Genomic DNA, 230,686 nt, shown 5'->3' with positions numbered 1-230,686 from the left:
GAACGCCCTCAAGAAGCTGCGTCACGTCACCAGTGCCGAGAACCCCGAGGAGGAGGTCTCGTGAGCATCGCGACCGACAACCCCGCCCCGACCCCGCTGTCGTTGACCGAGGTCGGGCCCGCCGAGCGCGGCACCCGCCCCGACGAGGTCGTCATCGCGGTGTCCCCGGCGTTCGCCGGGTTCTTCACCCGCACCATCGTGAACGTCCCGCACGCCGAGGTGCTGCGCCAGCTCATGGCGGGCATCGAGGAGCAGGGCGTCACCTCCCGGCTGATCCGGGTGTGGGACACCGCCGACCTGGCGGCCATCGCCCACACCGGCGCGAAGCTGTCCGGCTCCGGGATCTGCGTGGGCCTGCTGTCGCGGGGCACCACGATGATCCACCAGAAGGACCTCGCCCGGCTGTCGAACCTGGAGCTGTTCCCGCAGTCGCCGCTGCTCGACGCCGAGGTGTTCCGCGGCATCGGCTCCAACGCCGCCCAGTACGCCAAGGGGGAGTCGCCGCAGCCGGTGCCGACCCGCAACGACCAGATGGCCCGCCCCCGCTGGCAGGCCAAGGCGGCGCTGCTGCACCTCAAGGAGTTCGAGCAGATCCGCCACGGGGTGCGTCCGGTCGAGGTCACCCTCGGTGCATCGGTCGACGCGGGCTGAAGGAGACACGGTGCACGGGACGGACGGCTCGCGGCTGGTCGTGGGCGTGGACATCGGCAACTCGACGACCGAGGCCTGCGTGGCCTCGATCGACGCGCACGGCCGGGTCGACCACCTCGGGACCGCCCTGACCCGCACCACCGGGGTCAAGGGGACCCCGGACAACACCGCCGGTGCGGTGACCGCGGTCCGCCGGGCGCTGGAGGGGGCCCGGCGGACCGCGGCCGACCTCGACGAGGTGCTGCTCAACGAGGCGACCCCGGTGATCAGCGGTCTCGCGATGGAGACCATCACCGAGACGATCATCACCGAGTCCACGATGATCGGGCACAACCCGTCGACGCCCGGGGGTAGCGGCCTCGGGGTCGGGACCACGGTGTCGATCGACGACCTCACCGGCGACGGCCCCCTCCCGGACGGGCCGGTGATCGTCGTCGTCGGGCGGGGGTGGGACTTCGACCGGGTCGCGCAGGTTCTCACCGCGGCGCACGAGCGCGGGTGCGAGCTGGTCGCGGCGGTCCTGGCCCAGGACGACGCGGTGCTCGTCGCGAACCGGGTCCCGGTCGCGATCCCAATCGTCGACGAGGTCGGCGCGGTCGAGCGGGTGCCGCTGGGCATGGTCGCGGCGGTGGAGGTCGCCCTGCCGGGCCGCACCATCCGGACCCTGTCGGACTCCTACGGCCTGGCCACGGTCTTCGGGCTCGACCCCGACCAGACCCGTCAGGTCTCCCCGGTCGCGCGGGCGCTGACCGGCAACCGGTCGGCGGTCGTCGTCCGGACCCCGGCCGGTGACGTCACCGACCGGCGCGTCCCGGTCGGCGAGCTGGTCCTGACCGGGGCCGGGAAGACCCTGCGGATCGACGTCGACGCCGGTGCCGAGGCGATCATGGACACGCTGGCCAGGGTGCAGCCCCTCGACGACGCGACCGGGCAGCCCGGCACGCACGTCGGCGGGATGCTCGCGCAGGTCCGGGACACGATGACCGACGTGACCGGGCAGCCGGCCGCGGAGATCCGGATCCGCGACGTGCTGGCGATCGACACGTTCGTCCCGCGGGAGGTGCGGGGCGGTCTGGCCGGCGAGGTGTCGCTGGAGAACGCGGTCGCGCTCGCCGCGATGGTGCGCACCAGCCGCAGCCGGATGCAGGTCGTCGCCGACCGGGTCGCCGAGAGCCTCGGCTGCACGGCCCGGATCGGCGGCATCGAGGGCGAGATGGCGGTCCGCGGGGCGCTCACCACCCCGGGCACCGACACCCCGATCGCCATCCTCGACATGGGCGGCGGTTCCACCGACGCGGCGCTGCTCCTGCGGGACGGCACGTGCACCGCGGTGCACGTGGCCGGCGCGGGCGAGCTGGTCACCAAGCTGATCGACTCGGAGCTGGCGCTCGAGGACCGGGAGACCGCCGAGCAGGTCAAGTGGTACCCGCTGGCGAAGGTCGAGAGCTTCTTCCACCTCCGCCACGAGGACGGCTCGGTCGAGTTCTTCACCGAGCCGCTGCCCTCGCACGTGTTCGCCCGGGTGGTCGTCATGACCCCGGACGGGCCGGTCCCGATCAGGACCCGGCACTCCATCGACCACGTCGTGCGGGTGCGCCGCGAGGCCAAGCGCCGGGTCTTCGTGGTGAACGCCCTGCGGGCGCTGCGCCAGGTCGCGCCGGGCGGTTCGCTGCGCATGCTCGACTTCGTCGTGCTGCTCGGCGGGTCCGCGCTGGACTTCGAGATCCCGCAGATGGTCGCCGACGCCCTCGCCGGACAGGGCGTGGTGTGCGGGACCGGCAACGTGCACGGCACCGAGGGGCCGCGCAACGCCGTCGCGTCCGGGCTGGTCGACGCGCACGCGAGCGCACTGGTCGGCAGCGGGGAGCCCGCGGCATGAGCCGGCCGGGCCCGGCCTCGGCCCCGGAGCCGCCGTCGGTCGTCGTCGGTCACCACCCGGACACCCCGGCCCCGGTGCTGCGCGAGGTCCTCGCCGGCGCCGAGGAGGAGGGCGTCCCGGTCACGACCTGGCCGGACCCCGCCGCGGCCGGCGGTCCCGACGGGCTCGTCGCACTGGCCCACCGGGCGGCGCAGCGGTCCCGGCTCGACGTCGGCGTGGGGATCGACGCCGACGGCTCGGTGGTCGTGCACCACACGAAGCTGCCCACCGACCGGCCCGCCTTCACCGAACCCGCACCCGGCCCGGCCGGGTCGGGCGGTCCGGGCGGGTCGGGCTCGGGGGACCGGCCGCACGGGCGCCACGCGGGCGCGGCGGCGGCCCGGATCGTGACCGGGCTGCCGCTGCCCGGACCGGCCGGTGTCCGGCCGTGACGCACCTGCCGCCGTCGGCGACGCTGACGGGACGGGTGACCGCCCGGGGCCTCCTCTGGCTGACGGTGCTCGCCGCGCTGGTCACGTCGTCGACGGCGGCGCAGGCGGTCGCGGTCGTCGCCGCGGCGGGGGCGGTGCTGTGGGTCGGGCCGCTCGCCGGGACCCTCGCGAACGGCTCGCCCGGGACGATCCGGGATGCGAGGCTGCCACGGTGACCGGCCCGACCCACAGCACCGACCACACCGACCTCGCGGGCCCGGCCACCGCCCCGCAGGTGAGCGAGGTGCTGGCCGGGTTGGCGGCGGTCGGACCGTTCTTCGAGCTCCTCGACGTCACCGAGGAGCGGGCGGCAGGGCGGTCGGTCCGCCCGTTCGCCGCCGTCCTGGCCCCGGACGCGCTGCTCGACCGGGTCGAACGAACCCGGATCGCACTCGGGGCCGAGCCGCCGCTGGGCCGGCGGATCGCCGCGTCGATCGCGGTGCAGGGGCTCGCGGCGAAGCTGCTGTCCGGGCCGGTCGCGGCGCTGGCCCTGTACGGCGTGCTGGTCGACCTGCGGCCGCAGACGCTGTGGTGGTCCGCCACGCCGCTGGGCGACGTCGTCGCGCTGGACCCGCCGCGGATGGTCCGCCGCCGGGTCCCCGGGGTCGACGCGCTGGCCCCGCTCGTCGACGAGGTGCTCACCCCGCTGGTGGAGATCGCCGGCGAGCGCTTCGGGGTGTCCGCGACGGTGCTGTGGGGCAACGTCGCGTCGTCGGTCGCGGGAGCCAAGCGGGTGCTCGACATCCAGCGCCCCGACGCTGCGGACGCCGTCGCGGCCGTCGCCACGGACCTGCTGGAGCACCCGCGGCTGACCGGTACCGGGGAGCGGCGGGCTCCGGTGGCCCCGGACCACGCCTGGACGTTCCGGCGCCGGTCCTGCTGTCTGTACTACCGGGTGCCCGGCGGCAGCACCTGCGCCGACTGCGTCCTCGCGGACCTGCGCGGCGAGCCGGCGTCCGGCGAGACGGCCGACTGAGCCGACGGCCGTCGCCGCTGCGGGCCGCGCGGCCGGGCGCGGAGCGGCCCGGCCGGCGGTGGGACCGGCGGCCGGGTCAGCAGCGGGAGGGTCAGCGGCGGCGGACGGTGCGCTGGATGCTGCGCATCTTCGCGCCCTGGGGCATCGGCCCCTTGGGCATCGCCGCGGCGCGGCTGCCGAGGGCGTTGAGCTTGCCCTCCAGGGAGTCCATCTCGGCGGCGGAGATGTTGCGGGGCAGCTTCATGAGGTGGCGCTGCAGCCCCTTGAGCGGGACCTGACCCTCCTCGTTGCCCACGATCACGTCGTAGATCGGGGTGGTGCCGGCGACCCGCGCGGTGCGCTTCTTCTCCTGCGCGAGCAGGGTCTTCACCCGGTGCGGGGCCCCTTCGGCGACGAAGATGATCCCGGGCCGCCCGATGACCCGGTGCACCGCGTCGAGGTGGGTGGTGCCCGCGACGCCCTGGGTGATCCGCCACTGCCCGCGCATGTTGTCCAGCGCCCAGCCCGCGGCACCCGGTTGCCCGTCGGCCTTCACGTAGATCGAGCGCTGGACGCGGCGGCCGAAGATGCTGAACGCCGCCAGCGCGCCGATCAGGATGCCGAAGGGCACGAAGAACCAGACCAGGCCCAGCAGCCAGCCGATGAGCGTGACGACCACGATCGACCCGACGAACACGCCGATCATGATCGGGAGGAGCTTGGAGTCCTCCTTGCGCTGCATCTGGAACGCCTGCCAGATCTGCTGGCGGCGTTGCTTCGACGCGGCCTTCTTCTGGGCCTTGAGCGCCTTCTTCTCGTCGGGCGAGGGCTTACGGGGCTTGCCGGGCATGTGACCAGCCTACGTCCGACCGGTGATCGACGGTGCGAGCAGGTGTCAGCTGCGTGCCAGCAGGGAGCTGGCCTCCTGCGCGGCCGGGCCGGAGTCGGCCAGGTGCGCCAGAGCGGGGGAGAGCTCCTCGCCGCGGTGGGCCACGGTCTGCGCGTAGAGCCTGCCGGCCCGGTAGGACGAGCGGACCAGCGGACCGGCCATGACACCGGCAAAGCCGATCTCCTCGGCGGCCTTCGAGTGCTCCACGAACTCCTCGGGCTTGACCCAGCGCTCCACCGGGTGGTGGCGCTTGGTCGGGCGCAGGTACTGGGTGATCGTGATGATCTCGCAGCCCGCGTCGTGCAGGTCCTGCAGCGCCGAGGTGACCTCCTCGGGGGTCTCGCCCATGCCCAGGATCAGGTTCGACTTGGTGACCAGACCGAACGCGCGCGCCTTGCCGATGACCTCCAGCGACCGGTCGTACCGGAACGCCGGACGGATCCGCTTGAAGATCCGCGGGACGGTCTCGAGGTTGTGCGCGAACACCTCGGGGCGGGACTCGAAGACCGGGACGAGCTGGTCGTCGATCGAGTTGAAGTCGGGGGCCAGCAGCTCGACGCCGGTACCCGGGTTCAGCTCGTGGATCTTGCGGACGGTCTCGGCGTAGAGGCAGGAGCCGCCGTCGTCCAGGTCGTCGCGGGCGACACCGGTGACGGTGGAGTAGCGCAGCCCCATCTGCTGCACCGACTCCGCCACCCGGCGTGGCTCGTCGGTGTCCAGGTCGGCCGGCTTGCCGGTGTCGATCTGGCAGAAGTCGCAGCGACGGGTGCACTGCTCCCCGCCGATGAGGAACGTCGCCTCCCGGTCCTCCCAGCATTCGTAGATGTTGGGGCAACCGGCCTCCTCGCACACCGTGTGCAGGCCGCCCGAGCGGACGAGACCCTTCAGCTCGGTGTACTGCGGACCGGTCTTGGCGCGGGTGCGGATCCAGGACGGCTTGCGCTCGATCGGGGTCTCGCTGTTGCGGACCTCGAGGCGGAGGAGCTTGCGGCCTTCGGGTGCGATGGTCACGCGCCCAGCCTACGCCCGGGGTCGGGTGTGACGCCGGTCGCGGCGGCCGTGACCTGCCACAACCGGGCGGCGAGCACCGGGTCCTGCGCGGCAGCGGACCGGCGGGCCGGACCGGCCGGTCAGTGCGCCTCCAGGGGACCGGACGGGCCCAGGTAGTCCCCACCGTGCACCGGCCCGGTCGCGGCGGCCCACTGCGCGGCGATGCCGTCCTCCACCGGCTGCACGACCAGCCGTTCGGCGGCGAGCAGCACCTGGGCCCGCAGGCCGCCGCCGCCCGCACGCCGGTAGGAGTTCGCCAGCAGCTGCGACGCCGTCATCCCCGGGTGGGCCGCCACCGACAGCACCGGCTGCCCGGACAGCCGCAGCCGCCGGTCCAGCTCGGCCGCGAACAGCAGGTTCGCCAGCTTCGAGGCGCCGTAGGCGAACACCGGGGAGTACCGGCGCCGCCGCCAGTGCAGGTCGTCGAGGTCGAGACGGGCGCTGCGGTGCCCGATGCTGGAGGTCGACACCACCCGCGACGGGCGCTCCGGGTCCCCGGCGCCGCACAGCGCGGGCATCAGCAGCCAGGTCAGCGCGGCCGGGCCCAGATGGTTGGTGCCGATCTGGAGCTCGAACCCGTCCGCGGTCTCACTGCGCGGCCCCACCGCGACGCCCGCATTGTTCACGAGCACGTCCAACCGGTCCCCGGTGCGCTCGCGGATCCGGGCCGCCGCGGCCCGCACCGAGGCGAGGTCGGCCAGGTCGAGCAGCACCAGCTCGCCGCCCACCTCGCGGGCCGCGGCCCGGCCCCGCGCGTCGTCGCGGGCGGTCATCAGCACCCGCGCCCCGGCGCGGACGAAGCGCGCCGCCAGCGCGCGGCCGAGGCCGGAGGTCGTGCCGGTGACGACGACGGTACGGCCGCTCAGGTCGGGGAAGGACTGCACGGCGGCACCGTAGCGGCAGACCCCGACAGCGATATGACGGCGGCCGGGCGGGCGCCGGGCGGGGCCGCTAGCGTCGGCGTCCGTGGACTTCCGGATCTTCACCGAGCCCCAGCAGGGCGCCCGCTACACCGACCTCCTGCGGGTCGCGCGCACCACGCAGGACGCCGGGTACGACGCGTTCTTCCGCTCCGACCACTTCCTTGCGATGGGTGACGGCAGCGGCCTGCCCGGCCCGACCGACGCCTGGGTGACCCTCGCCGCGCTCGGCCGCGAGACCGAGCGCATCCGGCTCGGCACCCTGGTGACAAGCGCGACGTTCCGGCTGCCCGGCCCACTCGCCGTCGCCGTCGCCCAGGCCGACGAGATGTCCGGCGGTCGCGTCGAGGTCGGGCTCGGCTCGGGCTGGTTCGAGGCCGAGCACCGGGCACTGGGCATCCCGTTCCCGCCGCTGGCCGAGCGCTTCGAGATCCTCACCGAGCAGCTGGAGATCCTCACCGGGCTGTGGGCGACCCCGCTCGGCGAGCGCTTCACCCACCAGGGGCAGCACTACACGATCACCGACTCCCCGGCGCTGCCGCGCCCGGTGCAGGACGCGCCGCCGGTGATCGTCGGCGGGATGGGGAAGAAGAAGACCCCGGCGCTGGCCGCCCGGTTCGCCACCGAGTTCAACGTGCCGTTCCAGCAGCCCGAGGCCGTCGCCGACCAGTTCGGGCGGGTCCGCGAGGCCTGCACCGCGGCCGGGCGCGACCCGGGCACGCTGACCTGGTCGACCGCGCAGATGCTGTGCCTGGGCAAGGACGACGCCGAGGTCGAGCGCCGTGCCGCCTCGGTCGGCCGCGACTCCGCCGAGGTCCGGGAGAACTGCCTGGCCGGCACCCCCGGCCAGGTCGTGGACCAGCTCGGCCGGTGGTCGGAGGTCACCGGGACGACCCGGTTCTACCTGCAGATCCTCGACCTGTCCGACCTCGCCCACATCGAGGACTTCGCCGCGACGGTGATGCCGCAGCTGACCTGAGGCACCGGGGCCGGGGTCAGCCCAGGCCGGACATCAGGTCGACCTGGCGGACGACCGGGTGCTCGGTCACCGGCAGCCGCCCGTCGAGCGCGTCCAGCACGGCGGCGGCCGCCGGGCCGGCGACCTCGTCGACGGTCACCGCACGGTCCAGCTCCGCGCTCAGCGTGGTCACACCGGCGTCGGCGATCCCGCACGGCACGATCCTGCCGAAGTCGCCCAGGTCGGCGTCGCAGTTGATCGCGAAGCCGTGCTGGGTGACCCCGCCGGCGATCCGGACGCCGATCGCGGCGACCTTGCGCTCGGGGGTGAAGCCCTGCGCGGGCAGCCACACACCGGACCGTCCCTCGACGCGGCCCGCGTCGGTGACGCCGAGGTCGTGGCAGACCCGGATGAGGGCCTCCTCCAGGCGGCGGACGTAGTCCACGACGTCCATCGGCTCGCCGAGGGCGACGATCGGGTAGCCGACGAGCTGCCCCGGCCCGTGCCAGGTGATGCGTCCGCCCCGGTCGACGTCGACGACCGGGGTGCCGTCGGTGGGCCGGTCCTCCGGCCGGGTGCGCCGGCCCGCGGTGTAGACGGGCGGGTGCTCCAGCAGCATCAGCACGTCCGGCCCGCCGTTCTTGCGGGCCTGCGCGTGCGCCTTCTGGGTGTCCCACGCCGCCTGGTACTCAACCCGTCCGAGCCGGTCGACCCGGACGTCGTCGGTGCGGGCGCGGCAGGACAGGTGCGGAGCGGCCATGGCGGCGAGCCTACGCCGCACCCAGCCGGGCGAGGACGGCCTGCGCGGCCCGGCGACCGCTCACCAGCGCCCCCTGGGTGGACGGTGTGTCGCGGTGGTCGCCCGCGACGAACAGGTTCTCCCCGAGGTCGACGTCGCGGCGGACCGGGCGCCCCGCCTCGAACAGCGGCAGCGCCTCGTCGACCTGGGCGGTGTGCAGGTGCAGCCAGTCGTCGGTGCCGACCCCCCAGATCCGGGCCAGCTCGCGACGCACCGCGGGCTCGTCGAGCCCGGTGGATCCCGGGGTCCCGACGATCGACGACGCCACCAGCGGGCGCCCGTCGGCGGAGTAGCCCGGCGCGGCCGCGGTCAGCACCATCGTGTTGACGACCGGCCCGCCGGTGCCGTCCAGGTGCAGCAGCGCAGCGGCCGTCGGGGCCTGCGGCGGGACGTGGAAGAACGTGGTCAGCGCGTTCATCCGCGGCTCGGCGACCCCGGGCAGCAGCGCGGCGGCAGTCCGCGGGTCCGCCGCGACGACGACCGCGCGCGCCGACAGGGTGCCGCCGCCGGTGTCCAGCTCGGGCGCGGGTCCGCCGCGGACGGCGTGCACCCGGGTCCCGAGCGTCACCGTGCCCTCGGGCAGGGCCGTGGCGAGGCGCCGGGGGAGTGCCTCCATGCCGTCGTCGGGGACGACGATCGTGCCCAGGGCGAAGCTGCGCCACACCAGCCGCACGAACGCGGTCGAGGTCTCCAGCGCCGTCTCGGCGAGCACCCCGGACAGGAAGGGGCGCAGGAACCGGTCGGTGATCGCGCCGCCGAGGCCCGCGGCGTCGAGGTCCTGGGCGGCGGAGGAGCCGACGAGCGTCGCGGTCCGCGACGGCGGCGAGGCCAGCACCTTCGCCGTCCACGCGACGAGCTTGGCCTTGTCGATCGGGCCGAACAGGTCGTCCAGCGCGGTGGCCGGGGCGGACGCGGGCCGGCGCAGCGGGTTGACGAAGCGGTGCAGCTCGCCGTCGCCGGCCCGGATGGCGGTCCCGGGCTCGAACGCCCGCGCGCCCAGGGTGTCGAGCCCGTGCGGGGCGAGTGCGGCGTGCAGCGCGGGGTAGGAGCTGTTCAGCACCTGGAACCCGCGGTCGCAGCGGAACCCGTCGACGACGTCGGTCGCCATCCGGCCGCCGACCCGGTCGGCGGCCTCCAGCACGCGCACGGTCAGCCCGCGCCGGTGCAGGACGGTGGCCGCGCGCAGGCCGGCGAGGCCCGCCCCGACCACCAGGACGTCGACCCCGGACGGGGTCATGACCCGACCGCGGCCGAGAGCGCGTCGCCGATGGTGTGGTGGCGGAACTGGAACCCGGCGTCGAGCAGTGCCGCCGGCACCGCCCGCTGACCGCCGAGCAGCATCTCGCGGCCCATCTCGCCGAGCACGGTGGAGATGACCGGGCCGGGGACCGGGAACGGCGCGGGACGCCCGACGGCGGCGGCCATCTCCTTGGTGAACTCGGCGTTGGTGACCGGTACCGGGCCGGTCACGTTCGCCGGGCCGGACAGCGACTCGGTCTCGACGGCGAACCGGATCGCGGCGACCTGGTCGTCGAGCGAGACCCAGGGCATGTACTGGGTGCCCTTGCCGATCCGCCCGCCGAGGAAGCCCTTGAACAGCGGGCGCAGCATCGCGAGCAGCCCACCGGACGGGGACAGGACCAGACCGGTGCGGACGAGCACCACCCGGGCGCCGGCGTCCCCGGCGGGGGCGGTGGCGGCCTCCCAGTCGCGGCAGACGTCGGCGAGGAACCCCGAGCCCGACGGCGCGGACTCGTCGACGACGACCTGGCCGGTGTCGCCGTAGTAGCCGACGGCCGAGCCGCTGACCAGCACCGGGACCCGGTGCCGGGCCACGGCCTCGGCGAGGACCTCGGTGGGGACGTTGCGCGAGTCGCGGATCAGCTGCTTGCGGGCGCCGGTCCACGGCCGGTCGGCAATGCCGGCGCCGTTGAGGTTCACGACCGCGTCGACACCGTCGAGGGTGCCGTCCTGCAGGGTGCCGGCCGGTGGGTCCCAGCCGCGCTCGTCGGGGGCGGCGGGGGTGCGCCGCACCAGGCGCAGCACCTCGTGCCCCGCGCCCCTCAGGTGGGCGACCAGGGCTGTTCCGATGAGTCCGGACGAACCGGCCACGACGACTCGCACGGCGGAGATCCTTCCCGGTCCCGGGCGGACGCGCGAGCCGGACATACCGCGACCGTCGTCACCGGTCACCCGGACCGGTGACGACGGCGGCCCGCCCCGGGGAACCGGGACGGGCCGCCGTGTGTCGTGCGGGGTGCCTACAGGCCGAGCTCGGCCTCGAAGGCGCCCTCCTCCAGACGGGCCTTCACCGCGGACAGGAAGCGGCCGGCGTCGGCGCCGTCGACCAGGCGGTGGTCGTAGGTCATCGGCAGGAAGCACACCGAGCGGACGGCGATGACGTCGTCGCCCTCGGGGCCGGTGACGACCTTCGGCTCCTTCGAGATCGCGCCGGTGCCCAGGATGGCGACCTGGGGCTGGTTGATGATCGGCGTGTCGAACAGCGCGCCGGCGGACCCGATGTTCGTGATCGTGAAGGTGCCGCCGGACAGCTCGTCCGGGCCGATCTTCGAGGCCCGGGTGCGGGCCGCGACGTCGGCGATCTTCTTGGCGATCCCGGCCAGCGACAGGTCGTCGGCGTCCTTGATCACCGGGACGAGCAGGCCGCGCGGGGTGTCCACGGCGATGCCCATGTGGACCGAGCCGTGGTAGGTGACCTGCTTGTTGTCCTCGGAGATGGAGGCGTTCAGCGACGGGTACGCCTTGAGTGCCTCGATGGTCGCCTTGGCGATGAAGGCCAGGAAGGTGAGGTTGGCGCCCTCGCGGCGCTTGAAGTCTTCCTTGACCCGGTTCCGCAGCTTGACGATGCGGGTGAGGTCGACCTCCTGGACGGTGGTCAGCTGCGCCGAGGTGGCGAGCGACTCGTTCATCCGCTGCGCGATGACCTGGCGCAGGCGCGGGAGCTTGACCGTGGTGCCCGGCTCCGGCGCGTCGTCCGCGCGGGTCGGGACGGCCTGCGGCGTCTTCGGCGCGCCACCGGAGGCGGGCTGCCCAGCCGGGGCGGACGCGGCGGCCGGCGTCTCCTTCGCGGGGGCCTTCGCCTGCTCGGCGGCGGCGAGGACGTCCTGCTTGCGGATTCGGCCGCCGACGCCGGAGCCGGTGACCGAGTCGAGGTCGACGCCGTGCTCCTGGGCCAGCTTGCGCACCAGCGGGGTCACGTAGGGCTTCTCGCCCGAAGAGCCGTTCGAGGAGGGTTCGATGCTCCCGGTGGGGGAGTCCTCGGAGCCGGCCGGGGCCTTCTCCTGCTTCTCCTCGGCCTTGGGGTGCTCGGCCTTCGGCTCGGCCTTCGGCTCGGCCTTCGGCTCGGCCTTCGGCTCGGCCTTCGGCTCGGCCTTCGGCTCGGCCTTCGGCTCGGCCTTCGGCTCGGCCTTCGGCTCGGCCTTCGGAGCCTCCTTCTTCGGCTCCTCCTTCTTCTCGGGCGCCTTCTCCTGCTTCGGCGCCTCGTCCTGCGCCGGGGCGGCGGAGCCGTCGCCGACCAGCGCGAGCTGCGCGCCGACCTCGACGGTCTCGTCCTCGGCGACGGTGTGCTCGAGCACGGTGCCCGCGACCGGCGAGGGGATCTCGGTGTCGACCTTGTCGGTGGAGACCTCGAGCAGCGGCTCGTCGACCTCGACGGCGTCGCCGACCTGCTTGAGCCAGCGGGTCACGGTGCCCTCGGTGACCGACTCACCGAGCTCGGGCATCGTCACCGGGGTGCCGGAGCCCCCACCGGACGACGAGCCACCGGAGGACGGCTTCGGGGCCTCCTCCTCGGCCTGCTCGGGCTCGGTCTCCGCGGGCTCCTCGGCCTTCTCGGAGGAGGCCTGCTCGGAGGACGAGTCGGAACCGGCGCCGTCGGCCTCGTCGGCGTCGCCGATCACGGCGAGCTCACCGCCGACCTCGACGGTGTCGTCCTCGCCCGCGATGATGCGCTTCAGCACGCCCGCGGCGGGCGACGGGATCTCCGTGTCGACCTTGTCGGTCGAGACCTCGAGCAACGGCTCGTCGACCTCGACGGTGTCGCCCTCGGCCTTGAGCCAGCGGGTGACGGTGCCCTCGGTGACACTCTCGCCCAGGGCGGGCATCTCAACGGTGACGGCCATGTCGGGTGGAGCTCCTCTTGTTCCGCGTGGGTGTTCGGGTCGTGGGGGCCGGGATCAGCCGTGGGTGTGCAGCGGTCTCCCGGCCAGTGCGAGGTGGGCCTCTCCGAGGGCCTCGCTCTGCGTGGGATGGGCGTGGATCAGGGCGGCGACGTCGGTGGGCAGAGCCTCCCAGTTGTAGACCAGTTGCGCTTCCCCGACGAGCTCCCCGATCCGGGAGCCCACCATGTGTACGCCGAGGATGCGTCCGCCCTGTCCGGCGGGTCCCTGGGCGACGAGCTTGACCGCCCCGGAGGTCTTCAGGATCTGCGACTTCCCGTTGCCCGCCAGGTCGTAGGTCAGGGTGTGCACCTCGCCGTGGCGGTCCCGCGCGGCCTGCTCGGCCAGCCCGACCGAGGCGACCTCGGGGTCGCAGTAGGTGACGCGCGGGATGCCGTCGTCGGTGACCGGGCGGGGCGCCAGCCCCGCGACGTCCTCGGCGACGAAGATCCCGTGGGCGAAGCCGCGGTGGGCGAGCTGCAGGCCGGGGGTGACGTCCCCGACGGCGTACACGCCGTCGAGGTTGGTGCGCAGCCGCTCGTCGACGGTCACGAATCCGCCGTCCATCGCGACGCCGGCCTCGGCGAAGCCGTGACCGGTGGTGTTGGGGCCGCGGCCGACCGCGACCAGCAGCAGGTCGGCCTCGATCTCCTCACCGGACTCCAGCGACACGGTGACGGTGTCGCCGCTGCGGGTCGCCGTCGCGAGCCGCACCCCGGTGCGGGTGGTGATCCGGCGACGCCGGAACGCCCGCGCGAGCTGGGTCGAGCAGAACTCGTCCTCGTTGGGCACGAGCCGCGGCAGCGCCTCGACGACCGTGACCTCGGCCCCGAACGAGCGCCAGACGCTGGCGAACTCGACGCCGATCACGCCGCCGCCGAGCACCACGACCCGGCGCGGGGCCTCGTCGAGGGAGATCGCGGCGTCGGAGGTGACGATGCGGTCGTCGAGCTCCAGGCCGGGCAGCGACCGGGCGTAGGAGCCGGTGGCGAGCACGACGTGGCGGCCGGTGATCCGCTCGTCGCCCCCCCGGACGGTGCCGGGGCCCTCCAGGGTGCCCGCGCCGGGCACCACGGTGATCCCGCGGGAGGCGACCAGGCCCTGCAGTCCCGTGTACAGCCGGGAGACCACGCCGTCCTTGTAGGCGTTCACCCCGGCCATGTCGACGCCGTCGAAGGTGGACCGGACGCCGACCTGCGCGCCGTCCCGGGCGTGGTCGGCCACCTCGGCCGCGTGCAGCAGTGCCTTGGTCGGGATGCAGCCGCGGTGCAGACAGGTGCCGCCGAGCTTGTCCTTCTCGACCAGGACCACCGACAGGCCCAGCTCCGCGGCCCGCAGCGCGCAGGCGTAGCCACCGGAGCCGCCACCCAGGATCACCAGGTCGGCGGAACGAGCGCCCGGGTCGGACACCGATCAGCTCCCTCCGGGGGTCACCGCCGGTGGACCGGCTCCGCCGGACGGGACCCCGCTACGCGGCGACCATCTTGTCATCCGGTCGCGGCTGCGCCACTGGGGTGTCGGGAGCAAAACGGTGATCCCGTTCGTTGGGCACCTGGAGCTACCGTGTCCGGTTCGTAGGGGTGGGACCGGATCGAGGAGAGGATGACGCGCATGGGTCTGCTCGACCTGTTCCGGTCACGGGGACCGTCGGGTGCCAGGTCCGGCCGGGGATCCGGCTCCGGGGGGAGGCGTGGCGCGTACGCGGAGGGGGAGGCGCACCTGCGTGCGTGGTCGGCCGCCCGGATCGGGGTCGAGGCCTTCGTCGAGCCCCGCACCACGGTGACGGAGACGACCGTGGTCTTCGTCGCGCACGACGGCGAGTGGACCCGCAGGCGGGTCGCGAGCCCGAACGCGGCGAAGAAGCTGGCCCGGTCGCTGCAGATGCCGATCTACGACGTGCAGCTCGTCGGCTACCCGAACCGGATGCGCGAGCACGACGCCCGCGACCGCGTCCTGCGCAAGCGCGAGCGCCAGGAGCGGATGCTGCGCGAGCTGCGGGCGAAGGACCGCGACGCCTGACAGTGCGGATGTAGGTGGGCCCCGGGTCAGGGGCGCAGTGAGCGGGCGCGTCGCTCGCCGAGCGCGCGCATCGCGGGCTCCAGGCGCAGCGCGGGCCCGGGGGCCAGCGCGGTGAGCCGCAGCAGCGCACCCCGCCAGGCGGGCAGCGTCCGGTAGACCCGGCCGGTCCCGAACATCCCGACCAGCGCCGTCGCGACCAGCGCCGTCGCGACCTGCTCGGGGGTGACCAGCACCCCGGACCGCACGAGCGCCTGGCCCTGGCCGCCGGGCGTCATCGACCGCAGCAGCTCGGTGTTCACCCCGTCCGGGCACACCGCGTGCACCCCGATGCCCTCCCGGCGCACCTCCGAGGCCAGCGCGGACACCAGCGACAGCGCGCCTGCCTTCGACGCCGCGTACACCGACAGTCCCGGTACCGGCCCGAGGCCGGACAGCGACACGGTCACGCCGATCTCGCCGCCCCGGGTGGTCCCCGCGTCGGCCTGCTCGCGGAACGCGGTCACCGCGGCCCGGGCACCCCAGATCGGGCCCAGCAGGTTGACCTCGACCAGCGCGCGGGCCCGGTCCTCGGCGATGTCGGTGACGGTGCCGTCGAACCCGACGCCGGCGTTGCTCACCCAGGCGCCCAGCGGCGCGAGCTCGCGGGCCCGGGCCACCGCCGCCGCGGACGCCGCGGGGTCGGTGACGTCGCAGGCGGTGCCGGCGGCCGCCCCGATCCGGGCCGCGGTGGCCCGTGCCGCTGCCTCGTCGAGGTCGGTGACCAGCACCCGGTAGCCGCGCCCGACGAGCTCCCGGGCGATCTGCTCGCCGATGCCGCGGGCCGCGCCGGTGACCACCGCGGAGCGGGGCGAGTGCGCGGGGACCTCGTGTCGACGACGCTGCCGGCTCATGCGCGGCAGTATGCCCTACCCGCGGGTAACCCCCGGCCCGGTGTCGCGGCCGGTGCCCGTCAGGGCCAGACTCCGGACCCGTGACCGCCGCGATGCACCTGCCCCGCTTCCTCGTCCGCCAGCGGATCACCCTCGGCGTGAACCGCTACGACGTGCACGCCGCGAACCCCGACGGCAGCGCGGGGGCGCTCATGGCGTTCGCCCAGCAGAAGCGGTTCGCCTTCAAGGAGCAGGTCACCTTCTGGTCCGACGACAGCCGCTCCCGCGCGGTGTTCTCCTTCCGCGCCCGCCAACGCCTCGACGTCCGCGCCGAGCACGACGTGTTCGACGAGCACGGCCAGGTGATCGGCACCTTCGGCAAGCGGTTCGGGGCGAGCCTGCTGCGCTCGACCTGGACGCTGACCGCGCCCGGGATCGCCGCGACCGGACGCGAACGCAGCCTGGGCGTCGCGCTGCTGCGCCGGGTCGCGGAGAACCTGCCGCTGCCGTACCACTTCGACGTCACCGACGACGCCGACGGCACCCTGCTGATGAGCAGCGACCGGCGGTGGTCGCTGCGCGACTCCTACGACGTCGCCGTCCCGGACCCGCGCGTCGATTTCCGCCTGGCCGCCGCGTTCGCCGTCGCGCTGGACGCGTTGCAGGAACGCTGAGGCCGGTCAGCCGTTCGCGGCCACGTCCTCCAGGAACGCCAGCAGGGTGCGCACCGGGACACCGGTGCCGCCCTTGGTGGTGTAGGCGCGCGGCCCGCCGGTGTTGAACGACGGCCCGGCGATGTCGATGTGCGCCCACGGCAGCCCGGCGGGCACGAACTCCTTGAGGAACACCCCGGCCAGCAGCATCCCGGCGAACCGCTGTCCGCTGACGTTGCTGATGTCGGCCACCCGCGAGTCCAGGTCGCTGCGCAGGTACTCCGGCAGCGGCATCGCCCAGGCGTCCTCGCCGGTGGCGGCACCGTGCGCGGCGACCCGGTCGCGCAGCTCGTCCGACCCCATCACCCCGGCGGTGCGCATGCCGAGCGCGACGAGCTGCGCGCCGGTCAGCGTCGAGGTCTCCACCAGGTAGTCGGGGCCGTCCTGGGCGGCGCGGACGATCGCGTCGGCGAGGATCAGCCGTCCCTCGGCGTCGGTGTTGAGCACCTCGACGGTGGTGCCGCCGAACATGGTCAGCACGTCGCCGGGCTTGTACGCCGTCGACGACGGCATGTTCTCCGCCATCGGCACGGTCGCGGTCACGGTGACCGGCAGCTCCAGCTTCGCGGCCAGCACGACGGTCGCGACGACCGCGGCCGCCCCGCCCATGTCCGAGGTCATGTCGGCCATGCCGGCGTTGGGCTTGAGCGAGATGCCGCCGGTGTCGAAGGTGATGCCCTTGCCGACGAGCGCGACCCGCTTCGGCGGGGCGGCGCCGCCGTTCCAGGTCAGGCGGACCAGCCGCGGCGGGTTCGCCGACCCCTTCCCGACGCCGGTGATGCCGCCGTAGCCGTTCTCCCGCAGCTGCGCGTCGTCGAGGACCTCGGTGACCAGGCCGGCACGCTCGCCGAGGGCGACCGCGTGCGCCGCGAAGGTCTCCGGGACCAGCACGTTCGGCGCGGTGTTGACCAGGTCCCGCGCGGTGACGACGGCCTCGGCGACCAGCGTCGCCCGCTGCACGGACCGGTCGTCGGTGCCGGTGAACGACCAGCTGCCGACCGGGGCGGCCGCGGCGTCGGTCGAGGTCCGGTGCCGGTCGAAGCGGTAGCCGCCCAGGACGGCGCCGACGACCGCGGCCTCGGCGTCGACCGCGGACAGCGTGCTCAGCGCCGAGCCGGTCCCGGCCAGCGCGCGGGCGGCGGCACCGGCGCCGCGCCGGACCGCCTCGGACGCTTTCGGTCCCTCGGCCGGGCGGCCCAGACCGACCGCGACCAGCCGTGGCGCGGACAGCGCTCCGCGGGTCGGCAGCGAGACGACCTGCTCGGCCTTGCCGGTCGCGCCGACGGTGGTGAGCAGCTCCAGCAGCTCCCCGGAGTACGCGGCGTCGACGCCGTCGGCGCCCGCGGCCAGGGCCGGGCCGGTGCCGTCGGCGGCGTCGGCCGCGGGGGCGTACAGACCGACCACGACGGCGTCGACGACCGCCTCCGTCTCGGCACCGCTGTGCGCGGCGGTCTGGGGGAGGGTCGGGACGTCGATCGGCACGGGTGGCACTCCTCGGGTCGGACGGGAACGGTGGGTATCGGACGAGTGGTTCCGCCTCGCCCGATCTCACCCTGCGTGGCCGGTGCGCGTGTCCTGTGCGCCGGGCGGGTGGGGAGCCGGGTGGCGGGCGGGACGACGAGACCGGACCGAGATGGTAATGACACCCCCGCGGCGCCGCGCGGCACAGGGGTGGATGGGAAGGTGAACGGGTGCCTCGCCCCCCCGTACCGGATGCCGACCGTGACCGCGGTCGTCGTCGCCCTCGCGGCGACGTTCGGTACCGGGCTGTACGCCGCACTCGGGCCCGCTGCGGCGTCGGCGGGCACCTGGTTCCCGCTCGGGGTGCTGCTCGCCGCGCTGCTCGCGCTCGGCGTCGTCGCCTCGACCGCGCACCTGTCGCTCGCCCGCCCGGCCGGTCCGGAGCTGGCCCGCGGTGACCTGCCCGCCCCGGCGCTGCGGCTCGGGGCGGTCGCGCGGGTGACCTCGCGGGTCGCCGCCGGGTCGGCGGCGGCACTGGTGTTCGGTGCCTACGTGCTGCCCACCCAGCCGGTGACGATCGCGGTGGTGGCGGTGCTCGCCGTCGTCGCGGTGAACGCCTTCGGGGTGCGGATCTCGCACGGCGCCGCGCGCGGTCTGGTGGTGGGCACGCTGCTCGCCCTGACCGTCGCGATCGCGGTGGGCCTGAGCTCGGAGGGGCCGCAGGCGGTGCTGTCCTCGGCGATGCCCGCCGCGGCGACCGGGGCCGGCATCGCCGGCGACGGCGCCGGGACGCCCGACGACCCGGCCGTCGCCACGCTGCAGGCCGCGATCGAACCGGGCCCGCTCGGGGTGCTCGCGGCCGCCGGGTTCGTCTTCCTCGCCTTCACCGGTCTGTCGCGCGTCGCCGAGCTCGGTGGCAGCCTGCGGGACCCGGTGCGGGCGATCCGCCGGGCCCCCGCGCTCGCGGTCATGATCACGACGCTGCTGCTGCTCCTGCTGTCGGCGGCGCTGCTGCGCGGGCTCGGGGCGTCCGGGCTGGCGTCGGCGTCGGCTCCGCTGGCCGCACTGATGGACACCAGCAGCAGCGCCCAGGTCGGGGTGCTGGTGCGGATCGGGGCCGCCGCCGCCACGATCGCCGCGCTGCTCGGTGCGCTCTCGCGGGCCGCGGCCGGGGCCGCCCGGCTGTCCCGCGAGGGGGAGCTGCCCGCGTTCCTGGGGCGGGGCGGGTCGCGTGGCACGCCGTGGGTGGCCGACCTGACGCTGGGGGCGCTGACCCTGGCGATGACCCTGCTGCTGTCCGCGACGACGGCGATCGTGGTCACCGTGGTCGCGGCCCTGGTCCACCACGCGGTGGTGCACGCCGCGGTGCTCCGGCTGCCGGGGCGCCCGGTGCGGGCGGCGGTCGTCGCCGTCGCCGGTGGGGTGGGGTGCCTGGTCGTCGCCGCGGCGATGCCGCTGTGGCCGCTGCTCGCGACGGTCGGGGCGCTCGCCGCGGGCTGGCTGCTCTGCGCGGTCACCGCGCGCTCCCGTGCCCGTGCCGCGGACGAGGAACCCGTGCGCCGCACCGATCCCGAGGAGCAGGCGGCCTGAGGCCGATAGGGTCGGGCGCGTGACCGACGAGCTCCTGCCCAGCCCACTGCACGACCGGCACGTCGCCCTCGACGCCACCCTCGGCGAGTTCGGGGGATGGTCGATGCCGATCTCCTACCCGGGCGGCACCGTCGCCGAGCACACCTCGGTCCGGGAGACGGCGGGACTGTTCGACGTCAGCCACCTCGGGACCGTCCCGGTCACCGGGCCGGGGGCGGCCGCGCACCTGAACGCCTGCCTCACCAACGACCTCGGCCGCATCGGCCCGGGCCGGGCCCAGTACACCCTGGCCTGCGACGCCCGCGGCGGCGTCGAGGACGACATGATCGTGTACCTGGCGGCCGACGACGACCTGCTGCTCGTCCCGAACGCCGCGAACTCCACCCGGATCGTCTCCGCGCTCGCCGCCGACGCCCCGCCCGGGGTCGTGATCACCGACCGGCACCGCGAGCTCGCGGTGCTCGCGGTGCAGGGCCCCCGGTCCCGCGAGGCGCTGGTCGCGGCGCTCGGTGCCGCGGGCGACGCCGTCGCCGGGCTGGACTACATGGCCTTCACCGACATCGAGGGCGGCCTGGGCGACGGCGGCGTGCGGATCTGCCGCACCGGCTACACCGGCGAGCTCGGCTACGAGGTCGTCCTCGCCGCCGGGGCCGCCCCCGCGATGTGGGACGCCCTGCTCGACGCCGTCCGCGCGGTCGGCGGCGGGCCCTGCGGGCTCGCCGCGCGGGACACCCTGCGCACCGAGATGGGCTACCCGCTGCACGGCCACGAGCTGTCCACCGAGATCAGCCCGGTCCAGGCCGGGAGCGGCTGGGCGGTCGGCTGGGACAAGCCCGCGTTCTGGGGCCGCGACGCGCTGCTGGCCGAGCGCGCGGCGGGCCCGGCGCGGCGGCTACGTGCGCTGCGGGCGACCGGGCGCGGTGTCCCGCGGGCGGGCATGACCGTCCTGGACGGGGAGGGCGGCAACCCGGTCGGCGTCGTCACCTCCGGGACGTTCTCGCCGACGTTGCGCACCGGCATCGCGCTGGCCCTGGTCGACACCACACCGCAGGTGGCCGTCGGGGACACGCTGGTGATCGACGTCCGGGGCCGTGCGCTGCCGGTGGAGGTCGTGAAGCCGCCCCTGGTGCCCTCGCACGTGCGGTGACCCCGTTCCGATGGTCGGGAATCCGACTGTCTGCCGGATGGACGCCGGGGATACCGTTCGTGTCATGAGCGCGCCGAAGTTCTCCGTGACCCGCAACCCCGCCCCGGCGTCCCCCCAGCGGCGCGCCGACGTACTGGCCGCCCCTGGTTTCGGCCGGTACATGACCGACCACATGGTGACGATCCGGTGGACCGCCGGGACCGGCTGGCACGACCCGGCGGTCGTGCCCTACGGCCCGCTGACACTGGACCCGTCGTCGATGGTCCTGCACTACGGGCAGGAGATCTTCGAGGGGCTCAAGGCCTACCGCCAGCCCGACGGCTCGATCGCCTCGTTCCGCCCCGACGCCAACGCCGCCCGGTTCGCCGGCTCCGCGCGCCGGCTCGCGATGGCAGAGCTCCCCGAGGAGCTGTTCCTCGCCTCGCTGTCCGAGCTGCTCGCCGTGGACTCCGAGTGGGTGCCCGAGGCGGGCGGCGAGGACTCGCTCTACCTGCGGCCCTTCATGATCGCGACCGAGGTCGGGCTGGGGGTGCGGCCGTCGTCGGAGTACCTCTACGCGGTCATCGCCTCGCCCGCCGGGCCGTACTTCGCCGGTGGGGTCCAGCCGATGGACGTGTGGCTGGAGACCGAGTACACCCGCGCCGCGCTCGGCGGCACCGGCACCGCCAAGTGCGGCGGGAACTACGCGGCGTCGCTGCTGCCGCAGTCGGTCGGCGCCCAGCACGGCTGCGCCCAGGTCGCCTACCTCGACGCCGAGGAGCGCCAGTGGATCGACGAGATGGGCTCGAACAACCTGTTCTTCGTCTTCCGCGGCGACGACGGCTCGGTCGAGATCGCGACGCCGGACCTGCGCGGCTCGGTGCTCGCCGGCATCACCCGGGACTCGCTGATCACCGTGGCAGAGGACCTCGGGATGTCCGTGGTCGAGCGCCGCATCTCCGGCCAGGAGTGGCTCGGTGGCGCCGCGAGCGGCGTGCTGACCGAGGCGTTCGGCTGTGGCACCGCCGCGGTGATCACCCCGATCGGGACGGTCAAGCACAGCGGCGGCGAGGTGACCATCGGCAACGGTGAGCCCGGCCCGGTCACCCTGCAGCTGCGTGACGCGCTGACCGCGATCCAGCGCGGTGCGGCCCCGGACCCGCACGGCTGGATGCACACGCTGGTGCCGGCCTCCGCGTCGGTCTGAGACGCGCAGTCGGGCGGCGCGGTCTAGTGGTGGGGCCGTGCCCGGGGCACGGTTCCGCCGCCGACCTCCTTGACGATCCGGATCACCGGCGCCGTCTCGACGTGGGCGACGGACGGCAGCGTCGCGACCTGCTCGGTCAGATATCGGTAGACCCCCTGCTGGTCGGCGCAGAGCACCGTGGCGCACAGGTTCGTCGGGCCCGTGGTGGCGGCGGCGAAGGCGACCTCGGCGTGCCCGGCGAGGGCCTCGCCGACGGGAGCGAGGTCTGCCGGCGGTACCGAGAACCAGCACAGGGTGCGCACACCGCGGCCGAACAGGCGCGGGTCGACATCGAGATCGAGATGAACCGCTCCGCGGCGACGTAGCTCGTGCAGCCTGCGACGCACGGTCGAGGCGGACCAGCCGGTGCGTGCGGCCAGCTGCTCGTAGGTGCTGCGTCCGTCGTCGGCCAGTGCGGCGACGAGCTCGCGGTCGCCGTCGTCGAGGCGGACGGGCCCGCCCGGTCCGTCCGGCGGTGCGGGTCGCAGGCGGGCGGCGGCAGCCGCGTCGAGCGGCCCGAGCTTGGCCACCGGACTCTCCGCGCCGCCGTAGAAGGTGTGCAGCACCGAGTGCGCGCTCACGGCCTCCACCCGTGATGTGCGGGGGAGCCGGTCGAGCAGCAACGTCTCGCTGTCCGTGTCGTGTTCGGCGCGCACTGCGCACACGATCTCGGTACCGCCCGAGGTGAGCATTACCCACGAGGTGTCCGGTCGCCGCGCGAGTGCCTCCGCGACGGCGACGGCGGCGGACGGCGCACAGCGCACGCGCAGGAACCACTCCACGGCGCCGGTCGCGACGGCGGCCGGGCGGCCCACGACCCGGATCGTTCCGGTCGAGCGCAGCCGGGTGTAGCGCCGGGCGACCGTCCGCTCGGAGACCTCCGCCACCTCCGCGATGAGGCTGAACGGGGCCCGGCCGTCGAGCGCCAGCGCGTGCGCCAGCCGACGGTCGATCTCGTCGAAGTCGTCGTCCATCATCTCGGAGCCTACGGCGCCGGAATCCGCCGGATCAGTGCGGTTGAGCGGCGGTGATCACCGAACACGGTGAACAGTCGGCTCGACGCGGACACACCGACCCGAGGAGCTTCCGATGACAGACCCCGTGGACACCGAGGTAGTCGTGGTGGGGGCCGGGCCCACCGGTCTCGTACTGGCCGAGGAGCTGTGTCTCGCGCAGGTGCCGTTCGTCCTGGTCGACCGGTTGGCCGAGCGCAGCACGCTGTCCAAGGCCGGGGGGATCCAGCCCCGCACCCAGGAGGCGCTCGACCAGCGAGGCCTGCTGGAGCCCCTGCTCGCCCAGGACTTCGCCCGGCCGGTCCCGGCCCACTTCGCCGGCATCCGGCTCGACGACCCCGATGAGCGGCTGGCGTGGCGGACCGCGCCGCAGGTGGAGATCGAGAAGCTGCTGGAGGGGCACCTCGCCACGCACGGCGTACGCGCCCGGCGCGAGTGCGAGCTGACGGCGCTCACCCAGGACGACGACGCGGTCACCGCCCTCTGCGCCGACGGCACCACACTGCGCGCACGCTGGCTCGTCGCCGCCGACGGCGGCCGCAGCACCGTGCGCTCCCTTCTCGACGAGCCGTTCCCCGGCACTCCGGGGACGGTGACCGTCGTCGCTGCCGACGTCCGGCTCAGCGGTGAGTACCAGCTCGTCACCCACACCCGTGGCGACGACGGGACCTGGACCGAGATCTTCCCCCTCGGCACCGACCGGCAGGGGCGCCCACTGCACCGCCTGGCCCTGGGCGGGCCACGCTCGCGGCCCCGCGACGTCCCCGTCACCGAGGAGGAGATCCGCGACGGCCTGCGGGCGGTGTACGGGACGGCCGTGGAGCTGCTGGAGACCAGCTACGCCTACCGGATCACCGACGCCGCCCGCCAGGCCGCCCGCTACCGTCACGGACGGGTGTTCCTGGCCGGCGACGCCGCCCACGTCCACCTGCCCCTCGGCGCCCAGGGCATGAACACCGGCATCCAGGACGCGATGAACCTCGGGTGGAAGCTCGGCGCCGCCGTGCACGGCTGGGCCGGGCCCGGACTGCTCGACACCTACCACGACGAGCGCCACCCGGTCGGCGCCGCGGTCCTGCGCAACGTCGCGGCCCAGAGCCTGCTGATGGACTGGGCCGGCACCGGAGCCCCCGGCGTCACGGCGGCCCGGGACCTCGTCGTCGAGCTGGCCGCGCTGCCGGAGGTGCGTCGGAGGCTGACCGAGACGCTCTCCGGCCGGACCGTCCGCTATCCGATGCCCGGCGCGGGAGAGCACCCGCTGGTCGGTCGTCCCGCCCCCGACGTCGACCTCGGTCCGGCCCGGCTCCACGAGCTCCTGCGCGCCGGTCGTGGTGTGCTCGTCGATCCCCGGGGCCACTACGGCGAGCAGGAGCGCCGCTGGAGCGGCCGGATCCAGCGCGCCGGCCGGGGCGCCGACACCGACGCCCTGCTGGTCCGGCCCGACGGCTACGTCTGCTGGGCCGGCGCCCCCTCGACCCTCGACGTCGCCCTCGGCCGCTGGTTCGGGGAACCGCGGTGACCCGCCCGACGGCCCGTCAGCCCGGGAGCGCGGCCGCCAGCACGACGAGGACGGCGGTGCCGCCCACCTCGCAGGCCGCGCCCAGCACGTCGCCGCTCATCCCGCCGAACCGGCGCCGGGTGTGGTGGGCCAGCCCCACCACCAGCAGTGCCGCGAGCAGGACCGCCCCCACCACGGCCGCCGTCGTCACGACGGTGCCCGCCGGACCCGTCGCGGCCAGCGCCACGGTGGCGGCCGAGGCCAGCCCGGCCCACCACAGCGGCGCGACCCACACCGGCTGTGACCCGGCGACCGTCGCACCGAGACCACCCGGGCGCGCGGCGGGCGTGCCGCGGCGCGCCACCCAGCAGAACCCGGCGCGCCCGGTCGCCGCGGCCAGCGCACAGACCACCAGCACGACGACCGGTGGCGCGGCCACCAGCTGGGCGAGTGCCGCGGCGCGGGCGCCCAGCACCACCAGCAGCGTGACGACGGCGAACGGTCCCGCCCCGCCGTCGGCCATGATCCGCAGCGCCCGCTCCGGCGGGCCGTAGCTGCCCAGACCGTCAGCGGTGTCGGCGATGCCGTCGATGTGCATCCCGCGCGTCGCCAGGGCACCCGCCCCGACCGTGAGCAGGCCCGCGACCAGCGGGGACACCCCGGCCGCGACCAGACCGGTGAGCAGCGCCCCGCCCGCGACGCCGAGCCCGGCACCGACCAGCGGCGCCCAGCGCAGCGCGGCCGCGGCGACGCCGTCGGGCAGCGCGCCGTCGTCGGCGGTGCGCACCCGGGCCGGCACGACGGTCAGCCAGCTGACCGCCAGCGCGAGCCCGGCGAGGGGACCCGGCCGGGGTCCGCTCACCGCCCGGCGCCGGCCGCCGCGGTCACGTCGCCCGGCACGACGCCGGTGTCGCGCGCCGTCCCGGTCTCGGCGAGCAGCCGCGCCGCGGTCACCAGCAGCGGCAGCGCCGTCACCGCGGCGGTGCCGTCCTCGGTGCGCACCGCCAGGTCCAGCAGCGGCACCAGCGACAGGTGCTCCAGGACGAGTGTCGCGGCCGGCTCGGTCGACGGCTGCGCCGCGACCCACCAGTCCTTCGCCCCGGGGGCCAGCTCGTCGGCCAGCAGCGCCGCCGCGCCGACCGCCAGACCGTCGAGCACCGCGGGCACCTTCCGCTCCGCGGCCCGGGCGAGGAAACCGGCGAGCACGATCAGGTCCGTGCCGCCGACGGTGCGCAGCAGCGCCAGCGGATCGCGCAGGTGCGGACGCGCCCGGCGCAGCGCGTCGCGGATCGCGACGGCCTTGCGCATCCAGGCGCGGTCGTCGATCCCCGACGCCCGCCCCACGACGGCGACCGGCTCGGCCCCGGTCACGGCCGCGACCAGCGTCGCGGCCGGGGTCGTGACGCCGACGGCGAGCGTCGCCGGGATCAGCAGGTCCGCCCCGGCGTCGATCTCGGCGTCGGCCAGCCGGCGCCCGGTCAGCCACGCGGTGGTGGCGCGCTCACCGTCGAGGGCGTCCTCGCGGTCGATCCGGCCGGTGCCGTGGGCGACGAGCCAGCCCGGTTCGGCACCCTCGGCCCCGGACACCAGCCCGACGTCGACGACCCGCACGGTCGCCCCGGCGGCCCGCGCGGCGACGGTCACCGGCAGCCGTCCGGCCGCGGCGGCGGTCGCCCGCACCGCGGACACCTCGGGCGGGTAGGCCGAGACACCGTTCGCGGCGATGCCGTGGTCGGCGGCGAGCAGCACCACCCGGGCGTGCACCGGGGCCTGCGGCGGGCAGACGCCCTGGCAGGAGGCCAGCCACACACCCAGCTCACCCAGCCTGCCGAGCCCACCGGTGGGCATCGCGAGCCCGTCCACCAGCGCGACGGCCTCGCGGCGGCTGCGGGAGTCCGGCCGCCCGACGGTGACCGGGACGATCTCGACGTCGGACTCCGACACCGAGTCGGGCGTCGGCGCGGCCCCGGCGACGGCGCCCGCGGCGGCTCCGGTCGCGGGGACGACCGCACCCGGCACCCCGGCCGGGGTGCCGGCGACGTCGCCGGCGGGATCCGCGACCTCCGCCCCGGCGGCCCCGGCAACGGGGACCTCGGGCTCCGGGGTCTCTGCTGCCGGGGTCTCTGCCGCCGGCGTGCCTGCCGCCGGAATGTCGCCGGTCGGGACACCGGACACCGGACCCGCGGAGGCCGGGGCCGCCGCGTCCGAGGACCCGGCCGGAACCTCGGTGACCGGGGCCGGAGCGACGGCCGGAGTCCCGGCGGTGCGACCCGGGGGCAGCGCGAGCGCCCGCCCGGCCACCACCAGCACGACGTCGTCGCACACCCGCGCGACGGCGGCGTTCAGCTCGCCGAGGCGGTCGCGGAACAGCCGCCCGGCGCGGGTGTCCGGCACCACGCCCAGCCCGGTCTCGGCGGAGACCAGCACCAGCGGCCCGGGCGCGGCGGCGACCGCGGCGACCAACCCGTCGACGGCGGCGTCGACGCCGGCGGGCACGACCGGGGCGGCCCAGGCGCCGGCGTCGTCGAGGACCCCGGTCAGCCAGGTCGCCAGGTCGTCGACCAGCACCGGGCCGGGCCGGGCGAGGGCGGTGGCCAGCTCGGTGCCGACGACCTCCTCGGTGGTCCAGTGCGCGGGGCGCCGGGCGGCGTGCGCGGCGATGCGCGCGTCCCAGTCGGTGTCGCCGGGGATCGGCCGACCGGTCGCCAGGTAGCGGACCGCCGCGTCGCCGGGCAGCCCCTCGAGCAGTTCCTCGGCGTGCCGCGACTTGCCGGAGCGCGTGCCCCCGAGGACGAGTGTCCGCAGTTCGACGGGAGGAGTCACGCCGCACATCGTGTCCTACCGGTCCCCGGTAGCGTCGCGAAGGTGCTCGATCATCTGGTCCTGGCCACCCCCGACGTCGACGACACTGCCGCTGACCTGGCCGGACGTCATCTCCACACGATCGAGGGCGGACCGCACGTCGGTGTCGGCACCCGCAATCGGCTGGCCGGGATCGGGCCGGGCCGCTACCTGGAGGTCGTCGGCCCCGACCCCGCCCAGGACGAGCCGGGCGCACCGCGCCCGTTCCGGATCGACACCCTGACCGCGCCCGCCCTGGTGACCTGGGCGGTGCGCGTCGAGGACCTCGACGCCGCGCTCGCCGCGGCCCGCGCCGCCGGGCACGACCCGGGACCGGCCCGGGACATGTCCCGCAGACGCCCGGACGGCACGCTCCTGGCGTGGCGGCTCGCGTTCCCGCCCGACGACGCGGGCGGGGTGCTGCCGTTCCTCATCGACTGGGGCACCACCCGGCACCCGGCCGCCGACCTCCCGGTCCCGGCGAGCCTGCGGACGCTGCGCCTGACCCACCCGGAGCCGGAGCGGGTGACCGCGCTGCTCGACGCGCTCGGCGCGGGCGGGGAGGCCGAGGTCGTCGCGGGGGAGACGCCGTCGCTGCAGGCCGTCCTGGACCTGCCCGGCGGGCCGCTCGTGCTCTGAGAGCAGGGGCCCGCCGGGACCGTGTCAGACCGTGTCGCCGCGCTTGACGCGCGGCTTGGGCACCCGCATCCGTCGCGGCTGGGTGGCGCGGGAGAACGCGTACCACCCGGTGCCGAGGCCCTTGATCTCCTCGTCGGGGAACTTCGCGCGGGCCTTCTTCAGGACCTGCATGCCCAGCAGCGTGCCCTCGACGACCATCACGATCAGCATCAGGAACGTGAACAGCGTGACGTACTGCTGGATCATCGGGTTCTGGATCAGCGCCGCGACCAGCACGAGCGCGGCCAGCGGCAGGAACAGCCCGATGACGTGCGGGCGCGAGTCGACGATGTCACGCACGTACGCCCGCACCTTGCCGCGGTCACGGGGGAGCAGCACGCGGTCGTCACCGGCGTCCATCCGCTTGCGGCGCTCCAGCGCCTTCGCCCGGCGCTCGTCCTTCGACGGCCGGGTGGCGCGGGCCAGCTTCGCGGCCTCCCGCTGGGTGCGCGGCGGGGGCGGCGCGGGGCCGCGCCGCCTGCCTTCGGCGTCACGGCGCTTCGGTGTCGCCCGGCCCTTGCCGGGGGTGGTGCGGGGACGCGAGCGGGTCGCGCCCTCGTCCTCCGTCTCCGCAGCGTCCGTGTCCGCCGGGGACTCGACGGCCGACTGACCGGCCTGGTCGGAACTCTCGGAGCGGCGCAGGAACCTCACAGGAGCTCACAATACGGGCCGCCGCTAGCCTGCCCCGCATGCGCATCGTGGTGGCTCCCGACTCGTTCGGCGGAACGCTGAGCGCACGGGAGGCGGCCGAGGCGATCGCCGCGGGCTGGCGTCGCGGGGTGCCCGGCGCCGACGTCGCGATCGTCCCCCTCGCCGACGGCGGCACCGGCTTCGCGGAGGTGTTGCACACCGCGCTCGGTGGGACCCTGCACGAGCAGGAGGTCACCGGTCCGCTCGGCGACCCGGTGACCGGGTCCTGGCTGCGCGTCGGGGACACGGCCTACCTGGAGTGCGCCTCGGCGTGCGGCCTGCACCACGTCCCGCGCGAGGACCGGATCCCCGGGGTCGCCCGCACCGCGACGACCTCCGGGGTGGGGGAGCTGCTCGCCGCCGCCCGGGACGCCGGGGTCACCACCGCCGTCGTGGGGCTGGGCGGGTCCGCCACCACCGACGGCGGCGCCGGCCTGCTGGCCGCCCTCGGCGCCGTCCCCGTCGACGAGGACGGTCTCCCGCTCCCACCCGGCGGCGCGTCCCTGGACTGCTGTGCCCGCCTCGACGGGACACCCGACCTGGGTGGGGTGACCCTGGTCGCGGCGAGCGACGTCGACAACCCGCTGCTCGGACCGCACGGCGCCGCCGCGGTGTTCGGCCCGCAGAAGGGCGCCGACGACGCCGCGGTCACCGAGCTGGACCGCGCGCTGACCGTGTTCGCCGGGGTGCTCGCCGGCCTGGCCGGGCGCGAGGTGCGCGACCTGCCCTCGGCGGGGGCGGCGGGTGGTCTCGGTGCCGCGCTGCTCGCCCTCGGCGCGCGGGTCGAGTCCGGTGCCGGGCTGGTCCGCGACCTGGTCGGGCTCGACGCCGAGCTGGACGCCGCCGACGTCGCGGTGACCGGGGAGGGCAGCTTCGACTGGCAGTCGCTGCGCGGCAAGCTCGTCACCGCGGTCGCCCGGGGCGCGGCCGAGCGCGGCACGCCGTGCGTGGTGCTGGCCGGTCAGGTGAGCGTCGGGCGCCGGGAGGCCGCCGCGGCGGGGGTCGACGCCGCGTTCGGGGTGGCCGAGGAGTTCGGGCTGGAGGCCTCGCTGGCCGACCCGGCCGGGACCCTCGCCGACCTGGCCGAACGTGTCGCCCCGCGCTGGAGCCGGTGATCCCCGTCACCCTCCCGGCGACGAATCGCACGGTCTCCGCGCGGATGCGGACCTGCGGGACGTCGTACTATGGATTCCGACGCCCGGTGGGAACAGGGCGGACCACGCACGTTGTTGGGAGAGTCATGACCGTTGACAACACCGTGAACGCGGGCGCGACCACGGAGCAGACGCACGGCGTGGAGCTGACCGACTCCGCTGCCGTCAAGGCGCGCACCCTGCTCGAGCAGGAGGGCCGTGACGACATGCACCTGCGCATCGCCGTGCAGCCCGGTGGCTGCGCCGGCCTGCGCTACCAGCTCTTCTTCGACGACCGGTCGCTCGACGGTGACCTCTTCCGTGACTTCCACGGTCTCAAGGTCGGCGTCGACCGGATGAGCGCCCCGTACCTGCAGGGCGCCACGATCGACTTCGTCGACACCATCGAGAAGCAGGGCTTCACGATCGACAACCCGAACGCGGGCGGCTCCTGCGCCTGTGGCGACAGCTTCAACTGACGTCGCACGACAGCACCTCCGAAGGGCCCCGCCGGTGATCTCCGGCGGGGCCCTTCGGCTCGGGTGACGTAGGCTCCCCCGTGTGCCTATTGCCGTGACGGGGTCGATCGCCTCCGACAATCTCATGCACTTCCCCGGGAAGTTCTCCGAGCAGATCCTGGCCGAGCAGCTCGACCGGATCTCGGTCAGCTTCCTGGTCGACGACCTGACGATCCGCCGGGGCGGCGTGGCCGGCAACATCGCCTTCGCGCTCGGTGTGCTCGGCCAGAACCCGGTGCTGATCGGCGCCGTCGGCGCCGACTTCGCCGAGTACCGGAAGGTTCTCGACGACCTCGGTGTCGACACCTCCGGGGTGCACACCCACGACGACGTCCACACCGCCCGCTTCGTCTGCACCACCGACGACGACATGCGGCAGATCGCGTCCTTCTACACCGGCGCGATGGCCAAGTCGAAGGAGATCGAGCTCGCCCCGATCGCCGAGCGCGTCGGCGGGTTCGACCTGGTGCTCATCGGCGCCAGCGACCCCGACGCGATGCTGCGCCACACCGACGAGTGCCGCGAGAAGGGCTACCCCTTCCTCGCCGATCCGTCCCAGCAGCTGGCCCGCATGGAGGGTCCCGAGGTGAAGCGCCTCATCGAGGGCGCCACCTACCTGGTCACCAACGACTACGAGTTCGAGCTGCTGCTCAAGAAGACCGGCTGGACCGCCGAGGAGATCGGCGCCAAGGTCGGTACCCGGATCACCACCTTCGGCGAGCGGGGTGCGCTGATCGTCGAGGCCGACGGCACCGAGACCCGGATCGACGTCGTCCCGCCGACCGAGCTGGTCGACCCGACCGGTGTCGGTGACGCCTGGCGCGCCGGGTTCCTCACCGCGCTCGGCGCCGGGCTGTCGCTGGAGCGCTCGGCCCAGCTGGGCGCGCTCATCGCGACCTACGTCCTGGAGTCCGACGGCCCGCAGGAGTGGACCTGGGACCGCGACGCCGCCCTCATCCGGCTGCGCGACGCGTTCGGTGACGCCGCCGCCGACGAGATCCGGGCCGTCCTGCCCGGCTGACCCCGCCGTAGTAGCCGAACGGGCCGGCACCCCCAGGGGTGCCGGCCCGTCGTCGTGCGGGGACCGCTCAGATCTTGACCGGGTAGGTCGGGGTCGGGACCTCGGGAACGATCCGCTTCTCGACGAAGATCCCGTGCCACAGCAGGAAGACCAGCACCGCCCAGATCCGGCGGGAGTGGTCGACCGGGCCCTCGCGGTGCGCGTCGAGCATGCGGTGCACGGCCTGCAGGTCGATCAGGTGCCCGGCCCCGGAGTTCTGCAGGATGTCGCGCGCCCAGGCGTACATCTCGTCGCGCAGCCAGTGCCGGATCGGCACCGGGAAGCCCAGCTTCGGCCGGTTCAGCACGTGCGGCGGGATGATGCCCTCGCAGGCCCGGCGCAGCGCGTACTTCGTGGTGCCGTTCGAGCCGTGGGTGATCTTCTGCGACTGCGGCAGCGACGAGGCGATGTCGAAGACCTCGGGGTCGAGGAACGGCACCCGCAGCTCCAGCGAGTGCGCCATCGTCATCTTGTCGGCCTTGACCAGGATGTCGCCACGCAGCCAGGTGAACAGGTCCACGTGCTGCATCCGGGCGACCGGGTCCCAGTCGTGGCTGGCGAAGTAGTGCGGCGCCGTCACGTCCTGGTGCGACACCCGCGGGTCGTAGCCGCGCAGGACCTCGTGGAGCTGGTCGTCACGGAAGATGCGGGCGTTGCCGTAGTAGCGCTGCTCCATCGAGAGCGACCCGCGGCGCAGCAGGTCCTTGCCCCGCATGCCCTCGGGCATCTTGCGCGAGGCCCGGCGCATGAGCGGCTTGAGCGTGCCGGGGACCTTCTCGAACGGTGACAGCGACAGCGGCTCGCGGTAGATCGAGTAGCCGCCGAACAGCTCGTCGGCGCCCTCGCCGGACAGGACGACCTTGACGTGCTGGCGGGCCTCGCGGGCGATGAACCACAGCGGGACCAGCGCCGGGTCGGCGCCCGGGTCGTCGAGGTACCAGATGATGAGCGGCAGGGCCTCCATCATCTCGTCCGGCTTGACGGTGCGCACCACGTGCCGCACGCCGATCGCCGCGGCGGACTCGGCGGCCACGTCGACCTCGGAGTAGCCCTCGCGCTCGAACCCGGTGGTGAAGGTGATCAGGTTCGGGTTGTGCTCCTTGGCCAGCGCCGCGATCGCGGTGGAGTCGATCCCGCCGGACAGGAACGCGCCGACGGTGACGTCGGCCCGCATGTGCTTGGCGACCGAGTCGCGCAGCACGTCGGCGATCTCGCCGTGCACGATCGCCTCCGCCTCGGCGCTGGCCGGGGCGTGGCTGGGCAGCGAGATGAACTTCGGCGCGAAGTAGCGCTGGTGCAGCGGCTCCTCGCCGGGGCGCACGGTGACGTGCGTGCCGGACTCGACGCGCGAGATCATCCGGTGCAGCGACATCGGCTCGGGCACGTACTGCAGGGTCAGGTAGTGCTGCAGCGCGGCCGGCTCCAGGTCGAGCCCGATCTCGAGCTCACCGGCCAGGGACAGCAGCGACTTCTTCTCGCTGGCGAACGCGGTGCCGACCGGGGTGGTGGCCAGGAAGAGCGGCTTGATGCCGAACGGGTCGCGGGCCAGGAACAGCTCGCGCTCCACGACGTCCCAGATGGCGAAGGCGAACATGCCGCGCAGGCGCTGCACGGCGTCGGGGCCCCAGTAGTGGAACGCCGCGACGATGACCTCGCCGTCGCCGTCGGTGGCGAAGGCCGCGTCGTAGGTCTCGATCAGCTCCTCACGGAGCTCGAGGTAGTTGTAGATCTCGCCGTTGAAGACGATCGTGTAGCGGGTGTCCTCTCCCGGCACCGGCCCCCAGTGCAGGGGTTGGTGGGAATGGTCGACGTCGATGATCGACAGCCGGTTGAACCCCAGGACGAGGTCGTGGTCGTTCCACGTCTCGCTCTCGTCGGGTCCCCGGTGCCGCGCACAGCGCAGCCCGTCGGCGATCGGGTCGACCCGGGTCGCGGCGTCCGCCCCGGCGGTCAGCAATCCCAGCAGTCCGCACACACCGGTCAGTATGCCGAGTCAGCCGGACGGGTCTCGCGCGCCCCGGTGCGAAACGGTCTTCCCGCTGAGAGACTGCCGGTTTCCCCTGCGGCGGTGACGACGTTCACGCGCCGGCCGGGAACCCCCGGGGGGCGCGGCCCGACCGGGGTTCGTCTAGGCTCTACGCGAGGTCGAAGACGGTGCTCCATACGGGTGGCACAAGATCCCCTTCGGCCGCGGTGTCGTGACGGCGGAGCAAGGAAGAACGTGCTGGCAGTGCGGCGTACGCAGGAGACGACAGGAAGGCGGCGTGCAGTGGCCCGAACCGAAGGCCGCTCCCGGATCGCCCGGGCGGCGAAGGTGGCCGTGGTCGGCCTGCTGGCGGCGCCGGCTCTGGCCGGTTGCTCGGTCCAGGAGGTCATCCGGTTCGGGTGGCCCGAGGGGGTGACCCCCGAAGCCGAGTCGATGCGCCACCTGTGGACCTGGTCCGCGATCGCGGCGCTGATCGTCGGTGTCATCACCTGGGGCGCGATGTTCTGGGCGATGATCCTGCACCGCAAGCGCAAGGACGACGACGGCTCGCTGCCGCGCCAGACGCAGTACAACCTGCCGGTCGAGCTCGTCTTCACCGCCATCCCGACAGTCATCGTCGCCGTCCTCTTCGGCTTCACGGTGAACGTGCAGAACTTCGTCGACAAGGAGAACCCGACCGCGGGTGGCCCGGCCGACCTGCGGGTCGACATCGTCGGGTTCCAGTGGAACTGGGAGTTCTCCTACCCCGACGAGGCCGGCCCGGGTGGACGCCCGGTGAGCACGCTGGGCACGAGCGACACGATCCCGATCATGGTCCTCCCGACCGACCGGTCGATCCAGTTCACGCAGCGCTCGCCCGACGTCATCCACTCGTTCTACGTGCCGGAGTTCCTCTTCAAGCGCGACGTCTTCCCGTTCCCGGAGCGGAACGAGCAGGACAACACCTACATCATCGACCGGATCGACCGTGAGGGTGCGTTCGTCGGTCGCTGCGCCGAGCTGTGCGGCACGTACCACTCGCAGATGAACTTCGAGGTGCGTGCCCTGGAGCCCGCGCTGTTCGACCGGTACATCCAGCTCCGCAAGGAGATCAACCCGCAGACCGGGCAGGCCTACTCGACCGGCGAGGCGCTGCAGGCGCTGAACTGCGGCGAGTGGTGCGCGCCGGAGGCGATCAGCACGCAGCCGTTCTCGACCGACCGCGGCCAGCTCGCCGCGCAGGTCACGGGCTGAGGGAGGACGCGCACCCATGAAGATCGAGTCCCGGCTCTTCGAGATCGTCACCGGCTTCTTCATCCTGGTCGCGCTGGCGTACATGTTCATCGCCGGTGAGGTCGTCGGCGTGACCGCGCTGTGGCTGACCGCGGGTCTGTCGCTGATCGTCGGCACGTACTTCCGGTTCGTCTCGCGCCGTCTGGAGGAGCGTCCCGAGGACAACCCCGAGGCTGAGGTGTCCGACGGCGCCGGTGAGGTGGGCTTCTTCTCGCCCGGCAGCTACTGGCCCCTGGGTCTGGCCGCCGCGGCGGCGTTCGCTGCGCTGGGTGTGGCGTTCTGGTACGCCTGGATGATCGTCGTCGGCATGACGCTGGTGCTGATCGCCGTCGGTGGGCTGGTGTTCGAGTACCACCGGGGTCCCGCCGCCCACTGATCCACCGCACCGTACGAACGGCCCCGCCCGGGAATCCCGGGCGGGGCCGTTCGTCGTTGGCCGGGGCCTCAGCTCGTCGGCTGTGCCGTGGTGGCCCTGGTGTAGTGCCGCTCGATGTCCTCGACGAGCGTGGGGCCCTCCGGCTGCCAGCCGAGCAGCGCCCGGGTCCGGTCGCTGAGGGCGACGACGTCGAGCGCGGCGAAGGCGCCCAGGTGGCCGAAGTGCTCCGGCTGCACCTCCCGCACCGGCACGTCGAGCCCGCGGCCGATCGCGCCGGCGATCTCGCGCATCGGTACGCCCTGCTCGCCCGCGGCGTGCAGCACCGTCCCGGCCGGGGCGGACTCGCAGGCCAGTCGGAACAGCCGTGCCGCGTCGGTGACGTGCACGGCGGGCCAGTGGTTGCTCCCGTCGCCGACCTGGCCGCTGATCCCGGTCCGGCGTGCGGTCTCGACGAGCACGGACACGAAGCCGGTGTCGCCCGCGCCGTGCACGGTGGGGGCGAGCCGCACGCTCGCCGAGCGCACGTCCGCCGAGGCGAGGGCCAGGACGTCCCGCTCGGTGGCCATGCGGTGCGCCGCCGGGCTGTCGGCGGCGGGCGGGTCGTCCTCGGTGACGGGCGTGCCGGAATGGTGTCCGGCCAGTCCGGAGGCGATGACGAGCGGACGGCCGGTGCCCTTCAGCGGTGCGGCGAGTGCGGCGACGGCCGCCCGGTCCGCGGCGACCGCGGCGGGGAAGTCGCCACCGAAGGCCAGGTCGTGCTTGAAGGCGAGGTGGACGACGCCGTCGACCTGCGCGGCCGTGGCGGACAGCAGGTCGAGGTCGTCCAGGTCGCCCCGGACGACCTCGGCTCCCGCGGAGTCGAGAGCGGCAGCGCCGGCGTCGGACCGGGACAGTCCGACGACGCGGTGGCCCGCCCCGAGGAGCTCGGGGACGAGGGCGGAGCCGATCCAGCCGGTCGCCCCGGTGACGAGGATGCGCATGTGGTGCCTCCGTGAGTGATGACGACCAGGTGATGTCACCTGATGACATCACCGTACACCGGGATGACACGAGGTGTCATCACGTAGGCTGCGCGCATGGGCAGATGGGAGCCGGACGCCGCCGGACGGCTGCGTGGAGCGGCCCTGGACCTGTTCGAGGAGCACGGCTTCGACGGCACGACGGTGGAGGACATCGCGTCCCGGGCCGGGGTCACCAAGCGGACGTTCTTCCGGCACTACGCCGACAAGCGGGAGGTGCTGTTCGGCGGGGACTCGGGGGAGTCGTTCGTGGCCCTGTTCGCCGCGGGGCTGGCCGCCGTGGGCCCGGACGTGCCACCCGAGCGTGCGCTGAGCGCCGCGCTGGAGCACGCGGCCGGCGCGTTCGACCCGGGGTGGGAGTTCGCGCGGCGCCGGCAGGGGGTGCTGATGGCGAACGTCTCGCTGCGCGAGCGGGAGCTGGTGAAGATGGAGGCGGTCACGCGGGTGCTCGCCGAGGGACTGCGTGACCGTGGCGTGGGCGAGCCGGGTGCGACCGTGGCGGCCGAGGCGGGCGTCGCGGTGTTCCGCACCGCGTTCACCCGCTGGGTCTCCGCCCCGGTGCCGGGTGACCTGGTGGCGGAGATCCGGGTGGTCTCCGCGGCGCTGCGCCGGGTGCTCGCCGGCGGGTGACCGGCGGCCCGGACGGGCCGGACCGCCGGCGAACGGTCAGCCGCGGGCGGCGCGGCCCAGCGCGTCGCGGGCGATGATCACCTGCTGGATCTGGCTGGTGCCCTCGTAGATCCGGAAGAGCCGGGCGTCGCGGTAGAACCGCTCGACCGCGACCCCGCGCATGTAACCCGCCCCGCCGTGCACCTGGACGGCGCGGTCGGCGACCCGGCCCACCATCTCCGAGCAGAAGTACTTCGCGGCGGCGGGCCCGGAGACCATGTCGGTGCCGTCGTCGAAGCTGCGAGCGGCGTCGAGGACCAGACCACGGCCGGCACGCGCGTCGGTGACCGAGTCCGCGACCAGGCCCTGGACCAGCTGGAACCGCGCGATCGGCTTGCCGCCCTGCTCCCGGGTCCTGGCGAACTCGACGGTCTCGTGGACCAGGCGGTCGGCCATCCCGACGCAGACGGCGGCGATGTGCAGCCGGCCGTGGGCCAGGCACTTGGCGGCGACGAGGAAGCCCTTGTCGATGCCGTCCTCGCCACCGACGACGTTCTCGAACGGGACGCGGACGTCGTCGAGGTACACGTCGGCGGTCCACGCGCCGAACTGGCCCATCTTGTGGTCCTTCGGCCCGACCGAGAGGCCGGGGGTGCCCTTCGGGACGAGGAAGGTCGAGATGCCGCGGTTGCCGGGGGCGTCCGGGTCGGTCCGCGCGAACACCATGATCACGTCGGCGACGGGGGAGTTGGTGATGTAGCGCTTGGAGCCGTTGAGGACCCAGCCGTCGCCGTCGCGGACGGCCCTGGTGGTGAGCGACGACGGGTCGGAGCCCGCGTCGGCCTCGGTCAGCCCGAACGAGGCAGTGACCTCACCGGACGCCAGCCGGGGCAGCCACTGCTTCTTCTGCTCCTCGGTGCCGCCCTCCAGCAGCACGTGCCCGGCGATGCCGTTGTTGGTGCCGAACAGCGAACGCAGCGCAGGCGTCGTCCAACCGAGCTCGAACGCGAGCCGGACCTCCTGCGACGCGGTCAGACCGAGGCCGCCGTACTGCTCGGGGATGGTGAAGCCGTAGAGGCCCATCTCCTTGCACTGGGCGACGATGCGCTCGGGGACGGCGTCCTCGGCGTCGATCCGCTCCTCCTGCGGCACCACCTCGGTGCGGATGAAGTCACGGACGGAGTCCAGGACGTCGGTGAGGTCGGCGGGGTCCACGGGCACACCTTCTCGCGTCGTCGCGTCTGTTACCGGGTGGTAGCTCACCATGTCGCCCCCGCCCCACGCGACCCCGGCGCGGCGTTCGTCACCGCCTATCCTGCGCAGGGGACGACCGGCAGGCGAGGAGGTGGGCCGTGATGGCGGAGGAGCAGGCCGTCCGGCCGCGGCCGGACCCCGACGAGCCGGGCGGCAGCCACCTGGACCCGCACCTGGTCCGTGCGTTGGAGGGCTGGGGCAACGGCGCGCTGCGCGAGTACCTGCTGCGCGACGGCGGCCTGCACCTGCCGCACGCGCCGGGCTGGCCGTCGACGTGGCCGGGACGCACCCGGCTCGGCGCGCAGATGGCCTACCTGCTGGCCGGGCTGCCGCTGGCGGTCGTCAGCGGGGTGGTGGTGCTGGTCGGGCTGGTGCTGGGGGCGAGCACGTTCGTCATCTGGATCGGGCTGCCCATCACCGTCGGTCTACTGGCCGCGGCGCGTGGGTTCGCCGAGCTGGAGCGCCGGGCCACCGAGGGCGCGACCGGCGGTCCGCTCCCGCCGCACCACTACCGGCCCAACCGCGGGCGCTCACTGATGGGACGGCTGTTCCGGGCGCTGGCCGACCCCCAGAGCTGGCGCGACGTGGCGCACGCGGTCGCCGCCCTGCCGGTCCGGATCCTGACCGCGGTGGTCGCGCTGGTGTGGGCGGTCACCGGGCTCGGCGGGCTGTTCTACGTGTTCTGGCAGTGGTCGTTGCCGCGCGGGCCGGAGAACTGGACGCTGTTCGGGTCCGTCACCGGCATCGACTCCACCCTCGGCGACGTCGCGCTCAACACCGGGCTCGGCGTACTGCTGCTCGTGACCCTGCCGACGGTCGTGCGGTGGCTGACCGACATGCGCGCACTGCTCGCCCGCGGCCTGCTCACCAACCAGACGGCCGCGCTGCGGGCCCGCGCGCTGGCTCTGGCCGCCGGGCGGCGGGCGGCCGTCGCTGCCGAGGCACAGACCCTGCGCCGGCTCGAACGCGACATCCACGACGGGCCGCAGCAGCGGCTGGTGCGGCTCGGCATGGACCTGGAGTCCGCCGTCCGGCGCCTCGACGACGATCCCGAGCGCGCCCGCCCGCTGCTGCACGAGGCACTGGAACAGAGCCGTGAGGCGCTCTCGGAGCTGCGCGCGCTGTCCCGGGGCATCGCGCCGCCGATCCTCGCCGACCGCGGGCTCGGCCCGGCGCTGCGGGCCGCCGCGGGACGCTGCCCGGTCCCGGTCGACCTCGACGTCGGCCTCGACGACGGTGCCCGGCTGCCCGCCCTGGTCGAGAACACCGCGTACTTCGTGGTGACCGAGGCGCTCACCAACATCGCCAAGCACGCCGGCGCGACCGCGGTGACGGTCACGGTGACCGTCGACGAGACGCTGCTGCGGGTCAGCGTGCGCGACGACGGCCGCGGCGGCGCCCACCCGGGCAAGGGCCACGGCCTGGCCGGGCTCGCCGACCGGCTGGAGATCGTCGAGGGACGCCTGGAGGTCGACAGCCCGCCCGGTGGCCCGACCGTCCTGACCGCGGAGGTCCCGGTCGCCGGTCTCGGCGACGCGTGACCCAGGATGGGTCCATGACGATGCGGGTGGTGCTCGCCGAGGACTCGGTGCTGCTGCGCGAGGGCCTGGTACGGCTGCTGGAGGAGGCGGACGCGACGGTGCTCGCCGCCGTCGGGGACGGCACCGCGCTGGTCGCGGCGGTGGGGGAGCACCAGCCCGAGGTGGCCGTCGTGGACGTCCGGATGCCGCCGTCGTTCACCGACGAGGGGTTGCGGGCCGCGCTGGAGATCCGCCGGAGGTTCCCGTCGGTGGGGATCCTCGTGCTGTCCCAGTACGTCGAGGAGTCCTACGCCACCGACCTGCTGGAGGCCGGTGGCGGGGTCGGCTACCTGCTCAAGGACCGCGTCTCCAAGCTCGCCGACCTGTCCGACGCGCTCGGCAGGGTCGCCGCGGGCGGCACCGTGCTGGACCCGGAGGTCGTCTCCGCGCTGCTCACCAAGCGCCGCCGGCGTGACCCGCTGGCCGAGCTGTCCCCGCGCGAGCGCGAGGTGCTGGAGCTCATGGCCCAGGGCCGCACCAACATCGCGATCGGACGGCTCATGGTGATCACCCAGGGCGCGGTGGAGAAGCACATCTCCTCGATCTTCACCAAGCTCGGGCTGCCGCCCTCCTCGGACGACCACCGCCGCGTGATGGCGGTGCTCGCCTGGATGGAGGGCTAGACCGACCGGAGGTCGAGCTCCAGCTCGGCCGGACCGTCGTCGCCGACGGTCACCGGGATGCCCCAGTCCTGCTGGTAGCGGTGGCAGGCGGCGAACCCGTCCGACGGGTCGTCGCAGGCCGCCGCGGTCACCGCGACCTGCAGCACCCCGGTTCCGACGGCCGGGTCCAGACGCAGCTCGCGGGTCAGCCCGGTCGCGGTGCCGCCGCCGCCCCGCAGCAGCGACGGCGGGTCGGCGACCACGGTCAGCGACGTCGGGTCGCCGTACCGGTCGTCGAGGTGCTGGCCGGTGGGCGGGGTGAACCCGATCCGCAGCGTCACGTCCGGGGCGAGCGTCGTCGGGGTCCGCCGGACGACGTGGGCGTCGCCGGCCACGAGCGACCCGGCCGGGACCGGCAGCCGCACCAGCCGGTGCGCCGCGGACTCGACGACGACCAGCGTCTCGCCGTCGACGAGCAGGTCCGACGGTTCGGCGAGCCCCTCGGCCAGCGTCGAGACCCGGTTCGTGGCCGGGTCGAACCGGCGCACGGCACCGTTGTAGGTGTCGGCGACGGCGACCGAGCCGTCGGGCAGCACGGTCACCCCGAGCGGGTGCTGCAGCAGTGCCTGCGCGGCCGGGCCGTCGCGGTGCCCGAACTCGAACAGCCCCTGCCCGACGGCCGTCGCGACCGCGGCCCCGGGGCCGTCCCCGATCCGGCGCAGCGCGGAGATCTCGGAGTCGGCGACCCACAGCGTCCCGTCGGGACCCACCGCGAGCCCGGAGGGCTGGGCGAAGAACGCCTCGTCGAACGCCCCGTCGCGCAGCCCCTCGGTGGTGGTCCCGGCCAGCACCCGGGCCTCGCCGGTGGCGGGGTCGAGGGTCCACAGCTGGTGCGGGCCCGCCATGGCGACGACGACCGTGCCGCCCCACCACGCAAGGTCCCACGGCGAGGACAGCAGCGTCGACGTGGCGCCCACCGCGACCCGCTCGCGCAGCTGCTCGCCGGTCCCGGCCAGGGTGGACACGGTGCCGTCGGCCAGGTCGACCCGCCGGACCGCGTGGTTGACGGTGTCGGCGACCAGGACGGCGTCGCCGGAGGGGAGGATCAGCAGCCCCTGCGGCTCGGAGAACCGCGCCGCCGACGCCGCGCCGTCGGCGAACCCGCGCTCTCCGGCCCCGATCCGCCGCACCTCGGTCTCCAGGTCGCCCGCCAGCTCGACGAGCTGGTGGTGGGCGGTGTCGGACACGAGGAACGTGCCGCCGGGCAGCGCGACGGCCGAGCCGGGGAAGCGCAGCGCGGTGTCCGGCGCGGGCGGCGGGACGTACGGGTCGTCCCCGCGGCGCAGCCGGTCGCCGTGCGTGGCGACCAGCTCCCGGACAAGCGCGGCCAGGCCGGGGCCGTGGCCCTCGCCCGCCATCCGGGCGACGACGAACCCGTCCGGGTCGACGACGGCCAAGGTCGGCCAGGCGCGGGCGGCGTAGGCGTCCCAGGTGGTGAGCTCGGGATCGTCGAGGACGGGGTGGGTGACGTCGTAGCGCTCGACCGCGGCCTCGACGGCGGCCGGGTCCGCCTCGTGCACGAACTTCGGCGAGTGCACCCCGATGATCGTCAGGACGTCGCCGAACTCGGCCTCCAGGGGCCGCAGCTCGTCGAGCGCGTGCAAGCAGTTGACGCAGCAGAAGGTCCAGAAGTCGAGCACCACGATCCGCCCGCGCAGCCCGGCGAGGGTCACCTCCGCGCCCCCGGTGTTCAGCCAGCGCCGCCCGCGCAGCTCGGGCGCCCGCACCTTCATCCGTTCACCGACCGTCACACCGGCCCCAACGACCGACCGGCGCGCGGGTGTTCCCCGACGGCGCCACACTGGTCGTCATGCCCGAGCTGCCCGAGGTGGAGAACGCACGCACCGTCCTCGCCGAGGCCGTCGGCCGGACGATCACCGACGTCGACGACCGCGACGAGTGGGTCTGCCGCCCCCACCGGCCCGGCGACATCGCCTCGGCACTCGAGGGCGGACGGTTGACCCGGGCGAACCGGATCGGCAAGACCCTCTGGTGCGACACCGCGACCGCGGACGGCGACGCGGGCCCCGCGCTGGGCGTGCACCTCGGGATGGGTGGGCGGATCGTCGTCACGAACTCGGGGCGCGAGCGCATCGGCGGCGGCCCGGCCCGCCCCGACCGGCAGCCGCGCAAGGCCGAGTGGGACCGGTTCACCCTGACCTTCGACGACGGCGGGCAGCTCCGGCTGTTCGACAAGCGCCGTCTCGGCCGGGTCCGGCTCGACCCCGACCTGTCCGGCCTCGGACCCGACGCCGAGGGCATCGACCCCGCCGAGTTCCGCGAACGCCTGCTGCGCGGCACGTCGGCGGTGAAGGCCCGGCTGCTCGACCAGTCCGTGCTGGCCGGCGTCGGGAACCTGCTGGCCGACGAGACACTGTGGCAGGCGAGGATCTCGCCGACGGTCCCGGTCCGTGACCTGACCCGCGCCGACCTGGACCGGCTGCACCGCGACCTCGGCCGCGCGCTGGAGCGGGCCATCGCCCACGGCGGCGTCCACACCGGTGAGGTCGTCGAGCACCGGCGTCCGGGCGGGCACTGCCCGCGCTGCGGGACGGAGATGGTGCACGGGACCGTCGGCGGGCGGTCGACCTGGTGGTGCCCGCGGGAGCAGGTCTGAACCCGGGCTGAGCGACCGCACGTGTCCGCCCCCGTCCGCGCGGCCGGACGTGACGTCGGCGAGCTCGCCCACCGGGTAGGCGAATCCCGCGGTTCCACCCTCCCGGGAGCCGTGCACAATCACCCCATGCCGGACGCGTCCGACACTGCTCTGCTGTACGTCGACCGCGGCCTCGTGCGCGCCGACGACACCCCACCCGACCCCGGGGTCCAGCGCCGGGCCCACCTCCTGGCCCGGACCGCCCGCGGGGTCCGGTGGGCGGTCCCCGCGCTGCTGCTCGTCGTGCTGGTGCTCGCGTTCACCCCGGTGGCGGGCGCGGCGTTCTGGGCGCCGGCGGTCGTCGTGCTGGTCGCGGTGGTGGCCGCGGTGCTGCTGCTGACCCGCGCCGCCGCCGTCGCCCAGGCCACGGCGGGACTCCCGGTGCCGATCGAGATCACCGGGAAGGTCGCGACCGCGACGCGTGCCGTGCTCGCGATGACCGGTGCGCTGCGCACGCACCGGAAGGCCGCGGGCGCCGCCGAGGGGGTCGCGCTGCTGCGGCAGTGGACGACGGCGACGGAGGCACTGCGCGCGGCGTGGCTGCGCGAGGACATCGGTGCCTGGCACGACCACGCCCGCACCCTCGCCGCGGCGGGGGAGCGGGCCACGCGGGTCACCGGCGCCCTGACCGGCGCCGGGACACCGGACGGTGACCCCGGGGCCTGACCGGCGTCGGGCCGGGTCAGGCCGCGGCGACGTCCCGTCGCCGGGTCCGCCGGTCGAGCACCAGCGACAGCACCGTCACCCCGGTGAACGCGAGCGCCGCCCCGAGCGTCCATCCGGCGAGTACGTCGGACAGCCAGTGCACGCCCAGGTAGATGCGGGTGAACCCGACGGCTCCGGCCCACAGCACCGCGAACGCGGTGAGCAGCACCCGGCCGCGCGGGCGCAGCACCGGCCACAGCACGAGCACCAGCGCCGTCCAGGCGGCGGCGACCATCGTCGCGTGTCCGGAGGGCAGGGACTCGTTCGCGATGAAGGTGACCTGCAGGTCCGCGGGTGGGCGGGCCCGGTCGAGCAGCTGCTTGATCACCGTGAACACCACGCTCGCGACGAGCGGCACCGCGGCCAGGCACAGCCCCTCGGCGGCCCGGCCGCGCAGCGCGAGCACGGCCGCGCCGACCAGGGCGACCGCGGTGCTGCCGACGGTGTTCCCGAGCTCGGTGACCACCAGCGCCACCACCGTGACCCCCGGGATCCGGTCCGCGGCGAGTCCGATCGCGGTCTCGGTGTCACCGCTCTGCAGCACCCCCGTCGCTGCCAGGGCGATCAGCACCCCGGCGAGCACGAGCAGGGCCGCAGCGACCGGACCGGTGACGCGGGCCCGCAGCGGGGCCGACCGTGGATCGTTCACCGGGCGATTCTCGCCCGGCGGGACGGGGCCCCGCCGGGCGAGGGGTCTCAGCGACCGCGCCAGGCGCGGTAGCGACCGATCAGCGCGGCGGTGGACGCGTCGAGACCGGACTCGGCGGCGTCCGGCGGGTTCGAGCCGTAGAGCGCGGGCCCGAACTGCTTGGCCATGACCTTGCCGAGCTCGACCCCCCACTGGTCGAAGGAGTCGATGCCCCAGATCGTGCCCTCGACGAAGGTGACGTGCTCGTAGAAGGCGATGATCTGCCCCAGCACCGACGGGGTCAGCTTCTCGGCCAGGACCGTCGACGACGGCCGGTTGCCCGGCATCACCTTGTGCGGCACGACGTCGGCCGGGGTGCCCTCGGCCTCGATCTCCGCGGCGGTCTTGCCGAACGCCAGCGCCGCGGACTGGGCGAACAGGTTCGCCATGAACAGGTCGTGGGAGTCGGCCGCGTCCTCGCCGGGCAGGTCGTGGTGCGGACGGGCGAAGCCGATGAAGTCGCACGGCACGAGCCGGGTGCCCTGGTGCAGCAGCTGGTAGAACGCGTGCTGGCCGTTGGTGCCCGGCTCGCCCCAGAAGATCTCGCCGGTGGTGGTGGTGACCGGGGTGCCGTCACCGCGCACCGACTTGCCGTTGGACTCCATGGTGAGCTGCTGCAGGTAGGCGGGCAGCCGGTGCAGGTACTGCGAGTACGGCAGCACCGCGCGGGTGTCGGCGCCGAAGAAGTTCGAGTACCAGACGCCGAGCAGCCCGGAGATCACCGGCAGGTTCTGCTCGAGCGGGGTGTGGCGGAAGTGCTCGTCCATGGCGTGCATGCCGGCGAGGAACTCCGCGAAGTGCTCGCGGCCGATCGCGCACATCAGCGACAGGCCGATCGCCGAGTCCACCGAGTAGCGCCCGCCCACCCAGTCCCAGAACCCGAACATGTTGTCGGTGGAGATGCCGAACTCCGCCACCTTCTCGGCGTTCGTGGAGACCGCGGCGAAGTGCTTCGCGACCGCTCCGGTGTCGTCCGTCCCGAGCCCGGACAGCAGCCAGGACCGCGCGTTGCGGGCGTTGGTGAGCGTCTCCTGGGTGGTGAACGTCTTCGACGAGACGACGAACAGGGTCGTCGCCGGGTCGAGGTCGCGGGTCTTCTCGTACAGGTCGGTCGGGTCGATGTTGGACACGAACCGGCACTCGAGGTCGCGCTGGGCGTAGTCCCGCAGCGCCTCGTAGGCCATGACCGGGCCCAGGTCGGAGCCACCGATGCCGATGTTGACCACGGTGCGGATCCGCTGCCCGGTGAACCCGGTCCACGCCCCGGAGCGGACGGCGTCGGTGAACTCGCCCATCCGGTCCAGCACGGCATGCACGTCGGCGACGACGTCCTGGCCGTCGACGGTGAGCGACGCGTCCCGCGGCAGCCGCAGGGCCGTGTGCAGGACCGCCCGGTCCTCGGAGGTGTTCACGTGCTCACCGGTGAACATCGCCTCGATGCGCGCGGGCAGCCCGGCCGCGCGCGCCAGGTCCGTCAGCAGACCGACGGTGTCTCGGGTGATGCGGTGCTTGGAGTAGTCGAGCACCAGGTCGGCGCCGGTGGCGGTGAGGGCGGTAGCGCGGTCGGGGTCGTCGTCGAACAGCGACCGCAGGTGTCGGGGTTCGACCTCCGCCGCGTGCTCGGTCAGCGCCGTCCATTCCGTGGTCGCCGTGATGTCGTGGCTGTTCGTGTCGGACACGCGGCCATCATGGCGCAGCACCCCGGCGCGAGCGCGCCGGCACGAGCCGGGGCGCGTCGCTGGGCCGCTCGGGCGAACCGCCCGTCGTACGCGACGATCCGCGGGACGAGCGGCACGTCCGGAACGCCGGGCTGCACGACGTGACGACCGTCGGTGACCCCCTGCGGAGTGGTCGTCGAACTACTGCGACATGCGGGTGATGGCCGCACGGAAGGTGCGACCCTCCGTGCTCGTGACCTGCGGTGATGCGCCCGTGAGGCGACCGCTCGTCCGGTCGTGCCGCGTGACGCACCGGCCGCAGCGCTCCCCGGTTGGGTGACCGGCCGTCCGGTGCGCCTCGTCGCGCCGTGCGGCCATTTCGTCGCGCAGAGTTGCTGAACTCGGCAGAGTAGCACGTTCGTGCGCTTAGGGTCTTGTGCATTCCGTGGTGACGAGCTCACCCGCGGTGACCAGCTCGCTCCTGGAGGAACCGTGTACCGCTCCCTGACCGGAACCCCGCGCGACGTCGCGCTGCTCGTCGCCCGTCTGCTGCTGGCCTACATCATGGTCATGCACTCGTGGAAGAAGATCGACGCCGGTCTGTTCGACACCGCCGCCGTGTTCGCGAAGTTCGGCATCCCGCTGGCCATCGGCGCGGCGGCGTTCACGATCGTGGTCGAGCTCGTGTTCTCGCTCTCGGTCGCCCTCGGTGTCCGCATGGTCGTCCCCGGTGCACTGATGACCTTCGTGATGGCCGGCGCGATCTGGTTCGTCCACGGCAAGAACGGCCTGTTCATGGCCGACAACGGCTGGGCGCTGGTCGGCACGATCATCTGCGCCACGCTGATCCTCATGTCCAGCGGCCCGGGCCGGTTCAGCGTCGACGAGCTCCTGGCCCGCCAGGCGGCCCGCCGCATGGAGCAGACCCAGGCGATCCCGCGCCAGACCGTCTCGGTCTGACCCGTACCTCCCGGCCCGCCCGCGCGCCCCGGAGCCGGGCGGGCCGGTGATCCTCCTACCGGCCCGCCCGGCGAGCGCGACCACGGCCCGCACCCCGACGCCACGGGGTGCGGGTCGTTCGCACGTCCGGCGCTAACCTCCGCGGGTGAGCCAGGAGCCGACGACCGAGAAGCGGGCCCTGCCCCGGCTGACCGCGATCCGGTACGTGACCCCGCTGCGCGAGGGCGGGTCGCTGCCCGGACTGATGGAGGCCGACGACCTCGGCACCTATGCGGTGAAGTTCACCGGCGCCGGGCAGGGCCGTCCGGTGCTGGTCAACGAGATCGTCTCCGGGGAGCTGGCCCGCGCGCTGGGCCTGCCCGTCCCGCGGATCGCGACGATCGTCGTCGACGGGACGCTCGGGCGCACCGAGCCCGACGAGGAGGTCCAGGAGCTGCTCCGGAACTCCGACGGGCTCAACCTCGCCGTCGACTTCCTGCCGGGGGCGCTCGACCTGGACCCGGTCGCGTTCGACGTCGGGCCCGGGTTCGCCGGGCGGGTGCTCTGGTTCGACGCGCTCGTCGGGAACGTCGACCGCTCCTGGCGCAACTCGAACATGCTGCTCTGGCACCGCAGGCCCTACCTGATCGATCACGGCGCGACGCTCACCTTCGCCCACGACTGGTCGGCCGCGTCGCGGTTCGCCCACCGTCCGTTCGACGCCGGCGACCACGTGCTGCTCGGTGCGCACCCCGACCTCGACGCCGCCGACGCCGCGCTCGCCCCGCAGGTCACCCCGGCCCTGCTCGACGAGGTGCTGGCGCTCGTCCCCGACGAGTGGATCGCCGACGTCGACGGCGTCGGCGGTCCCGACGCCGTCCGTGCCGCCTACGCCGAGGCCCTGCTGGCCCGGGTCGCGGCACGCGGGGACTGGTTGCCGGGCGTCGCCGCGACGGTGGCCGCGGGCAGACCCCGGCCGGTCGACCGGGCGCCCCGCCGTCCACCGTGGCTGCGGATCGGTGGCGTCGGCGGCGGGGAGGACCGGTGAGCGACCTCGTCCCCTACGAGTACGCGCTGCTGCGGGTCGTGCCGCGGGTGGAACGCGGGGAGTCGATGAACGCCGGGGTGCTGCTGCACTGCCGGGCCCGCGACGTCCTCGCGGTGCGCGTCCACCTCGACCGTGCCCGGCTGGCCGCGCTCGACCCGACCGCCGACGCCGACGCCGTCGACGAGCTGCTGGCGACCGTGGCCGCGGTCGCCGCGGTACCCGAGCCGCCGCGGTCGGACCGGCACGCCACCGGCGCGCTGGCCGCTCGCGGCCCCGGCGCGGGGGAGGACATCGGACGCCGCTTCCGGCGCCTCACCACCGCCCGCAGCACCATCGTGTGCCCCGGCCCGGTGCACACCGGGCTCACCGCGGACCCGGCCGCGGAGGCCGAACGCCTGCTGGCCCGGCTCGTCCTGCCACCGTCCTAGGCGCGGACGCCTGGGCCGGTGCCGGGGAACCCAGGGCCGTGCCGCCGGTGCCGCCGGTGCCACTGGTCGCGCGGTCCTGCCCGGAGGACGTGCCGGCGTTCTCCGTCCGGGGGCTGGTCGGCGCGGGGGCGATCATGTTGCATCGGGGGATGACCGACGCACACGACGGGGTGGACCCGGTCGCCCTGACCCGCTGGCTGGCGGCCGAGGTGCCGCAGGTCGAGCTCGGCGACGGCCCGGTGGCCGTGGAGCGGATCTCCGGCGGACACTCCAACCTCACCTTCCGGATCACCGACGCCCGCGGCACGCCGTACGCACTGCGCCGCCCACCGACCGGGGGTGTGCTCGCCACCGCACACGACATGGGCCGGGAGTGGCGCTTCCTGACCGCACTGGCCGGCACCGCGGTCCCGGTGCCGGAGCCGGTCGCCCTCTGCACGGACACCGCGGTGCTCGGCGCCGGCTTCTACCTGATGGGCTGGGTCGACGGTGTCGTCCCGGGGGACCGCGCCGCGGGCGAGGCCGTCCCCGAACCGGAACGGCGGGCCTGCGGTCTCGACACCGCCGAGGTGCTCGCCGCACTGCACTCCGTCGACCCCACCGAGGTGGGGCTCGCCGACCTGACGCGGCCCGGCCGCTACCTGGAGCGGCAGCTGCGCCGCTGGCACCGGCAGGCGCACGCCGGCGCGTTCACCGACCTCGCCGCGCTCGACGCCGCGCACGCCGCACTGGTCGAGGCGATGCCGCCGGAGCCGTCCGACGGTCCGCGGATCGCGCACGGCGACTACCGGCCGGGCAACCTGTCGTTCCGCGGCGGCCGGATCACCGGTGTCTTCGACTGGGAGCTGGCGGCCCTGGGGGAACCGCTGGCCGCCCTCGGGTGGCTGCTGGCGTCCTGGGAGCGTCCCGGCGACACCCTGCCCGCGATCACCAGCGGCCCGACCGCGGCGCCCGGCTGGCCCGACCGTGACCTCGTCGCCGCCCGCTACGCCGCCCGCTCCGGGCGGGCGCTGGACCAGCTGCCGTACTGGGTGGCGTTCGCGCACTGGCGCTGCGCCTGCATCGGGGCCGGGGTCTGGACGCGGTACGCCCAGGGCAACATGGGCTCGGGCGCCGAGTCGGGGGAGGCCCTGGAACGCCGTGGCGAGCGGGTGGTCGCCGACGCGGAGGCCGCACTCGCCGCGTTGCGGCGGGGGCGGACGGGGCGTCGTCGCGGGGCGTAGTCTGCTGCCCACCACAGGTGATCACCCGGCGCGGGTGGTCACCGCCGCGCGGCGCCGCACCGACGCCGCGCACGGCCCGTCCGCGACCGGGGGAGTACGACGATGTCCGAGGCCGACGACCGCACCCGAGAGATGAGCCGGGAGACCGCCCGGCCGCGTCCCCGCAGCGGGGTGAACCCCGGCCGGCTGTGGGCCGGCGGTGTGGCGACGGCGGTGACCGCCGCGCTGATCGCCCTGGTGGGGCTGCTGATCCTCCAGGTCCTGCTGCAGATCCCGTACCTGGCCCCGGCCGTCTCCGAGCCGCTCGACGGGTGGGCCGCGGCGCAGAGCCTCGCGATCTGGGCGGCGGTCGCCGGTCTCGCGGCGACCGGTCTCGCGCACCTGCTGCTGGTCGCGGTGCCGAGCCCGATGTCCTACTTCGGCTGGATCGCCGGGCTGCTCACCGCGCTGGCCGCGGTGTCCCCGCTGATCCTCACCGAGCAGCCCTGGACGGTCCGCATCGCCACCGCGGTGATCCACCTCGTCATCGGGATGTCGATCATCAGCCTGGTGACGACGACGGTCACCAGCGCCACCAACCGGGCCTGAGCTCAGACGTCGACGGGGACCCGGGCGTCGCCCAGGCGGACCGGCAGCGTCCGGTAGCCGCGCAGCACCCGGGTCCCGCGCAGCTCGGCGGGGCCGTCGGCACGCAGGTCGGGGTAGCGGTCGAACAGCGCCCGGAGCCCGACCTCGCCCTCCATCTTCGCCAGTGCCGCACCCAGGCAGTAGTGGATGCCCTGGCTGAACGCGACGTGCCGGTCGGCCCCCTCGCGCCCGACGTCGAAGCGGGCCGGGTCGGGGAACACCTCCGGGTCCCGGTTCGCACCGCCGAGGTGGGTGACCACCAGCGCGCCCCGCTCGACCGGGAACCCGCACACCTCGGTGTCGCGGGCGGCGACGCGCGCGGTCCGCTGGACGGGGGAGTCGTAGCGCAGGATCTCGTCGGCGGCGTTCGGCCACAGCGCCGGGTCGGCCTGCAGCCGGGCGAGTTCGTCGGGGTGGGTCAGCAGCAGGCGGGTGCCGTTGCCGATCAGGTTGACCGTCGTCTCGAACCCCGCGGCGAGCAGCAGCATCGCCAGCGACAGCAGCTCGTCGTGGGTGAGCCGGCCCTCCTCCTCGTCGTAGGTGGCGACCAGGGAGGACAGGATGGAGTCGTTGGGCTCGCGGCGCAGCCGCTCGAAGTGCCCGGCCATCCACTCGGTGAGCGCGTCGATGTCGCGCTCGGACCGGCGGAACTTCGCGTAGTCCAGTCCCATGTCCAGGGAGTAGGCCCCGCCGGCGCCCCACTCGAGGAACTGCTCCCGCATCTCCACCGGGGCGCCGAGCATCTCGGTGATGACCGTGGCCGGCAGCAGCGAGGCGTAGCCGGAGATGACGTCGGTGCGCCGGTCGGCGCCGGCCCGGGCCTCGAGGTCCGCGAGCAGCTGCGCCGCGATCTCCTCGGTGCGTCCGCGCAGCGACGAGATCGCCTTGGCACTGAACGAGCGGGTGACCAGCTTCCGGATCCGGTTGTGGTCCGGCGGGTCGATCGCCAGCAGCGACGGCGGTTCGGCCGGCCCGAGCGGCCAGGTCCCGCCCGCCGCGAGCAGCGCGCGCAGCAGGCCCGGGGCGTTCTCCGGCATGCGCATGCCCACGCAGAAGTCGGGGCTGCGCAGCACCTCGGTGGTGATCTCGTGGTCGACCGTGGTCCAGGTCAGGGCCGAGCGCACCATCCGGCCCTGACCACGGATCTGCTCGTAGGCCGGGTACGGGTCCCGGACCACCTCCGGGCTGATGATCATGTGGGCGCCCAGGTCGCCCTTGCCCGCCTGGCGGGTCACCTCCTGGCGCATCGCCCCGTGCCGCAGCACCCACCGGATCCACCGTCGTACGCCTCGCGATGCCGCCATGCCGGCCTCCCCGCCTCGTCGTCGAGCTCGAATCCGAAGCTACCAGGGGTAAGTTACCGCGGGTAGGCGCGTTTCGCCGCCCCGGCGGGGGGTGGCCCCGGGGTCACCGGGTACCAATGACGGGTGACCGCCGTCGGGGAGCCGCGCCTGCTCGCGGTCAGTGACCTGCATGTGCGGTACGCGGAGAACGGCGACATCGCCGCGGGGCTGCGCCCGTCGCACCCCGGCGACTGGCTGATCGTCGCAGGTGACGTCGACGAACGGATCGAGAGCGTCGTCGCGACGCTCGCCGCGCTGCGCGACCGCTTCGCCCGGGTGCTGTGGACACCGGGCAACCACGAGCTCTGGACCCGCGCCAAGAACGTCCGGGCCGACTCGGTCGAGCGGCTCTCCGGTGTCGCCCGCTACGACGAGCTGGTCCGCCGCTGCCGGGAGATCGGGGTGCTGACCCCGGAGGACGCGTGGCCGGTGTGGGACGGGCCGGGCGGGCCGGTCGTCGTCGCGTCGCTGTTCGTGCCCTACGACTACTCGTTCCTGCCCGCCGGCACCTCGACCCCGGAGGAGGGGCTGGCCGCGGCCCACGCCGCCGGTGTCGTCTGCACCGACGAGTACCTGCTCCACCCGGACCCGTACGCGACGCGGGCGGAGTGGTCCGCGGCCCGGGTGGCCGCCACCGCCGCCCGCCTCGACGCGCTCGACCCGGACCTGCCGACCGTCCTGGTGAACCACTGGCCGCTGGTCCGCGAGCCCTGCGACGTCCTGTGGTACCCGGAGTTCGCGCTCTGGTGCGGGACGACGGCGACGGCGGACTGGCACCGCCGCTACCGGGCCCGGGCGGTCGTGCACGGTCACCTGCACATCCCGCGCACGGTCACCGTCGACGGCGTGCCGTTCGTCGAGGTGTCGCTGGGCTACCCGCGGGAGTGGCGACGCCATTCCGAACGGGTCGGCGGGCACTTCCCGGACCAGTTGCCGCGCACGGTGTTGCCTGCATCATAGTTAGGCAAGGCTTACCTTGCTATAGCCTCGGGGTCCGTCGACACCCGAGGAGAACGATGACTGCGCTGCGCGTCGCCGTGATCGGTGCCGGTCCGGCCGCCGTCTACACCGCCGACACCCTGCTGAAGTCCGACGCCGACGTCACCGTGGACCTGTTCGAGAAGCTGCCCGCACCGTTCGGGCTGGTCCGCTACGGCGTCGCCCCGGACCACCCGCGGATCAAGCAGATCGTGCACGCCCTGCACCGCGTGCTGGACCGCCCCGGTGTGCGGTTGTTCGGCAACGTCCACGTCGGGACCGACATCACCCTGTCTGACCTGCGCGAGCACTACGACGCGGTCGTCGCGGCCACCGGCTGCGAGCGGGACCGGGACCTCGACGTCCCCGGGATCGACCTGCCGGGCAGCCACGGCGCCGCCAGCTTCGTGCAATGGTACGACGGCCACCCCGACGTGCCCCGGGACTGGACGCTCGACGCGTCGTCGGTCGCGGTGATCGGTGCCGGGAACGTGGCCCTGGACGTCGCCCGGATCCTGGCGAGCACCGCCGAGGACCTGGCGAGCACCGAGATCCCGGACTCGGTCCACGCCGGCCTCTCCCGCAACCCGGCCACCGACGTGCACGTGTTCGCCCGTCGCGGGATCGCCCACGCCCGGTTCAGCCCGATGGAGCTGCGCGAGCTCGACCACGTCCCGGGCGTCGAGGTGATCGTCGACCCGGCCGACGTCGAGTTCGACGACGTCGCCGCCGCCGAGGTCCGCTCGGCCAAGCACGTCGAGATGGTGGTGCGGACCCTGCAGGGGTGGGCGCTGCGCGACCGGCGCGGCGATCCGCGCCGGGTGCACCTGCACTTCCTCTCGCGCCCCGAGCGGATCCTCGGCACCGACCGCGTCGAGGGCATCCGGATCGAGCGCACCGAGTACACCGGCCACGGCGACGTCCGCGACACCGGCCGGTTCACCGACTTCCCGGTCGGTGCGGTCTACCGGGCGATCGGCTACACCGGCTCGCACCTGGCCGATCTGCCGTTCGACCACGAGCACGGCGTGCTGCCGCACCGCAAGGGGCGGGTGCACGACATCGACGGCCAGGAGCTGCCCGGCGTCTACGCCGTCGGCTGGATCAAGCGCGGACCGGTCGGGCTGATCGGGCACACCAAGGGCTGCGCGTCGGAGACCGTCGCGAGCCTGCTGGCCGACGCCCCGCAGCTGCCCCGGGCGCCCCGCCGCGATCCGGCGGAGGTCGAGGCGCTGCTGGAGCGCCGGGGCGTGGCGTACACGACCTGGAGCGGCTGGCTCGCGCTCGACAAGCACGAGCGCAGCCTCGGCGAGGCGCGCGGCCGCGAGCGGACGAAGGTCGTGCCGCGCGAGGACATGGTGGAGATCAGCAGAACGGGATGACCTTCCGGCCCACGACGCCGGATGCCGGGGTGGGTGGTCGCGGAACTCCGCGGCCGCCCACCCGATCACTCCCGCGGGTCCCGCGGCGCGGGCAGTGCCCGCGGGGGCCGGCGGCCGACCGGTTCGCGCCGTCCGTGCTCCCGGGACGGGACGAGCAGCCACCACAGCACCCACACTCCCGGGCCGCTGGCCAGCAGGATCGCGGTGGCCAGCCACCCGTCGCGCCACAGGGCGCCGGCGACGATCCAGCCCGCGATCCACACCGCCATCGCGACGAGCCGGATCCGGATGCGACGACCGTGCTCGACCGCCAGCGGCTCGGTCAGGTCGGTGACGACCTGGACCCGTTCGCGACGGCGGCGCATGCCGCCGACGCTACGCGGGGTCAGCCGCGCGTGCGCTCCCCGAAGCGGCGGCGGAACTTCTCGACCTGGCCCGCGGCGTCGAGCACCCGCGCGTTGCCCGTCCAGAACGGGTGCGACGCCGAGGTCGTGTCCACCTTGATCAGGGGATAGGTGTTCCCGTCCGACCACTCGACGGTCTCGCGCGAGGTCTCGGTCGACCGGGTCAGGAACTCGTCGCCGGTGGACGTGTCGCGGTAGACGACCGGGCCGTACGGGGGGTGGATGCCGGGCTTCACGGTGTTCCTCCTGCGTCGCGGGTGTTGCCGTCATAGTAATCGACAATGATTACTGTTTGCAGGAAGGGGTGCCGGTGGACGGGTTCACGGTGGTCCGGTGCGGGGCCTGTGCCCACGCGCCGTCGGGATTCGACGAGGACGCGCACGGCACCGTCGCAGCCCTGCCCGGCATCGACGAGGTGCTGGTGGAGGGTCTGCGCGCGGTGGTGCAGGACAGCGCCCACGGGGTGCTCGTGACCACCGGGTGCCGGCTCGGGCCGGGCGTCTGTGCGGTCCGCCGGCCCGGGCTGATGCTGCTGGTGCAGGCCTGCGACGCGACCCGCACCCGTCCCGAGTCGCCGGTGGTCGCGGTCGGCCCGGTCCGCAGCACCGACGACGTCCGCGCGGTGACCCGCTGGCTCCAGGACGGCGCGCCCGACCCGCAGGCACTGCCCGCACGGCTGCGTTGCGCGATCACCCCGGAGACGGCCCGGGTCTGATGCCTGCCTCTCCGAGAGGCCGGGCCCGCCGCTCCGTCTTGCAAGGAACCTTGCCGATCGGCAACCTGGCGGTGTGGACGACACCGGACGTGACGTGCTCGCCGGGGTGGGCCCGCGGCTGCGGGACCTGCGCCGTCGCCGCGGCGCCACCCTCGACCAGCTCGCCGCGGAGACCTCCCTGACCGCGAGCACGCTGTCCCGGCTGGAGACCGGGAAGCTGCGGCCGACGCTGGAGCAGCTGCTGCCCCTGGCCCGGGCCCACGGGGTCCCGCTCGACGACCTGGTGCAGGCACCACCGACCGGCGACCCCCGCATCCACCTGCGCCCGGTGCGCCACCGCGGGCTGGTGTTCGTCCCGCTGACCAGGCGCGGTGGTGGGGTCCAGGCCTTCAAAGTGATCTACCCTCCGGCGGCCGCGTCGGCGACGACCGCCCTGCAGACCCACGAGGGCTACGAGTGGTTCTACGTCCTCGACGGCCGGGTGCGGCTGGTCCTCGACGACACCGAGCACCTCCTCGATCCCGGCGAGGTCGTCGAGTTCGACACCGGCACACCGCACTGGATCGGCAGTGCCGACGACCGGCCCGCCGAGACGCTCGCGCTGTTCAGCCTGCAGAGCGAGCACGCACACCTCAGCCACGGCGCAGCGGGTCCGGGCCGCCACTGAGCCCGGTCCGCCCGCTTTCTCCCTCGCGCGGCCGGGTCGTGGTCGGGCAGGGTCGGGGTGTGAGCACCCTGCGCCGGGACCCGATGCCGTTGCGCGGCCGGACCGCGCTCGTGACCGGCGGTGGCCGTCGCGGAGGGATCGGGCACGCGACCGCCTGCCGGCTCGCCGCGTACGGCGCGGCCGTGGTCGTGCACCACTTCGCCCCGCACGACGCGGCGCAGCCGTGGGGCGCCGACGACGTCGACGACGCGCTGGCCGAGGTGCGGACGCACGCGACGGCGCCCGTCGCCGGGGTGCACGCCGACCTCGCCGACCCGTCCGCGCCGCAGTGGCTGCTCGACACCGCCCGTGAGCTCGCCGGGCCGGTGGACCTGCTCGTCGCCAACCAGGCGCTGTCGGGGTCCGACGGCCCGCTGGGGGAGCTGTCCGTGGAGCTGGACCGGCACTGGGCGGTCGACGCGCGTGCCTCGATCCTGCTGGTCCAGGCGTGGGCGAATGCGCACGACGACACCCGTCCCGGGGGTGCGGCCGTCCTGCTCACCTCGGGGCAGGCACGCGGGCCGATGCCCGGTGAGGTGGCCTACGCCGCGGCGAAGGCGGCCGTCGCGGGGATCACCCCGACCCTGGCCGACCAGCTCGCGGACCGGCGGCTGCGGCTCAACACGGTGAACCCGGGGCCGGTCGACACCGGCTACCTCGGCGCGGACGCGTTCCGCGAGATGGCCCCGATGTTCCCGTTCGGCCGGTTCGGTGAGCCGGACGACCCGGCCCGGCTGATCGCCTGGTTGTGCACCGACGAGGCGGCCTGGATCACCGGACAGGTGATCGACTCCGAAGGTGGGTTCGCGCGGCACCGGAACGGGTGGCGCCCCGGGTGAGGTGGAGCGGACGACGGGATTCGAACCCGCGACCCTCACCTTGGCAAGGTGATGCGCTACCAGCTGCGCTACGTCCGCATGCGCACCGTCCCCGGTGCGTGCCCGACCACGATAGCCCACCGGATCCCGGTCTCCGCGCCGCACCCCGGCGATGATCATTACTGCGCCCGGGGTGCGGGTACACCGCCGTCATGAGCGGACGGTTGGACGGGACGACGGTGATCGTGACGGGAGCGTCGAGCGGCATCGGTGAGGCGACCGCACGGGCGCTGTCGGCCGAGGGTGCGACGGTGGCGCTGCTGGCCCGGCGCCGGGACCGGCTCGAGGAGCTGGCGGACTCGCTGCCGGGGTCGTCGGTGCACCCGGTGGACGTCACCGATAACGACGTGTTGCACGCCGCCGTGGCGGCCGTGGTCGAGCAGCACGGCGGGCTGGACGTGCTGGTCAACAACGCCGGCGTCGGGGCCTGGGGCCCGGCGGCCGAGGCCGACGTCGCGGACTGGCGCAGGATGATCGACGTCAACCTCATGGGCGTGCTGTCGGCGACGCACGCGGCCCTGCCGCACCTGGCGACGGCAGCCGGTGGCCCGCGCGGCGTCGCCGACGTGGTGACGATCAGCTCGGCGGCCGGACGGCGGGTCCCCTCCCCGCACAGCAACGTCTACGCGGCCACCAAGCACGGGGTCGGCGCGTTCTGCGAGGCGCTGCGCCAGGAGTACGCCGAACGCCACGTGCGGGTGGGCCTCGTGGAGCCCGGCCTCGTCACCTCGGAGATGACGACCTCGGGTGCGCAGTACGCGCCGGACGTGACCTCGACGGGCGAGCGCGGGGTGCTGCAGCCGGCCGACATCGCCGACGCCGTCGTCTACATCGTGACCCGCCCGCGGCACGTGGCGGTCAACGAGGTGCTGGTGCGGCCGGTGGAACAGGTGCGGTGAACCCTCAGTCGACTGTCCAGTTCCCGTCGGCGGTGATGACGAGTAGTAGGCGTCCACCGTCGGCGGGAGGTATGACTGTCCCCTCGTATGCGCCGATCTCGTTCACGACGAGGTCGGAGTCGGAGCCGCTGATGGCGTAGACGACGAAGTTGCTGCTGCCATCGTGAGTGAGGCTAGCAACGTCGCGTGGGGAGTCGACCATGACGACGTCGTCCGCGGATCCCGTCAGTGGGAACGAGCCGACCTCGCGTGCGGTGTTGATGCCTCCGATCGTCAGCGTCCATGCGGCGTCCGCGGTGATCTGGAGCCGGGTGAGGGGAGCGGTCGAGGACGATCCCCGAATGCCGTACAACGAGGCTTATTCAGGCTCCGTCAGGTAAGTGTGTAGAAGATGAGTCCGATGACTGCCGAGATTGTCGTTTTAAATGTGGCGTAGGGCCGCCGGTAGTCTGTGTGGAGAACTTTCCACGTTTTGATATGGGCGATGACTCGTTCGATGGTGGCGCGTGTGTGGTTGAGGCTCTTGTTGAATGTTTTTTGCCAGTCGAGAAGTTCCCGGCCGGGTGGTTTTTTGAACGGGGTGAGCATGCCGCGCCCGATGTATCCTTTATCGCCGATCGGGGGGTATGTGGCGAGGTGGTCGAGGGCGCCGGATTGGTCGAGGCAATATAGGTCGTGTCGGGAGCCTGGGGTCGGGTCGGAGATCCACGACAGCTGCCCTTCCAGGGTGGCTGCGACCTGGACGACGACGCCGGTGGTGCGATGCTTGCCCGACCACAGACCCGGCACCGCGGCCCATGACCAGCAGGGCAGCAAGGTTCCATCGATGATGTACTGCCGATCGGCACAAAGCTCCTCCGCCGTCGGAACGACACTCCGCAGCGCCTGTGCCAGCAACGGTGTCACCCCCGTGATCGCTCGACTAACCGTCGACTGCGACACCCCATAGGTTTCCGCCAACTCCCACTGCACACGATTCCCGCGCAGATACGCCAACGTGATCACCACCGACCAGAACAACCCCAGAACCGGCGGCCAAGACAAACGTGCCTCCGTCGCGTCCCGCTGATCCTGCTCATACACTATAGCGACAAGATCCTGAATTTCATCACGCCGGAAACCAGTGGTATAGTACATACTGCGGCAGCCCGTTCATCTCGGATTGATTCGGCAAACCAATATTCGCGATGGACGGGCTGTCGCCCAACCCGACACGCCGGGCTAGATCGTTATTTCACGGGGCCTGAATAAGCCTCAACGTTGTTCCGGAGTAGCTTCCGATCTCGTTGACGAGGGTGTCCTCATCCGACTTGACGATCACGTTGCTGGAGCAGTCCTTGCAGGAGAACGCGACGATCGCCGTGTCACGAGGAGTGTCGAGGCGCACCACCTCGTCTCCCGTCCCTGTGAGGCTCTGCGGCGCAGGCTCCGGAGGCGGTGCGGGTGTCGTCGGAGGGCTGTAGCTGTAGGTCGGTGGGGCGACCGCCGGGGCTGCCGCAGGTGCCGCGGCTGTGCCACTCTGGGCGCTGTCGCGCGGGCCAGCCGAGGCAACTGCCGCGCCGATGATCGCCATTGTCGCCACCACCCCGACGGCCAGAGCTAGCGTCCACCTCGGAGGGCGGACGGGGGGCGGGGTGGGCGTGGGAGCCGGTTCGGCGGTGCGCTGGGCCGGGATGACCCACCACGGAGCCTGCCCGCCTGACGGATCAAGCTGTGGGGGAGGGGAGAAGCCGGCCGACTGGCGCCGATGTGCACCGTGGCGCTGCTGCGGACTGGTCATCGTGTACCCCCGAACGTCGGAACTCTTCCGTCGTCGCGGGAGTGCGGATGCCCGTTAGCCCCGATTCGGCATCTTCGTCAAAGTTGATGAGCTCGGAAAGCAAGATCCCCGGGGCCGGAGATCCGGCCCCGGGGATCCGGGAATGGTGCGCGATACTGGGATTGAACCAGTGACCCCTACCGTGTCAAGGTAGTGCTCTCCCGCTGAGCTAATCGCGCGAGGCGGCGGCGGGAATCGAACCCGCGTACAGGGCTTTGCAGGCCCTTGCCTAAGCCACTCGGCCACGCCGCCGGAAACCGGCCTGCTGTCGCGGCCCGGCAGAGCGGACGACGGGATTCGAACCCGCGACCCTCACCTTGGCAAGGTGATGCGCTACCAGCTGCGCTACGTCCGCATGTCGCACTGTTCCCGAAGCGTTTCCGCGAGTTCCCGGTGCGTTGGGAGAACAGTAGCGCACGGTCCGTGGCCGCTGTCGAGGGGGTACCCGATGATCGTCTGCCCAGGTCGGCGGTGCCACGACGGCCGGAGGCGTCCGGGGGAGCGCGCTGCCGGCCCCTCGCGGGCGGGTCGGAGACGGCGGGTCGGAGATCCGGTCACGCCCGGGAAAAGTAAGATCCCCGAGGCCGAAATGCGGCCCCGGGGATCCGGGAAATGGTGCGCGATACTGGGATTGAACCAGTGACCCCTACCGTGTCAAGGTAGTGCTCTCCCGCTGAGCTAATCGCGCGTGGGAAGAGAAGTCTCCGAGCGGACGACGGGATTCGAACCCGCGACCCTCACCTTGGCAAGGTGATGCGCTACCAGCTGCGCTACGTCCGCACCGTGCACCGCGTCCCGGGCCGTGAGGCCCGTCCGCGGCGCGGTGAGAGAACACTAGCACCCGCCCCGAGGGGGGTCCGACCGCCCCCTCTCTCCACCACCGGATATCCTCTCACGTGCGGAGACGTGCTCCGCCCGGTGGTGGGGTGCCTCGGTTCAGTCCCGGGCGGTGGTGTCCAGCAGGTCCGCGAGGGCGGCGTCGAAGTCGAGCCACGAGTACTCGGCGGCGGCGGGCACGGCGTCGTAGGTCGCCTGCAGGAACTCCGACAGCGTCGCCGCAGAGGTGGTGAACAGGGCGTGGCCCGAGGGGGAGGTGAGCTCGAGCTCGATCCGGGTCGGGTCGTCGCTCATCGGCTGCACTCGGACGTCGCCGGTGCCGGCGGAGTCGACCAGGCCGTCGCCGAGCAGATCGCGGGCGAAGACCCAGTCGACCGTGGTGTCGTGGCCGGTCTTGAACGAGGCCTGGACGGCGTAGGGGTCGCGGCTCGTGTAGGACAGTTCGACCTTCACGGGCACGACGGGCGCGTCCGGAGCGATGAGCTCGAACATGGCCGTCGCCCGGATCGTCTTGGACTCGTCGCGCATCGGTGATCCTCTTTCGTGGGGGCGTTGCGTGGGGCGTCAGTGTGGGAACGAGAGAGAAGGCCTCGGGGTGACGGGTTCGATGCGCATGAACGTGGGTCACCGTGGGATGACCCCCGATCGAGTCACAACGGTGTAACTCACCGCGTGCGACGACAGGGCTGAACGGGGCTCGGCGCCGTCCTGGCGTGTGAGCCGCGCAGCGCAGAACGACTACTCTCGTCGGAGTCCGAACCGGAACGGGTGCGGACACCGAACACAGCAATCGTGAGGACAACGCTGGTGGCAGGCATCGCCGATCCGCCGGACCGCCCCGAGCACGGGCGGGCCGCCGGGCCTGCCGCGCGCCGTGATCCGTCACGTCGCGACGACGCCGGGGACGCGCATCTCGTGCAACGGATCGTGTCCGGGGACTCGACCGCACTGGGCGAGCTGTACGACCGGTTCGGGCGCCAGGCCTACTCCCTCGCACGCCGCATCTGCGCCGACGAGGGTCTCGCCGAGGACGTCGTCCAGGAGGTCTTCCTGGCCTTCTGGTGCGACCCGTCGCGCTTCGACCCGGCCAAGGGCCGGTTCGGCACCTGGCTGTTGACCCTGGTGCACCACAAGTCCGTCGACGCCGTCCGACGGGAGAGCGCCATCCGGCGTCGCACCGTCCCGGCGTCGGAGGACGGCTCGGAGTGGAACGCCCCGCCCGGGCCGGGCGCCGACGAGGGAGCCATCGGCGCGCTGGTCGCGGGCCACGTGCGTGACGCGCTCGATCAGCTGCCCGCCGACCAGCGGAAGGTCCTGGCACTGGCGTACTACGGCGGCTACACGCAACGCGAGGTGGCCGCGATGACAGGGGTGCCGCTGGGCACCGTGAAGTCCCGCATGTTCACCGGGGTGGCCAAGCTCCGGAATCTGCTGGGCCCCGTGGTCGGGGACGCCGGGGCGGACCTGGCGGGAGGGCTGTCGTGAACGACAACGAGGGGAGGCCCTGTCCGATGAACGAGCAGACGGTCGGCTGGGCGCTCCACGCCCTCGAGCCCGACGAGGAGATCGAGGTGCTGCAGCACCTCGAGGGCTGCGACGAGTGCCGTCGGCTCGCCGCCGACGTGGCCGAGACGACCACCGTCCTCGGCGGCGCGGTGCAGCAGGTGGAACCGCCCGCGTCGCTGCGCGACGCGATCCTGGAGCAGGCCCGGAACACCCCGCAGGTCGGACGGGCGGGTGACCGGGCGGTCCCGCGCCACGCGCTGCGCGACGACGTCGCGTCCTCCGGCGCCTCGCCCGAGGGCGGGGCGCGCCCGTCGGGGTCCGAGCGGCCCACCGTCGCCGCGACACGCCCGCCGGCGGGGCCCGGACGCGGCCGCGCCCGGAACGGGTGGCTGCGCCGCCCCGGTCGGGTACTGGTCGCCGCGGCCGTCGCACTCGCGGTGATCGTCAGCGGGGGAGTCGTCGTCGGGCAGATGCGGTCGATGCAGGCCGAGCGTGACGCGAGCCTCGCGCAGGCCCAGGAGATGCGCGACGTACTCTCCGCCATCGCGCAGCCCGGGACCCCGCACGCCTTCCTGTCCCCCGAGCCGGGGGGACCGATGGTCGCGGCCGTCGTGATGAAGGACGGACAGCGGGAGGTCATGCCGATGGGGCTCGACCCGAACGAGCCCGCCGACCAGACCTATGTCCTGTGGGGGCTGAACGGGGACGGAACTCCGCGGGCGATCGGCACGTTCGACGTGCGAGCGGGGCAGTCGGGACCGGTATCCGTAGAATCGCCCGACAGCGGGAGCTACGGGACATACGCCGTCTCGCTCGAGCGCGGAAGGGAGGCCCCTCCCGCGCCGACCAAGGTAGTCGCGGCCGGGCAGGTGGAGACCTGAGTACGACGGAGAAGGACGGCATCGGTGTGACGGCGGCCGGGAGCACGACCTCCGGGCGCCGGTACACCGGCGTCCGCAGGAAGTACCGGCGGGCGAAGGTCCGCTACCGTGCGTTCCGGGCGGGGGTGGCCCGCAGCCCGGTGCTGGACCTGACCTACCGCATCACCATGGGGGTCCTCGGCACCGCGATCGTCATCATCGGGATCATCGCGCTGCCCGCGCCGGGTCCCGGCTGGGCGATCATCTTCCTCGGCCTGGGCGTGCTCGCCGCCGAGTTCAGCTGGGCCCAGCGGCTCCTGCACTGGGTCCGCGTCCGCTACGACGGCTGGGTCGCCTGGATGGGCCGCCAGAACCGTGTCGTGCAGCTGCTGGTGATGACCTTGATCCTCGGCACGGTCGCGGTCTGCGCGTGGCTGTTCGGGATCTTCGCGACGGTCGGAGGCTGGGTGGGGATCCACTGGGAGTGGCTGCACTCGCCGCTGCTGCCGTTGCTCCAGCCGCCGCCCCCGCCGGTGCCCGTACCCGGATCGGAGCTGGTCACGGGCCCGCGCTGATCCACGGGCGACCCCCGTGAACGGCGGGGGGACGGGCTGTGTAGAGTTGGTTTCACCACTGAGGGCGATTAGCTCAGGGGGAGAGCGCTTCGTTCACACCGAAGAGGTCACTGGTTCGATCCCAGTATCGCCCACAGTCAAACCCCTGGTCAGTTCCTTGTAGTGAGAGAACCGACCAGGGGTTTCGTGTGTTCGATGGGTCCTGCTTGCCCAACTGCCTGACTATTGCTGTTCCCCGGGGAACAGGTCGTTGATGGCGGTGGCGCCTTCGTCGATCACGGGGCGGATCTGCTTGCGGTAGACGAGTTCGGTGACCGAGCTGCTGCCCGCGTGGCCGACCAGCCGGGCGATCTGGTCGACGGTCATGCCGCTGTCGGGCAGCAGGGACACGAAGCTGTGCCGCAGCTCGCGTGGCGTCCATTGGGGTGCAGCTGGCGAGGTGTCGGCCGAGACATCGACGAGGCGTACCTGTGGCCGGAGATCCTGGGCCGGCAGATGACCCCGGTCAATGAGCGTCGCCGAGCTCCTGGAGCTGCGTCCGACCCAGGTGACGGTCCCGCACGACACCTGACGGCAGCCCCGCGGCTCTGCCCGTGCCGCGCTGGAGGTCTTGACCGAAGTTGGGTCGTTCCTGTTCGAGCAGCACGAGATCACCGAGGCGCCGTGGGCCAAGTCCGTTCGAGGGAGCTGACGGGCAAGCCGTCGAGCCTCGGCGAGGGCGAGATTGCGGCATCGCAGCTAGCGTCTTCCTGCCGGTGGAGGTAGCGCTCTAGCAGCTCAGACCTCTGGCGATCCGGTGTCCGTCCTTGGCTTCCCACCGCTACGACGGAGGAGTAGGGAACGTCGAACCAGGTAGACGATGCTTCCCATGGCGGTGAGAGTGCCGACGATGGATACCGCCCACCACTCGCTCATCGTGCCGATGGTGTTGACGACCGTGCCGAAGCTGAGCACCAAGAAGCTCATCGGGAGCCAACGCGGCACGTCGCGATCGGGGCGGCGCCCTACATGCATCACGAACATGGCGGCCGTGCAGACCACGGCACCCCCCGTGCCCAGCAGGCCAAGCCACAGCCCCAACGTGTCGTAGCTCAGAGCGTCCTCCCGCGATCGACCTGCCGCTGGTGTCACGGTAGCGCTGCGGTGTCGCAACTATCCATTGCTTCGTCAAGGCGGCGCCGACGGCGCCGCGCGGCACTGTGTCTGATGCAGCCGCAAGCGCTCGCGCGGGGCTGCAACCCTCAGGACCCCTCGAGGTGCTATGACTTGCGCGTGACTGGATCGGCGCTTGCCCTCCAAGAAGCACTCGACGTGCACCGCCGAAGCGTCGACACAGACTTTTTTGATCTCTCCTTGCGCGAGCTTGCCCGCATGGCAGAAGAGGGCGAGATCAGAATTGCGCCAGAGTTCCAGCGCCAGTTTCGGTGGAACGACGACTTGCAGAGCGCCCTTATTGAGTCATTTCTGCTAGGGCTTCCCGTTCCTCCAATCTTTGTCGCCACGAATCTCGATGGAACCTGGGAAGTCGTCGATGGGCTCCAACGGATTTGCACGGTGTTGCGCTACCTAGGAATCGACGCCCAAGAGTCCGAGGACCTGAAGTTTGCGGACCGCCCCTTAAGGCTCCAGGCGCTATCCACCCTTGAAGTATTCAATGCAACCGGGTTCATCGATCTACCTCGCCCAGTGCGACTGATGTTTGAGCGGCGCTACCTGCGAGTCCAGGTCCTCTCGGACAAATCCGACTTGGACGTGCGCTTCGAGCTATTTCGACGCCTGAACGTCGGGGCAGTCGCGCTGACTCCGCAGGAGATTCGAGGCTGCGTTTATCGCGGACCGTTCAACACAATGGTCGCCGACCTTAGTCGCGACAAGAACTTCAGAGATACTGTAAAGCTGCAGCAGCAGAACCAAAGCAATGCCACATTTGAGGAGATTGTCCTCAAGTTCTTTGCCTACCTGAATAGTGCCGACGCGTACGACGGAAAAGTTACCCAGTTCTTGAACTCGTACATGGGCGAGAGAGCGGCTGACACCGACCTGGCCGACGATCGAGAACTCTTTACGAAGGTGGTTGCACACCTAGCTAAGGTTACCGACGGCAAGCCATTTCTTCGCTCGCGGACTAACATTACCCCGGTAAATCAGCTGGAGGCCGTGCTCGTTGGAATAGGCCGGGTTCTCCGGTCAGGTGCGGAGCCGGTCACGCCACGTCCCGGTTGGCAGGACGACCCAGCGCTCGTCCAAGCGAGCACGAAAGGAACCAACACGCGTACGACATTCCACGCCCGGCTCGATCGCGCCGAGCAAATCTTCCAACCATGACGTGGCAGACCGAGGATCTATTCGACGCCGCAACTGACCTTGTCGACCGCGAGGCGCGGCGTCTTCACGCGCTAGGAGCGATTGCCAAAAATCATCCAGACAAGTTTGACAAAGAAGGCGTGTTCGCCATGAGTCGAGCATTGACCTACGTTGTTTGTGGTGGAATCCTAGAGAAGTTGATGCGCGATCTACCGGCCGCAATATCGGATGATGTCTTGAGTCTGCGACTGCAGCGATCGGATGTTCCATCATCACTTCTCGCTGTGCTTGCTGCAAGCTCCTTTCAGAAATGCAATCAGCGGACGACTCGCACGCTGATTGCACGAGTTGGTCTTCTGGCGGAAGCTTTCCAGCATGCAAGTGACGCAAGACCAATGACCGCATTCGGTGACGATCTTGCGCTTGCCGATGGCACAACAATAGCTGTTGCCCAGTTCGAAGCCCTTTGGGTTCTCCTTGACTTACCCGGCCACTGGCACAATATCCCTGCAGATGCACTGCTGATGCGCGAACTGACGCAGAAGCGTAATGACGTAGCTCACTGGGATATCGACCCCGTCGATGTCGGGAAGTCGCGTAATACGGCAGATCTAGTCAAGATCACGACCCAGCTTCGATCCCTGCTTGATCACGTGGGACTGACGGTGTGCGAGTGGCTCGACGGGCTGACCAACTCCCGACCCATCCAAGCGGCGCAGGCCCCTGGAGGCTTATTCAGGGACGCTCAACAGACTGCTGCGTTGAGACGCTGGCCTGGGGAAGCGCCTTGCTTCATGATCATCCTGAATAAGCCTCCTGGTTCGTGAACGGACGACGAGCCCTCGCCGGGTGGCAGATCTCGGGGAGGGGGGTGCGCCATCTACCCGACCTCCCGGAGGACTACCATACGGCACGCCGGGCGCAGGTCTGGCAAGGTCGGCGGCGGCGGGCGAGCCGCCGCGCCCGACGTGCCGCGCGGTCTGGCGTTGCCAGGTCGAGGAGATGGCGCTTCGGTCCAGGCGCGTGGAGGCGGAGCATTTCCGGAGCGGGACCGCCGGGCGCATCCGAAACTGGCTGACACGGGCCGTCAGGAAGCGGCAGCTCAGACGACATAAGACGATACGAGGCGACCAGGCATAAGCGACAGCTTCTGCCTTAACGCCGAGGTACTCGGCGCGGGTGAGGGGTGAGCTGCGAGAACCCCATCCGGTCGGATGGTCACGGCTTGGCGATAGACGCGTTCCCAGCGCGGCAGATCCTCAGGGTCGACGGCGTCGGCGGGCACTTCCAACGTCGTGAATGTGGTGGGGTCGAAGAGATCGAGGCTGCTGCGGCCGTCGCGGAGCCGGATGTGGGCGGCGCGGGTGCCGGGCTCACCGGACGGGCTCGCCGGGTCCTCGACGCCGCCGGTCCCGTAGTGGAACCCGAGCACCAGGGTGGTGGCGTCGATTTGTTCCGGGGGTGGCGGAGCGCCAGGTGTCTTGCGGGAGCGGAGGGGTGCCTGGCTGACTGTTCGTCGTGCGACGGGGAGTCGTTCGGTCTCGTAGGAGGCGAGCCATGTGTCGTCCCCTCGGCAGGCGAAGGCGAGTCGCCATGCGAGCCGTGCGCGTCCTGGACGCCGGTGTTGCCGCCGAATCCACCGTAGGGCGGCATGACGTGGGCGGCGTCGCCGACGAGGAAAGCTCGACCGGCGCGTAGCCGCGTTGCGACGTAAGCGCCAGTCCGCCAGGTGGCGATGTCGTCGATGACCGGTTGCAGGTCGGGAATGCCGGTTGCCGCACGGATCGTGTCGCGGACGTGCTGGTCGAGGTCGTCCGGGTCGGAGCCGGATACATGGGTGCCGAGTTGCCAGCTCCGGCCAGAGGCGTTGCCGCGGGCGAAGAGAAACGCGCCGGCCGATCGGGCGAACAGAGCCTCTGTGTGTCGGCCTCGGAGGGCTGGTTCGAGGTGTGCGTGAAAGAGTGCGCTCACGGCAGTGCCCGGGAGCGACTCGCCGCTCCAGCCGATGTTCAGGGCGGTCCGGGTCGGGCTGTGTGCACCGTCGGCGGCGATGAGGTAGCGGGCTCGTACGGCGTGGCCCTCGATCACGGCGTTGACGCCGTCGGCGTCCTGGCTCTGGATGTGCGCGGTGTGAGCGAAGCGGACGTCGGCGCCGAGTTCGTGGGCTCGGTCGCGGACGAGAGGTTCGATCCGCTGCTGGTCGCATGACCATGCCGGAGACGGGCTCAGATCGGCGGTGTCGTCCTCAGCCGGTACGGGGATCCAGGTCTCGTGCTCCGCGGCGAGGGTGTCGGCGACGGTGAAGCCACCATTGGGCTCGCCGGCGGCCAGAACCTGGCCCTCGATACCGAGTGCACGGAAGATCTCCATCGTTCGCGCATTGACCAGCCGCGCCTTCGTGTGACGGGAGGTACCGGGGCGTCGCTCGACGAGGAGCACGTGTAAGCCGTGGAGGCCGAGTAGCGCTGCTGAGGCGAGCCCGGTCAGGCCGCCGCCGACTACCAGTACGTCGGTGGTCGGCGGTAGGGCACGGGGCTGGGGTGCGGATGTCATCGAGTTCGCCATGGGTTGCGCCGTCGTTCCCGTGGCTCTGTCGTCAGATCCTCCGCCATCGAGGTGGTCAGCTCCGCGAGACGGCCAGCGAAGTCGGTGATCTCGTCCTCGGTCCAACCCTCAAGGTGACGCCCGAAGATCGATGCAAGCTCCGAGCGAAACCGGTCGACCGTCGACTCGCCCTCCGACGTCAGAGCGATGCGGTACGAGCGGCCGTCCGTCTCGTCGCCGACTCGCTCGATCAGGCCCGCTGTCGCCAGCTCGCTCGCGGCCCGGCTGACCGACTGTGCCGGTACGTCCAACTCCTCGGTGACCTCGGACGGGCGGACTGGTCGTTGCGCGGCCAGGTTGAGTAACCCCAGGTGAACCGGACCCCAGGCGGATCGGGCCGCGGCCCTGCGCTGGACCTGTGCGGCGCGATCCAGGGATCGGATGATGCTCCAGATCGATTTACTTACTTCCATGAAGGAACTATACCATCGAGGTCGTGCGACGAGTCAAGTCGCACGAGGAGCGGGCGGGTCGGCGGTGGCCGCGGGGAAATCGGGCTATGGGCTGGGGCAGCTCTGTGCTCGCTAGTGGTCATCGTCCAGCGTCGCTGGAGAATTCGATCTTGGGTCTGCGGATTCAGCGGTATCGCTGTTGCCCGCCCGTGCCGGAAACTCCGAGTGCGATTGGCCGACTTTCGATCGAGCTCTGGCCATAATCGCGGACATGAGCTGACCGCTATTCTCACTACGGTGATGCCATGATCGATTCGTACGTCCATGTCGACGGTGCCCGCGAGAACAACCTGAAGAACGTCTCTGTGGACATCCCGAAGCACAAGATCGTCGTGTTCACCGGTGTCTCGGGATCGGGGAAGACGTCGCTGGAGGCTTATTCAGGCTCCGTCAGGTAAGTGTGTAGAAGATGAGTCCGATGACTGCCGAGATTGTCGTTTTAAATGTGGCGTAGGGCCGCCGGTAGTCTGTGTGGAGAACTTTCCACGTTTTGATATGGGCGATGACTCGTTCGATGGTGGCGCGTGTGTGGTTGAGGCTCTTGTTGAATGTTTTTTGCCAGTTGAGAAGTTCCCGGCCGGGTGGTTTTTTGAACGGGGTGAGCATGCCGCGCCCGATGTATCCTTTATCGCCGATCGGGGGGTATGTGGCGAGGTGGTCGAGGGCGCCGGATTGGTCGAGGCAATATAGGTCGTGTCGGGAGCCTGGGGTCGGGTCGGAGATCCACGACAGCTGCCCTTCCAGGGTGGCTGCGACCTGGACGACGACGCCGGTGGTGCGATGCTTGCCCGACCACAGACCCGGCACCGCGGCCCATGACCAGCAGGGCAGCAAGGTTCCATCGATGATGTACTGCCGATCGGCACGAAGCTCCTCTGCCGTCGGAACGACACTCCGCAGCGCCTGTGCCAGCAACGGTGTCACCCCCGTGATCGCTCGACTAACCGTCGACTGCGACACCCCATAGGTTTCCGCCAACTCCCACTGCACACGATTCCCGCGCAGATACGCCAACGTGATCACCACCGACCAGAACAACCCCAGAACCGGCGGCCAAGACAAACGTGCCTCCGTCGCGTCCCGCTGATCCTGCTCATACACTATAGCGACAAGATCCTGAATTTCATCACGCCGGAAACCAGTGGTATAGTACATACTGCGGCAGCCCGTTCATCTCGGATTGATTCGGCAAACCAATATTCGCGATGGACGGGCTGTCGCCCAACCCGACACGCCGGGCTAGATCGTTATTTCACGGGGCCTGAATAAGCCTCCTGGTGTTCGACACGATCGCCGCGGAGTCGCAGCGACAGCTCAATGAGACCTTCACGGCATTTCAGCGCAACCGGCTGCCACGGTACGGCCAGCCGGACATGGACTCCATCGAGAACCTATCGGTAGCGATCATCGTCGATCAGAAGCGCATCGGCGGGAACTCCCGATCCACGGTCGGCACGATCACCGACCTCTACGCGCTGTTGCGGCTCTTGTTCTCCCGCGTCGGCCGCCCCTACGTCGGGTACTCGAACGCGTTCTCCTTCAACGATCCGCAGGGCATGTGCCCGGACTGCGACGGCCTGGGCCGGCGCAGCGAGGTCGACATCGACAAGCTGATCGACCGCGGGAAGTCGCTCAACGACGGCCCGATCCGCCATCCCGCCTTCAACCCGGGCGGCTGGTTCTGGAAGCTGTACGCGAACTCCGGGCTGTTCGACAACGACAAGAAGCTGTCGGACTACAGCGAACAGGAGTGGATGTAGCTCCTCTACGGCTCCGACGCGTCGATCAAGCTGGGTTGGAAGGGCGGGGAGATCAACTCGAAGTACGAGGGCATCATCCCCAAGATGGAGCGGCTCTACCTGCGCAAGGAGCCGGACGAGATGAGCGCCAAGAACCGCAGGGCGCTCAAACAGGTCGTGAATGTGACGACCTGCTCGTCCTGTCGAGGGCTGCGGCTCAACCCGCAGGCGCTGGCGTGCAAGGTCAACGGGCGCAATATCGCCGAGTACGCGGCGATGGAGATCAACGATCTCGTCGACGAGGTCAAGCAGATGGGTGGTGCCACGGCTGCGACCGTCGCGCAGAGCCTCGTGGACGGGCTCGGGCACCTGCAGATGCTCGGGCTCGGCTACTTGGGCCTCAACCGGGAAACCTCGACGTTGTCGGGCGGTGAGTCACAGCGGATCAAGATGGTGCGCCATCTCGGGAGCGCGCTTGTCGAGGTCCTCTACATCTTCGACGAGCCCACGATCGGCCTGCATCCCCACGACGTCGTCCGCCTCACCGACCTGATGCGTCGGCTCCGCGACAAGGGCAACACCGTGCTGGTCGTCGAGCACGACCGCGATGTCATCGAGATCGCCGACCACGTCGTGGATGTCGGCCCGCGGGCGGGAAAGGCCGGGGGCGAGATCGTCTTCACCGGATCTGTGAAGGAACTCCACGGCGCCGACACCCTCACCGGGCAGTTCCTGCGCCGCCCTATGCCCCTGAAGGTCGAGGTACGCACGCCGACCGGGCAGCTCCGCATCACCGACGCCGCCGTGCACAACCTCGCGAACGTGACTGTCGACGTGCCCGCGGGAGTGCTCACTGTCGTCACCGGAGTGGCGGGTTCCGGTAAGAGCAGCCTCATCCGCAACTGCTTCCGGGCACAGCACCCGTCGACGGTCATGATCGATCAGTCGGCGGTCAGCACCAACCGTCGCTCCAACCCGGCCACCTATTCGGGCGCCATGAGGCTTATTCAGGCCCCGTGAAATAACGATCTAGCCCGGCGTGTCGGGTTGGGCGACAGCCCGTCCATCGCGAATATTGGTTTGCCGAATCAATCCGAGATGAACGGGCTGCCGCAGTATGTACTATACCACTGGTTTCCGGCGTGATGAAATTCAGGATCTTGTCGCTATAGTGTATGAGCAGGATCAGCGGGACGCGACGGAGGCACGTTTGTCTTGGCCGCCGGTTCTGGGGTTGTTCTGGTCGGTGGTGATCACGTTGGCGTATCTGCGCGGGAATCGTGTGCAGTGGGAGTTGGCGGAAACCTATGGGGTGTCGCAGTCGACGGTTAGTCGAGCGATCACGGGGGTGACACCGTTGCTGGCACAGGCGCTGCGGAGTGTCGTTCCGACGGCAGAGGAGCTTCGTGCCGATCGGCAGTACATCATCGATGGAACCTTGCTGCCCTGCTGGTCATGGGCCGCGGTGCCGGGTCTGTGGTCGGGCAAGCATCGCACCACCGGCGTCGTCGTCCAGGTCGCAGCCACCCTGGAAGGGCAGCTGTCGTGGATCTCCGACCCGACCCCAGGCTCCCGACACGACCTATATTGCCTCGACCAATCCGGCGCCCTCGACCACCTCGCCACATACCCCCGATCGGCGATAAAGGATACATCGGGCGCGGCATGCTCACCCCGTTCAAAAAACCACCCGGCCGGGAACTTCTCGACTGGCAAAAAACATTCAACAAGAGCCTCAACCACACACGCGCCACCATCGAACGAGTCATCGCCCATATCAAAACGTGGAAAGTTCTCCACACAGACTACCGGCGGCCCTACGCCACATTTAAAACGACAATCTCGGCAGTCATCGGACTCATCTTCTACACACTTACCTGACGGAGCCTGAATAAGCCTCCTGTCCGAGATCGAGGCCGACCACAGTTTTCGACGATTTCGCGATCCCTCCGGCGCGGTGCTGGAGGCCGGTGACATGCCGCCGGGGCGGGTGATGCATCGTCGACGGCTCAGCGCACTGCTCGTCTCTGCTGTCGGTGAGGAGAACATCCGCACCGGCAAGGAGGTGGTCGACTACACCGAGGACGACGTCGCCATCACCGTGCACTACGGCGATGGCGACGAGGAACGTGCAGACCTGCTCGTCGGCGCCGACGGCCTGAACTCCCGGGTCCGCGGTAGGCTCGTTCCGGGCTCGGAAAGTCACTACGACGGCGATGGTCACCACGTCTGGCGGGCGGTACTGCCGTTCGACGGCGATCTGGGTGACGGTTGCCCCACCATCGGGCACCACCGCACCCGCGGCACGGTCACACGGCTCGCCGACGGTACCTGTTTCTGGGTGCTGGCCCAGTTCGGCGTTACCGGCGGCCTCACCGGAAGCCCCAGGCAGGAGGCCCTTGCCAGGGTGGACAACCTGCACGAAGGACCTTCCCGGTCCGTGCTGCGTGAGGTCGTCCTGGCCACCCCGGAGGAGTCGGTGATGGACAACCAGGTCGCCGTGGTGCCGGAGATCCCGCACTGGAGGAGTAACCGTGTCGTGCTCGCCGGGGACGCCGCACATGTCATGTCCCCACACATCGGATCCGGTGCCTCACTGGGCATCGAGGACGCGCGTGTGCTGGGCGACCTGCTCGGTCGAGCCGACATCGCACCGGCACTGGACAGCTATCAAACCGATCGCGTCGCCCGATATCGGCAGGTGCGCGAGTACGCCAGGGCGATGGCGACCGCACCGACCCCGATGTCGTATGTGGAGCGCTTCTCTCACTATCTGAACTGGTTGAACGACACCGCAGCAACTTGAACGGGCGCTGCCCGCCGGGTGCTGCGGTGACCGCGCAGCCGCGCGGGTGAGGTCCCGCCCGCACCGGGCTACTTCGTCGTCGCCCGTGACGACCTCACCTCGCTCACGGTCCGCGCAGGCTCTGCTGGGGCCGCGGCCGGCGCCCGGCCCGGAGGCGGCGTTGCTGACCTCCCCCGGGACCGGGTCGCCCCGCAGCTACGCCCCATGGCCGGGCACACGGCGTCAGGCAGGCGGACGAGAGCGCCCAGGTTCGAGCACGACCTTGCCGTGCGAGGCGCATGGCGCATCCCACGGGGCATCAGCGTTGTGGAAGCTGTGTTCTCTCCGACGTGGCGTGACAGCAGTCGGTCCTGAACGGCGCGACGGCGCAGTGTCGGATGCGGAGCCAGTGTCCGGTGAGGCGTCGGAGTGGTCAGTCTCGATGGGGACGGGGACGTGCCGAGGACGGGTGTCGTCTGGGCGAAAGCGATCCGCCACCCGTCGCCATGCTTGACCATCAGGTACGTCAGTGCGCCCGAACTCGCTGGTAGTGCATCCGCCGAGTCGGACCGCCGGTCGTGCAAGGTCTTGATGCAGCTGACCAGGGCGACGTCCGCGTCGGGAAATCGGACATCGACGACCTCGACGGTGGTCTGGACCTCGGAGAGAGGCGAGTTCAGTGCACCCGCCATGGCGTCGGCCAACGCCGCCCGGCCGAGGACCCGCCTGCCGGGGAAGTTGACGACCACGGCGGCCGGAGTATGGAGGGCGAGCAAGGTGTCGATGTCGTTCTGCGCGCGGCTTGCCTCTGCCACGACGTCACGGATGCGATGTTCGTCGTCGTGGGTGGGCGCAGCAACCGTCTCGCTCATTCCGCGAACGTATGAGCTGAAGCAGAGTTCAGGTCAATACGGCCTCTGGCACTCGGTTGCCCGAGAGTCAATGCCACAGAGCGCCAGTCTTGCGTGGTGGCGGTGCACGCAATCCATGACGTATCTCTCGACAGTTGATCGTCTATCGGAGGTGGAGATGACGTTCCGGCTGGCTGCCTATGGGGTGTGCCTGAGCGATGAAGGCGTACTGCTGGTGCGCGACGCACCCACGAGTACGTGGTCTCTCCCGGGTGGTGGGGTCGAACACGGTGAGGACCCGTTCGACACGGTGATCCGGGAGATCGCCGAGGAGACGGGCTATGAAGCGGTGGTCGAGAGGCTTCTCGGTGTGGACTCCCGTGTGATCCCGAGGGAGTCGGCATGGAGCGGCGCCGAGCATCAGAACGTCGGGGTCTTCTATCGGGTTCGTGTGGTCGGTGGTGAGAGGCGGCCCGAGGTGAACGGCGCCACTACTGAGCCTGCTTGGGTACCGATTGTCGATACAGGTGGGCTCCGTCGCTCGTCACTCGTCGATGTAGGCCTGAAGCTCGCTGCGACACAACCGGCTACGGGCCACGTGGAGACCGTCCCGGTCGGTGGCCTCATTCAGTACTGAGCAGCGCTGACACATGCCACGAGGCGGCCCGTGGCGGCGGCCCCGGTGCAGGGGGGCTCAGCCGACCGGCCTCCCGCGCCCGCCCCGCAGCACCCGCGCCACCGTGCCGGGGCGGGCGAGCACGCTGGGGTGCTCGTGCATCATCGTGACCGCGGACAGGCGCCGGTTCAGCTCGGGATCGGTGAACGACGCGGCCTGCAGTCGCCGTCCGAACCAGGACGCGATCGGGTACCCGCGAGGGTAGGGACCGTCGACGTGTGGCAGCCGCAGGTCTGCCAGGGTCGAGATGCTCCAGGCGGCGTCGACGACGACCTGCACGTCGTCGAGGTAGCCATTGGCGGGCTCCGCCAATGACGGAGCGGAGCGCAGGTACGACGACAGGCAGGAGGCGTGCAGCGCGGCGGAGGTCATCCCCTGCCCGTAGACGGGGTTGAACGAGGCGATCGCGTCACCGACCGGGATGATGCCGGCGGGCAGTCGTCGCAGGGACGCGGTGTCGCGGCGACGGCTGTCGGCCTGGTGGTAGGTGACGCCGTCGCCGATCATCCGGGCGCCGGTGGCGATGTCGCCGAAGGCAGCCGGGAAATCCCGGCTGCAGCGCTCGCGGAAGTCTGCGGGGTCGCGAGTGGGCCGGTCGTCGCCGTAGCCGGCGACCAGGACGATCCACCGGTCGTTCTCGACCGCCTGGATCCCGGCCTGACGGGCGACCCGGCCGTCGTCGGCGTCGGAGGTCGCGATCACGACGCCGGCATCGCTGATCGCAGGGTCACGCTCGAACAGGGCGCTGGCGTAGTTCAGCCTGATCGGCATCCGTTGCCAGGTGGGACGCGGATGACCCCCCTGGTCCAGCCACTCGGCGAGCCTGCTCGACCGGCCGGTGGCGTCGACGACCAGATCCGCGGGCTCGGTCACGACCTCGTCCCCGACCCGCACCCGGGCCCCGGACACCCGCGCGCCGTCGAACACCAGCCCCTCCGCACGACCTGCGACCACACGGATCCCGGGGACGGCGGTGGTGGCCCGCCGGACCATGTTCTCGAGGAAGGGACGGGTCGTCACCAGGGTCGGCTCGTCCTGCGGCGTGGCGGGGAGCGGGCGGAGGCGGCCGTTGACCCAGAGCTCCACCGTGGCGGGGTCGGGCGGCACTGCGCCCTCGCGGATCGCGGTCGCGGTGATGCCGGGGAACCAGCGTTCGAGCTGGACCTGCCCGGCGGGCAGCAGCGCGTGCACCTGCCCGCCCTGCGGGACGCCGGGCCGGGGCTCCGGGCCGGTCGGGTCACCGTCGGGGTCGACGAGCAGGACCTCCTCGGCGTGGTCGGCGAGCACGCGCGCGGCGAGCATCCCGGCGATGCTCGCCCCGAGCACCACGGCGCGGCCCATGACGGTCCGTGGTCCCCGTGGTGGGTCTGGGGTGGCGATCTCGGCGAACACGCGGGCCGGGGGGCGGGGCACGGACGGCCTCCAGGGGATCGGTGGGTCCGGTCTGAGGACCGAGCCTACGTCGCCCCGTCCGTTCCCCGGTGTGACGACGGGGCGGGGTCGGTTCCCCCGGTGTCACAGATCGATGTGCAGGAGCGGGCAGCCCGAACGGTACGGACGGGAACGACACCGGAGAGGGCGTTCGAGAAGGTCCGTCGTGGACGTCGTCCATCGCCCGTCCCCGTGCGTCCGAGGACGAGGACTGCTCGACGTCGAAGGTCAGAGCCCGGCCGCGTCCGCGCCGTGCTTGGCCTGCGCAGCGGTGAAGCCCTCGAACTTCAGCTGGTCGATCAGACCCTGCCGGGAGAACGAGCTGAACTCCATGTAGCTCTTCGCGGACCGTGCCGCCTGCTCGTCCCAGTCGACGGTCACGTGGTCGACGGCATACGTCGCGTCGGCGGTGGAGAAGTGCTCGAACTCGAGCTGCTTGATGAGACCCGTCCGCGAGAACGAGCTGAAGTCGAGGTAGCCCTCGGCCGACTCGACGGCGTTCTGTCGGCTCACCGACAGCGCGGGCACGGCCGGGGCGGCGTAGGTCTCGGGAGCGGACGCCGCGCTGCTCGGTGCCGGGGCGATCACCGCCGGTGGCGCGGCGGCCACGGTGGACGGCACGACGGCGGGTGCGGAGGACGGGGCCGCAGCGACGGGGGACGCCGCGTCTCCGTCGCCCGAGCCTCCGGCAGCTGCGGCGGCGACGATCACCACGGCGAGCCCGCCGACGACGAACGGCCACTTCCGTCGTCGAGCCGGAGCCGGAGCCGGGTGAAGGGGCGGTTGCGCCCAGGTTGCGGTCGGGAGGTTCCGCTGCTGCGGGATCCGGCCCGGCGGCGGGTACTGGCCGGGCGGCACGCCGTGGCCGGCCGGGGTGGTGCTCCAGGAGGGGCCCTGTGGGGTCTGCGGGGTCGTCATGGCCCCTATGTCGCGCGAGACGACCGAGTGTTGCCGGGTGCGGCGGCGGATCCCCAGAATTGGGGAAGGGGTGTCGTGAAGCCGGTGGCTTCCCTGGTGCCCCTGTCAGGAGAGCCCGGTCCCGCGCAGTGAGTGCTGGAGCGGCCCGGCGACCCAGTCGTCGACCTCGCGCGGTGACCGCAGCCGTACCACTGTCAGTGCCGGGTGCTCCCGGGCGACCGCGGGTACCAGTTCCCGGTACTTGTGCCGGGTCGCGACGGCCCAGCGCACGATGTTCTCCCGGTCGACGAGCAGCCGGCGCAGCGGAGGCTCGACGGTGCCGTTCCACAGCACCTCACGGCGGCGGCTGCGCCGCCACGTCCGCCGCAGCACACGGGGGAACGTGACGGTCCAGAACGGCAGGTCGAGCCAGACGAGCAGGTCCGCGCGGGCCGCCAGGCGCGGGCGTGCCGTTCGGTACTGCCACTCCGTGACCCACGTGTCGGCGGCGGTGAACCGGTCGACGTCGTCGAGAAAGGACGGGCGCGGCATCCAGCCGGGGCCGTGGAACAGCGCGTCGATGTCGGTGTGCGGACCGCCCGTCACCGTGGCGAGGCGGGCGGCGAGCGTCGTCTTCCCGGATCCGGAGACCCCTGCGACGAGAATGCGGCGCGGCCGGGTGGGCAACGGGTCGTCCCAGCGCAGCACCCCTACACCGTACGGCCGGAATGCGACGGGAAATCCGTGCGACGAGGGCGCGCATCGCGGCTAGCGTGCGACGGACCGTGCACCGACCCGAGGAGGTGAGTCCCGTGACCGCGGTACCGACACGGGCGCTCCCACCCGGACGGCAGGCCGTCCCGGAGCGCCGCGAGCACTCCCGGAAGGCACGACCATGCATGTCATCAGCACCGAGCACCTCGACGACCACCTGACCGAGCACCGGTTCACCCTCGACGGCGTCCCCGGCGTTCTCTGGTCACCCCGCACGACCGGCGGCCCGACCCCGCTGGTCCTGCTGGGCCACCCCGGCGACCTGGCACGCATGCACCCGAGGCTGCTCGGGCGGGCCCGCTCCTGCGTCGCCGACGGGTACACCGCCGCGACCCTGGAGCTGCCCGGTGCCGGCGGACGACCCCGCCTGCCCGACGTCGACGCCGCCCGTGCCGAGCTGCGCCGGGCGGTCCGGGCGGGCGAACCCGTTCCCGACGCCGTCGTCGAACGGCTGGTCACACCACTGGTCGAGGCGTCGGCCCCGGAGTGGCGGACGCTGCTCGACGCGCTGCCCGGGCACGACCCGGTCGCCTGGTCGGGCGGGATCGCCGCGATCGGTGTCCGGATGGCGCTGGAGCCGCGGATCGCGGCGGCGCTGCTGTTCGCCGGTAGCCGGCTGCCGCGCGCGACCCTGGACGAGGCCCGGCGGGTCACCGTCCCGCTGCTGATGCTGCTGCAGTGGGACGACGAGGGCAACGACCGCCGGCAGGCTCTCGACCTGTTCGACGCGCTCGGCAGCGACGCGCTCGGCATGACGGAGAAGACGTTGCACGCCAACACCGGCGGGCACACCGGCGTTCCTGCGTTCGAGGGCGGCGACGCGGCCCGGTTCCTCGCCCGGCACCTGCGGTGCCGGGGCCTGTCCGGATGATCCGGTGCCCGCGGCCGGCCGAATCGGACGAGGCCGTCGTCAGAGGGCCCCGACGCCGGGGTGGTGGGAGAGGATCCGGTCCAGCCGCGACCCGACCTCGTCGCAGTTGAGCCGCACGACGTCCAGGAAGGCCGCGAGGACGGGCGAGGTGTCCGACGCCCGGAACGACAGCTGCAGGTCGGGAAGGCGGACGGCCGGCGTGACGTCGCAGAACCGGACGTCGTCGCGGGCCAGCAGTCGCATCCGCGACGGCCCCAGCCCCACACCGACGCCGCACGCGGCGAGGCCGACGATCGTGTGGATGTCACGGGCGGTCGCGGCGCCGTCCAGTGCCGTCGGCGCGTCCGCGAAGACGGTCTGCAGCCAGGCCCCGACCCCCGGCTCGTCGGCTCTGCCGGACACGACGAGCCGCTCGCCGGCGAGCTGTTCGATGGTGACCGACCTCGTCCCCGCGAAGGGGTGGGTCACGGCGACGGCGGCGACGAGGTCGTCGGTGCCGATGGGCACCGTGACGAGCTCCTCGGCCCCCGGGCCCCGGGGTGCCCCGCGGCCGACGGCGACGTCGAGCTCGCCCGCGAGCAGACCCGCGACGCCCGCCGGGGTTCCCGTCTCGAGTGCCTCGAGCCGGACGTCCGGCCGGGCGCGCTGGAACCGGCCGAGCACCCCGGGCAGCGGTGCGAGCAGCGCCGAGCCGATGAAACCCAGCCGGAGCCGCCCGGTCTCCCCGCGTGCCGCTCGTCCGGCGTCGACGACGGCTCCGCCCATCTCGTCGAGCGCGCTCCGGGCGCGCGCGAGGAACGCCGTGCCGGCCGCGGTCGGGAACACCCCCTTCGGCGTGCGGTCGAACAGCCGCTCGCCGACCTCGCGTTCGAGAGCGGCGATCTGGGAGGACAGCGGCGGCTGTGCGATCCCCAGCGCCGCGGCCGCCCGGCCGAAGTGCCGGTGCTCGGCGAGCGCCTGCGCGTACCGCAGATGACGTGCTTCCACCCGCGCCACGATAGCTCGGAGGTATCGCGCTGCCGTACGTGAGATATGAAGGTGGATGACGCCGGCCGGTGCCGGTGTGGTGGGGGCGTGTCCGCAGAACCGAAGACCTCCCTGAACCATCCCGCCACCGGCACCTCCGTCGTGCTCCTGCACGGTGCCTGGCACTCCTCGCTGCACTGGGGCCCGGTGCGGACGGTGCTGGCCCGGCACGGGCTGACGAGCCACGCCCTCGACATGCCGGGGCACGGCCTCGCCGCCCCGTACCCGTCGGGCTACCTCCTCCCGGGGCAGCCGGGGCTCACGACGGAGTTTTCCGGGCTGGCCGACCTCACCCCCGACGTCGTCGTGAAGGACCTGCTGGGGCAGCTCGCGGACATCCGGCGGCGCACCGCCCGGCTGGTCCTGGTCGCCCACAGCGCCGGTGGCGGGCCCGCGTCCGCCGTCCTCGAACAGGAGCCGGGCCTCGCCGACCACGTCGTGTACCTCTCGGCGTTCGTCCCCGCGGGCCGTACCCGGTTCACCGACTACATCGGCGCGCCGGAGAACGCCCACGCCACGCACGCACCCCGGATCGGCGACCCGGACCGGATCGGCGCGATGCGGATCAACCCCCTGTCCCACGACCCCGCCGAGGTCGAGGCGATCCGCACTTCGTTCCTGCACGACTGGCCGGCCGGGCTGCCCGCCTGGCGGTCGCTGCTGCAGCCCGACGAGACGACGGCGATCCTCTCCGACCCGTTCGCCGTCACCGCCGGCCGGTGGGGCACCGTGCCCCGCAGCTACGTCCGGCTCACCGACGACCGCGCCCTCCCCGTGGCGACCCAGGACCTGATGATCGCCGAGGCCGACCGGGCCGCTCCCGGCCGCGGGTTCGAGGTGCACTCGTTGCCCGGCGGCCACTCGCCCTTCCTGACCCGTCCCGACGAGCTCGGCGGGCTGCTCGCCGACCTCGCCACCCGGCGATGAGGCGCCTCGCGCTGCCCGTCCTGCTCTCGGGCACGTTCGTGCAGCTGATGAGCGTCACGGTGATGCAGATCGTCGTGCCCGACGTCCGCGCTGACCTGGCTGCGGGCGCGGGCGCCGGTCAGCTGGTCGTCGCCGGCTACACCCTGACCTTCGCCTGCACCCTGATCACCGCCGCGCGCCTGGGCGACCGCTGGGGGCACCGTCGCCTGTTCGTCGTCGGGACCGCGATCTTCACCGCGGCCGCCGCCACCGGCGCGCTCGCCCCCGACGCCGACGTGCTCGTCGTCGCACGGCTGGTACAGGGCATCGGCAGCGGGTTGGTCGCGCCGCAGGTCCTGTCGATCATCCAGCGGTCGGTGGACCCCGGGCGGCGGGCCCGGGCGCTGTCCTGGTTCGGCGCGACGATGGCCGTCGCCTCGTTGGCCGGCCCGGTGCTCGGTGGGGTGCTGCTCGAGCTCGACCCGTTCGGCGCCGGATGGCGTGCGGCCCTGGCCGTGACCGTCCCGGTGGGGGTGGCCGCGCTGGTCCTGTGGCCCGTGCTCCCGCGGACCGGGGGAGGGGTCGCCGACCGGGTCCCGCTCGACGTGGCCGGGGCCCTGCTCAGCGTGACGGGTCTGTCCGCCGTCGTGCTCCCCCTGGCACTCGGCGGGGAACAGGGGTGGCCGATGTGGACCTGGGCGTCGTTCGCGGCGGCGGTGGTGCTGCTGTCGGCCCTGGTCGTCCAGCAGCGTCGCGCCGCGTATCCGCTGGTCCAGCCGGCAGCGCTGGGCACCGCCACCGCCCGCCTCGGCATCGGGGTCGTGCTGGTGTTCAACGCGGGGGTGCCGTCCTTCGTCCTGCTGCTGTCGCTGCACCTGCAGGGGCCCGTCGGGTTCGGTCCGCTGCGCACGGCCGGGACGATCGCGACCTACGCCGTCGGGGCGCTCGCCGGGAGCGCGCTCGCCGAGCCGCTCGCGCGACGGTGGGACGTGTCGATGCTCGCCGGCGCATCGCTCGTGCTCGCCGCGGTGTGCGGTGCGACCGTCGTCGTGGTCGACCACCCCGGCCCCGCGCTCTGGGCCGTGCTGGCCCTGGGCGGGATCGCGTTCGGGGCGTTCACCGCCTCGGCCTTCACCCTCGTCCTGGCCGAGGTGCCGGCCGGAGCGGTGGGCACGGTGTCCGGGCTGCTGCCCACGGCGCAACAGCTGGGCGGGACGATCGGGGTGGCGCTCTGCGGCGCCGCCTACACCGCCGGGGCCGTGCCGTCGTTCGGGCGTGCCGGCGCCTACCAGGTCACGGTGTTCCTGCTCGCCGCGGCCGTCGCCGTGGCCCTCGCCCGCGCGACCCGTTCGCGCACCGCCCCCGAGTTGGAGGCCCGTCATGGATGAGGACGCGGCGGGCACGAGAACCTGGTCCGCAGTTCGGTGTCACCCGGCGACGGTGACCTCCCCCGAGGGCTGGACGAGCAGGTTCTCCGTCGTCGGGGTGCGGCCGCGGAGACGGTCGTGCAGCCATTCGACCTGCAGGGTCCGCCAGCCGGGCCCGAACGCGACCGACGAGGCCTCGGTCATCGAGTGCCGGGCGCCCGCATAGAGGGTGACCGAGGTCGGGGAGGGGGAGCGTCGCGCCATCTCGTGGACCCACGAGGAGGGGGACAGGTCGTCCGCCGCACCGCCGACGATCTGCCACGGCACCGGCATCGCCTCGGCGTGGGGTCGCAGGTCGTACCGGGCGGCCATCGCGTCGAAGGCGTCCTCGTCGTCGTAGAGCCCGGCCATCCACATGTGGCGCGCCTTGAACGTCGGCGGGGCCTCCTCGAAGATCGTGTGGGCGCCCGGTTCGAAGCAGGGCAGCGCCACCGAGCAGCCGAGCAGATCGGGTTGCCCGGACGCGAGCTGGGACATCCAGAACGACCCGAAGCTGGTGCCCGACGCCACGACGCGGGTGGCGTCGAGGTCGCGACGGCCGCGGATCCAGCCCATCACGGCGTCGCCGGCCTCGGCCCAGGCGGTGGGGGTGACGTGGACACCACGGATCGCCGCCTCGCCCTGGCCGGGACCGTCCAGAGCGAGCACGGCGACGCCGCGGGCGAGCCACGGGCTGCCGGTGCGCGCGACCAGCATCTCGCGGGGTGCGTCCATGCCCCCGATGGCCAGCACCGTGGGCAGCGGACCCTCGGCGCCGCGGGGGAGATGGAGCCATCCGGGCAGCGCGGCGTCACCGAACGGGACGTCGACCCGTTCGACACGGTGTGCGGCGCGGCGGGCCCACGCCAGGTAGGCGGCGTTCTTGCGCTCGTCGAGCTCACGGGCCAGCCCGTCGTCCTCCCAGACCGGCCAGCAGGCGAGCGACCACATCTGGGCCGCGGCGAAGTGGTGCACCGCGGCGCTGTCCGGGTGGCCGCGCCGCTCGGCGTCCTCGGCCCGGCGCGCGCGTCGCTCGGCGAACGACCGCACCACCGGGACGAAGTCCGCGAGCTTGTTGATCCCCGCCCGGAGCGCGGCCGTCTCGGCCGGCGCGAGCTCGTCGCCGACGGCACCCAGGTGGTAGCCCAGCCGGGGCTGGTCGAACTCGACGTCGCGGACCCGCAGGGCCTCGTCGACCAGCCACCGCTGTTCCCGGAACCGCCGTGGTCCCCGTCCTCGGGTCATCGTCGTCCTCTCGTCGTGCGCGGGCCGCCACCCGGCGGGGCGCCGGCCGCCCGGTCCACGGCGGCGCGCAGCGGTCCACGGTGTGCCGGGCCGTGCCCGGGCAGCAGCAGGTCGGCGTCCACGCCGGCCAGAGCGCCCAGCGCCGCCCGCATCTCGTCGTCGGTCCCGTGGTTGAACCACGCCGGGAGCAGCTGTGGCCCGGTCGCCGGGGAGAGTGCGTGCCCGGTGACGAGGCTGTCGCCGGTGATCACGGCACCCGAGGCCGGGAGGTGGAAGGCGGTGTGGCCGGACGTGTGACCTCCGGTCGGCACCGGTACGGGAGACCCGGGGAGGTCGAGGGCGCCGCCGGTCGGGAACGGCTGCGCATGGGCGGCGGCGACGTCCCGGCCCGCCCCGGCCCGGGCGACGCGCACCGCCCACGGCAGGACGGCCGGCCGCCAGAGCCCGGCGACCACCCGCGCGGGAGTCAGCTGTTCTCGGCGCTCGCGACGGGCGTGCGCCACCTCGACCGGGTGCAGGAGGACCGGGGTGCCGTACCGGGCGTGGAAGGGGTTGACCGCGCCGAGGTGGTCGACGTGGGCGTGGGTCACCAGGATGGCGACCACGTCCTGCGGACGGAGGCCGAGGGTCGCGATGGAGAACTCGACGGCCGCCACGTCCCCGGGGTAGCCGCCGTCGACCAGGGTGAGGGCGTCGCCCTCGCGGAGCAGGACCCAGTTGACGTCGGTCCCCGTCACGAGGACGGTGCCCCGGTCCACCTGCTCCACCAGCGGCGGCCCGGCCGGTCGCGGTCTCACCGCTCGTCGGGGCCGCGGGGGGCGGGCCGCGGTGCGGCCAGGGCCGCGACGCCGACGGTGATCCCGACCGCGTTCAGCCCCGCCCCGAACCAGTTGCTCCCACTGCGCGGTGACCGCAGGGCGGCGGCGAGGTGGTTGAGCCCGAACAGGGTCGACAGCACCGCGAAGCCGCGGACCTGCGCGCGGTCGGCCTCGGGTCCCAGCCCGGCCAGTCCGGCCGCGGTCACGAGGGTCCCGACGTTCCAGACGGCGATCTCGCGCTGCCATCCGGCGTTGCGGCCCCACGCGGCGCCCCGGGCGAACCGGCGGCCGAAGACCCCCTGCAGGACCGCGGCGAGTGAGAAGCCCGCGATCCACACGTTCCGCGCGGTGCGGACCGACGGCCTGCGCATCGTCGTACCCCCCGCTTGTTGAACCCACGTACAACAAGGGCCGACGCTAGTAAGCTGCCACTCCCATGTCAAACAGCCCGTCCGCGCCGGCGTTCCGGCGGCTGGACACCGAGACCCGTCGCCGGCAGCTGCTCGCGGCCGGGGCGTCGCTGTTCGCGACGCAGCCCTACGACGAGGTCTGGGTCGACGACGTCGCCCGGGCGGCGGGGATCAGCCGCGGGCTGCTCTACCACTACTTCGGGAGCAAGCGCGGTTTCCTGTCCGCCGTCGTCGAGCAGGAGGCCGCGACGCTCCTCGCCGTCACCGAACCCGACGACCGCCTGCCACCGGCGGAGCGGCTGCGGGCCGTGCTCGACGCCTACCTGGACTACGTCGAGGCCCACCCGCACGGCTACCGCGCCCTGTTCCGGGGCGCGCTCGGAGCCGACACGGCCATCCGGTCCATCGTGGACGGGAACCTGGCCCGCCAGCAGGAGCGGGTGCTGCGGGCCGTGGTCGGCTCCGGCCCCGCGCCGGAACCGGTGCGGCTGGCCGTGCGCGGCTGGCTGTCGTTCCTCGTGGCCGTCTGTCTCGACTGGCTGGAGAACCCGGTCCTCGACCGGGCCGCGGTGCGTGAGCTCTGCGCGGACACGCTGACCGGGGCGCTCCGCGCGAGCGGCCACGGGACGCCGACCGGCTGACGACGGGTCAGCCGACCCGGGGGAGTCCCAGGATCCGGCGGCGCAGTGCGTCCCGGCCGCCCTCGGCCGGTGCCGTCCCGTCGACGAAGTCCTGCAGCAGCGCCACGAACCGGGCCGGCTGTTCGGCGTGCGGGAAGTGCCCCGCGCCGTCGAACACCTCCAGGCGGCTGTCGGGCAGCCGGTCGTGCGCGGCGAGGGTGTGGGCCGGCGGGATGACCCGGTCGCGGTTCCCGCCGACGAGCAGCACGGGCACTTCCTCGAGCAGGTGCAGGCGCTGCGCCCCGTCGAGCCGCTGGCCGGACGGCTCCAGCGCGCGCCGCGCGGTCTGGACGAACGCGCCGCGGGTGCCGCGGTCGGCGAAGGTCTCCAGCGCGGTGTGCACACCGTCGATGTCCGAGCGCGGCACCCGGCCGACGCGGTGGGCGAGCCGGTGGGCGGCGCGACGCATCCACGGCGCGGTCAGCGACGCCGCGGACCGCAGCACCAGCTCGGTGCCCGGCAGGCTCGCCGCCCGCAGCGCGAGGGTCAGGTCGTGGCCGAGACCACCGGAGGACACGAGCACGACCCGCTCGGTGAACTCGGGGAACTGGTGCGCGAACTGCATCGCGACGCCGCCGCCGAACGAGTGCCCGACGCTCGTCGCCCGCTCGACGTCGAGTGCGGCCAGCAGGTCCCGCAGCCCGGTCGCGTAGCCGCGGAGGGAGTAGTCACCGCTGCGCGGTGCCTCGCTGGCGCCGTGCCCGAGCAGATCCGGCGCGATCACGTGCAGGCCGCCGCCCAGGGCGTCGAACACCGGGGCCCAGGTGCGCGAGCTGGCGGCGAGACCGTGGACGAGCAGGACCGTCGGGCCCTCTCCGCGACCGGTCTCGCGGTAGCTCACGCGCTGTCCGTGCAGCAGGATCTCGCGCTCCTGAGGGGACTGGTCGTCCACTGGGCACCTCCGTACGTCGACGACTCCATGATCCTCTCCGGGCGGGTCCGCGGCGGTGGGGCCCGCCGGTGTTCCGGAGGCGTCGGCGAGGGGGGCTGTCAGGGGGTGGCGGCGCCGTCGAGGGTGACACCGGCCCGTTCCTGCGACAGGTCCCACATCCGGCGGGCGGCGTCGGCGTCGCGCAGCGGCCGGTACAGCTCCTGCTCGGCGGGCGGCCCACCCACCCGCCCCGGCCCCTTCGGCCCGTACAGCACGGCGTGCCCGGCGTCCGGTGCGGTCGCGGCGAGCAGCGCGGTCAGCCCGGCCGAGTTGGCGGTCCCGATCAGCAGGCCGGCCCGGGACATCGCGCCGAGCACCCGTCGTCCGAAGGTCTGCCGCTCCCGGCCCAGGTCGGGGCGGGCGGCCAGCAGGTTGGTCGGCGCGACGCCCGGGTGGGACAGGTTCGCGGTGATGCCCCAGCCCGCCGCGCGGCTGCGCCGGTCCAGCTCCAGGCCGAACAACCCGAACGCGATCTTCGAATGCCGGTAGGCGGCCATGCCGTCGTAGGAGCGCTCGGAGTCCGGGTCGTCCCACAGGACCGGGCCGCGGGCCGCGGCGACGCTGATCTGGCAGACCACCCGGGCCCGGCCCTCGCGCAGCAGCGGCAGCAGGTGCGCGACGAGCGCGACGTGGCCCAGATGGTTGGTGCCGAACTGCAGCTCGAACCCGTCGGCGGTGGTGCGGCGCTCCGGCGGGGTCATGACGCCGGCGTTGTTGATCAGCAGGTGGACGGGCCGTCCCTCCGCCCGCAGGGTCTCCCCGAGCGCGGCGACCGATGCCAGCGAGGACAGGTCGAGCTCGCGGAGCGAGACGGTCGCGCCGGAGTGCCGGTCCCGGATGCGGTCGGCGGCGGCGGCGCCCTTGGCAGCGTTGCGGACGGGGAGCACGACCTCGGCACCGGCGGCGGCGAGCCGGTCGGCGATGCCGATGCCGATGCCGTCGCTGCCGCCGGTGACGACGGCGCGGCGCCCGGTCAGGTCGGGAAGGGTCAGGTCTGGGGTGCGTGTCATGGGATCAGCCTGTCCGGGGCGCGGCCCGGTAGCCACTGATCGTCGATCCGTGGCTGCGGTGGCGGCCCGCGCGGTAGGAATGGCTGCAGGACACGAGGAGGGGTGCGCATGGTCGACCGGGCCGGGCTGGCGGAGTTCCTGCGGCACCGCCGCTCCGCGCTGCAGCCGGAGGACGTCGGGCTGCCGCGCGGGCGCCGTCGTCGGACCGGAGGGCTGCGCCGGGAGGAGGTCGCGGCGCTGTGCCACATGTCGGCCGACTACGTCGCCCGTCTGGAGCAGGAACGCGGGCCGCACCCGTCGGAGCAGATGCTGGTGGCGATCGCGCAGGGCCTGCACCTGTCCCTCGACGAGCGCGACCACCTCTTCCGGCTCGCCGGGCGGCGCCCGCCCGCGCGGGGCGCCGACAGCGCACACGTCGCCCCGGGTCTGCTGCGGATCCTCGACCGGCTCGCCGACACCCCCGCCGAGATCGTCACCGAGCTGGGCGAGACCCTGCGGCAGACGCCGACGGGCGTCGCGCTGACCGGGGACTCGACCGTCCACACCGGAGCGGCCCGCAGCCTCGGCTACCGATGGTTCACCGACCCCGCCGCCCGGGGGCGCTACGTCGCCGAGGACCACGGGCTCCTGTCGCGCCTGTACGCGTCGGGGCTGCGCGGGATCGTCGGGCTGCGCGGGCCGGGGTCGCGGGCCGCCGCGCTGGCCGAGGACCTGCTGGGGCGCAGCGCCGAGTTCCGCGCACTGTGGGACCGCCACGAGGTGGGTCTGCGACCGCCGGACCCGAAACGGCTCGTCCATCCCGAGCTCGGGGTGCTGGAGCTGAACTGCCAGACCCTGGTCGACCCCGACCAGGCGCACCTGCTGTTCGTCTACACGGCCGTCCCCGGCAGCGAGAGCCACGAGAAGCTGCGGCTGCTGTCGGTCGTCGGCGATCCCCAGGACGCCGCGCCGCGGCCCTGACGGTTCGCACCCGCGAACGCCGGCGGGCTTCCTCCGGGTCCCCGGGCGGTTCCGCCGTACCCGTTCGTCACCTGCGGCGACACCCGTGGCGACAGGAGTCACACGGTAGGGGTGTGATCACGTCCCCCGAACGACGTGATACCGGCAACGGCGGTTGCAGAGGGTTCCCATCTCGGTAGCGTGCGGTCCGTGTCCACTCCGATCAGTCCGCGCAGCCGTCGTCGCGTCCTGCACACCGTCGCGAGGACGGCGACGTCGCTGTTCGTCGTCGGTGCGGTCGCCGCGGCCGGGTGCGTGGGCGTGGCGGGCGGCACGTCCGCGGCGGTCACCCCCGCCGCCTACGCCTCGATCCCCACGGCGGGTCTGTCCGTCGCGGCGACGGTGACGATCGACGGCACGCCGTATCCGAACCCGCTGCGCATGGTCGACGGGACCGGCGTCACCGACGTCGCCCAGTGGGAGGGCACCCGCCGCGCGGAGCTGCTGGCGGCGTTCCGCGAGAACGTCTACGGCCAGCCGCTGCCCAAGCCGACCAAGCAGACCTTCGACGTCCGGACCAGCGACGACGGCGATGTCGTCCTCAAGAAGGTCACGATCGGCATCACCGGCCCGGAGGGCACCGGGTCCTTCACACTGCGGCTGTTCGTGCCGAAGGGGCAGACCCCGCGCGGCACCTTCCTGATGATCGACCACCGGGGCTCGGTCTCCGACGACCCGGGTCAGTCCTCGGACTACGCACCGGTCTCGACGATCACGAAGGCGGGGTACGCCTTCGCCCAGATCGACGCCGACCAGATCGCGCCGGACGACAGCGGCAGCTACCGCAGCAAGATGATCAACCTGTTCTACCCGTCCGGGAGCGACCTGCCCGACGACGCCGGGCGGGCCATCGCCGCCTGGGCCTGGGGTGCGAGCCGGGCGATGGACTACCTGCAGACCGACAAGGACATCGATCCGTCGAAGATCGCGGTCATCGGGCACTCCCGCTCCGGGAAGGCCGCGCTCTGGGCCGGTGCCCAGGACCCGCGATTCGCCGCGGTCATCTCCAACAACTCCGGCTCGACCGGTGCGAAGCTCGCCCGGCGCGGCGACGGGGGAGTGGGCGCCGAGACGGTGTCACGGGTCAACAGCTCCTTCCCGCACTGGTTCCCGCAGACCTACAAGAACTACGGCGACAAGGTCGACGAGCTGCCCGTCGACCAGCACGAGCTGATGGGGCTCGTCGCACCGCGCAAGCTGGTGATCGCGAGCGCCAGCGACGACTCCAACGCCGACCCGGAGGGCGAGTTCCTCGCCTACAAGGCGGCGACCGAGATCTACGCCCTGTACGGCCTCGGCGACAACGGTCTGGGTACGACGGGCTGGGAGCCCGCCACCGACAAGGCCTTCTCCGGCCCGGCGATGAGCTACCACCTGCGCTCCGGCGGGCACGGGCTCAAGGCGGCCGATTGGAACATCTACCTGAAGGGCGATCTGTTCACGCAGGCGTCGCTGCGCTGACCGCGCACGATTGGTACGACCGTACTCGAATGACCGTTTCGGGTGATCTTTCCTGAAACGTATACGTCGAGCGTTTGACGTCCAGCGGAAGGGCGTCGTCGTCCGCGGAGCCGGGGTCGGGCCGGCTCTGATCCCGCGGTCCTGCAGGTGGAGCACGCGCCGGCGGTGTCCGCGGTCGGTTCCGTGAGCGATCGCGTGGGTGATTCCGTGGGTGGTTCCGGCAATTCCCGTCGGCCGTCGTATGCGCGCCGCCGCGGTGTCGACGGGAAGCGGTACAGGGAGGCTTATTCAGGCCCCGTGAAATAACGATCTAGCCCGGCGTGTCGGGTTGGGCGACAGCCCGTCCATCGCGAATATTGGTTTGCCGAATCAATCCGAGATGAACGGGCTGCCGCAGTATGTACTATACCACTGGTTTCCGGCGTGATGAAATTCAGGATCTTGTCGCTATAGTGTATGAGCAGGATCAGCGGGACGCGACGGAGGCACGTTTGTCTTGGCCGCCGGTTCTGGGGTTGTTCTGGTCGGTGGTGATCACGTTGGCGTATCTGCGCGGGAATCGTGTGCAGTGGGAGTTGGCGGAAACCTATGGGGTGTCGCAGTCGACGGTTAGTCGAGCGATCACGGGGGTGACACCGTTGCTGGCACAGGCGCTGCGGAGTGTCGTTCCGACGGCAGAGGAGCTTCGTGCCGATCGGCAGTACATCATCGATGGAACCTTGCTGCCCTGCTGGTCATGGGCCGCGGTGCCGGGTCTGTGGTCGGGCAAGCATCGCACCACCGGCGTCGTCGTTCAGGTCGCAGCCACCCTGGAAGGGCAGCTGTCGTGGATCTCCGACCCGACCCCAGGCTCCCGACACGACCTATATTGCCTCGACCAATCCGGCGCCCTCGACCACCTCGCCACATCCCCCCCGATCGGCGATAAAGGATACATCGGGCGCGGCATGCTCACCCCGTTCAAAAAACCACCCGGCCGGGAACTTCTCGACTGGCAAAAAACATTCAACAAGAGCCTCAACCACACACGCGCCACCATCGAACGAGTCATCGCCCATATCAAAACGTGGAAAGTTCTCCACACAGACTACCGGCGGCCCTACGCCACATTTAAAACGACAATCTCGGCAGTCATCGGACTCATCTTCTACACACTTACCTGACGGAGCCTGAATAAGCCTCAATGCAGGGAATGCGTCCGACCTGCGCCGATGCCTTTTCGAGACTGACCGCTCCGGGCGTGCTGTCGCGATCCGGTCACCGACCGTCGTGCGCAATTCCGTGTTGCTCGGTGCAATGACGGCGGACGCAATAGATTCGTAACCAGAGAACCGGGATGCTGTGGTTACCGTGCGACCCACCACCGAACCGCACCGGCCGCCTGCGCACCACGCAGGGCGCGGCCGTCCCGGACAGACAGGACTCTGATGCGATCACCTCGAGTCGCGGCGCTGCTCGCGCTCTCCCTGACCTCCGCGCTGGTGCTCGGCGCCTGTGGCGGCGGGGGAGGCGGCACCACGGGCGACGCCCAGGGCGCCCCCACGATCTCGGTCTTCGGCACCGAGCCGGAGAACGCGCTGCTGCCGGGCAACACTCGCGAGACCGGCGGTAGCAAGATCCTGGACGCCCTGTGGTCCGGGCTGGTCGACTACAACCAGCAGGGCGAGCCGGAGAACAAGGTCGCCGAGTCGATCGAGTCGACCGACTCGCGGAACTGGACCATCCGGATCAAGGACGGTTGGACCTTCCACGACGGCACGCCCGTCACCGCGAAGAGCTTCGTCGACGCGTGGAACTACGTGGCGCTGAAGACCAACGCCCAGTCCAGCTCGGAGTTCTTCTCCAACATCGCCGGGTTCGACCAGGTCAACCCGGACGAGGGCGAACCCACCGCACAGACGATGTCCGGGCTGCGCGTCGTCGACGAGCGCACCTTCACCGTGGCGCTGTCCGCGCCGTCGCCGATCTTCGTCAACACCCTCGGCGACGTGGCGTTCTACCCGATGCCGGAGTCCTTCTTCGCCGACCCGGCCGCGTTCGAGGCCAACCCGGTCGGCAACGGCCCGTTCCGCTTCGAGTCCCGGGTGCCGGACCAGAACGTGACCGTGACCCGCTACGACGAGTGGGGCGGCGAGCAGCCGGTCGCCGTCGGTGGCGTCGAGTTCCGCTTCTACGCCGACAGCGAGGCCGCCTACCAGGACGTTGTCAGCGGGAACCTGGACTTCCTGGAGGCCATCCCCGGCTCGTTCCTGATCGACAACCTGTACCAGCAGGATCTGGCCGACCGGAACGGCAACCAGCCCTACGCCGGCATCAACACGATGACCTTCCCGATCTACGACCAGCGCTACGCGAACCCGCAGCTGCGGCAGGCGATCTCGATGGCCGTCGACCGCGAGGCGATCATCGCCAACGTCTACAACGGACTCGTGAAGCCGGCCACCGGTTTCATCCCCGAGGGTGTGCCCGGCAAGGTCGACGACCAGTGCGGCGAGCTGTGCACCTTCTCCCCGCAGCGGGCCAAGCAGCAGTTCGACGCGTCCGGCTTCACCGGCCCGATCGAGCTGATCTCCAACGTGGACTCCGCGATCAACCGCGAGTGGATGCAGGCCGCCTGCGTCAGCATCAGCAACACCCTGGGCGTGCCCTGCAACTTCGTCCCGGTCCCGACCTTCTCGGAGTTCCTGGAGCAGCGCCGGGCGGAGAACCTGACCGGCATCTTCCGCTCCGGCTGGGTCGCCTCGACCCCGACCATGGAGTACGTGCTGCGGCCGCAGTACACGACGGGTGCGGCGAACAACAACAGCGGCTACACCAACCCGCGCTTCGACGCGCTGGTCCAGCAGGGCTCGACCGCGGCCACCGCCGAGGAGGCCTACGCGCTGTGGGCCGAGGCCGAGCGCATCCTGATCCAGGACATGCCGGCCGTCGCGATCAACGACCAGTCCGCGCAGTTCGGCTGGTCCCCACGGCTGCAGAACGTCGAGATGACCTACGGCCGTGAGCTCGACCTGGAGACCGTGACCGTCCAGGGCTGATCCCGCCCCACCCCACCACCCGCACCGGCGGCCGGGCGATCCCCGGCCGCCGGCGCACGTACCCGGAGGTGACCCGTGGGGCGCTATGTCCTGCGACGACTCCTGCAACTGGTGCCGGTGTTCCTCGGCACCACGTTCCTCATCTACTTCATGGTCTGGGCGCTGCCCGGCGACCCGCTCGCCGGCAAGTGCGGTGACCAGGCCTGCCCGCCCGCGTTCATCGAGCGCATGCGGGAGGAGTACGGGCTCGACCGGTCGATCGTCGTCCAGTACTTCACCTATCTCGGCAACCTGCTGCGGGGCGACTTCGGCGAGAACTTCCGCGGCCAGGAGGTCGCGACGCTGATCGCGAACGCCTACCCGGTCACGATCAAGCTCGCGATCGTCGCGCTGGTCATCCAGGCGGTCATCGGCCTGACCGCGGGCGTGCTCACCGGGCTGCGGCCCGGCGGTTTCCTCGACAACGTCGTGCTCACCGCGACGCTGTTCCTGGTCGCGGTGCCGGTGTTCGTGACCGGCTACGTGCTGCAGTCCGTCCTCGGGCTGCGGCTGGGCCTGGTCCCGCCGACCGTCCCGGCCGACCCGGGGTTCCTGGACCTGGTCGTGCCCGGCTACGTGCTCGGCAGCCTGTCGCTGGCCTACGTCGCGCGGCTGACCCGGACGTCGATCGCGGAGAACCTGCGCGCCGACTACGTCCGCACCGCGACCGCTAAGGGCCTGAGCCGGCGCCGTGTCGTCGGGGTCCACCTGACCCGCAACTCGGCGATCCCGGTGATCACGTTCCTCGGCGCCGACTTCGGCACGCTCATGGGCGGGGCGATCGTCACCGAGGGCATCTTCAACATCCGCGGCATCGGTGGGCTGATCTTCGGCTCCATCCAGCGGCTCGACGGGGTGGTCGTGACCGGCGTCGTCGTCCTGCTGGTGATCGTCTACCTGCTCGCGAACCTCGTCGTGGACGTCACCTACGCGCTGCTCGACCCGAGGATCCGCCTTGACTGACCCCACCACCGCCACCGCGGACAAGCCCGTCGCCACCGACGGCCGCGCCGAGGTGTCGGCCCGCACCCGCAGCCTCAGCGGCGACGCCTGGCACGACCTGCGCCGACGGCCGCTGTTCCTCGTCGCGGCGGGCCTCATCGCGTTCCTGCTGGTCATGGCCGCGTTCCCGCAGCTGTTCACCTCGGTCGACCCGACCGCGGGCGACCTGTCCCGGGCCCGGCAGGACCCGTCGGCCCAGGCCTGGTTCGGCTACGACCACCTCGGCCGCGACGTCTACGCACGCACCGTCCACGGCACCCGCGTCTCGATCGTCGTCGGGGTGCTGGCGACGACGGCGGTCGTGCTGGTCGGCTCCATCATGGGCCTGATCGCCGGGTTCGCCGGCGGCTGGGTCGACTCGCTGCTCGCCCGCGTCGCCGACGTCTTCTTCGGGGTGCCGTTCGTCCTCGGCGCGATCGTCGTGCTCTCCACCTTCCGCGCGTCGGTCGGGCAGAGCGTGATGGGCATCAGCGGCCTGGTGATCGGCACGATCGGGCTGCTGTCCTGGCCGATCGTCATGCGGATCATGCGGTCCGCCGCGATCGCCGCCCGGAGCCAGGACTACGTCAAGGCCGCCCGCGCGCTCGGCGCGAGCCCGTGGCGGATCATCTGGCGGCACATGCTGCCCAACACCATCGCCCCGGTGATGGTGTACGCGACGATCGCGCTCGGCGCGTTCATCGGGGCGGAGGCCACGCTGTCGTTCCTCGGTGTCGGTCTGCGCGACCCCGTCGTCTCCTGGGGCGTGATGATCAGCGAGGCGCAGAGCTACCTGCGGACCTCGCCGCACCTGCTCCTGTTCCCCGGCGCGTTCCTCGTCGTCACCGTGCTGGCCTTCGTGCTGCTCGGCGACGCCGTGCGCGACGCGTTCGACCCGAAGGGCCGGTCATGACCCCGCTGCTCGAGGTGGAGGACCTGCACGTCGAGTTCAGTACCCGCGACGGCGTCGCCCGGGTGCTGAACGGCGTCGGCTACCAGGTGCGTGCGGGGGAGACCCTCGCCGTCCTGGGGGAGTCCGGCTCCGGTAAGTCGGTCACCGCGAACACGGTGATGGGCATCCTGCCGACCCCGCCCGCGACCGTCACCGCGGGCTCGGTCCGCTACCGCGGCGAGGAGCTGCTCACCGCGACCGAGGAGCGGCGCCGGGAGCTGCGTGGCGAGAACATCGCGATGATCTTCCAGGACGCGTTGTCCGCGCTGAACCCGGTGTTCACCGTCGGGTTCCAGATCGGCGAGCAGCTGCGGACGCGGCGCGGGATGAGCAGGCGCGACGCCCGCACCCGCGCCGTCGAGCTGCTCGACCTGGTCGGCATCCCGGGGGCGAAGCAGCGGATCACGAACTTCCCGCACGAGTTCTCCGGGGGGATGCGCCAGCGCGTCATGATCGCCATGTCGCTGGCGCTCGACCCCGACGTGCTCATCGCCGACGAGCCGACGACCGCGCTCGACGTCACCGTGCAGGCCCAGATCATGGACCTGCTCGCCGAGATCCAGCGCGAACGGGAGATGGCGCTGGTCCTCATCACCCACGACCTGGGTGTCGTCGCGGAGGTCGCCGACCGGATCGCGGTGATGTACGCGGGCCGGATCGTCGAACAGGGCGACGTGCACCAGCTCTTCGCGAATCCGGCCCACCCGTACACCGAGGCGCTGCTCGCGTCGATCCCGCGGCTGGACAGCAAGGGCACCGAGCTGCGGGCGATCACCGGGCTCCCGCCGACGCTCACCGCCATCCCCGACGGCTGCCCGTTCCACCCGCGCTGCCCGCGTGCGGTGGAGAGCTGCCTCGGTACCGACCCGCCGCTGATCCCGCTGCCCGGAGCGCGGGCGTCGGCGTGCCTGTTCGCGGAGGACCTCGTATGAGCGAGCCCGTTCTGGAGGTCACCGACCTCGTCAAGCACTTCCCGGTGAAGGTCGGTGCGGTCGTCAAACGCACCGTCGGCCACGTGCGTGCCGTCGACGGCGTCTCGTTCTCGCTGAACAAGGGCGAGACGCTGGGCATCGTCGGCGAGTCCGGCTGCGGGAAGTCGACCCTGGCCCAGGTGCTGATGCGGCTGGAGCCGCCGACGTCGGGCTCGGTGCGCTTCCACGGCGAGGACATCTTCGCCCGCCGTGGGGCGGAGCTGCGGGCGCTGCGCCGGCAGATGCAGATCGTGCTGCAGGACCCGTACACGTCGCTGAACCCGAGGATGACGGTCGCCGACATCGTCGGGGAGCCGTTCGAGATCCACCCGGAGGTCGCGCCGAAGGGAGAGCGACGGGCGAAGGTGCAGGAGCTGCTCGACGTCGTCGGGCTCAACCCGGACTTCGTCAACCGCTACCCGCACCAGTTCTCCGGCGGGCAGCGTCAGCGCATCGGGATCGCCCGTGCGCTCGCGCTGCGCCCGGAGATCATCGTGTGCGACGAGCCGGTCTCCGCGCTCGACGTGTCCATCCAGGCGCAGGTGATGAACCTGCTCGGGAACCTGCAGCGCGAGTTCGGGCTGTCCTACATCTTCATCGCCCACGACCTGTCCGTCGTGCGGCACCTGTCCGACCGGGTCGGCGTGATGTACCTGGGCAAGATGGTGGAGCTCGGGACCGAGGACGAGATCTACACCCGGGCGTCGCACCCGTACACCCAGGCGCTGCTCTCGGCGGTGCCGGTGCCTGACCCGTCGGTGCGCGCGGGGCGCACGCGGATCCGGTTGACCGGTGACGTCCCGAGCCCGGTGGATCCGCCGAGCGGCTGCCGGTTCCGGACGCGCTGCTGGAAGGCCACCGACATCTGCGCGACCGAGGAGCCGCCGCTGGTGACGCGGCCGGGCGGGCACCACCCGAGCGCCTGCCACCACGCCAGTGAGGAGTACCTGCTGCCGACCTGAGGGTGCCCGTGCCCGGGCCCACCGCGGTCAGTCCGGTCCGCGGTAGGTGTGTCCGGTGGGTGTGGTCGTGAGGACGGTCCCGTCGGGTGTTCGGGCGATGTGCCATCCGGGTTGTTCGCGGATGTGGTTGTGGAACTCGCAGACCCCGCGGCCGTTCTCCAGTTCGGTGTGTCCGCCGTCGGTGTGGCGGTGGATGTGGTCGATGTGGCGGAGGGGTGCGTCGCAGTAGGGCTCGGTGCACCGGTTCCCGGCGCGGGCTTTCACGAGGGTGGCGAGCAGTCCGGTGAAGGTGCGTTGGCGTGAGTCGCCGCCGATGACAAGACCCTGGTCGGTGAGCAGCCGGCGCAGGGACGCGGTGCCGTCGCTGGTGGCGAGCAGGTCGGCCGGGACGGGTCCGAGTCCGGGGATCTCCGCGGGGAGTGGGGAGGTGGGGTCGAGCAGGGCCTGGACGGGGACGGTGACCTGGACTTGCAGGTTGACCGCGGTGGCGGTGGTCTGTCCGGTGAGGCGTTCGACCAATGTGTCGGCGAGTACCTGTCCGCGGCTGCGGGTCAACGGTGCCGGGTCGACCTGGACCTGCACGAAGGCTTTCTGTAGTGCGGCGAGGCAGGCGGCGCCCTGTGCGACGGGGATGTAGGCGGTGAGGTAGCTCATCGCGTCCGGTGCCGGGCGTAGGGTGACCCGGCGTTCGGCCGCGGCGGCGTGGACGCGGGCTCGGAAGCGTTCGGGCGCGATTTCGGCGACCAGGCGGCGGGTCATGGCGCGGAGCCGGCCGATGCCGAGCCGGGTGAGGTCGTGTGTGGCGAGGCGGGTGTCGAGGTGCCTGCGCTGGTGTGGGTCGAGGTCGCGGCGTTCGACGGCGATGGCGGTGACCTTGGCGGCGCTGAGCTCGCCGGCGGTGTGGAGGCCGCGGATGTGGTCGAGTCCGGTGTGCAGGTCGCGGGCGTTGGCGATGCGGGTGCGGGCTTCGGCGGTCGAGACCCGGCAGGCGAGCTGGACCTGGGCGACGACACTGCGGTGGAGCCGCTCGACGTCGGCCCGGGAGCGGTTGGTCTGGTCGTCGGTGAGGTGGTTCTCGACGTGGGCCCGGGCGAACGCCCGGATCCGACTCGCCTGCAGTGCGGCGAGGGAGGCCTGGACGGACTCGATCTGCTGGACCTCGTCGATCAGGTCGGCCTCGGAGAGCAGGGTGGTGTCGTCGCCGATCGCCTGGTCGATCAGGAGCTGGATCAGGGCGAGGTCACCGGAGCGGAACCTGCCGGAGCCCACGCCGGTGGCGTGGGCGGGTGGCTCCTGGGTCGAGGTCACCTCATCGATGCTACTCGAACAGGTGTTCGATCGCTAGTTTCCGTTCGCGATCGCGAACTCCCTACCTGCGGGAGTGGTACCGCAGCGAGCTGTCGCCTCGGTGGCGCCCGGCCGATCCCGTCAGGTGGCAGGAGCTGGGGAGGCCCCGTGCCGGACGAGCGCGTCGCTCAGATCCGTGCGCCGTACCGGCGGGCATCGTCGCGGGAGAGCGTCCGCCCCGCCCCGCACACGGGGCAGCGCATCTCGTAGCGGCTGCGCAGCGGCAGGACCGGGACGAAGAACAGCGTGAACCGGGTCCGCCGGTGCACCGCGGGCTGCGGCCCCGGGTGACCGCAGGTGCCGCAGCCCAGCGCGACCAGGCCCAGTGGGCGCTCCTTGCCCGACAGCCCGAAGATGACCAGCACGTCCCCAGGTTAGGGGCGTGCGAGCTCCCGCAGCGCGGCGAGCGCCCCGGCCTCGACGAGGTCGGCGTTGATCGCGGCCCCCGCGAACGCTCCCGCGGCCGCCGCGGCCCCCACCTGCGCGCTCAGATCGGTGACATTGCCCGCGAGCCACACGCCCTCGACCGTGCTGCGGCCCGTCGGGTCCGCGACGAGGTGCTGCCCCACCCCTCTCGGGTGCTCGACCGGGACCAGGCCCAGCTCGGCGAGGAAGCCGGCGCGGGCCTCCAGCCGGGTCGCCACCGCGACGACCTCGCGCGCCAGCACACCGGACGGCGTGACCAGCCCGGTGATCGCGCCGTCCTCCCGCACCACCTCGCTCACCGGCCCGTCGACGACGGCGATGCCGAGCGCGGCGAAACGTTCCGACTGTTCCGCGGTCGGCTCCACCGTGTGCGACACGTAGACCACGTCCGCGCTGAGCTGCCGGAACAGCAGCGCGTGGTGCGCGGAGCCGGTGGCGGTCCCGAGGACGGCGATCGGGCGGTCACGCACCTCGTAGCCGTGGCAGTACGGGCAGTGGACGACGTCGGCGCCCCACCCCTGCGCGAGTCCCGGAATCTCCGGCAGCACGTCGACCAGCCCGGTGGTGACGAGCAGCCGCCGGGCGTCGAGGGTGGTGTCGTCGGCGAGGGTCACCGTGAAACCGTCGTCGGTGCGCCGGGCGCCGACGACCTCGCCGTCGACGACCGTCCCGCCGTAGCGGCGGACCTCCTCCCGGCCGGTCGCGAGCAGCTCGGCCGGGGCGACGCCGTCGCGGGCGAACAGGCCGTGCGCGGCGGTGGCCGGTGCGTTGCGGGGCAGGCCGGAGTCGACCACGACCACCGACCGCAGGGAGCGGGCGAGCATCATGGCCCCGTTGAGTCCGGCCGGGCCGCCGCCGATCACGACGACGTCGTGGCGCTGTGCTGTGTCCATGTGCCCAGCCTGACGAGTGGCCGGACAGGACGGCAAACATCGTTGCCGAGATAGCAAAGTGCAGAATGGGTGCATGCCCCTGCATGTCCACCACGCCGGTGACCCGGCGGGCCCGCCGGTGCTCGCGGTGCACGGTGTCACCGGCCACGGCCTGCGGTTCGCGCCGCTGTTCGCCGCCCTGCCCACCCTGCGCTGGATCTCCGTCGACCTGCGCGGGCACGGCCGTTCGCCGTGGGTCCCGCCGTGGAACCTCGAGCAGCACGTCGAGGACGTCCTCGAGGTCCTCGACGCCGAGCACGTCGAGCGGGTCGCCGTGGTCGGGCACTCCTTCGGCGGAGCGGTCGCGGCCCGGCTGGCGCGGACCGCACCCGAGCGCGTCACCCGCCTCGCGCTGCTCGACCCGGCGCACGGGCTGGACCCGCAGGACATGCTGGAGTCCGCGGAGGCCGGCCGCGCCGACGAGGGGTTCGCGACCCGTGACGACGCCCGCGCCGCCAAGGCCGCGTCCTGGAGCGGTGTGCCCGCACCGCTCGTCGACGCCGAGGTCGCCGAGCACCTGGAACAGCGCGACGGTGCCTGGCGCTGGCGCTACAGCCGGGCGGCCTTCGTCACCGCCTGGTCGGAGATGGCCCGCCCCGCCGCCGTCCCGCGGGCCGGCCTCCCGACACTGGTCGTGCCAGCCCTGCGGGCCGACTTCGTCACCGACGACTGGCTGGCCGCCTGCCGCAGTGCGCTCGGCGACGACCTCACCGTCGCCCCCGTCGACACCGGACACATGGTCTACCTCGAACGCCCCGACGAGGTCGCGGCGCTGCTGGCGGAGCACCTGCGGTGAGCGACCGCGAGGACGGGCGGCTGCGTGAGCTCGTCCGGATGCGCCGGGTGCGCGACCGCATCGACCGGGAGTACGCCAGCCCGCTGGACGTCACCGAGCTCGCCCGGGCCGAGCACGTCTCGGCGGGGCACCTGTCGCGGGCGTTCCGGGCGGCCTACGGTGAGTCGCCCTACAGCTACCTGATGACCCGGCGCATCGAGCGCGCGATGGCCCTGCTGCGCCGCGGTGACCTCACCGTCACCGAGGTGTGCTTCGCGGTCGGCGGCTCCTCGCTCGGCACGTTCAGCACCCGGTTCACCGAGCTCGTCGGAATGTCGCCGAGCGTGTACCGCGACGCCGTGCGCGACGGGACCGCGGGGCTCCCGGCCTGCGTGGCGAAGCAGGTCACCCGACCGGTCAGGAATCGAGAAGCCACGGTGGCGCCGACCTCCCTAGCGTGAACGCCATGACCGCACCCGCCATCACGATCCACGCCGGCTTCCTCCCGCACACCGACCCGGAGGCGTCGCTGGCCTTCTACCGCGACGCGCTCGGCTTCGAGGTCCGCCTCGACGTCGGCCAGGGCACGATGCGCTGGCTCACCGTCGGCCCGCCCGGGCAGCCCGACGTCTCGCTCGTCCTCGCCCCGCCCGCCGCCGATCCCGGCATCACCGACGAGGAACGCCGCACCGTCACCGAGATGATGGCCAAGGGCACCTACACCGCCGTGCTGCTCGCCAGTAACGACCTGGACGCGGCGTTCGACAGGCTCCAGGCGAGCGGGGCCGAGGTCGTCCAGGAGCCGGTCGACCAGCCGTACGGGGTGCGCGACTGTGCCTTCCGCGACCCCGCGGGCACGATGGTCCGCATCCAGCAGCGGCCCTGAACGGGCCGGACGGGGGATCCACCATGCACGCAGCCGACAGTCACGACCTCATCCGCGTGCACGGTGCGCGCGAGAACAACCTGCGCGACATCTCCGTCGAGCTGCCCAAGCGCCGGCTCACGGTGTTCACCGGGGTGTCCGGCTCGGGCAAGAGCTCCCTGGTGTTCTCGACCATCGCCGCCGAGTCCCAGCGGATGATCAACGAGACCTACAGCGCGTTCGTCCAGGGCTTCATGCCGAACCTGGGCCGCCCCGACGTCGACGTCCTCGACGGCCTCACCACCGCGATCATCGTCGACCAGGAGCGGATGGGCGGCGACGTGCGCTCCACCGTCGGCACCGCCACCGACGTCGGGGCGCTGCTGCGGATCCTGTTCAGCCGCCTCGGCAAGCCCTACGCCGGCCCGGCCAAGGCGTTCTCCTTCAACGTCGCGACGATCAGCGGCTCGGGTGCGGTGACCGTCCGGAAGAACGGCCAGCAGGTCAAACAGCGCCGCGAGTTCGAGATCGTCGGCGGCGCCTGCCCGCGCTGCGAGGGCCGCGGCTCGGTGTCCGACTTCGACCTCACCGCCCTGTTCGACGAGTCGAAGTCGATCGTCGAGGGCGCCCTGACGATCCCGAACTACTCCGTCGACGGCTGGTACGGCCGGATCTTCGCCAACTCCGGCTTCTTCCCCGGCGACAAGCCGATCAGCAGCTTCACCAAGCCCCAGCGCGACGCCCTGCTCTACAAGGAGGCCACCCGGATCAAGGTCGACGGCGTCAACGTCACCTTCGAGGGGCTGATCCCGCGGATCCAGAAGTCGTTCCTGGCCAAGGAACGCGAGGCGATGCAGCCGCACATCAGGGCGTTCGTCGACCGGGCCATCGTGTTCCGCACCTGCCCGGACTGCGACGGCACCCGGCTCTCCGAGCTCGCCCGGTCGTCGAAGATCCGGGGATCTCCATCGCGGATGCCTGCGCCATGCAGATCTCCGACCTCGCCGACTGGGCCGGTGGCCTCGACGAGCCCTCCCTGGCCCCGCTGCTGTCCTCGCTGCGCGCGACCCTGGACTCGTTCGTCGAGATCGGGCTCGGCTACCTGTCGCTGGACCGGCCGTCCGGGTCGCTGTCCGGCGGCGAGGCCCAGCGCACCAAGATGATCAAGCATCTCGGGTCGTCGCTGACCGACGTCACCTACGTCTTCGACGAGCCCACCATCGGGCTGCACCCGCACGACATCGCCCGGATGAACGACCTGCTGCTGCGGCTGCGCGACAAGGGCAACACCGTGCTCGTCGTCGAGCACAAGCCGGAGACGATCGCGATCGCCGACCACGTCGTCGACCTCGGGCCGCGGGCCGGCGCCGACGGCGGCCACGTCGTCTACACCGGCGACCTCGACGGGCTCCGCCGCTCCGGCACGCTCACCGGGCGCCACCTGGAGTACCGGGCGACGCTCAAGCCGACCGTCCGGACCCCGTCGGGGTACCTGGAGATCCGCCGGGCGAACCGGCACAACCTGCGGGACGTCGACGTCGACGTGCCGCTGGGCGTGCTCACCGTCGTCACCGGGGTGGCCGGGTCGGGCAAGAGCTCGCTGATCCACGGGTCGGTCGCCGGGCGCGACGGGGTGGTCGTCGTCGACCAGGGCGCGATCAAGGGATCGCGGCGCAGCAACCCGGCCACCTACACCGGGCTGCTGGAGCCGATCCGCAAGGCGTTCGCGAAGGCCAACGGCGTCAAGCCCGCGCTGTTCAGCGCCAACTCCGAGGGCGCCTGCCCGAACTGCAACGGCGCCGGCGTCGTCTACACCGACCTCGCGATGATGGCCGGGGTCGCCACCACCTGCGACGTCTGCGACGGCCGCCGCTTCGACGCCTCGGTGCTCGGCTACACCTTCGGCGGTCGCGACATCAGCGAGGTCCTCGCCATGCCGGTCGCCGAGGCGGAGAAGTTCTTCGGGGCCGGCGAGGCCCGCACGCCGGCCGCGCACAGGATCCTGGAGCGCCTCGCCGACGTCGGGCTCGGCTACCTCACCCTGGGCCAGCCGCTGACGACGCTGTCCGGCGGGGAGCGCCAGCGGCTCAAGCTGGCGGTGCACCTGGGGGAGTCCGGGGGGACCTTCGTGCTCGACGAGCCGACGACCGGGCTGCACCTGGCCGACGTCGAGCAGCTGCTCGCGCTGCTCGACCGGATCGTCGACGGCGGCCGCTCGGTGATCGTCATCGAGCACCACCAGGCCGTGATGGCACACGCCGACCGGATCATCGACCTGGGCCCCGGCGCCGGGCACGACGGCGGCACCGTGGTGTTCGAGGGGACCCCGGCCGAGCTGGTCGTGGACCGGTCGACGCTGACCGGGGAGCACCTGGCGGCCTACGTCGGCGCCTGAGGACGCCCCGCGGCACGAGGTCCGCGGCGGCCGGCCGGACCGGATCGCGGGCGGGGCCGTCGCTCTCCGGTCACCCTCCGGTGCGGCTCCCGTCCCGCAACGAGTCCCGGATCTCGCGCAGCACCGCGGTCTGCTCCTGCACCGCGGAGATGAGCGCCGCGAGCTGGTCGTCGCCGTGGCGCATCTCCTGGTAGAGCGCGCTCACCGCGTAGGCGGTGGCGGCGGTGTGGCCGTCGGTCGCCTGGGGGTAGTCCTGCGCCTTGTCGGCCGCCTCGAGGCGGTCGAGCGCGTGCTCGATGACGTGCTGCCCGCTCTCGCGGTGGCTGTGCGGTTCCGGCATGTCCGAATCGTACTCATTCCGGGTGACCCGTTCCGGGTGACGTGACTCCGGGTGACGCGGCGCGGGCGACTTCGGTCGCGGTGCGCAGGACCTTCGGCGGGTGCGCCACCGGCGGCCCCCCGGCACGCTGACCGTCGATCCCGGGGGGTCGGGAGACAGGAGTGGACCGGTGGCCGTCCCGTTCGAGCGGAAACCTGCTGGACGGCGCCGGTCCGCCGCCTATGGTCGACGGGTGCCGGTCCGTCCCGCCGTGATCTCCGCCGTGCTGATGGTCGCGGTGCTCGCCGGGGGTCTGACCGTCGTCGGGACGTACGCCGTCGCCGGGGCCCTGCAGTGGTCGCTGCTCGTCGTCGGCGTGCTGATGATCGGCTCGATCGCGGTGCGCTATCGCATGCCGCGGGTGTTCGCGGTGGTGGCCGTGCTCGGGCCGCTGGTGTCGCCGGTCGCCACCTACCTGCCGCTGGTCGGGGTGTTCGTGATCGCGACCCGGCGCCGCGCGGTGGAGACGCTTCCGGTGCTGGCCCTGGCGGTCGGGACGGCCGCGATCACGCTGTACCGCGACGCTCCCGACGGTGCCACGGCGCTCGTGCTGCTCGGCGGGGCCGTCGCGTTCCAGGGGATCTCGGCGACCGCGGGCCTGCTGACCGGGATCCGCCGCGCGATGGTCCACGACCTGCGCGAGCGGCTCGCCCGCGCCGAGGCCGATCGGGCGGTGCGTGAGGAGCAGGCCCGCGCCGACGAGCGTCGCCGGATCGCCGGGGAGATGCACGACCGGCTCGGGCACCGGCTGTCGCTGCTGTCGGTGCACGCAGGGGCGCTGGCGCTGCGTGGGGACCTGCCCGCCAGCACCGTGCGCGAGACCGCGCAGGTGCTGCGCGACACCACGCACCGCGCGATGGAGGACCTCCGCACGATCGTGCAGGTGCTGCACGAGCCCACCGGCGACGTGCCCGACGAGATCGAGGACCTCGGAGCGGTCGAGGAGCTCGTCGCCGAGGCCCGCGCGGTCGGTGCGGACGTCCGTCTCCGGTCGACGGCGCTGCTGACGGTGTGCCCGCCAGGGCGCCCGCTGGCCGGGGTCGTGCACCGGGTGGTCCGCGAGGGCCTGACCAATGCCGCCCGGCACGCGCCAGGGTCCCCTGTGGAGGTCGCCCTCGACGGGCGGCCCGGCCGGGACCTCACCGTCACCGTCACCTCGGGGACGTCTGCGGCGGGGACGACACCCGAGGGTGCCGGGACCGGCCTGGTCGGGCTGCGCGAGCGGGTCGAGACCCTCGCCGGCGGGACGCTGACCCACGGCCCGACGCCGTCGGGCCACCAGCTGCGCGCGGTGCTGCCGTGGCGGGAGGAGACGGAATGACCGCGACCGCGATCCGGGTGCTGCTCGTCGACGACGACCCGCTCGTCCGCTCCGGCCTGCGGGTGATGCTCGACGGGCACGCGCTGCCCGGCGACGGCACCGGACCGGTGCGGCGCATCCAGGTGGTCGGCGACGCCGGTGACGGCGACGAGGTGCCTGCCGCCGTCGCCGCGGGGCGGCCGCACGTGGTGCTGATGGACCTGCGGATGCGTCGCGTCGACGGCGTCGCGGCGACCCGGGAGGTGACGTCGCGGCCCGACGCCCCGACCGTCGTCGTGCTGACCACGTTCGACGCCGACGAGCACGTCGTACGGGCGTTGCGCGCCGGGGCGAGCGGGTTCCTGCTCAAGGACGCCGCGCCCGAGGGGATCGTCGACGCCGTCCGCGCCGCCGCCGACGGCGACGCCGTGCTGTCCCCGGCGATCACCCGGCGGCTGATCGGCATCGTCCGCGGCGGCGGCGCCGGGTCGGTCGACCGCCGGCGCGCCGCCCGGGCCCGGCTCGACCGGCTCGCCGACCGGGAGCGCGACGTCGCCGAGGCCGTCGCCAGGGGTGGCTCCAACGCCGACATCGCCGCCGAGCTGCACATGTCGGTGGCGACGGTGAAGTCCTACGTCTCCCGGTTGCTCCGCGAACGCGGCCTGGACAACCGGGTGCAGATCGCGCTGCTCGTCCGCGACGCGACGGACTGACCCCGCCCGGCCCACTAGCGTGGCCGGGGTGACGACGAGCGAGACGGTCGCCGGGGCGATGGCGGACGCGGCCGCGGCCTGGCTGGACACCCTGGACGACGACCGGCTCGGCCCCGCCCGGGGCGCCGGCCCGACCGGTGACGCGGGGGCCGACGCCGAGCGCCGTCGCTGGTGCTACACCCCCACCGACCACGGTGGACTGCCCCTCGCGGCCCAGACCGCGGTCCAGCAGCAGCGCGCGATGCGGTTGGTCGCGTCGGGGCTGTCCGAGGCCGGCTACGCCACCGTGGCGACGATCATGGGGCTGGAGAACGTCCTGGACCGGGCGCAGGACTGGCCGACCCGCCCGTACCGGGAGCGGTTCCGGGACCCGGCGCTCTACTACCTGCGGGTGTTCGGCGACCCGGGCGGACGCACCTGGGGCTGGCGCTTCGGCGGCCACCACGTGTCGGTGAACGCACTCGTCGTGGACGGGCGGGTGGCCGCGGCCACGCCGTGCTTCCTCGGCGCGAACCCGGCGACGACGCCGCTGCTCGGCGGAGGGGTGGCGCGCCCGCTCGGACCGACCGAGGACCTGGCGCGGGAGATCGTCCGCGGCCTGCCACCCGAGCTCCTGGAGACCGTGGTCTTGCCCGGCGGGGCCCCACCGGACCTGGTGACGGCGAACCGGCCGCTGGTCGCGCCGGGCGACCGGCCGCTGCCGACCTCGGCGATCCGACGGGAGAGCCCACCCGGCCCGGTGGACCCGGTCGAGGGGACCGAGGCCGTCGCGCTGACCGGTGTGCCGCGCGGGCTCCCGGCGAACGCGCTCGACGACCGCGGCCGTGCCCTGCTGCGCCGACTGCTCTCGGCCTACCTCGACCGGGCGCCGGCTGGGGTCTCACCCGCCGCCCGCTACGACGACGACACCGCCCTCGACGAGGTCCACGTGGCCTGGGCGGGCTCGCTGGAGGCGGGGGAGCCGCACTACCACCGGCTGCAGGGGCCGCGGCTGCTGCTGGAGTGGGACAACACCCAGGGCGGCGCGGACCACGCCCACTCGGTGTGGCGGGACCCGGAGAACGACTTCGGCGTGGACCTGCTCGACGACCACCACCGGGCCTTCGCCCACCGGTGAGTCCCCTCACGACGGCCTGCGCCGCGGGGGCCCGGCGGTGAGGATCGGGGCATGTACCCGCCCCCGCCCGACCTCGCCGCGCACGCCAACGTCACCGCCGCCACCTACGACCAGGCGGCCGCCGACCCCGAGGCGTTCTGGTGTGCGCAGGCCCGCCGGCTGGAGTGGGACCGCGTGCCCGAGCAGGGCTACGACGGCAGCAGGTGGCCCGAGGTCACCTGGTTCGCCGACGGCACCCTGAACGTCGCGCGCAACTGCGTCGACCGGCACGTCGAGGCCGGTGCGGGGGACAAGGTCGCGCTGTACTGGGAGGGCGAGCCGGGGGACCGGCGCACCGTCACCTACGCCGACCTGCAGCGCGAGGTCGCCCGCTGTGCGCACGCGCTCACCGCGCTCGGGGTCGGGCGCGGCGACGTGGTCGTCGTGTACCTGCCGGTGCTGGTCGAGACCGTCGTCGTGATGCTCGCCTGCGCCCGGATCGGGGCGGTCCACTCGTTGGTCTTCGGCGGGTTCTCCCCGTCCGCGCTGCGGTTCCGGATCACTGACGGTGCCGCGAAGCTGCTGGTCACCACCGACGGCCAGTACCGCCGCGGGAAGGCCGTCCCGGTCAAGGCCAACGCCGACGAGGCCGCGTCCGGGGTGGACTCGCTGGAGCACGTGCTGGTCATCCGGCGGACCGGCTCGGAGGTCGACTGGACCCCCGGCCGCGACGTGTGGTGGCACGACGTCGTCGACACCGCACCCGAGGTCCACGAGGCGCAGGCGCACCCGGCCGAGAGCCCGCTCATGCTCGTCTACACCTCGGGCACCACTGGCACCCCCAAGGGCCTGCTGCACACCATGGGCGGCTACCTCACCCAGGCGTCCTGGACGGCGTGGGCCTGCTTCGACCACAAGCCCGACGACGTCTACTGGTGCACCGCCGACCTCGCCTGGGTCACCGCGCACACCTACGAGGTCTACGGACCGCTGTCCAACGGTGTCACGCAGGTGATCTACGAGGGCACCCCGGACACCCCCGAGCCGGGCCGGCACTTCGAGATCATCGCCCGGTACGGCGTCACCGTGTACTACACCGCGCCGACCCTGGTCCGGACGTACATGAAGTGGGGTCCGGAGGTGCCCGCGCGCCACGACCTGTCCTCGCTGCGGTTGCTCGGCAGCGTCGGCGAGGCGATCAACCCCGAGGCCTGGCGGTGGTTCCACGAGGTGATCGGCGGCGGCCGCTGCCCGATCGTCGACACCTGGTGGCAGTCCGAGACCGGCGCGGCGATCTGCGCGCCGCTGCCCGGGGTGACGCCGCTGGTGCCGGGCTCGGCGACCCGGCCGCTGCCGGGCCTGTCGGTGCGGGTGGTCGACCGTGACGGGCGCACCTGCGCCCCCGGCGAGGGCGGCATCCTGGTGATCGACCGTCCGTGGCCGTCGATGGCGCGCACGGTCTGGGGCGACCCCGAGCGGTTCCGCGCGTCCTACTTCGCCGACTACGCCGAGCAGGGCTGGTACAAGGCGGGCGACGGCGCGGTGATCGACGAGCACGGCTACGTGACGCTGCAGGGCCGCATCGACGACGTCATGAACGTCTCGGGCCACCGGCTCGGCTCGATCGAGCTGGAGTCCGCGCTGGTGAGCCACCCACGGGTCGCCGAGGCGGGCGTGGTCGGGGCGCCGGACCCGACGACCGGGCAGGCCGTGGTCGCGTTCGTGACCGTCACCGACGGCCCGACCGACGGGCTGACCGAACAGCTGCGGGCGCACGTGGCCCGGGAACTGGGGCCGGTCGCCCGGCCCCGCGAGGTCGTCCTCGTCGCGGAGCTGCCGAAGACCCGGTCGGGCAAGATCATGCGACGGCTGCTGCTCGACGTGACCGCCGGGCGCGAGCCCGGCGACACGACGTCGCTGGTGGACCCGGCCGCCTTCGTGGAGCTGGCGGCCGGGTACCGCCGGACCTGAGTCGGGCCGTGGTCGACGTAGCCGTCCTCCCGGTGGAGTCTGCCCGGAGTCGCTAGCGTCTCGCGGCATGATCGGTGCTGCGGACACCCGCGAGACGGCGACCGCGATGGCCGAGGCCGCGCGTGCCTGGCTCGACACCCTCGACCCGGGCCGGCGGGAGACGGCCGTCGGGCACGCCCCGACCGGTGACGACGACGCCGACGCCGAGCGCCGCCGCTGGTTCTACACCCCCACTGACCACGGTGGACTGACCTTCCACGACCAGCTCCCGCCGCAGCAGCGGGCCGCGATGAAGCTCGTCGGCTCGGGGCTGTCGCGGGCGGCGTACGTGACCGTCGCGACGGTGATGGGGCTGGAGAACGTCCTCGACCGCACCCGCGGCCGCGACCCGCAGATGTACTACCTGCGGGTGTTCGGCGAGCCGGGGGACATCGGGACCTGGGGCTGGCGCTTCGGCGGGCACCACGTGTCGATCAACATGCTGGTCGTCGACGGGGTGGTGGTCGCCTCCACCCCGTGCTTCCTGGGTGCCGACCCGGCGACCTCCGAGCTCCTCGGCGACGCCGTGCTCCGCCCGCTGGGCCGGGTCGAGGACCTGGCCCGCGACCTGGTCCGCGCGCTGCCGGCCGAGCTGCGCGAGCGGGCGGTGCTGCTCGACAAGGCGCCGCCCGACCTCGTCGCGGCCAACCGCACCGACCCGCAGGAGGGTGACAACTGGATCCCGCTGGCGGGGATCTGGCGCACCCGGGCGTTCGCCGACCCCGAGCAGCAGCGTGCGCTCGACGACATGAGCGAGGCCATCGAGGAGCGGGCCGCGTTCACCGACGCGCAGAAGGAGGCCGTCGCGCTGTCGCGCACCCCGGCCGGCGTGCCGGCGTCCGACCTGGACGCCGAGGGCCGCGAGATGCTGCGCGCACTGCTGGGCACCTACCTGGAGCGGGTCGCCGAGCCGCTGCAGCCGATCTCCCGCTACGACGACGCCGCCGCGCTCGACGCCGTGCACCTCGCCTGGGCGGGACCGCTGGAGGACGGCGCCCCGAACTACTACCGCGTCCAGGGACCACGGCTGCTCATCGAGTGGGACAACACCCAGCGCGACGCCAACCACGCCCACTCCGTGTGGCGCGACCCGTCGGCGGACTTCGGGCTCGACGTGCTCGGCGCGCACCGGGCGGCGCACCACCTCGGCCGAGGCGGTCAGTCCCGGTAGGCGGGTGCCCGGCTCGGGCCCTCCCGGTGGTCACGCTCCAGCAGCGGCCGCCACCGCGGCGCGACCAGGGTGGACAACACCACCACGCTGGTGGAGCGGGCCACCAGCGGGGAGCGGCCGAGCGCGAGCAGGGTGTCCTGCAGGTCCTCGTGCGACGACGCCGCGAGCCGGCACATCACGTCCGACGAGCCGGTGGTCGCGTACGCCTCGGTGACCGCGGGCAGCGCCGCGAGCTCGGCGGCGACGTCGCCCAGCTCGCCCTGCGCGATCTCCAGCGTCACGAACGCCTGCACGCCGTACCCGGCAGCCGGGAGGTCGACGTCCGGGCCGTACCCGGTGACGACCCCGGCACGTTCCAGCCGGTCCAGCCGTGCCTGCACCGTCCCGCGGGCGACCCGCAGCGTGCGCGAGAGCTCCAGCACCCCGGCCCGCGGCCGGTCGCGCAGCGCGGCGAGCAGGTCGACGTCGAGGGCGTCCAGGGACAGCACCTGGCGAGCCTATCGTTGGCAAGATGTTGGCAAGCGTTGACAAGCTTGCGCAACGAACGGCACGCTCCCTCCGTGGCACCCACCCTGACCGATGTCGCCCGGGCGGCGGGCGTCGCCCTGTCCACGGCTTCGCGGGCCTTCTCCGACCCGGACCGGCTCGGCGCCGACACCCGCCGGAAGATCCTCGCCGCGGCCCAGGAGCTGGGCTACGCACCGCGGGCCGTCGAGACGTCGCCGGCACCCGCCACCTCGACCGTCGCCGCGATCGTCCCGGACATCGCCAACCCGGTCTTCTCCCGTTTCGTGAAGGCGGCGCAGGCCCGGGGCAGGCAGAGCCGGACGACGGTGGTCGTCGCCGACACCGACTACGACCCGGAGCGCGAGCGCGAGACCATCGCCGACCTGCGCGGCCGGGTCGACGGCGTCGTCGTCCACTCGTCGCGTCTCGACGGGGCCGAGGTGCTCGACCTGGTCGGGGCGACGCCGTCGGTGCTGGTCAACCGGGAGGTCGCGGGCGGGCACTGCGTCACCGCCGACTCCGAGCAGGGGCTGCGCCAGACCGTCGACCACCTCGACGCGCTCGGGCACCGCCGGATCGCCTACGTCCAGGGCCGCCGGGACTCCTGGTCCAATCAGCACCGCACCGGGCTGCTCCGCGCGCTGGTGGCCGAGTACGGCCTGGAGCTGGACCTGCTCGGCTGGCACACCGAGACCGTCGACGGCGGTACCGCGGCCGCCGCCCGGGTCCTCGCCAGCGGCGCGACCGCGGTCGTGGCCCACAACGACCTCGTCGCCCTCGGCCTGCTCGCCGGCGCCCGCGCGCTCGGCGTGCGGGTGCCCGACGACCTGTCGGTCGTCGGCTTCGACGACATCCCCTTCGCCGCGTTGTCCGATCCGGGCCTGTCCAGCGTCGCCACCCCGATGGACCGCGCCGGGACGCTCGCCCTGGAGATCCTCGGCCGGGCTGCCGTCGGCGAGCGGACCGCGCCGCGTGCCATCCGTCTGCCCACCCATCTCGTCGTCCGCGGCACCACCGCCCCGGTGCGCGTCGCCCTGGAGGTCACCCCGTGAAGATCGTCGTCGCCGACCAGAACCTGCTCGGGGTCCGTGCCGAGCTGGAGGCCGGGCTCCCCGTGGGCAGCGAGATCGTCTGGCCCCCGGCGCGCGACACCGCCGCCGTCGCCGAGGCGGTGGCCGGCGCCGAGGTCCTGATCGGCGGGCGGTGCCCGAAGGAGGTCGGCGTGGCCGGGCCGGACCTGCGGCTGGTGCACGCGGCCGGTGCCGGGACCGACGGGATCGTGGTCGACGCGCTGCCCGTCGGGTGCGTCGTCGCGAACACCTTCCACCACGAGGACTCGATCGCCGAGTACGTCCTCGCGTCCACGATCCTGCTGCGCCGCGGGTTCCTCGCCCAGGACCGCGCACTGCGGGCGGGGGAGTGGCCCACCCCGGCCTACGACCCGTCCGCGCCATGGGTGGACTCGCTGTCCGGTGCCGTCGTGGGCCTCGTCGGTTTCGGGCACATCGGGGCCCGCGTCTGGGACCGGTTGCGTGCACTCGGCGCCCGCGGTGTCGCGGTGACCCGGCGCGGCGCGGTCGATGCGACCGCCACCGGCCTGGACTGGGCGGGCAGCACCGCCGACCGGCTGGGTGAGCTGCTCGCCGTCGCCGACGTCGTCGTGGTCAGTGCGCCGCTGACCCCGGAGACCGAGGGGCTGCTGGGCGCATCCGAGCTCGCCGCGATGCGCCCCGGAGCCGTACTGGTCAACGTCGGCCGTGGCCCGCTCGTCGACGAGCACGCGCTCTACGCGGCCCTGCGCGACGGCGCCATCGGCGGTGCCGCGATCGACGTCTGGTACGGCTACCCGCCCGCCGGGAGCACCCACGCCGCGCCGTCGTCGCTGCCCTTCGCCGAGCTGGGCAACGTGCTGATGACCCCGCACTCGTCGGGACTGACCCGCCAGACCTTCCTCGGCCGGGCCGCCGACATCGGCGCGAACGTGCATCGGCTCGTCGCCGGCGAGGAGCTGCGCGACGTGGTGGCGGTGGCCCGGTGAGCGACCGCATCGTCGCGGCCGAGGTCCTCCTGACCTCACCCGGGCGCAACTACGTCACGCTGAAGCTCACCACCGCCGACGGCGTCGTCGGCTGGGGCGACGCGACCCTCAACGGCCGCGAGCTCGCCGTCGCCGCCTACCTGCGCGAACACCTGTGCCCGCAGCTCGTCGCCCGGGACCCCGGGCGCATCGAGGACACCTGGCAGTACCTCTACCGGGGCGCCTACTGGCGGCGCGGCCCGGTCACCATGACCGCGATCGGCGCCGTCGACCTCGCACTGTGGGACATCCTCGGCAAGACCGCGGGGCTGCCGGTGTACCGGTTGCTCGGCGGCGCGGTGCGGGACCGGGTGCGCGCCTACACCCACGCCACCGGCTGGGAGACCGCGCAGCTGTGCGACGCCGTCGACGCGGCCGTCGAGCGCGGGTTCACCGCGGTCCGCGTCCAGACCGGGGTGCCCGGCCTCGACACCGTCTACGGCGTCGGTCGTGGCCCGGGCTACGAGCCCGCCGGCCGGGGCACCGTGCCCGCCGAGGAGACCTGGGACACCGCGGCCTACCTGCGCCACGCACCGGCCGCGCTCGCCGAGGTCCGGGCGCACACCGGGCCGGAGCTGGCGCTCCTGCACGACGCCCACCACCGGCTCACCCCGATCGAGGCGGCCCGGCTCGGCCGCGCGCTGGAGCCGGTCGACCTGTACTGGCTCGAGGACGTCACTCCGTGCGAGAACCAGGAGGTCCTGCGCCGGGTCCGCGCCCACACCACGACCCCGCTCGCGATCGGCGAGGTGTTCTCCACGATCTGGGAGTTCCAGCAGCTGATCACCGAGCAGCTCATCGACCACGCCCGGGCCGCCGTCACCCACGCCGGCGGGATCAGCTCCCTGCGCCGGCTCGCGGCACTGGCCGACCCGTGGCAGGTCCGGATCAGCCCGCACGGCCCGTCGGACGTGTCGCCGGTCGCGATGGCCGCGGCCCTGCACGTCGCGCTCGCGACGCCCAACCACGGGATCCAGGAGTACATGGGTCACCCCGGACCGGCACACGAGGTGTTCCGGCACGCCTGGAGCTGCGTCGACGGCCACCTGCACCCCGGCGACGCCCCCGGGCTCGGTGTCGACGTGGACGAGGCGCTCGCCGCCCGGTTCCCCTACGAGCCCGCCCTGCTGCCGGTCGCGCGCCGTCGCGACGGCTCGATGACGGACTGGTGAGGGCCGTGCCGGCCCGGCAGCACCCCGGAATCGTCCACCTCGGACTGTCCAACTTCCACCGCGCCCACCAGGCCGTGCACACCGCCGCCGCGCTCGACGCGGCCGACGGGCCCTGGGGGGTCCTGGGCGTGGCGCCGCGCAGCACCGCCGTCGCCGACGCCATGGTCGCCCAGGACCTGCGCTACGCCGTCGTCGAGATCTCCCCGGCGGGGGAGCGCGCCGTCGTCCCGGCCGTGCACACCGGGGTGCGGGTCGCCGCCCGGGAGCCGGACGCGGTGCTGGCCGCGCTGTCCGCCCCCGGCACCCGGATCGTCTCGCTCACGGTGACCGAGCACGGCTACACGCTCGACCCGGTCACCGGCGGGCTCGACCTCGACCACCCCGGTGTCCGCGCCGACCTGCGCGGTGACGCCGCTCCGGGCACCGCGATCGGCCTGGTCGCCCGTGGGCTGCTGCACCGGGCCCGCGCCGGCGCGGCTCCCGTCACCGTGCTGAGCTGCGACAACCTGCTCGGCAACGGCGACACCACCGCCCGGCTGGTGCACGGGTTCGCCCACGCCATGGCCCAGGCCGAGCGCGAGGAGCTCACCGCCTATCTGGCCGGGGTGACCTTCCCGAACAGCATGGTGGACCGGATCGTCCCCGCGACCACGGACGCCACCCGGGCCGCCGCCGCCCGCCTCACCGGTGTCGACGACGCCGTCCCGGTCCCCGCCGAGCCGTTCAGCATGTGGGCGCTGGAGGACCGGTTCGCCGCGGGCCGCCCGGCCTGGGAGTCGGCCGGTCGCGGTGTCCCGGGCGCGGTGTTCACCGACGACGTCGCCGGCTACGAGCTGCTCAAGCTGCGGCTGCTCAACGGCACCCACTCGCTGCTGGCCTACCTCGGCGCACTGGCGGGGCAGGACCTCATCCCCGGTGCCATGGCGCACCCGGCCGTCCGCGCCGCTGCCGAGCGGGTCCTGCACGACGAGTACCGGCCCACCGTCCCGGTGCCCGCGGGCGTCGACATCGACGCCTACGCCGCCCGGCTGGTGGAGCGCTGGTCGAACACCGCGCTCGGCCACCGCACCCGCCAGGTCGGCTCGGACGGCTCGCTGAAACTCGCCCAGCGGGTCCCGGGCCCGGCGGCCGAGCACGTGGCCGCCGGACGCATGCCCCATCACCTGGCGCTCACCGTCGCCGCGTGGCTGGCCTGCGTCGCGCCGCCGCCGGGGTACGACCCCGGCCCGCATGCCGCCGCGATGCACGAGCCGGCCCGCGAGCGGCTCGCCGCCACGGCGACCGGCCCGGCCGCGGACCACGTCCGTGCGGCCTGCGCACTGCTCGGCGGCGAGCCCGGACCCGGGTTCGCCGACCGCGTCACCGACCTGTTCATCGTCCTGACCCGGCACGGCGTCGACGCCGCCGTCGCCGAGGCCGCTGGTGGGAGGACCGCCGCATGACCGCTCCCGTGATCCCGGATCGCACCCGCGCGGCCGTGCTGCATGCCGCCTTCGACCTCCGGGTGGAGGACATCCCGGTCGTCCGGCCCGCACCCGGGGAGGTGCTCGTCGCCGTGGAGGCGGTCGGGGTCTGCGGTTCCGACGTCCACTACTTCACCGACGGGCGCAACGGCCGCAACGTGCTGCGCGCCCCGATGGTGCTCGGGCACGAGGCGGCCGGTGTGGTCGTCGAGCTGGGCGACGACGTCGACGGTCCCGCCGTCGGGACCCGGGTCGCGGTGGAGCCCGCCGTCGGGTGCGGGACGTGCCCGACCTGCCGCTCGGGTGCCTACCACCTGTGCCCCGCAGGCACCTGCCTCGGCTCGCCGCCCACGCACGGGGCGATGTCGGGCTACCGGGTGGTCCCTGCCCGCGCGGTGCACCCGCTGCCCGACACCCTCGACACCGAGACCGCTGCCCTGGTCGAGCCGCTCGCCGTGGCCGTGCACGCGGTGCGCCGCGCCGGGGTCGTGACCGGGCACCGGGTACTGGTCACCGGGGCGGGGCCGATCGGTGTGCTGGTCGCGCAGGTCGCGCGGGCCGCCGGGGCGCACGACGTCGTCGTCACCGATGTGCACGACGCCCGGCTCGACCGTGCAGCCGCGCTCGGCGCGACCGCCGTCGTCAACACCGCCCGCGACGACCTGCCGGCCGCCGCCTTCGACCGTCTGCTGGAGTGCTCCGCGGTGCCCGCCGCGCTGTGGCAGGGCATGCACGCGCTCGCCCCGGCGGGCCGGGCGACCGTCGTCGGGCAGGCGCCGCCGTCCGTCGACGGCCTGCCGCTGGCACTCATGCAGCGCTGGGAGATCGACCTGAACGCCTCCTTCCGCTCGGCGCACGCGTTCCCGACCGCCGTCGGGCTCGCCGCATCCGGCCGGGTGGACCTCGCCGGTGTGCTCACCGGCCGGTTCGCCCTCGACGAGGCACCCGCCGCGCTCCGTGCCCCGGGTGCCGATCCGCGCCACCTGAAGGTCGTCGTCCGTCCGCGCGGATGAGCGACCCACCCCACCCGTCGACCACCGCCCCGTAGCGGGGCCCGATCCATCCGAGGACGTATGGACACGAGCGGAACCACACCGGACAACACGGTCAGGGCCGCCGACCGCCCTGCCGACCCGCGGGCGACCCGCAGGGCCGCGTGGGCAGGCCTGGTAGGCACCACCCTGGAGCAGTACGACTTCGTCATCTACGGCACCGCGTCCGCGCTGCTCGACGCCGCGCTGCACGCCGCGGCACTGCTGCCGGACGCACCCCGCGGGCTGCCGTTCGACTGGTCCGGAGTGACCCTGCACGCCACCGGTGCCCCGCTGCTGCGGGTGCGGGTCGCCCACGCCGGGGACGGCGCCGTCCGGGTCGAGGCCGCCGACGCGGCAGGGGACCCCGTGCTGTCGGTCGACTCACTGGCCCTGCGCGAGCCCACCGCCCCGGCCGACCCGGCGCGGACACGCACCGCCGAGTCCCTGTTCCGGCCCGGGTGGACACCGCTGGAGGTCCCGCCGGGGATGCCCGAGCCGGTGCGCTGGGCCCTGCACGGCCCGGACGTCCACGGGGTGGCCGACGCGCTCACCGCCGCGCTCGGCGCCCCCGTCGCCGACGGGGGGACGCCGGAGCTCGTGGTCGCCGGTGTGGCCGGTGGCACGACCCCGGACGCGGTCCGCGCGAGCACCCACGCCGTGCTCGCGGTGCTGCAGGGCGCCGTCGCCGACCCGGACGGACCGCGCACGGTCTTCCTCACCCGCGGTGCCGCGGGCGCGGGCGATCCGGTCACCGACCTCGCCGCCGCCGCCGCGACCGGTCTCGTCCGGTCCGCACAGGCGGAGAACCCCGGCCGGTTCCTCGTCGTCGATCTGCCCGCCGACACCGTCGACCTGCCCGCCGAGGCCGCTGCGCCGCGGGTGCTCGCCGCGGCGCTCGCACGGGCCGACGAACAGCAGGTCGCCGTCCGCGGGACCGGGATCCTCGCCGCGCGGCTGGACCGGGCCCGGCCCGAGACCTCGGGACTGCTGCCCCCGGTGGGCGTCCCGTGGCGGCTCGACACCGCCGGCGGCGGCAGCCTGGCCGCGCTCACCCTCGCCCCCGCGCCCGACGCCGACGGCCCGCTCGGCGCCCGGGAGGTCCGGGTCGCGGTCCGCGCGGCCGGCCTGAACTTCCGGGACGTCCTCAACGCACTGGGCATGTACCCGGGCGAGGCGGGCATGTTCGGCGCCGAGGCCGCCGGCGTGGTCGTCGCGACCGGGCCGGAGGTCACGTCGCTGGCGGTCGGCGACGCGGTGGCCGGCATGCTGTTCGGCGGGTTCGGCCCGCTCGGCACGGCCGACGAACGGCACCTCGCCCGGATCCCGGACGGTTGGTCGTTCGAGCGCGCCGCCTCGGTCCCGCTGGTGTTCCTCACCGCCTACCACGGCCTGGTCGACCTGGCGGGTGTGCAGCCGGGCGAGCGGGTCCTGGTGCACGCCGGTGCCGGTGGCGTCGGCATGGCGGCGATCCAGCTGGCCCACCACCTGGGCGCCGAGGTGTACGCCACCGCGAGCCCGGCCAAGCAGGACGTGCTGCGCTCGCTCGGCGTCGCCGACGACCACATCGCCTCCTCCCGCGACCTCGGCTTCGCGAGCGCGTTCGGCGGCGTCGACGTGGTCCTCAACGCGCTCGCCGGCGAGTTCGTCGACGCCTCGCTCGGGCTGCTCGGGCCCGGCGGCCGGTTCCTGGAGATGGGCAAGACCGACCTGCGCGACCCGGCCTCGCTGCCGGCCGACATCGTCTACCGGCCCTTCGACCTCGGTCAGGTCGACCCGGAGCGGATCCGGGAGATGCTCGACGCCCTGCTGGTGCTGTTCGCCGACGGTGCGATCGAGCCGCTCCCGACCCGCACCTGGGACGTGCGCCGGGCTCCCGAGGCGTTCCGGTTCATGAGCCGGGCCCAGCACGTCGGCAAGATCGTCCTCACCGTCCCGGCGGGGCCCGACCCGGACGGCACCGTGCTGATCACCGGCGGCACCGGCGGGCTGGCCGCCGAGCTGGCCCGGCACCTCGTCGACGGCGGCGCGCGGCACCTGACCCTGGTCAGCCGCCGCGGCCCGGACGCGCCCGGCGCGGCCGAGCTCGTCGCCGACCTGCGGGCGGGCGGGGCGCAGGTCGCGGTGCACGCCTGCGACGTCGCCGACCGCGACGCTCTCGCCGCGGTGCTCGCCGGTCTGGAGCGGCCGCTGACCGCGGTGGTGCACGCGGCCGGGATCCTCGACGACGGCGTCGTCGGCTCGCTCACCCCGGAGCGGCTCGACCGCGTGCTCGCCCCCAAGGTCGACGCCGCCTGGCACCTGCACGAGCTGACCGCCGGGCTCGACCTCACCGCGTTCGTCCTCTACTCCTCGGTCTCGGGGGTCATGGGTAGCGCCGGGCAGGGCAACTACGCCGCGGCCAACGGCTACCTCGACGCACTGGCCCAGCACCGCCGCGGGCTCGGGCTCCCCGCCGTCTCCCTGGCCTGGGGTGCCTGGGCGCCGACCACCGGCATGACCGCGGCGCTCGACGCCGCGGCCCTGGAACGGATGGAACGGTCCGGGATGCCGCCGCTGTCGCTCGAGCAGGGCCTCGCCCTCTACGACGCGGCCACCCTGGTCGACGACCCGGTCGTCGTCCCCGCCCGGGTCACCGCGGGCAGCGGTGCCGGACCGGCACCGGACGCCGCGACCGTGCCGCCGCTGCTGCGCGGCCTGGTCCGCACCCGGCGCACCGCCGCGGGCGGCGGGGACGGCCGCGCCAGGGACCGGCTCACCGGCCTCGCCGCCGACGACCGGCCGGACGCGGTCCGCGCCCTGGTCCGCGCCGAGACCGCGGCCGTGCTCGGACACGCCTCGCCCGAGGGCCTCGACGGCACCGCCGAGTTCCGCCAGCTCGGACTCGACTCGCTGACCGCGGTCGAGCTGCGGAACCGGCTCACCGCCGGCACCGGGCTGAGCCTGCCCGCCACGCTCGTCTTCGATTACCCGACACCCGACGCGCTCGCCGCGCACCTGCTCGGCGAGCTCTTCGGCGACCCGGATGCCCCCGCGGACACCTCGGCCGCCGCACCGGCCCGCGCCACCGACGACGACCCCGTCGTCGTGGTCGGGATGAGCTGCCGGTTCCCCGGCGGTGTCCGGTCCCCGGAGGACCTGTGGCAGCTCCTCGTGGAGGAGCGCGACGCCACCGGTCCGCTGCCCACCGACCGCGGCTGGGACCTCGCCGCGCTGGCCGGCCAGGGGCCGGGCTCCAGCGCGACGGCCCGCGGCGGCTTCCTCGACTCGATCGCCGAGTTCGACCCGGAGTTCTTCGGGATCTCCCCGCGCGAGGCGCTGTCGATGGACCCGCAGCAGCGGCTGGTGCTCGAGGCGTCCTGGGAGGCGTGCGAGCGCGCCGGGATCGATCCGACCGCCCTGCGCGGCACCCCGACCGGGGTGTTCGTCGGCACCGGCGGCGCCGAGTACGCGCACCTGCTGTTCGGCTCGCCGGAGAGCATGGAGGGCTACTCCGGGACCGGCACCTCGGCCAGCGTCACCTCCGGCCGGGTGGCCTACGCCCTGGGCCTGGAGGGCCCCGCGATGACCGTCGACACCGCGTGCTCCTCGGCGCTGGTGGCGCTGCACCTCGGCGCGCAGTCGCTGCGCGCCGGCGAGTGCTCGCTGGCCCTCGCCGGTGGCGTGCAGCTCATGTCTACCCCCGGCGCCTTCATGGAGTTCACCCAGCAGGGCGGCCTCGCCCCGGACGGCCGGTGCAAGCCCTTCTCCGACGACGCCGACGGCACCGCCTGGTCCGAGGGCGTCGGCGTGATCGTGCTGGAGCGGCTGTCCGACGCCCGCCGCCGCGGCCACGAGGTCCTCGCGGTGCTGCGCGGCTCCGCGGTGAACTCCGACGGCGCCTCCAACGGGCTGACCGCCCCGAACGGGCCCGCCCAGCAGCGGGTCATCCGGGCGGCCCTGGCCGCGGCCGGGCTGACCGCAGCCGAGGTGGACGCGGTCGAGGCGCACGGCACCGGCACGGTGCTCGGCGACCCGATCGAGGCCCACGCGCTGCTGGCGACCTACGGGCGGGGGGAGCGCGAGCACCCGCTGCTGCTCGGGTCGGTCAAGTCCAACCTCGGCCACACCCAGGCCGCCGCCGGCGCGGTCGGCGTGGTCGCCACGGTGCAGGCGCTGCGGCACGGCGAGCTGCCCCGCACCCTGCACGTCACCGAGCCCTCCGGCCACGTGGACTGGTCGTCCGGGGCGGTGCGGCTGCGCACCGAGCGGACCCCGTGGCCGGACACCGGGCGGCCCCGCCGGGCCGCGGTGTCCTCGTTCGGGATCAGCGGCACCAACACCCACGTCGTGCTGGAGGCCGCACCCGAGCCGCCGCCCGTCGCGGAGCCCGCGGCCGGGCAGGTGACCCCCCAGGGCCCCGGCAAAGTCGTGATGGGTGGGTCCTGAGCTGCGGTGATGTGGGGGGTGGGGGTGGGTGCGGACACAGGCTTGGCGTGATCATGAGGGTGTCGAATCCTTGCTCACGTCAGGAAGCCTGTGTCCGCAGTGTCAGTGTCTCCGATCGTTGCTGCTCTGGAAGGCCTGGAGGTCGGTCCTGACGCGGGGAGAGCCGCGCCGGTCGGTGAGGCGGCGGGGTTGTCGCTGGTGGAGGCCCTGTCGCGAGTGCCGGACCCGCGGAAACCACGCGGTGTCCGCCACGGTGTCCTCGCGGTGTTGCTACTGGGGGCGTGCGCGGTGTTGGCGGGGGCCCGGTCGTTCACCGCGATCGCCGAGTACGCCCATGACGTCGGCCGCGCCGTGCTGGACGTGCTCGGGGTGGGCGCGGTCGCTCCGCACGAGTCGACCATCCGCCGGGTCCTGCAACGGGTCGACGCCTCGGCGCTGGAGGCGGCGTTGCAGTCCTGGGTGTTGCCCCAGCTCAGCGCCCAGCCGGCGGCGGAGGGCACACCCCGGCGAGAACAGCGTCGCGTGCTGGCCTTGGACGGCAAGACCCTGCGCGGCGCCCGCGTCCGTGCCGCCGACGGCAGGGTCTGGCTCCCGCATCTGGTGTCGGTGCTCGACCAGACCAGCGGTGGCGTGCTCGGCCAGGTTCAGGTCGCAGAGAAGGGCAGCGAGATCACCGCGTTCACCGCGCTGCTCGACCCCCTCGACCTCGACGATGTACTGGTCACCGCGGACGCTCTGCACACCCAGCGAGCCCACGCCGACTACCTACACCGCCGCGGCGGGCACTACCTGATGACGATCAAAGCGAACCAGCCCACGCTGCTGGCACGGGTACGGGCGCTGCCCTGGACCCAGATCGGCGTCGCTGATCGTCAACGCGGGCGTGGGCACGGCCGCGTCGAGACCCGCACGATCAGCGTGGTCAGCCTGCACCCCTGTCCCGACCTGGGCGCAGAGTTCTTCCCCCACGCATCCCAGGCGATCAAGCTGGTGCGCCGGCGTCGCCCACTGCGGCCTGGCGGGAAGTGGAGAACCGAGACCGCCTACGCGATCACCAGCCTGACCAGCACCGACGCCGATCCAGGACTGCTCGCCCGCTGGATCCGTGGGCACTGGTCGATCGAGAATCGCCTGCACTGGGTCCGTGATGTCTGCTTCGACGAAGACCGCGCCACCGCCCACACCGGTCACGCCCCGCAGGTCATGTCGGCGTTGCGGAACCTCGCGATCACCGCGCTACGCCTGCACGGCGTCAGCAACATCGCCGCAGCACTCCGCCACCACGCCCGCGACCCCCATCGACCACTGACCACCTACAAGATCATCTAGCGACTTTGCCGGGGCCCTGGCTCCGCGGTCGCCCTGGGCGAGAGTCCTGTGCCTTTTATGGTGCCTTTTCATGCGAGCTTCCCGCGCTTATTATTACGGACGGGCGTCTCCTTCCGTACAGGGGAGGCAGTGGCGCCTGTTTCGGCGTCCACTCTGCTGGAGCTGCGACTTCAGAGGGTGTCGCAGGATGGGTTTAGCATTTGCCTGCTCGGGGTTTGGGTGCGTGCAGGAGTAGGGTGTCCGCCCGATGCGCGGACCGGCGTGCGCGGGGTCTGTTGCGCCGTCGTTGGGGTCGTGCGCCCTCGGCGCTGTCGGCCCGGGAGGGGCCCCGTAATTCCCGAGAGGGACTTTGTTTCTCCCGAGAGAGCCCAAGATCGTTTCCGGGGGCGTCTTCTGGACTTACCCCTGGGTGTTCTCGGGTTGGTCATTGCTGTGACCTGCTGTTGTGTGGGTGGTGGAGTGAGTCCCGGTGGGTCGGGCTGGCGCCCGACACGTCAACCACCCTGCTTCGCTGACGGCCGGTCGAGGTGTCGGGCGCCAGCCCGACCCACCGGGAGGGTGGTCGCGGAGCGGCCATGATCATCAGTACGTAGTTCCATGCTTTGAGAGAAGGAAGGTCAAGGTCAACTGACTGCGGCAAGGGTGGGTGGTTTGAGCTGGTTTGGGCGTATCTGTCCGTAGTGTTGCACGTAGAGTGTTTATGTGATCACGTTGTGTATGCGTCGGGTATGCAACAAGGGCGGGGTTGTGCGTCTGCGTCGGAGACGGGACTGATTAGGTTCGCCGCGTGAGGAGTCGTACTTGGCGAATGATGTCCCGTTCCGGGGTAGTTCTGATTGTAGTGCTGGCGTGTTTGCTTTCCGTGGTGGGAGTCTCCGCTGCGGCGAGTGAGGCGCCAGAGGTGGGGGTAATGGCGGCGCGTCCGAAGCCGCCGGTGTCGTATCAGGCGTACGTGCGGAAGGTTTTTAAGAATTCTGTCGGCGGGCCGGTGTTCTACCGGAGGGGCTACTGGTATGCGGAGACCCCGAACGAGGGGTTCGGCTACGACAAGGTTTTCTGGAAGCATAATATCAAAAATGATCAGGTGGTGGCCGCCGTGGTGGGCGGCCCGATGCAGGTTATCAACAAGGGAAATAATAGGTGGAACCACCGGGGCGGATTCGACCGCCGAGTATGTAAGATTAGTGGCTGCACAGTAGTCGAGAGAGTGCGGGTCCTGGTCGCGATTGATTACAATCCTTTCTGGCTTGCTCCGAAGTCGGGAATGTTCGGAGTGGTGACTGCGTTTTGTGAGCTTGGGAAGGATCGGCCTCGCTGTCCTGAGTGGATCAATCAGGTTTTTGGCGGTCCGGCTCGGTCGACTCCAGGAGTGAATCCCGGTCAGGAGAAAGAGCAGATTGTGTATAAGGGTTCGGATGGGGAGCGGGTCATGTATGAGGGTCCGCTAGTGGCGAATCCCGGCCAGGAGGAGGAGCAGGTCGTCTACAATGGCCCGTATTCTGGCCCGTATTCTGGCCCGGGAGGGGTGGGGTGACTGATCCTGGTGATGTGGAGTTCGCGGATGTTGAGGCGGAGGGATGGGCCGCTGCCGTAGGGCATAGCTTTGTTGAGGCAGCGCGTCTCTGGGTTGCTGAGGGGGTTGATGGTCGCAGCGAGCTGACTATTGAGGAGTGCTGGATATCCTGCGATTTGTCGTTACTGTTCACTTATCATCTCGATAGGGATTCGCTGGGTGGTCGGTTCGCGAACCTGCACATTTGTCCATTGACCGGATATCCCTTGCATTTGGTTCAGCGAGGAGTGTCGTACTCCGCTGGCACGTATGCGATGAACCTGTTTGATGGCGTACCGGTTGGTGTCGGCGTGCCCAGGATCGAGTGGACAAGTCTTGATGGTCGGCGGTGGTGGGGGGACGTACCGGAGCGGGGCTGGGTGGATGCGGTGTTCGGCCCTCGGGCGGTGTCGATTCGGTAGTGGTCGTGGGCAAGTCGATCCGGACCGGAGCCCCTGGGCGGGTGGGTCCCGCAGAGCGGGTCGCTGCGCTGAGCCGAACAACCCCAGGCTGCCGCGCCGCTTCCGGTCCCCACCCGCCAGAGCGGGCTCCGTTCCGGATCGACTTGCCCACGAACCACCCGGCGCAGTGACCACTCACGACAAGCCGGCCTCACGCAGATGACGGACGCTCCGCCGTCCATTCTAAAGGAGAGTCCGGATCCCATTCCCCTTCCACGGGAGGAGGAAAGGAATCAACGAATAACTCGACAACCCCGCTTCGGCGGCGAAACCCAAGTGAGCGCGTATAATTGCGCCCGCCGCCATGGTCGACTGAAATCTCTTCCAAGATGTTCACGGCGACCATCCCGAGGGCACTCTCCTCAGAGTCTTTTACGGTCCCTACTGGGAAGCCCTTCATTCTTTCGTCGACATACTCATTGATCTCTACCGGGGGTGCAACTAGCACTACCCCCAGCGGGTGGGACTTGTCTGCTGAGGGCAAGAGCCTGTATGAATCTCTTTTCCCGTGCCTAATGAACCTAAAACCCGCCTCTCTCAGGAAAGAGAAGATCCACTCTCTGCGATCGCATGCGTCCACTATCAACACCCCCTGTTGTCGGGAAATGCGGATCGAATTACATTCGATCCGTTCTCGGTGAACATCTTGAACTGCTGCTGACGGACAGTCTGATTCGTCCGGTTATTCCTCAAGAACAGAACGCGCACTCGGCATGTTTGATCCCCGTTCGCAGGCTTAAGAGAATCGGGGTCCTTCAGCATGGAGTCGATGGCGAGATCGGCAACATCCCTCCAGTTAGTTCCCGTGCCAGCGGCCATGCGTTCAAAGTCGAGTCGGTGTCGCGAAAGGATGTGCCGATACCCTCTATCTAGGTTGCCGCACAGCAGCTGATACCTAGCGCGAGGAACCTGCGTTGTGAACTCCCGGACGAGCTTCGTTTCAGGGTGGTTCTGCCGCAAGCACCCCAAGGGGGAGCTGGAGGCGGAGGTTGCGCTTTATTGCCCACGCTCTTGAAACCAGGTGCCACCCCAGCGAGCGAACTGACACTCACTGAACGCTCCGCAACCTCAGCCGCAGCAACCCCTGTAACCGCACCCATCGAAACAACCACAACTAACGCTGCCCCGGCAACACGACACGCGAACTTCTTCGTTCTCACGAACGCATCCGAACACGCCCCCCCCCCCCATTAGTCAAGAACCACTACCCGAAGTAATCACATGAACACGCTCAGCTACTACGGACAGATATACCCAAACCAGCCCAAACCGCCCACCCTGCCGCAGTCAGTTGACCTTGGCCTTGACCTTTCTTCTCTCAAAGCATGGAACTACGTACTGATGACCATGGCCGCTCCGCGACCACCCTCCCGGTCAGGGCCCCGGCAAAGTCGTGATGGGTGGGTCCTGAGCTGCGGTGATGTGGGGGGTGGGGGTGGGTGCGGACACAGGCTTGGCGTGATCATGAGGGTGTCGAATCCTTGCTCACGTCAGGAAGCCTGTGTCCGCAGTGTCAGTGTCTCCGATCGTTGCTGCTCTGGAAGGCCTGGAGGTCGGTCCTGACGCGGGGAGAGCCGCGCCGGTCGGTGAGGCGGCGGGGTTGTCGCTGGTGGAGGCCCTGTCGCGAGTGCCGGACCCGCGGAAACCACGCGGTGTCCGCCACGGTGTCCTCGCGGTGTTGCTACTGGGGGCGTGCGCGGTGTTGGCGGGGGCCCGGTCGTTCACACGCGATCGCCGAGTACGCCCATGACGTCGGCCGCGCCGTGCTGGACGTGCTCGGGGTGGGCGCGGTCGCTCCGCACGAGTCGACCATCCGCCGGGTCCTGCAACGGGTCGACGCCTCGGCGCTGGAGGCGGCGTTGCAGTCCTGGGTGTTGCCCCAGCTCAGCGCCCAGCCGGCGGCGGAGGGCACACCCCGGCGAGAACAGCGTCGCGTGCTGGCCTTGGACGGCAAGACCCTGCGCGGCGCCCGCGTCCGTGCCGCCGACGGCAGGGTCTGGCTCCCGCATCTGGTGTCGGTGCTCGACCAGACCAGCGGTGGCGTGCTCGGCCAGGTTCAGGTCGCAGAGAAGGGCAGCGAGATCACCGCGTTCACCGCGCTGCTCGACCCCCTCGACCTCGACGATGTACTGGTCACCGCGGACGCTCTGCACACCCAGCGAGCCCCACGCCGACTACCTACACCGCCGCGGCGGGCACTACCTGATGACGATCAAAGCGAACCAGCCCACGCTGCTGGCACGGGTACGGGCGCTGCCCTGGACCCAGATCGGCGTCGCTGATCGTCAACGCGGGCGTGGGCACGGCCGCGTCGAGACCCGCACGATCAGCATGGTCAGCCTGCACCCCTGTCCCGACCTGGGCGCAGAGTTCTTCCCCCACGCATCCCAGGCGATCAAGCTGGTGCGCCGGCGTCGCCCACTGCGGCCTGGCGGGAAGTGGAGAACCGAGACCGCCTACGCGATCACCAGCCTGACCAGCACCGACGCCGATCCAGGACTGCTCGCCCGCTGGATCCGTGGGCACTGGTCGATCGAGAATCGCCTGCACTGGGTCCGTGATGTCTGCTTCGACGAAGACCGCGCCACCGCCCACACCGGTCACGCCCCGCAGGTCATGTCGGCGTTGCGGAACCTCGCGATCACCGCGCTACGCCTGCACGGCGTCAGCAACATCGCCGCAGCACTCCGCCACCACGCCCGCGACCCCCATCGACCACTGACCACCTACAAGATCATCTAGCGACTTGTGCCGGGGCCCGCGCCGATCCCGCCGGTCCCGCCGGTGGCCAGCCGGTGCCGTCCCGGTCGGGGTCCGGGGTCCCGGACAGCGGCGGTGGTGACCGGCGCCAGCCGCGGGACGCGCACCACCGTCGCGGACGACGACCTGCGGCTCGTCCCCGGCGGTCAGGCCGGGCAGCGCCGCCACCGAGTGTTCGGAGACGTCGATGTCGGCGAGCAGGAACCGGCCGGGGTTCTCCGACTGTGCCGAGCGGACCAGCCCGGCGGCAGCGGCCGCGGGCAGGTCGCGCGGCGCCTCCCCCGGCGGTGCCGCGGCGCCGCTGGTCACGAACACGACGGTGCAGCCGGCGAGCCGGTCGTCGGACAGCGCCTCCTGCAGCAGTGCCAGGGTGCGTCCGCCCAGCTCGCGGGTCGCGGCCGGGACGTCGTCGGTGTCGGGCGCGGCGAGCGGGACGAGCACGGCGTCCGGGACGCCGGCGGCGGCGTCCGCGACGGCGCCGAGGGTGTCTCCGAACGCGTCGACGGTGTGCCCCGCCGAGTGCACCCCGTAACCCAGGTGCCAGTGGTCGACGCCGACGATCCCCCATCGCAGCCCGCCCGGGTCGGGTGCCTCACCCGCCCGTTCCGGCCAGTCCTGCGTCAGCAGCGGCAGCCGTCCGGTGGCGGGGCCACCGCGCCCCGAGGTGGTGCGCAGCTCCAGCGCCTCCACGGTCAGGACCGGCAGGCCCGCCCGGTCGCTGGCCCGCACGCTCACCGATCCCGGGCCCGCGGCGGTGATCCGCACCCGCAGCGTCGTGGCGCCGGAGGCGTGCAGGACGGCCCCGGACCAGTCGAACGGCAGGCCCGGGGTGTCCTCCTCGAGCAGCACGATCGGGTGCAGCGCCGCGTCGAGCAGCGCCGGGTGCACGCCGTAGCCGCCGGTGTCGCCGGTCGTCCCGGCGGAGATCTCGGCGTACACGGAGCCGTCGTGGCGCCAGGCGCGCGCGACACCGCGGAAGGCCGGGCCGTAGTGCAGCCTGCCGTGCTCGGACAGGCCCTCGTAGAACCCCTCGAGGTCGACCGGTCGGGCCCCGGCGGGCGGCCACTCGGCGTCGTCCGGCGCCGGGACGGCGTCGTCGGCGGTGGTCAGCCGTCCCGACGCGTGCAGGGTCCACGGGCCGTCCGGGTCGCCGGCGGGCCGGGCGTGCACGGTCACCGGGCGGCGGGGGTCCGCCGCCGCGGGGTCCTCGGGGGCGCCGACCCTGACCTGCAGGGCGACGGCGTCGTGCGGGCCGAGCTCGAGCGGCTCGGTCAGGGTCAGCCCCTCGACCCGCTCGCAGCCGGTGGCGTCGCCCGCGCGCAGGACGAGCTCGAGGAAGCCGGTGCCGGGGAAGAGCACCCGCTCGCCCACGACGTGGTCGGCCAGCCACGGCTGCTCGGCGAGCGACATCCGTCCGGTCAGCACGGTCTCACCGGACCCGGCGACCGAGACGGTGGCGCCGAGCAACGGGTGGTCCGCCGAGCCGAGACCGAGGCCGGAGGCGTCGGGGACACCGATCGCGGCGGTGCCCGACGGCCAGTGCCTGCGGTGCTCGAAGGCGTAGGTCGGAAGCTCGACCCGGCGCGCACCGGTCCCGGCGAACCCCGCCGCCCAGTCCACCTGTCCGCCCGCGACGTGCAGCTCGGCCAGTGCACCCAGCACCGAGTCCTGCTCGCTCCGGCCGGTGCGCAGGGCCGGGACCAGCACCGCGCCGTCGGGGGCCGAGGCCGCGGCCAGTGCGGTCAGCGTGGAACCGGGCCCGACCTCGACGAACGCGCCGATGCCCAGCCCGGCCAGGGTGGCGACGCCGTCGCCGAACCGGACCGGGTCGCGCAGCTGGCGGACCCAGTACTCGGGCCGGGCCAGCTCCTCCCGGGTGGCCGGGCGGCCGGTGAGGTCGGAGATCAGCGGGATCGACGGCGCGGCCGCGGTCAGGTCGGCGACGATCTCGCGGAAGTCGTCGAGCATCGGGTCGAGCAGGGGCGAGTGGAACGCGTGCGAGACGGCCAGGCGGGTGGTGCGGCGTCCCTCGGCCGACCAGCGGGCCGCCAGCTCCTCGACGACGGCGGTCACCCCGCTGACCACCACCGAGCGGGGCCCGTTGACCGCGGCCAGCGCGACCTCGTCGGTGTGCCCGGCGATCAGCGGCACGACCTCGTCCTCGGTGGCCTCGACGGCGACCATCGCGCCCTCGCCGGCCATGGTCTGCATGAGCCGGGCCCGGCCGGCGACGAGCGCGCAGGCCTCCTCCAGCCCGAACACCCCGGCGACGTGTGCGGCGGCGAGCTCGCCGATGGAGTGGCCGAGCAGCGCGTCCGGGCGCACGCCCCGGGACTCCAGCAGCCGGAACAGCGCGACCTGGCCGGCGAACAGCGCGGGCTGGGCCCACCCGGTCTCGGTCAGGGTGTCCGGGTCCTCGCCCCACAGGACCTCGCGCAGCGGGCGCTCCAGCCACGGGTCGAGGTGGCGGAACACCGTCTCGATCGCGTCGGCGAAGACGGGCTCGGTGGCGTACAGCTCGCGGCCGGCCCCGAGGCGCTGGCTGCCCTGTCCGGAGAACAGCAGCGCGGTGCTGCGCCGGGTCGCGGTGCCGCGGGCGAGCTCGCGGACGCCGTCCGGGCCTGCGGCGAGCACGACGCGGTGCGGATGGGTGCCGCGGGTGCTCGCCAGGGACCAGCCGACGTCGAGGGGACGGGGGGCGTCCGGTCCGGTGGCCAGGGCGGTGATCCGCTCGACCTGGCCGTCCAGCGCACCCGCCGTGCGGGCCGACACCGGCCAGGGCACGGTGCCCGGTGTCCCCGGTGTCCCCGGTGCCGCCGTGGTCCCGCCGGGGGCGGCGCCGGGCTCGGGGGCACCGTCGTCGGGCTCCGGCTCCGGGGCCTGTTCCAGGACGAGGTGCGCGTTGGTGCCGCTGATGCCGAACCCGGACACCCCGGCGCGGCGCGGCCGGTCGGTGCGCGGCCACGCCTGCGCGGTGGTGAGCAGCTCGACCTCGCCACCGGACCAGTCGACATGCGTGGTGGGGCGGCTGACGTGCAGGGTGCGCGGGAGGGTGCCGTGCCGCAGCGCCTGCACGGTGGCGATCACCCCGGCGACGCCCGCGGCGGCCTGGGTGTGCCCGAGGCGGGACTTCACCGCGCCGAGGCGCAGCGGGTGCTCCCGGTCGGCTCCGTAGGCCGCGATCAGCGCCTGGGCCTCGATCGGGTCGCCGAGCACGGTGCCGGTGCCGTGCGCCTCGACGGCGTCGACGTCGGCCGGGTCGAGACCGGCCGAGGCGAGTGCGGAGCGGATCACCTGGACCTGCGACGGGCCGTTCGGTGCGGTGAGACCGTTGGAGGCGCCGTCGGAGTTCACCGCGGACCCGCGCAGCACCGCGAGCACCGGATGCCCGTGCGCGACGGCGTCGGACAGCCGCTCCAGCAGCACCACGCCCGCGCCCTCGGACCAGCCGGTGCCGTCGGCGTCGTCGGAGAACGCCTTGCACCGGCCGTCGGCGGCGAGACCGCCCTGCCGGGTGAACCCGGCGAAGTTGCCGGGGGTGGCCATCACGGTGGCGCCACCGGCGAGCGCGAGACCGCACTCACCGGCCCGCAGCGCCTGCGCCGCCAGGTGCATCGACACCAGCGACGACGAGCACGCGGTGTCCACGGTCACCGCCGGGCCGACGAACCCGAGTGCGTAGGACAGCCTCCCGGAGATGACGCTGGCCGCGGTGCCGGTCCCGGCGTGGCCCTCCACGTCCTCCCCGGACCGCATCAGCACGTGGCCGTAGTCCTGACCGTTGGTCCCGACGAACACACCGGTCCGGCTGCCGCGCAAGGTTTCCGGGTCGATCCCGGCCCGCTCGACCGCCTCCCAGGTGGTCTCCAGCAGCAGCCGCTGCTGCGGGTCGGTCGCGAGCGCCTCGCGCGGGGAGATCCCGAAGAATCCGGCGTCGAAGTCACCGGCGCCGTCGAGGAACCCGCCGCGCAGGGTCGCGCTGTGCCCGCGCTCGCCGCCGGCGAGCAGCGCGAGGTCCCAGCCCCGGTCGGTCGGGAACGGCCCGATCACGTCGTCGTCGGAGCACAGCAGCCGCCAGAGGTCGTCGGGCGAGTCGATCCCGCCGGGGAACCGGCAGGCCATGCCGACCACGGCGATCGGCTCCCGCACACCGGCCTCGGCCTCCTCGAGACGCCGGCGCGTCCGGTGCAGGTCGGCCGTGACCCACTTCAGATAGTCGACGAGCTTCTGGTCGTCCGGCACGGCGGGCACCTTCCTTCTGGGCTGACGGGTCGGCGGTCAGGAGTGGTCGGAGCCGTTGCGGGCCCGGCCCAGCTCGTTGTCGATGAAGGCCAGGACGTCCTCGGCGCTGGCCTCGCGGATCCGGTCCTCCACCCCGGCCCCGCCGGGGCCCCGGTCGCGGGCCTCGTGCCGGGCGAGCAGCCGGCGCAGACGCGTGAGGACGTCGGCGCCGGTGAGGTCGGCGGGATCGGCCGAGGCGAGGGCCGCGTCGAGGCGGTCGAGCTCGGCGGTGAGCGCGGGCACCGGGCCGGTCGCGCCGACCAGCTCGCCGACCAGGTGCCGGGCCACCGCGAGCGGGGTCGGGAAGTCGAACACCAGGGTCGAGGGCAGCGTCAGCCCGGTCGCCGCGGTGAGCCCGTTGCGCAGCTCGACCGCCGCGAGCGAGTCGACGCCGAGCGCCCGGAACTCCTTGTCGACCGTGACCTCGGCGACGTCGTGCCCGAGCACCGCGGCGGCGCTGCGGGTGACGAGGGACAGCACGTGCTCCTCGCGGCGCTCCGGCGCCATCTCCGTCAGGGTCCGGGCCAGGTCCTGCGACGACGTCCGGTCCGACGCGCTGCGCCGGCCACCGACGACCAGGCCGCGCAGGATCGGCGGTACCGGTCCGGCCGGACGGCCCCCGCCACCACCGAGGCGGACGGCGACCTGGACCGGGTCGGTGCGGGTCACCGCCTCGTCGAACAGGGCCAGGCCGTCGGCGGTGTCCAGCGGCGGCATCGCGGTGCGGGCGGCCCGTTCCGCGACGGCCTCGCCCATCCCGGCCGCCCAGGGGCCCCAGGCGAGCGACAGCCCGGGCAGGCCGAGGTCGTGCCGGTGTCGGGCCAGGTCGTCGAGGGCGACGTTCGCGGAGGCGTAGTTCGCCTGCCCCGCGGCGCCGAGCACGCCGGCGACCGAGGAGTAGAGGACGAACCCGCGCAGCCCGGCGTCGCGGGTGAGGTCGTGCAGGTGCCAGGCGCCGTCGACCTTCGGGGCGAGGACGGTGTCGAGCCGCTCGTCGGTGAGCGAGCCGACGGTGCCGTCGTCGAGCACACCGGGAGGCTTATTCAGGCCCCGTGAAATAACGATCTAGCCCGGCGTGTCGGGTTGGGCGACAGCCCGTCCATCGCGAATATTGGTTTGCCGAATCAATCCGAGATGAACGGGCTGCCGCAGTATGTACTATACCACTGGTTTCCGGCGTGATGAAATTCAGGATCTTGTCGCTATAGTGTATGAGCAGGATCAGCGGGACGCGACGGAGGCACGTTTGTCTTGGCCGCCGGTTCTGGGGTTGTTCTGGTCGGTGGTGATCACGTTGGCGTATCTGCGCGGGAATCGTGTGCAGTGGGAGTTGGCGGAAACCTATGGGGTGTCGCAGTCGACGGTTAGTCGAGCGATCACGGGGGTGACACCGTTGCTGGCACAGGCGCTGCGGAGTGTCGTTCCGACGGCAGAGGAGCTTCGTGCCGATCGGCAGTACATCATCGATGGAACCTTGCTGCCCTGCTGGTCATGGGCCGCGGTGCCGGGTCTGTGGTCGGGCAAGCATCGCACCACCGGCGTCGTCGTCCAGGTCGCAGCCACCCTGGAAGGGCAGCTGTCGTGGATCTCCGACCCGACCCCAGGCTCCCGACACGACCTATATTGCCTCGACCAATCCGGCGCCCTCGACCACCTCGCCACATACCCCCCGATCGGCGATAAAGGATACATCGGGCGCGGCATGCTCACCCCGTTCAAAAAACCACCCGGCCGGGAACTTCTCAACTGGCAAAAAACATTCAACAAGAGCCTCAACCACACACGCGCCACCATCGAACGAGTCATCGCTCATATCAAAACGTGGAAAGTTCTCCACACAGACTACCGGCGGCCCTACGCCACATTTAAAACGACAATCTCGGCAGTCATCGGACTCATCTTCTACACACTTACCTGACGGAGCCTGAATAAGCCTCCGGCGGTGTGCACCACCGCGGTCAGCGGGTGCTCGGCCGGGACCGCCGCGAGCACGGCGGCCAGGTCGGCCCGCACGGCGGTGTCGGCCGCGGCCACGGTGACCTCCGCGCCGTGCGCGGCGAGCTCGGCCCTCAGCTCCAGGGCGCCGGGGGCGTCCGGGCCGCGGCGCGAGACCAGCAGCAGGTTGCGGTGGCCCCGGCCGGCCAGGTGCCGGGCCAGCTCGGCGCCCAGGCCGCCGGTGCCGCCGGTGACGAGCACGGTCCCGTCCGGGTCCCAGCCGGGCACCGGGCCGTCCCCGGTGCCGTCGGTGGGTCCGTCGGCCGGGGCGAGCCGGGGCACCCGGACCGCGCCGTCGCGCAGGACGAACTCGGTCTCCCCCGCCGTGAGCAGGGCGGGGAGGGTGGCGAGCGCGGCGAGCGACCCGGCGTCGGTGTCGGCGACGGCGAAGACGCCGGGGGGCTCGGAACGGGCCGAGCGGGCCAGCCCCCACACGGTGCCGGTGGCCGGGTCGGCGAGCCGTTCGTCCGGTGCGGCGGCGACGCCGCCGCGGGTCAGGAACAGCACCGTCAGGTCGGGGCGCTCGGTGGCCAGCCGGTCGGTGACGACGCCGAGCGTGCGATGGGCCAGCGCGCGGGCACGTCCGGGGACGGACCCGTCGGTGTTCGCGGGCAGCGGCACCACGAGCATGCCGGTGCCGTCGGGCACCGCGTCGACCGTGGCCACCACGCCGACCTCGCGTCCCGTCCCGGTCAGCGCCTCGGCCACCGTGCGGGCGACGTCCGGCTCGGCGCCGGCCGGGGTGGGGTCCAGCACCGCCCAGCGCGCCACGTCGACCGGGGCGAGGTCCTCGGCCGGGACCCAGTCGGTGCGCAGCAGCGCCCCGGCGCCGCGCGATGGGCGCACGGGCGTCCCGTCGGGGACGGCGAGGGTGGCGGCCACGGTGAGGACCGGGGCGCCCGCGCCGTCGTGGGCCGAGATCCGCACGCCGCCGGTGCCGTCGGGGCGCAGGGCGACCCGCAGCACGGTGGCGCCGGTGGCGTGCAGCCGTGCGTCGTGCCAGGCGGTGGCCCGCAGGGCGGGCTCCCCGGCGTCGGCGGCGGCGATGCGCACGGCCGCGTCGAGCAGCGCGGGGTGCAGTCCCCAGCCGACCGGCCCCCGGCCCGGGGTCTCCACCAGCGCGATCTCGACGAGGACGCCGTCGTCGGTCCGCCACGCTCCGCGGACCGAGACCGGGCCGTCCGCCGGGAGCGCACCGTCCGGGGCGATCTCCTCGGCGGTCCCGGTCGGCTGCGGGAGGACGGCGGGCACCTCGTAACCGTCGGGGCCGGGTCCGGCGAGCACGCCGGTGGCGTGCGCGACCCACGGGGCGTCCCCGGTGCGGGAGTGGACGGTGACCGGGTGGCGCCCGGACCCGTCGTCGTCGCCGGCGCGGACCTGCAGCGCGAGCGCTCCGGTGGCCGGGACGACGAGCGGGGTGTGCACGGTGAGCTCGGCGACCCGGTCGCAGCCGACCCGGTCGCCGGCCTGCACGGCCAGCTCGACGAGCGTGGCCGACGGCAGCTCGGCCGGGCCGTCGCCGCCCGCCCACGGCACCGCGGCCGCGGTGAGCCGCCCGGTGAGGACACAACCCCCGTCCGCGACGGTGACCGCGGCACCGAGCAGCGGGTGCCCGGCAGGTTCCTGGCCGAGGCCGCCCGCGTCGGCGGGGGCCGCGCCCGTCGCCGGCCAGAACCGGCGGTGCCGGAACGGGTAGGTGGGCAGGTCGACGGTGCGTGCGCCGGTGCCGGCGAGCACCGGGGCCCAGTCGACGTCGACGCCGGCGACGTGCAGCCGGGCGAGCGCGGTGAGCGCGGTCGTCTCCTCGGGCCGGTCGGCGTGCAGCAGCGGGGTGAGCACGGCGCTCTCGCCGGTGAGGTCGGCGGCGAGCGCGGTGAGCACACCGTCCGGGCCGAGCTCCAGGAACGCCGTCGCGCCGCGGTCGGACAGCCGGGCGACGGTGTCGGCGAAGCGGACCGTGTCGCGGACATGACGCACCCAGAACCCGGGGTCGGTCACGTCGTCGTCGCCACCGGTGAGCAGGGGGACGCGCGGCGCGTGCAGGGCCAGGCCCTCCACGACCGTCGCGAACTCCGCCAGCACCGGTTCCATCAGGGGTGAGTGGAACGCATGTCCGACCGGCAAACGGCTAGTCCTGTGCCCGGCGCCGGCGAGCGTGGCGGCGATCGCGGTCACCTCGGCGTCGTCGCCGGCGACCACCACCGAGGCCGGGCCGTTCACCGCGGCGATCGCGGTGCGCGGGGTCAGCAGCGGTGTGACCGTCTCCTCCGGGGCGGCGACCGCGACCATCGCGCCGCCCGCGGGCAGGGCCTCCATCAGCCGGGCCCGGGCGGCGACGAGGGTGCAGGCGTCGTCGAGGGAGAACACCCCGGCGACGTGTGCGGCCGCGATCTCACCGACCGAGTGCCCGCCGAGCAGGGCGGGGCGGATGCCCCAGGACTCGACGAGCCGGTACTGGGCGACCTGCAGCGCGAACAGCGCGGGCTGGGCGATCCCGGTGCGGCGCAGCTCCTCCGGGTCGTCGGGGATCGTGGCGCCGAGCCGGCCCAGCACGTCCTCGAGGGTCTCGGCGAAGACCGGGAAGCGGGCGGACAGCCCGCTCCCCATCCCAGGGCGCTGGGTGCCCTGCCCGGAGAACAGCAGGGCCAGCGTGCGGTGCGTCGCGGTCCCCCGCGCGACCTCGGCGAGGCTCCCGCCCTCGGGCCCGGTGAGCAGGACGGCGCGGTGCTCGAAGCGCGCGCGGCCGTGCACCAGGGAGTACGCGACGTCGACCGGGCGCCGGTCGCGCACCGCGGCCCGCACGTCGTCGAGGGCCGTGTCGAGCACGTCGGGGTGCCGGGTGGACACCGGCAGCGCCACCACGGCGGGGGTCACCCAGGGCCCCGGCAAAGTCGCTAGATGATCTTGTAGGTGGTCAGTGGTCGATGGGGGTCGCGGGCGTGGTGGCGGAGTGCTGCGGCGATGTTGCTGACGCCGTGCAGGCGTAGCGCGGTGATCGCGAGGTTCCGCAACGCCGACATGACCTGCGGGGCGTGACCGGTGTGGGCGGTGGCGCGGTCTTCGTCGAAGCAGACATCACGGACCCAGTGCAGGCGATTCTCGATCGACCAGTGCCCACGGATCCAGCGGGCGAGCAGTCCTGGATCGGCGTCGGTGCTGGTCAGGCTGGTGATCGCGTAGGCGGTCTCGGTTCTCCACTTCCCGCCAGGCCGCAGTGGGCGACGCCGGCGCACCAGCTTGATCGCCTGGGATGCGTGGGGGAAGAACTCTGCGCCCAGGTCGGGACAGGGGTGCAGGCTGACCATGCTGATCGTGCGGGTCTCGACGCGGCCGTGCCCACGCCCGCGTTGACGATCAGCGACGCCGATCTGGGTCCAGGGCAGCGCCCGTACCCGTGCCAGCAGCGTGGGCTGGTTCGCTTTGATCGTCATCAGGTAGTGCCCGCCGCGGCGGTGTAGGTAGTCGGCGTGGGCTCGCTGGGTGTGCAGAGCGTCCGCGGTGACCAGTACATCGTCGAGGTCGAGGGGGTCGAGCAGCGCGGTGAACGCGGTGATCTCGCTGCCCTTCTCTGCGACCTGAACCTGGCCGAGCACGCCACCGCTGGTCTGGTCGAGCACCGACACCAGATGCGGGAGCCAGACCCTGCCGTCGGCGGCACGGACGCGGGCGCCGCGCAGGGTCTTGCCGTCCAAGGCCAGCACGCGACGCTGTTCTCGCCGGGGTGTGCCCTCCGCCGCCGGCTGGGCGCTGAGCTGGGGCAACACCCAGGACTGCAACGCCGCCTCCAGCGCCGAGGCGTCGACCCGTTGCAGGACCCGGCGGATGGTCGACTCGTGCGGAGCGACCGCGCCCACCCCGAGCACGTCCAGCACGGCGCGGCCGACGTCATGGGCGTACTCGGCGATCGCGGTGAACGACCGGGCCCCCGCCAACACCGCGCACGCCCCCAGTAGCAACACCGCGAGGACACCGTGGCGGACACCGCGTGGTTTCCGCGGGTCCGGCACTCGCGACAGGGCCTCCACCAGCGACAACCCCGCCGCCTCACCGACCGGCGCGGCTCTCCCCGCGTCAGGACCGACCTCCAGGCCTTCCAGAGCAGCAACGATCGGAGACACTGACACTGCGGACACAGGCTTCCTGACGTGAGCAAGGATTCGACACCCTCATGATCACGCCAAGCCTGTGTCCGCACCCACCCCCACCCCCCACATCACCGCAGCTCAGGACCCACCCATCACGACTTTGCCGGGGCCCTGACCGGGAGGGTGGTCGCGGAGCGGCCATGGTCATCAGTACGTAGTTCCATGCTTTGAGAGAAGAAAGGTCAAGGCCAAGGTCAACTGACTGCGGCAGGGTGGGCGGTTTGGGCTGGTTTGGGTATATCTGTCCGTAGTAGCTGAGCGTGTTCATGTGATTACTTCGGGTAGTGGTTCTTGACTAATGGGGGGGGGGGCGTGTTCGGATGCGTTCGTGAGAACGAAGAAGTTCGCGTGTCGTGTTGCCGGGGCAGCGTTAGTTGTGGTTGTTTCGATGGGTGCGGTTACAGGGGTTGCTGCGGCTGAGGTTGCGGAGCGTTCAGTGAGTGTCAGTTCGCTCGCTGGGGTGGCACCTGGTTTCAAGAGCGTGGGCAATAAAGCGCAACCTCCGCCTCCAGCTCCCCCTTGGGGTGCTTGCGGCAGAACCACCCCTGAAACGAAGCTCGTCCGGGAGTTCACAACGCAGGTTCCTCGCGCTAGGTATCAGCTGCTGTGCGGCAACCTAGATAGAGGGTATCGGCACATCCTTTCGCGACACCGACTCGACTTTGAACGCATGGCCGCTGGCACGGGAACTAACTGGAGGGATGTTGCCGATCTCGCCATCGACTCCATGCTGAAGGACCCCGATTCTCTTAAGCCTGCGAACGGGGATCAAACATGCCGAGTGCGCGTTCTGTTCTTGAGGAATAACCGGACGAATCAGACTGTCCGTCAGCAGCAGTTCAAGATGTTCACCGAGAACGGATCGAATGTAATTCGATCCGCATTTCCCGACAACAGGGGGTGTTGATAGTGGACGCATGCGATCGCAGAGAGTGGATCTTCTCTTTCCTGAGAGAGGCGGGTTTTAGGTTCATTAGGCACGGGAAAAGAGATTCATACAGGCTCTTGCCCTCAGCAGACAAGTCCCACCCGCTGGGGGTAGTGCTAGTTGCACCCCCGGTAGAGATCAATGAGTATGTCGACGAAAGAATGAAGGGCTTCCCAGTAGGGACCGTAAAAGACTCTGAGGAGAGTGCCCTCGGGATGGTCGCCGTGAACATCTTGGAAGAGATTTCAGTCGACCATGGCGGCGGGCGCAATTATACGCGCTCACTTGGGTTTCGCCGCCGAAGCGGGGTTGTCGAGTTATTCGTTGATTCCTTTCCTCCTCCCGTGGAAGGGGAATGGGATCCGGACTCTCCTTTAGAATGGACGGCGGAGCGTCCGTCATCTGCGTGAGGCCGGCTTGTCGTGAGTGGTCACTGCGCCGGGTGGTTCGTGGGCAAGTCGATCCGGAACGGAGCCCGCTCTGGCGGGTGGGGACCGGAAGCGGCGCGGCAGCCTGGGGTTGTTCGGCTCAGCGCAGCGACCCGCTCTGCGGGACCCACCCGCCCAGGGGCTCCGGTCCGGATCGACTTGCCCACGACCACTACCGAATCGACACCGCCCGAGGGCCGAACACCGCATCCACCCAGCCCCGCTCCGGTACGTCCCCCCACCACCGCCGACCATCAAGACTTGTCCACTCGATCCTGGGCACGCCGACACCAACCGGTACGCCATCAAACAGGTTCATCGCATACGTGCCAGCGGAGTACGACACTCCTCGCTGAACCAAATGCAAGGGATATCCGGTCAATGGACAAATGTGCAGGTTCGCGAACCGACCACCCAGCGAATCCCTATCGAGATGATAAGTGAACAGTAACGACAAATCGCAGGATATCCAGCACTCCTCAATAGTCAGCTCGCTGCGACCATCAACCCCCTCAGCAACCCAGAGACGCGCTGCCTCAACAAAGCTATGCCCTACGGCAGCGGCCCATCCCTCCGCCTCAACATCCGCGAACTCCACATCACCAGGATCAGTCACCCCACCCCTCCCGGGCCAGAATACGGGCCAGAATACGGGCCATTGTAGACGACCTGCTCCTCCTCCTGGCCGGGATTCGCCACTAGCGGACCCTCATACATGACCCGCTCCCCATCCGAACCCTTATACACAATCTGCTCTTTCTCCTGACCGGGATTCACTCCTGGAGTCGACCGAGCCGGACCGCCAAAAACCTGATTGATCCACTCAGGACAGCGAGGCCGATCCTTCCCAAGCTCACAAAACGCAGTCACCACTCCGAACATTCCCGACTTCGGAGCAAGCCAGAAAGGATTGTAATCAATCGCGACCAGGACCCGCACTCTCTCGACTACTGTGCAGCCACTAATCTTACATACTCGGCGGTCGAATCCGCCCCGGTGGTTCCACCTATTATTTCCCTTGTTGATAACCTGCATCGGGCCGCCCACCACGGCGGCCACCACCTGATCATTTTTGATATTATGCTTCCAGAAAACCTTGTCGTAGCCGAACCCCTCGTTCGGGGTCTCCGCATACCAGTAGCCCCTCCGGTAGAACACCGGCCCGCCGACAGAATTCTTAAAAACCTTCCGCACGTACGCCTGATACGACACCGGCGGCTTCGGACGCGCCGCCATTACCCCCACCTCTGGCGCCTCACTCGCCGCAGCGGAGACTCCCACCACGGAAAGCAAACACGCCAGCACTACAATCAGAACTACCCCGGAACGGGACATCATTCGCCAAGTACGACTCCTCACGCGGCGAACCTAATCAGTCCCGTCTCCGACGCAGACGCACAACCCCGCCCTTGTTGCATACCCGACGCATACACAACGTGATCACATAAACACTCTACGTGCAACACTACGGACAGATACGCCCAAACCAGCTCAAACCACCCACCCTTGCCGCAGTCAGTTGACCTTGACCTTCCTTCTCTCAAAGCATGGAACTACGTACTGATGATCATGGCCGCTCCGCGACCACCCTCCCGGTGGGTCGGGCTGGCGCCCGACACCTCGACCGGCCGTCAGCGAAGCAGGGTGGTTGACGTGTCGGGCGCCAGCCCGACCCACCGGGACTCACTCCACCACCCACACAACAGCAGGTCACAGCAATGACCAACCCGAGAACACCCAGGGGTAAGTCCAGAAGACGCCCCCGGAAACGATCTTGGGCTCTCTCGGGAGAAACAAAGTCCCTCTCGGGAATTACGGGGCCCCTCCCGGGCCGACAGCGCCGAGGGCGCACGACCCCAACGACGGCGCAACAGACCCCGCGCACGCCGGTCCGCGCATCGGGCGGACACCCTACTCCTGCACGCACCCAAACCCCGAGCAGGCAAATGCTAAACCCATCCTGCGACACCCTCTGAAGTCGCAGCTCCAGCAGAGTGGACGCCGAAACAGGCGCCACTGCCTCCCCTGTACGGAAGGAGACGCCCGTCCGTAATAATAAGCGCGGGAAGCTCGCATGAAAAGGCACCATAAAAGGCACAGGACTCTCGCCCAGGGCGACCGCGGAGCCAGGGCCCCGGCAAAGTCGCTAGATGATCTTGTAGGTGGTCAGTGGTCGATGGGGGTCGCGGGCGTGGTGGCGGAGTGCTGCGGCGATGTTGCTGACGCCGTGCAGGCGTAGCGCGGTGATCGCGAGGTTCCGCAACGCCGACATGACCTGCGGGGCGTGACCGGTGTGGGCGGTGGCGCGGTCTTCGTCGAAGCAGACATCACGGACCCAGTGCAGGCGATTCTCGATCGACCAGTGCCCACGGATCCAGCGGGCGAGCAGTCCTGGATCGGCGTCGGTGCTGGTCAGGCTGGTGATCGCGTAGGCGGTCTCGGTTCTCCACTTCCCGCCAGGCCGCAGTGGGCGACGCCGGCGCACCAGCTTGATCGCCTGGGATGCGTGGGGGAAGAACTCTGCGCCCAGGTCGGGACAGGGGTGCAGGCTGACCACGCTGATCGTGCGGGTCTCGACGCGGCCGTGCCCACGCCCGCGTTGACGATCAGCGACGCCGATCTGGGTCCAGGGCAGCGCCCGTACCCGTGCCAGCAGCGTGGGCTGGTTCGCTTTGATCGTCATCAGGTAGTGCCCGCCGCGGCGGTGTAGGTAGTCGGCGTGGGCTCGCTGGGTGTGCAGAGCGTCCGCGGTGACCAGTACATCGTCGAGGTCGAGGGGGTCGAGCAGCGCGGTGAACGCGGTGATCTCGCTGCCCTTCTCTGCGACCTGAACCTGGCCGAGCACGCCACCGCTGGTCTGGTCGAGCACCGACACCAGATGCGGGAGCCAGACCCTGCCGTCGGCGGCACGGACGCGGGCGCCGCGCAGGGTCTTGCCGTCCAAGGCCAGCACGCGACGCTGTTCTCGCCGGGGTGTGCCCTCCGCCGCCGGCTGGGCGCTGAGCTGGGGCAACACCCAGGACTGCAACGCCGCCTCCAGCGCCGAGGCGTCGACCCGTTGCAGGACCCGGCGGATGGTCGACTCGTGCGGAGCGACCGCGCCCACCCCGAGCACGTCCAGCACGGCGCGGCCGACGTCATGGGCGTACTCGGCGATCGCGGTGAACGACCGGGCCCCCGCCAACACCGCGCACGCCCCCAGTAGCAACACCGCGAGGACACCGTGGCGGACACCGCGTGGTTTCCGCGGGTCCGGCACTCGCGACAGGGCCTCCACCAGCGACAACCCCGCCGCCTCACCGACCGGCGCGGCTCTCCCCGCGTCAGGACCGACCTCCAGGCCTTCCAGAGCAGCAACGATCGGAGACACTGACACTGCGGACACAGGCTTCCTGACGTGAGCAAGGATTCGACACCCTCATGATCACGCCAAGCCTGTGTCCGCACCCACCCCCACCCCCCACATCACCGCAGCTCAGGACCCACCCATCACGACTTTGCCGGGGCCCTGGGGGGTCACCTGCCCGGCCGCGGGCTCCGCGACGGGCGGCGGCTCGGGTGCGGCCTCCAGCACGACGTGGGTGTTGGTGCCGCTGATCCCGAACGAGGACACCGCGGCCCGGCGGGGCCGCCCGGTGTCCGGCCACGGGGTCCGCTCGGTGCGCAGCCGCACCGCCCCGGACGACCAGTCCACGTGGCCGGAGGGCTCGGTGACGTGCAGGGTGCGGGGCAGCTCGCCGTGCCGCAGCGCCTGCACCGTGGCGACCACGCCGACCGCGCCGGCGGCGGCCTGGGTGTGGCCGAGGTTGGACTTGACCGACCCGAGCAGCAGCGGGTGCTCGCGCTCCCCCCGCCCGTAGGTCGCCAGCAGCGCGTGGGCCTCGATCGGGTCGCCGAGCACCGTGCCGGTGCCGTGCGCCTCGACCGCGTCCACCTCGGCTGCGGTCAGCCCGGCCGCGGCCAGGGCCGCCCGGATGACCCGCTGCTGGGCGGGCCCGTTCGGGGCGGTCAGCCCGTTGGAGGCGCCGTCGGAGTTCACCGCGGAGCCGCGCAGCACCGCGAGGACCTCGTGGCCGCGGCGGCGGGCGTCGGACAGCCGCTCCAGCACGATCACGCCGACGCCCTCGGACCAGGCGGTGCCGTCGGCGTCGTCGGAGAAGGGCTTGCACCGGCCGTCCGGGGCGAGGCCGCCCTGCTGGGTGAACTCCATGAAGGCGCCGGGGGTAGACATGAGCTGCACGCCACCGGCGAGGGCCAGCGAGCACTCGCCGGCGCGCAGCGACTGCGCGCCGAGGTGCAGCGCCACCAGCGCCGAGGAGCACGCGGTGTCGACGGTCATCGCGGGGCCCTCCAGGCCCAGGGCGTAGGCCACCCGGCCGGAGGTGACGCTGGCCGAGGTGCCGGTCCCGGAGTAGCCCTCCATGCTCTCCGGCGAGCCGAACAGCAGGTGCGCGTACTCGGCGCCGCCGGTGCCGACGAACACCCCGGTCGGGGTGCCGCGCAGGGCGGTCGGATCGATCCCGGCGCGCTCGCACGCCTCCCAGGACGCCTCGAGCACCAGCCGCTGCTGCGGGTCCATCGACAGCGCCTCGCGCGGGGAGATCCCGAAGAACTCCGGGTCGAACTCGGCGATCGAGTCGAGGAAGCCGCCGCGGGCCGTCGCGCTGGAGCCCGGCCCCTGGCCGGCCAGCGCGGCGAGGTCCCAGCCGCGGTCGGTGGGCAGCGGACCGGTGGCGTCGCGCTCCTCCACGAGGAGCTGCCACAGGTCCTCCGGGGACCGGACACCGCCGGGGAACCGGCAGCTCATCCCGACCACGACGACGGGGTCGTCGTCGGTGGCGCGGGCCGGTGCGGCGGCCGAGGTGTCCGCGGGGGCATCCGGGTCGCCGAAGAGCTCGCCGAGCAGGTGCGCGGCGAGCGCGTCGGGTGTCGGGTAATCGAAGACGAGCGTGGCGGGCAGGCTCAGCCCGGTGCCGGCGGTGAGCCGGTTCCGCAGCTCGACCGCGGTCAGCGAGTCGAGTCCGAGCTGGCGGAACTCGGCGGTGCCGTCGAGGCCCTCGGGCGAGGCGTGTCCGAGCACGGCCGCGGTCTCGGCGCGGACCAGGGCGCGGACCGCGTCCGGCCGGTCGTCGGCGGCGAGGCCGGTGAGCCGGTCCCTGGCGCGGCCGTCCCCGCCGCCCGCGGCGGTGCGCCGGGTGCGGACCAGGCCGCGCAGCAGCGGCGGCACGGTCGCGGCGTCCGGTGCCGGTCCGGCACCGCTGCCCGCGGTGACCCGGGCGGGGACGACGACCGGGTCGTCGACCAGGGTGGCCGCGTCGTAGAGGGCGAGGCCCTGCTCGAGCGACAGCGGCGGCATCCCGGACCGTTCCATCCGTTCCAGGGCCGCGGCGTCGAGCGCCGCGGTCATGCCGGTGGTCGGCGCCCAGGCACCCCAGGCCAGGGAGACGGCGGGGAGCCCGAGCCCGCGGCGGTGCTGGGCCAGTGCGTCGAGGTAGCCGTTGGCCGCGGCGTAGTTGCCCTGCCCGGCGCTACCCATGACCCCCGAGACCGAGGAGTAGAGGACGAACGCGGTGAGGTCGAGCCCGGCGGTCAGCTCGTGCAGGTGCCAGGCGGCGTCGACCTTGGGGGCGAGCACGCGGTCGAGCCGCTCCGGGGTGAGCGAGCCGACGACGCCGTCGTCGAGGATCCCGGCCGCGTGCACCACCGCGGTCAGCGGCCGCTCCAGACCGGCGAGCACCGCGGCGAGAGCGTCGCGGTCGGCGACGTCGCAGGCGTGCACCGCGACCTGCGCCCCGCCCGCCCGCAGGTCGGCGACGAGCTCGGCCGCGCCGGGCGCGTCCGGGCCGCGGCGGCTGACCAGGGTCAGGTGCCGCGCGCCGCCGTCGACGAGGTGCCGGGCCAGACGTCGAAGCGGGCGTGCAGCTCGCGGCCCGCACCGAGCCGGACGCTGCCCTGCCCGGAGAACAGGACCGCGGTGCCCGGCTCCCCGGCGACGCCGCTGGCCAGCTCGATGAGACCGTCCGGGCCCGCGGCGAACACGGCGCGGTGCTCGTGCACCGCCCGGGTGGCGGCCAGCGCGGCGCCGATGTCGGACCGGGCGCCGGGGCCGGCCGGGTCGAGGGCGTGCAGCTGCGCGACCCGCTCCTGCAGGGAGCGCGCGCTGCGGGCGGAGACCGGCCACGGGACGAGCGCGTCCTCCGGCCCGGGGCGGGCCGGAGCCGGTTCCCCGGGCGGCGGCTCCTCCAGCACCACGTGGGCGTTGGTGCCGCTGATGCCGAACGAGGAGAGCCCGGCGCGGCGGGTGCGTCCGCCGGCTGGCCACGGGCGCGGCTCGGTGAGCAGCGCGATCCGGTCGGCCCAGTCCACCCGGCCGGTGGGTCGCTCGACGTGCAGGGTGCGGGGCAGCTCCCCGTGCCGCATCGCGAGGACGATCTTGAGCAGCCCGGCCATGCCGGCGGCGGCCTGGGTGTGGCCCATGTTCGACTTCACCGAGCCGAGCCGCAACGGCGCGTCGCGGTCGGCGCGGCCGTAGGTGGCCAGCAGTGCCTGCGCCTCGATCGGGTCGCCGAGTGCGGTGCCGGTGCCGTGCGCCTCGACGACGTCGACGTCGGCGGCGTCGAGCCCGGCCGCGGCGAGCGCGGCCCGGATGACCCGCTGCTGGGACGGCCCGTTCGGGGCGGTGAGCCCGTTGGAGGCGCCGTCGGAGTTGACCGCCGAGCCGCGGAGCACCGCGAGCACGGGATGGCCGTGCCGGCGGGCCTCGGAGAGCCGCTCCACGACGACCACGGCCGCGCCCTCGGACCAGGCGGTGCCGTCGGCGTCGTCGGAGAAGGCCTTCACGCGGCCGTCGGCGGCGAGCCCGCCCTGCCGGGAGAACCCGCCGAACGAGGTCGGGGTGGCCATCACGGTGACCCCGCCGACCAGGGCACGGTCGCACTCGCCGGCCCGCAGCGCCTGGGCGGCGAGGTGCAGCGCGACCAGCGCCGAGGAGCACGCGGTGTCGACGGTGACGGCGGGCCCCTCCAGCCCGAGCGCGTAGGACAGGCGCCCGGAGATGACGCTGGCGGCCAGCCCGGTGCCGGCGTGGCCCTCCAGGTCCTCTCGGGAGCCGAGGACGACGCGCTGGTAGTCCTGCCCGTTGGTGCCCACGAACACCCCGGTCCGGGATCCGCGCAGGCTCGTCGGTTCGGTGCCGGAGCGCTCCAGGGACTCCCAGGACGTCTCCAGCAGCAGCCGCTGCTGGGGGTCCATGGCGAGCGCCTCGCGCGGGGAGATGTCGAAGAACGCGGCGTCGAAGTCGGCGACGCCGTCGAGGAACCCGCCCCGGGCGGTCGCGCTGGCGCCGGGGCCGTCGCCGGCCAGCGCCGCGAGGTCCCAGCCGCGGTCGGTGGGGAACGGGCCGATCACGTCGCGGCCCTCGGTGAGGACGGTCCAGAGGTCCTCGGGCGAGGCGATGCCGCCGGGGAACCGGCAGGCCGCGCCGACGACGACGACCGGGTCGTTCCGGTCGTCCGGGCCGGCCACGGACGTGGTCGGGGCCGCGGCGTCATCGGCAGCGTCACCGGCCGGGTCGAGCTCGTCGAGCAGGTGCCGGGCCACCGCCCGCGGGGTGGGGTGGTCGAACACCAGCGCGGCGGGCACGGCGAGCCCGGTGACGGCGGCGAGCCGGTCGCGCAGCTCCACCGCGGTGAGCGAGTCGATCCCGAGGTCACGGAACGGGCGCTCGGCGGGGATCCGGTCGGTCCCGGTGTGGCCGAGCACGGCGGCGGCGGTGGCGCGCACCAGGTCCAGGACCGGCTCGATCCGGTCGGTGCCGCGCAGCCCGGACAGCCGGGCGCGCATCTCCCCGCCGGCCCGCTCGGTGTCCCGGCGGGCCGCGGCGGCCGCGTCCGCGGCGGCCCGGGCGCCGGGCAGCGCCGACAGCAGCGGCGACGGGCGCAGCGACAGCAGCGAGGTGAGCAGCTGCGGGCGGGCCAGCTCGGCGACCACCGGGGCGGCGGCCGGGCCGTCGGCCGAGCGCCACAGCGCGGACAGGGCCAGCGCCGGGTCGAGCGCGGTGGAGCCGGAGCGGCGACGGGCCCGGTCCGCGTCGTCGCCGGCGGCCATGCCGTCGCCGGCCCATGCCCCCCAGGCCACCGACACCGCCGGCAGGCCGTCGGCGCGGCGGGCCGCCGCGAGCGCGTCCAGGGCGGCGTTGGCTGCGGCGTAGTTGCCCTGGCCGGGGTTGCCGACCGCGCCGGCGACCGAGGAGAACAGGACGAACAGCGCGACCGGGTGGTCCCGGGTCAGCTCGTCGAGCAGCCGCGCGGCGGTGACCTTGGTCCGCCACACCGTGTCGAACCGGTCCGGGGTCAGGGAGTCGAGCGCGCCGTCGTCGAGGACACCCGCGGCGTGCACGACGCCGTCGACGGGGTGTGCGTCGAGCACGCGGGCCAGTGCGTCGCGGTCGGTGACGTCGGCGGCGACCAAGACCGGCTCGGCGCCGAGCGCGGTCAGCTCGGCGGACAGCTCGGCCGCTCCGGCGGCGTCGGGGCCGCGGCGGCCCAGCAGCACCAGCCGGCGGGTGCCGCGACGGGCGAGGTCACGGGCCACATGCGCGCCGAGCGCACCGGTGCCGCCGGTGACCAGGACGCAGCCGGGAGCCGGGGCCTCGGCGGTGGCGCCGACCGGGTAGGTGACCAGCCGCCGCCCCAGCACGCCGTTGTCGCGCACCGCGACCTGGTCCTCCTCACCCGCACCGGTGAGGACGGCGACGAGCCGGCGGGCGGCCCGGCCGTCGAGGTCGGCGGGCAGGTCGGCGAGCCCGGCCCAGCGGGTGGGGTGCTCGAGCGCCGCGACCCGGCCGAGCCCCCAGAGCGCGGCGCGCTCCGGGACCGGAGCGGGGTCGGCGCCACCGGTGCCGACGGCGCCGCGGGTGAGTGTCCACAGCGGCGCGTCGACACCGGCGTCGCCGAGGGCCTGGACGAGGGTGAGGGTGCCGGTGAGCGCGGTGTGCGCGTCGGGGTGCAGACCGAGCAGGGACACGAGGCGGTCCGCGCCGGCCCCGGCCGGGCCGACCAGGGCGGCCAGCGCGCCGCGGTCGGCGAGCGCCACGTCGTCGACGGCGACCGGCCCGGCCACCGTCGCACCGGCGTCGCGCAGCGCCGCGGCCACGGCGGCGGTGTCGGGATCGGTGCCGGGGTCGGCGGTCCGGGCGACCAGCAGGACCCGGCCCGGTCGCGCGGGGGCGGCGGGGGTGACCGGCTCCCAGGTCTCGCGGAACCGGACGGCGTCGACGGCGCCCTCGGCGCGGCGGCGGCGGCGCCAGGCCGACAGCGCCGGGACGACCGCGGAGACCGCGTCGTCGTCCAGGTCGAGGGTGGCGGCCAGCGACTCCAGGTCGCCCTGCTCGACAGCGGCCCAGAACGCGGACTCCCCCGGGTCGGCGCCGCTGGCGCGGGCGGCGGGGTCGAGCCAGTACCGGTCCCGGCGGAACGGGTAGACCGGCAGGTCCACCGGCCGGGCCCCGGTCCCGTCGAACCACGGGCCCCACCGCACGGGCCCGCCCGCCACGTGGAGCCGGGCGAGCGCGGTGGCGAGCGCGGTCTCCTCGTCCCGGTCGCGGCGCAGCGTCGGGACGATCCCGTCGGCCAACGGTGCCAGCACGGCGTCCGGACCGACCTCCAGCAGCGTGTCCGCCCCGGCGGCGCGCGCGGCGTCGACGACGTCGGCGAACCGCACCGTGGCCCGCACGTGCCGCACCCAGTACGCGGGGTCGGTGATCTCGTCCCCGGCGAGGGCACCGGCGGTCCCGGACAGCACCGGGATCCGCGGCGCGGACAGGCGCAGCCCGGCGACGACACCGGCGAACCGCTCCAGCACCGGCTCGACCAGCGGCGAGTGGAACGCGTGCGACACCGGCAGCCGGGTGCCCTCGACGCCGAGCCGGGCGCGGACCGCCTCGACGGCGGCGGCCTCGCCGGAGAGCACCACCGAACGAGGTCCGTTCACGGCGGCGACGTCGGCGAGTGCGGTCCCCTCGGCCGCCAGCGCGGCCCGGGCGGCGTCCTCGGTGACCCGCAGCGCCACCATCACGCCCCCCGCGGGCAGCTCCGCCATGAGCGTGGCGCGGGCGGTGACCAGGGCGGCGGCGTCGGCGAGCGAGAGCACACCCGCGACGTGGGCCGCGGTGATCTCGCCGACCGAGTGGCCGCCGACGGCGACCGGGCGGACCCCGAAGGACTCCAGCTGCCGGTACAGCGCGGTCTCCACCGCGAACAGCGCCGGCTGGGTGACCGCGGTGTCGGCCAGTGCGTCGGCGTCGGTGCCCCACATGACCTCGCGCACCCGGGGGTCGAGGACCGCCAGGGCCTCGTCGAGGGCCGCGGCGAACACCGGGAAGCGGGCGTGGAGCTCGCGACCCATCCCGGCCCGCTGGGCGCCCTGCCCGGAGAACAGCAGCGCCGGGCGCCCGCCGCCCGCGGTGCCGCGGGCGACCTCGACGGGTGCGGCCGCCCCGTCGCGGCCGGCCAGCAGCACGGCGCGCCGGTCCAGGCGGGTGCGGCGGGTGGCGAGGGTCAGGCCGGTGTCCAGCGGGTCGGTGCCCGCGGCGGTCACCCGGGCGGCGAGCGCGTCGAGGGTCTCGTCGTCGACGGCCGACAGCGGCCACGGCACGACCGCGGGCACCACGTCGGGGGCGGGCGCCACCTCGGGCGGTGTCTCCGGCAGCGTCTCCGGCGGGGCCTGCTCGACCAGGACGTGCGCGTTGGTCCCGGACAGCCCGAAGGAGGAGACGCCGATCCGGCGCGGACGCCCGGTCGAGGGCCACGGCGTGTGTCCGGTGAGCAGCGACACCGCGCCGTCGGCCCAGTCGACGTGCCCGGTGGGCGCGGCGACGTGCAGGGTGGCGGGAAGCTCGGCGTGCTGCAGCGCCAGCACCGACTTGATCATCCCGGCGACGCCGGCGGCGCCCTGGGTGTGGCCGAGGTTGGACTTCACGGTGCCGAGCAGCAGCGGGTGCTCGCGGTCCCGACCGTAGGTGGCGATCAGGGCCTGGGCCTCGATCGGGTCCCCGAGCACCGTCCCGGTGCCGTGTGCCTCGACGGCGTCGACCTCGGCCGGGGCGAGCCCGGCGTCGGCCAGGGCGGCGCGGATGACGCGCTGCTGGGCGGGCCTGTTGGGGGCGGTGAGCCCGTTGGAGGCGCCGTCGGAGTTGAGCGCGGTCCCGCGCAGCACGGCGAGCACCGGATGTCCGTGCGCGCGGGCGTCGGACAGCCGCTCCAGGACCAGCATGCCCGCACCCTCGGACCAGCCGGTGCCGGACGCGTCGTCGGAGAAGGCGCGGCAGCGACCGTCCGGGGACAGCCCGCCCTGGGCGTCGAACCCGACGAAGTTCATCGGCGTCGACATCACGGTGACGCCGCCGACGAGGGCGAGGGAGGTCTCGCCGCTGCGCAGCGACCGGACGGCGAGGTGCAGCGCGACCAGCGACGACGAGCAAGCCGTGTCGACGGTCAGCGAGGGCCCCTCCAGGCCGAAGGTGTACGACAGCCGCCCGGACATGACCGCGGCGGCCAGCCCGGTGCTGGCGTGTCCCTCGACGTCCTGGTCGGACTGCACGACCAGGTGCGTGTAGTCCTGGCCGTTGGTGCCGACCCAGACCCCGGTGGCGCTGCCGCGCAGTGAGGCCGCGTCGATGCCGGCCCGCTCCAGGGACTCCCAGGTGACCTCCAGCAGCTGGCGCTGCTGCGGGTCCATCGCGGTCGCCTCGCGCGGGGAGATCCCGAACACCGCGGGGTCGAAGGTGGTGGCGCAGTCGAGGAACCCACCACGGCCCTCGACCCCGGCCAGCGGGCCGTTGGCCCACCCGCGGTCGGTGGGGAACCCGGTGACGACGTCGCGGCCCTGTGCGAGCAGCTCCCACAGCTCCTCGGGCGAACGCACGCCGCCGGGGAAACGGCAGCCCATCCCGACGACGACGATTGGGTCCGCACCGTCCGCGGTACGGGTGACCGCGGCTGGCGTGACGGAGGTGGCGCCGAGGATCTCCTCGAGCAGCAGCGCGGCGACCGCACGTGGGGTCGGGTGGTCGAACACCAGCGTCGCGGGCAGGGTCAGCCCGGTCGCGGCGGCGAGGTGGTTGCGCAGCTCCAGCGCGGTGAGCGAGTCGACGCCCAGGCGGCGGAACTCGGCGTCGTCGGTGATCGCGGCGGGCGAGTCGTAGCCCAGGACCGCCGCGGCGGCGGCGCGGACCAGCGCGGTGAGCCGGTCGGCCCGGTCCTCGGGATCGAGTCCGGCGAGCCGGTCGGCCCAGTCGTGCGCGGTGCCGCCGCGGCCGTCGGCGGCGCGGCGGCGTCCGGTCCCGGCGAGCCCGCGCAGCAGCGCGGGCACCGCCCCGGTCGGTGCCGGCGCGGCGAGGGCGCGCGGCAGGACCGCGAGGACCGGCTCGTCGAGGCGCAGGGCCGCGTCGAACGCGGCGAGGCCCTGTTCGACGCTCAGCATCGGGGCGCCGGCCGCGGTGATCCGGCGGGTGTCGGCGAGTGTGGCGGTCATGCCCGCGTCCTGCGCCCAGGCTCCCCAGGCCAGTGAGACGGCGGGCAGGCCGTGTCCGCGGCGGTGCGCGGCGAGCGCGTCGAGGGCGCTGTTGGCGGCGGCGTAGTTGCCCTGGCCGGGGGCGCCGAGCATGCCCGAGACCGAGGAGTAGAGCACGAACGCGGCCGGGTCGAGGTCGGCGGTGAGCTCGTGCAGGTGCCAGGCGGCGTCGACCTTGGGGGCGAGCGCCGCGTCGAGGCGCTCCGGGGTGAGGGCGGCGACGACACCGTCGTCGAGGACGCCCGCGGCGTGCACCACCGCCGTGAGAGGGCGCTCCAGCCCGCCGATGACCGCGGCGAGCGCGGCCCGGTCGGCGACGTCGCACGCGTGCACGACGATCCGCACGCCCGCCTGCTCCAGCTCGGTGACGAGGTCGGCGGCGCCGGGGGCCCCGGCCCCGCGGCGGCTGAGCAGGGTGAGGTGGCGGGCCCCGCCCGCGACGAGGTGACGGGCGAGCTCGGCGCCGAGCCCGCCGGTGCCGACGGTCAGCAGGACGGTGCCCTCGGGGTCCCACGGCCGTCCGCTGCCGGAGCCCGCGGGAGCGGGTGCGGGGACCAGCCGCGGGGCGCGGACGGCCCCGTCCCGGACGGCGACGGCTGTCTCCCCCGCCGCGAGCAGCGCGGGCAGCCGCGGGAGCAGCGCGGCGGAGGCGGGGCTGTCGTCGGTGTCGACGAGCAGGATGCGGCCGGGGTTCTCGGTCTGGGCCGAGCGCAGGAGTCCGCAGGCAGCTGCGGCGGCCGGGTCGTCGCCGCCGGTGGCACCGTGGGTGCGGACCAGCAGGGCTCCCCCGCCGGCGCGGGTGTCGTCGCCGTCCGCGGCGAGGTGGGCCTGGACCGCCGCCAGCGCCCGCGCGGTGAGCGCGTGCACCCCGGCGGCGCCGGCAGAGGGGTCGCCGGTGAGGTCGAGCACGGTGGGATCGAGCACCGTGGGATCGAGCACCGTGGGATCGGGCACCGTCGGGCCGGCGGCGGGGAGCTCGACCGGCACCCAGTCGGTGCGCAGCAGCAGCCCCGCCGCGTCGTGCGCGGCGGTGGTCGCGGAGTCCGGGCGCGGCGCCGGGCCCAGCGTCACCGGGCCGGTGGTGAGCACCGCCGCGCCGGTGACGTCGGTGGCGGTCAGCCGTACCGCGGTGGCGGCTGTGGCGGTGCCGTCGGTGCCGGCGGCGCCGGCGGTGCGGTCCCGAGTGATGCGGACCCGCAGCACCGACGCGCCCGCGGCGTGCAGCCGCACGTCCCGCCAGGTGACGGGGGCCAGCGCGGTGGGGCCGTCGAGGACGACCGGGTGCAGCGCGGCCTCCAGCAGCGCCGGGTGCAGGCCCCAGGCGTCGCCGTCCTGCTCGGGCAGCGCGACCTCGGCGAACAGGTCGTCGTCGCGGCGCCAGACCGACCGCACACCGGCGAAGACGGGTGCGGCGGGCAGCCCGGCCGCGGCGAGCTCGTCGATGCCCGGGGCGAGGTCGGTGACGACGGTACCGGCCGGAGGCCACGCGGTGTCGGTGGTCGCGGCCGGGCCGGTGGTTCCGGGCGCGGCGAGGGTGCCGGTGGCGTGCCGGGTCCAGGGGCCCTCGGTGCCGTCGTCCGGGCGGGCGTGCAGGTGCAGCGGGCGGTGCCCGTCGGCGTCCGGCGGGCCGACGCGCAGCTGCAGCCGCATCGCGGTGCCCGCGGGCAGGTGCAGCGGCGGGTCGACGGTCAGCTCCGCCACGCCGGCGGCCCCGACGGTGTGCGCGGCGTGCAGCGCGAGCTCCAGCACGGCGGTGGCGGGGAGCAGCCCGGGACCGTCGGCCGAGGCCAGCCACGGGTGGGTGGCGGTCGACAACGACCCGGTGAGCAGCACCTCGTCGGACCCGGCGACGGTGGTGACCGCCCCCAGCAGCGGGTGCCCGGCCGGGGACACGCCGAGGCCGGCGGCGTCGGCGACCCGCACCGACACCTCGGGCCAGAACCGGCTGTGCGCGAACGCGTAGACCGGGAGGTCGACCGGCCGGGCGCCGGTGCCCTCGTGGACCGCCGCCCAGTCGACGGGGACCCCGGCGGTGTGCAGCCGGCCCAGGGCGGCCAGCAGCGCGGGCTCCTCGGCGCCGGTGCGGCGCAGGGTGGGCACCAGCTCGGCGGTGCCCGCGGCGCTCGCGGTGAGCGCACCGCTCGGCCCGGCCTCGACGAACACCCCGGCCCCGGCCGCGGCGAGCGCGGCCAGTCCGTCGGCGAAGCGGACGGTGCCGCGCAGGTGCCGCACCCAGTACTGCGGGTCGCACAGCTCGTCGCCGACGAGGCCACCGGTCAGGTTGGACACCACCGGCAGCGACGGCCGCCGGTAGGTCAGGCTCTCGGCGACCGACCGGAACCGGTCGAGGACCGGGTCCATCAGGGGCGAGTGGAACGCGTGCGAGACCGGCAGGCGGGTGTGCCGGAACCCGCCCGCGATCGCGACGACCTCGTCCTCCGCGCCGGACAGCACGACCGCGGACGGGCCGTTCACCGCGGCGATCGCCACCCCGGGGGTCAGCAGCGGTCGCACCTGGTCCTCGGTGGCCTCGACCGCGATCATGGCGCCGCCGCGCGGGAGCGCGGCCATCAGCGCGGCGCGGGCGGAGACCAGCCGGCAGGCATCGGCGAGCGGGAACACCCCCGCGACGTGTGCGGCGGCGATCTCGCCGACCGAGTGCCCACCGACCATGTCCGGGACGACACCGAGCGAGCCCAGCAGCCGGTACAGGGCCACGTGGAAGGCGAACAGCGCGGGCTGCGCCGACCCGGTGTCGTCGGAGACGGTGTCCAGGGCGTCGGCGGGCAGGCCGAGCTCGTCGAGCACCTCGGCGAGGGCGTCGGCGAAGACGGGGAAGCGCCGGGCCAGACCGGAGCCCATTCCGGCACGCTGCGAGCCCTGCCCGGAGAACAGCAGCGCCGTCCTGGGCCTGCCGGTGACCGTGCCGGTGCAGGTCCCGGGGGTGGGGGCGCCGTCCAGCCAGGCGGCGAGGGCGTCGCGGTCGGCGACGGCGAGCCGGTGCTCGAACGCGGTGCGGGTGGTGGCCAGGGCGCAGGCGACGTCGAGCGGGCGGACACCGGGCCGGGCGTCGAGGTGGTCGAGCAGCCGCCGGGCCTGCCCGGCCAGCGCCTCGGAGCTGCGCGCGGACAGCAGCCACGGCGGGGTGGCCGCGTCCGGGTGGCGGGGTGCGTCCTGCGCGGGGGGCTCGGGCTCGGGAGCCTGTTCGAGGATGAGGTGGGCGTTGGTGCCGCTCACCCCGAACGAGGAGACGGCGGCGCGCCGGGGCCGCCCGGTCTCCGGCCACGGTCGGGCCCGGTCGAGCAGCTGGATCCCCTCGGTCCACTCCACCCGGGTGCTGGGCCGGGTGACGTGCAGGGTCTGCGGGGCGACGCCGTGCCGGACGGCCTGCACCATCTTGATCACGCCGGCGACCCCGGCCGCGGCCTGGGCGTGGCCGAGGTTCGACTTGACCGAGCCGAGCAGCAGCGGGTGCTCGCGGTCGCGGCCGTAGGTGGCCAGCAGCGCGCCGGCCTCGATCGGGTCGCCGAGCACCGTGCCGGTGCCGTGCGCCTCGACGACGTCGACCTCGCCCGGCCCGAGACCGGCCCGCTCCAGCGCCGCGCGGATGACCCGCTGCTGGGCCCGCCCGCTGGGCGCGGTGAAGCCGTTGGAGGCGCCGTCGGAGTTGACCGCGGACCCGCGCAGCACCGCGAGCACCGGGTGCCCGTGCGCGACGGCGTCGGACAGCCGCTCCAGCAGGACGAGTCCGGCGCCCTCGGCCCAGCCGGTGCCGTCGGCGTCGTCGGAGAAGGAGCGGCAGCGTCCGTCGCGGGCCAGCCCGCCCTGGCGGCTGAACTCGACCAGTGAGCCGGGGGTGGCCATCACGTTGACGCCGCCGGCGAGCGCGAGACCGCACTCACCGGCCCGCAGCGCCTGCGCCGCCAGGTGCATCGACACCAGCGACGACGAGCAGGCGGTGTCCACGGTGACCGTGGGGCCCTCGAGGCCGAGCTCGTAGGACAGCCGCCCGGAGACGGCGCCGGCGGCGATGCCGGTACCGATGTCGCCGGTGGCGTCGTCCATCGAGCGGATGAGCAGGTGCGCGTAGTCCTGGCCGTTGGTGCCCACGTAGACGCCGGTGCGGCTGCCGCGCAGCGTGGACGGGTCCAGCCCGGCGCGTTCGACGGTCTCCCAGGCCAGCTCCAGCAGCAACCGCTGCTGCGGGTCCATGGTGACCGCCTCGCGCGGGGAGATCCCGAAGAAGCCGGGGTCGAAGTCGGCGACCCCGTCGAGGAACCCGCCCTGCAGGCTGACCTCGGTGCCGCGGTCGTCGACGGTCCCGGCGTGCAGGGCGTCGAGGTCCCAGTTGCGGTCGGTGGGGAACCCGCCCACGGCGTCGCGGCCGGAGTCGACGAGCTGCCAGAGCTCGTCCGGGTCGGTGACACCGCCCGGGAAGCGGCAGCCCATGGCGACGATCGCGACGGGCTCGTTCGACGCCGCCCGCAGGTCCCGGTTCTGCCGGCGGAGCCGCTCGGTCTCCTTGATCGATGCCCGCAGGGCGACGACGACCTTCTCCGAGGGGGTGCTCATCAGGTCAGCTCCATCAGTTCTGCGACGGGTCGGACAGGTCGTCGAGTGCGGCCCGTACCAGGTCGTCCACGGACATCGAGTCGATCTCGGGGTCGGTTCCGGAGCCGTCGGCCCCGGTCGGGGTGTGGCCGTTGCCATCGCCGTTGCCACTGCCGTTGCCATGGCCGTTGCCGTGGCCCCGGGGGTGGCCGTTGCCGTCGCCGTCGCCCCGGGGGTCGACGTGACCGGGCGTGCCGTCGGCGGCCAGCGCGAGCAGGGCGTCGAGCAGCCCGGCGTCGCGCAACCGCTCCAGCGGGAGCCCGGTGAGGGCGGCCCGCACCGCCGTCTCGGCCGCGCCGTCGGCGCCCGGCACCGCGGTGCCGGACGTGTCGCCGGTCAGTCCGGCGAGCACGTGCTCGGCGAGTGCCTGCGGTGTCGGGTGGTCGAACACCAGCGTCGCGGGCAGCGTCAGGCCGGTCGCCGCCGAGAGCCGGTTGCGCATCTCGACGGTGGCCAGCGAGTCGAAGCCGAGGTCCCGGAAGGGCCGGTCGGCGCCGACCCCGTCGGCGTCGTCGCGGCCGAGCACGCCGGCCGCGATCTCGCGGACCGTCCGGAGCACCGCGTCGAGCCGGGCCGCCGCGGGCAGCGCCAGCACCTGCTCGCGCAGCGCGTCCACCGGCGGGGCTCCCGGGCCCGTGCCGCGCCCGGGGGCCGTGTCGGCGCCGGGCATGTCCCGCAGCAGCGCCGTGGCCCGGGGGCCGGGCGCCGCCGGCCCCTCCACCGCGACGACGACCGCGTTGTCGGCGCCCTCGGCGACGAGCTGGCGCAGCACGGTGCAGGCCCGGCCGGGGTCGAGCGCACCGAGCCCGGCCCGGCGGGCGTGCTCGGTCGCGTCGGCGCCCTGCGCCATGCCCCCGCCCGCCCAGGCACCCCAGGCGATCGAGGTGCCCGCGGCGCCGCGGGCCCGCCTGCGGGCGGCGAGCGCGTCGAGCACCGCGTTGGCCGCGGCGTAGTTGGCCTGGCCGGGGTTCCCGACCGCCGAGGACGCCGAGGAGAACAGCACGAAGGCGTCCAGGTCGCCGGTGAGCTCGTCGAGCAGCAGCGCCGGGGCGACCTTGGCGTGGAACACCTCGGTGAACCGGTCGGGGGTGAGCCGGTCGAGGACGCCGTCGTCGAGCACACCGGAGGCGTGGACGACCCCGGTGAGCGGGTGCTCGTCCGGGATCGCGGCGAGCACCGCGGCCAGCCGGTCGCGGTCCGCCGCGTCGCCGGCGACGACCTCGGCGTGCGCGCCGAGCCCGGCCAGCTCCGCGGTCAGCTCCGCGGCGCCCGGGGCGTCCGGGCCGCGGCGGCTCAGCAGCACCAGCCGGCGGGCACCGGCCCGGGCCAGGTCGCGGGCCACGTGCCCACCCAGTGCGCCGGTCCCGCCGGTGACCAGCACGGTCCCCCGCGGCTCCCACGTCGTGGCGGGACGCGGCGCGGGTGCGGGCAGCAGCCGCCGCCCGTACAGGCCGTGCGGGCGGACCGCGAGCTGGTCCTCGCCGTCCCGGCCGGTGAGCGCGGCGGCGAGGCCGCGCACGGTCCGGGCGTCGGTGGCGGGCCCGAGGTCGACCAGGCCGCCCCACCGGTCCGGGTACTCCATGGCCGCGACCCGGCCCAGGCCCCAGACGGCGGCGGCACCGAGGTCGTCCCCGACCGGGTCGTCGGCGGCGACCGAGACCGCGCCGCGGGTCAGCACCCACAGCGGTGCGGTGACCCCGGCGTCGCCCAGCCCCTGCAGCAGCGTCGTGACCCGGGCGGCCGCGGCCGGCCCACCGTGCGGGTCGGCCGGGCCGGGCAGGGCGAGGACACCGTGCAGGGTCGCGGCCTCGGTCGCGGCTCCGGTCGCGGCGACCAGCCGGGCCACCTCGGTGCGGTCCGCGTCCGCGGTGACCGAGGTCCACACCGGCTCGATCCCGGTGGCCGCGGCCAGGTCCGCGACCATCCCGGCGTCCGGGCCCGCGGGGTCCCCGACGACGAGCCAGGGCCCGCCGGGGACCGGGTCGCGGCCGGTCACCGGCCGCCAGCCGATCCGGTGCCGGACCGCGTCGAGCGCGTCGGCCTCCCGGCGGCGTTCCCGCCAGCCCAGCAGGCCGGGCAGGACCTCGGCGAGGGCGTCGGCGTCGACGTCGAGCTCGTCCGTGGCGTGGTCGCCGGAGAGCAGGTCCCACAGCTCGTCCCCGGCGCCGTCGTCCGGGCCGGGCCGGGCGGCCGATGCCGGGGTCGCCGCGGTGGTGCTCCAGTAGCGCTCGCGCTGGAACGGGTAGGTGGGCAGGTCGACGCGCCGGGCCGGGACCCCGGCGAAGACACCGGCCCAGTCGACGGCGGCGCCGCGCACGTGCAGCCGGGCGAGCGCGCCGAGCAGGGATTCCTCCTCGTCGTGGTCGCGGCGCAGCGCCGGGACCGCGACCGGGTCGGTGGCCGCGCCGGTGCCGAGCTCGCCGATCAGCGACGACAGCGACGCGTCCGGCCCGAGCTCGAGCACGGTGCGGGCACCGCGCGCGGCGAGGGTCGCGGCGGCGTCGGCGAACCGGACGGTGTCGCGGACGTGGGCCACCCAGTGGGCGGGGGTGTGCACCGGCCCGGTCCCGGTGCCGTCGGCGGTGACGACCGGGATGCGGGGCCGGTTCCAGGTCAGCGACGCGGCGACGGCGCCGAACTCCTCGAGCACCGGGTCCATCAGCGCCGAGTGGAACGCGTGGGACACGACCAGCTCGCGGTGCCGCCAGCGGCCGGCGACGGCGAGGACCGCCTCCCGGGGGCCGGCCAGCACGACCGACTCCGGACCGTTGACCGCGGCGACCGCGACGGTGTCCGCCGGGTCACCGGTGAGGTGCGCGCGCACCTCGTCCTCGCCGGCGCGGACCGCGACCATCGTGCCGCCGCGGGGCAGTGCCTGCATGAGCCGCGCCCGGGCCGAGACCAGGGTGCAGGCGTCGTCGAGGTCGAGCACGCCGGCCACGTGGGCGGCGACGAGCTCGCCGACCGAGTGCCCGGCCAGCAGGTCCGGGATGACCCCCCAGGACTCGACCAGCCGGTACAGCGCCACCCCGACCGCGAACAGCGCGGGCTGGGCGACGCCGGTCTCGGCGAGCGCGTCCGGGTCGTCGCCCCAGAGGGCGTCGCGGACGCCGTCGGGCATCCGGTCGAGGACCGCGTCGAACGCGTCGGCGAAGACCTCGAACCGGGCGTGCAGCTCGCGTCCGGCGCCGGGGCGCAGCGCGCCCTGGCCGGGGAAGACCATCGCGAGCCGGCCGGTGCGGGTGACCTCGCCGGACACGAGGTGCCGGGCCGGGGACCCGGTGGCCAGCGCGTCGAGGCCGGCGAGCAGTGCCCCGCGGTCGGCGGCGAGCACCACCGCGCGGTGCTCGAACGCGGCCCGCCCGGTCGCGGCGGAGAACGCGATGTCGGCCGGGACGGCGCCGTCGTGGGCGGCGACGGCGCGCAGCGCGGACGCGCGGGCCCGCAGCGCCGCGGGTGTGCGGGCCGAGACCGGCACCGGGAGCAGGGTGCGGGCCACCGGCGCCTCCGGGGCGGGTGCGGGAGGCTGTGGCTCGGCCTGTTCCAGCACGACGTGGGCGTTGGTGCCGCTGGCGCCGAACGAGGAGACCGCGGCCCGGCGGGGGCGGCCGGTCTCCGGCCATGCCTGCGGAGCGGGCACCAGCCGGACCGCGCCGGAGGACCAGTCCACCCGCGAGGTCGGGGTGTCCGCGTGCAGCGAGCCGGGCACGGTGCCGTGCTGCATCGCCATGACCGTCGCGATCACCCCGGCGACGCCGGAGGCCGCCTGGGTGTGGCCCAGGTGGGATTTCACCGCGCCGAGCAGCAGGGGATGCTCGCGCTCGCGGCCGTAGGTGGCCAGCAGCGCCTGGGCCTCGATCGGGTCGCCGAGCCGGGTGCCGGTGCCGTGGGTCTCCACGACGTCGACCTCGTGCGCGGCGAGCCCGGCCGCGGCCAGCGCGCGGGTGATCACGCGCTGCTGGGCGGGTCCGCTGGGGGCGGTGAGCCCGTTCGAGGCGCCGTCGGAGTTGATCGCCGAGCCGCGGACGAGGCCGAGCACACGGTGCCCGAGCCGGCGTGCGTCCGACAGCCGCTCGAGCACCAGCACACCGGCGCCCTCGGCCCAGGCGGTGCCGTCGGCCTCCTCGGCGAAGGGCTTGCAGCGCCCGTCCGGGGACAACGCGCCCTGGGTGCTGAACTCGACGAACCCGACCGGGGTCGACATCACGGTGACACCACCGGCCAGCGCCGCGGTGCACTCGCCGGTCCGCAGGGCCTGTGCCGCGAGGTGCAGCGAGACCAGCGACGACGAGCAGGCGGTGTCCACCGACACCGTCGGACCCTGCAGGCCCAGGGTGTAGGCGACCCGCCCGGACAGCAGGCTCGCCGACTGCGCGGTCTGCCACTCCTGGCCGTAGGTGTCGGCGGAGACGCGGTACTCGCCGCTGCCGCCGCCGATGAACACGCCGGTGTCGGAGCCGCGCAGCACCGACGGGTCGATGCCGGCCCGTTCCAGGGCCTCCCAGCAGGTCTCGAGCACGATCCGCTGCTGCGGGTCCATCACCACGGCCTCGCGCGGGGAGACGGAGAAGAAGTCCGCGTCGAACCCGGCGACGTCGTGCAGGAACCCGCCGCGGCGGGTGACACTGGCGAGACCGTCCAGGTCCCAGCCGCGGTCGGTGGGCATGTCGCCGGTCGCGTCGACGCCGTCGCGCACGAGCTCCCACAGGTCCTCCGGCGAGGTGACCCCGCCCGGGTACCGGCAGGCCATGCCGACGATCGCGATCGGCTCCCCCGCCGCCGCGGCGGCCGGTGCGGGCGCCGCCGCGGCGGCGACGGTCGCACCGCCGAGCTCCGCGAGCAGGTGCCGCGCCAGCTCGGCCGGGGTCGGGTGGTCGAACACGAGCGACGCGGGCAGTGCCAGCCCGGTCGCTGCGCCGAGCCGGTCCCGCAGGTCGACGGCGGTGAGCGAGTCGACGCCCAGGTCCCGGAACGGGACGTCACGGTCGACCGCGGCCGGGTCGTCGTGGCCCAGCACGCGGGCGGCGACGGCGCACACCATCTCGGTCAGCTCCGCGGCCCGGGCGCCCTCGGGGAGCTCGGCGAGGCGCGCCCGCAGCGCACCGTCGTCGCCGGCGCCCGGCCGGTCGGCGGGCGCGGCCTCGGGCAGCAGGGCCAGCAGCCCGTCCGGTCCGCCCTGGGCCAGGGTCGGCGCGAGCAGCTCCCAGGCCACGTCGGCGACGACCTCCTCCGGTCCGCCGCCGGCGACGGCGGCCGCCAGCGCGGCGAGCGCGGTGTCCGGCTCCAGCTCGGGCAGCCCGTGCAGCCGCAGGTGCGCGGCCACGTCGGCCGTCGACGAGCCCGTCCACGGCCCGAACGCGACGGCGGTGGCGGGCAGGTCGCGCGCCCGGCGGGCGCGGGCCAGCCCGGCGGCGCGGGCCCCGGCGGCGGCCTCGTCGGCCCGGCCGCGGACGTGCCAGGTGCCGGCGACCGAGCCCAGCATCACGAACGCGGTCAGCTCGTGGTCCGCGACGAGCGCGTCGAGCTCGGCGGGGGTCCAGCGGGCGTCCGGTCCCCCGCCGTGCACGACGGCGGTGACCTCCGCGGGCACACCGTCGCTGTGGCCGAGGACGGTCACCTCGGTCCCGGCGGGGTCGAACCCGGTGCCGGGCGCGTCGGTGAGCAGCAGTGCCCGCGCACCGGCGGCGGCCAGCGCCGTCAGCACCCGGGGGTCGGTCCCGTCGGCGAGGACGGTCGCGCCGGTGACCCACCCGGTGGACCCGCCGGGCGCACCGCCCGGGACGCGGACCAGGCGCCGGGCGTGCACCCGGCCGTCGCGGACCGCGAGCTCGCCGGGGCCCGCCGTGCGCGGCAGGTCCACCGCGGTGCTCGGGTCGGTGCTCCCGGCACTCCCGGCGCTTTCGGCACTCCCGGCGGCCCCGGCGGTCCCGGCGCTCCCGGCGGGGAGGTCGACCCGCACCACGGTGCGGTCCGGGTGCTCCCGGGCGGCGACCGCCGTCCGGGCCCAGCGGTCGGCCTGGTCGGGGTCGCCCTGCTCACCGTCCAGGGCGACGGCGCCGCGGGTCAGCACCCAGAGCGCGGCCCGGGAGCCGGCCTCGTCCAGCGCGGCGAGCAGCGCGGCGGGGTCCGGGGCGTCCGCCGCGCCGAGGTCGAGGAGGACCCGTCGTGCGGCGGCGAGGGTGTCGGGGTCGGCACCGGCGGGCACCGTCTCCGGCCCGGTGGGTGCCGTCGGGACGTCCACGACCGGCCACTCGACCCGGTAGCGGGTCGCGGCGGCGGCGTCACGGGTCCGGCGGCGGCGTCGCCACGAGCCCAGCGCGGGCAGGACGGCGTCGACGGTGTCGCCGTCGAGGCCCAGCTCCTCGGCCACTCGGTCCCGGTCGGACCGTTCGACGGCCGACCACAGCTCGGTCTCGGCCGGGTCCGCGGCACCGGGTGCCGCGCCGGCGGCGATCGTCGCCGGCCAGTACCGCGTCCGGCGGAACGGGTAGGTCGGCAGGTCGGCGCCGGGGCCCTCGCCCAGCGGCCAGCCGCTCCAGTCGACGTCGGTGCCCGCGGTGTGCAGCCGGGCCAGCGCGACCGCGAGGGTGTGCTCCTCGTCGCGGTCGCGGCGCTGCACCGGCACGACGGTGACGTCGTCGGCGACCGCGGCGAGCGCGGCGTCCGGGCCGACCTCGACGAACGTCGTCGTACCCGCGGCGCGCAGCGCGGTGACCGCGTCGGCGAAGCGGACGGTGTCGCGGACGTGGGACACCCAGTACTCGGGGTCGGTGACGTCACCCGCCGCCTCGACCGGGATGAGCGGCGGCGCGAGCTCCAGGCCCGCCACGACGGCCCGGAACTCGTCGAGGACCGGGTCCATGAGCGGGGAGTGGAACGCGTGCGAGACGGTCAGGACACGGTGCCGGAACCCGGCGGCGGCCGCGGTGACGGCGTCGGTGTCCCCGGCCAGCACCACCGAGTCCCGGCCGTTGACCGCGGCGAGCGCGACGACCCGGCCGGGGGTGTCGTCCAGGTGCGGGGCCACCTCGTCCTCCGAGGCGGCGACGGCGACCATGGCGCCCTGCTCGGGCAGGGCGTCCATCAGGCGGGCGCGGGCCGCGACCAGCGCGGCCGCGTGCTCGAGGGTCAGCACCCCGGCGACGTGCGCGGCGGTGATCTCGCCGATCGAGTGGCCGGCGACCCGGTCCGGGTGGATCCCGAACGACCCGAGCAGCCGGTGCAGGGCGACCTCGACCGCGAACAGCGCGGGCTGCGCCCATCCGGTGCGCTGCAGCGTGGCGGCGTCCCCGGACCGGACGACGTCGCCGAGCGGACGGTCGAGGTGGACGTCGAGGTGGGCGCAGACCTCGTCGAACGCGGCGGCGAAGACCGGGAACCGGTCGTACAGCGCGGCGCCCATGCCCGGCCGCTGGCTGCCCTGGCCGGTGAACAGGAACGCGGTGCCACCGCTGCCGCGGGCGACGCCGCGGGCGAGCTCCTCGACGGTCCCGTCGGTCCCGTCGGTCCCGGCGAGGAGCACCGCGCGGTGTGCGAGCGTGGCGCGGCCGTGCACCAGGGTGCGGGCGACGGCGGCCCGTCCGGCGTCGTCGGCGGGTGCCGGCGGGAGGGCGGCGAGCTGCTCGTCGAGGGCGTCGGCGGCGGCGGCCGACACCGGCCACGGCACGGCACCGGCCGGCGGAGCCGGGGCGGGCACCGGGTCGGGGCCCGCCTCCAGCACGACGTGCGCGTTGGTGCCGGACAACCCGAAGGCCGAGACCCCGGCCCGCCGCGGGCGACCGGTCTCCGGCCACGCGGTGGTGTCCTGCACCAGCTCCAGCGGCCCGCCCGCCCAGTCCACGTGCGGGGACGGGGTGGCGGCGTGCAGGGTCCGCGGGAGGACGCCGTGCCGCATCGCCAGCACCATCTTGATCACACCGGCCATCCCGGCCGCGGCCTGGGTGTGGCCCAGGTTGGACTTCACCGAGCCGATCAGCAGCGGGTGGTCGCGCCGCCCCGCGAAGGTGCCGGACAGTGCGCGGGCCTCGATCGGGTCGCCGAGCACGGTGCCGGTGCCGTGCGCCTCGACGGCGTCGACCTCGGCCGGGGCGAGCCCGGCGTCGGCCAGCGCGGCGGCGATGGCCCGCTGCTGCGACGGCCCGTTGGGGGCGGTGAGCCCGTTGGAGGCGCCGTCGGAGTTCACCGCGGAGCCGCGGACCAGGCCCCACACGGTGTGTCCGTTGCGGCGGGCGTCGGAGAGCCGCTCCAGCACCAGCATCCCGGCACCCTCGGACCAGCCGGTGCCGTCGGCGCCGTCGGCGAAGGCCTTGCAGCGCCCGTCCGGGGCCAGCCCGCCCTGCGCGCTGAACTCCACGAAGGCATCCGGTGTGGACATGACCGAGACGCCGCCGGCGAGTGCGAGCCCGACCTCGCCGGAACGCAGCGCCCGGGTCGCCCAGTGCAGCGCGACCAGCGACGACGAGCAGGCGGTGTCGACGGTGACGGCCGGTCCCTCGGTGCCGAGCACGTAGGCCAGCCGGCCGGACAGCACCGACGCGGTGGTGCCGGTCGCGGCGTGGCCGAGCACCTCGGCGTCGCCGGCGCGGCGCAGCACCTCCCCGTAGTCCTGGCCGTTGGTGCCGACGAACACACCGGTGCCGGTGCCGCGCAGCGTGGACGGGTCGATGCCGGCCCGCTCCAGCGCGGTCCACGCGGTCTCCAGCACCAGGCGCTGCTGCGGGTCCATCGCCAGCGCCTCGCGCGGGGAGATCCCGAAGAACGCGGCGTCGAAGTCGGCGACCCCGGTCAGGAACCCGGCGCGGGTGGTCGCGGTGTGTCCGGCCAGCGCGTCCAGGTCCCAGCCGCGGTCGGTGGGGAACCCGGTGATGGCGTCGCCGCCGTTCTCCAGCAGCGTCCACAGGTCCTCCGGCGAGGCGATCCCGCCGGGGAAGCGGCAGCCGAGGCCGACGACGGCGATCGGGTCGTCGTCGGCCGCGGCGGTGACGGGCCCGGCCGGGACCACGCCGTCGGAGGCCTCCGGCCCGCCCAGCTCGGCGAGCAGGAACGCGGTGAGCTCACGCGGGGTCGGGAAGTCGAACACCAGCGACGCGGGCAGGGTGAGCCCGGTCGCGGCGGCGAGCCGGTTGCGCAGCTCCAGGGTGGTCAGCGAGTCGAACCCGAGGTCGCGGAACGCGCGGTCGTCGTCCACGGCGGCGGCGTCGGCGTGCCCGAGCACCGCGGCGGCCTCACCGCGGACCAGGGCGGCGAGCGCGGCCCGGTCCCCCGGCCGGGGCCGCACGTCCGGTGCGGGGGCACCCGTGGTGCGGGCCCGGGCCTCGGCCAGGTCCGAGAGCAGCGGCAGCGGGCGCAGCGCGGTGAAGGCCGGCAGGAACCGGTCCCAGTCGATGTCGGCCAGCACGGTCGCGGTGTCGCCGCGGTCGAGCGCCCGGTCGAGCGCGGCGACCGCGCGTTCCGGTGCCAGCGGGACCAGACCGCCGCGGCGCACCCGGTCGGCGACCACGCCCCGGTCGGCCATGCCGGCGCCGGCCCACGGTCCCCAGGCGAGTGCGGTCGCGGGGAGACCGGCGGCGCGACGGTGCTCGGCGAGTGCGTCGAGGTAGGCGTTGGCACCGGCGTAGACGCCCTGCCCCGGGGCACCCACGACGCCGGCGGTCGAGGTGAACAGCACGAAGGCCCGCAGGTCGAGGCCGCGGTCGACGGTGAGCTCGTGCAGGTTGCGGGCCCCGGTGACCTTCGGCCCGAGGACCGCGTCGACCGAGCCGGTGCTCACGGTGTCGAGCACGGCGTCGTCGACGACGCCGGCGGCGTGCACGACAGCGCGCAGCGGGCGGTCGGCGGGCACGGCGTCGAGGACGGCGGCCAGCGCCTCGCGGTCGGTGACGTCGCAGGCGACGGCGTCGGCGCCGGTACCGGCCTCGCGGAGCGCGGCGACCAGCTCGGCGGCACCGGGCGCGTCCGCGCCGCGACGGCCGAGGAGCAGCACGTGCGCGGCCCCGCGGGCGGCGAGCCAGCGGGCCACGTGCCCTCCGACGCCACCGGTACCGCCGGTGACCAGCGCGGTCCCGCCGGACAGGTCGACGGACCCGCCCGCCGAGCCGAGGGCGCCACGGCCGGTGTCGCGCACCAGACGGCGGGCGTACACCCCGGACGCGCGCACGGCGACCTGGTCCTCGTCACCACCGGCGGCGAGCACGGCGGGCAGCCGGCGCAGTGCCGCCGTGTCGGTGCCCGCCGGGAGGTCGACGAGGCCGCCCCACCGCTGCGAGACCTCCATCGCGGCGACCCGGCCGACGCCCCAGGCGACCGCCCCGACCGGGGCGGCGACCGTCTCCGAGCGGCCGATCGCGACGGCGCCCCGGGTCAGGCACCACAGCGGCGCGTCGACGCCGGCGTCACCGAGCGCCCCGACCGCCGCCGCCACCCGGGCGGTCAGGTCGGCGGCGGTGGCGCCGGTGTCGGGGCCGGTGTCGCCGAGCAGCAGGAGGACACCCCGGGGTGGTGTGTCCGTGTCCCCGGTGACCACCCCGGCGACCGCCTCGGCGAGTGCGGCGCGGTCGGCCAGGATGCGGGGGCCGCCCGGTACCGCCGTGGCGGGGGCGCCGAGCGCGTCGAGCACGGCGGCGGTCCAGGTGCCGTCGTCGTGCGGCAGCACCAGCCAGTCCCCGCCCGCCGGGGACGCGTCCGGCACGGGTCCGACCGGCTTCCAGGTGACGGTGTAGCGGCAGCGGTCGACGTCGGCGCGCTCGCGGATGTCGTGGCGGCGGGCGGCCAGCGCCGGGACGAGATCGGCGACCGCGGCGGGCTCGAGGTCGAGCGCGGCGGCGACGGCGTCGGTGTCGCCGCGCTCGACGGCGTCCCAGAACGCGGCGTCGGCCGGGTCGGCCGTGGCACCGGTGTCGGCGGTCGCGGGGGCGGCCTCCGGCCAGAACCGGGTGCGCCGGAACGGGTAGGTCGGCAGGGCGACCGTGCGCGCACCGGTGCCGTCGAACACCGCGGCGGGGTCCGTCGCGGTGCCGTGCACGGCGAGGGTGGCGAGCGCGACGGCGACGCTCGCGGTCTCCGTGCGGTCCCGGCGCAGCAGCGGGACCAGGACGGAGTCGTCGCCGTCCGGGCCGGGGCAGGCGCGGGCGGCGGCGCACAGCACACCGTCCGGGCCGAGCTCGACGAAGCTGCGGGCGCCGTCGGCATGCGCCCGGGTCACCGCCGCGGCGAACCGGACCGGCTCGCGGACCTGACGCACCCAGTACTCGGCGGTGAGCGGCTCCGCGGCGGTCAGCGGGGCGCCGGTCAGGGTGGACACGACCGCGATCTCGGGTGCGACGGCCGGGATCCCGGCGGCGACGGCGCGGAACGCCTCGAGCATGCCGTCCATCCGCGGCGAGTGGAAGGCATGGCTCACCCGCAGCGCGGTGGTGCGGCGCCCCCGCGCGGCCAGTGCCTCGGCCACCGCGCGGACCTCGTCGGCCTCACCGGAGAGCACCAGCGACCGCGGCCCGTTGACGGCGGCGACGCCGACCCCGGCGGTGAGCAGCTCGGTGACCTCCTCCTCGGTGGCCTCGACGGCGACCATCGCGCCGCCGTCGGGCAGGGCTTCCATCAGGCCGGCGCGGGCGGCGACCAGGCGGCAGGCGTCGGGCAGGGTCAGCGCGCCGGCGCAGTGCGCTGCGGCGATCTCGCCGACCGAGTGACCGACGAGCACGTCCGGGCGCAGCCCCCAGGACACCGCCAGCCGGTAGAGGGCGACCTGCAGGGCGAACAGCGCGGGCTGGGCGGCGCCGGTCCGGTCGATCCGCTCGGCGGCGGCCGGTGTCTCGTCGAGCAGCAGCGGACGGACCGGGGCGTCGAGCAGCGTGTCCAGGTGTGCCAGCACCTCGTCGAGGGCCTCGGCGAACACCGGGAAGTGCCGGTAGAGCCCGGCGCCGGCGCCCGCCCGCTGGCTGCCCTGGCCGCTGAACAGGAACGCCGTCCGTCCGCGGCCACCGGGCCCGGGGCGGACCAGCGCGGGGTCGGGCCGGTCGTCGCGCAGCGCGCCGAGTGCACGGGTGAGCTCGCCGGTGTCGGCCGCGACGACCGCGGCCCGGTGCTCGAACGACGTGCGGGTCGTGGCGACCGAGTGGGCGAGGTCGGCCGGTCGGACCGACGGCTCGTCGCCGAGCAGCTCCAGGAGCGCGGCGGCCTGGGCGCGCAGCGCACCGGCGTCGCGGGCCGAGAGCACCAGCGGGACCTCGCGCCCGTCGGCCTCGGGTCCGTCGATCTCGGGGGCGCCGGTCTCGGTACCGCCGAGCGGGGTGGCGGCGAGCAGGCCCGGTCCCTGCTCCAGCACGGTGTGCGCGTTGGTGCCGGACAGCCCGAACGACGAGACCGCGGCACGGCGCGGGCCGGTGGTCTCCGGCCACTCCTGGGGCCGCTGCGGCAGCGTGATCGTCCCGGACGACCAGTCGACGTGGGTGGTCGGAGTGGCCGCGTGCAGGGTCGGCGGCACGATGCCGTGCTGCATCGCCAGCACCATCTTGATCACGCCGGCGACGCCGGAGGCCATCTGGGTGTGGCCGATGTTGGACTTCACCGAGCCGAGCACCAGCGGGGCCCGCCCGGCGCGCTCGCCGTAGGTGCTCTGCAGGGCCCGCATCTCGATCGGGTCGCCGAGCGCCGTTCCGGTGCCGTGCCCCTCCACGACGTCGACGTCGGCGGGGGTCAGACCCGCCTCGCCCAGCGCGGCGGTGATCACCCGCTGCTGCGCGGGACCGCTGGGGGCGGTGAGCCCGTTGGAAGCGCCGTCCTGGTTGATCGCGCTGCCGCGGACCACCGCGAGGATCGGGTGCCCGTGGCGTTCCGCCTCCGAACGGCGGGTCAGCAGCAGCATGCCGACCCCCTCGGCGAGGGTCATGCCGTCGGCGTCGTCGGAGTAGGCCTTGCAGCGGCCGTCGGCGGCGAGTGCGCGCTGCCTGCTGAACCCGACGAACGCGCCGGGGGTGGCCAGCACGCTGACACCGCCCGCGAGGGCCATCGTGGACTCGCCGTCGCGCAGCGAGCGGCAGGCCAGGTGCAGCGCCACCAGCGAGGAGGAGCAGGCCGTGTCCAGGGTGACCGCCGGGCCCTCCAGGCCGAGCAGGTAGCTCACCCGCCCGGACAGGATCGACGACAGCGTGCCGGTGACGAGGTGGCCCTCGGCGCCGTCGGACGGGTCGCCGCCGGAGGCACCGGCGCGGACGTTGTCGTAGTCCTGGTAGCTGGCCCCGACGAAGGTGCCGACCCGGGTCCCGCGCAGGCTGGACGGGTCGATCCCGGCGCGTTCGACGGTCTCCCACACGGTCTCCAGGACCAGGCGCTGCTGCGGGTCCATCGCGAGTGCCTCGCGCGGGGAGATCCCGAAGAACGCGGCGTCGAAGTCGGCGACCCCGGAGAGGAACCCGCCCCGCACCGAGTAGGTGCTGCCCGCGGCGTCGGGGTCGTCGTCGAACAGGGCCGCGGCGTCCCAGCCACGGTCGGCGGGGAAGGTGTCGATGGCGTCGCCGCCGTCCACCATGAGCTGCCAGAGGTCGTCGGGCGAGGTGACCCCGCCCGGATAGCGGCACCCCATCCCGACGACGACGATCGGGTCGTCGGCCAGGTCGGCGCGCGCCGCGGGGCGCGGCACGACGGGCCCGGCGGCCCCGGTGCCGCCGCCGAGCTCGCCGTCGAGGAAGCGGGCCAGCGCGACCGGGTCCGGGTGGTCGAACACCATCGTGGTCGGCAGGGTGAGTCCGGTGGCGGCGACGAGCCGGTTGCGCAGGTCGACGGCGGTGAGCGAGTCGAACCCGACGTCGCGGAACGCCCGGCCCTCGGCGAGCTCGTCCGGTCCGCCGAGGCCGAGCACGGCGGCGGCGGTGGTCCGGACCAGGTCCAGTAGGGCGCGGTCGCGGTCGGCGGGGGTGAGCTCGCGCAGCCTGCGGGCCAGCCCGGCGTCGCCGCCCGCGGCGGGGTCGGCGGCGGCCAGCGCGGCGACCTCGGGGACCTCGTCGAACAGCGTCGTCGGCCGCGCCGCGGTGAACACCGGGTGGTAGCGGCGCCAGTCGATGTCGGCCAGCGTCAGATCGGCCTCGCCGGTCTCGACGGCCCGCTGCATCGCGTCCAGCGACAGGCGGGCGTCCATGAACACCAGGCCGCTGCCGGTGATCTGCTCGGGGTCGATCCGGCCGAGTCCGAGGTCGTCGGACCAGATGCCCCAGGACAGCGCCGTCGCGGCCAGGCCGCGGGCCCGGCGGTGGCGGGCGAGCGCGGACAGGTAGGCGTTGGCCCCCACGTAGGCGGCGTGGTGGCCGCTGCCCCAGGCACCGGAGATCGAGGAGAACAGGACCAGCTCGGCGACGTCGTCGCCGAGCAGCCGGTCCAGGTTCGCCGCGCCGGTGACCTTGGCGTGCAGCACCCGCTCCACCTGTGCGGGATCGGTCTCGGCGATGCTGCCGAGCTCGATGACCGCGGCGGTGTGCAGCACGGTGTGCACGGTGCGCCCGGCCGCGGCCAGGTCGTCGAGGACGGCGGAGAGCGCGTCGAGGTCGGTGATGTCGCAGGACCGGATCTCGACGTCGGCGCCCAGCCCGGTCAGGTCCGCGGCGAGCTCGGCGGCACCGGGGGCATCGGGTCCGCGCCTGCTGAGCAGCACCAGGTGCTCGGCGCCCTGGTGTGCCGCCCACCGGGCGACGTGCGGGCCGAGCGTGCCGGTGCCGCCGGTGATCACGGTGGTGCCGTCGAACGACCACGGGCGCGGCCGGTCGTCGCGGGCGGCGGCGCGCTCGATCCGGCGGGCCAGCGCCCCGGACGCGCGGATCGCGAGCTGGTCCTCGCCGGTGCCCCCGGCCAGGACCGAGACCAGCCGCTGGGCGGCGCGGCGGTCGAGCTCCGGAGGCAGGTCGACCGTGCCGCCCCAGCTGCGCGGGTGCTCCAGGGCCGCGGTCCAGCCGATCCCGGTCGCGATCGCCCGGACCGGGTGCGAGGGCGGGTCGGCCGGGCCGGTGCCGACCGCGCCCCGGGTGAGGGACCAGACCGGGGCCGTGAGCGGGCCGCCGTCCCGGTCGGGGTCGGTCAGCGCCTGGACGAGCGCGAGGGTCCAGGCCGCGCCGAGCGGCAGCGCGGGGTGGCCGGGGGTGGGGGCGTCGACGTCGCCGAGCAGCGACACCACACCCCGGACGCCGGTGCCGTCGGTGGCGGTGCCGTCCCGGGTGCCGTCCTGGGCGGGGTCCTGGGCGGACAGGCCGGCCAGCCGGCCGGCGAGCACCCCCCGGTCGGCGCAGGCCGCGTCGAGGGCGATGCGGTGCACCGTGGCGCCGTGCCCGCGCAGCGCGTCGGCGACGGCGTCGGCGTGCCCGGGGTCGGCGAGCTCCGACGTCGGGTCCGGTTCGACCAGCACCCAGGTGCCGTGCAGCGCCGCGAGCGGGAGCCGCCCGAGCGGGGTCCAGGTGGTGCGGTAGCGCCAGGAGTCGGTGGTGGAACGGTCCCGGCGCCTGCGCCGCCACTCCCCCAGAGCGGGCAGGACCGGTGCGAGCACGGCCTCGTCGACGCCGAGGTCGGCGGTGAGGGCCGGCAGGTCGGCGGCCTCGACGGCGTCCCAGAACGTGTCGTCGGGGGCCCCGTCCTCCCCGCCCGGGCGGGGCGGGAGCACCGGGTCGCTCCAGTACCGCGCGTTCTGGAACGGGTAGGTGGGCAGCCCGATGCGGCGGCCCGTGGCGGCACAGCGACCCCAGTCGACCGGCACACCGCGCACGGCGAGCGCCGCGGCGGAGGTGTAGAGCCGGTCCAGCCCGCCGTCGTCGCGCCGGAGCGTGCCGGTGACCACGGCGCGTGCGCCCGCGGCGGCGACGGTGTCCTCCAGCCCGGCGACGAGGACGGGATGCGCACCGACCTCCACCAGGGCCCGGTGGCCGGCGGTGAGCAGGGTCCGGACGGCCTCCTCCAGCCGGACCGTGCCGCGCAGGTTGCGGTACCAGTAGCCGGAGTCGAGCTCGGCACCGGTGACCCACTCGCCGGTGACGGTGGACAGGAAGGGCACCTGCGGTGCGAGCGGTGTGATCCCGGCCAGCTCGTCGGCGAGCTCGGACCGGATGTCCTCGACGTGCGCCGAGTGCGAGGCGTAGTCCACGGCGATCCGGCGGACCCGGACGCCGTCCGACGCGAGGGCCTCGAGGAGCTCGTCGAGGGCGGCGGAGTCACCGGACACCGCGACCGCGCCGGGCCCGTTCACCGCGGCCAGCGAGAGCCGCTCACCCCACGGCTCGATCCGGGCCGAGACCTGCTCGGCGGGCAGCGCGATCGAGGCGATGCCGCCGCGGCCGGACAGCCGCCTCGCGATCGCGAGGCTGCGCCGGGCGACGACCGCGGCGCCGTCGGCCAGGCTCAGCGCCCCGGCCACGCACGCCGCGGCGATCTCGCCCTGGGAGTGTCCGACGACCGCGTCCGGCTCGACGCCGAGGGAGCGCCAGAGGGCCGCCAGCGAGACCATCGCCGCCCAGGACGCGGGCTGCACGACGTCGACCCGGTCCAGGGTCGGGGCGCCGTCGACCTCGCGGAGCACGTCGAGCAGCGACCAGTCGACGTGCGGGGCCAGCGCGGCCGCGCACTCGGCGAGGCGCTCGGCGAAGACCGGGGACTGTTCGGCCAGCCGGGCCCCCATGCCGGCCCACTGGGCACCCTGGCCGGGGAAGACGAACGCGACCGGACCCGCCAGGTCCGCGACCCCGGTCACGACGTCCGCGGCCGCCGGGTCCGCCAGGGCCGCGGCCATCGCGGCGGTGTCGCGACCGACCACCACGGCGCGGTGCTCGAAGGCCGTTCGTGTGGTGGCCAGCGAGAACGCGACGTCCGCTGCGGCCGCGGGGACGGCATCGAGGTGGGCACGCAGCCGCGCCGTCTGGTCGGCGAGCGCCTCCGCGGTCCGCGCCGAGAGGGGCCAGGCGACGACGGGGCCGTCGGTGGCCGGCGGCTCGGTCGCCGTGGGCCCGGTCGCGGTGGGCACGGTCGCGGTGGGCTCGGTGGCCGGCTCCTCGGGAGCCTCCTCCAGGACCAGGTGCGCGTTGGTGCCGCTGATGCCGAACGCCGAGACCGCGCAGCGGCGGGGGCGCTCGCCACGCGGCCAGGGCCGCGCCGTGGTGAGCAGCTCCACGGCACCGGCGTCCCAGTCGATGTGCGACGAGGGCGTGCCGGCGTGCAGGGTGCGCGGCAGCAGGCCGGCCCGCAGCGCGAGCACCATCTTCAGCACGCTCGCGACGCCCGCCGCGGACTGGGTGTGCCCGATGTTGGACTTCACCGAGCCCAGCCAGAGCGGCCGCTCCGCGTCGCGGTCGCGGCCGTAGGTGGCGAGCAGCGCCTGGGCCTCCACCGGGTCGCCGAGCGCGGTGCCGGTGCCGTGCGCGTCGACCGCGTCGATCTCGTCGGCGGCGAGCCCGGCCGCGGCCAGCGCGGCCCGGATGACCCGCTGCTGCGACGGCCCGTTCGGGGCGGTGAGCCCGTTGGAGGCACCGTCCTGGTTGACCGCGGAGCCACGGACGACCGCGAGCACCTCGTGGCCGTGGCGGCGGGCGTCGGAGAGCCGTTCGACCAGCACGACGCCGACGCCCTCGGACACGGTCATGCCGTCGGCGTCGTCGGAGAACGCCTTGCACCGGCCGTCGCGGGCCAGCGCGCGCTGCCTGCTGAACGCGATCAGCGGCTTCGGGTTCGGCATGACCGTGACACCGGCGGCGACCGCGAGGTCGGACTCGCCCGACCGCAGTGATGCCACGGCCAGGTGCAGCGCGACCAGCGACGACGAGCAGGCCGTGTCCACCGTGACCGCCGGGCCCTCCAGCCCGAGCACGTAGGACAGCCGTCCGGACAGCACGCTGGGCAGGGTGCCGGTGACCTGGTAGCCCTCCGAGCCCTCCTCGCTGCCGCCGTACTCGGCGTAGCTGGCACCGACGAAGGCGCCGGTACGGGTGCCGCGCAACCCGGCCGGGTCGATCCCGGCCCGCTCGATCGACTCCCAGGTCGTCTGCAGCAGCAGCCGCTGCTGCGGGTCCATCCCGAGCGCCTCGCGCGGGCTGATCCCGAAGAATCCGGGATCGAAGTCGCCCGCCTCCGGCAGGAATCCCCCGGCCAGCGAGTAGGTCGCGCCGGGGGCGTCCGGGTCGGCGTCGAGCAGGGCGGCCACGTCCCACCCGCGGTCGGCCGGGAACTCGGTGATGGCGTCGACGCCGTCGTCGAGCAGGGCCCAGAACTCCTCGGGGGTGCCGGCGCCGCCGGGGAACCGGCAGCTCATCCCGACGATCGCGATCGGCTCGTCGGCCGGGCCCGCGGCGTGGACGGGGGTGTGCGGGGGGCCGTCGACCGCGGGGTCGGTCGCCCCGCCGAGCTCCCCGTCCAGGAACGCGGCGAGCACGGCCGGGGTGGGGTGGTCGAAGACCAGGGTGGCGGGCAGCTCGAGACCGGTGGCGTCGCCCACCGCGCGGCGCAGCTCGACCGCGGTCAGCGAGTCGACACCGAGGTCGCGGAACGGCAGGTCGAGGTCGATGCCCTCCGGGGAGTCGTGTCCGAGCACCGACGCGGCGGCGGCGCGGACCAGCGTGACGATCCTGCGGCGGCGCTCGGCGGGGGCCAGGCCGCGCAGCTCGCCGGCACCGGCACCGGCCGGGGCGGCCGCCACCGGTGTCGTCCGCTCGGCGAGGTCGGCGAGCAGCGGGCTGGGGCGCACCGAGGTGAACACGGGCAGGTAGCGGGCCCAGTCGACGTCGGCGACCGTGACGGTGGTGTCCCCGTCGGCCAGCGCCCGGACGAGCTCGTCGAGGGCCGCGTCCGGCGCGAGCAGGGCCAGTCCGCGTCGGGTGAGGTCGTCGGCGGTGTGCTCGGCGGCCATCCCGATCTCGCCCCACGGTCCCCACGCCACCGAGGTGGCGGTCAGGCCGCGGGCCCGGCGGGACTCGGCGAGGGCGTCGAGGTGTGCGTTGGCGGCCGCGTAGGCCGTCTGCCCGCCGCTGCCCCACACTCCGGCGATCGAGCCGACCAGCAGGAACAGGTCGAGATCGCGGTCACCGAGCAGCTCGTCGAGCAGCTCGGCGCCGGTGGCCTTGGCGGCCAGGACGGCGGCGAGCTCGTCGTCGGAGGTCTCGGCCAGTGCCGTGCGCTGGCCGAGACCGGCGGCGTGCACGACCCCGGTGAGCGGCAGCTCGTCGTCGCCCGCGGAGTCCAGGACGGTGGCGAGCGCGTCGCGGTCGGCCGCGTCGCAGGCGGCGAAGCGGACCTCGGCCCCGCGGGCCTCCAGGTCGGCGCGCAGCTCCTCGGCGCCGGGGGCGTCGGGACCGCGGCGCCCGGTGAGCACCAGCCGCCCGGCACCGAGGTCGGCGAGCCGCCCGGCGATGGCGGCACCCAGGCCACCGGTGCCACCGGTGACCAGGACGGTGCCGTGCACCCGGTACTGCTCGGGCAGCGGACGTCCGGGGCGCCGCGCCAGCCGACGGGCGAGCAGACCGGTGTCGCGGACGGCGAGCTGGTCCTCCCCCAGCCCGGACAGTGCCGACAGCACTCCCGCCGGCACCTCGGTCGGGTCGCCGCCTGCGGGCAGGTCGACGGTGCCGCCCCAGCGGTGCGGCAGTTCCAGGGCGACGGCGCGGCCGAACCCGGCGACGGCCGCCTGGTGCGGCGACCGGGCCAGGTCACCGCCGCCGGTGCCGACGGCCCCGCGGGTGATCGCCCACAGCGGTGCGTCGACCGCGCGGACGGCGGCGACGGTGAGTGCGAGCCCGCCCGAGAGCAGCGGGTGCGCCGACCCGTCGGCGGCGAGCAGCGACACCGCGCCGGTCCAGCGGCCCGACGGTGCGGCGCCGACCCGCTCGGCGAGCACGGCGTGGTCGGTGCAGGAGGCGTCGACCTCGACGAGGTGGACCCGGGCGCCGTGCACGCTCATCGCGTCGCGCAGGGCGGACGGGTCGAGCACGCCGGGGTCCGGCGCGCCGGCGGCCGGGGCGAGCAGCAGCCAGTCGCCGTCGAGCACCGGGCTGTCGGTGACCCGCACCGGGCTCCAGGTGACCCGGTAGCGCCAGCCGTCGAGCTGTGTGCGCCGACGGCTGCCCGAGCGCCACGACGACAGGGCGGGGAGCACCGCGTCGAGCGCGGCGCGGTCGCCGGCGGGCAGCCGCAGCAGGGCGCCGAGGTCCTCGGCGTCGCCGCGGTCGACGGCGTCCCACAGTGCCCCGTCCGCCGCCCCGCCCGCAGTGGTGCCCCGTGCCGGGCCGAGGTCGGCGACCGGCCAGAAGTGGGTGTGCTGGAAGGCGTAGGTGGGCAGTGCGACCCGTCGGGCTCCCGGGTACGGCGCGGCCGGCTCGGTGGCGACGCCGTCGACGTGCAGCCGGGCCAGCGCGGCCAGCGCGCAGAGGTCCTCCTCGCGGCCGGCGCGCAGGACCCCGGTGACGGTGGCCGCGTCGCCGAGCACCGCCCGGACGGCGGGAGCGAGCACGGTGTCCGGTCCCACCTCGACGACGGCGCCGGTGCCGGCGTCGCGCAACGCCGCGACCGCGTCGGCGAACCGCACGGTGGAGCGGACGTGGGCGACCCAGTAGTCCGGCGAGGCCAGGTCGCCCGCCACGGCCGGTGCCCCGGTGACGGTGGAGACCATCTCCAGTGCGGGCTCGGCGAACGTCAGGCCCTCGACGACCCGGCGGAACCCGTCGAGGACGGGCTCCATCAGGGGCGAGTGGAAGGCGTGGCTGACGTCGAGCCGGGTGGTGCGGCGGCCCTGCGCGGCGAACGTGGCGGCGACCCGCTCGGTGGCGTCGGCGGCACCGGAGAGCACGACCGAGGTCGGCCCGTTGACCGCCGCGACCGCGACGCCGTCGGTGAGCGCGGCGCGTGCCTGCTCCTCCGTGGTCTCGACGGCGATCATGGCCCCGCCGTCGGGCAGGGCGTCCATCAGGCGGCCGCGGGCGGCGACGAGCGCGGCGGCGTCGGCGAGGTCGAGGACCCCGGCGACGTGCGCGGCGGCGATCTCGCCGACCGAGTGCCCGCCGACCCGCGCCGGGCGCACGCCCCAGGAGGTGAGCAGGCGGTAGAGGGCGACCTCGACGGCGAACAGCGCGGGCTGGGCGTAGCGGGTCCGTCCGAGCAGCTCGGCCTCGGCGCTGCCCTCGGCGGCGTGCAGCACCTCGTACAGCGGGCGGTCCAGGTGCGGGTCGAGGGCGGCGACGACCTCGTCGAGGGCGGTGGCGAACGCGGGGAACCGCTCACGCAGCCGCGCCCCGGCGCCGGCGCGTTGGCTGCCCTGTCCGCCGAACAGCACGGCGACCGGTCCTGCGGCCGCGGCCCGTCCGGTGAGGACGCCGGGGTCCGGCTCGCCCGCGGCGAGTGCTGCGAGCCCGCGCAGCACCCCGTCCCGGTCGTCGGCGACGACCGCGGCCCGGTGCTCGAACGCCGACCGGGTGGTGGCCAGCGAGAACGCGACGTCGGCGAGGTCGGCGCCGGGCTGCTGCTCCAGCCGGGCGCGCAGCCGTGCGGCCTGGTCGCGGACGGCGCCCTCGGTGCGCCCGGACACGTGCAGCGCCACGGCGCCGGTGCCGGGGTCGATCACGGTGGGCGCCACGGCGGGGGCCGGCGGCGCCTGCTCCAGCACGATGTGGGCGTTGGTGCCGCTGATCCCGAAGGAGGACACCGCGGCCCGGCGGAGGCGGCCGGCCTCCGGCCAGTCCGTGGGCTCGGTGACCAGGTCGACGGCGCCGGACTCCCAGTCGACGTGCCGCGACGGCGTCCCGACGTGCAGGGTGCGCGGCACCCTGCCGTGCCGCATCGCCTGCACCATCTTGATCACTCCGGCGACACCGGCCGCGGCCTGTGTGTGCCCCAGGTTCGACTTCACCGAGCCGAGCAGCAGCGGGGTGTCCCGGTCCTGCCCGTAGGTGGCGAGCAGCGCCTGGGCCTCGATCGGGTCACCGAGCACCGTGCCGGTGCCGTGGGCCTCGACCACGTCGACGTCGGCGGTGGTCAGCCCGGCCGAACGCAGGGCCTGCCGGATGACGCGCTGCTGCGCCGGGCCGTTCGGCGCCATCAGGCCGTTCGAGGCGCCGTCGGAGTTGACCGCGCTGCCCCGGACCACGGCGAGCACCTCGTGCCCGTTGCGGCGGGCGTCGGACAGCCGCTCCAGGACGACGACGCCGACGCCCTCCGCCCAGCTGACGCCGTCGGCGGCGTCGGAGAACGCCTTGGACCGTCCGTCCGGTGCGAGCCCGCGCTGCCGGGAGAACTCGATCAGCGCGACGGGGGTGGACATGACGGTGACGCCGCCGGCCAGTGCGAGCGAGCACTCCCCCGCCCGCAGTGCCTGCATCGCCCAGTGCATCGCGACCAGCGACGACGAGCAGGCGGTGTCGAGGGTGACGGCCGGGCCCTCCAGCCCGAGGGTGTAGGCGACGCGGCCGGAGACGATGCTCGGCGAGGTGCCGCTGCCCTGCATCCCCTCGGACGGGGCCGTGCCCGCGCCGTAGTCGCTGTACATGACCCCGGCGAACACCCCGGTCCGGGTGCCGCGCAGGGTGCCGGGGTCGATGCCGGCGTGCTCGACGGCCTCCCAGGAGGCCTCGAGGAGCAGCCGCTGCTGGGCGTCGGTGGCGAGCGCCTCGCGCGGGCTCATGCCGAAGAACGCGGCGTCGAACTCGCCGGCGTCGTGCAGGAACCCGCCGGAACGGGTGTAGGACGTGCCGGGGTGGTCGGGGTCGGGGTGGTAGAGCGCGTCGAGGTCCCAGCCGCGGTCGACCGGCAGTCCGGACACCGCGTCGCGGCCCTCGTCGACCAGCCGCCACAGCTCGTCCGGGCCGCCGACGCCGCCCGGGTACCGGCAGCCCATGCCGACGACGACGATCGGGTCGTCCGCGGTCCGGGCCGCGGTGGTCGCCGGCGTCGGGGTGTCCGCGGTGGCCGCGGCACCGGCGAGCTCGGTGGTGACGTGCCCGGCCAGCACCCGCGGTGTGGGGTGGTCGAAGACCAGGGAGCCTTTTTCATCGTGAATCCGCTGCTCAGGGGCCTGATGAGGGCGGTGGTGCAGCTGGGTGAGCCTCCCGGTAGGACAGCAATCGACCAAGATCGGCTGTCTGCCCAGGAGGCTCGGCGTGTTGTCCTACCCTGCTGCGATCGCGTTGTCGACTCACACCCTTGCCCGGCTGCGCAGCATGATCGGTCGTCAGCGGCGTGCCAGCGGGGGGGCGTTGGTGGCGGATCACCGCCGGTCAGCAGGCGTTGCTGGTCCTCGCGCACCTGCGTAACGGTGACACCTACGCCCGCCTCGCCGCCGGGTTCGGAGTCGCTACCAGCACCGCCTGGCGTTATGTCCACGACACCCTGGCCCTGCTCGCCGCCCTCGCCGAGGACATCACCCAGGTCGCAGCCAGGGTGGTATCGCTGGCCTGGGTGCTGCTGGACGGGACCCTGGTCCCGATCAACCGGGTCGCCGGGCAGCGCCGCTACTACTCCGGACGACACCGCCGCCACGGAGTGAACGTCCAGATCCTCGCCGACCCGTTCGGCCGACTGATATGGGCGTCTCCACCACTACCTGGGGCCACCCACGATGTGACCGCGGCCCGCGCCGTCGGGGTGATCGACACCCTGACCAGCCGGAACGTCGAGACGTGGGCGGACAAGGCCTACCAAGGCGCCGGAGGGACGATCCGGACCCCCTACAAACGGCACCGGACCCGACCACACCTGTCGACCGGGCAGAAAGCGGTGAACCGCGCTCACACCCGGATCCGGTGCCGAGTCGAACAAGCCGTCGCCGAGCTCAAGGGCTGGCACGTGTTGGACCGGCTCCGCTGCTGCCCCCGCTACGCGAGCACCGTCATCGCCGCGATCACCGTCCTGAACCGGATCGAAACCCGCCGCTGACCAGCAGATTCACGATGAAAAAGGCTCAGGGTGGCGGGCAGCCGCAGTCCGGTCGCGGCACCCAGGGAGTTGCGCAGGTCGACCGCGGTCAGCGAGTCGAACCCGAGCTCGGAGAACGGGCGGTCGGGGTCGATCTCGTCGCCGCCGGTGTGCCCGAGCACCGCGGCCACCCGGCCGCGGACGAGCTCCAGCACCGCGGCGGCACGCTCGTCGCCGGACAGGGCCGCGAGCCGGCGGGCCAGCGAGCGGGAACGTTCGGTGCCCGCGGCGGAGCGGCGGGCCCCGCGGACGAGGCCGCGCAGCAGCGGCGGGACCTCGGGCAGCCCGCGCAGCACCGACAGGTCGAGCGGGAGCGGCAGGACCAGCGGGGCCGGTCCGGGGACGGCGGCGTCGAGCAGGGCCAGCCCCTCCTCGACGGCGACGGCCGGCATCCCGGCCCGGCGCAGCCGCTCGGGCTCGGCTCCGGCGAGCATGCCGGGGCCGTCCCAGGCGCCCCACGCCAGCGACGTCGCGACGAGCCCGGCGGCGCGCCGGTGGGCGGCGAGTCCGTCGAGGAACGCGTTCGCCGCCGCGTAGCCGGCCTGGCCGGGGGTGCCGAGGACACCGGCGGCCGAGGAGAACAGCACGAACGCGGTGAGCTCCCGGTCGGCGGTGAGCTCGTGCAGGTGCCAGGCGGCGTCGGCCTTCGGGGCGAGCACCCCGCTGACGCGTCCGGCGGTCAGTCCGTCGACGACGCCGTCGTCGAGGACACCCGCGGCGTGCACGACCGCGGTGACCGGGTGCGCGTCGAGCAGCGCGGCGACGGCGTCGCGGTCGGTCACGTCGCAGGCCACGACGGCCACGTCCGCGCCGAGTCCGGTCAGCTCGGCGGTGAGCTCCGCCGCGCCGGAGGCGTCCGGGCCGCGGCGCCCGGCGAGCACGAGGCCGCCGACGCCGTGCTCGGTGACCAGGTGCCGGGCGACGAGCGCGCCGAGCCCGCCCGTGCCGCCGGTGACCAGGACGGTGTCGGCCGGAGCCCAGCCGGGGGTGTGGTCCTCGGCCGGGGCGGGCAGCCGGACGAGCCTGCGGGCGTGCACCTCGCCGTCGCGGCAGACGATCTCCGGCTCGTCGACGGCGAGCGCGGCGGGCACCAGGTCGGCGCGTCCGTCGGCGGGGCCGGGGTCGAGCAGGGCGAACCGGCCGGGGTGCTCGGCCTGGGCCGAGCGGACGAGGCCGCGCACCGCGTCGGCGGCGGGCCCGTCGCCGTCCGGGACGACGACGAGCCGGGCGTCGGTGACCGCGTCGCAGGCCAGCCAGTCCTGCAGCAGCGCCAGCACCGCGGCGGTGGCGGCGTGCGCCCCGGCGACCGGGTCGTGGACGTCCCCCGTGGCCACCGGGGCAACGACGACCGGCACACCGGCGGCCTCGGCGGCGGTCGCGACGACCGGGGTCCTCGGGTCCAGCCCGAGCTCCGCGACAGCGGTGGCCGGGCCGAGCAGCGCGGTCTCGGGGACCGGGGTACCCGCGGCCGGGGTGACGACCGTGCTGCCGATGCCGTACAGCGCGCGGGGGCGGGCACCCGGCTCGGGCACGGCGGCGTCGGCGAGCGGGCGCAGCGCCAGGGACTCGACGGTCGCGACCGGCTCGCCGTCGGGGTCGCGGACGTCGATCGCGACCCCGCCCGCGACGGGCGTGAGCCGGGCCCGGACCGCGGTGGCGCCGGAGGCGTGCAGGCTGACGCCCTGCCAGGAGAACGGCAGCCCACCGGTGTGTTCCCCGGGTCCGGCCTCGCCGAGCAGCGCGGTGGCGTGCAGCACGGCGTCGAGCAGCGCGGGGTGGATGCCGAACCCGTCGTGCTCGGTACCGGCGGGCAGCTCCACCACGACGTCGACGCCGGATCCGGCGCCCGCCGCGGGGTCGACGGGCGTCGCGGTGCGCAGGCCGCGGAAGACCGGGCCGTAGCCGAAGCCGTGCCCGGCCAGGCGTTCGTAGAGCTCGGCGCCGTCGACGACGTCCCCGTCCGCCACGCTCCGGTCGGGTCGCGGACCGGGCCCGGAGGCACCGGTCGCGAGCAGACCGGTGGCGTGGGTGATCCACGGGTGCTCGTCGTCGTCGGCCGGGCGCGAGTGGATCCGCACCTCGCGGACCCCGTCCGGGTCGGCGTCGCCGACCCACATCTGCACCTGGACGGCACCACGCTCGGGCAGCACCAGCGGGGTGGAGAGGGTGAGCTCCTCGACGCGGTCGCACCCCGCCTCGTCGGCGGCCCGGACGGCGAGCTCCAGGAACGCGGTGCCCGGCAGCAGGACGGTGCCGTGCACGACGTGGTCGGCGAGCCACGGGTGGCTGTCGACCGACAGCCGCCCGGTGAGCAGGGTCCCGCCGGCCCCGGCGAGCGACACGACGGCGGACAGCAGCGGGTGCCCGCTGGCGCCCTGCCCGGCGGCGCGGAGGTCACCCGCGCCGGACGGACGGCGCGGCCAGTAGCGCCGGCGCCGGAAGGCGTAGGTCGGCAGCGTGGTGCGGCGCGCACCGGTGCCGGCGAACCAGGCGGCCCAGTCGACGCCGACGCCGCGCAGGTGCAGCCCGGCGGCGGCGGCCGCGGCGGTGACGGTCTCGTCGTGCCCGGCGCGGAGCACCGGCAGCGCGGTGACGGCCGCGCCGCTGTCGGCGGCGCGGTCGCGGACCATGGGGGTGAGCGCGGCGTCCGGGCCGAGCTCGACGACGACGCCGGTGCCGTGCTCGATCAGCCAGCCGACGGTGTCGGCGAACCGCACCGTGTCGCGGACCTGGCGGACCCAGTGCTCCGGCGAGCCGAGCTCGTCGAGGGTGGCCTGGGTGCCGGTCACCGACGACACGACGGGGACGAGCGGCTCGCGGACGGTCAGCCCGGCGACGACCTCGCGGAACTCGGCCAGCACCGGGTCGGCGTGGTGGGAGTGGAAGGCGTGCGAGACGCGCAGCCGGGTCGTGCGGTGGCCGTCGCCGGCGAGCCGCGCGGAGGCCTCGGCGACGGCGTCGGCGTCGCCGGACAGCACGACCGACCGGGTGCCGTTGACCGCGGCCAGCGCCACCTGCTCGCCGAGCAGGCCGGCGACCTCCTCCTCGCCCGCGTCGACGGCGACCATCGCCCCGCCGGCGGGCATGCCCGCCATGAGCCTGCCGCGCGCCGTGACCAGTGCGGCGGCGTCGGGCAGGTCGAGGACCCCGGCGACGTGTGCGGCGGCGATCTCGCCGACCGAGTGGCCGGCGACGGCGTCGGGGACGACCCCCCAGGACCGGACCAGCCGGTACAGCGCGACCTCGACCGCGAACAGCGCGGGCTGGGCGTAGGCGGTGGCGTCGAGCGCGTCGGGGTCCTCGCCCCACAGCACCTCGGTCAGCGGGCGGTCCAGGTGCCGGTCGAGCTCGGCGACGACCTCGGAGAGCGCCTCGGCGAAGACCGGGAAGCGGGCGGCGAGGCGGCGCCCGGCGCCGATCCGCTGGGCGCCCTGGCCGGTGAACACGAACGCGGTGCGGGTGCGCGGCCCGGCGGTGCCGAGCAGCACCGCGGGGTGCGGCTCGCCCGTCGCGATCGCCCGCAGCCCGGCGCGCAGCCGGTCGGGATCCTCGGCGACGACCGCGGCCCGGTGGTCCAGCGCGGCGCGGGTGGTGGCGGCGGAGAAACCCAGGTCGAGCAGCGGGGCGGGCGCGTCCCCGTCGAGTGTGTCGAGCAGCCGCTGTGCCTGGGCCCGCAGCGCCTCGGCGCCGCGCCCGGACAGCAGCACCGGCACCGCGGCGGCGATGTCGGCCACGACCGGGGCGGGTGTCTCCGGGGCGGGGGTCCCACCGTCGTCGCCCGCGGGGTCGGTGTCGGTGGCGGGGGCCGGGTCCGGTGCCTGCTCCACGATCACGTGGGCGTTGGTGCCGGAGAGCCCGAACGACGACACCCCGGCCCGCCGCGGTCGTCCCCGGTCCGGCCAGGCGACCTGCTCGCGGACCAGCTCGACGGCGCCGCTCGACCAGTCCACCTTCGTCGACGGCGTCCGCACGTGCAGCGTCGCGGGGACGACGCCGTGCTGCAGGGCCAGCACCATCTTGATGACACCGGCGACGCCCGCGGCGGCCTGGGTGTGCCCGAGGTTGGACTTGACCGAGCCGAGCAGCAGCGGCTGTTCGCGGCCGCGGCCGTAGGTCGCGAGCAGCGCCTGGGCCTCGATCGGGTCGCCGAGCGCGGTGCCGGTGCCGTGGGCGTCGACGACGTCGACGTCGTCGACGCCCAGCCGCGACTGCGCCAGCGCCTGCGTCAGCACCCGCTGCTGGGACGGTCCGTTCGGCGCGGTCAGCCCGTTCGAGGCCCCGTCGGAGTTCACCGCCGAGCCGCGCAGCACCGCGAGCACGTCGTGGCCGTGCCGCTGGGCGTCGGAGAGGCGTTCCAGGACCAGCACCCCGACGCCCTCGGACCAGCCGGTGCCGTTCGCGTCGTCGTCGAAGGCGCGGCAGAAACCGTCCGCGGCGAGCCCGCCCTGGCGCCCCATCTCGGCGAAGGTGACCGGCCCCGACATGACGGTGACCCCGCCCGCCAGGGCCAACGAGCACTCCCCCGCCCGCAGTGCCTGCGCCGCGAGGTGCAGCGTGACCAGCGACGACGAGCAGGCGGTGTCCACCGTGACGGTCGGCCCGACCAGGCCGAGGACGTAGGAGACCCGGCCGGACAGCACACTGCTCGCCGTCCCGGTCAGCTGGAAGCCTTCGGCCTCCTCCGGACCGATCGGGTACTGCTGGCCCATCGCGCCGGCGAAGACACCCGTGTCGCTCCCGCGCAGGGTGCCGGGGTCGATCCCGGCCCGCTCCAGCGCCTCCCAGGTCACCTCCAGCAGCAGCCGCTGCTGCGGGTCCGTGGCGACGGCCTCGCGCGGGGAGATGCCGAAGAAGTCGGCGTCGAAGTCGGGGGCGTCGTAGAGGAAGCCGCCGACGTTCGCGTCCGGGTCGGCCCCCAGGGCGGCCAGGTCCCAGCCGCGGTCGTCGGGGAACGGGCCGATCCCGTGCCCGCCGTCGGACAGCATCCGCCACAGCGCCTCGGGACCGTCCACCCCGCCGGGGTAGCGGCAGCCGATGCCGACGACCGCGATCGGCTCGTGCGCGGCTGCCTCGACGTCCTGCAGCCGCTTGCGGGTGCGTCGCAGATCCGCGCTCGCCCGCTTCAGGTAGTCCCGGAGCTTCTGTTCGTTGTCCATCGCGGGGCACACCCATCTCGAGGTACGGCGGACTCACGCCTGTGCGGCGGTGCCGTGGTCGTCTGTGGACTGCGGGGCGCTCGCCGGCCGCGTTCGGGGGGCGGGGGCGGCGGCCGCGGGCCTGCGCGGATCACCAGGACATGGCGGGTACCAGGTCGCCGTAGCTGTCCTCGCGCCGGAGCTGCGCCAGGTCGGAGTCGACCATCATCCGCATCAGCTCGGGGAACGACGTCACGGGCGTCCAGCCGAGCGCCGCCGTCGCGCGGGTGGTGTCCGCGCACAGCACCTCGACCTCGGCCGGACGCACCAGCGCGGGGTCGACCACGACGTGGTCGCGCCAGTCCAGCCCGACGTGCTCGAAGGCGATGCGCACCGCGTCCCGGACCGAGTGCATGACCCCGGTGCCGATCACCCAGTCGCCCGGCTCGTCCTGCTGCAGCATCGCGTGCATGGCCTGCACGTAGTCCCCGGCGAAGCCCCAGTCGCGGACCGCGTCGAGGTTGCCCAGGTGCAGCTTCTCCTGCCGGCCCGAGGCGATCCTGGCCGTCGCGAGCGAGATCTTGCGCGTCACGAACTCCGTGCCGCGGCGCGGGGACTCGTGGTTGAACAGCATCCCGGACACCGCGTACATGCCGAAGGACTCGCGGTAGTTGCGGGTGATGCAGTGGCCGTACACCTTCGCGACGCCGTACGGGCTGCGCGGGTGGAACACCGTCGACTCCGACTGCGGGGTCTCGGCGGCCTTGCCGAACATCTCCGACGACGACGCCTGGTAGAACCGGATCCCGCCGCCGTCCGAGCCCCGCGACCCGGACAGGCCGCCCACCATCCGGATGGCCTCGAGCATCCGCAGCACGCCCATGCCGTTCACCTCGGTGACCAGCTCGGCCTGCTGCCAGGACATCGGCACGAACGAGATCGCGCCGAGGTTGTAGACCTCGTCGGGCTGCACCCGGTCGACCACCGACACCAGGGTGGCCTGGTCCAGCAGGTCGCCGTACTCGAAGGACAGGTCCGCGGCGAGACGGCTGATGCGGGACTGGCGCGGGTTCGACTGCCCGCGGACCAGACCCCACACGTCGTAGCCCAGCGACAACAGGTACTCGGCGAGGTAGGAACCGTCCTGCCCGGTGATCCCGGTGATCAACGCGCGCCTCGGCATGGGGTCGTCTCCCTCCGACGTGTGGTGGGTGTCCCCCACTCCGGCGGCGACGGTAGGTTCGCGCCGACTAGTGATTCGTCGAGACATGACCGGTGCGCCGCACCGTGCTCTGGGGATTTCCGGGCCGCCGCCGTGGTCGGGTGCACGCGTCCGTTCCCCGCGACTCGCTCGCCGGGCCCGCCGTGCCGGAGAGGGACACCCGTGGTCCGAGATCTCGTCCTGTTCCTGCGCACCGGCCTGCGGCCGTACCGGCTCACCGTCGCCGGGATCGTGCTGCTGCAGCTGGTGCAGACCGCCGCCGTGCTGACCCTGCCCACCCTCGCCGCCGCGGTCATCGACATCGGCATCGTGCGTGGCGACGTCGGGTTCGTCGGCCGCATCGCGGCCGTGATGGCCGGGGTGGCGGTGCTGCAGGTCGTGGCGTCGGTCGCGGCCCAGTGGCTCGCCGCCCGGGTCGCCGCGCAGCTCGGCTACGACCTGCGCACCGCCGTGGTCTCGCGGGTGCTGTCGCTGTCGGCCCAGCAGGTCGGCCGGTTCGGTGTCCCGTCGCTGATCACCCGCTCGGTGAACGACGTCCGGCAGGTGCAGCAGCTGTGTCTGGCCCTGTTCGACGTCGCGGTGACGGCCGTGGTGATGTCCCTGGGCGGGCTGGCGCTGGCGACGGCCCTGGACCCGTGGATCGGGCTGGTGCTGGTGGGGCTCTTCGTGGTGGTGGCGGTGACCATCGGGCGGCTGCTGGTGCAGATGTTCCCGCTCTACGACCGGCTGCAGACCGCGACCGACCGGGTCAACCGGATCCTGCGTGAGCAGATCGCCGGGGTACGGGTGGTCCGGGCGTTCGTGCAGGACCGCCGCGAGCACGCGCGGTTCGCCGGGGCGAACCGCGAGCTCCACGACCCGGGGCTGCGGCTGGGGTACCAGATGGCGACCTTCCCGGCGCTGGTCACCCTGGTGATGAACGTGTTCGCGGTCGGCCTGGTGTGGCTGGGGGCGGGACGGGTCGACGCCGGGCTCATGCCGCTGGGTGTGCTGACGGCGGTCCTGGGCTACCTGGCGCTGATCGTGCTGTCGATGGTCATGACGATCGTCGTCATCACCGGCGCGGCCCGGGCCCGCACCTCGGTCGCCCGGCTGACCGAGGTGCTCGACGCCCCCGTCCCCGAGCAGCCCCGCGTCCCGTCGTTCCCGACGGTCGGGCCGGCCGACGGCGGCCGGGTCGAGCTGCGCGGGGTCGGACACGTCGCCCCGGGTGCCGAACGTCCGATGCTCGACGGTGTCGACCTCACCGTCGCCCCCGGCGAGACGGTCGCGGTGCTCGGCGGCACCGGCAGCGGGAAGAGCACGCTGTTGTCGCTGGTCGTGCGGCTGCTCGATCCGACGTCGGGCAGCGTCCGGGTGGACGACGTCGACGTCCGGGAGATGGATCCCGACGAGCTGGCCCGCCGGGTCGGTCTGGTGCCGCAGACCGCGCAGCTGTTCGCGGGCACCGTCGCCACGAACCTGCGGTTCGGCGCCCCCGCCGCCACCGACGAGCAGCTGTGGGACGCGCTGGCCGCCGTCCGCGCGGACGAGCTGGTGCGGGGCCTCCCGGACGGGCTGGAGTCCGCGGTCTCGCCGGACGGCCGCAACCTCTCCGGTGGACAGCGACAACGGCTCGCGCTGGCCCGCACGCTGCTGCGCAGGCCACGCGTCTACCTGCTCGACGACTGTTTCTCCGCCCTCGACACCACCACCGAACGCGAGGTGCGTGCCGGGCTGGCGGCACGGACCGGCGGCGCGACGGTGCTGCTGGTCACCCAGCGGGTCGCCACCGCGGCCACGGCGGACCGCATCGTCGTCCTCGACGGGGGCCGGATGGTGGCCTGCGGTGACCACGACACGTTGCTGCGCGAGGACCCGGTCTTCGCCGAGATCGTGCGGTCCCAGCAGGCCGTGGCCGAGCCGGTCGTCGGAGGCCTGCGATGAGCGACGGCACGACGGAGGTCACCGCGCAGGACACCGCAAACGGCACAGCGGACGGCACGGCACGGTCCGGGGGCCCGCGCGCGACGGCGAGGCGGGTCGCGGGACTGTTCGCCGCGCACCGCCCCGCGGCCGCACTGATCGTCGGGCTCGGGCTGGTGGCGACGGCGACGAACCTGCTGGGGCCCGTGCTCCTGGGGCGGGCGACCGACCTCGTCGCGGCCGGGCTGATCGGTCGCTCGGTGGGTCCGGACACCACCAAGGAGCAGGTCGTCGCCGGGCTGCGGGCGTCGGGGGACGAGACTCTCGCCCAGGTCGCCGGGACCGTCGACTTCACCCCCGGAGCGGGCGTCGACATGGCCGCCCTCGCCGCGGTCCTGACCGTCGCCGCTGTGCTGTTCGTGGGCTCGGCGCTGCTGGCCCGCTGGCAGGGCCGGGTCGTCGCGCGGGTCGTCCAGCGGATCCTGTTGGACCTGCGCGAACGTCTCGCCCGCAAGATCAGCCGGTTGCCGCTGGCCGAGCTCGACCGCACCCCGCGTGGTGACCTGCTCAGCCGGGTCACCAACGACGTCGACAACCTGCAGCAGTCGCTGCAGCTGGCCGTCGGCCAGCTCTTCGTGACGGTGGCGAACGTCGTCGGGGTGGTCGTGGTGATGGCGGTGCTGTCCCCGACGCTGGCCGCGGTGGTCGTGGTCGCGGTGCCGGTCGCCGCGGTGCTGGCCGCACGGGCGGCGCGCCGCGCGCAGCCCCGGTTCGCCGAGCTGTGGCAGGCGACCGGCGCGGTCACCACGCACGTGGAGCAGGCCTACGGCGGGCACGCCCTGGTCAGCTCGATGCGCCGCCAGCAGGCCGTCGCCGAGGAGTTCGACCGCCACAACCGGGCGCTGCGGGAGGCGGAGCGACGCGCCCAGGCCGTGACCGGCACGATCGAGCCGAGCACCCGCTTCGTGACCGACCTGGCCTACGTCCTGGTCGTCGTCGTGGGCGCCCTGCAGGTCACCGCGGGTGCGATGACGATCGGCGGCGTCCAGGCGTTCACCCAGCTCGTGATGATCTTCAGCAGGCCGGTGGTGAGCCTGGCCGGGTTCTCCGCGCAGATCCAGTCCGGACTGGCCTCGGCCGAGCGGGTGTTCGCGCTGCTCGACGCCCCCGAGCAGTCCGCCGACCCGGTCGACCCGGCCCGGCCGGCGACGGTGCGGGGGCTGGTCGAGTTCGACCGGGTGGGCTTCCGCTACCGACCCGACACGCCGCTGATCGAGGACCTGTCCCTGCGGGTGGAGCCCGGCTGCACGGTGGCGGTCGTCGGTGCGACCGGTGCCGGGAAGACGACGCTGGGCAACCTGCTGCTGCGCTTCCACGAACCGCACGCCGGGCGGGTTCTGCTCGACGGCGTCGACGTCGCGACGATGGCCCGTGACGAGCTGCGGCGCATGATCGGCGTCGTGCCGCAGGAGCCGTGGCTGTTCGGCGGCACGATCGCCGAGAACATCGCCTACGGCCGTCCGGACGCGAGCCGCGAGGAGGTCGTGGCGGCGGCGCGGGCCACCTGCGTCGACGAGATGGTGCGCCGGCTCCCCGACGGCTACGACACCGTCGTCGACGTCGACCGGCCCGGCGTCAGCGCCGGTGAGCGCCAGCTGATCACGCTGGCCCGGGCGTACCTGAGCGACCCGGCGGTACTGCTGCTCGACGAGGCGACCAGCTCCATCGACACCCGCACCGAGGTGCTGGTGCAGGAGGCGATGGCGGCGGTGCGACGCGGCCGTACCGGGTTCGTCATCGCGCACCGGCTGTCCACCGTGCGCGCCGCGGACCTGATCGTCGTCATGGACGCCGGACGGATCCTCGAGCGCGGCTCGCACTCCGAGCTCCTCGCCCGGGGCGGGGCCTACGCCCGGCTGCACGCCGCCGGGACGACCGCCGACGACGCATCTGGGGTTTTGCCCGCTGCTGCCGGGGTTGACTCCGGGCGAGGGGACGGCGCGCAGATCCGGACCCCGTGAGGCGGTACCCGCACCCGCGAAGGGACGAGATGACCACGAGCACCGAGAGCCGACCGGCCGGCGACCCGATCCCGGACGACGGCACGACGCCCTGGATCCGCCGCTACCACCCCACCCGGTCCGCGACCCGGCGGCTCGTGTGCTTCCCGCACGCCGGCGGGTCGGCCAGCTACTTCCACCCGGTCTCCGCCCGGTTCCCCGACGACGACGTGGTCGCGCTGCAGTACCCGGGGCGGCAGGACCGCCGGCACGAGCCGTGTGTCACCGACATCGACGAGCTCGCCGACCTGATCGCCGCCGAGCTGTCGCGGCTCTCGTCGCTGCCCACGGTGTTCTTCGGGCACAGCATGGGGGCGACGCTGGCCTTCGAGACCGCCTGGCGGCTCGAACGCGACGGTGCGGGCCCCGGCGCGGTGGTGGTCTCCGGCCGCCGGGGACCGACCACGAGCCGTGACGAGGCCGTGCACGAGCTCGACGACGACGGTGTCCTCGCCGAGATCACGCTGCTCGACGGCACCGACTCCGCGGTGCTCGCCGACGACGAGGTCCTCCGGATGTCGCTGCCCGCGATCCGGGGCGACTACACGGCGATCGAGGGCTACCGCTGGACCCCCGGCCGGACGCTGTCCTGCCCGCTGGTGTCGCTCACCGGGGACGCCGACCCGCGCACCACCGTCGAGGAGGCCGCGGCGTGGTCGGAGGTGGCCACCGGGGGCTTCCGCTCCCGGGTGTTCCCCGTCGGGCACTTCTTCATCGCCGCGCAGGCGGCCGCGGTCCAGGCCGAGCTCGCCCGCGAGCTGGACGGCGTGGCCCGGTGAGCCGGCCGGCCGCCGTCGCGCTGTGGGTGCTGCAGGTGGTGCTCGCGCTGGTGTTCGTGGGCTCGGCGTTCGGGAAGCTCACCGGCGACCCGGCGATCGTGGCGGTCTTCGACGCGCTCGGTCCCCTGGCCTGGCTCCGCTACCCGGTCGCGGTGGCGGAGATCGTCGGCGCGGTCGGGCTGCTCGTCCCGGCGACGACGGCACTCGCCGCCGCCGCGCTCACCCTGCTGATGCTCGGCGCGGTGTCGGTGCACCTGTTCGTCGCGGGTGGGTCCGTGGTCCCCGCACTGGTCGTGCTGGTGCTGTGCGCGGTGACGCTCGTCGGCCGCCGGAAGGATCTCCAGCGTCCGGTGACCGCCGGGCGGACGGGACCCGCCGGCGAACGGTCCTGACCCGCTTCGCCGGGGCCCGCCCCGAGCCCTTGCCCTCCTCCGCCGCGCCCGGAACCGTCACCGGAGACGACCCCGGAACCGACCTGCAGGAGGAGACCCGATGACCGCCGTCCAGGAGCCGCGCACCAGCGCGAGCCACCCGCTGGCCCCGACCACGGAGGCCGAGGTCACCGCCGTCCGCGAGGTCCTCGTCGCGGCCGGGCTGCTCACCGAGCACGTCCGCTTCGCGTTCTTCGCCCCCGAGGAGCCGCCCAAGTCCGAGGTCCTCGCCCACTCCGACGGCGCCGACGTCGACCGCAGCTTCCGCGCGGTGCTGCTGGACCTGGGCACCGGCCGCTCCCACGACACGGTCGTCTCGGCCACCCGGTGCGAGCTGGTCTCCTGCCGGGAGCTGGAGCCCGAGCGGGAGGGGCAGCCGCCGATCATCGACTCGGAGTTCGAGTTCATCGAGGACGTCCTGAACGCCTCGCCGGACTGGCTCGCCGCGCTGGAGCAGCGCGGGCTGGAGCCCGCCTCGGTGCGCGCGGTGCCGCTCTCGGCCGGCGTCTACGACATCCCCGGCGAGAAGGGCCGCCGGCCCGCGCGCGCCTTCGGGTTCCGTCAGGACCACGAGGCCGACCACGCCTGGGCGCACCCCGTCGACGGGCTCGTCGCCTACGTCGACCTGACCGCCCGCACGGTCGACCGGGTGATCGACACCGGCGTCGTGCCGGTGCCCGCGACCAGCGGGAACTTCGACGATCCTGCCGTGCAGGGCGAGCACATGACCTCGCTGCGGCCGATCGAGATCACCCAGCCCGAGGGCCGCTCGTTCACCGTGGAGGACGGTCGCGTCCGCTGGGGCAAGTGGGACCTGCGCGTCGGGTTCAACGAGCGCGAGGGCCTGACCCTGCACCAGATCGCCTTCGACGACCGTCCGATCTGCTACCGCGCCTCGGTCGCGGAGATGGTCGTGCCCTACGCCGACCCGGCGCCGGTGCGGTTCTGGCAGAACTACTTCGACTGCGGCGAGTACATGTTCGCCCGCTACGCCGACTCCCTGCAGCTGGGCTGCGACTGCCTCGGCGACATCCACTACCTCGACGCGGTGGTCGCCGACGACCTCGGCAACCCGCGCACGATCACCAACGCCATCTGCCTGCACGAGGAGGACCACGGCGTCCTCTGGAAGCACACCGACATCTTCACCGGCGCCCGCGAGGTGCGCCGCCAGCGCCGCCTGGTGATCTCGTTCTTCACCCCGATCGGCAACTACGACTACGGCTTCTACTGGTACCTCTACCTCGACGGCACCATCGAGCTGGAGTGCAAGGCGACCGGCATCGTGTTCACCTCCGGCACGCCGGGCGAGTACGCCACCGAGGTCGCCCCGGGCCTGGGTGCGCCGTTCCACCAGCATCTGTTCTCGGCGCGGCTGGACATGACCGTGGACGGCACCGCGAACGCCGTCGAGGAGGTCGAGGCGGTCCGTGTGCCGATGGGCGAGGGCAACCCCCACGGCAACGCGTTCGCCCGGTCGGCGACCCGGCTGACCCGCGAGTCCCACGCCCAGCGGGACGCCGACCCGGGGTCGGGGCGGGTCTGGCACGTCGTCAACACCGAGAAGACCAACGCGCTGGGACGCCCGGTCGGCTACGTCCTGCACCCGCACGGGCAGCCCACGCTGCTGGCGGACCCGGCCTCGTCGATCCACGCGCGGGCGACGTTCGCCGCGAAGGCGCTGTGGGTGACCCGCTACGACCCGGCGCAGCGCTACCCGGCCGGTGACTTCGTCAACCAGAACCCGGGTGGGGACGGGCTGCCGTCCTGGGTGGCCGCGGACCGCGACCTCGACGGCCAGGACGTCGTGCTGTGGCACACCTTCGGGCTGACCCACTTCCCGCGCCCGGAGGACTGGCCGGTCATGCCGGTCGACCACACCGGCTTCGTGCTCAAGCCGGCCGGGTTCTTCGACCGCAACCCCACCCTCGACGTCCCGCCGGCGCCGACGAGCTGCCACTGACCGCCCCCTCCCGGCCGGCGCCGCCCAGGTCGTCCCGCCGCCGCACGGGTTCCGTCCCGTGCGGCGGCCCCGGCACCCGTGCGGCGCCCGCGGGTGCCCGACGACGGGCGGGGTGTGACGACGGCGCCGGGCCGGGCGGGGCGCAGCGGTGGCGGACTAGGGTCGGTCCCGACCGCTCCACCCCGTCGCACCAGGAGGAACCCCGTGGCTCTCGCCGCCGGTGACCAGATCCCCGACGTCACCCTGATGACCCCGTCCGCCGAGGGGCCGAAGCCCGTGCAGAGCGCCTCGGTGCTCGGCACCGGCACCGTCGTGCTGTTCGGTGTGCCCGGCGCGTTCACCCCGGCCTGCTCCGACACCCACCTGCCCGGCTTCGTCCTGCGCCGCGACGAGCTCAAGGCCAAGGGCGTCGACACCGTGGCCTGCACCTCGGTCAACGACGCGTTCGTCCTGGAGGCCTGGGCCGAGTCCCGCGGCGCCGGCGACGCGGTGCTCATGCTCGCCGACGGCAACGGCGACTTCGCCAAGACCGCCGGCCTGGACATGGACGGCTCGTCGTTCGGGCTCGGCACCCGCTCGAAGCGCTACGCCGCGATCGTCACCGACGGCGTCGTGCGCTGGATCGGTGTCGAGGACGTCCCGTCCTCGGTGGACGTCTCCGGCGTCGAGTCCGTGCTCGCGCAGCTCTGAGGTTCCGGGCCGACCGGCACGCGGGCCTACACTGGCCCGCGTGCCGAAGGTCCTGGGCTCGCTCGCCACGCACCGCGAGCAGGTCCGTGAGCGCGTGTTCGACGCGCTGCGTGTGCAGCTCTACGAGCGCGGCTTCGACACGGTGACCCTGTCCGGGGTCGCCTCGGCCGCCGGTGTGGGGCGTTCGGCGCTCTACAACCACTTCCCCGACCGCCAGGCCCTGCTCGTCGCCTTCGTCGAGCACGAGGCGCAGCGCTACGTCGCCGATCTCGACGCCGCGCTGGCCGATGCGCCGGGCCCGCGCGAACGACTCGCCACCTTCTCCCGGCTCCAGCTGCGCCGCCTCGCCGAGTTCCACCTCCCGCCCGGCCAGGCACTGGCCGGCGCGCTCGACCCGGCCGCCTACCGCCGGATCGCCGCGCACGCCGACCCCATCGGGGACCGGCTGGTCGCGGTGCTGCGCGAGGGCGCGGCCGCGGGCTGCATGGTCGAGGACGACCCCCGGGTGCTCGCCGCCGTCGTCGCCGGGGCGCTGTCGAGCAGGCGGATCGTCGACGTCGACCCGGCCGAGCTCGACGCCACGGTGGAGACCGCGGTCGCGGCCGTGCTGCGAGCGGTCTCGACGGTTGCGCGCGACTGAGGCTAGCCTTACTCGTGTTCGCGCCCTAGCATCGTGATCTGACACGGTGTCAGATCCGGCGCCGTGCCGTCGCACCAGACGTCACGTCACGGGAGGGCCGATGGCCGCCACGACCCCCATCGCGGGCACGCTGTCCGCCGATCTCCGCCAGGCTGTCTGGGCGGTCCACGAACGGGCGCACCACTCGTCCTACATGGGCGCGCTGCTCGACGGCGCCCTCCCGCTGGACGCCTACACCCTGCTCGCCGAGCAGTACATCGCGATCTACACCGCGCTGGAGGCGGCCGGGGACACCCTGGCCGCCGACCCGGTCGCGGCCCCGTTCGTCATCGACGAGCTGCGCCGGGTGCCCGCACTGCACGCCGATCTCGACGCACTGGGCGGCGGGGTCCCGCGGGTCCTGCCCGCGACCGCGGCCTACGTGGCGCGGCTGCGCGAGACCGCGGCGGACCCGGCGCTGTTCGTGGCCCACCACTACACCCGCTACCTGGGTGACCTGGCCGGCGGCCAGGTCGTCGGGAAGATCCTGCAGCGCACCTACGGCATCGACGGGCCGGGGCGGCTGTTCTACGACTTCACGGCCCTCGGCAGTCCCTCGGCGTTCCGGGCCCGCTACCGCGCCCTGCTCGACGACGCCCCCTGGACGCCGGCGCAGCGCGAGCGGCTGCTCGCCGAGGCGGTGCACGCCTTCGAGCTGAACATCGCCGTGCTCACCGAGATGGCGCAGGAGGTCGGGCTCGGGCAGCCGCTGGCGTCCTGAGCCGGAATCGGGGGAACTAGGATCGACGCCCGTCCCCCGACCACGATCCCAGGAGTGTCCCGGTGTCCAGCCCCGGCATCGACCCGGACGAGCTCGCGACCGCGCTGAAGGTACTGGCCCAGGTCGACGAGCTGCCACCCGAACACCCCGACGCCGTGGTCGTCCGGCGGGCGACCGCCGGGATCTGGAAGTCGGTGCGGCTGCGGCGTCGCGCGGAGAAGCGCCAGGCCGAGAAGTCCTCCGACGAGGCCGTCACCGCCGCCACCGCGACCGGGGCGGCCGGACGCATCGACGACGAGACCGCCGGGATCCCGCTGGTGTCGACCACCCCCGGCGCGACGGCGGGGACCCTGCACCGCGCCCGCGGCTGCTACGTGTGCAAGACGCGCTACACCGTCGTCGACGCCTTCTACCACCAGCTGTGCCAGGACTGCGCCGCCGCGCACCGCGCGCACCGCGAGGCCCGCACCGACCTGACCGGGCGCCGCGCGCTGCTCACCGGCGGCCGCGCCAAGATCGGGATGTACATCGCGCTGCGGCTGCTGCGCGACGGTGCGCACCTCACGATCACCACCCGCTTCCCGCGCGACGCCGCCCGGCGCTTCGCCGCACTGCCCGACTCGGCGCAGTGGCTGCACCGGCTGCGGGTGATCGGGGTGGACCTGCGCGACCCGGCCCAGGTCGTCGCGGTCGCCGACGAGGTCGCCGCCGCCGGACCGCTCGACATCCTGGTGAACAACGCCGCACAGACGGTGCGCCGCTCCCCCGGCTCGTACTCCGCGCTGGAGGCGGCCGAGCAGGAGGAGCTGCCCGCGGGCGAGCTGCCGGAGATCGTGTCGTTCACCAGCGCCTCGCGCGAGCACCCGGTCCTGCTCGCCGGGGCGGTCCCGGGCGGGCGCGACCTGGCCGCGCTGGCGACGACGGCCCGTTCGGCGTCGCCGGAGCGGATGGCCGACGGCACCGCGGTCGACGCGGGCGGTCTGCTCCCCGACACCGCGGCGGTCAACAGCTGGGTCGACCACGTCCAGCACGTGGACCCGCTCGAGCTGCTCGAGGTGCAGCTGTGCAACCAGACGGCGCCGTTCGTGCTGGTCTCGCGGCTGCGCCCGGCGATGGCGGCGTCGAGCGCACGCAACAAGTACGTCGTGAACGTCTCGGCGATGGAGGGCGTGTTCGGCCGCGGCTGCAAGGGGCCCGGGCACCCGCACACCAACATGGCCAAGGCCGCGCTGAACATGCTGACCCGCACCAGTGCCGGGGAGATGTTCGCGACCGACCGGATCCTGATGACCGCGGTGGACACCGGCTGGATCACCGACGAGCGGCCGCACCCGATGAAGCTGCGCCTGGCCGAGGAGGGGTTCCACGCACCGCTCGACCTCGCCGACGGCGCCGCCCGGGTCTACCACCCGATCGTCGCCGGGGAGGCCGGGGAGGACCTGCACGGAGTGTTCCTGAAGAACTACCGCGTGTCGTCCTGGTAGAGGGGTCCGGCCGTCCCTGTCGGGGGTCGCCGCTACCGTGCGGTCCGTGCTGGAGATCCATCGGGCCGAACGCGCCGACACCCTCGTGGAGGCGCTCGCCGACGTGCTGGCGGTCGGCTCGGGTAACCCGTTCGCGGCCGAGACCGTCGCGGGCCCCGAGCGCGGGGTGGAGCGCTGGCTGGCCCAGCGGCTGGCACACCGGCTGGGTGCGGGGTCGGGCAGCGGCGGGGTCTGCGCGAACGTCCGGTTCCCGGCCCCGGCCGCGCTGCTCGGCGGGGTCGTCGCGCACGTCACCGGCACGGACCCGGCGACCGACCCGTGGTCGCCCGGCCGGTCGGTGTGGCCGCTGCTGGAGCTGATCGACGAGGCCGTCGCCACGTCCGGGGACGACCGGTTCACCGCCCTGGCCGCACACCTGGAGCGTGGTGGGCACGGCCGCCGCTACGCGCTCGCCCGCACACTGGCCGGGCTGTTCGGCTCCTACGCCACCCACCGCCCCGAGCTGCTGCGCCGCTGGCGCGCCGGGGAGGACGCGGTGCCCGCCGACCTGCGGTGGCAGCCCGAGCTGTGGCGGCGCCTGCGCACGGCGCTCGGGGTCCCCGGTCCCGCCGAGCGGCTCGACGAGGCGGTGGCCCTGCTGCGCGGGGGCGCCGACCCGGGACCCGAGGTGGGGCCGCGGCTGTCGTTGTTCGGCCCGACCCGGCTGGCCGCCGAGCACCTGGCCGTCCTGGAGTCCCTCGCGGCGCACCGGGAGGTCCACCTGTGGCTGCCGCACCCGTCGCCGGTGATGTGGGAGGCGGTGCGCGCCGGGCGTTCGCCGGGGGTGCCGTCGCGTGCCACCGACACCAGCGCCGAGGCGGTCCGTCACCCGCTGCTGCGCTCGCTCGGCCGCGACACCCGGGAGCTGGCGCTGCGGCTGCCCCCGGCCGGGCCCACGGTGGCCGACACCCACCACCCGGCCCCCGCCGACACCGGCCCGCCGACGCTGCTGCGCCGCCTGCAGGCCGCGCTGCGCGACGACGCCGTGCCGCCCGCCCCCGCGGACCGTCCGCTGCTCGACCCGGCCGACCGCAGCGTCGCGCTGCACTCCTGCCACGGCCCGGACCGGCAGGTGGAGGTGCTGCGCGAGGTGCTGCTCGGGCTACTCGCCGCGGACCCGGACCTGGAGCCGCGCGACATCATCGTCATGTGCCCGGACATCGAGGTGTTCGCGCCGCTGATCACCGCCTCCTTCGGTCTCGCCCCGGACGCGGACACCCCGGACGGCGCGGGCCCGTCCCGCGAGGAGCTGCACCCCGGGCACCGGCTGCGGGTGCGCCTGGCCGACCGGGCGCTGCGCCAGGCGAACCCGCTGCTGGGCACCGTGTCGTCGCTGCTGGAGCTCGCCGGGTCCCGGGTCAGTGCCTCCCAGGTGCTCGACCTGGTCGCCTCCGCCCCGGTGCGGCGCCGATTCCGCTTCGACGACGACGCGCTGGAGCGGCTGTCCGAGCTGGTCACCGCGGCCGGGGTGCGGTGGGGGCTCGACGCCGCGCACCGCCGGCCCTACCGGCTCGAGGGGGTCGGGCAGAACACCTGGCGAGCCGGTCTGGACCGGATGCTCGTCGGCGTCGCGATGGCCGAGACACCGGGCGCCCCGGCCTGGCTGGGCACCGCTCTGCCGCTGGACGAGGTCGACTCCTCCGACGTGGACCTGGTCGGGCGGCTCGCCGAGTTCGTCGACCGGCTCGCGACCGTGCTCGGTGCGCTGCGCGGGCCGCAGCCGCTGTCGGCGTGGGTGGACGCGCTGGTCGAGGGGCTGTCGGCGCTGACCGACACCACCCCGACCGACGCCTGGCAGGCCGGGCAGGCGCGCGCGGAGCTGGCCGACGTCGTCGCCTCCGCGGGGCCGCAGGCCGCCACCGTCGACCTCGACCTGCCCGACGTGCGCGGTCTGCTCGCCGAGCGGCTGCGCGGTCGGCCCAGCCGGGCGAACTTCCGGACCGGCACGCTGACCGTCGCGACCTTGGTCCCGATGCGGGCCGTCCCGCACAAGGTGGTGTGCCTGCTGGGCTGCGACGACGAGGTGTTCCCCCGCGCGGGCGCCTCCGACGGGGACGACGTGCTGGCCCGGGATCCCGTCGTCGGCGAGCGCGACCCGCGCGGGGAGGACCGCCAGCTGCTGCTCGACGCGATCTGCTCGGCCACCCGGCACCTGGTCGTGGTGTCCTCCGGTGCCGACGAGCGCACCGGGGCCGACCGACCGCCGTCGGTACCGGTCGGGGAGCTGTGCGACGCGATCGACGCCTGCGTGCGGACCACCTCCGGCACCCCCGCCTCACGGGCGCTGCGGGCCCGGCACCCGCTGCAGCCCTTCGACCGGCGCAACTTCACCCCCGGCGCGCTGCTGGCCGACGGGCCGTTCAGCTTCGACCGGGCCGCGCTGCGCGGCGCCGAGGCCGCGGCCGGGCCGCGCACCGTGACCCCGCTGTTCGGTGCGGACCCGCTGCCCCCGCCGGAGGACCCGCCGGACGGGGTGGTCGAGCTCGACGAGCTGGTCGCGTTCGTCGAGCACCCGGTGCGGGCGTTCCTGCGCCAGCGGGTGCGGGTGCTGCCGCCGGAGGAGAACGTCGAGCCCGACGACGCGCTGCCGGTCGAGCTCGACGGCCTGGCCACCTGGAAGATCGGTGACCGGCTGCTGACCGACCGGCTCGCCGGGGCCGCACCGCAGGCCGTGGCGCGGGCCGAGACGCTGCGCGGGGACCTCCCGCCCGGCGGGATCGGCCACCGGGTCCTCACCGAGGTCGGCGGGCAGGTCGAGCCGCTGGTCGCCGTCGCCGCGTCGGTCGCGACCGGCGAGGCGGGCTCGCAGGACCTCGTCGCGCAGCTCACCGGCACCCCCGAGGACGGCCGCGCCGTCGCCGGGACGGTGCCGGGCCTGCACGGCGACGTCGTGGTGCGTCTCGAGTACTCGCGGCTCAAGGCCAAGCACCGGCTGCGGGCCTGGGTGCAGCTGCTCGCGCTCACCGCCGCACACCCCGGCCGGTCCTGGACGGCGGTGACCGTCGGCCGCGGCCCCGGCGGCGCGGCGCGCTCGGTACTCGGCCCGGTCGACCCCGGCCTGGCCCGTCGCACCCTGGCCGACCTGGTCGCGCTGCGCCGCGAGGGGCTGCGGGCGCCGCTGCCGCTGCCGACCGACGCCGCCGCCGTCTACGCCCGCAACCGCGCCCGCGGCGTGGTCCCCGCCAACGCGTTCGCCGCGGCGGAGAGCGAGTGGTCGCGCTTCGAGCACGCCGAGGCCCCGCACGTCTTCGTCCGGGGCGGCGCGGGCGGCCCGCTGGTCGTCCGTCCCGAGCCCGGTTCCGGCGGTGAGCCCACCCGGTTCGGGGAGCTCGCCGTCCGGTTGTGGGCACCGCTGCTCGACCACGAGAGGCAGGACGCGCCGTGAGCACCACGAGCCTGCTGTCGGCACCGACCTTCGACGTCGACGGCCCGCTGCCGACCGGCACCGTCGTGCTGGAGGCGAGTGCGGGGACGGGCAAGACCTACACGATCGCCGCGCTCGCGACCCGCTACGTCGCCGAGGGCGTCGCGGACCTGGACCGGCTGATGCTGGTCACCTTCGGCCGCGACGCCACCCAGGAGCTGCGCGAGCGGGTCCGGGAGCGGTTGGTGGGCACCGAGCGCGCGCTGGCCGCGGTGCTCGCCGGCGCCACCCCGCCGACTCCCGACGCGGACCCGGTCGTCGCGCACCTGGCCGCCACCGACCCGGCCGAGCTGGAGCGGCGCCGGGCCCGGCTGGCCGTGGCCTCGGCGTCGTTCGACGCGGCCACGATCGCCACCACCCACCAGTTCTGCATGCAGATGCTGGCGGGGCTGGGCGTGGCCGGGGACAACGACCCGGACGCGGAGTTCGTCGACCACGTCGACGACGTCGTCACCGAGGTCGTCGACGACTTCTACGTGCGCAAGTACGCCGCGCCGAACGCGGGCCGCCCGGCGTTCGACCGGGCCGCGGCGCTGGCGCTGGCCCGCCGCGCCGTCGGCGACCCGCAGGCCGAGCTGGAGCCCCGCGACGCCGACCCGACCACCCCGGCCGCCACCCGCTACGGCTTCGCCTCCGCGGTGCGCCGCGAGGTCGACGCCCGCAAGCGGCGCGCCCGCATCTACAGCTACGACGACATGCTCACCCGCCTCGCGACGGCGCTGCGCGACCCGGTCCGCGGCCCCGCCGCCCGGGAACGGCTCCGGTCACGGTTCTCGGTGGTGCTCGTCGACGAGTTCCAGGACACCGACCCGCCGCAGTGGGAGATCCTCTCCCTGGCCTTCCACTCCGCCCCGGGGACCACCCTGGTGCTGATCGGCGACCCGAAGCAGGCGATCTACGCCTTCCGCGGCGCCGACGTGCACAGCTACCTGCGGGCCGCCGACGCGGCGGCGACGAAGCGCACCCTGTCGACGAACCGCCGCAGCGACGCGGCGCTGCTCACCGCGCTGGACGCGGTGTTCGGCGAGGCCACCCTCGGCGACCCCGGGATCGTCGTCCACCCGGTCCGGGCCCACCACACCGGGCGGCGGCTGACCGCCCGGCACGACGCCCCGCTGCGGCTGCGGCTGATCGACCGGGACCGGCTCGACCTGACCGGGCGCGGCCTGGCCCGGGCCAAGGGCGCCCGCGCGGTCGTGGCCCGCGACGTCGCCGTCGACCTGTCGCAGCTGCTCGACGGCACCGCCCGCTTCGCGGGGGACCAGCTGCGCCCCGGCCAGGTCGCGGTGCTGGTAAGGACCAACGCCCAGGGCATGCTGGTGCGGGACGCCTGCGCCGAGGCCGGGGTGCCCGCCGTGCTCACCGGCACCAGCAGCGTGTTCACCACGCCGGTCGCCGCGGAGTGGCTGACGCTGTTGGAGGCCGTCGAGCAGCCGCAACGCTCGATGCGGCTGCGCGCCGCCGCGCTGACCCGGTTCGTCGGGCACACCGTCGCCGACCTGTGCGGGCCCGACGCCGAGGGACTGGTCGACCAGCTCGGCGCGGACCTGCGGGCCTGGCACCAGGTCCTCGCCGAGCGCGGGGTCGCCGCGCTGCAGGAGGCGGTGTTCGCCCGCTACGCCCCCGCCGAACGCCTGCTGCGCAGCCCCGACGGCGAGCGCGACCTCACCGACGTGCGCCACGTCGGCCAGGTGCTGCACTCCGCGGCGCTGGAACGACACCTGGGCCCGACGGCCCTCACCGAGTGGCTGCGGCACCGGATCGGCGAGGCCGCCCGCGACACCTCGGCCGAGCGGAGCCGGCGGTTGGAGTCCGACGCCGACGCCGTCCAGATCGTGACGGTGCACCGGTCCAAGGGGCTCGAGTTCCCGGTCGTGTACCTGCCCTTCGCGTGGGACCGCTGGGTGGACGACCGGCCCGAGACGCTGCTCTACCACGACACCCCGCCCGGCTCCGACGGTCCGCGGCGGCTGCTCGACGTCGGCGGGTCCACCGGCCCGGACCGCACCCGGCGCACCGCGCTGCACCAGGCCGAGGAGGCCGGCGAGGACCTCCGCCTGCTGTACGTGGCGCTCACCCGCGCCTGCAGCCAGGTCGTCGCCTGGTGGGTCCCCGGGACCACGACGGCGGCGTCGTCGCTGCACCGGGTGCTGTTCGGGCACGCCGGGCCCGGCGCGGATCCGGAGCCGACCGCGAAGGTCCCCGGCGACGCGAACGCGCTGGCGTTCCTGCGGGAACGGCTCGCCCCGGCCGGCGCGTCGGTGGAGACCGTGAGCGACCGCGACCCCGTCGGGCGCACCCCGGTCCCGCCGGGCGCCGAACCGGCCGTCGCGACGTTCTCCCGCACCCTGGACACCGCGTGGCGGCGCACCTCCTACACCGCGCTGACCGCGGCGGCGCACGCCGCGCACCACCCGCACCCGGCCGTCGACGCCGAGCCGGAGCCGGTCGCGACCGCCCCCGGGGTGCTGACCGAGCCCGAGGACGAGGGCATCGTCGACGAGCCCGACGCCGCTCCGCTCCCCGGTGCCGGCGGAGGCACCGCGACGGGCGCCGCCGACCCGGCCGCGTTCCCCTCCCCCATGGCCGACCTGCCCTCCGGAACCGGGTTCGGCACCCTGGTGCACGCCGTGCTGGAGCACCTCGACACCACCACCGCGGCCGGGGGCGACACCGCGCTGCGCGCCGAGGTCGTTGCGCACGTCACCGAGGAGCTGCGCCACCAGCCGGCCGACCTCGATCCCGACGAGCTCGCCGACGCGCTCGTCCCGGTGCTGCGGACCCCGCTCGGGCCGAGCGCGTCCGGGCTCGCGCTGGCCGACGTCGCCCCGGGCGACCGACTGTCCGAGCTGGACTTCGAGCTGCCGTTGTGCGGCGGGGACACCCCGACCGGGCGGCTCACCCTGTCCGGGCTGGCCGCCGCGGTCCGCAGGCACCTCGGGTCCGACGACCCGCTGCACGGCTACGCCGACCTGCTCGACTCCCCCGACCTCGCTGGGCAGCCGCTGCGCGGCTACCTGACCGGCAGCATCGACTCGGTGCTGCGGATCCGCGACGGGGCCGGGGAGCGGTTCCTCGTCGTGGACTACAAGACGAACTGGCTGGGCCCGACCGGCCCGTCCGGGCGCGACCCGCTGACCGCGGCGCACTACACCGCCGACCGGCTGGCCACGGCGATGGCCGACGCGCACTACCCGCTCCAGGCCCTGCTCTACGCTGTCGCACTGCACCGCTACCTGCGGTGGCGGCTGCCCGGCTACGACCCGGACACCCACCTCGGCGGGGTCGGCTACCTGTTCCTGCGCGGCATGTGCGGGCCGGACACCCCGGTCACCGGGTCCGGGCCGCTGGCCGCGCCCTGCGGTGTCTTCGCCTGGCGGCCACCCGCCGCCCTGGTCGAGGAGCTGTCGGACCTGCTGGACGGAGGCACCCCGTGACGACGACCGCACCCTCCACCCCGGCACCGACGGCAGCGACGGCAGCACCGCCGGTGCCACCGGCCCCCGAACGGGACCCGTTCGGCCCGCGGGCCGCCCGCACCGCGACGGGGGTGCTCGCCGCGTTCAACGAGGCCGAGATCCTCGCACCGGGAGACATCCACGTCGCCCGGCGGCTCGCCGCCCTCGGCGGGCGCGGCGACCCGACCGCCGCCGACGATCCGGCCACCCCCGAACCCGAACCCGTGGTGCTGGCCGCCGCGCTCGCCGTCCGCGCGATCCGCAACGGGTCGGTGTGCGTGGACCTGGCCAGCGCCGCGGACACGACCGCCGGCGAGGGCGAGGTCGCCGTCGACGTGTCCGGGCTGCCCTGGCCGGAGCCCGCGGCGTGGCGCGCGGCGTGCGCGGCGAGCCCGCTGGTCGCCGTCGGCGAGGACGGTCCCGCCGGACGGCCGCTGCGCCTGCTCGGGGACCTGCTCTACCTGGAGCGCTACTGGCAGGAGGAGGAGCTGGTCCGGCGCGAGTTCACCGCGCGCGCCGGGCCGGTGGCGGCCGGCGACCCCGACCGGCTGTGCGCGGCGCTGGACCGGCTGCTCGGCGACCCCGGCGCCGAACGGCAGCGCCTCGCCGCCGCGGTCGCCGCGCTGCGACCGGTCGCCGTGATCGCCGGTGGCCCCGGCACCGGCAAGACGACGACGGTCGCGGCCCTGCTCGCCGTCCTGCACGACCTGCACCGCGCGACCGCCCCGCCGGGGGCGCCGGGTCTGCGGGTGGCGCTCGCCGCGCCGACCGGGAAGGCCGCGGCCCGGCTGACCCAGTCCGTCGCCGAGGCCCACGGGCGGCTGCCGGAGACCGACCGGGCCGCCGTCGCGGGGGCGACCGCGTCGACACTGCACCGGCTGCTGGGCTCGCGGGGCACCTCGGGCCGGTTCCGCCACCACCGCGGCAACCGGCTGCCGCACGACGTCGTGGTCGTCGACGAGACGTCGATGGTGTCGCTGACGATGATGGCGCGGCTGCTGGAGGCCGTCCGGCCCGACGCCCGGCTGGTGCTGGTCGGGGACCCGGAGCAGCTCGCCTCGGTGGAGGCCGGCGCGGTGCTCGGCGACCTCGCCGCCGCGGGCGGGCGGGCCGAGCCCGCGCTGCAGGACGCACTGGCCGCCTGCGGCGCGTTCCGCGTGGACCGGCCCGTCCCGGCATCCGGTACCGCGGTCACACCGGCGCCCGCCGAGCCCGGACCGCCCGTCGTGGTCCGCAACGGGGTGGTGCGGCTGGAGCGCAACTGGCGCTTCGGCGGCACGATCGCGGACTTCGCGGCCGCCGTGCAGGACGCCGACGCCGACACCGCCGTCGCCCTGCTGCGTCGCGGCGCGGCCGACCTGTCCTTCGTTGACGGCGACGCGGCCGAGATCGAGCCGTCCCGGCTGGACACCTTCCGCCAGGACGTGGTCCGGGCCGCGGTGGACGTGATCGGTGCGGCCGATGCCGGGGACTCCGCACGGGCGCTGCGGGTGCTCGACGACCACCGCGTCCTCTGCGCGCACCGCCGCGGCCCGCACGGGGTGGCCCGCTGGACCGCGGAGATCGAGCGGTGGATCGAGACCGAGCGTCCCGGATTCGCCGCCGAGGCCCCCTGGTACCCGGGTCGTCCGTTGCTGGTCACCACGAACGACTACGACCTCGGGCTGTTCAACGGCGACACCGGGGTCGTGGTCCGGACCGCATCCGGGCGCCGCGCGGTGTTCGCCCGGGACAACTCCTCGGTCGCGTTCGAGCCGGCCCGGCTCGGTGGTGTCGGCACCGTCCACGCGATGACGGTGCACCGCAGCCAGGGCAGCCAGTTCCGGCGGATCACCGTCGTGCTGCCGCCCGCGGACTCACCGCTGATGACCCGTGAGCTGCTCTACACCGCCGTCACCCGGGCGAAGGAGGCCGTGCGGATCATCGGCACCGAGGAGGCGGTGCGCGCCGCGATCGGCCGCCCCGCCGGGCGTGCGAGCGGCCTGCAGCAGCGGCTCGGGACCTGAGGTCCCGGGCCGCGCCGGCGCGGGCACGGCTCACGCGGCCGGCGGGGCCTGCTGCTTCTGCTTGCGGCCCGCCTGCACCGAGACGAGCACCACCAGTGCCAGGCTGATCCACAGTGCGTACTTGTCGATGGCGAGCACCACGTCGACGGCGTGCTGCCCGAGCCCGAACCCGAGCCCGGCGACGAGTCCGGTGATCAGCGCGGCACCGATCGCGTCGAACAGCAGAAAGGTCCAGAGCCGCATCTTCCCCAGGCCGGCGACGGCGAACACCGCCGCGGCCGGGATGCCGGGCAGCGCGGACGCGACGACGGCGATCGGCATCGCCCAGCGCGGCCAGCTGCGGATCCGGCCGACGAACCGCTTCGCGAGGTCACCGGGCGCCCACAACGCGACGATCTTCTCACCCCACCGGCGCCCGGCCAGCCAGAACAACCAGTCGAACTTGATCATCCCGAACACGCCGGCGGCGATCACGACCCACAGGTCCGCCTCCCCGATCCGGGCGAACGCCGCGCCCGCGCCGACCGCGGAGAGGCTGCCGGTGACCGCGGCGAGCCACACCGGGTGCGACGCCAGCAGGAACGGCCGCAGCGGCATCGTCGCCAGCATGAACACGAGCAGGCCGAGGGTGGAGAAGACGAGCACCTTGTCGCCGCGCGACATCGGGTGGTCCCACGGCATCGCATCGCGCCAGGCCTGCTTGCCCGCCTCGATCTCCTCCGGGCTGTAGTCGCGCCGCCACCACCGCGTCCGTGCGGGGGCCTCGCCGTCCCCGTCGGGGACCGCCCCGTCCGCGGCGGGTGCCACCTGCTCCCCGGCGGGCGCGGCTCGTCCGGTGTGGTCGTTCGTCATCGTCGTCCCCTCGTCCGATGGCGTTCCCTCGGCACAGGACCCTAGGCCGGACGGGGTCCTGTCCGAATCCGCAGGGAGGACGACATGCCCACCGCCCCGTCCTCGTCCGGGCGGAGGAGGAAACCGCTCGGCGGCGTCCCGCGGCGCGGCTACGCTCCCGCTCTGTGCCGCCCGCCGCACCGACCGACGGACCTCTCCTCGACGCACCCGTCGCCCTGCGTCCGCTGGTGCGCGCCGACCTGCCCCTGCTGCAACGCTGGCTGGCCGCGCCGCACGTGCACCGGTGGTGGTTCCACGAGACCACCGACGAGGCCCTCGAACACGACTTCGGGGCGGGGCTGTGCGGGGAGGAACCGGGCGAGGACCTCGTCGCCGAGCTCGGCGGTGTCCCGGTCGGGCTGGTCCAACGCGCCCGCTGGGCCGGAGAAGGCCGGGTTCCGCCGGATCGCGACCGGGGAGCTGCCCCCCGACAACCCGGCCGACCCCCCGCTGTCCCACGTGCTCCGGCTCGACCGACCCGCCCGTCCGGGATGATCGCCGGATGACTCCCGTGACCAGCGCCGGCCTCCTGCTCCACCGGACCGGCCCGAACGGCCCGCAGGTACTGCTCGGCCACATGGGCGGACCGTTCTGGGCCCGCAAGGACGACCACGCCTGGTCCCTGCCCAAGGGCGAGCACCCTCCCGACGAGAGCCCGCTCGACGCGGCCCGCCGCGAGTTCACCGAGGAGATCGGTGCCCCGCCACCCGACGGCGACCCGGTCCCGCTCGGCACGGTCCGCCAGTCCCGCAAGACCGTCACCGCCTTCGCGCTGGACGGGTCCGGCTTCACCGGCGCCGACGCCGTCGCCGACCGTCCCGACGACGGCAGCTGGGTCGAGATGGAGTGGCCGCCCCGCTCCGGGCGCACCCTGCGCTTCCCGGAGCTGGACCGCGCCGCGTGGTTCGACCTCGCGACCGCCCGGGAGAAGATCGTGAAGGGGCAGGTGCCGCTGCTGGACAGGTTGGCGGAGCTGCTCGGCGGGTAGTCGACCCCCATGGCGAACAGCATCAAGGACGAGGAGATGTACGAGCGCCTCCGCGAGGAGGGCAACTCCAAGGAGAAGTCCGCGCGGATCGCGAACGCCGCGGCGGCGCAGGGACGCGACACCGTCGGACGGCGTGGCGGTGAGCACGGCGACTACGAGAACCAGACCCGCAACGAGCTCTACGCGCAGGCGCAGAAGGTCGGCATCGAGGGCCGCTCGGACATGACCAAGGACGAGCTGATCGAGGCCCTGCGGAAGCACTGACCGGCGGCCTGGCAGGGTCGCGGGCATGAGCCGCCGCCACGACCACGACGCCGGGGGCGACCCCGAGATCCTCGCCCGCAAGGCGGAGCTGCGCGAGGAGGTCTGGACCGCGCTGACCGAGCAGAAGGTTTCCCGGTTCCCGGGTGCGCGGAACCGGATCTCGAACTTCGTCGGTGCGGAGGCCGCGGCCCGGCGGCTGCGCGAGCTGGACGTGTGGCGTGCCGCCCGCACCGTGAAGTCCAACCCGGACTCCGCACAGCTCCCGGTGCGGCAGTACGCGCTGGAGGACGGCAAGACCGTCTACATGGCCGTCCCCAGGCTGGCCGAGGACGACCCGTTCTTCCTCCTCGACCCCGACCACCTGGCCGACCCGCCGCGCCGGGCCGTGTCGATCAAGAATGCCACCCGGTCGGCCCGCCGCGTCGCCGTCGACGAGCTGGAGCCGGTGGACATCGTGGTCACCGGCTGTGTGGCGGTCGGCGCGGACGGAGCGCGGCTGGGCAAGGGCGGCGGGTTCGCCGACCTCGAGTTCGCGTTGGCCCGCGCGGCCGGGCTGATCTCCGACGACACCCTCGTCGTCACCACCGTGCACGAGCTCCAGCTCCGCGACGCCGGGGTGGTCCCGTGGGCCGACCACGACGCGCCGGTCGACCTCGTCGTCACCCCGGACCGCGTCGTCGACTGCCGGCAGCACCGGCGCCGCCGCCCCGAGGGCGGCATCGTGTGGAGCTCCCTGACCGAGGACAAGATCGCGGCCATTCCGCTGCTGGGACGGCTGCGCGAGGAGGCACGCGCATGAGGATCGTCTGCGAGCGCGGGGACATCACCGAGGCCCGCGTCGACGCCGTCGTCAACGCCGCCAACTCCGGCCTCCGCGGCGGGGGCGGGGTCGACGGCGCCATCCACCGTCGCGGCGGGCCCGCGATCCTGGCCGAGTGCGAGCGGCTGCGTGCCACGGAGCTGCCCGACGGGCTCCCCACCGGCCGGGCCGTCGCGACGACCGCCGGGAACCTGCCCGCCCGCTGGGTGATCCACACCGTCGGCCCGGTGTACGCGAAGTGCGAGGACCGGTCGGCGCTGCTGGCGAGCGCCTACCGCGAGTCGCTGCGGGTCGCCGCCGAGCTCGGCGCCCGGACGGTCGCGTTCCCCGCCGTCTCGGCCGGGATCTACGGGTGGCCGCTCGACGACGCCGCCCGGATCGCCGTCGCCACCGTCCGGGAGGTCGCCGACGCGGGCACCGCGGTGGCCGAGGTCCGGTTCGTCCTGTTCAGCGACGACGTCCTCGCCGCCTTCGAGACCACCCTAGGCTGACCCCATGATCACCGTGAACGGCCACACCCCGCAGGTCCACGAGCAGGCCTGGGTGGCGCCCGGCGCCGTGCTGGCCGGCGAGGTGAGCGTCGGCGCGGAGACCGGGATCTGGTACACCTGCGTGGTCCGGGCCGACCTCGCACCGATCACCCTCGGCGCCCGCACCAACGTCCAGGACGGCTCGGTCCTGCACGCCGACCCCGGCTTCCCCACGACCATCGGCGACGGCGTCACCATCGGCCACCGCGCGGTCGTGCACGGCTGCACGGTGGCCGACGACGTGCTGATCGGCATGGGCGCGGTGCTCATGAACGGGGTGCACGTCGGCGCCGGGTCGCTGATCGCCGCGGGGGCGGTGCTCACCCAGGGCACGGTCGTGCCGCCCGGGTCGCTGGTCGCCGGGGTCCCGGGGAAGGTGCGTCGTGAGCTCGGCGAGGCCGAGCGGGACTCGATCCCGCTGTCGGCCGCCGCCTACGTCCACCTGCTGGGGCTGCACCGCGACGCGAACACCTGACCCACCGATCGGCCCCGGCGGCCGGGACCGGGAACGGGCGGTCAGCCGAGGTCAGCGGCGGGTCAGGCGTCCGGCGAGGGTCGCGACGCCGTCCCCGGTGAGCCGGTCCAGCACGGCGGGGCGCCCGCACACGGCCAGCAGCAGGTCGATCGCGCGTCCCCGCACCGGCGCGCCCTGCCCCGCGTCGAACCCCGCGTCGTCGGCGACGAACCGCAGCCCCGCCACCCGGCGCCGCGTGGTGAACGCGAGCGGGACCGTCCCGACCACGAAGTCGAGCGCGACGCGCACGTCGGCGGGGTCGGGGTCGAACGGCAGCCCGAGCGGGACCACGACGTCGCCGGTGTGCACGATCGCGTCGGTCATCGGGCCCCGCGTCCCGATGCCGGGCGGGGCGACGGAGCTGTCGGCCCGCTCGCGCAGGACCGCGACCAGCTCCTCGACCGGGCGGGTGGCCTCCCGCCGCGCGGCCCGGTCGACGGCCCGGTCCAGGTTCCCCCGTGCCCACAGCACCTGGACCAGGAACGACGGGATCGTCGTGGTCAACGCGGACACCAGGTGTCCGGCGACGGTCCGCACGTCCCACCCGGCGCACAGGCTCGGCGCCGCGAGCTGCGCCGCGTCGAGCGAGGACACCAGGTCGGCGAACGCACGACGACGGCGGGCGGAGATCTCGACGACGGCGGCGTCGGGCAGGTCGGAGGTGGTCACCGCGGCGAGCGTAGGGCAGTTCAGACCCGGCCGTGGAAGGCGCGGATGTGCGCCTCGATCCGGTCCGCCGCCAGCGTCGGGTCGCCGTCGGCGAGGGCCGCGTGGATCTCCCGGTGCTCGGCCCGCAGCCGCTCGCGCAGTGCGGGCCAGTCCCCCTGGGACTGCATCGCCTCGAGCAGCATCCCCCGCACCGACTCCCGGATCGCCCGGGTCAGCTCCCCCACCAGCCGGTTCCCGGCGGCCGCGGCGATGGCGACGTGGAAGGCGATGTCGGCGTCGCTGAACGCGGCCGGATCGAGATCGGCGTCCATGACGTCCAGCGCGGCCGCCCATTCCAGCAGGTCCGACGCCGAGCGCCGACGCGCGGCGAGCCCGGCGGAGAACCGTTCGAGCATGACCCTGGCCTCGGTGACGTCGTCGACCGGGAACGAGTCGACCGCCAGGTGCAGGGCCAGGACCCGGCCGAGCGCCCGCGCCGGGGCCGGCACGACGACCGTCCCGGAGTCGGCGCCGGTGCCCACCTGCGAGCGGATCACACCCTGCGCCTGCAGCACCCGCAGCGCCTCGCGGACCGCCTGGCGGGAGGCGCCCAGCGTCGCGGCGAGCTCGCGCTCCGGCGGGAGCCGGTCCCCCGGGCGCCACTCGCCGCTCGTCAGGCGCTCCTCGACGTGGGCGAGCACCATCTCGTAGGCGGCGGGAACAGGCACGTCGTCCTCCTGCTTGTGTGTGGTCCGACCATACCGTTACCTTGGTCGGACCACACCCTCCGTCCCACCACGTCACCGGAGGCGCCATGCCGATCCCACCGCCCCGCGTCGGCCTCATGGTCACGTGTCTGAACGACGCCCTGTTCCCGGACACCGGCCGGGCCGTCGTGTCCCTGCTCCGCCGGCTCGGCGTCGACGTCGACTTCCCCGCCGCCCAGACCTGCTGCGGGCAGCCGATGGTCAACACCGGCTATCTCGACGAGGCCGTCCCGCTCGTCCGCAACCACCTCGACGCCTTCGCCGGCTACGACGCCGTCCTCGCACCGTCCGGCTCCTGCGCGGGTTCGGTGCGCCACCAGCACGGCCTGGTCGCGCGCCGCTCCGGCGACCCCGGCCTGGTCCGCGGCGTGGAGGCGGCACCGCCGGTCTACGAGCTGAGCGAGTACCTGGTCGACGTGCTCGGCGTCGTCGACGTCGGGGCGTACTTTCCGCACCGCGTCACCTACCACCCGACCTGCCACTCGCTGCGGATGCTCGGGGTCGGCGACCGGCCGACCCGGCTGCTGCGCGCGGTCCGCGGGCTGACCCTGCTCGACCTGCCGGGCGCGGCCGAGTGCTGCGGGTTCGGCGGGACGTTCGCGGTGAAGAACTCCGAGACCTCGATCGCGATGGGCAACGACAAGGCCCGCCACGTCCGGTCGACCGGCGCCGAGGTGCTCGTCGCCGGGGACAACTCCTGCCTGATGCACGTCGGCGGGCTGCTGTCGCGGCAGCGGTCGGGGATGCGGGTCATGCACCTGGCCGAGGTGCTGGCCCAGACCGAGCCGGTGGTCGCCGGGGACGACCGGGCGGGCGACGAGCGCTCCGTCGGCAGCCGTGTCGAGGCACGTTCCGCGGAACTGCGCGCCGGAGGGGTGGCCCGGTGAGCGGCACCTTCCTCGGCACCCCGTCGTTCCCGACCGCGGCGAAGCACGCGCTGGAGGACTCGCAGCTGCGCCGCAACCTCGCGCACGCGACGGGGGTCATCCGCACCAAGCGGGCCGGCGTCGTCGGCGAGGTCGACGACTGGGAGCAGCTGCGGCTGGCCGGTGAGGCGATCAAGAACCGGGTGCTGCGGCACCTGCCCGACTACCTGGAGCAGCTGGAACGCTCACTCACCGCGGCCGGGGCCACCGTGCACTGGGCGCGCGACGCCGCCGAGGCCAACGCCGTCGTCGTCGACATCGCGCGGCGCCACGGCACCGACGAGGTCGTGAAGGTCAAGTCGATAGCCACCCAGGAGATCGACCTCAACTCGGCGCTGGAGGCCGCGGGCATCCACGCCTGGGAGACCGACCTGGCCGAGCTGATCGTGCAGCTCGGCGACGACCTGCCCAGCCACATCCTGGTCCCGGCGATCCACCGCAACCGCGCGGAGATCCGGGAGATCTTCCTGCGCGAGATGGGCCGCGCCGGACGCGCCGCGCCCGCGGACCTGACCGACGAGCCGAAGCGCCTCGCCGCCGCCGCCCGGGAGCACCTGCGGGAGAAGTTCCTGCGGGCGAAGGTGGCGGTGTCGGGGGCGAACTTCGCCGTCGCCGAGACCGGGACGCTCACCGTCGTCGAGTCCGAGGGCAACGGCCGGATGTGCCTGACCCTGCCCGAGGTGCTGGTGTCGGTGGTCGGGATCGAGAAGGTCCTGCCCACCTTCCAGGACCTGGACGTGATGCTGCAGCTGCTCCCCCGGTCCTCGACCGGCGAGCGGATGAACCCCTACACCTCCACCTGGACCGGGGTCACTCCCGGCGACGGGCCGCAGGAGGTGCACGTGGTGCTGCTGGACAACGGCCGTACCGACGTGCTCGCCGACCCGACCGGGCGGCAGGCGCTGCGCTGCATCCGCTGCTCGGCCTGCCTGAACGTGTGCCCGGTCTACGAGCGCACCGGCGGGCACGCCTACGGCTCGGTCTACCCGGGCCCGATCGGCGCGATCCTCACCCCGCAGCTGCGCGGGGTGGGCAGCGACCCGCAGACCGACTCGCTGCCCTACGCCTCCAGCCTGTGCGGGGCGTGCTTCGAGGTCTGCCCGGTCCGCATCGACATCCCCGAGGTGCTGGTGCACCTGCGCGCCGAGGTCGTCGACGCGCACCAGCGGGCGAGCCGGGTGCCCTCGGTGCAGGACGTCGCGATGCGGGCGGCGTCGTGGACGCTGTCCTCGGCGACCCGGACCGGCGCGGCGGAGAAGGCGGCCGGGTTCGGTGGTCGGCTGGTCTCGCGGCTGGGACGCACCACCCCCGGCGGGCGGACCGTGCTGGGCGCGGTCCCCGGTCCGGCGAGCCCGTGGGCGGACTCGCGCGACGTCCCGGTGCCGGCGGAGGAGTCGTTCCGGGAGTGGTGGAAGCGGACGGACGGCGGACGGAGCCGGACCATCAACACCGACGGCGGTCGGAGCCGGACCATCGACACCGACGGCGGCCGGGACGGGGGCGGGGCATGAGCGCGCGTGAGGCGATCCTGGTGAAGGCCCGGCGGGCCCTGTCCGACGTCCCCGACGTCGAGCCGGTGCTCGACGTCGAGGTGGTCCGCCCGGTTCCCGACCGGTCACTGTCGCACGCGCAGGTCGTGGACCTGTTCGACGAGCGGGTCGCGGACTACCGCGCCGTCGTCGAGCGGGCGGGCCCGGACACCGCGGCGGCGCGGGTCGCCGGCGCGCTGGCGGGCCGGACCCCGCTCGCGGGCTCCGGCCCGCTGCGGATCCTGGTGCCACCGGGCTTCCCGGCCGGGCTGGTTCCCGCCGACGTCGAGGTCGTCACCGACGGGCCGGGCGTCGCGGTGGCCGAGCTGGACCGGTGCGACGGCGTGCTGTCGACGGCCGCCATCGGCATCGCCGAGACCGGCACGATCATCCTCGACCACGGACCGGGCCAGGGCCGCCGCGCCGCGACCCTGGTCCCCGACCTGCACGTCTGCGTGATCCGCGCCGACCAGATCGTGGCCGGGGTGCCGGAGGCGGTGGCGGCGCTGGACCCGGTGCGGCCGCACACCTGGATCAGCGGGCCGAGCGCGACCAGCGACATCGAACTGGACCGGGTCGAGGGCGTGCACGGGCCGCGGACACTGCACGTGGTGATCGTCGGGGACTGACACCTCGTCGGGTCCACCGGCCAGGTGGCCCGGCGTCGGGGTGGGGATCCGGAAACGTGATCGTGACACCGGAAGGGCTATCGCGGCCGTCCGGACGGCCGTACGGTCGCCGGCAATGTATACAACGGTTCGACTCGCGGTGGTGCTGCTCGGTGCCCTGCTGCTGACCGGCTGCATCGCCGTGCAGCCGGTGCTGCCGGCACCCCCGCGTCCGGTGGTCCCCGGCGTGGCCGTCTCCCCCGGTACCCCGGTCCGCGACGGCGGTGACCTGGTCATGGGGCTGTCCAGCGAACCCGACCGCCTGGACCCGACCACGTCGTCGTCGCTCTACACGCGCTACGTCATGAGCTCGATCTGCGAGAAGCTCTACGACATCGACGCCGAGGGCACGGTGCTCCCCCAGCTCGCGACCGCGCTGCCGACGGTCAGCGCCGACGGCCGGTCGGTGGAGATCACCGTGCGGGACGGGGTCCGGTTCGCCGACGGCACCCCGCTCGACGCCGCCGCGGTCGTCACCACGCTGCGCCGCCACCTCACGCTGCCGGACTCGAGCCGCCGGTCCGAGCTCGGCCCCGTCGCGGGCATCGACGCGACCGGACCCCGCACGGTGCGGATCCGCTACCAGCGACCGTTCGCGCCGCTGACGGCGTCGTTGGCCGACCGCGCGGGCATGATCATGTCCCCGACCGCGCTGGCCCGGCCCGGCGTCGAGTTCTCCGCCGACCCGGTCTGCGTCGGACCGTTCCGCTTCGCCGAGCGCATCCCGCAGACCTCGATCACCGTCGTGCGGGACCCGCTCTACTACGCCGCCGACGAGGTCCACCTGGAGGCTTATTCAGGCCCCGTGAAATAACGATCTAGCCCGGCGTGTCGGGTTGGGCGACAGCCCGTCCATCGCGAATATTGGTTTGCCGAATCAATCCGAGATGAACGGGCTGCCGCAGTATGTACTATACCACTGGTTTCCGGCGTGATGAAATTCAGGATCTTGTCGCTATAGTGTATGAGCAGGATCAGCGGGACGCGACGGAGGCACGTTTGTCTTGGCCGCCGGTTCTGGGGTTGTTCTGGTCGGTGGTGATCACGTTGGCGTATCTGCGCGGGAATCGTGTGCAGTGGGAGTTGGCGGAAACCTATGGGGTGTCGCAGTCGACGGTTAGTCGAGCGATCACGGGGGTGACACCGTTGCTGGCACAGGCGCTGCGGAGTGTCGTTCCGACGGCAGAGGAGCTTCGTGCCGATCGGCAGTACATCATCGATGGAACCTTGCTGCCCTGCTGGTCATGGGCCGCGGTGCCGGGTCTGTGGTCGGGCAAGCATCGCACCACCGGCGTCGTCGTCCAGGTCGCAGCCACCCTGGAAGGGCAGCTGTCGTGGATCTCCGACCCGACCCCAGGCTCCCGACACGACCTATATTGCCTCGACCAATCCGGCGCCCTCGACCACCTCGCCACATCCCCCCCGATCGGCGATAAAGGATACATCGGGCGCGGCATGCTCACCCCGTTCAAAAAACCACCCGGCCGGGAACTTCTCAACTGGCAAAAAACATTCAACAAGAGCCTCAACCACACACGCGCCACCATCGAACGAGTCATCGCCCATATCAAAACGTGGAAAGTTCTCCACACAGACTACCGGCGGCCCTACGCCACATTTAAAACGACAATCTCGGCAGTCATCGGACTCATCTTCTACACACTTACCTGACGGAGCCTGAATAAGCCTCCAGCAACGGTGTCACCCCCGTGATCGCTCGACTAACCGTCGACTGCGACACCCCATAGGTTTCCGCCAACTCCCACTGCACACGATTCCCGCGCAGATACGCCAACGTGATCACCACCGACCAGAACAACCCCAGAACCGGCGGCCAAGACAAACGTGCCTCCGTCGCGTCCCGCTGATCCTGCTCATACACTATAGCGACAAGATCCTGAATTTCATCACGCCGGAAACCAGTGGTATAGTACATACTGCGGCAGCCCGTTCATCTCGGATTGATTCGGCAAACCAATATTCGCGATGGACGGGCTGTCGCCCAACCCGACACGCCGGGCTAGATCGTTATTTCACGGGGCCTGAATAAGCCTCGATACATCGGGCGCGGCATGCTCACCCCGTTCAAAAAACCACCCGGCCGGGAACTTCTCGACTGGCAAAAAACATTCAACAAGAGCCTCAACCACACACGCGCCACCATCGAACGAGTCATCGCCCATATCAAAACGTGGAAAGTTCTCCACACAGACTACCGGCAGCCCTACGCCACATTTAAAACGACAATCTCGGCAGTCATCGGACTCATCTTCTACACACTTACCTGACGGAGCCTGAATAAGCCTCCTGGACTCGATCACCTACCGGATCATGAACGACGCCAACATCCGGGCGGCGAACCTGCGCAGCGGGGACGTCGACGTGGCCGACACGATCTCCCCGCAGGACGTCGACGCGCTGTCCCGCGAGACCGACGTGAGTGTCCTGCAGATCCCCTCGCTCGGCTACCAGGCGATGACGGTCAACGTCGGCAACACCGCCGGCACCGGGAACCCGCCGGGGCGCATCGACACCCCGCTGGCGCGCGACCCGCGCGTGCGACGGGCGCTCGCCCTGTCGGTGGACCGGACCGTGCTGGTCAACGCGGTGTTCAACAACTGGTACGAGCCCGCCTGCTCGCCGATCCCGCCGGGGAGCACCTACGCGAGCCCGGCGAGCGACGCCTGCCCGCCCTACGACCCGGAGGAGTCCCGCAGGCTGTTGGCCGGTGCCGGGGCCCCGGTGCCGTACCCGGTGACGATGAAGGTCTCCAACTCCCCGGACACGCTGCGGCTGGCCCAGGCGCTGCAGGCCGCGGTCGCCCAGGGCGGGTTCGCGATCACCGTGGAGCCGGTCGAGTACTCCACGCTGCTCGACGTCCAGGACCGTGGCGACTTCGACCTGCTGCAGCTGGGCTGGTCGGGCCGGGTGGACCCGCACGGCAACATCGCCTCGTTCCTCACCACCGGGGCGGGCAGCAACTACTCCGGCTACTCCGACGCAGGCGTCGACGAGCTGATCCGCCGGGCCGCGGCGACGATCGACCCGGCCGCCCGGGCGGCCCTCTACGGACAGGTCGTGGAACGGGTGCAGCGCGACAACCCGATCATCTACCTGTACCGCCTGCGGAACCTCACGGCGCACTCCGCGGACGTCGTCGGCGTGCAGACCTTCGCCGACGGCGTCGTGCGGCTGAGCCGGGCCGCGTTCGTCGACGGCGAGGTGGGCTGACGCTGCGCTACCTGGCGGTGCGGGCCGGGCAGGGCCTGGTCACCCTGCTGCTGGCCTCGGTGGTCGTGTTCGCCGGCGTCCGGGCGCTGCCCGGCGACCCGGCGCTGGCGCTGGCCGGGGAGGAGGCGACACCGGAGACCGTCGCCGCGATCCGCGACCGGCTCGGCCTGGACGGGTCGCTGGTCGAGCAGTACCTGCGGTTCCTGGGCAGCGCGCTGACCGGGGACCTGGGCGAGTCGACCCGGACCGGGACGCCGGTGACCGAGCTGATCGCCGCGACACTGCCGGTCACGGCGTGGCTGTCGCTGTACGCGATCGTCGTCGCCGTCGCCGCCGGGATGGCCGCCGGGACGCTGGCCGCGGTGTACCGCGGACGCGGGGTGGACGCGGCCGTCAGCGGGCTGTCGCTGGTCTCGCTGTCGGTGCCGAACTTCTGGCTCGGACTGTTGGCGATCCTCTACCTCGCGGTCGGGCTCGGGCTGTTCCCCGCCTCGGGCTACGTCGCCGTCACCGAGGACCCGCTGCGCGCGCTGTGGCACCTCACCCTGCCCGCGCTGATCCTCGGGACGGGGCTCGCCGCCATCGTGATGCGCCAGACCCGTGCGTCCATGGTGGACACCCTGACCGCCGACTTCGTGCGTACCGCGCGGGCGAAGGGAGTGTCCCGTGGCGCCGTGGTGCTGCGGCACGCCCTGCGCAACAGCCTGCTCGTGGTCCTGACGATCGTCGGCCTGCAGCTGGGCGGGCTCGTGTCCGGCGCCGTCGTCACCGAGCGGATCTTCGGGCTGCCCGGCTTCGGGAAGCTCACGCTCGACTCGGTCTTCACCCGGGACTACCCGGTGATCCAGGGAGTGGTGCTCGTCGTGACGCTCGCCTACATCGTCATCAACCTGGCGGTCGACGTCCTCTACTCGGTCGTGGACCCGCGGGTCCGGGTCGAGGGGAGGTCGCGATGACCGCCGTCGAACCCGTCGGGCCCCAGCCGACCGCGCCGTCCGGCGGCCGGGTGCTCGCCGCGTTCCTGCGGAGCCGCTCCGGGCTCGTCGGCGGGGTGCTGCTCGTCCTGGTCGTGCTGGCCGCGCTGCTCGCCCCGGTCCTCGCGCCCCACTCCCCCGGCGCGGTGCACTTCGAGACCCCGTTCCAGCTGCCGCGCACCGTCGGGTTCCCGCTGGGCACCGACGACCTGGGCCGCGACGTGCTGTCCCGGATCCTGTACGGCACCCGGGCGTCGTTGCAGGTGGGACTGCTCGCCGTCGCGCTGGCCGTGCTGGTGGGCACGCCGCTGGGGCTCGCCGCCGGATGGTGGCGGGCGGCCGACGTCGTGGTGTCGCGGCTGACCGACCTGACCCTGGCGTTCCCGTTCCTGATCGTCGCGGTGGGACTGGCCGCGATCCACGGCGCGAGCCTGAGCGGCGCGGCGATCGCGCTCGGTGTGGCGCAGGTGCCGACGATGATCCGCGTCGTGCGCGCGGAGACGCTGCGGCTGCGGGAACGGGAGTTCGTGCTGGCGGCGAAGACGATGAACGCCTCGGGACCGCGGGTGCTGCTGACCCACGTCCTGCCCAACGCGGCGTCCTCGGTCATCGTGCAGGCGACCGTGATCATGCCGGTGGCGGTGATCGGCGAGGCGCTGCTGTCGTTCCTCGGCCTCGGGATCCAGCCACCGGACCCGAGCCTGGGCATCATGCTGTCCGACGCCCAGCAGTACCTCTACCGGGCTCCGTGGTCGGCGGTGTTCCCCGGTCTGGCGATCCTGCTGATCTGCCTGGCGTTCAACCTCGTCGGCGACGCGCTGCGCGACGCCCTGTCCCCGGGGGCACGACAGTGAGCGCGCTGCTGGAGCTGCGCGGTCTGCGGGTGGGGTACGCCGACTCCCGCGGCACCGTCACCGACGTGCTGCACGGGGTCGACCTCGCGGTCGGCCGCGGGGAGAAGGTCGCCGTCGTCGGCGGGTCCGGGTCCGGGAAGTCGACCGCCGCGGCGGCCGCGCTCGGCCTGCTGCCGGGGACCGGGCGGGTGACCGGCGGGCGGATCCTCTTCGACGGCGAGGACCTCACCACCGCCGGGGAGGCCCGGCTGCGGGCATTGCGCGGGGCGCGGATCGGTCTCGTCCCGCAGGACCCCATGTCCAACCTGAACCCGGTGCACCGGGTCGGGGCGCAGATCGCCGAGGCCCTGACCACCCACCGGCTGGCGCGCGGCCGGGCGGCGCGGGACCGGGCCGTGGAGCTGATGGCCGAGGCCGGGATCCCGGACCCCGCGCGCCGGGCGCGGCAGTACCCGCACGAGTTCTCGGGAGGCATGCGGCAGCGGGTGCTGATCGCGATGGCGCTCGCCGCGGAGCCGGACCTGCTGCTGGCCGACGAGCCGACCTCGGCCCTCGACGTCACGGTGCAGCGGCGGATCCTCGACCACCTCGCCGGGCTGACCGACGCCCGCGGCACGGCAATGCTGCTCATCACCCACGACCTCGCGCTGGCCGCCGAGCGCGCCGACCGGGTGGTGGTCATGCACGAGGGCCACGTCGTCGAGACCGGGCCGGCCGAGCGCATCCTGACCCGGCCCGACGACGACTACACCCGCCGTCTGGTCGCCGCCGCACCCGCGATCGGCGGCGGGACCCGCGCCGCCGATCCACCCGCGCCGCCGCGACCGGTGCTCGAGGTGACCGGCCTGGTCCGCGAGTTCCGGGTGCGCGGCTCACGTGAACGGGTCCGCGCCGTCGACGACGTGTCGTTCACCGTCGACGCCGGCACCACCACCGCCCTCGTCGGGGAGTCCGGGTCGGGCAAGACGACGACCGCGCGGATCGTCCTCGGGCTGGACCGGCCGACGGCGGGCACCGTGACCGTGGCGGGTACCGATCCGTTCCGCTCGTCACGACGGGACCGGGCGATGGTGCGCCGCACCATGCAGCCGGTGTTCCAGGACCCCTACGGCTCGCTGGACCCCACGTCCACGGTCGCCCGGATCGTCGACGAGCCCTTGCGGGTGCTGCGGATCGGGGACACCGCGTCGCGGCGCGACCGGGTCGCCGAGCTCCTGGACCAGGTGGCCCTGCCGTCGGGAGTGGCAGCACGTCGCCCGGACGAGCTGTCCGGCGGCCAGCGGCAGCGGGTCGCGATCGCCAGGGCGCTGGCCGCCCGGCCGCAGCTGGTCGTGTGCGACGAGGCCGTCTCCGCCCTGGACGTGCTGGTGCAGGAGCAGATCCTGGAGTTGCTGACCGGCCTGCAACGCGACCTGGGGGTCTCGTTGCTGTTCATCACCCACGATCTCGCGGTCGTGCGCCAGGTCGCCCACCGCGTCGTGGTGCTGCGCGCGGGCGCCGTGGTCGAGCAGGGCCCGACCGCACGCGTGGTCGACACCCCCGCGCAGGACTACACCCGCGAGCTGCTCGCCGCGATCCCCGGGCGCGACGTCGGCGCCACCCCCTGACGACCGGACGGGGACGTGCGTCCACACTGCACCGGCGGCGAGGAGGTGGGTCCGGGTGGACGGGCAGGACGGCGGTAACCGGTACGGCTCGGCCGACGGCAAGGCGCGGCGGGTGCTCGCGGCGCTGCGGGCGGACATCGTGACCGGGGTGCTCGCCCAGGGCGAGCGGCTGACCGAGGCCCGGCTGTGCGAGCGCTACCGGGTCTCGCGCGTCCCGGTGCGCGAGGCGCTGCGCACGCTCGCCGTCCAGGGTTTCGTCGAGGTCCGTCCGAATCAGGGTGCCACCGTCGCCACGATCGACGATGCCGACGCCGAGGACCTGTTCGCCGTGCGCGGCACCATCGAGGAGATCGCCGCGGCCCGCTGCGCGGCGCGGGTGGCCGGGGGCGAGGACGCGGTGGTGGACCTGCTGGGGCTGCTCGTCGCCGAGGGCGAGGCCGAGCTGGCGTCCGGCCGGACGGAACGGCTGCCGGAGCTCAACACGCGCTTCCACCTCGCCATCGCCGAGCACAGCGGGTCGGCGTCGCTCCCGTCGCTGCTGCGGCACGTCTCCGACCGGATCGAATGGATCTACGCGATGGGGGTGTCCGTGGCCGGTCCGCGGTCGTGGGCCGAGCACCGGGCCATCCTCGCGGCGATCGCGGCGGGTGATCCGGCGTCGGCGGGGGCCCTGGCCCGGGCACACGTCGAACGCGCCGAGCGCCATCACCGCGGGGTGGGCTGAGCGGGTCGTCGAGCCGTCGGCCTCCCCGGCACCGGACAGTGCCGATCGGCCTCGCCGGCGTGGGCCGGCGTGCGGACCTGCCGCGGACCGTCGGGCCGGGCTGAGGGTCAGTGTTCGTGGGTCCAGGTGTCCGGGGCAGGGTCCAGGTCGACGCCGAGGACGGTGGTGAGCCGGGCGACGGTGAGGTAGTGCCCGACCAGGACGATGACGGTGACCAGGTCGCGGTCGTCGAGGGTCCGGCGTACGGCGGCGAGGACGTCGTCGGGGATCGGGAGGCCGGGGACGAGCAGGTCGACCAGGTCGAGCAGGCGGGCGAACCCGGTGGGCAGCACCGACCGGTCGGCCCCCGCGGTGGTCTCGATGACGGCGATCTGCTCGTCCGACCAGTGCTGACGCGCCTGGTCCAGGTGCTGCCACCGCTCGTAGGCACTTCCGGTGAGGGCGGCGACGCGCAGGATGACCCCTTCGCGCCAGGCGGGCGCCAGCGCGGAGGCGCGCAGGGCGTTGGCCGTCTCCGGCAGGGCCTCGGACAGCCGGGAGTCCATGAGGGTCAGGGTCCGGGTGAGGTTCGAGGGGAACCGTTCGTACTGGGCGCGGTGACGGGGGTCCATGTCGGCGGGCTCGGGCAGCGGGATGCGGGCCATCGCGGGTTCCTCAGGCGACCTGGTCGAGGAACCCGACCAGGTGGCGGGTGACGGTGTCGGGCTTCTCCAACGGTGCGAGGTGGGCGGCGGCGGGCACCACGCGCAGCCGGGCGTCCGGGATGGTGTCGCGCAGCTGCCGGGACGCGGGGACCGGCGAGCTGGAGTCGTGCTCCCCGACCACGACCATCGTCGGGCACGCGATCCGGGGGAGGTCGGCCGCGAGCTCGAAGCCGGCGATCATCTCCCACATCGCGGCGTGCACCTGCGGGTCCTGGGCGAGCAGCGTGCGGGTGGCGCGCTCGACCACGTCCGGGCGCCGGGCGCGGGTGTCGGCGGTGAACCAGTGCCCGAACAGTCCCTCCAGCACCGCCGTCATGCCCTGCGTACGCGCCTGCGCGGCCCGGGCCCGCATCGCCGCGCGGCCGGCGTCGGAGAACGAGGCCGCGGTGTCGATCAACGTCAGCGAGGCCGTGACGCCCGGGTCCGCGACGGCGGTGGCCTGGGCGAGCATCCCGCCCAGTGACAGCCCGACCAGATGGACCCGGTCGGCCTCCAGATTCGCCAGCACTCGGCGCACGAACCCGACCGCGCGATCGAGCTGCCAGTCGCCGGGGTCGCCGGTGGTCCGCCCGTGGCCGGGCAGGTCGACCGCGACGACGTCCCGGTCGGGCGCCAGGGCCGCGATCTGACGATCCCAGTAGGTCAGGTCCAGCCCGGCAGAGTACAGGAGGACCACCGGGGTGCCGCCGCGGGGGCCGGTGCGGACCAGGTTGACGGTCCGCGTCGAGAAGGTGCTGTCGTCCACGACGACGACTGTCACCTGCGGACACCGATCACGTCCAACGATAGGTTTTCCTGAGACCTATTCATCGGATTCATGGATCGGGGAGCGCCGTGGAGCTGCGCCAGCTCGAGATCTTCCTTGCGGTCGCCGACACCGGGAGCTTCACCGCCGCCGCCGAGTCCGTGCACCTCGTGCAGTCGGCGGTCTCGGTCGCGGTCCGGGCGCTCGAACGTGACCTGGGCGCGGTGCTGTTCGAGCGGACCACCCGCCGGGTCGCGCTCACCGACGCGGGCGCGGCCCTGGTCGCGCCCGCCCGCACCACGCTGGCCGCGGCCGCCTCCGCCCGCGACGCCGTCGAGGAGGTGACCGGGGGGATCCGCGGCACCGTCGCCGTCGGGATCATGCACGCCCTGCCCGGTGTCGACCTGGCGGCGCTGCTCCAGCGGTTCCATCAGCAGTGGCCCCGGGTGACGATCCGCCTCGGCACCGCACCCGACGGGACCGTCGGGCTCGTGCGTGGTGTGCGCGAGCACCGCCTCGACCTCGCCCTCGCCGCGGTCGATCCCACGGCGTGCCCACCGGCGATCGAGGCGCACGAGCTGTTCCGGGAACCGATCCGGCTCGCCTGCCCGCCCGGGCACCGGCTCTCCGGTCGTGAGCGTGTGTCCCTCACCGAGCTCCGCGGCGAGTCGTTCATCGATGTCCCTCCCGGCTGGGGCAGCAGGGAGAGCGTCGACCGGGTCCTCGCCGCCCACGGTGTCGCACGCGAGGTGGTCATCGAGGTGGGAGACGTCGCCACCGTCGCCGAACTGGTCCGCGCGAGGCTCGGGCTGGCGCTGATCGCGCCGTCCTCGGCGCCCGAGCCGGTCCGCCGTCGGCTCGTCGACCTCTCACCGCATCCCGAGTTCGTCGTCTCCCTCATCACCGCACGCGACCGGCCCCCGTCCGCCGCCGCCACCCGGCTGATCCGTCTGGTCCGGCACGCCGCCGGGGAGGCCGGCAGCCCGCCTGCCACGCCGTGACCGGGTCGGGACGACCTCCCACGAGCTCACACCCCGTCGTCGCCGAGCGTCCGCACCACCACGGTCGCGATGTCCTCCGCCGAGCGCGACGCCGGGCCCGCGGGGAGCACCAGGTGGCTGACCGTGAGCCGGGCGGCGGTCTCCGCGGCGAGTCGCACGTCGTGCTCGCGGGCCCCGGGCCGGACCCGGCGCAGGTATCCGGCGGACCGCTCGGCCGCGGCCGCGATGATCGGGCCGGAGTCGGTGCCGAACGCGGACGGGACCGCCGCGTCGCCGCTGAGCAGGGCCTTGAGCAGCGGGTTCTCGGCCCCCTCGGTGAGCGCGGCGCCGACGGCGGCGACCCAGGCCGCGTGCAGGTCGGTCTCGCCGTCGAGGGCGGCCTCGATCCGGTCGAGGAACCGGTCGGTGGCCCGCAGCACCAGGGCGGCGGCGAGCCCGTCGCGGTCGCCGAACTCGCTGTAGAGGGTCTGCCGGCTGACCCCGACCCGGCGGGCGAGCTCGGGCATCGACGGGCGTTCCCCCGCGACCGCGAGGCGTTCGGCGACGTCGAGCACCTCGCCGCGCAGCTCGTCGCGGGCTCGCCGCGCCATCGTCCGCCGCTCGCTCATGGCCGACATCATCGCACGGCCCGTCCATCATCTGGACAGTTTCGTCAGAAGTGTCTAACTTCGGCCGGGACACCGCCGTCGACGTCCGAGGAGCAAGCCCGTGAAGCTGGTGCAGCAGGCGCGTGAGCGCTGGTCGTCCGTCCTCACCCTGCCCGCGCCCGAGGCGGTCGACCGGTCGCTGCTGAGCGGTGCGGTGCGCGGCCGGCGCCCCGCGGCGTTCGGCCCGGCACCCGAGGGGCTGCGCGAGGTGCCCGGCGACGACGGGCTCCCCGTTCTCGGTCACGCCCTGACCTACGTCCGGTTCGGGCACCGGTTCACCCGCGCCCGCTCCGAGGCACTCGGCCCGGTCTGGTGGATGCGCACCCCCAACGGCCGGGCGATCGTCGTGACCGGCCCGGCCGCGACCCGGGAGGTGCTCACCAACCGGGACAAGGCGTTCTCCCAGGAGGGGTGGCGCGCGACGGTCGACGCGTTCTTCCACCGCGGGCTGATGCTGCTGGACTTCGACGAGCACCGCGCGCACCGGCGGATCATGCAGGAGGCGTTCACCGCGGACCGGATCTCCCGCTACGTCGCCGCGACCACCCCGGTCGTGCGCGAGGTGCTGCCGACCTGGCCGGAGCGGCTGCGGCTCTACCCGGCGCTCAAGCGGCTCACCCTGGACGTGGCGCAGGCGGTGTTCATGGACGCCCGCTCGGGTCCCGAGGCGGAGGCGGTGAACCGGGCGTTCGTCGACTGCGTCCGGGCGGCGAACTCCTTCGTCCGCAAGGACCTGCCCGGGACCCGCTGGCGGCGCGGGCTGCGCGGACGGGTCGTGCTGGAGAACTGGTTCCGGGAGAACCTGGCGGCCAAGCGCGCGGGCGAGGGGACCGACCTGTTCTCGGCGCTGTGCCACGCCCGCACCGACGACGGCGAGGCGTTCTCCGACGACGACGTCGTCAACCACATGATCTTCCTGATGATGGCCGCCCACGACACCTCCACCACCACCACGGCCTCGGCGGCGCACCACCTCGCCCGCAACCCGGTCTGGCAGGAACGCTGCCGCGCCGAGTCCGACGCGCTCGCCGAGCGGATCGGGGACCGCGTCCCGACCGTGGCCGAGCTGCGCGAGCTGACGTCGCTGGACCTGGTGATCCGGGAGGCGCTGCGGCTCGACGCACCGGTCCCGGTGGTCATGCGGACGGCGGTGAAGGACACCGCGGTGGCCGGGCACCACGTCCCGGCCGGGACGCGGGTCGTCGTCGCGCAGGCGGTGAACCACTACGACCGCTCCTGCTGGACCGACCCGGAGCGCTTCGACCCCGAGCGGTTCGGGCCCGACCGGCGCGAGGACCGCTCCGACCGCGACGCGTGGATCCCGTTCGGCGGCGGCGTGCACAAGTGCATCGGACTGCACTTCGGGACCCTCGAGGTCACCGCCATCCTGCACGAGATGCTGCGCCGGTACCGGTGGGCCGTCGAGCCGTCCTACCGGTTGCGCTGGGACAACACCTCGCTGCCGGTGCCGGTGGGCGGGATCCCGGTGCGGCTCACCCCGCGCTGACGGCCCACTCGTCGCGGGCGATCCGCACGGCCAGCTCCAGCAGCGCGACGGCCGCGGCGTGCAGCCGCTCCCCCACCGCGCGGTCCGCCTCGCCCGCGGCGACCCGTGCCCAGGTGCCCTCCAGCACGACGCCCAGCTTGAACGCGGCCAGCCCCGCGTACCAGGTGATGTCGGTGGTGTCGCGGCCGCCCGCGTCGGTGTAGGCGGCGACGAGCTCGGCCCGGGTGGGGAGACCGCCGTGCCCGGCGAGCTCGGTCCCCGCGCCGAACCCGACCGGGTCGACCGGCCAGGTGACCAGCAGCCAGCCGAGGTCGAGCAGCGGGTCGCCGACGGTGCACATCTCCCAGTCGACGAGTGCGGCCACCCGCGGCCGGGTGCGGTCCAGCAGCACGTTGTTCAGGTGCAGGTCCCCGTGTGCGACGCCCGGTTCCGGCTCGGGCGGGCGGTGACGGGTCAGCCAGTCCGCGGCGACGGCCACGTCGGGCAGGTCGCCGGGGTCGTAGCCGGGCACCTCGGAGTAGGACGCGAGCTGCGCGGTCCAGCGCGGCACCTGCCGTTCCAGGAACGGACCGGGGCGGCGCAGCCCGTCCAGCCCGACCGCGGCCGGGTCGAGGCGGCCGAGCCGGGCCGCGGCCCGGGCCACGTCGAGCACCGCGCCGTGCCGCAGCGCCGGGGTCGCGGCCTGCTCGGGCGAGACCCGCTCGCCGGGGTTGACGCCGTCCACGTCGGTCATCAGGTAGAACGGCCTGCCGAGCACATCGGTGTCGGTGCAGGCGGCGACGAGCTCCGGGTGCGGCACGTCGGTGCCGCGCAGCGCGCCGAGCACGGTGATCTCGCGGGCGATGGTGCGCGCCGATTCCGGTCGCGGGTGCACCGGCGACGAGCGCAGGACCAGCGGTCTGCCGTCGACCACGGTGCGCAGCACCACGTTCTGGGTGCCGCCGCCGACCGGTTCCAGCTCGCCGGACCACTCGCCGAACCCCTGTCCGCGCAGCCACGCCGCGAGCGCGGTCCGGTCGACCACACCCGACGGGTCCGCGGGGCTCACGTCGACCACGCCATGCCGCCGTCGACCTTGATCGTGGCGCCGGTGGTGTACCCGGCGTCCGGGCCGGTCAGGTACAGGATCGCGCCGACGACCTCGGCCGCCTCCCCGACCCGTCCGGCGGGCACGGTGCCGGCGACGTGCGCACGGAACTCCTCGGTCCAGTGCTCGGCGATGTCGGTCCGGACCGGACCGGGCATCACCGTGTTGACCCGCACCGACGGCGCGTACGCGCGGGCCAGCCCGACGGTCAGCGCGTTGAGCCCGGCCTTGGCCAGCGCGTAGGGCAGCTCCCCGGGGCCGGGCATGACCGCCGCGACCGAGGAGACGTTCACGATCGCGCCGCCGCCCGCCGCGGCCATGAGCTCCCCGCAGCGGGCACCGAGCCGGTAGGCGCCGCGCAGGTTCACCGCGAGGACCTTGTCGAACAGCTCCTCGGTGACCTCGGTGAGCGACCCGTAGAGCGGGGACATGCCGGCGTTGTTCACGAGCACGTCGACCCGGCCGTACTCGGCGAGCACCCGGTCCACCAGGTCGTCGCAGTCCGCCCAGCGGCCCACGTGGCAGCCGACGCCGAGCGCCGGCACGCCGTGCCGCGCGGTCAGCTCCGCGGCCAGTGCGGTGCACGCCTCGGCCCGTCGGCTGGCGACGACGACCGTGTCCCCGCGGGCCGCGTACGCCGCGCAGGCCGCCCGTCCGATCCCCCGGCTCCCGCCGGTGACGACGACGACCCGGCCACCCTCCGTCCTGCCGCTCATGTCAGGACGCCCCGGAGCTCCCGGCGTTCCACTCCCGGTCCTTGCGGTCCTCGGACTCGGTGCGCTCCCTGGCGATCTCCAGCGCGCGGGCCGCGGTGGCCCGGTCCGGGTACGGGCCGAGCCGGTCGGCGGACCGGCAGCCGTCGGCGGTCTCCACGGTGCCGTGCTTGAGGCAGTAGAACCATTGCTCGTCGCTCATGGGACCACCCTGGCACCGATCCGCCCCGCCTGTCTCCCGCCGCGCCGCGCCGACGATGGCAGGCTGGGGCCCATGGCACTGGTGCTCGGGGTGGACTCGTCCACCCAGTCCTGCAAGGTCGTCGTCCGCGACGCCGACACCGGCGAGCTCGTCCGGTCCGGGCGCGCCGCGCACCCGGACGGCACGGAGATCGCGCCCCGGCTCTGGTGGGAGGCGCTGCAGGCCGCGATCGACGACGCGGGCGGCCTCGACGGCGTCGCCGCGGTGTCGGTCGCGGGCCAGCAGCACGGCATGGTCTGCCTCGACGAGCGCGGCGAGGTCGTGCGCGACGCGCTGCTGTGGAACGACACCCGCTCGGCGGCGGCCGCCCGCGAGCTCGTCGAGGAGTTCGGCGCGCAGCAGTGGGCGGAGACGACCGGCGTCGTCCCGGTCGCCTCGATCACCCTGGCCAAGCTGCGCTGGCTCGCCGGCCACGAGCCCGAGAACGCCGCCCGGACCGCGGCGGTGTGCCTGCCCCACGACTGGCTGACCTGGCGGCTCCGCGGTGGCGGCGTCCCCGGCGGCGCGGGGCTCGACGAGCTGGTCACCGACCGGTCCGACGCCTCGGGCACCGGCTGGTTCGACGGCGTCGACTACCGCCCCGAACTGCTCGAACGGTTCTTCGGGTCGACACCGACGCTGCCGCGGCTGCTCGGCCCGGCCGAGTCCGTCGACGGGCCGGGCGGGATCCGGGTCGCCGCCGGGGCGGGCGACAACGCGGCCGCCGGGCTGGGGGTCGACGCCGGTGGGGACGTCGTCGTCTCGCTGGGCACCTCCGGCACGGTGTTCGCCCGCTCGGAGCGCCGCGCCCAGGACCCGTCCGGGATCGTGGCCGGGTTCTCCGACGCCACCGGCGCCTACCTCCCGCTGGTGTGCACGCTCAATGCCTCCCGGGTGCTGGATGCGACCCGGCGGTTCCTCGGGGTGGACCACGACGAGCTGGGCCGCCTGGCGCTCGCCGCCGAGCCGGGCGCGGGCGGGCTGGTCGTGGTGCCCTACCTGGAGGGCGAGCGGACCCCGAACCTGCCCGACGCGACCGGCGCGCTGCACGGCTGGACGCTGGCGTCGGGGACCCGGGAGAACCTGGCCCGGGCCGCGATCGAGGGCATGCTGTCCGCGCAGCGGGTCGGGCTGGAGGCGCTGCGCGAGCAGGGCGTCACCGTGTCCGGGGTGACGCTGGTCGGCGGGGCGGCCCGCTCCGAGGCGGTCTGCCGGATCGCCGCGCAGGTGTTCGAGGTGCCGGTCCGGGTGCCCGAACCCGGTGAGTACGTGGCCGACGGCGCCGCCCGGCAGGCCGCGTGGGCGCTGCACGGCGGGGCGACCCCGCCGTCGTGGAGCGCCGGGGCGGAACCGGCGCGCTACGAGGCCGAGCCCGCTCCGGCGGCGTGGGAGCGCTACCGCGAGGCGGCGGGGGCGTTCCTGGACCGGGTCGCGGCATGACCACCGAGGGCCCGAAGCGGCTCCTGGTCCTCGGCAAGATCACCGACATCCTGGACGCGTTCACCCTGCAGCGCCCGGTGCTCGGGCTGGGCGAGATCCAGCAGGCGACCGGCATCCCGACCTCGACGGTGCAGCGCCTGGTGTCCAACATGGTCGCCGAGGGGCTGCTGGACCGGGTCGGGGACCGGGTCCGGATCGGGATCCGGATGGCCTACTGGGCCGGAGCCGCGGCCCGCGGGGTCGACCTGCTCGAGCTCGCCGGGCCACTGCTGCGCGAGCTGCGCGACACCACCGGGGAGACGGCGGCGCTGTTCCGGGCCGAGGGCGGGCACCGGGTGTGCGTCGCCGTCGCCGAGACCCGGCACGCGCTGCGCCGGGAGATGCACGTCGGGCGGATCGTGCCGCTGCACACCGGCTCGGCCGGACGGGTGCTGCTGGCCTGGGCCCCCGAGCTGGCCGAGCAGGTGCTCGCCGGTCCCCTGGAGCCCCTCACCGACCACACGGTGACCAGCCCGCAGCGGCTGCGCGAGCTGCTCGCCGACACCCGTCGCGACGGGTTCGCGATCACCGTCGCCGAGCGCGACGACGGCGGCTCCGGGCTCTCCGCCCCCGTCTTCGACCACGCCGGCGAGGTCGCGGCGGCGCTCACGATCAGCGGACCGACCATCCGGTTCGGCCGCTCGGAGTGCGAGAAGTGCGTGGACCTGCTGGTCGGGGCCGCGGAGCGGCTCACCCGGACCCTCGGCGGGCGCCCGCCGGGCTGACCCGGCGCGCGCCGGAGGCTCAGCCGCGGGGCCCCGCCGTCCAGGGGAACGCCGTGGCGTTCGAGCGGACGCCGCGCGCGGTCGCCGAGCGCATCGGCTCCCCCAGCTCGGCGAGCAGGTCCTCCGACCACGTCACGAGCCCGGCCAGCACGGCGGGGGTCAGCCAGTCCGGGCGCAGCGCGAACAGCAGGTCCTCGCTGGCGGTGTTGCCACTGGCCCCGGGCGCGAACGGGCAGCCACCGAGGCCGCCCAGCGCGCCGTCGAGGACGGTCGCGCCGTGCTGCACGGCGGCGAGGGCGTTCGCGACGCCCTGGCCCCAGGTGTCGTGGCCGTGGAAGGCGACGCGGCGGCCGTCGGCGACCGCCGCGACGCGCCCGACCAGCGACCCGACCTCGGCCGGGTTCGCTTGCCCGAGCGTGTCGCAGACGACGACGTCGCAGGAGCCCGCGGTGCGCGGGTCGGCGACGATCCCGAGCACCCGGTCCGGGTCAACGGGCCCGTCGAACGGGCAGGTGAACGCCGTCGCCAGGCACAGCTGGATGCGTCCGCCCGCGGCGCGCGCGTACTCGACGGCCTGCGGCATCGCGTCGAGGGAGACGGCGGTGTCGCGGCCGACGTTGGCGTTGTTGTGCGCGTCGGACACGGAGAAGCAGTACTGGACGTTGCGCGCACCGGCCGCCACCGCCCTCTGCACGTGCCGCGGCGTCGCCACCCACACCCAGCAGCGCTCCAGCTCCTCCGGCGTGAGCGCGGCGACGACGTCGAGGGTGTCGGCCAGCGGCGGCACCAGGTC

173 protein-coding genes, 7 tRNA genes and 10 pseudogenes (2 of these 190 running past the window's edge) are annotated in these 230,686 nt (G+C 73.8%); 115 read left to right on the top strand and 75 right to left on the bottom strand.

Annotated features, from left to right (window positions below; genetic code table 11):
• The 6 genes in view from KPL59_RS23360 to KPL59_RS23335 are tightly spaced (at most 10 nt apart) and all read left to right on the top strand, a layout consistent with a single transcriptional unit that may run on beyond the window.
• Positions 1-64 carry the end of a propanediol/glycerol family dehydratase large subunit gene (locus tag KPL59_RS23360; protein WP_226361964.1) on the top strand. Its footprint begins 1,658 nt before the window's first position, so 64 of the gene's 1,722 nt are visible here — the last part of the coding sequence; the start codon falls outside the window, past its left edge; it ends in the stop codon at positions 62-64.
• Positions 61-651, top strand: a complete 591-nt coding sequence (locus KPL59_RS23355; protein ID WP_226361963.1) for a propanediol/glycerol family dehydratase medium subunit — start codon at positions 61-63, stop codon at positions 649-651. Before KPL59_RS23360 ends, KPL59_RS23355 begins: the two co-directional genes overlap by 4 nt.
• 10 nt (positions 652-661) lie before the next feature.
• Complete coding sequence (locus KPL59_RS23350; RefSeq protein ID WP_226361962.1) at positions 662-2,530, top strand: diol dehydratase reactivase subunit alpha; 1,869 nt, start codon at positions 662-664, stop codon at positions 2,528-2,530.
• A complete protein-coding gene (locus KPL59_RS23345) occupies positions 2,527-2,961 on the top strand; it encodes a glycerol dehydratase reactivase beta/small subunit family protein (protein ID WP_226352076.1) in 435 nt (144 codons plus the stop codon). Before KPL59_RS23350 ends, KPL59_RS23345 begins: the two co-directional genes overlap by 4 nt.
• Positions 2,958-3,176, top strand: coding sequence for a hypothetical protein (locus KPL59_RS23340; RefSeq protein WP_226352075.1), 219 nt, complete (start codon positions 2,958-2,960; stop codon positions 3,174-3,176). The genes KPL59_RS23345 and KPL59_RS23340 overlap by 4 nt, the downstream gene beginning before the upstream one ends.
• Complete coding sequence (locus tag KPL59_RS23335) at positions 3,173-3,976, top strand: (2Fe-2S)-binding protein (RefSeq protein WP_226352074.1); 804 nt, start codon at positions 3,173-3,175, stop codon at positions 3,974-3,976. Before KPL59_RS23340 ends, KPL59_RS23335 begins: the two co-directional genes overlap by 4 nt.
• Positions 3,977-4,067: 91 nt before the next feature.
• On the opposite strand, the gene KPL59_RS23330 is transcribed toward KPL59_RS23335, so the two are convergent.
• The 3 genes and pseudogenes from KPL59_RS23330 to KPL59_RS23320 form a co-directional block, all read right to left on the bottom strand.
• The gene (locus KPL59_RS23330; protein ID WP_020623524.1) at positions 4,068-4,805 is read right to left on the bottom strand and encodes a DUF4191 domain-containing protein; all 738 of its coding nucleotides are present in this window, start codon (positions 4,803-4,805) and stop codon (positions 4,068-4,070) included.
• A 45-nt stretch (positions 4,806-4,850) separates the two neighbouring features.
• Complete coding sequence (gene lipA / locus KPL59_RS23325) at positions 4,851-5,855, bottom strand: lipoyl synthase (protein WP_226361961.1); 1,005 nt, start codon at positions 5,853-5,855, stop codon at positions 4,851-4,853.
• Positions 5,852-6,778: pseudogene (locus KPL59_RS23320) on the bottom strand (SDR family NAD(P)-dependent oxidoreductase). The gene lipA and the pseudogene KPL59_RS23320 overlap by 4 nt, the downstream one beginning before the upstream one ends.
• A gap of 82 nt (positions 6,779-6,860) precedes the next feature.
• Between KPL59_RS23320 and KPL59_RS23315 the strand changes: the two are divergent.
• Positions 6,861-7,793, top strand: coding sequence for an LLM class F420-dependent oxidoreductase (locus KPL59_RS23315; protein ID WP_226352072.1), 933 nt, complete (start codon positions 6,861-6,863; stop codon positions 7,791-7,793).
• A 16-nt stretch (positions 7,794-7,809) separates the two neighbouring features.
• Here KPL59_RS23315 and lipB read toward each other — a convergent pair whose 3' ends face one another.
• From lipB to lpdA, 5 genes are all read right to left on the bottom strand, one after another.
• A complete protein-coding gene (lipB, locus tag KPL59_RS23310; RefSeq protein WP_020623520.1) occupies positions 7,810-8,532 on the bottom strand; it encodes a lipoyl(octanoyl) transferase LipB in 723 nt (240 codons plus the stop codon).
• Positions 8,533-8,542: 10 nt separating this feature from the next.
• Positions 8,543-9,808, bottom strand: a complete 1,266-nt coding sequence (locus tag KPL59_RS23305; RefSeq protein WP_226361960.1) for an NAD(P)/FAD-dependent oxidoreductase — start codon at positions 9,806-9,808, stop codon at positions 8,543-8,545.
• Complete coding sequence (locus tag KPL59_RS23300) at positions 9,805-10,695, bottom strand: TIGR01777 family oxidoreductase (protein WP_060711603.1); 891 nt, start codon at positions 10,693-10,695, stop codon at positions 9,805-9,807. Before KPL59_RS23300 ends, KPL59_RS23305 begins: the two co-directional genes overlap by 4 nt.
• Before the next feature lie 137 nt (positions 10,696-10,832).
• Positions 10,833-12,713: a 2-oxoglutarate dehydrogenase, E2 component, dihydrolipoamide succinyltransferase gene (gene sucB, locus KPL59_RS23295; protein WP_226361959.1), complete on the bottom strand. Its 1,881-nt coding sequence runs from the start codon at positions 12,711-12,713 to the stop codon at positions 10,833-10,835.
• A 54-nt stretch (positions 12,714-12,767) separates the two neighbouring features.
• Positions 12,768-14,159: a dihydrolipoyl dehydrogenase gene (gene lpdA, locus KPL59_RS23290; protein WP_226361958.1), complete on the bottom strand. Its 1,392-nt coding sequence runs from the start codon at positions 14,157-14,159 to the stop codon at positions 12,768-12,770.
• Positions 14,160-14,360: 201 nt separating this feature from the next.
• Here lpdA and KPL59_RS23285 point away from each other — a divergent pair, with 201 nt between their 5' ends.
• Positions 14,361-14,768, top strand: a complete 408-nt coding sequence (locus tag KPL59_RS23285) for an oxidoreductase (protein WP_226361957.1) — start codon at positions 14,361-14,363, stop codon at positions 14,766-14,768.
• A gap of 26 nt (positions 14,769-14,794) precedes the next feature.
• Here KPL59_RS23285 and KPL59_RS23280 read toward each other — a convergent pair whose 3' ends face one another.
• Entirely contained in the window at positions 14,795-15,658 is an 864-nt protein-coding gene (locus KPL59_RS23280) for an SDR family oxidoreductase (protein ID WP_226361956.1), read from the bottom strand.
• An 80-nt stretch (positions 15,659-15,738) separates the two neighbouring features.
• Here KPL59_RS23280 and KPL59_RS23275 point away from each other — a divergent pair, with 80 nt between their 5' ends.
• Complete coding sequence (locus KPL59_RS23275) at positions 15,739-16,311, top strand: hypothetical protein (protein ID WP_226352067.1); 573 nt, start codon at positions 15,739-15,741, stop codon at positions 16,309-16,311.
• Between the two features lie 6 nt (positions 16,312-16,317).
• Here the strand turns inward: KPL59_RS23275 and KPL59_RS23270 are convergent, their stop codons facing one another.
• On the bottom strand, positions 16,318-17,826 hold the full coding sequence (locus KPL59_RS23270; protein ID WP_374111664.1) for a leucyl aminopeptidase: 1,509 nt from the start codon (positions 17,824-17,826) through the stop codon (positions 16,318-16,320).
• A 207-nt stretch (positions 17,827-18,033) separates the two neighbouring features.
• Between KPL59_RS23270 and KPL59_RS23265 the strand changes: the two genes are divergently transcribed.
• From KPL59_RS23265 to KPL59_RS23255, 3 genes are all read left to right on the top strand, one after another.
• Complete coding sequence (locus KPL59_RS23265) at positions 18,034-19,401, top strand: hypothetical protein (protein WP_226361954.1); 1,368 nt, start codon at positions 18,034-18,036, stop codon at positions 19,399-19,401.
• 19 nt (positions 19,402-19,420) lie between these two features.
• Positions 19,421-20,548 (top strand): glycine cleavage system aminomethyltransferase GcvT, encoded by a 1,128-nt coding sequence (gene gcvT, locus KPL59_RS23260; RefSeq protein ID WP_226361953.1) that lies wholly within the window; start codon positions 19,421-19,423, stop codon positions 20,546-20,548.
• A 64-nt stretch (positions 20,549-20,612) separates the two neighbouring features.
• Positions 20,613-21,734 (top strand): branched-chain amino acid aminotransferase, encoded by a 1,122-nt coding sequence (locus tag KPL59_RS23255; protein ID WP_226352063.1) that lies wholly within the window; start codon positions 20,613-20,615, stop codon positions 21,732-21,734.
• Positions 21,735-21,757: 23 nt separating this feature from the next.
• On the opposite strand, the gene KPL59_RS23250 is transcribed toward KPL59_RS23255, so the two are convergent.
• A complete protein-coding gene (locus tag KPL59_RS23250) occupies positions 21,758-22,747 on the bottom strand; it encodes an Lrp/AsnC family transcriptional regulator (protein ID WP_226352062.1) in 990 nt (329 codons plus the stop codon).
• A 115-nt stretch (positions 22,748-22,862) separates the two neighbouring features.
• On the opposite strand from KPL59_RS23250, the gene KPL59_RS23245 reads away from it, so the two are divergent.
• The gene (locus tag KPL59_RS23245) at positions 22,863-24,305 is read left to right on the top strand and encodes an FAD-dependent monooxygenase (RefSeq protein ID WP_226352061.1); all 1,443 of its coding nucleotides are present in this window, start codon (positions 22,863-22,865) and stop codon (positions 24,303-24,305) included.
• Between the two features lie 16 nt (positions 24,306-24,321).
• Here the strand turns inward: KPL59_RS23245 and KPL59_RS23240 are convergent, their stop codons facing one another.
• On the bottom strand, positions 24,322-25,146 hold the full coding sequence (locus KPL59_RS23240) for an adenosylcobinamide-GDP ribazoletransferase (RefSeq protein ID WP_226361952.1): 825 nt from the start codon (positions 25,144-25,146) through the stop codon (positions 24,322-24,324).
• Positions 25,143-27,107 carry a bifunctional adenosylcobinamide kinase/adenosylcobinamide-phosphate guanylyltransferase gene (locus KPL59_RS23235; protein WP_308187933.1) on the bottom strand — a complete coding sequence of 655 codons (1,965 nt, stop codon included), beginning with the start codon at positions 27,105-27,107 and terminating at the stop codon, positions 25,143-25,145. The genes KPL59_RS23240 and KPL59_RS23235 overlap by 4 nt, the downstream gene beginning before the upstream one ends.
• 42 nt (positions 27,108-27,149) lie before the next feature.
• On the opposite strand from KPL59_RS23235, the gene KPL59_RS23225 reads away from it, so the two are divergent.
• The gene (locus tag KPL59_RS23225; RefSeq protein ID WP_075307055.1) at positions 27,150-27,764 is read left to right on the top strand and encodes a VOC family protein; all 615 of its coding nucleotides are present in this window, start codon (positions 27,150-27,152) and stop codon (positions 27,762-27,764) included.
• 24 nt (positions 27,765-27,788) lie between these two features.
• Here KPL59_RS23225 and KPL59_RS23220 read toward each other — a convergent pair whose 3' ends face one another.
• Entirely contained in the window at positions 27,789-28,454 is a 666-nt protein-coding gene (locus KPL59_RS23220; RefSeq protein WP_226361951.1) for a DUF3043 domain-containing protein, read from the bottom strand.
• 38 nt (positions 28,455-28,492) lie between these two features.
• On the opposite strand from KPL59_RS23220, the gene KPL59_RS23215 reads away from it, so the two are divergent.
• The 3 genes from KPL59_RS23215 (at position 28,493) to KPL59_RS23205 (ending at position 31,165) form a co-directional block, all read left to right on the top strand.
• Positions 28,493-29,608 (top strand): glycerate kinase, encoded by a 1,116-nt coding sequence (locus tag KPL59_RS23215; RefSeq protein WP_226361950.1) that lies wholly within the window; start codon positions 28,493-28,495, stop codon positions 29,606-29,608.
• Positions 29,609-29,733: 125 nt separating this feature from the next.
• A complete protein-coding gene (locus KPL59_RS23210; RefSeq protein WP_020628305.1) occupies positions 29,734-30,105 on the top strand; it encodes an iron-sulfur cluster assembly accessory protein in 372 nt (123 codons plus the stop codon).
• Between the two features lie 124 nt (positions 30,106-30,229).
• The gene (locus KPL59_RS23205) at positions 30,230-31,165 is read left to right on the top strand and encodes a carbohydrate kinase family protein (RefSeq protein ID WP_145981599.1); all 936 of its coding nucleotides are present in this window, start codon (positions 30,230-30,232) and stop codon (positions 31,163-31,165) included.
• Positions 31,166-31,232: 67 nt separating this feature from the next.
• Here KPL59_RS23205 and asnB read toward each other — a convergent pair whose 3' ends face one another.
• Positions 31,233-33,179: an asparagine synthase (glutamine-hydrolyzing) gene (gene asnB / locus KPL59_RS23200; protein ID WP_226361949.1), complete on the bottom strand. Its 1,947-nt coding sequence runs from the start codon at positions 33,177-33,179 to the stop codon at positions 31,233-31,235.
• 294 nt (positions 33,180-33,473) lie between these two features.
• Between asnB and KPL59_RS23195 the strand changes: the two genes are divergently transcribed.
• Both KPL59_RS23195 and KPL59_RS23190 read left to right on the top strand, forming a co-directional pair.
• Positions 33,474-34,424, top strand: coding sequence for a cytochrome c oxidase subunit II (locus tag KPL59_RS23195; protein ID WP_020628302.1), 951 nt, complete (start codon positions 33,474-33,476; stop codon positions 34,422-34,424).
• Between the two features lie 16 nt (positions 34,425-34,440).
• Positions 34,441-34,839, top strand: coding sequence for a cytochrome c oxidase subunit 4 (locus KPL59_RS23190; protein ID WP_226361948.1), 399 nt, complete (start codon positions 34,441-34,443; stop codon positions 34,837-34,839).
• Between the two features lie 68 nt (positions 34,840-34,907).
• Here the strand turns inward: KPL59_RS23190 and KPL59_RS23185 are convergent, their stop codons facing one another.
• Positions 34,908-35,819: an SDR family oxidoreductase gene (locus tag KPL59_RS23185; RefSeq protein ID WP_226361947.1), complete on the bottom strand. Its 912-nt coding sequence runs from the start codon at positions 35,817-35,819 to the stop codon at positions 34,908-34,910.
• A gap of 96 nt (positions 35,820-35,915) precedes the next feature.
• Between KPL59_RS23185 and KPL59_RS23180 the strand changes: the two genes are divergently transcribed.
• Positions 35,916-36,488: a TetR family transcriptional regulator gene (locus tag KPL59_RS23180; protein ID WP_020628299.1), complete on the top strand. Its 573-nt coding sequence runs from the start codon at positions 35,916-35,918 to the stop codon at positions 36,486-36,488.
• A 36-nt stretch (positions 36,489-36,524) separates the two neighbouring features.
• On the opposite strand, the gene KPL59_RS23175 is transcribed toward KPL59_RS23180, so the two are convergent.
• The gene (locus KPL59_RS23175) at positions 36,525-37,682 is read right to left on the bottom strand and encodes an acyl-CoA dehydrogenase family protein (RefSeq protein ID WP_060711624.1); all 1,158 of its coding nucleotides are present in this window, start codon (positions 37,680-37,682) and stop codon (positions 36,525-36,527) included.
• A 140-nt stretch (positions 37,683-37,822) separates the two neighbouring features.
• Between KPL59_RS23175 and KPL59_RS23170 the strand changes: the two genes are divergently transcribed.
• A complete protein-coding gene (locus KPL59_RS23170) occupies positions 37,823-39,262 on the top strand; it encodes a sensor histidine kinase (protein ID WP_020628297.1) in 1,440 nt (479 codons plus the stop codon).
• Between the two features lie 20 nt (positions 39,263-39,282).
• Complete coding sequence (locus tag KPL59_RS23165) at positions 39,283-39,924, top strand: response regulator transcription factor (protein WP_226362132.1); 642 nt, start codon at positions 39,283-39,285, stop codon at positions 39,922-39,924.
• Here the strand turns inward: KPL59_RS23165 and KPL59_RS23160 are convergent.
• Positions 39,921-41,696 carry an NHL domain-containing thioredoxin family protein gene (locus tag KPL59_RS23160; protein ID WP_226361946.1) on the bottom strand — a complete coding sequence of 592 codons (1,776 nt, stop codon included), beginning with the start codon at positions 41,694-41,696 and terminating at the stop codon, positions 39,921-39,923. The genes KPL59_RS23165 and KPL59_RS23160 overlap by 4 nt on opposite strands.
• A 77-nt stretch (positions 41,697-41,773) precedes the next feature.
• On the opposite strand from KPL59_RS23160, the gene KPL59_RS23155 reads away from it, so the two are divergent.
• Positions 41,774-42,580, top strand: coding sequence for an Fpg/Nei family DNA glycosylase (locus KPL59_RS23155; RefSeq protein WP_226361945.1), 807 nt, complete (start codon positions 41,774-41,776; stop codon positions 42,578-42,580).
• A gap of 126 nt (positions 42,581-42,706) precedes the next feature.
• Positions 42,707-43,285, top strand: coding sequence for a hypothetical protein (locus KPL59_RS23150; RefSeq protein WP_226361944.1), 579 nt, complete (start codon positions 42,707-42,709; stop codon positions 43,283-43,285).
• A gap of 16 nt (positions 43,286-43,301) precedes the next feature.
• Here the strand turns inward: KPL59_RS23150 and KPL59_RS37125 are convergent, their stop codons facing one another.
• A complete protein-coding gene (locus tag KPL59_RS37125) occupies positions 43,302-43,973 on the bottom strand; it encodes a phosphatase PAP2 family protein (RefSeq protein ID WP_226361943.1) in 672 nt (223 codons plus the stop codon).
• Positions 43,974-44,020: 47 nt separating this feature from the next.
• Positions 44,021-45,691: a glucose-6-phosphate isomerase gene (gene pgi, locus KPL59_RS23140; RefSeq protein ID WP_226353646.1), complete on the bottom strand. Its 1,671-nt coding sequence runs from the start codon at positions 45,689-45,691 to the stop codon at positions 44,021-44,023.
• Positions 45,692-46,162: 471 nt separating this feature from the next.
• Between pgi and KPL59_RS23135 the strand changes: the two genes are divergently transcribed.
• From KPL59_RS23135 to KPL59_RS23115, 5 genes are all read left to right on the top strand, one after another.
• Positions 46,163-46,630: a DoxX family protein gene (locus KPL59_RS23135; protein WP_226361942.1), complete on the top strand. Its 468-nt coding sequence runs from the start codon at positions 46,163-46,165 to the stop codon at positions 46,628-46,630.
• A gap of 145 nt (positions 46,631-46,775) precedes the next feature.
• A complete protein-coding gene (locus KPL59_RS23130) occupies positions 46,776-47,657 on the top strand; it encodes a HipA family kinase (protein ID WP_226361941.1) in 882 nt (293 codons plus the stop codon).
• Positions 47,654-48,085, top strand: coding sequence for a DUF3037 domain-containing protein (locus tag KPL59_RS23125; protein WP_083695807.1), 432 nt, complete (start codon positions 47,654-47,656; stop codon positions 48,083-48,085). The genes KPL59_RS23130 and KPL59_RS23125 overlap by 4 nt, the downstream gene beginning before the upstream one ends.
• Positions 48,086-48,234: 149 nt before the next feature.
• Positions 48,235-49,308 (top strand): phosphotransferase family protein, encoded by a 1,074-nt coding sequence (locus KPL59_RS23120; RefSeq protein WP_226361940.1) that lies wholly within the window; start codon positions 48,235-48,237, stop codon positions 49,306-49,308.
• Positions 49,309-49,410: 102 nt separating this feature from the next.
• On the top strand, positions 49,411-49,896 hold the full coding sequence (locus KPL59_RS23115) for a DUF6069 family protein (protein WP_020624107.1): 486 nt from the start codon (positions 49,411-49,413) through the stop codon (positions 49,894-49,896).
• Positions 49,897-49,898: 2 nt separating this feature from the next.
• Here the strand turns inward: KPL59_RS23115 and KPL59_RS23110 are convergent, their stop codons facing one another.
• A complete protein-coding gene (locus KPL59_RS23110) occupies positions 49,899-51,239 on the bottom strand; it encodes a cytochrome P450 (protein ID WP_226361939.1) in 1,341 nt (446 codons plus the stop codon).
• A 123-nt stretch (positions 51,240-51,362) separates the two neighbouring features.
• Between KPL59_RS23110 and KPL59_RS23105 the strand changes: the two genes are divergently transcribed.
• The gene (locus KPL59_RS23105; protein WP_226361938.1) at positions 51,363-52,238 is read left to right on the top strand and encodes a metallophosphoesterase; all 876 of its coding nucleotides are present in this window, start codon (positions 51,363-51,365) and stop codon (positions 52,236-52,238) included.
• Positions 52,239-52,294: 56 nt separating this feature from the next.
• A complete protein-coding gene (locus KPL59_RS23100) occupies positions 52,295-53,638 on the top strand; it encodes an FAD-dependent oxidoreductase (protein ID WP_020624104.1) in 1,344 nt (447 codons plus the stop codon).
• A gap of 65 nt (positions 53,639-53,703) precedes the next feature.
• Here KPL59_RS23100 and KPL59_RS23095 read toward each other — a convergent pair whose 3' ends face one another.
• Positions 53,704-54,003, bottom strand: a complete 300-nt coding sequence (locus KPL59_RS23095; RefSeq protein WP_226361937.1) for a DUF3099 domain-containing protein — start codon at positions 54,001-54,003, stop codon at positions 53,704-53,706.
• Positions 54,004-54,023: 20 nt separating this feature from the next.
• On the bottom strand, positions 54,024-54,278 hold the full coding sequence (locus KPL59_RS23090) for a type B 50S ribosomal protein L31 (RefSeq protein WP_020624102.1): 255 nt from the start codon (positions 54,276-54,278) through the stop codon (positions 54,024-54,026).
• A 74-nt stretch (positions 54,279-54,352) separates the two neighbouring features.
• Here KPL59_RS23090 and KPL59_RS23085 point away from each other — a divergent pair, with 74 nt between their 5' ends.
• From KPL59_RS23085 to KPL59_RS23075, 3 genes are all read left to right on the top strand, one after another.
• On the top strand, positions 54,353-54,757 hold the full coding sequence (locus KPL59_RS23085) for a hypothetical protein (RefSeq protein ID WP_226361936.1): 405 nt from the start codon (positions 54,353-54,355) through the stop codon (positions 54,755-54,757).
• A gap of 73 nt (positions 54,758-54,830) precedes the next feature.
• Positions 54,831-55,424, top strand: a complete 594-nt coding sequence (locus tag KPL59_RS23080; RefSeq protein ID WP_075307031.1) for a helix-turn-helix domain-containing protein — start codon at positions 54,831-54,833, stop codon at positions 55,422-55,424.
• A 59-nt stretch (positions 55,425-55,483) separates the two neighbouring features.
• Complete coding sequence (locus KPL59_RS23075; RefSeq protein WP_226361935.1) at positions 55,484-56,302, top strand: SDR family oxidoreductase; 819 nt, start codon at positions 55,484-55,486, stop codon at positions 56,300-56,302.
• 2 nt (positions 56,303-56,304) lie between these two features.
• Here KPL59_RS23075 and KPL59_RS23070 read toward each other — a convergent pair.
• Positions 56,305-56,380: transfer RNA gene (locus KPL59_RS23070), tRNA-Gly, on the bottom strand.
• Between the two features lie 113 nt (positions 56,381-56,493).
• Here KPL59_RS23070 and KPL59_RS23065 point away from each other — a divergent pair.
• A complete protein-coding gene (locus KPL59_RS23065) occupies positions 56,494-57,240 on the top strand; it encodes an SDR family oxidoreductase (protein WP_226352956.1) in 747 nt (248 codons plus the stop codon).
• A 4-nt stretch (positions 57,241-57,244) separates the two neighbouring features.
• Here the strand turns inward: KPL59_RS23065 and KPL59_RS23060 are convergent, their stop codons facing one another.
• The 9 genes from KPL59_RS23060 to KPL59_RS23020 all read right to left on the bottom strand — a co-directional run bounded on the left by KPL59_RS23060 (position 57,245) and on the right by KPL59_RS23020 (position 60,424).
• Positions 57,245-57,592: a hypothetical protein gene (locus KPL59_RS23060; RefSeq protein WP_226361934.1), complete on the bottom strand. Its 348-nt coding sequence runs from the start codon at positions 57,590-57,592 to the stop codon at positions 57,245-57,247.
• Positions 57,593-57,612: 20 nt separating this feature from the next.
• On the bottom strand, positions 57,613-58,377 hold the full coding sequence (locus KPL59_RS23055; RefSeq protein WP_226359735.1) for a transposase: 765 nt from the start codon (positions 58,375-58,377) through the stop codon (positions 57,613-57,615).
• Positions 58,378-58,474: 97 nt separating this feature from the next.
• On the bottom strand, positions 58,475-58,630 hold the full coding sequence (locus KPL59_RS23050) for a hypothetical protein (RefSeq protein ID WP_226361933.1): 156 nt from the start codon (positions 58,628-58,630) through the stop codon (positions 58,475-58,477).
• Between the two features lie 533 nt (positions 58,631-59,163).
• Positions 59,164-59,238 (bottom strand) — tRNA-Val (locus KPL59_RS23045).
• A 1-nt stretch (position 59,239) separates the two neighbouring features.
• Positions 59,240-59,311 (bottom strand) — tRNA-Cys (locus KPL59_RS23040).
• A 30-nt stretch (positions 59,312-59,341) separates the two neighbouring features.
• Positions 59,342-59,414, bottom strand: a tRNA-Gly gene (locus tag KPL59_RS23035).
• 258 nt (positions 59,415-59,672) lie between these two features.
• A tRNA-Val gene (locus KPL59_RS23030) sits at positions 59,673-59,747 on the bottom strand.
• A 19-nt stretch (positions 59,748-59,766) separates the two neighbouring features.
• Positions 59,767-59,839: transfer RNA gene (locus KPL59_RS23025), tRNA-Gly, on the bottom strand.
• 156 nt (positions 59,840-59,995) lie between these two features.
• On the bottom strand, positions 59,996-60,424 hold the full coding sequence (locus KPL59_RS23020; protein WP_020624097.1) for an SsgA family sporulation/cell division regulator: 429 nt from the start codon (positions 60,422-60,424) through the stop codon (positions 59,996-59,998).
• A 279-nt stretch (positions 60,425-60,703) separates the two neighbouring features.
• Between KPL59_RS23020 and KPL59_RS23015 the strand changes: the two genes are divergently transcribed.
• The 4 genes from KPL59_RS23015 to KPL59_RS23000 all read left to right on the top strand — a co-directional run bounded on the left by KPL59_RS23015 (position 60,704) and on the right by KPL59_RS23000 (position 62,971).
• Positions 60,704-61,381, top strand: a complete 678-nt coding sequence (locus KPL59_RS23015; RefSeq protein ID WP_226361932.1) for an RNA polymerase sigma factor — start codon at positions 60,704-60,706, stop codon at positions 61,379-61,381.
• Positions 61,382-61,407: 26 nt separating this feature from the next.
• Positions 61,408-62,283, top strand: a complete 876-nt coding sequence (locus KPL59_RS23010; RefSeq protein ID WP_226352953.1) for an anti-sigma factor — start codon at positions 61,408-61,410, stop codon at positions 62,281-62,283.
• Positions 62,284-62,309: 26 nt separating this feature from the next.
• Positions 62,310-62,837: a TIGR02611 family protein gene (locus KPL59_RS23005; RefSeq protein ID WP_226352952.1), complete on the top strand. Its 528-nt coding sequence runs from the start codon at positions 62,310-62,312 to the stop codon at positions 62,835-62,837.
• Between the two features lie 62 nt (positions 62,838-62,899).
• Positions 62,900-62,971: transfer RNA gene (locus tag KPL59_RS23000), tRNA-Val, on the top strand.
• Between the two features lie 88 nt (positions 62,972-63,059).
• Here KPL59_RS23000 and KPL59_RS22995 read toward each other — a convergent pair.
• Positions 63,060-63,227, bottom strand: coding sequence for a hypothetical protein (locus tag KPL59_RS22995; protein WP_226361931.1), 168 nt, complete (start codon positions 63,225-63,227; stop codon positions 63,060-63,062).
• A gap of 882 nt (positions 63,228-64,109) precedes the next feature.
• On the opposite strand from KPL59_RS22995, the gene KPL59_RS22990 reads away from it, so the two are divergent.
• Together KPL59_RS22990 and KPL59_RS22985 are read left to right on the top strand one after the other, a co-directional pair.
• Complete coding sequence (locus KPL59_RS22990; RefSeq protein ID WP_226361930.1) at positions 64,110-65,162, top strand: DUF262 domain-containing protein; 1,053 nt, start codon at positions 64,110-64,112, stop codon at positions 65,160-65,162.
• Entirely contained in the window at positions 65,159-65,968 is an 810-nt protein-coding gene (locus KPL59_RS22985; protein WP_226361929.1) for a hypothetical protein, read from the top strand. The genes KPL59_RS22990 and KPL59_RS22985 overlap by 4 nt, the downstream gene beginning before the upstream one ends.
• 275 nt (positions 65,969-66,243) lie before the next feature.
• Here the strand turns inward: KPL59_RS22985 and KPL59_RS22980 are convergent, their stop codons facing one another.
• The 3 genes and pseudogenes from KPL59_RS22980 to KPL59_RS22970 all read right to left on the bottom strand — a co-directional run bounded on the left by KPL59_RS22980 (position 66,244) and on the right by KPL59_RS22970 (position 68,158).
• Positions 66,244-66,573 (bottom strand): hypothetical protein, encoded by a 330-nt coding sequence (locus KPL59_RS22980; RefSeq protein WP_226362143.1) that lies wholly within the window; start codon positions 66,571-66,573, stop codon positions 66,244-66,246.
• Positions 66,574-66,803: 230 nt separating this feature from the next.
• Positions 66,804-67,694 (bottom strand): annotated as a pseudogene (locus KPL59_RS37800) (FAD-dependent monooxygenase); the annotation flags it as partial.
• On the bottom strand, positions 67,691-68,158 hold the full coding sequence (locus KPL59_RS22970; RefSeq protein WP_226361928.1) for a MarR family winged helix-turn-helix transcriptional regulator: 468 nt from the start codon (positions 68,156-68,158) through the stop codon (positions 67,691-67,693). The gene KPL59_RS22970 and the pseudogene KPL59_RS37800, both read right to left, overlap by 4 nt.
• Before the next feature lie 284 nt (positions 68,159-68,442).
• Here KPL59_RS22970 and KPL59_RS22965 point away from each other — a divergent pair, with 284 nt between their 5' ends.
• A complete protein-coding gene (locus KPL59_RS22965; RefSeq protein WP_226361927.1) occupies positions 68,443-68,595 on the top strand; it encodes a hypothetical protein in 153 nt (50 codons plus the stop codon).
• On the opposite strand, the gene KPL59_RS22960 is transcribed toward KPL59_RS22965, so the two are convergent.
• Positions 68,588-69,352: a transposase gene (locus KPL59_RS22960; protein WP_226359656.1), complete on the bottom strand. Its 765-nt coding sequence runs from the start codon at positions 69,350-69,352 to the stop codon at positions 68,588-68,590. The two genes, KPL59_RS22965 and KPL59_RS22960, sit on opposite strands and share 8 nt — an antisense overlap.
• Before the next feature lie 122 nt (positions 69,353-69,474).
• On the opposite strand from KPL59_RS22960, the gene KPL59_RS22955 reads away from it, so the two are divergent.
• The 5 genes and pseudogenes from KPL59_RS22955 (at position 69,475) to KPL59_RS22940 (ending at position 72,742) form a co-directional block, all read left to right on the top strand.
• Positions 69,475-69,957 (top strand): hypothetical protein, encoded by a 483-nt coding sequence (locus tag KPL59_RS22955; protein WP_226361926.1) that lies wholly within the window; start codon positions 69,475-69,477, stop codon positions 69,955-69,957.
• Positions 69,958-70,041: 84 nt separating this feature from the next.
• The gene (locus KPL59_RS22950; RefSeq protein ID WP_226361925.1) at positions 70,042-70,956 is read left to right on the top strand and encodes a hypothetical protein; all 915 of its coding nucleotides are present in this window, start codon (positions 70,042-70,044) and stop codon (positions 70,954-70,956) included.
• Between the two features lie 97 nt (positions 70,957-71,053).
• Positions 71,054-71,500: pseudogene (locus KPL59_RS35965) on the top strand (transposase family protein); the annotation flags it as partial.
• Positions 71,392-71,817 carry a transposase family protein gene (locus KPL59_RS37120; protein ID WP_308187863.1) on the top strand — a complete coding sequence of 142 codons (426 nt, stop codon included), beginning with the start codon at positions 71,392-71,394 and terminating at the stop codon, positions 71,815-71,817. The pseudogene KPL59_RS35965 and the gene KPL59_RS37120, both read left to right, overlap by 109 nt.
• Before the next feature lie 76 nt (positions 71,818-71,893).
• Positions 71,894-72,742 carry an FAD-dependent monooxygenase gene (locus KPL59_RS22940; RefSeq protein ID WP_226361924.1) on the top strand — a complete coding sequence of 283 codons (849 nt, stop codon included), beginning with the start codon at positions 71,894-71,896 and terminating at the stop codon, positions 72,740-72,742.
• Positions 72,743-72,810: 68 nt separating this feature from the next.
• Here KPL59_RS22940 and KPL59_RS22935 read toward each other — a convergent pair whose 3' ends face one another.
• Positions 72,811-73,593 (bottom strand): SgcJ/EcaC family oxidoreductase, encoded by a 783-nt coding sequence (locus KPL59_RS22935; protein ID WP_226361923.1) that lies wholly within the window; start codon positions 73,591-73,593, stop codon positions 72,811-72,813.
• A 115-nt stretch (positions 73,594-73,708) separates the two neighbouring features.
• Here KPL59_RS22935 and KPL59_RS22930 point away from each other — a divergent pair, with 115 nt between their 5' ends.
• Entirely contained in the window at positions 73,709-74,209 is a 501-nt protein-coding gene (locus KPL59_RS22930; protein WP_226361922.1) for an NUDIX hydrolase, read from the top strand.
• A gap of 57 nt (positions 74,210-74,266) precedes the next feature.
• Here KPL59_RS22930 and KPL59_RS22925 read toward each other — a convergent pair whose 3' ends face one another.
• The 3 genes from KPL59_RS22925 to KPL59_RS22915 all read right to left on the bottom strand — a co-directional run bounded on the left by KPL59_RS22925 (position 74,267) and on the right by KPL59_RS22915 (position 77,284).
• The gene (locus KPL59_RS22925; protein ID WP_226361921.1) at positions 74,267-75,661 is read right to left on the bottom strand and encodes an NAD(P)/FAD-dependent oxidoreductase; all 1,395 of its coding nucleotides are present in this window, start codon (positions 75,659-75,661) and stop codon (positions 74,267-74,269) included.
• Positions 75,662-75,907: 246 nt separating this feature from the next.
• The gene (locus KPL59_RS22920; protein WP_226361920.1) at positions 75,908-76,597 is read right to left on the bottom strand and encodes an Ltp family lipoprotein; all 690 of its coding nucleotides are present in this window, start codon (positions 76,595-76,597) and stop codon (positions 75,908-75,910) included.
• Between the two features lie 105 nt (positions 76,598-76,702).
• Positions 76,703-77,284, bottom strand: coding sequence for an AAA family ATPase (locus tag KPL59_RS22915; protein ID WP_226361919.1), 582 nt, complete (start codon positions 77,282-77,284; stop codon positions 76,703-76,705).
• A gap of 187 nt (positions 77,285-77,471) precedes the next feature.
• On the opposite strand from KPL59_RS22915, the gene KPL59_RS22910 reads away from it, so the two are divergent.
• Complete coding sequence (locus KPL59_RS22910; protein ID WP_226353304.1) at positions 77,472-78,221, top strand: alpha/beta hydrolase; 750 nt, start codon at positions 77,472-77,474, stop codon at positions 78,219-78,221.
• A gap of 39 nt (positions 78,222-78,260) precedes the next feature.
• Here KPL59_RS22910 and KPL59_RS22905 read toward each other — a convergent pair whose 3' ends face one another.
• Positions 78,261-79,208 (bottom strand): LysR family transcriptional regulator, encoded by a 948-nt coding sequence (locus KPL59_RS22905; RefSeq protein WP_226361918.1) that lies wholly within the window; start codon positions 79,206-79,208, stop codon positions 78,261-78,263.
• A gap of 87 nt (positions 79,209-79,295) precedes the next feature.
• Between KPL59_RS22905 and KPL59_RS22900 the strand changes: the two genes are divergently transcribed.
• A complete protein-coding gene (locus KPL59_RS22900) occupies positions 79,296-80,174 on the top strand; it encodes an alpha/beta fold hydrolase (RefSeq protein ID WP_226361917.1) in 879 nt (292 codons plus the stop codon).
• Positions 80,171-81,541: an MFS transporter gene (locus KPL59_RS22895; RefSeq protein ID WP_226353307.1), complete on the top strand. Its 1,371-nt coding sequence runs from the start codon at positions 80,171-80,173 to the stop codon at positions 81,539-81,541. The genes KPL59_RS22900 and KPL59_RS22895 overlap by 4 nt, the downstream gene beginning before the upstream one ends.
• A 39-nt stretch (positions 81,542-81,580) precedes the next feature.
• On the opposite strand, the gene KPL59_RS22890 is transcribed toward KPL59_RS22895, so the two are convergent.
• The 3 genes from KPL59_RS22890 to KPL59_RS22880 are packed head-to-tail and all read right to left on the bottom strand — an operon-like array spanning position 81,581 to position 83,993.
• On the bottom strand, positions 81,581-82,804 hold the full coding sequence (locus tag KPL59_RS22890; RefSeq protein WP_226353308.1) for a S9 family peptidase: 1,224 nt from the start codon (positions 82,802-82,804) through the stop codon (positions 81,581-81,583).
• Entirely contained in the window at positions 82,801-83,601 is an 801-nt protein-coding gene (locus KPL59_RS22885) for an MBL fold metallo-hydrolase (protein WP_226353309.1), read from the bottom strand. The genes KPL59_RS22890 and KPL59_RS22885 overlap by 4 nt, the downstream gene beginning before the upstream one ends.
• Entirely contained in the window at positions 83,598-83,993 is a 396-nt protein-coding gene (locus tag KPL59_RS22880; RefSeq protein ID WP_226353310.1) for a hypothetical protein, read from the bottom strand. Before KPL59_RS22880 ends, KPL59_RS22885 begins: the two co-directional genes overlap by 4 nt.
• 65 nt (positions 83,994-84,058) lie before the next feature.
• Here KPL59_RS22880 and KPL59_RS22875 point away from each other — a divergent pair, with 65 nt between their 5' ends.
• Positions 84,059-84,673: a TetR/AcrR family transcriptional regulator gene (locus KPL59_RS22875; protein WP_226353311.1), complete on the top strand. Its 615-nt coding sequence runs from the start codon at positions 84,059-84,061 to the stop codon at positions 84,671-84,673.
• A gap of 7 nt (positions 84,674-84,680) precedes the next feature.
• Here the strand turns inward: KPL59_RS22875 and KPL59_RS22870 are convergent, their stop codons facing one another.
• Together KPL59_RS22870 and KPL59_RS22865 are read right to left on the bottom strand one after the other, a co-directional pair.
• Complete coding sequence (locus tag KPL59_RS22870; protein ID WP_226361916.1) at positions 84,681-85,604, bottom strand: alpha/beta fold hydrolase; 924 nt, start codon at positions 85,602-85,604, stop codon at positions 84,681-84,683.
• Between the two features lie 98 nt (positions 85,605-85,702).
• Positions 85,703-86,653 carry an SDR family oxidoreductase gene (locus KPL59_RS22865; RefSeq protein ID WP_226361915.1) on the bottom strand — a complete coding sequence of 317 codons (951 nt, stop codon included), beginning with the start codon at positions 86,651-86,653 and terminating at the stop codon, positions 85,703-85,705.
• Positions 86,654-86,761: 108 nt separating this feature from the next.
• Here KPL59_RS22865 and KPL59_RS22860 point away from each other — a divergent pair, with 108 nt between their 5' ends.
• The 8 genes from KPL59_RS22860 (at position 86,762) to KPL59_RS22825 (ending at position 96,056) form a co-directional block, all read left to right on the top strand.
• Complete coding sequence (locus KPL59_RS22860; protein WP_226353312.1) at positions 86,762-87,613, top strand: helix-turn-helix transcriptional regulator; 852 nt, start codon at positions 86,762-86,764, stop codon at positions 87,611-87,613.
• Positions 87,614-87,802: 189 nt separating this feature from the next.
• Positions 87,803-89,113: a dienelactone hydrolase family protein gene (locus tag KPL59_RS22855; protein ID WP_226361914.1), complete on the top strand. Its 1,311-nt coding sequence runs from the start codon at positions 87,803-87,805 to the stop codon at positions 89,111-89,113.
• 398 nt (positions 89,114-89,511) lie between these two features.
• Positions 89,512-90,276, top strand: a complete 765-nt coding sequence (locus tag KPL59_RS22850) for a transposase (protein ID WP_226361913.1) — start codon at positions 89,512-89,514, stop codon at positions 90,274-90,276.
• A gap of 264 nt (positions 90,277-90,540) precedes the next feature.
• Positions 90,541-92,151: an ABC transporter substrate-binding protein gene (locus KPL59_RS22845; RefSeq protein WP_226361912.1), complete on the top strand. Its 1,611-nt coding sequence runs from the start codon at positions 90,541-90,543 to the stop codon at positions 92,149-92,151.
• 75 nt (positions 92,152-92,226) lie between these two features.
• Complete coding sequence (locus tag KPL59_RS22840; protein WP_043281097.1) at positions 92,227-93,153, top strand: ABC transporter permease; 927 nt, start codon at positions 92,227-92,229, stop codon at positions 93,151-93,153.
• A complete protein-coding gene (locus KPL59_RS22835) occupies positions 93,146-94,084 on the top strand; it encodes an ABC transporter permease (protein ID WP_226361911.1) in 939 nt (312 codons plus the stop codon). The genes KPL59_RS22840 and KPL59_RS22835 overlap by 8 nt, the downstream gene beginning before the upstream one ends.
• A complete protein-coding gene (locus KPL59_RS22830; protein WP_226352624.1) occupies positions 94,081-95,055 on the top strand; it encodes an ABC transporter ATP-binding protein in 975 nt (324 codons plus the stop codon). The genes KPL59_RS22835 and KPL59_RS22830 overlap by 4 nt, the downstream gene beginning before the upstream one ends.
• Complete coding sequence (locus KPL59_RS22825) at positions 95,052-96,056, top strand: ABC transporter ATP-binding protein (protein WP_226352625.1); 1,005 nt, start codon at positions 95,052-95,054, stop codon at positions 96,054-96,056. The genes KPL59_RS22830 and KPL59_RS22825 overlap by 4 nt, the downstream gene beginning before the upstream one ends.
• A gap of 27 nt (positions 96,057-96,083) precedes the next feature.
• Here the strand turns inward: KPL59_RS22825 and KPL59_RS22820 are convergent, their stop codons facing one another.
• From KPL59_RS22820 to KPL59_RS22810, 3 genes are all read right to left on the bottom strand, one after another.
• Entirely contained in the window at positions 96,084-97,364 is a 1,281-nt protein-coding gene (locus KPL59_RS22820; RefSeq protein ID WP_226361910.1) for an HNH endonuclease signature motif containing protein, read from the bottom strand.
• A gap of 167 nt (positions 97,365-97,531) precedes the next feature.
• Positions 97,532-97,768, bottom strand: a complete 237-nt coding sequence (locus tag KPL59_RS22815) for a zinc ribbon domain-containing protein (RefSeq protein WP_226352628.1) — start codon at positions 97,766-97,768, stop codon at positions 97,532-97,534.
• Positions 97,769-97,777: 9 nt separating this feature from the next.
• Positions 97,778-98,722: an NAD(P)/FAD-dependent oxidoreductase gene (locus tag KPL59_RS22810; protein ID WP_226361909.1), complete on the bottom strand. Its 945-nt coding sequence runs from the start codon at positions 98,720-98,722 to the stop codon at positions 97,778-97,780.
• A gap of 73 nt (positions 98,723-98,795) precedes the next feature.
• On the opposite strand from KPL59_RS22810, the gene KPL59_RS22805 reads away from it, so the two are divergent.
• The 4 genes and pseudogenes from KPL59_RS22805 (at position 98,796) to KPL59_RS22790 (ending at position 102,796) form a co-directional block, all read left to right on the top strand.
• Complete coding sequence (locus KPL59_RS22805) at positions 98,796-99,557, top strand: alpha/beta fold hydrolase (RefSeq protein ID WP_226361908.1); 762 nt, start codon at positions 98,796-98,798, stop codon at positions 99,555-99,557.
• Between the two features lie 38 nt (positions 99,558-99,595).
• The gene (locus tag KPL59_RS22800; RefSeq protein WP_226352646.1) at positions 99,596-99,997 is read left to right on the top strand and encodes a helix-turn-helix transcriptional regulator; all 402 of its coding nucleotides are present in this window, start codon (positions 99,596-99,598) and stop codon (positions 99,995-99,997) included.
• Positions 99,998-100,002: 5 nt separating this feature from the next.
• Positions 100,003-100,422 carry a VOC family protein gene (locus KPL59_RS22795; protein ID WP_043280718.1) on the top strand — a complete coding sequence of 140 codons (420 nt, stop codon included), beginning with the start codon at positions 100,003-100,005 and terminating at the stop codon, positions 100,420-100,422.
• 23 nt (positions 100,423-100,445) lie between these two features.
• Positions 100,446-102,796: pseudogene (locus tag KPL59_RS22790) on the top strand (ATP-binding cassette domain-containing protein).
• A 70-nt stretch (positions 102,797-102,866) separates the two neighbouring features.
• Here the strand turns inward: KPL59_RS22790 and KPL59_RS22785 are convergent.
• Positions 102,867-103,136 (bottom strand): hypothetical protein, encoded by a 270-nt coding sequence (locus KPL59_RS22785; protein WP_226361907.1) that lies wholly within the window; start codon positions 103,134-103,136, stop codon positions 102,867-102,869.
• 232 nt (positions 103,137-103,368) lie between these two features.
• Here KPL59_RS22785 and KPL59_RS37115 point away from each other — a divergent pair, with 232 nt between their 5' ends.
• The 5 genes from KPL59_RS37115 to KPL59_RS22760 all read left to right on the top strand — a co-directional run bounded on the left by KPL59_RS37115 (position 103,369) and on the right by KPL59_RS22760 (position 109,465).
• Complete coding sequence (locus tag KPL59_RS37115; protein ID WP_226361906.1) at positions 103,369-104,496, top strand: histidine kinase; 1,128 nt, start codon at positions 103,369-103,371, stop codon at positions 104,494-104,496.
• Positions 104,493-105,188: a response regulator transcription factor gene (locus KPL59_RS22775; RefSeq protein ID WP_226361905.1), complete on the top strand. Its 696-nt coding sequence runs from the start codon at positions 104,493-104,495 to the stop codon at positions 105,186-105,188. Before KPL59_RS37115 ends, KPL59_RS22775 begins: the two co-directional genes overlap by 4 nt.
• Before the next feature lie 28 nt (positions 105,189-105,216).
• Complete coding sequence (locus KPL59_RS22770; RefSeq protein WP_226361904.1) at positions 105,217-106,305, top strand: DUF3500 domain-containing protein; 1,089 nt, start codon at positions 105,217-105,219, stop codon at positions 106,303-106,305.
• A 51-nt stretch (positions 106,306-106,356) separates the two neighbouring features.
• Complete coding sequence (gene acs, locus KPL59_RS22765) at positions 106,357-108,255, top strand: acetate--CoA ligase (protein WP_226361903.1); 1,899 nt, start codon at positions 106,357-106,359, stop codon at positions 108,253-108,255.
• A gap of 67 nt (positions 108,256-108,322) precedes the next feature.
• Positions 108,323-109,465: a DUF3500 domain-containing protein gene (locus KPL59_RS22760; protein WP_226361902.1), complete on the top strand. Its 1,143-nt coding sequence runs from the start codon at positions 108,323-108,325 to the stop codon at positions 109,463-109,465.
• On the opposite strand, the gene KPL59_RS22755 is transcribed toward KPL59_RS22760, so the two are convergent.
• Positions 109,453-109,953 (bottom strand): Lrp/AsnC family transcriptional regulator, encoded by a 501-nt coding sequence (locus tag KPL59_RS22755; RefSeq protein ID WP_174525508.1) that lies wholly within the window; start codon positions 109,951-109,953, stop codon positions 109,453-109,455. The two genes, KPL59_RS22760 and KPL59_RS22755, sit on opposite strands and share 13 nt — an antisense overlap.
• Positions 109,954-110,025: 72 nt before the next feature.
• On the opposite strand from KPL59_RS22755, the gene KPL59_RS22750 reads away from it, so the two are divergent.
• From KPL59_RS22750 to KPL59_RS35945, 11 genes are all read left to right on the top strand, one after another.
• Positions 110,026-111,024: a LacI family DNA-binding transcriptional regulator gene (locus tag KPL59_RS22750; RefSeq protein WP_226361901.1), complete on the top strand. Its 999-nt coding sequence runs from the start codon at positions 110,026-110,028 to the stop codon at positions 111,022-111,024.
• Complete coding sequence (locus KPL59_RS22745) at positions 111,021-112,010, top strand: 2-hydroxyacid dehydrogenase (RefSeq protein WP_226361900.1); 990 nt, start codon at positions 111,021-111,023, stop codon at positions 112,008-112,010. Before KPL59_RS22750 ends, KPL59_RS22745 begins: the two co-directional genes overlap by 4 nt.
• Positions 112,007-113,221, top strand: coding sequence for a D-mannonate dehydratase ManD (manD, locus tag KPL59_RS22740; RefSeq protein WP_226359514.1), 1,215 nt, complete (start codon positions 112,007-112,009; stop codon positions 113,219-113,221). The genes KPL59_RS22745 and manD overlap by 4 nt, the downstream gene beginning before the upstream one ends.
• Entirely contained in the window at positions 113,218-114,663 is a 1,446-nt protein-coding gene (locus tag KPL59_RS22735) for a mannitol dehydrogenase family protein (protein WP_226361899.1), read from the top strand. The genes manD and KPL59_RS22735 overlap by 4 nt, the downstream gene beginning before the upstream one ends.
• Positions 114,660-115,697 (top strand): NAD(P)-dependent alcohol dehydrogenase, encoded by a 1,038-nt coding sequence (locus KPL59_RS22730; protein ID WP_226352640.1) that lies wholly within the window; start codon positions 114,660-114,662, stop codon positions 115,695-115,697. The genes KPL59_RS22735 and KPL59_RS22730 overlap by 4 nt, the downstream gene beginning before the upstream one ends.
• Positions 115,698-115,757: 60 nt before the next feature.
• On the top strand, positions 115,758-120,143 hold the full coding sequence (locus tag KPL59_RS22725; protein ID WP_305080562.1) for an SDR family NAD(P)-dependent oxidoreductase: 4,386 nt from the start codon (positions 115,758-115,760) through the stop codon (positions 120,141-120,143).
• Between the two features lie 105 nt (positions 120,144-120,248).
• The gene (locus tag KPL59_RS22720) at positions 120,249-121,472 is read left to right on the top strand and encodes an ISAs1 family transposase (protein ID WP_226351754.1); all 1,224 of its coding nucleotides are present in this window, start codon (positions 120,249-120,251) and stop codon (positions 121,470-121,472) included.
• Between the two features lie 910 nt (positions 121,473-122,382).
• Complete coding sequence (locus KPL59_RS22715) at positions 122,383-123,006, top strand: hypothetical protein (RefSeq protein WP_226361895.1); 624 nt, start codon at positions 122,383-122,385, stop codon at positions 123,004-123,006.
• 1,980 nt (positions 123,007-124,986) lie between these two features.
• Positions 124,987-125,235, top strand: a complete 249-nt coding sequence (locus KPL59_RS37795; protein ID WP_374111654.1) for a transposase family protein — start codon at positions 124,987-124,989, stop codon at positions 125,233-125,235.
• Positions 125,138-125,767 carry an ISAs1 family transposase gene (locus KPL59_RS35950; protein WP_374111653.1) on the top strand — a complete coding sequence of 210 codons (630 nt, stop codon included), beginning with the start codon at positions 125,138-125,140 and terminating at the stop codon, positions 125,765-125,767. The genes KPL59_RS37795 and KPL59_RS35950 overlap by 98 nt, the downstream gene beginning before the upstream one ends.
• Entirely contained in the window at positions 125,691-126,227 is a 537-nt protein-coding gene (locus KPL59_RS35945; protein WP_255677237.1) for an ISAs1 family transposase, read from the top strand. The genes KPL59_RS35950 and KPL59_RS35945 overlap by 77 nt, the downstream gene beginning before the upstream one ends.
• Here the strand turns inward: KPL59_RS35945 and KPL59_RS37110 are convergent.
• Positions 126,135-130,484, bottom strand: a pseudogene (locus KPL59_RS37110) (type I polyketide synthase); the annotation flags it as partial. The gene KPL59_RS35945 and the pseudogene KPL59_RS37110 sit on opposite strands and share 93 nt — an antisense overlap.
• Before the next feature lie 39 nt (positions 130,485-130,523).
• Positions 130,524-131,555: a beta-ketoacyl reductase gene (locus tag KPL59_RS22700; protein ID WP_226359773.1), complete on the bottom strand. Its 1,032-nt coding sequence runs from the start codon at positions 131,553-131,555 to the stop codon at positions 130,524-130,526.
• A gap of 124 nt (positions 131,556-131,679) precedes the next feature.
• Here KPL59_RS22700 and KPL59_RS22695 point away from each other — a divergent pair, with 124 nt between their 5' ends.
• Positions 131,680-132,444 carry a transposase gene (locus tag KPL59_RS22695; RefSeq protein ID WP_226359656.1) on the top strand — a complete coding sequence of 255 codons (765 nt, stop codon included), beginning with the start codon at positions 131,680-131,682 and terminating at the stop codon, positions 132,442-132,444.
• On the opposite strand, the gene KPL59_RS22690 is transcribed toward KPL59_RS22695, so the two are convergent.
• The 7 genes and pseudogenes from KPL59_RS22690 to KPL59_RS22660 form a co-directional block, all read right to left on the bottom strand.
• Positions 132,429-135,395 carry an SDR family NAD(P)-dependent oxidoreductase gene (locus KPL59_RS22690; protein ID WP_226361897.1) on the bottom strand — a complete coding sequence of 989 codons (2,967 nt, stop codon included), beginning with the start codon at positions 135,393-135,395 and terminating at the stop codon, positions 132,429-132,431. The genes KPL59_RS22695 and KPL59_RS22690 overlap by 16 nt on opposite strands.
• Positions 135,396-135,415: 20 nt before the next feature.
• Entirely contained in the window at positions 135,416-136,639 is a 1,224-nt protein-coding gene (locus KPL59_RS22685) for an ISAs1 family transposase (RefSeq protein WP_226361896.1), read from the bottom strand.
• Positions 136,640-138,634: 1,995 nt separating this feature from the next.
• On the bottom strand, positions 138,635-139,258 hold the full coding sequence (locus KPL59_RS22680; RefSeq protein ID WP_226361895.1) for a hypothetical protein: 624 nt from the start codon (positions 139,256-139,258) through the stop codon (positions 138,635-138,637).
• A gap of 910 nt (positions 139,259-140,168) precedes the next feature.
• Positions 140,169-141,392 (bottom strand): ISAs1 family transposase, encoded by a 1,224-nt coding sequence (locus KPL59_RS22675; protein WP_226351754.1) that lies wholly within the window; start codon positions 141,390-141,392, stop codon positions 140,169-140,171.
• Positions 141,393-141,497: 105 nt separating this feature from the next.
• Positions 141,498-143,924, bottom strand: a pseudogene (locus tag KPL59_RS37790) (beta-ketoacyl synthase N-terminal-like domain-containing protein); the annotation flags it as partial.
• Positions 143,885-155,131: pseudogene (locus KPL59_RS22665) on the bottom strand (type I polyketide synthase); the annotation flags it as partial. The pseudogenes KPL59_RS22665 and KPL59_RS37790, both read right to left, overlap by 40 nt.
• Positions 155,132-155,177: 46 nt before the next feature.
• Positions 155,178-178,181: pseudogene (locus KPL59_RS22660) on the bottom strand (type I polyketide synthase); the annotation flags it as partial.
• Between the two features lie 118 nt (positions 178,182-178,299).
• On the opposite strand from KPL59_RS22660, the pseudogene KPL59_RS22650 reads away from it, so the two are divergent.
• A pseudogene (locus tag KPL59_RS22650) lies at positions 178,300-179,074 on the top strand (transposase family protein).
• Here the strand turns inward: KPL59_RS22650 and KPL59_RS22645 are convergent.
• Together KPL59_RS22645 and KPL59_RS22640 are read right to left on the bottom strand one after the other, a co-directional pair.
• A pseudogene (locus KPL59_RS22645) lies at positions 179,014-184,269 on the bottom strand (type I polyketide synthase); the annotation flags it as partial. The pseudogenes KPL59_RS22650 and KPL59_RS22645 sit on opposite strands and share 61 nt — an antisense overlap.
• A gap of 130 nt (positions 184,270-184,399) precedes the next feature.
• The gene (locus tag KPL59_RS22640) at positions 184,400-185,431 is read right to left on the bottom strand and encodes a GDP-mannose 4,6-dehydratase (protein ID WP_226361893.1); all 1,032 of its coding nucleotides are present in this window, start codon (positions 185,429-185,431) and stop codon (positions 184,400-184,402) included.
• 201 nt (positions 185,432-185,632) lie between these two features.
• On the opposite strand from KPL59_RS22640, the gene KPL59_RS22635 reads away from it, so the two are divergent.
• The 12 genes from KPL59_RS22635 to recD all read left to right on the top strand — a co-directional run bounded on the left by KPL59_RS22635 (position 185,633) and on the right by recD (position 205,109).
• A complete protein-coding gene (locus KPL59_RS22635) occupies positions 185,633-187,396 on the top strand; it encodes an ABC transporter ATP-binding protein (RefSeq protein ID WP_226358277.1) in 1,764 nt (587 codons plus the stop codon).
• Positions 187,393-189,396 (top strand): ABC transporter ATP-binding protein, encoded by a 2,004-nt coding sequence (locus KPL59_RS22630; protein WP_226358278.1) that lies wholly within the window; start codon positions 187,393-187,395, stop codon positions 189,394-189,396. The genes KPL59_RS22635 and KPL59_RS22630 overlap by 4 nt, the downstream gene beginning before the upstream one ends.
• 29 nt (positions 189,397-189,425) lie before the next feature.
• Positions 189,426-190,214, top strand: coding sequence for a thioesterase II family protein (locus KPL59_RS22625; protein ID WP_226361892.1), 789 nt, complete (start codon positions 189,426-189,428; stop codon positions 190,212-190,214).
• On the top strand, positions 190,211-190,606 hold the full coding sequence (locus KPL59_RS22620; RefSeq protein ID WP_226358279.1) for a DoxX family protein: 396 nt from the start codon (positions 190,211-190,213) through the stop codon (positions 190,604-190,606). The genes KPL59_RS22625 and KPL59_RS22620 overlap by 4 nt, the downstream gene beginning before the upstream one ends.
• A 100-nt stretch (positions 190,607-190,706) precedes the next feature.
• Entirely contained in the window at positions 190,707-192,608 is a 1,902-nt protein-coding gene (locus KPL59_RS22615) for a primary-amine oxidase (RefSeq protein WP_226361891.1), read from the top strand.
• 204 nt (positions 192,609-192,812) lie between these two features.
• A complete protein-coding gene (locus KPL59_RS22610; RefSeq protein WP_060712110.1) occupies positions 192,813-193,298 on the top strand; it encodes a peroxiredoxin in 486 nt (161 codons plus the stop codon).
• A gap of 40 nt (positions 193,299-193,338) precedes the next feature.
• On the top strand, positions 193,339-193,938 hold the full coding sequence (locus KPL59_RS22605; protein WP_226361890.1) for a TetR/AcrR family transcriptional regulator: 600 nt from the start codon (positions 193,339-193,341) through the stop codon (positions 193,936-193,938).
• A 100-nt stretch (positions 193,939-194,038) separates the two neighbouring features.
• Complete coding sequence (locus KPL59_RS22600) at positions 194,039-194,698, top strand: heme oxygenase (biliverdin-producing) (protein ID WP_226358281.1); 660 nt, start codon at positions 194,039-194,041, stop codon at positions 194,696-194,698.
• 62 nt (positions 194,699-194,760) lie between these two features.
• Complete coding sequence (locus KPL59_RS22595; RefSeq protein ID WP_226361889.1) at positions 194,761-196,182, top strand: SDR family NAD(P)-dependent oxidoreductase; 1,422 nt, start codon at positions 194,761-194,763, stop codon at positions 196,180-196,182.
• A 46-nt stretch (positions 196,183-196,228) separates the two neighbouring features.
• Positions 196,229-199,606: an exodeoxyribonuclease V subunit gamma gene (gene recC, locus KPL59_RS22590; protein WP_226361888.1), complete on the top strand. Its 3,378-nt coding sequence runs from the start codon at positions 196,229-196,231 to the stop codon at positions 199,604-199,606.
• Positions 199,603-203,082: a UvrD-helicase domain-containing protein gene (locus KPL59_RS22585; protein WP_226361887.1), complete on the top strand. Its 3,480-nt coding sequence runs from the start codon at positions 199,603-199,605 to the stop codon at positions 203,080-203,082. Before recC ends, KPL59_RS22585 begins: the two co-directional genes overlap by 4 nt.
• Positions 203,079-205,109 (top strand): exodeoxyribonuclease V subunit alpha, encoded by a 2,031-nt coding sequence (gene recD, locus KPL59_RS22580; RefSeq protein ID WP_226361886.1) that lies wholly within the window; start codon positions 203,079-203,081, stop codon positions 205,107-205,109. The genes KPL59_RS22585 and recD overlap by 4 nt, the downstream gene beginning before the upstream one ends.
• Before the next feature lie 30 nt (positions 205,110-205,139).
• Here the strand turns inward: recD and KPL59_RS22575 are convergent, their stop codons facing one another.
• Complete coding sequence (locus KPL59_RS22575) at positions 205,140-205,961, bottom strand: DedA family protein (protein WP_226358285.1); 822 nt, start codon at positions 205,959-205,961, stop codon at positions 205,140-205,142.
• A gap of 164 nt (positions 205,962-206,125) precedes the next feature.
• Here KPL59_RS22575 and KPL59_RS22570 point away from each other — a divergent pair, with 164 nt between their 5' ends.
• From KPL59_RS22570 to KPL59_RS22545, 6 genes are read left to right on the top strand one after another with little or no spacing between them, the layout of a single operon-like run.
• A complete protein-coding gene (locus KPL59_RS22570; protein WP_226361885.1) occupies positions 206,126-206,506 on the top strand; it encodes a GNAT family N-acetyltransferase in 381 nt (126 codons plus the stop codon).
• A complete protein-coding gene (locus tag KPL59_RS22565) occupies positions 206,503-206,988 on the top strand; it encodes an NUDIX domain-containing protein (RefSeq protein ID WP_226358294.1) in 486 nt (161 codons plus the stop codon). Before KPL59_RS22570 ends, KPL59_RS22565 begins: the two co-directional genes overlap by 4 nt.
• Positions 206,989-207,024: 36 nt before the next feature.
• Entirely contained in the window at positions 207,025-207,252 is a 228-nt protein-coding gene (locus tag KPL59_RS22560) for a Rho termination factor N-terminal domain-containing protein (RefSeq protein WP_226361884.1), read from the top strand.
• A gap of 25 nt (positions 207,253-207,277) precedes the next feature.
• Positions 207,278-208,051 carry a 5-formyltetrahydrofolate cyclo-ligase gene (locus tag KPL59_RS22555; protein WP_020627881.1) on the top strand — a complete coding sequence of 258 codons (774 nt, stop codon included), beginning with the start codon at positions 207,278-207,280 and terminating at the stop codon, positions 208,049-208,051.
• Entirely contained in the window at positions 208,048-208,563 is a 516-nt protein-coding gene (locus KPL59_RS22550; RefSeq protein WP_226361883.1) for an O-acetyl-ADP-ribose deacetylase, read from the top strand. The genes KPL59_RS22555 and KPL59_RS22550 overlap by 4 nt, the downstream gene beginning before the upstream one ends.
• Before the next feature lie 4 nt (positions 208,564-208,567).
• A complete protein-coding gene (locus tag KPL59_RS22545; RefSeq protein ID WP_075306893.1) occupies positions 208,568-209,077 on the top strand; it encodes a gamma carbonic anhydrase family protein in 510 nt (169 codons plus the stop codon).
• A 51-nt stretch (positions 209,078-209,128) separates the two neighbouring features.
• Here KPL59_RS22545 and KPL59_RS22540 read toward each other — a convergent pair whose 3' ends face one another.
• Positions 209,129-209,785, bottom strand: coding sequence for a maleylpyruvate isomerase family mycothiol-dependent enzyme (locus KPL59_RS22540; RefSeq protein ID WP_226361882.1), 657 nt, complete (start codon positions 209,783-209,785; stop codon positions 209,129-209,131).
• Between the two features lie 20 nt (positions 209,786-209,805).
• Positions 209,806-210,492, bottom strand: a complete 687-nt coding sequence (locus KPL59_RS22535; protein ID WP_226358288.1) for a FadR/GntR family transcriptional regulator — start codon at positions 210,490-210,492, stop codon at positions 209,806-209,808.
• Positions 210,493-210,578: 86 nt separating this feature from the next.
• On the opposite strand from KPL59_RS22535, the gene KPL59_RS22530 reads away from it, so the two are divergent.
• The 5 genes from KPL59_RS22530 to KPL59_RS22510 all read left to right on the top strand — a co-directional run bounded on the left by KPL59_RS22530 (position 210,579) and on the right by KPL59_RS22510 (position 215,325).
• Positions 210,579-211,418 carry a (Fe-S)-binding protein gene (locus KPL59_RS22530; protein ID WP_226361881.1) on the top strand — a complete coding sequence of 280 codons (840 nt, stop codon included), beginning with the start codon at positions 210,579-210,581 and terminating at the stop codon, positions 211,416-211,418.
• On the top strand, positions 211,415-212,968 hold the full coding sequence (locus tag KPL59_RS22525) for a lactate utilization protein B (RefSeq protein ID WP_226361880.1): 1,554 nt from the start codon (positions 211,415-211,417) through the stop codon (positions 212,966-212,968). Before KPL59_RS22530 ends, KPL59_RS22525 begins: the two co-directional genes overlap by 4 nt.
• Complete coding sequence (locus KPL59_RS22520; RefSeq protein WP_226358291.1) at positions 212,965-213,615, top strand: LUD domain-containing protein; 651 nt, start codon at positions 212,965-212,967, stop codon at positions 213,613-213,615. The genes KPL59_RS22525 and KPL59_RS22520 overlap by 4 nt, the downstream gene beginning before the upstream one ends.
• 115 nt (positions 213,616-213,730) lie before the next feature.
• Entirely contained in the window at positions 213,731-214,468 is a 738-nt protein-coding gene (locus KPL59_RS22515; RefSeq protein WP_226361879.1) for an ABC transporter substrate-binding protein, read from the top strand.
• 92 nt (positions 214,469-214,560) lie between these two features.
• Positions 214,561-215,325, top strand: coding sequence for a transposase (locus tag KPL59_RS22510; protein WP_226361878.1), 765 nt, complete (start codon positions 214,561-214,563; stop codon positions 215,323-215,325).
• Here KPL59_RS22510 and KPL59_RS22505 read toward each other — a convergent pair.
• On the bottom strand, positions 215,318-215,590 hold the full coding sequence (locus tag KPL59_RS22505; protein ID WP_226361877.1) for a transposase family protein: 273 nt from the start codon (positions 215,588-215,590) through the stop codon (positions 215,318-215,320). The two genes, KPL59_RS22510 and KPL59_RS22505, sit on opposite strands and share 8 nt — an antisense overlap.
• Positions 215,591-215,678: 88 nt before the next feature.
• Between KPL59_RS22505 and KPL59_RS22500 the strand changes: the two genes are divergently transcribed.
• Genes KPL59_RS22500 through KPL59_RS37100 form a run of 6 tightly spaced genes read left to right on the top strand, consistent with a single transcriptional unit; the run spans position 215,679 to position 221,044 of the window.
• Positions 215,679-215,942 carry a transposase family protein gene (locus KPL59_RS22500; RefSeq protein WP_308187941.1) on the top strand — a complete coding sequence of 88 codons (264 nt, stop codon included), beginning with the start codon at positions 215,679-215,681 and terminating at the stop codon, positions 215,940-215,942.
• 10 nt (positions 215,943-215,952) lie between these two features.
• Positions 215,953-216,885, top strand: coding sequence for an ABC transporter substrate-binding protein (locus KPL59_RS22495; RefSeq protein ID WP_308187940.1), 933 nt, complete (start codon positions 215,953-215,955; stop codon positions 216,883-216,885).
• A complete protein-coding gene (locus tag KPL59_RS22490; RefSeq protein WP_308187939.1) occupies positions 216,882-217,841 on the top strand; it encodes an ABC transporter permease in 960 nt (319 codons plus the stop codon). Before KPL59_RS22495 ends, KPL59_RS22490 begins: the two co-directional genes overlap by 4 nt.
• On the top strand, positions 217,838-218,713 hold the full coding sequence (locus tag KPL59_RS22485; RefSeq protein ID WP_149664376.1) for an ABC transporter permease: 876 nt from the start codon (positions 217,838-217,840) through the stop codon (positions 218,711-218,713). The genes KPL59_RS22490 and KPL59_RS22485 overlap by 4 nt, the downstream gene beginning before the upstream one ends.
• Positions 218,710-220,320, top strand: coding sequence for an ABC transporter ATP-binding protein (locus tag KPL59_RS22480; RefSeq protein ID WP_226361875.1), 1,611 nt, complete (start codon positions 218,710-218,712; stop codon positions 220,318-220,320). Before KPL59_RS22485 ends, KPL59_RS22480 begins: the two co-directional genes overlap by 4 nt.
• A 55-nt stretch (positions 220,321-220,375) precedes the next feature.
• The gene (locus tag KPL59_RS37100; protein WP_020627892.1) at positions 220,376-221,044 is read left to right on the top strand and encodes a GntR family transcriptional regulator; all 669 of its coding nucleotides are present in this window, start codon (positions 220,376-220,378) and stop codon (positions 221,042-221,044) included.
• Between the two features lie 107 nt (positions 221,045-221,151).
• Here the strand turns inward: KPL59_RS37100 and KPL59_RS22470 are convergent, their stop codons facing one another.
• A complete protein-coding gene (locus KPL59_RS22470; protein ID WP_226352471.1) occupies positions 221,152-221,688 on the bottom strand; it encodes a carboxymuconolactone decarboxylase family protein in 537 nt (178 codons plus the stop codon).
• A gap of 10 nt (positions 221,689-221,698) precedes the next feature.
• On the bottom strand, positions 221,699-222,493 hold the full coding sequence (locus tag KPL59_RS22465; RefSeq protein ID WP_226361874.1) for an alpha/beta fold hydrolase: 795 nt from the start codon (positions 222,491-222,493) through the stop codon (positions 221,699-221,701).
• A gap of 89 nt (positions 222,494-222,582) precedes the next feature.
• Between KPL59_RS22465 and KPL59_RS22460 the strand changes: the two genes are divergently transcribed.
• Positions 222,583-223,494, top strand: coding sequence for a LysR family transcriptional regulator (locus KPL59_RS22460; protein WP_226352473.1), 912 nt, complete (start codon positions 222,583-222,585; stop codon positions 223,492-223,494).
• A gap of 26 nt (positions 223,495-223,520) precedes the next feature.
• Here the strand turns inward: KPL59_RS22460 and KPL59_RS22455 are convergent, their stop codons facing one another.
• The gene (locus KPL59_RS22455) at positions 223,521-224,102 is read right to left on the bottom strand and encodes a TetR family transcriptional regulator (protein ID WP_158071502.1); all 582 of its coding nucleotides are present in this window, start codon (positions 224,100-224,102) and stop codon (positions 223,521-223,523) included.
• Between the two features lie 100 nt (positions 224,103-224,202).
• On the opposite strand from KPL59_RS22455, the gene KPL59_RS22450 reads away from it, so the two are divergent.
• Complete coding sequence (locus KPL59_RS22450) at positions 224,203-225,648, top strand: cytochrome P450 (RefSeq protein WP_226352474.1); 1,446 nt, start codon at positions 224,203-224,205, stop codon at positions 225,646-225,648.
• Here KPL59_RS22450 and KPL59_RS22445 read toward each other — a convergent pair.
• Genes KPL59_RS22445 through KPL59_RS22435 form a run of 3 tightly spaced genes read right to left on the bottom strand, consistent with a single transcriptional unit; the run spans position 225,635 to position 227,650 of the window.
• Positions 225,635-226,705 carry a phosphotransferase family protein gene (locus KPL59_RS22445; RefSeq protein ID WP_226361873.1) on the bottom strand — a complete coding sequence of 357 codons (1,071 nt, stop codon included), beginning with the start codon at positions 226,703-226,705 and terminating at the stop codon, positions 225,635-225,637. The two genes, KPL59_RS22450 and KPL59_RS22445, sit on opposite strands and share 14 nt — an antisense overlap.
• Positions 226,693-227,451, bottom strand: a complete 759-nt coding sequence (locus KPL59_RS22440) for an SDR family NAD(P)-dependent oxidoreductase (RefSeq protein WP_226361872.1) — start codon at positions 227,449-227,451, stop codon at positions 226,693-226,695. Before KPL59_RS22440 ends, KPL59_RS22445 begins: the two co-directional genes overlap by 13 nt.
• A gap of 1 nt (position 227,452) precedes the next feature.
• A complete protein-coding gene (locus tag KPL59_RS22435; RefSeq protein ID WP_020627900.1) occupies positions 227,453-227,650 on the bottom strand; it encodes a hypothetical protein in 198 nt (65 codons plus the stop codon).
• 72 nt (positions 227,651-227,722) lie between these two features.
• Between KPL59_RS22435 and xylB the strand changes: the two genes are divergently transcribed.
• Complete coding sequence (xylB, locus tag KPL59_RS22430; protein WP_226361871.1) at positions 227,723-229,129, top strand: xylulokinase; 1,407 nt, start codon at positions 227,723-227,725, stop codon at positions 229,127-229,129.
• Positions 229,126-229,893 carry an IclR family transcriptional regulator gene (locus tag KPL59_RS22425; protein ID WP_020627902.1) on the top strand — a complete coding sequence of 256 codons (768 nt, stop codon included), beginning with the start codon at positions 229,126-229,128 and terminating at the stop codon, positions 229,891-229,893. Before xylB ends, KPL59_RS22425 begins: the two co-directional genes overlap by 4 nt.
• 19 nt (positions 229,894-229,912) lie before the next feature.
• On the opposite strand, the gene KPL59_RS22420 is transcribed toward KPL59_RS22425, so the two are convergent.
• On the bottom strand, positions 229,913-230,686 hold the 3' portion of the coding sequence (locus tag KPL59_RS22420; RefSeq protein ID WP_226361870.1) for a hydroxymethylglutaryl-CoA lyase. Its footprint extends 156 nt past the window's final position; only the last 774 of its 930 coding nucleotides appear in the window; the start codon falls outside the window, past its right edge; it ends in the stop codon at positions 229,913-229,915.

Origin of the sequence: Pseudonocardia sp. ICBG1142, from assembly GCF_020496255.1 — a bacterium.
In the GTDB taxonomy this organism is placed as follows: Bacteria; Actinomycetota; Actinomycetes; order Mycobacteriales; family Pseudonocardiaceae; genus Pseudonocardia.
Note: the sequence above shows the minus strand (reverse complement) of the source record. Positions and strands in the feature narration are given on the sequence as shown.

What these genes read in the sequence shown, in the direction of transcription:
- KPL59_RS23345 (WP_226352076.1), top strand. Translation starts at nt 2,527, where the DNA reads ATGAGCCGGCCGGGCCCGGCCTCGGCCCCGGAGCCGCCGTCGGTCGTC.
- KPL59_RS23330 (WP_020623524.1), bottom strand. Translation starts at nt 4,805, where the DNA reads ATGCCCGGCAAGCCCCGTAAGCCCTCGCCCGACGAGAAGAAGGCGCTC.
- lipB (WP_020623520.1), bottom strand. Translation starts at nt 8,532, where the DNA reads ATGGCCGCTCCGCACCTGTCCTGCCGCGCCCGCACCGACGACGTCCGG.
- KPL59_RS23305 (WP_226361960.1), bottom strand. Translation starts at nt 9,808, where the DNA reads ATGACCCCGTCCGGGGTCGACGTCCTGGTGGTCGGGGCGGGCCTCGCC.
- sucB (WP_226361959.1), bottom strand. Translation starts at nt 12,713, where the DNA reads ATGGCCGTCACCGTTGAGATGCCCGCCCTGGGCGAGAGTGTCACCGAG.
- KPL59_RS23285 (WP_226361957.1), top strand. Translation starts at nt 14,361, where the DNA reads ATGGGTCTGCTCGACCTGTTCCGGTCACGGGGACCGTCGGGTGCCAGG.
- KPL59_RS23280 (WP_226361956.1), bottom strand. Translation starts at nt 15,658, where the DNA reads ATGAGCCGGCAGCGTCGTCGACACGAGGTCCCCGCGCACTCGCCCCGC.
- KPL59_RS23255 (WP_226352063.1), top strand. Translation starts at nt 20,613, where the DNA reads ATGAGCGCGCCGAAGTTCTCCGTGACCCGCAACCCCGCCCCGGCGTCC.
- KPL59_RS23250 (WP_226352062.1), bottom strand. Translation starts at nt 22,747, where the DNA reads ATGGACGACGACTTCGACGAGATCGACCGTCGGCTGGCGCACGCGCTG.
- KPL59_RS23245 (WP_226352061.1), top strand. Translation starts at nt 22,863, where the DNA reads ATGACAGACCCCGTGGACACCGAGGTAGTCGTGGTGGGGGCCGGGCCC.
- KPL59_RS23215 (WP_226361950.1), top strand. Translation starts at nt 28,493, where the DNA reads ATGCGCATCGTGGTGGCTCCCGACTCGTTCGGCGGAACGCTGAGCGCA.
- KPL59_RS23210 (WP_020628305.1), top strand. Translation starts at nt 29,734, where the DNA reads ATGACCGTTGACAACACCGTGAACGCGGGCGCGACCACGGAGCAGACG.
- KPL59_RS23205 (WP_145981599.1), top strand. Translation starts at nt 30,230, where the DNA reads ATGCACTTCCCCGGGAAGTTCTCCGAGCAGATCCTGGCCGAGCAGCTC.
- KPL59_RS23190 (WP_226361948.1), top strand. Translation starts at nt 34,441, where the DNA reads ATGAAGATCGAGTCCCGGCTCTTCGAGATCGTCACCGGCTTCTTCATC.
- KPL59_RS23185 (WP_226361947.1), bottom strand. Translation starts at nt 35,819, where the DNA reads ATGCGCATCCTCGTCACCGGGGCGACCGGCTGGATCGGCTCCGCCCTC.
- KPL59_RS23180 (WP_020628299.1), top strand. Translation starts at nt 35,916, where the DNA reads ATGGGCAGATGGGAGCCGGACGCCGCCGGACGGCTGCGTGGAGCGGCC.
- KPL59_RS23170 (WP_020628297.1), top strand. Translation starts at nt 37,823, where the DNA reads ATGGCGGAGGAGCAGGCCGTCCGGCCGCGGCCGGACCCCGACGAGCCG.
- KPL59_RS23165 (WP_226362132.1), top strand. Translation starts at nt 39,283, where the DNA reads ATGCGGGTGGTGCTCGCCGAGGACTCGGTGCTGCTGCGCGAGGGCCTG.
- KPL59_RS23160 (WP_226361946.1), bottom strand. Translation starts at nt 41,696, where the DNA reads ATGAAGGTGCGGGCGCCCGAGCTGCGCGGGCGGCGCTGGCTGAACACC.
- KPL59_RS23155 (WP_226361945.1), top strand. Translation starts at nt 41,774, where the DNA reads ATGCCCGAGCTGCCCGAGGTGGAGAACGCACGCACCGTCCTCGCCGAG.
- KPL59_RS23150 (WP_226361944.1), top strand. Translation starts at nt 42,707, where the DNA reads ATGCCGGACGCGTCCGACACTGCTCTGCTGTACGTCGACCGCGGCCTC.
- KPL59_RS23120 (WP_226361940.1), top strand. Translation starts at nt 48,235, where the DNA reads ATGACCGACGCACACGACGGGGTGGACCCGGTCGCCCTGACCCGCTGG.
- KPL59_RS23115 (WP_020624107.1), top strand. Translation starts at nt 49,411, where the DNA reads ATGTCCGAGGCCGACGACCGCACCCGAGAGATGAGCCGGGAGACCGCC.
- KPL59_RS23110 (WP_226361939.1), bottom strand. Translation starts at nt 51,239, where the DNA reads ATGGCGGCATCGCGAGGCGTACGACGGTGGATCCGGTGGGTGCTGCGG.
- KPL59_RS23100 (WP_020624104.1), top strand. Translation starts at nt 52,295, where the DNA reads ATGACTGCGCTGCGCGTCGCCGTGATCGGTGCCGGTCCGGCCGCCGTC.
- KPL59_RS23095 (WP_226361937.1), bottom strand. Translation starts at nt 54,003, where the DNA reads ATGCGCCGCCGTCGCGAACGGGTCCAGGTCGTCACCGACCTGACCGAG.
- KPL59_RS23065 (WP_226352956.1), top strand. Translation starts at nt 56,494, where the DNA reads ATGAGCGGACGGTTGGACGGGACGACGGTGATCGTGACGGGAGCGTCG.
- KPL59_RS23055 (WP_226359735.1), bottom strand. Translation starts at nt 58,377, where the DNA reads ATGTACTATACCACTGGTTTCCGGCGTGATGAAATTCAGGATCTTGTC.
- KPL59_RS23020 (WP_020624097.1), bottom strand. Translation starts at nt 60,424, where the DNA reads ATGCGCGACGAGTCCAAGACGATCCGGGCGACGGCCATGTTCGAGCTC.
- KPL59_RS23010 (WP_226352953.1), top strand. Translation starts at nt 61,408, where the DNA reads ATGAACGAGCAGACGGTCGGCTGGGCGCTCCACGCCCTCGAGCCCGAC.
- KPL59_RS22985 (WP_226361929.1), top strand. Translation starts at nt 65,159, where the DNA reads ATGACGTGGCAGACCGAGGATCTATTCGACGCCGCAACTGACCTTGTC.
- KPL59_RS22970 (WP_226361928.1), bottom strand. Translation starts at nt 68,158, where the DNA reads ATGGAAGTAAGTAAATCGATCTGGAGCATCATCCGATCCCTGGATCGC.
- KPL59_RS22965 (WP_226361927.1), top strand. Translation starts at nt 68,443, where the DNA reads ATGATCGATTCGTACGTCCATGTCGACGGTGCCCGCGAGAACAACCTG.
- KPL59_RS22960 (WP_226359656.1), bottom strand. Translation starts at nt 69,352, where the DNA reads ATGTACTATACCACTGGTTTCCGGCGTGATGAAATTCAGGATCTTGTC.
- KPL59_RS22950 (WP_226361925.1), top strand. Translation starts at nt 70,042, where the DNA reads ATGGAGCGGCTCTACCTGCGCAAGGAGCCGGACGAGATGAGCGCCAAG.
- KPL59_RS37120 (WP_308187863.1), top strand. Translation starts at nt 71,392, where the DNA reads ATGGGCCGCGGTGCCGGGTCTGTGGTCGGGCAAGCATCGCACCACCGG.
- KPL59_RS22935 (WP_226361923.1), bottom strand. Translation starts at nt 73,593, where the DNA reads ATGAGCGAGACGGTTGCTGCGCCCACCCACGACGACGAACATCGCATC.
- KPL59_RS22930 (WP_226361922.1), top strand. Translation starts at nt 73,709, where the DNA reads ATGACGTATCTCTCGACAGTTGATCGTCTATCGGAGGTGGAGATGACG.
- KPL59_RS22920 (WP_226361920.1), bottom strand. Translation starts at nt 76,597, where the DNA reads ATGACGACCCCGCAGACCCCACAGGGCCCCTCCTGGAGCACCACCCCG.
- KPL59_RS22910 (WP_226353304.1), top strand. Translation starts at nt 77,472, where the DNA reads ATGCATGTCATCAGCACCGAGCACCTCGACGACCACCTGACCGAGCAC.
- KPL59_RS22895 (WP_226353307.1), top strand. Translation starts at nt 80,171, where the DNA reads ATGAGGCGCCTCGCGCTGCCCGTCCTGCTCTCGGGCACGTTCGTGCAG.
- KPL59_RS22890 (WP_226353308.1), bottom strand. Translation starts at nt 82,804, where the DNA reads ATGACCCGAGGACGGGGACCACGGCGGTTCCGGGAACAGCGGTGGCTG.
- KPL59_RS22880 (WP_226353310.1), bottom strand. Translation starts at nt 83,993, where the DNA reads ATGCGCAGGCCGTCGGTCCGCACCGCGCGGAACGTGTGGATCGCGGGC.
- KPL59_RS22875 (WP_226353311.1), top strand. Translation starts at nt 84,059, where the DNA reads ATGTCAAACAGCCCGTCCGCGCCGGCGTTCCGGCGGCTGGACACCGAG.
- KPL59_RS22865 (WP_226361915.1), bottom strand. Translation starts at nt 86,653, where the DNA reads ATGACACGCACCCCAGACCTGACCCTTCCCGACCTGACCGGGCGCCGC.
- KPL59_RS22860 (WP_226353312.1), top strand. Translation starts at nt 86,762, where the DNA reads ATGGTCGACCGGGCCGGGCTGGCGGAGTTCCTGCGGCACCGCCGCTCC.
- KPL59_RS22850 (WP_226361913.1), top strand. Translation starts at nt 89,512, where the DNA reads ATGTACTATACCACTGGTTTCCGGCGTGATGAAATTCAGGATCTTGTC.
- KPL59_RS22845 (WP_226361912.1), top strand. Translation starts at nt 90,541, where the DNA reads ATGCGATCACCTCGAGTCGCGGCGCTGCTCGCGCTCTCCCTGACCTCC.
- KPL59_RS22830 (WP_226352624.1), top strand. Translation starts at nt 94,081, where the DNA reads ATGACCCCGCTGCTCGAGGTGGAGGACCTGCACGTCGAGTTCAGTACC.
- KPL59_RS22825 (WP_226352625.1), top strand. Translation starts at nt 95,052, where the DNA reads ATGAGCGAGCCCGTTCTGGAGGTCACCGACCTCGTCAAGCACTTCCCG.
- KPL59_RS22810 (WP_226361909.1), bottom strand. Translation starts at nt 98,722, where the DNA reads ATGGACACAGCACAGCGCCACGACGTCGTCGTGATCGGCGGCGGCCCG.
- KPL59_RS22805 (WP_226361908.1), top strand. Translation starts at nt 98,796, where the DNA reads ATGCCCCTGCATGTCCACCACGCCGGTGACCCGGCGGGCCCGCCGGTG.
- KPL59_RS22800 (WP_226352646.1), top strand. Translation starts at nt 99,596, where the DNA reads ATGCGCCGGGTGCGCGACCGCATCGACCGGGAGTACGCCAGCCCGCTG.
- KPL59_RS22795 (WP_043280718.1), top strand. Translation starts at nt 100,003, where the DNA reads ATGACCGCACCCGCCATCACGATCCACGCCGGCTTCCTCCCGCACACC.
- KPL59_RS22785 (WP_226361907.1), bottom strand. Translation starts at nt 103,136, where the DNA reads ATGCCGGAACCGCACAGCCACCGCGAGAGCGGGCAGCACGTCATCGAG.
- KPL59_RS22775 (WP_226361905.1), top strand. Translation starts at nt 104,493, where the DNA reads ATGACCGCGACCGCGATCCGGGTGCTGCTCGTCGACGACGACCCGCTC.
- acs (WP_226361903.1), top strand. Translation starts at nt 106,357, where the DNA reads ATGTACCCGCCCCCGCCCGACCTCGCCGCGCACGCCAACGTCACCGCC.
- KPL59_RS22760 (WP_226361902.1), top strand. Translation starts at nt 108,323, where the DNA reads ATGATCGGTGCTGCGGACACCCGCGAGACGGCGACCGCGATGGCCGAG.
- KPL59_RS22730 (WP_226352640.1), top strand. Translation starts at nt 114,660, where the DNA reads ATGACCGCTCCCGTGATCCCGGATCGCACCCGCGCGGCCGTGCTGCAT.
- KPL59_RS22725 (WP_305080562.1), top strand. Translation starts at nt 115,758, where the DNA reads ATGGACACGAGCGGAACCACACCGGACAACACGGTCAGGGCCGCCGAC.
- KPL59_RS22715 (WP_226361895.1), top strand. Translation starts at nt 122,383, where the DNA reads ATGGCGGCGCGTCCGAAGCCGCCGGTGTCGTATCAGGCGTACGTGCGG.
- KPL59_RS35945 (WP_255677237.1), top strand. Translation starts at nt 125,691, where the DNA reads ATGACGATCAAAGCGAACCAGCCCACGCTGCTGGCACGGGTACGGGCG.
- KPL59_RS22695 (WP_226359656.1), top strand. Translation starts at nt 131,680, where the DNA reads ATGTACTATACCACTGGTTTCCGGCGTGATGAAATTCAGGATCTTGTC.
- KPL59_RS22680 (WP_226361895.1), bottom strand. Translation starts at nt 139,258, where the DNA reads ATGGCGGCGCGTCCGAAGCCGCCGGTGTCGTATCAGGCGTACGTGCGG.
- KPL59_RS22640 (WP_226361893.1), bottom strand. Translation starts at nt 185,431, where the DNA reads ATGCCGAGGCGCGCGTTGATCACCGGGATCACCGGGCAGGACGGTTCC.
- KPL59_RS22630 (WP_226358278.1), top strand. Translation starts at nt 187,393, where the DNA reads ATGAGCGACGGCACGACGGAGGTCACCGCGCAGGACACCGCAAACGGC.
- KPL59_RS22625 (WP_226361892.1), top strand. Translation starts at nt 189,426, where the DNA reads ATGACCACGAGCACCGAGAGCCGACCGGCCGGCGACCCGATCCCGGAC.
- KPL59_RS22615 (WP_226361891.1), top strand. Translation starts at nt 190,707, where the DNA reads ATGACCGCCGTCCAGGAGCCGCGCACCAGCGCGAGCCACCCGCTGGCC.
- KPL59_RS22600 (WP_226358281.1), top strand. Translation starts at nt 194,039, where the DNA reads ATGGCCGCCACGACCCCCATCGCGGGCACGCTGTCCGCCGATCTCCGC.
- KPL59_RS22575 (WP_226358285.1), bottom strand. Translation starts at nt 205,961, where the DNA reads ATGACGAACGACCACACCGGACGAGCCGCGCCCGCCGGGGAGCAGGTG.
- KPL59_RS22565 (WP_226358294.1), top strand. Translation starts at nt 206,503, where the DNA reads ATGACTCCCGTGACCAGCGCCGGCCTCCTGCTCCACCGGACCGGCCCG.
- KPL59_RS22560 (WP_226361884.1), top strand. Translation starts at nt 207,025, where the DNA reads ATGTACGAGCGCCTCCGCGAGGAGGGCAACTCCAAGGAGAAGTCCGCG.
- KPL59_RS22555 (WP_020627881.1), top strand. Translation starts at nt 207,278, where the DNA reads ATGAGCCGCCGCCACGACCACGACGCCGGGGGCGACCCCGAGATCCTC.
- KPL59_RS22550 (WP_226361883.1), top strand. Translation starts at nt 208,048, where the DNA reads ATGAGGATCGTCTGCGAGCGCGGGGACATCACCGAGGCCCGCGTCGAC.
- KPL59_RS22545 (WP_075306893.1), top strand. Translation starts at nt 208,568, where the DNA reads ATGATCACCGTGAACGGCCACACCCCGCAGGTCCACGAGCAGGCCTGG.
- KPL59_RS22530 (WP_226361881.1), top strand. Translation starts at nt 210,579, where the DNA reads ATGCCGATCCCACCGCCCCGCGTCGGCCTCATGGTCACGTGTCTGAAC.
- KPL59_RS22520 (WP_226358291.1), top strand. Translation starts at nt 212,965, where the DNA reads ATGAGCGCGCGTGAGGCGATCCTGGTGAAGGCCCGGCGGGCCCTGTCC.
- KPL59_RS22515 (WP_226361879.1), top strand. Translation starts at nt 213,731, where the DNA reads ATGTATACAACGGTTCGACTCGCGGTGGTGCTGCTCGGTGCCCTGCTG.
- KPL59_RS22510 (WP_226361878.1), top strand. Translation starts at nt 214,561, where the DNA reads ATGTACTATACCACTGGTTTCCGGCGTGATGAAATTCAGGATCTTGTC.
- KPL59_RS22505 (WP_226361877.1), bottom strand. Translation starts at nt 215,590, where the DNA reads ATGTACTATACCACTGGTTTCCGGCGTGATGAAATTCAGGATCTTGTC.
- KPL59_RS22485 (WP_149664376.1), top strand. Translation starts at nt 217,838, where the DNA reads ATGACCGCCGTCGAACCCGTCGGGCCCCAGCCGACCGCGCCGTCCGGC.
- KPL59_RS22470 (WP_226352471.1), bottom strand. Translation starts at nt 221,688, where the DNA reads ATGGCCCGCATCCCGCTGCCCGAGCCCGCCGACATGGACCCCCGTCAC.
- KPL59_RS22455 (WP_158071502.1), bottom strand. Translation starts at nt 224,102, where the DNA reads ATGAGCGAGCGGCGGACGATGGCGCGGCGAGCCCGCGACGAGCTGCGC.
- KPL59_RS22440 (WP_226361872.1), bottom strand. Translation starts at nt 227,451, where the DNA reads ATGAGCGGCAGGACGGAGGGTGGCCGGGTCGTCGTCGTCACCGGCGGG.
- KPL59_RS22435 (WP_020627900.1), bottom strand. Translation starts at nt 227,650, where the DNA reads ATGAGCGACGAGCAATGGTTCTACTGCCTCAAGCACGGCACCGTGGAG.
- xylB (WP_226361871.1), top strand. Translation starts at nt 227,723, where the DNA reads ATGGCACTGGTGCTCGGGGTGGACTCGTCCACCCAGTCCTGCAAGGTC.
- KPL59_RS22425 (WP_020627902.1), top strand. Translation starts at nt 229,126, where the DNA reads ATGACCACCGAGGGCCCGAAGCGGCTCCTGGTCCTCGGCAAGATCACC.